The sequence below is a fragment of the Streptomyces atratus genome (assembly GCF_014648655.1).
Lineage (GTDB): Bacteria > Actinomycetota > Actinomycetes > Streptomycetales > Streptomycetaceae > Streptomyces > Streptomyces atratus.
On sequence record NZ_BMRN01000001.1, the window covers coordinates 1 to 230,686 of the forward strand.

At 69.6% G+C, this 230,686-nt stretch carries 186 protein-coding genes, 1 tRNA gene, 1 pseudogene and 1 riboswitch (1 of these 189 cut by a window edge); of the genes and pseudogenes, 91 read left to right on the forward strand and 97 right to left on the reverse strand.

The window, feature by feature from the left end; translation table 11 throughout:
* The 9 genes from IEZ15_RS00005 to IEZ15_RS00045 all read left to right on the forward strand — a co-directional run.
* A partial coding sequence (locus IEZ15_RS00005) for an ADP-ribosyltransferase (RefSeq protein WP_308427362.1) occupies nucleotides 1-1,548 on the forward strand: 1,548 nt, incomplete at its 5' end.
* Nucleotides 1,549-1,562: 14 nt separating this feature from the next.
* Nucleotides 1,563-1,961, forward strand: coding sequence for a hypothetical protein (locus tag IEZ15_RS00010; RefSeq protein WP_189273148.1), 399 nt, complete (start codon nucleotides 1,563-1,565; stop codon nucleotides 1,959-1,961).
* A 34-nt stretch (nucleotides 1,962-1,995) separates the two neighbouring features.
* Complete coding sequence (locus IEZ15_RS00015; protein ID WP_189273150.1) at nucleotides 1,996-2,790, forward strand: DUF6508 domain-containing protein; 795 nt, start codon at nucleotides 1,996-1,998, stop codon at nucleotides 2,788-2,790.
* A 282-nt stretch (nucleotides 2,791-3,072) separates the two neighbouring features.
* Nucleotides 3,073-3,384 carry a hypothetical protein gene (locus IEZ15_RS00020; protein WP_114246770.1) on the forward strand — a complete coding sequence of 104 codons (312 nt, stop codon included), beginning with the start codon at nucleotides 3,073-3,075 and terminating at the stop codon, nucleotides 3,382-3,384.
* A gap of 102 nt (nucleotides 3,385-3,486) precedes the next feature.
* Nucleotides 3,487-4,860, forward strand: coding sequence for a type VII secretion integral membrane protein EccD (eccD, locus tag IEZ15_RS00025; RefSeq protein WP_189273159.1), 1,374 nt, complete (start codon nucleotides 3,487-3,489; stop codon nucleotides 4,858-4,860).
* Between the two features lie 53 nt (nucleotides 4,861-4,913).
* The gene (locus IEZ15_RS00030; protein WP_189273161.1) at nucleotides 4,914-6,206 is read left to right on the forward strand and encodes a MinD/ParA family ATP-binding protein; all 1,293 of its coding nucleotides are present in this window, start codon (nucleotides 4,914-4,916) and stop codon (nucleotides 6,204-6,206) included.
* A gap of 61 nt (nucleotides 6,207-6,267) precedes the next feature.
* Entirely contained in the window at nucleotides 6,268-10,239 is a 3,972-nt protein-coding gene (gene eccCa / locus IEZ15_RS00035) for a type VII secretion protein EccCa (RefSeq protein WP_189273163.1), read from the forward strand.
* Between the two features lie 82 nt (nucleotides 10,240-10,321).
* Entirely contained in the window at nucleotides 10,322-11,740 is a 1,419-nt protein-coding gene (locus IEZ15_RS00040) for a DUF6177 family protein (protein ID WP_189273164.1), read from the forward strand.
* Nucleotides 11,741-12,240: 500 nt separating this feature from the next.
* The gene (locus IEZ15_RS00045; protein ID WP_408907034.1) at nucleotides 12,241-13,248 is read left to right on the forward strand and encodes a terpene synthase family protein; all 1,008 of its coding nucleotides are present in this window, start codon (nucleotides 12,241-12,243) and stop codon (nucleotides 13,246-13,248) included.
* Nucleotides 13,249-13,369: 121 nt separating this feature from the next.
* On the opposite strand, the gene IEZ15_RS00050 is transcribed toward IEZ15_RS00045, so the two are convergent.
* A complete protein-coding gene (locus IEZ15_RS00050) occupies nucleotides 13,370-14,686 on the reverse strand; it encodes a PucR family transcriptional regulator (RefSeq protein WP_189273165.1) in 1,317 nt (438 codons plus the stop codon).
* A gap of 178 nt (nucleotides 14,687-14,864) precedes the next feature.
* Between IEZ15_RS00050 and IEZ15_RS00055 the strand changes: the two genes are divergently transcribed.
* Complete coding sequence (locus tag IEZ15_RS00055) at nucleotides 14,865-16,358, forward strand: long-chain-fatty-acid--CoA ligase (RefSeq protein WP_189273166.1); 1,494 nt, start codon at nucleotides 14,865-14,867, stop codon at nucleotides 16,356-16,358.
* Between the two features lie 228 nt (nucleotides 16,359-16,586).
* Nucleotides 16,587-18,074, forward strand: coding sequence for a carboxylesterase/lipase family protein (locus IEZ15_RS00060; RefSeq protein ID WP_189273167.1), 1,488 nt, complete (start codon nucleotides 16,587-16,589; stop codon nucleotides 18,072-18,074).
* Nucleotides 18,075-18,146: 72 nt separating this feature from the next.
* Here the strand turns inward: IEZ15_RS00060 and IEZ15_RS00065 are convergent, their stop codons facing one another.
* Nucleotides 18,147-18,362: an EF-hand domain-containing protein gene (locus IEZ15_RS00065; protein ID WP_093897410.1), complete on the reverse strand. Its 216-nt coding sequence runs from the start codon at nucleotides 18,360-18,362 to the stop codon at nucleotides 18,147-18,149.
* Between the two features lie 153 nt (nucleotides 18,363-18,515).
* Here IEZ15_RS00065 and IEZ15_RS00070 point away from each other — a divergent pair, with 153 nt between their 5' ends.
* Nucleotides 18,516-19,154 (forward strand): GNAT family N-acetyltransferase, encoded by a 639-nt coding sequence (locus IEZ15_RS00070; protein ID WP_114246762.1) that lies wholly within the window; start codon nucleotides 18,516-18,518, stop codon nucleotides 19,152-19,154.
* 48 nt (nucleotides 19,155-19,202) lie between these two features.
* Here the strand turns inward: IEZ15_RS00070 and IEZ15_RS00075 are convergent, their stop codons facing one another.
* The 5 genes from IEZ15_RS00075 to IEZ15_RS00095 all read right to left on the reverse strand — a co-directional run bounded on the left by IEZ15_RS00075 (nucleotide 19,203) and on the right by IEZ15_RS00095 (nucleotide 24,416).
* Entirely contained in the window at nucleotides 19,203-20,360 is a 1,158-nt protein-coding gene (locus IEZ15_RS00075; RefSeq protein ID WP_189273168.1) for a YncE family protein, read from the reverse strand.
* The gene (locus IEZ15_RS00080) at nucleotides 20,360-21,181 is read right to left on the reverse strand and encodes a polysaccharide deacetylase family protein (RefSeq protein WP_189273169.1); all 822 of its coding nucleotides are present in this window, start codon (nucleotides 21,179-21,181) and stop codon (nucleotides 20,360-20,362) included. The genes IEZ15_RS00075 and IEZ15_RS00080 overlap by 1 nt, the downstream gene beginning before the upstream one ends.
* 359 nt (nucleotides 21,182-21,540) lie before the next feature.
* Entirely contained in the window at nucleotides 21,541-22,056 is a 516-nt protein-coding gene (locus IEZ15_RS00085) for an ATP-binding protein (protein ID WP_189273171.1), read from the reverse strand.
* Nucleotides 22,057-22,307: 251 nt separating this feature from the next.
* Nucleotides 22,308-23,075: an enoyl-CoA hydratase/isomerase family protein gene (locus IEZ15_RS00090; RefSeq protein WP_114246758.1), complete on the reverse strand. Its 768-nt coding sequence runs from the start codon at nucleotides 23,073-23,075 to the stop codon at nucleotides 22,308-22,310.
* A gap of 87 nt (nucleotides 23,076-23,162) precedes the next feature.
* Nucleotides 23,163-24,416 (reverse strand): L,D-transpeptidase, encoded by a 1,254-nt coding sequence (locus IEZ15_RS00095; RefSeq protein WP_189273173.1) that lies wholly within the window; start codon nucleotides 24,414-24,416, stop codon nucleotides 23,163-23,165.
* Nucleotides 24,417-24,900: 484 nt separating this feature from the next.
* On the opposite strand from IEZ15_RS00095, the gene glgX reads away from it, so the two are divergent.
* On the forward strand, nucleotides 24,901-27,135 hold the full coding sequence (gene glgX, locus IEZ15_RS00100; RefSeq protein ID WP_189273175.1) for a glycogen debranching protein GlgX: 2,235 nt from the start codon (nucleotides 24,901-24,903) through the stop codon (nucleotides 27,133-27,135).
* A 3-nt stretch (nucleotides 27,136-27,138) separates the two neighbouring features.
* Here glgX and IEZ15_RS00105 read toward each other — a convergent pair whose 3' ends face one another.
* The 4 genes from IEZ15_RS00105 to IEZ15_RS00120 are packed head-to-tail and all read right to left on the reverse strand — an operon-like array spanning nucleotide 27,139 to nucleotide 30,805.
* On the reverse strand, nucleotides 27,139-27,789 hold the full coding sequence (locus IEZ15_RS00105) for a response regulator (protein ID WP_189273177.1): 651 nt from the start codon (nucleotides 27,787-27,789) through the stop codon (nucleotides 27,139-27,141).
* Nucleotides 27,790-27,808: 19 nt separating this feature from the next.
* Nucleotides 27,809-29,095 carry a sensor histidine kinase gene (locus IEZ15_RS00110; protein WP_229845668.1) on the reverse strand — a complete coding sequence of 429 codons (1,287 nt, stop codon included), beginning with the start codon at nucleotides 29,093-29,095 and terminating at the stop codon, nucleotides 27,809-27,811.
* A gap of 23 nt (nucleotides 29,096-29,118) precedes the next feature.
* Nucleotides 29,119-29,895: an ABC transporter permease gene (locus IEZ15_RS00115; RefSeq protein WP_189273179.1), complete on the reverse strand. Its 777-nt coding sequence runs from the start codon at nucleotides 29,893-29,895 to the stop codon at nucleotides 29,119-29,121.
* Between the two features lies 1 nt (nucleotide 29,896).
* Nucleotides 29,897-30,805 (reverse strand): ABC transporter ATP-binding protein, encoded by a 909-nt coding sequence (locus IEZ15_RS00120; RefSeq protein WP_189273181.1) that lies wholly within the window; start codon nucleotides 30,803-30,805, stop codon nucleotides 29,897-29,899.
* Nucleotides 30,806-30,989: 184 nt separating this feature from the next.
* Between IEZ15_RS00120 and IEZ15_RS00125 the strand changes: the two genes are divergently transcribed.
* Both IEZ15_RS00125 and IEZ15_RS00130 read left to right on the forward strand, forming a co-directional pair.
* Nucleotides 30,990-32,864 carry an ABC transporter ATP-binding protein gene (locus IEZ15_RS00125; RefSeq protein WP_189273184.1) on the forward strand — a complete coding sequence of 625 codons (1,875 nt, stop codon included), beginning with the start codon at nucleotides 30,990-30,992 and terminating at the stop codon, nucleotides 32,862-32,864.
* A complete protein-coding gene (locus IEZ15_RS00130) occupies nucleotides 32,861-34,732 on the forward strand; it encodes an ABC transporter ATP-binding protein (protein ID WP_189273186.1) in 1,872 nt (623 codons plus the stop codon). The genes IEZ15_RS00125 and IEZ15_RS00130 overlap by 4 nt, the downstream gene beginning before the upstream one ends.
* A gap of 88 nt (nucleotides 34,733-34,820) precedes the next feature.
* Here IEZ15_RS00130 and IEZ15_RS00135 read toward each other — a convergent pair whose 3' ends face one another.
* The 5 genes from IEZ15_RS00135 to IEZ15_RS00155 are packed head-to-tail and all read right to left on the reverse strand — an operon-like array spanning nucleotide 34,821 to nucleotide 40,219.
* Nucleotides 34,821-36,290 carry an NAD(P)/FAD-dependent oxidoreductase gene (locus tag IEZ15_RS00135; RefSeq protein ID WP_189273188.1) on the reverse strand — a complete coding sequence of 490 codons (1,470 nt, stop codon included), beginning with the start codon at nucleotides 36,288-36,290 and terminating at the stop codon, nucleotides 34,821-34,823.
* The gene (locus IEZ15_RS00140) at nucleotides 36,290-36,580 is read right to left on the reverse strand and encodes a 2Fe-2S iron-sulfur cluster-binding protein (protein WP_189273190.1); all 291 of its coding nucleotides are present in this window, start codon (nucleotides 36,578-36,580) and stop codon (nucleotides 36,290-36,292) included. The genes IEZ15_RS00135 and IEZ15_RS00140 overlap by 1 nt, the downstream gene beginning before the upstream one ends.
* Complete coding sequence (locus IEZ15_RS00145) at nucleotides 36,577-37,779, reverse strand: NAD(P)/FAD-dependent oxidoreductase (protein WP_189273192.1); 1,203 nt, start codon at nucleotides 37,777-37,779, stop codon at nucleotides 36,577-36,579. The genes IEZ15_RS00140 and IEZ15_RS00145 overlap by 4 nt, the downstream gene beginning before the upstream one ends.
* The gene (locus tag IEZ15_RS00150; protein ID WP_189273194.1) at nucleotides 37,772-38,710 is read right to left on the reverse strand and encodes a dihydrodipicolinate synthase family protein; all 939 of its coding nucleotides are present in this window, start codon (nucleotides 38,708-38,710) and stop codon (nucleotides 37,772-37,774) included. The genes IEZ15_RS00145 and IEZ15_RS00150 overlap by 8 nt, the downstream gene beginning before the upstream one ends.
* A gap of 51 nt (nucleotides 38,711-38,761) precedes the next feature.
* Nucleotides 38,762-40,219 (reverse strand): Na+/H+ antiporter NhaC family protein, encoded by a 1,458-nt coding sequence (locus IEZ15_RS00155; protein WP_189273197.1) that lies wholly within the window; start codon nucleotides 40,217-40,219, stop codon nucleotides 38,762-38,764.
* A 198-nt stretch (nucleotides 40,220-40,417) separates the two neighbouring features.
* Between IEZ15_RS00155 and IEZ15_RS00160 the strand changes: the two genes are divergently transcribed.
* Both IEZ15_RS00160 and IEZ15_RS00165 read left to right on the forward strand, forming a co-directional pair.
* On the forward strand, nucleotides 40,418-40,951 hold the full coding sequence (locus IEZ15_RS00160) for a helix-turn-helix domain-containing protein (RefSeq protein WP_189273199.1): 534 nt from the start codon (nucleotides 40,418-40,420) through the stop codon (nucleotides 40,949-40,951).
* 265 nt (nucleotides 40,952-41,216) lie between these two features.
* The gene (locus tag IEZ15_RS00165) at nucleotides 41,217-42,239 is read left to right on the forward strand and encodes an alcohol dehydrogenase (protein ID WP_189273201.1); all 1,023 of its coding nucleotides are present in this window, start codon (nucleotides 41,217-41,219) and stop codon (nucleotides 42,237-42,239) included.
* A gap of 32 nt (nucleotides 42,240-42,271) precedes the next feature.
* On the opposite strand, the gene IEZ15_RS00170 is transcribed toward IEZ15_RS00165, so the two are convergent.
* Complete coding sequence (locus IEZ15_RS00170) at nucleotides 42,272-43,882, reverse strand: MFS transporter (protein WP_373302468.1); 1,611 nt, start codon at nucleotides 43,880-43,882, stop codon at nucleotides 42,272-42,274.
* A 137-nt stretch (nucleotides 43,883-44,019) separates the two neighbouring features.
* Between IEZ15_RS00170 and IEZ15_RS00175 the strand changes: the two genes are divergently transcribed.
* Together IEZ15_RS00175 and IEZ15_RS00180 are read left to right on the forward strand one after the other, a co-directional pair.
* Nucleotides 44,020-44,934 carry a TetR/AcrR family transcriptional regulator C-terminal domain-containing protein gene (locus IEZ15_RS00175; protein ID WP_114246747.1) on the forward strand — a complete coding sequence of 305 codons (915 nt, stop codon included), beginning with the start codon at nucleotides 44,020-44,022 and terminating at the stop codon, nucleotides 44,932-44,934.
* 162 nt (nucleotides 44,935-45,096) lie between these two features.
* On the forward strand, nucleotides 45,097-47,124 hold the full coding sequence (locus IEZ15_RS00180; RefSeq protein WP_114246746.1) for a M4 family metallopeptidase: 2,028 nt from the start codon (nucleotides 45,097-45,099) through the stop codon (nucleotides 47,122-47,124).
* Between the two features lie 257 nt (nucleotides 47,125-47,381).
* Here the strand turns inward: IEZ15_RS00180 and glgP are convergent, their stop codons facing one another.
* Nucleotides 47,382-49,985, reverse strand: coding sequence for an alpha-glucan family phosphorylase (glgP, locus tag IEZ15_RS00185; RefSeq protein WP_189273204.1), 2,604 nt, complete (start codon nucleotides 49,983-49,985; stop codon nucleotides 47,382-47,384).
* A gap of 739 nt (nucleotides 49,986-50,724) precedes the next feature.
* Here glgP and IEZ15_RS00190 point away from each other — a divergent pair.
* From IEZ15_RS00190 to glgB, 4 genes are all read left to right on the forward strand, one after another.
* Nucleotides 50,725-52,773, forward strand: a complete 2,049-nt coding sequence (locus IEZ15_RS00190; protein WP_189273206.1) for an alpha-1,4-glucan--maltose-1-phosphate maltosyltransferase — start codon at nucleotides 50,725-50,727, stop codon at nucleotides 52,771-52,773.
* Nucleotides 52,770-54,476 (forward strand): maltose alpha-D-glucosyltransferase, encoded by a 1,707-nt coding sequence (treS, locus tag IEZ15_RS00195; protein WP_114246744.1) that lies wholly within the window; start codon nucleotides 52,770-52,772, stop codon nucleotides 54,474-54,476. The genes IEZ15_RS00190 and treS overlap by 4 nt, the downstream gene beginning before the upstream one ends.
* Before the next feature lie 238 nt (nucleotides 54,477-54,714).
* Nucleotides 54,715-56,115, forward strand: coding sequence for a maltokinase N-terminal cap-like domain-containing protein (locus IEZ15_RS00200; RefSeq protein WP_189273208.1), 1,401 nt, complete (start codon nucleotides 54,715-54,717; stop codon nucleotides 56,113-56,115).
* Nucleotides 56,116-56,340: 225 nt separating this feature from the next.
* Complete coding sequence (glgB, locus tag IEZ15_RS00205; protein WP_189273211.1) at nucleotides 56,341-58,776, forward strand: 1,4-alpha-glucan branching enzyme; 2,436 nt, start codon at nucleotides 56,341-56,343, stop codon at nucleotides 58,774-58,776.
* Here glgB and IEZ15_RS00210 read toward each other — a convergent pair.
* Together IEZ15_RS00210 and IEZ15_RS00215 are read right to left on the reverse strand one after the other, a co-directional pair.
* Nucleotides 58,733-60,958, reverse strand: a complete 2,226-nt coding sequence (locus tag IEZ15_RS00210; protein ID WP_189273213.1) for a HelD family protein — start codon at nucleotides 60,956-60,958, stop codon at nucleotides 58,733-58,735. The two genes, glgB and IEZ15_RS00210, sit on opposite strands and share 44 nt — an antisense overlap.
* Nucleotides 60,959-61,032: 74 nt before the next feature.
* Complete coding sequence (locus tag IEZ15_RS00215) at nucleotides 61,033-61,611, reverse strand: imine reductase family protein (RefSeq protein WP_189273216.1); 579 nt, start codon at nucleotides 61,609-61,611, stop codon at nucleotides 61,033-61,035.
* A 158-nt stretch (nucleotides 61,612-61,769) separates the two neighbouring features.
* On the opposite strand from IEZ15_RS00215, the gene IEZ15_RS00220 reads away from it, so the two are divergent.
* On the forward strand, nucleotides 61,770-62,099 hold the full coding sequence (locus IEZ15_RS00220) for an NIPSNAP family protein (RefSeq protein WP_114249310.1): 330 nt from the start codon (nucleotides 61,770-61,772) through the stop codon (nucleotides 62,097-62,099).
* Between the two features lie 375 nt (nucleotides 62,100-62,474).
* Here IEZ15_RS00220 and IEZ15_RS00225 read toward each other — a convergent pair whose 3' ends face one another.
* From IEZ15_RS00225 to IEZ15_RS00260, 8 genes are all read right to left on the reverse strand, one after another.
* Nucleotides 62,475-63,011, reverse strand: a complete 537-nt coding sequence (locus IEZ15_RS00225; protein ID WP_189273218.1) for a GNAT family N-acetyltransferase — start codon at nucleotides 63,009-63,011, stop codon at nucleotides 62,475-62,477.
* A 179-nt stretch (nucleotides 63,012-63,190) separates the two neighbouring features.
* The gene (locus IEZ15_RS00230; RefSeq protein WP_189273220.1) at nucleotides 63,191-64,471 is read right to left on the reverse strand and encodes a hypothetical protein; all 1,281 of its coding nucleotides are present in this window, start codon (nucleotides 64,469-64,471) and stop codon (nucleotides 63,191-63,193) included.
* The gene (locus tag IEZ15_RS00235; RefSeq protein WP_114246738.1) at nucleotides 64,468-64,728 is read right to left on the reverse strand and encodes a hypothetical protein; all 261 of its coding nucleotides are present in this window, start codon (nucleotides 64,726-64,728) and stop codon (nucleotides 64,468-64,470) included. The genes IEZ15_RS00230 and IEZ15_RS00235 overlap by 4 nt, the downstream gene beginning before the upstream one ends.
* Nucleotides 64,725-67,376, reverse strand: coding sequence for an SUMF1/EgtB/PvdO family nonheme iron enzyme (locus IEZ15_RS00240; protein ID WP_189273232.1), 2,652 nt, complete (start codon nucleotides 67,374-67,376; stop codon nucleotides 64,725-64,727). The genes IEZ15_RS00235 and IEZ15_RS00240 overlap by 4 nt, the downstream gene beginning before the upstream one ends.
* Nucleotides 67,373-68,158, reverse strand: a complete 786-nt coding sequence (locus IEZ15_RS00245; protein WP_189273234.1) for a class I SAM-dependent methyltransferase — start codon at nucleotides 68,156-68,158, stop codon at nucleotides 67,373-67,375. The genes IEZ15_RS00240 and IEZ15_RS00245 overlap by 4 nt, the downstream gene beginning before the upstream one ends.
* 148 nt (nucleotides 68,159-68,306) lie before the next feature.
* The gene (locus tag IEZ15_RS00250) at nucleotides 68,307-68,546 is read right to left on the reverse strand and encodes a DUF7848 domain-containing protein (protein ID WP_114246735.1); all 240 of its coding nucleotides are present in this window, start codon (nucleotides 68,544-68,546) and stop codon (nucleotides 68,307-68,309) included.
* Nucleotides 68,543-68,773 (reverse strand): hypothetical protein, encoded by a 231-nt coding sequence (locus IEZ15_RS00255; protein WP_189273236.1) that lies wholly within the window; start codon nucleotides 68,771-68,773, stop codon nucleotides 68,543-68,545. The genes IEZ15_RS00250 and IEZ15_RS00255 overlap by 4 nt, the downstream gene beginning before the upstream one ends.
* A gap of 94 nt (nucleotides 68,774-68,867) precedes the next feature.
* Complete coding sequence (locus IEZ15_RS00260; RefSeq protein WP_114246733.1) at nucleotides 68,868-70,109, reverse strand: helix-turn-helix domain-containing protein; 1,242 nt, start codon at nucleotides 70,107-70,109, stop codon at nucleotides 68,868-68,870.
* Nucleotides 70,110-70,544: 435 nt separating this feature from the next.
* On the opposite strand from IEZ15_RS00260, the gene IEZ15_RS00265 reads away from it, so the two are divergent.
* Entirely contained in the window at nucleotides 70,545-71,597 is a 1,053-nt protein-coding gene (locus tag IEZ15_RS00265) for a MarR family transcriptional regulator (RefSeq protein ID WP_189273238.1), read from the forward strand.
* Nucleotides 71,598-71,676: 79 nt separating this feature from the next.
* Nucleotides 71,677-72,615 (forward strand): ankyrin repeat domain-containing protein, encoded by a 939-nt coding sequence (locus IEZ15_RS00270; RefSeq protein WP_189273240.1) that lies wholly within the window; start codon nucleotides 71,677-71,679, stop codon nucleotides 72,613-72,615.
* A gap of 370 nt (nucleotides 72,616-72,985) precedes the next feature.
* On the opposite strand, the gene trxA is transcribed toward IEZ15_RS00270, so the two are convergent.
* The 3 genes from trxA to IEZ15_RS00285 form a co-directional block, all read right to left on the reverse strand.
* A complete protein-coding gene (gene trxA, locus IEZ15_RS00275; protein ID WP_114246730.1) occupies nucleotides 72,986-73,330 on the reverse strand; it encodes a thioredoxin in 345 nt (114 codons plus the stop codon).
* Nucleotides 73,331-73,333: 3 nt separating this feature from the next.
* On the reverse strand, nucleotides 73,334-73,738 hold the full coding sequence (locus IEZ15_RS00280) for a MerR family transcriptional regulator (RefSeq protein ID WP_114246729.1): 405 nt from the start codon (nucleotides 73,736-73,738) through the stop codon (nucleotides 73,334-73,336).
* Between the two features lie 107 nt (nucleotides 73,739-73,845).
* Complete coding sequence (locus IEZ15_RS00285; protein WP_189273243.1) at nucleotides 73,846-75,216, reverse strand: cation:dicarboxylate symporter family transporter; 1,371 nt, start codon at nucleotides 75,214-75,216, stop codon at nucleotides 73,846-73,848.
* A gap of 132 nt (nucleotides 75,217-75,348) precedes the next feature.
* Between IEZ15_RS00285 and IEZ15_RS00290 the strand changes: the two genes are divergently transcribed.
* The 3 genes from IEZ15_RS00290 (at nucleotide 75,349) to IEZ15_RS00300 (ending at nucleotide 78,487) form a co-directional block, all read left to right on the forward strand.
* The gene (locus IEZ15_RS00290) at nucleotides 75,349-77,028 is read left to right on the forward strand and encodes a sensor histidine kinase (RefSeq protein ID WP_189273245.1); all 1,680 of its coding nucleotides are present in this window, start codon (nucleotides 75,349-75,351) and stop codon (nucleotides 77,026-77,028) included.
* Nucleotides 77,025-77,699, forward strand: coding sequence for a response regulator (locus IEZ15_RS00295; RefSeq protein ID WP_189273247.1), 675 nt, complete (start codon nucleotides 77,025-77,027; stop codon nucleotides 77,697-77,699). Before IEZ15_RS00290 ends, IEZ15_RS00295 begins: the two co-directional genes overlap by 4 nt.
* Before the next feature lie 149 nt (nucleotides 77,700-77,848).
* Nucleotides 77,849-78,487: an XRE family transcriptional regulator gene (locus IEZ15_RS00300; RefSeq protein ID WP_189273901.1), complete on the forward strand. Its 639-nt coding sequence runs from the start codon at nucleotides 77,849-77,851 to the stop codon at nucleotides 78,485-78,487.
* A 30-nt stretch (nucleotides 78,488-78,517) separates the two neighbouring features.
* Here the strand turns inward: IEZ15_RS00300 and IEZ15_RS00305 are convergent, their stop codons facing one another.
* Together IEZ15_RS00305 and IEZ15_RS00310 are read right to left on the reverse strand one after the other, a co-directional pair.
* Nucleotides 78,518-79,513 carry an XRE family transcriptional regulator gene (locus tag IEZ15_RS00305; protein ID WP_189273248.1) on the reverse strand — a complete coding sequence of 332 codons (996 nt, stop codon included), beginning with the start codon at nucleotides 79,511-79,513 and terminating at the stop codon, nucleotides 78,518-78,520.
* 238 nt (nucleotides 79,514-79,751) lie between these two features.
* Entirely contained in the window at nucleotides 79,752-80,777 is a 1,026-nt protein-coding gene (locus tag IEZ15_RS00310; RefSeq protein ID WP_189273251.1) for an ATP-dependent 6-phosphofructokinase, read from the reverse strand.
* A gap of 306 nt (nucleotides 80,778-81,083) precedes the next feature.
* Between IEZ15_RS00310 and pta the strand changes: the two genes are divergently transcribed.
* From pta to pyk, 3 genes are all read left to right on the forward strand, one after another.
* A complete protein-coding gene (pta, locus tag IEZ15_RS00315; RefSeq protein ID WP_189273253.1) occupies nucleotides 81,084-83,165 on the forward strand; it encodes a phosphate acetyltransferase in 2,082 nt (693 codons plus the stop codon).
* Nucleotides 83,162-84,412, forward strand: a complete 1,251-nt coding sequence (locus IEZ15_RS00320) for an acetate kinase (RefSeq protein WP_189273255.1) — start codon at nucleotides 83,162-83,164, stop codon at nucleotides 84,410-84,412. The genes pta and IEZ15_RS00320 overlap by 4 nt, the downstream gene beginning before the upstream one ends.
* A 74-nt stretch (nucleotides 84,413-84,486) precedes the next feature.
* Nucleotides 84,487-85,917: a pyruvate kinase gene (pyk, locus tag IEZ15_RS00325; protein ID WP_114246720.1), complete on the forward strand. Its 1,431-nt coding sequence runs from the start codon at nucleotides 84,487-84,489 to the stop codon at nucleotides 85,915-85,917.
* 70 nt (nucleotides 85,918-85,987) lie between these two features.
* Here pyk and IEZ15_RS00330 read toward each other — a convergent pair whose 3' ends face one another.
* From IEZ15_RS00330 to IEZ15_RS00350, 5 genes are all read right to left on the reverse strand, one after another.
* A complete protein-coding gene (locus IEZ15_RS00330; protein WP_189273257.1) occupies nucleotides 85,988-86,173 on the reverse strand; it encodes a hypothetical protein in 186 nt (61 codons plus the stop codon).
* Between the two features lie 322 nt (nucleotides 86,174-86,495).
* Nucleotides 86,496-87,752, reverse strand: coding sequence for a prolipoprotein diacylglyceryl transferase (locus IEZ15_RS00335; protein WP_189273259.1), 1,257 nt, complete (start codon nucleotides 87,750-87,752; stop codon nucleotides 86,496-86,498).
* Nucleotides 87,742-88,311: a DUF6114 domain-containing protein gene (locus tag IEZ15_RS00340; RefSeq protein ID WP_189273261.1), complete on the reverse strand. Its 570-nt coding sequence runs from the start codon at nucleotides 88,309-88,311 to the stop codon at nucleotides 87,742-87,744. Before IEZ15_RS00340 ends, IEZ15_RS00335 begins: the two co-directional genes overlap by 11 nt.
* 94 nt (nucleotides 88,312-88,405) lie before the next feature.
* Nucleotides 88,406-89,062, reverse strand: coding sequence for a DUF6230 family protein (locus IEZ15_RS00345; RefSeq protein ID WP_189273263.1), 657 nt, complete (start codon nucleotides 89,060-89,062; stop codon nucleotides 88,406-88,408).
* Between the two features lie 600 nt (nucleotides 89,063-89,662).
* Complete coding sequence (locus IEZ15_RS00350) at nucleotides 89,663-90,643, reverse strand: tetratricopeptide repeat protein (RefSeq protein WP_189273265.1); 981 nt, start codon at nucleotides 90,641-90,643, stop codon at nucleotides 89,663-89,665.
* A 319-nt stretch (nucleotides 90,644-90,962) separates the two neighbouring features.
* Between IEZ15_RS00350 and IEZ15_RS00355 the strand changes: the two genes are divergently transcribed.
* Nucleotides 90,963-91,592, forward strand: a complete 630-nt coding sequence (locus IEZ15_RS00355; RefSeq protein ID WP_189273267.1) for a TetR/AcrR family transcriptional regulator — start codon at nucleotides 90,963-90,965, stop codon at nucleotides 91,590-91,592.
* Between the two features lie 54 nt (nucleotides 91,593-91,646).
* On the opposite strand, the gene icmA is transcribed toward IEZ15_RS00355, so the two are convergent.
* From icmA to IEZ15_RS00375, 4 genes are all read right to left on the reverse strand, one after another.
* Complete coding sequence (icmA, locus tag IEZ15_RS00360; RefSeq protein ID WP_189273270.1) at nucleotides 91,647-93,347, reverse strand: coenzyme B12-dependent isobutyryl-CoA mutase large subunit; 1,701 nt, start codon at nucleotides 93,345-93,347, stop codon at nucleotides 91,647-91,649.
* A gap of 110 nt (nucleotides 93,348-93,457) precedes the next feature.
* Nucleotides 93,458-93,790: a DUF3817 domain-containing protein gene (locus tag IEZ15_RS00365; RefSeq protein ID WP_114246712.1), complete on the reverse strand. Its 333-nt coding sequence runs from the start codon at nucleotides 93,788-93,790 to the stop codon at nucleotides 93,458-93,460.
* 64 nt (nucleotides 93,791-93,854) lie between these two features.
* Nucleotides 93,855-94,364, reverse strand: a complete 510-nt coding sequence (locus tag IEZ15_RS00370; protein WP_114249309.1) for a MarR family winged helix-turn-helix transcriptional regulator — start codon at nucleotides 94,362-94,364, stop codon at nucleotides 93,855-93,857.
* A 10-nt stretch (nucleotides 94,365-94,374) separates the two neighbouring features.
* Nucleotides 94,375-95,856 carry an MFS transporter gene (locus tag IEZ15_RS00375; protein ID WP_189273272.1) on the reverse strand — a complete coding sequence of 494 codons (1,482 nt, stop codon included), beginning with the start codon at nucleotides 95,854-95,856 and terminating at the stop codon, nucleotides 94,375-94,377.
* Between the two features lie 74 nt (nucleotides 95,857-95,930).
* Between IEZ15_RS00375 and IEZ15_RS00380 the strand changes: the two genes are divergently transcribed.
* Nucleotides 95,931-96,929, forward strand: coding sequence for an ArsR/SmtB family transcription factor (locus IEZ15_RS00380; protein WP_189273274.1), 999 nt, complete (start codon nucleotides 95,931-95,933; stop codon nucleotides 96,927-96,929).
* A gap of 59 nt (nucleotides 96,930-96,988) precedes the next feature.
* Here IEZ15_RS00380 and IEZ15_RS00385 read toward each other — a convergent pair whose 3' ends face one another.
* Entirely contained in the window at nucleotides 96,989-97,282 is a 294-nt protein-coding gene (locus tag IEZ15_RS00385; RefSeq protein WP_030971479.1) for an MTH1187 family thiamine-binding protein, read from the reverse strand.
* The gene (locus tag IEZ15_RS00390) at nucleotides 97,279-97,629 is read right to left on the reverse strand and encodes a DUF3817 domain-containing protein (RefSeq protein ID WP_114246709.1); all 351 of its coding nucleotides are present in this window, start codon (nucleotides 97,627-97,629) and stop codon (nucleotides 97,279-97,281) included. The genes IEZ15_RS00385 and IEZ15_RS00390 overlap by 4 nt, the downstream gene beginning before the upstream one ends.
* Nucleotides 97,630-97,909: 280 nt before the next feature.
* Between IEZ15_RS00390 and IEZ15_RS00395 the strand changes: the two genes are divergently transcribed.
* The 4 genes from IEZ15_RS00395 (at nucleotide 97,910) to IEZ15_RS00410 (ending at nucleotide 100,545) form a co-directional block, all read left to right on the forward strand.
* The gene (locus IEZ15_RS00395; RefSeq protein ID WP_114246708.1) at nucleotides 97,910-98,542 is read left to right on the forward strand and encodes an AIM24 family protein; all 633 of its coding nucleotides are present in this window, start codon (nucleotides 97,910-97,912) and stop codon (nucleotides 98,540-98,542) included.
* Nucleotides 98,542-99,192 (forward strand): AIM24 family protein, encoded by a 651-nt coding sequence (locus tag IEZ15_RS00400; protein ID WP_189273276.1) that lies wholly within the window; start codon nucleotides 98,542-98,544, stop codon nucleotides 99,190-99,192. The genes IEZ15_RS00395 and IEZ15_RS00400 overlap by 1 nt, the downstream gene beginning before the upstream one ends.
* Nucleotides 99,189-99,953, forward strand: coding sequence for an AIM24 family protein (locus IEZ15_RS00405; RefSeq protein WP_189273278.1), 765 nt, complete (start codon nucleotides 99,189-99,191; stop codon nucleotides 99,951-99,953). Before IEZ15_RS00400 ends, IEZ15_RS00405 begins: the two co-directional genes overlap by 4 nt.
* Before the next feature lie 115 nt (nucleotides 99,954-100,068).
* Nucleotides 100,069-100,545, forward strand: coding sequence for a MarR family winged helix-turn-helix transcriptional regulator (locus tag IEZ15_RS00410; RefSeq protein ID WP_114246705.1), 477 nt, complete (start codon nucleotides 100,069-100,071; stop codon nucleotides 100,543-100,545).
* A 21-nt stretch (nucleotides 100,546-100,566) separates the two neighbouring features.
* On the opposite strand, the gene IEZ15_RS00415 is transcribed toward IEZ15_RS00410, so the two are convergent.
* Complete coding sequence (locus IEZ15_RS00415) at nucleotides 100,567-102,039, reverse strand: sensor histidine kinase (protein WP_189273280.1); 1,473 nt, start codon at nucleotides 102,037-102,039, stop codon at nucleotides 100,567-100,569.
* The gene (locus IEZ15_RS00420) at nucleotides 102,036-102,698 is read right to left on the reverse strand and encodes a response regulator transcription factor (RefSeq protein WP_114246703.1); all 663 of its coding nucleotides are present in this window, start codon (nucleotides 102,696-102,698) and stop codon (nucleotides 102,036-102,038) included. The genes IEZ15_RS00415 and IEZ15_RS00420 overlap by 4 nt, the downstream gene beginning before the upstream one ends.
* A 118-nt stretch (nucleotides 102,699-102,816) precedes the next feature.
* Here IEZ15_RS00420 and IEZ15_RS00425 point away from each other — a divergent pair, with 118 nt between their 5' ends.
* Complete coding sequence (locus IEZ15_RS00425) at nucleotides 102,817-103,431, forward strand: PepSY domain-containing protein (protein WP_189273282.1); 615 nt, start codon at nucleotides 102,817-102,819, stop codon at nucleotides 103,429-103,431.
* A gap of 21 nt (nucleotides 103,432-103,452) precedes the next feature.
* On the opposite strand, the gene IEZ15_RS00430 is transcribed toward IEZ15_RS00425, so the two are convergent.
* The 4 genes from IEZ15_RS00430 to IEZ15_RS00445 form a co-directional block, all read right to left on the reverse strand.
* Nucleotides 103,453-105,762 carry a serine/threonine-protein kinase gene (locus IEZ15_RS00430; protein WP_189273284.1) on the reverse strand — a complete coding sequence of 770 codons (2,310 nt, stop codon included), beginning with the start codon at nucleotides 105,760-105,762 and terminating at the stop codon, nucleotides 103,453-103,455.
* A 29-nt stretch (nucleotides 105,763-105,791) separates the two neighbouring features.
* Entirely contained in the window at nucleotides 105,792-108,275 is a 2,484-nt protein-coding gene (locus IEZ15_RS00435; protein WP_189273286.1) for a protein kinase domain-containing protein, read from the reverse strand.
* A 256-nt stretch (nucleotides 108,276-108,531) separates the two neighbouring features.
* The gene (gene meaB, locus IEZ15_RS00440) at nucleotides 108,532-109,488 is read right to left on the reverse strand and encodes a methylmalonyl Co-A mutase-associated GTPase MeaB (RefSeq protein WP_189273288.1); all 957 of its coding nucleotides are present in this window, start codon (nucleotides 109,486-109,488) and stop codon (nucleotides 108,532-108,534) included.
* A 62-nt stretch (nucleotides 109,489-109,550) separates the two neighbouring features.
* On the reverse strand, nucleotides 109,551-110,750 hold the full coding sequence (locus tag IEZ15_RS00445) for an acetyl-CoA C-acetyltransferase (protein ID WP_189273290.1): 1,200 nt from the start codon (nucleotides 110,748-110,750) through the stop codon (nucleotides 109,551-109,553).
* 135 nt (nucleotides 110,751-110,885) lie between these two features.
* Between IEZ15_RS00445 and mce the strand changes: the two genes are divergently transcribed.
* The 7 genes from mce to IEZ15_RS00480 all read left to right on the forward strand — a co-directional run bounded on the left by mce (nucleotide 110,886) and on the right by IEZ15_RS00480 (nucleotide 120,641).
* Nucleotides 110,886-111,314 (forward strand): methylmalonyl-CoA epimerase, encoded by a 429-nt coding sequence (mce, locus tag IEZ15_RS00450; RefSeq protein WP_189273292.1) that lies wholly within the window; start codon nucleotides 110,886-110,888, stop codon nucleotides 111,312-111,314.
* 163 nt (nucleotides 111,315-111,477) lie between these two features.
* On the forward strand, nucleotides 111,478-115,374 hold the full coding sequence (scy, locus tag IEZ15_RS00455; RefSeq protein WP_189273295.1) for a polarized growth protein Scy: 3,897 nt from the start codon (nucleotides 111,478-111,480) through the stop codon (nucleotides 115,372-115,374).
* Between the two features lie 184 nt (nucleotides 115,375-115,558).
* On the forward strand, nucleotides 115,559-116,497 hold the full coding sequence (locus tag IEZ15_RS00460; protein ID WP_114246695.1) for a coiled-coil domain-containing protein: 939 nt from the start codon (nucleotides 115,559-115,561) through the stop codon (nucleotides 116,495-116,497).
* A gap of 86 nt (nucleotides 116,498-116,583) precedes the next feature.
* Nucleotides 116,584-117,618: an ATP-binding cassette domain-containing protein gene (locus tag IEZ15_RS00465; RefSeq protein WP_189273297.1), complete on the forward strand. Its 1,035-nt coding sequence runs from the start codon at nucleotides 116,584-116,586 to the stop codon at nucleotides 117,616-117,618.
* A 5-nt stretch (nucleotides 117,619-117,623) separates the two neighbouring features.
* Nucleotides 117,624-118,403 (forward strand): ABC transporter permease, encoded by a 780-nt coding sequence (locus tag IEZ15_RS00470; RefSeq protein ID WP_189273299.1) that lies wholly within the window; start codon nucleotides 117,624-117,626, stop codon nucleotides 118,401-118,403.
* Nucleotides 118,404-118,608: 205 nt separating this feature from the next.
* Nucleotides 118,609-119,772 carry an ABC transporter ATP-binding protein gene (locus tag IEZ15_RS00475; protein ID WP_114246693.1) on the forward strand — a complete coding sequence of 388 codons (1,164 nt, stop codon included), beginning with the start codon at nucleotides 118,609-118,611 and terminating at the stop codon, nucleotides 119,770-119,772.
* Nucleotides 119,769-120,641 (forward strand): ABC transporter permease, encoded by an 873-nt coding sequence (locus IEZ15_RS00480; RefSeq protein ID WP_189273301.1) that lies wholly within the window; start codon nucleotides 119,769-119,771, stop codon nucleotides 120,639-120,641. Before IEZ15_RS00475 ends, IEZ15_RS00480 begins: the two co-directional genes overlap by 4 nt.
* 42 nt (nucleotides 120,642-120,683) lie before the next feature.
* Here IEZ15_RS00480 and IEZ15_RS00485 read toward each other — a convergent pair whose 3' ends face one another.
* Nucleotides 120,684-121,013, reverse strand: a complete 330-nt coding sequence (locus tag IEZ15_RS00485) for an Rv1322 family protein (protein WP_114246691.1) — start codon at nucleotides 121,011-121,013, stop codon at nucleotides 120,684-120,686.
* Nucleotides 121,014-121,223: 210 nt separating this feature from the next.
* Here IEZ15_RS00485 and IEZ15_RS00490 point away from each other — a divergent pair, with 210 nt between their 5' ends.
* Nucleotides 121,224-122,267: an LLM class flavin-dependent oxidoreductase gene (locus tag IEZ15_RS00490; RefSeq protein ID WP_114246690.1), complete on the forward strand. Its 1,044-nt coding sequence runs from the start codon at nucleotides 121,224-121,226 to the stop codon at nucleotides 122,265-122,267.
* A 77-nt stretch (nucleotides 122,268-122,344) separates the two neighbouring features.
* Here IEZ15_RS00490 and IEZ15_RS00495 read toward each other — a convergent pair whose 3' ends face one another.
* Nucleotides 122,345-122,737, reverse strand: a complete 393-nt coding sequence (locus IEZ15_RS00495; RefSeq protein WP_014154035.1) for an SCO5389 family protein — start codon at nucleotides 122,735-122,737, stop codon at nucleotides 122,345-122,347.
* 262 nt (nucleotides 122,738-122,999) lie between these two features.
* Here IEZ15_RS00495 and nucS point away from each other — a divergent pair, with 262 nt between their 5' ends.
* Nucleotides 123,000-123,671: an endonuclease NucS gene (gene nucS / locus IEZ15_RS00500; RefSeq protein ID WP_093898543.1), complete on the forward strand. Its 672-nt coding sequence runs from the start codon at nucleotides 123,000-123,002 to the stop codon at nucleotides 123,669-123,671.
* 53 nt (nucleotides 123,672-123,724) lie between these two features.
* Here the strand turns inward: nucS and IEZ15_RS00505 are convergent, their stop codons facing one another.
* From IEZ15_RS00505 to IEZ15_RS00515, 3 genes are all read right to left on the reverse strand, one after another.
* A complete protein-coding gene (locus tag IEZ15_RS00505) occupies nucleotides 123,725-126,205 on the reverse strand; it encodes an ATP-binding protein (protein ID WP_189273303.1) in 2,481 nt (826 codons plus the stop codon).
* Between the two features lie 249 nt (nucleotides 126,206-126,454).
* Nucleotides 126,455-126,778: an STAS domain-containing protein gene (locus tag IEZ15_RS00510; protein ID WP_114246688.1), complete on the reverse strand. Its 324-nt coding sequence runs from the start codon at nucleotides 126,776-126,778 to the stop codon at nucleotides 126,455-126,457.
* A 236-nt stretch (nucleotides 126,779-127,014) separates the two neighbouring features.
* Nucleotides 127,015-127,863 carry a 3-hydroxyacyl-CoA dehydrogenase family protein gene (locus IEZ15_RS00515; protein WP_114246687.1) on the reverse strand — a complete coding sequence of 283 codons (849 nt, stop codon included), beginning with the start codon at nucleotides 127,861-127,863 and terminating at the stop codon, nucleotides 127,015-127,017.
* A gap of 1,237 nt (nucleotides 127,864-129,100) precedes the next feature.
* On the opposite strand from IEZ15_RS00515, the gene IEZ15_RS00520 reads away from it, so the two are divergent.
* Complete coding sequence (locus tag IEZ15_RS00520) at nucleotides 129,101-129,673, forward strand: cob(I)yrinic acid a,c-diamide adenosyltransferase (RefSeq protein ID WP_189273305.1); 573 nt, start codon at nucleotides 129,101-129,103, stop codon at nucleotides 129,671-129,673.
* A gap of 54 nt (nucleotides 129,674-129,727) precedes the next feature.
* Here IEZ15_RS00520 and IEZ15_RS00525 read toward each other — a convergent pair whose 3' ends face one another.
* Nucleotides 129,728-130,270, reverse strand: a complete 543-nt coding sequence (locus IEZ15_RS00525; RefSeq protein WP_189273307.1) for a hypothetical protein — start codon at nucleotides 130,268-130,270, stop codon at nucleotides 129,728-129,730.
* Between the two features lie 151 nt (nucleotides 130,271-130,421).
* Between IEZ15_RS00525 and IEZ15_RS00530 the strand changes: the two genes are divergently transcribed.
* From IEZ15_RS00530 to IEZ15_RS00540, 3 genes are all read left to right on the forward strand, one after another.
* A complete protein-coding gene (locus IEZ15_RS00530) occupies nucleotides 130,422-131,618 on the forward strand; it encodes a sensor histidine kinase (RefSeq protein ID WP_189273904.1) in 1,197 nt (398 codons plus the stop codon).
* Entirely contained in the window at nucleotides 131,615-132,265 is a 651-nt protein-coding gene (locus IEZ15_RS00535) for a response regulator (protein ID WP_189273309.1), read from the forward strand. Before IEZ15_RS00530 ends, IEZ15_RS00535 begins: the two co-directional genes overlap by 4 nt.
* Before the next feature lie 169 nt (nucleotides 132,266-132,434).
* On the forward strand, nucleotides 132,435-134,312 hold the full coding sequence (locus IEZ15_RS00540; RefSeq protein WP_189273311.1) for a glycoside hydrolase family 18 chitinase: 1,878 nt from the start codon (nucleotides 132,435-132,437) through the stop codon (nucleotides 134,310-134,312).
* A 121-nt stretch (nucleotides 134,313-134,433) separates the two neighbouring features.
* Here the strand turns inward: IEZ15_RS00540 and IEZ15_RS00545 are convergent, their stop codons facing one another.
* The 25 genes from IEZ15_RS00545 to IEZ15_RS00665 all read right to left on the reverse strand — a co-directional run bounded on the left by IEZ15_RS00545 (nucleotide 134,434) and on the right by IEZ15_RS00665 (nucleotide 160,405).
* Complete coding sequence (locus IEZ15_RS00545; RefSeq protein WP_114249306.1) at nucleotides 134,434-134,880, reverse strand: DUF2550 domain-containing protein; 447 nt, start codon at nucleotides 134,878-134,880, stop codon at nucleotides 134,434-134,436.
* Between the two features lie 135 nt (nucleotides 134,881-135,015).
* A complete protein-coding gene (locus IEZ15_RS00550) occupies nucleotides 135,016-135,390 on the reverse strand; it encodes a F0F1 ATP synthase subunit epsilon (protein ID WP_114246680.1) in 375 nt (124 codons plus the stop codon).
* Nucleotides 135,391-135,500: 110 nt separating this feature from the next.
* Entirely contained in the window at nucleotides 135,501-136,943 is a 1,443-nt protein-coding gene (gene atpD, locus IEZ15_RS00555; RefSeq protein ID WP_072483715.1) for a F0F1 ATP synthase subunit beta, read from the reverse strand.
* Nucleotides 136,943-137,857 carry a F0F1 ATP synthase subunit gamma gene (locus tag IEZ15_RS00560; RefSeq protein WP_189273313.1) on the reverse strand — a complete coding sequence of 305 codons (915 nt, stop codon included), beginning with the start codon at nucleotides 137,855-137,857 and terminating at the stop codon, nucleotides 136,943-136,945. The genes atpD and IEZ15_RS00560 overlap by 1 nt, the downstream gene beginning before the upstream one ends.
* A 3-nt stretch (nucleotides 137,858-137,860) precedes the next feature.
* The gene (atpA, locus tag IEZ15_RS00565) at nucleotides 137,861-139,432 is read right to left on the reverse strand and encodes a F0F1 ATP synthase subunit alpha (RefSeq protein WP_114246678.1); all 1,572 of its coding nucleotides are present in this window, start codon (nucleotides 139,430-139,432) and stop codon (nucleotides 137,861-137,863) included.
* Nucleotides 139,433-139,570: 138 nt separating this feature from the next.
* Nucleotides 139,571-140,386, reverse strand: coding sequence for a F0F1 ATP synthase subunit delta (locus IEZ15_RS00570; protein ID WP_189273315.1), 816 nt, complete (start codon nucleotides 140,384-140,386; stop codon nucleotides 139,571-139,573).
* Nucleotides 140,383-140,925 (reverse strand): F0F1 ATP synthase subunit B, encoded by a 543-nt coding sequence (locus tag IEZ15_RS00575; protein ID WP_189273317.1) that lies wholly within the window; start codon nucleotides 140,923-140,925, stop codon nucleotides 140,383-140,385. Before IEZ15_RS00575 ends, IEZ15_RS00570 begins: the two co-directional genes overlap by 4 nt.
* 37 nt (nucleotides 140,926-140,962) lie before the next feature.
* On the reverse strand, nucleotides 140,963-141,214 hold the full coding sequence (locus tag IEZ15_RS00580) for an ATP synthase subunit C-like protein (RefSeq protein WP_037689279.1): 252 nt from the start codon (nucleotides 141,212-141,214) through the stop codon (nucleotides 140,963-140,965).
* 68 nt (nucleotides 141,215-141,282) lie between these two features.
* Nucleotides 141,283-142,104 (reverse strand): F0F1 ATP synthase subunit A, encoded by an 822-nt coding sequence (atpB, locus tag IEZ15_RS00585; RefSeq protein ID WP_189273319.1) that lies wholly within the window; start codon nucleotides 142,102-142,104, stop codon nucleotides 141,283-141,285.
* Nucleotides 142,105-142,329: 225 nt separating this feature from the next.
* Entirely contained in the window at nucleotides 142,330-142,767 is a 438-nt protein-coding gene (locus IEZ15_RS00590) for a Cg1360 family ATP-synthase-associated protein (RefSeq protein WP_189273321.1), read from the reverse strand.
* A gap of 262 nt (nucleotides 142,768-143,029) precedes the next feature.
* The gene (locus IEZ15_RS00595; RefSeq protein WP_189273324.1) at nucleotides 143,030-144,415 is read right to left on the reverse strand and encodes an MraY family glycosyltransferase; all 1,386 of its coding nucleotides are present in this window, start codon (nucleotides 144,413-144,415) and stop codon (nucleotides 143,030-143,032) included.
* Between the two features lie 92 nt (nucleotides 144,416-144,507).
* Nucleotides 144,508-145,773 carry a serine hydroxymethyltransferase gene (gene glyA / locus IEZ15_RS00600; protein ID WP_189273326.1) on the reverse strand — a complete coding sequence of 422 codons (1,266 nt, stop codon included), beginning with the start codon at nucleotides 145,771-145,773 and terminating at the stop codon, nucleotides 144,508-144,510.
* 151 nt (nucleotides 145,774-145,924) lie between these two features.
* Entirely contained in the window at nucleotides 145,925-146,566 is a 642-nt protein-coding gene (locus tag IEZ15_RS00605; protein ID WP_189273328.1) for an arsenate reductase/protein-tyrosine-phosphatase family protein, read from the reverse strand.
* On the reverse strand, nucleotides 146,563-147,210 hold the full coding sequence (locus tag IEZ15_RS00610; protein WP_114246670.1) for an L-threonylcarbamoyladenylate synthase: 648 nt from the start codon (nucleotides 147,208-147,210) through the stop codon (nucleotides 146,563-146,565). Before IEZ15_RS00610 ends, IEZ15_RS00605 begins: the two co-directional genes overlap by 4 nt.
* A 64-nt stretch (nucleotides 147,211-147,274) precedes the next feature.
* Entirely contained in the window at nucleotides 147,275-148,120 is an 846-nt protein-coding gene (prmC, locus tag IEZ15_RS00615; RefSeq protein WP_114246669.1) for a peptide chain release factor N(5)-glutamine methyltransferase, read from the reverse strand.
* Between the two features lie 42 nt (nucleotides 148,121-148,162).
* Entirely contained in the window at nucleotides 148,163-149,239 is a 1,077-nt protein-coding gene (prfA, locus tag IEZ15_RS00620; protein WP_114246668.1) for a peptide chain release factor 1, read from the reverse strand.
* Between the two features lie 155 nt (nucleotides 149,240-149,394).
* A complete protein-coding gene (rpmE, locus tag IEZ15_RS00625; protein ID WP_019764351.1) occupies nucleotides 149,395-149,619 on the reverse strand; it encodes a 50S ribosomal protein L31 in 225 nt (74 codons plus the stop codon).
* 142 nt (nucleotides 149,620-149,761) lie between these two features.
* Nucleotides 149,762-150,865, reverse strand: a complete 1,104-nt coding sequence (locus tag IEZ15_RS00630) for an LCP family protein (RefSeq protein WP_114246667.1) — start codon at nucleotides 150,863-150,865, stop codon at nucleotides 149,762-149,764.
* Between the two features lie 423 nt (nucleotides 150,866-151,288).
* Complete coding sequence (gene rho, locus IEZ15_RS00635; RefSeq protein ID WP_189273331.1) at nucleotides 151,289-153,307, reverse strand: transcription termination factor Rho; 2,019 nt, start codon at nucleotides 153,305-153,307, stop codon at nucleotides 151,289-151,291.
* A gap of 393 nt (nucleotides 153,308-153,700) precedes the next feature.
* Complete coding sequence (gene thrB, locus IEZ15_RS00640; protein WP_114246665.1) at nucleotides 153,701-154,618, reverse strand: homoserine kinase; 918 nt, start codon at nucleotides 154,616-154,618, stop codon at nucleotides 153,701-153,703.
* 355 nt (nucleotides 154,619-154,973) lie between these two features.
* Nucleotides 154,974-156,044, reverse strand: coding sequence for a threonine synthase (gene thrC, locus IEZ15_RS00645; RefSeq protein ID WP_189273333.1), 1,071 nt, complete (start codon nucleotides 156,042-156,044; stop codon nucleotides 154,974-154,976).
* A gap of 6 nt (nucleotides 156,045-156,050) precedes the next feature.
* Nucleotides 156,051-157,406 (reverse strand): homoserine dehydrogenase, encoded by a 1,356-nt coding sequence (locus IEZ15_RS00650; RefSeq protein ID WP_189273335.1) that lies wholly within the window; start codon nucleotides 157,404-157,406, stop codon nucleotides 156,051-156,053.
* Between the two features lie 95 nt (nucleotides 157,407-157,501).
* Nucleotides 157,502-158,893, reverse strand: a complete 1,392-nt coding sequence (lysA, locus tag IEZ15_RS00655) for a diaminopimelate decarboxylase (RefSeq protein WP_114246662.1) — start codon at nucleotides 158,891-158,893, stop codon at nucleotides 157,502-157,504.
* A 26-nt stretch (nucleotides 158,894-158,919) separates the two neighbouring features.
* Nucleotides 158,920-159,915, reverse strand: coding sequence for an ArgS-related anticodon-binding protein NrtL (gene nrtL, locus IEZ15_RS00660; protein ID WP_189273337.1), 996 nt, complete (start codon nucleotides 159,913-159,915; stop codon nucleotides 158,920-158,922).
* Nucleotides 159,916-159,970: 55 nt separating this feature from the next.
* Nucleotides 159,971-160,405: a response regulator gene (locus tag IEZ15_RS00665; RefSeq protein WP_229845669.1), complete on the reverse strand. Its 435-nt coding sequence runs from the start codon at nucleotides 160,403-160,405 to the stop codon at nucleotides 159,971-159,973.
* A gap of 218 nt (nucleotides 160,406-160,623) precedes the next feature.
* Between IEZ15_RS00665 and IEZ15_RS00670 the strand changes: the two genes are divergently transcribed.
* The 3 genes from IEZ15_RS00670 (at nucleotide 160,624) to IEZ15_RS00680 (ending at nucleotide 163,681) form a co-directional block, all read left to right on the forward strand.
* Nucleotides 160,624-160,695 (forward strand) — tRNA-Arg (locus tag IEZ15_RS00670).
* A 341-nt stretch (nucleotides 160,696-161,036) separates the two neighbouring features.
* The gene (locus IEZ15_RS00675; protein ID WP_229845670.1) at nucleotides 161,037-161,507 is read left to right on the forward strand and encodes a GNAT family N-acetyltransferase; all 471 of its coding nucleotides are present in this window, start codon (nucleotides 161,037-161,039) and stop codon (nucleotides 161,505-161,507) included.
* A 590-nt stretch (nucleotides 161,508-162,097) separates the two neighbouring features.
* Complete coding sequence (locus IEZ15_RS00680) at nucleotides 162,098-163,681, forward strand: SWIM zinc finger family protein (protein WP_373302479.1); 1,584 nt, start codon at nucleotides 162,098-162,100, stop codon at nucleotides 163,679-163,681.
* Between the two features lie 161 nt (nucleotides 163,682-163,842).
* Here the strand turns inward: IEZ15_RS00680 and IEZ15_RS00685 are convergent, their stop codons facing one another.
* Complete coding sequence (locus IEZ15_RS00685; RefSeq protein WP_189273342.1) at nucleotides 163,843-164,220, reverse strand: hypothetical protein; 378 nt, start codon at nucleotides 164,218-164,220, stop codon at nucleotides 163,843-163,845.
* A gap of 173 nt (nucleotides 164,221-164,393) precedes the next feature.
* On the opposite strand from IEZ15_RS00685, the gene IEZ15_RS00690 reads away from it, so the two are divergent.
* Together IEZ15_RS00690 and IEZ15_RS00695 are read left to right on the forward strand one after the other, a co-directional pair.
* The gene (locus tag IEZ15_RS00690; protein ID WP_189273343.1) at nucleotides 164,394-164,582 is read left to right on the forward strand and encodes a superinfection immunity protein; all 189 of its coding nucleotides are present in this window, start codon (nucleotides 164,394-164,396) and stop codon (nucleotides 164,580-164,582) included.
* 126 nt (nucleotides 164,583-164,708) lie between these two features.
* Nucleotides 164,709-165,122 carry a hypothetical protein gene (locus IEZ15_RS00695; protein ID WP_189273346.1) on the forward strand — a complete coding sequence of 138 codons (414 nt, stop codon included), beginning with the start codon at nucleotides 164,709-164,711 and terminating at the stop codon, nucleotides 165,120-165,122.
* A 359-nt stretch (nucleotides 165,123-165,481) separates the two neighbouring features.
* Here IEZ15_RS00695 and IEZ15_RS44375 read toward each other — a convergent pair whose 3' ends face one another.
* Nucleotides 165,482-167,023 carry a phosphorothioated DNA-binding restriction endonuclease family protein gene (locus IEZ15_RS44375; RefSeq protein WP_229845671.1) on the reverse strand — a complete coding sequence of 514 codons (1,542 nt, stop codon included), beginning with the start codon at nucleotides 167,021-167,023 and terminating at the stop codon, nucleotides 165,482-165,484.
* Nucleotides 167,024-167,260: 237 nt separating this feature from the next.
* Here IEZ15_RS44375 and pglW point away from each other — a divergent pair, with 237 nt between their 5' ends.
* Complete coding sequence (gene pglW / locus IEZ15_RS00705; protein ID WP_189273349.1) at nucleotides 167,261-171,961, forward strand: BREX system serine/threonine kinase PglW; 4,701 nt, start codon at nucleotides 167,261-167,263, stop codon at nucleotides 171,959-171,961.
* Nucleotides 171,958-175,740 (forward strand): BREX-2 system adenine-specific DNA-methyltransferase PglX, encoded by a 3,783-nt coding sequence (gene pglX, locus IEZ15_RS00710; protein ID WP_189273351.1) that lies wholly within the window; start codon nucleotides 171,958-171,960, stop codon nucleotides 175,738-175,740. The genes pglW and pglX overlap by 4 nt, the downstream gene beginning before the upstream one ends.
* A 30-nt stretch (nucleotides 175,741-175,770) precedes the next feature.
* On the opposite strand, the gene IEZ15_RS00715 is transcribed toward pglX, so the two are convergent.
* The 3 genes from IEZ15_RS00715 to IEZ15_RS00725 are packed head-to-tail and all read right to left on the reverse strand — an operon-like array spanning nucleotide 175,771 to nucleotide 177,070.
* Entirely contained in the window at nucleotides 175,771-176,145 is a 375-nt protein-coding gene (locus tag IEZ15_RS00715; protein ID WP_189273353.1) for a type II toxin-antitoxin system VapC family toxin, read from the reverse strand.
* Entirely contained in the window at nucleotides 176,145-176,399 is a 255-nt protein-coding gene (locus tag IEZ15_RS00720) for a nucleoside-diphosphate kinase (RefSeq protein ID WP_229845672.1), read from the reverse strand. Before IEZ15_RS00720 ends, IEZ15_RS00715 begins: the two co-directional genes overlap by 1 nt.
* On the reverse strand, nucleotides 176,396-177,070 hold the full coding sequence (locus IEZ15_RS00725; RefSeq protein WP_189273355.1) for an ATP-binding protein: 675 nt from the start codon (nucleotides 177,068-177,070) through the stop codon (nucleotides 176,396-176,398). The genes IEZ15_RS00720 and IEZ15_RS00725 overlap by 4 nt, the downstream gene beginning before the upstream one ends.
* Before the next feature lie 186 nt (nucleotides 177,071-177,256).
* On the opposite strand from IEZ15_RS00725, the gene IEZ15_RS00730 reads away from it, so the two are divergent.
* The 6 genes from IEZ15_RS00730 (at nucleotide 177,257) to pglZ (ending at nucleotide 186,238) form a co-directional block, all read left to right on the forward strand.
* Nucleotides 177,257-178,129 carry a helix-turn-helix domain-containing protein gene (locus tag IEZ15_RS00730; RefSeq protein WP_189273357.1) on the forward strand — a complete coding sequence of 291 codons (873 nt, stop codon included), beginning with the start codon at nucleotides 177,257-177,259 and terminating at the stop codon, nucleotides 178,127-178,129.
* Nucleotides 178,126-178,329: a DUF397 domain-containing protein gene (locus IEZ15_RS00735; RefSeq protein WP_189273359.1), complete on the forward strand. Its 204-nt coding sequence runs from the start codon at nucleotides 178,126-178,128 to the stop codon at nucleotides 178,327-178,329. Before IEZ15_RS00730 ends, IEZ15_RS00735 begins: the two co-directional genes overlap by 4 nt.
* Before the next feature lie 133 nt (nucleotides 178,330-178,462).
* Nucleotides 178,463-178,732: a type II toxin-antitoxin system Phd/YefM family antitoxin gene (locus tag IEZ15_RS00740; RefSeq protein ID WP_189273361.1), complete on the forward strand. Its 270-nt coding sequence runs from the start codon at nucleotides 178,463-178,465 to the stop codon at nucleotides 178,730-178,732.
* The gene (locus tag IEZ15_RS00745; RefSeq protein ID WP_189273363.1) at nucleotides 178,722-179,207 is read left to right on the forward strand and encodes a type II toxin-antitoxin system VapC family toxin; all 486 of its coding nucleotides are present in this window, start codon (nucleotides 178,722-178,724) and stop codon (nucleotides 179,205-179,207) included. The genes IEZ15_RS00740 and IEZ15_RS00745 overlap by 11 nt, the downstream gene beginning before the upstream one ends.
* A 115-nt stretch (nucleotides 179,208-179,322) precedes the next feature.
* On the forward strand, nucleotides 179,323-183,255 hold the full coding sequence (gene pglY / locus IEZ15_RS00750) for a BREX-2 system ATPase PglY (RefSeq protein WP_189273365.1): 3,933 nt from the start codon (nucleotides 179,323-179,325) through the stop codon (nucleotides 183,253-183,255).
* Nucleotides 183,256-183,265: 10 nt separating this feature from the next.
* A complete protein-coding gene (pglZ, locus tag IEZ15_RS00755) occupies nucleotides 183,266-186,238 on the forward strand; it encodes a BREX-2 system phosphatase PglZ (RefSeq protein ID WP_189273368.1) in 2,973 nt (990 codons plus the stop codon).
* A gap of 48 nt (nucleotides 186,239-186,286) precedes the next feature.
* On the opposite strand, the gene IEZ15_RS00760 is transcribed toward pglZ, so the two are convergent.
* Both IEZ15_RS00760 and IEZ15_RS00765 read right to left on the reverse strand, forming a co-directional pair.
* Nucleotides 186,287-187,336, reverse strand: a complete 1,050-nt coding sequence (locus IEZ15_RS00760; RefSeq protein ID WP_229845673.1) for a CBS domain-containing protein — start codon at nucleotides 187,334-187,336, stop codon at nucleotides 186,287-186,289.
* A 5-nt stretch (nucleotides 187,337-187,341) separates the two neighbouring features.
* The gene (locus IEZ15_RS00765; RefSeq protein WP_189273370.1) at nucleotides 187,342-189,150 is read right to left on the reverse strand and encodes a GmrSD restriction endonuclease domain-containing protein; all 1,809 of its coding nucleotides are present in this window, start codon (nucleotides 189,148-189,150) and stop codon (nucleotides 187,342-187,344) included.
* A 149-nt stretch (nucleotides 189,151-189,299) separates the two neighbouring features.
* Here IEZ15_RS00765 and brxD point away from each other — a divergent pair, with 149 nt between their 5' ends.
* From brxD to IEZ15_RS00780, 3 genes are all read left to right on the forward strand, one after another.
* Entirely contained in the window at nucleotides 189,300-190,634 is a 1,335-nt protein-coding gene (gene brxD / locus IEZ15_RS00770; protein ID WP_189273372.1) for a BREX system ATP-binding protein BrxD, read from the forward strand.
* Entirely contained in the window at nucleotides 190,631-192,790 is a 2,160-nt protein-coding gene (locus IEZ15_RS00775; RefSeq protein ID WP_189273374.1) for a DEAD/DEAH box helicase, read from the forward strand. Before brxD ends, IEZ15_RS00775 begins: the two co-directional genes overlap by 4 nt.
* 116 nt (nucleotides 192,791-192,906) lie before the next feature.
* Nucleotides 192,907-193,021: riboswitch (ZMP/ZTP riboswitch) on the reverse strand.
* A 292-nt stretch (nucleotides 193,022-193,313) separates the two neighbouring features.
* Complete coding sequence (locus IEZ15_RS00780; RefSeq protein WP_189273376.1) at nucleotides 193,314-195,263, forward strand: S53 family peptidase; 1,950 nt, start codon at nucleotides 193,314-193,316, stop codon at nucleotides 195,261-195,263.
* A gap of 129 nt (nucleotides 195,264-195,392) precedes the next feature.
* On the opposite strand, the gene ku is transcribed toward IEZ15_RS00780, so the two are convergent.
* The gene (gene ku / locus IEZ15_RS00785) at nucleotides 195,393-196,460 is read right to left on the reverse strand and encodes a non-homologous end joining protein Ku (RefSeq protein ID WP_189273378.1); all 1,068 of its coding nucleotides are present in this window, start codon (nucleotides 196,458-196,460) and stop codon (nucleotides 195,393-195,395) included.
* A gap of 61 nt (nucleotides 196,461-196,521) precedes the next feature.
* Between ku and ligD the strand changes: the two genes are divergently transcribed.
* From ligD to IEZ15_RS00835, 10 genes and pseudogenes are all read left to right on the forward strand, one after another.
* Complete coding sequence (ligD, locus tag IEZ15_RS00790; protein WP_114246636.1) at nucleotides 196,522-197,418, forward strand: non-homologous end-joining DNA ligase; 897 nt, start codon at nucleotides 196,522-196,524, stop codon at nucleotides 197,416-197,418.
* Nucleotides 197,419-197,656: 238 nt separating this feature from the next.
* Nucleotides 197,657-199,837: a HEAT repeat domain-containing protein gene (locus IEZ15_RS00795; RefSeq protein ID WP_189273380.1), complete on the forward strand. Its 2,181-nt coding sequence runs from the start codon at nucleotides 197,657-197,659 to the stop codon at nucleotides 199,835-199,837.
* Complete coding sequence (locus IEZ15_RS00800) at nucleotides 199,834-200,181, forward strand: zinc ribbon domain-containing protein (RefSeq protein WP_189273382.1); 348 nt, start codon at nucleotides 199,834-199,836, stop codon at nucleotides 200,179-200,181. The genes IEZ15_RS00795 and IEZ15_RS00800 overlap by 4 nt, the downstream gene beginning before the upstream one ends.
* Nucleotides 200,182-200,288: 107 nt before the next feature.
* The gene (locus IEZ15_RS00805; RefSeq protein WP_189273384.1) at nucleotides 200,289-201,065 is read left to right on the forward strand and encodes a hypothetical protein; all 777 of its coding nucleotides are present in this window, start codon (nucleotides 200,289-200,291) and stop codon (nucleotides 201,063-201,065) included.
* On the forward strand, nucleotides 201,062-202,414 hold the full coding sequence (locus IEZ15_RS00810) for an ATP-binding protein (protein WP_189273386.1): 1,353 nt from the start codon (nucleotides 201,062-201,064) through the stop codon (nucleotides 202,412-202,414). Before IEZ15_RS00805 ends, IEZ15_RS00810 begins: the two co-directional genes overlap by 4 nt.
* Nucleotides 202,415-202,536: 122 nt before the next feature.
* Nucleotides 202,537-203,916, forward strand: a complete 1,380-nt coding sequence (locus IEZ15_RS00815) for an FtsW/RodA/SpoVE family cell cycle protein (RefSeq protein WP_189273388.1) — start codon at nucleotides 202,537-202,539, stop codon at nucleotides 203,914-203,916.
* Between the two features lie 55 nt (nucleotides 203,917-203,971).
* Complete coding sequence (locus tag IEZ15_RS00820; protein ID WP_189273390.1) at nucleotides 203,972-205,429, forward strand: penicillin-binding transpeptidase domain-containing protein; 1,458 nt, start codon at nucleotides 203,972-203,974, stop codon at nucleotides 205,427-205,429.
* A gap of 22 nt (nucleotides 205,430-205,451) precedes the next feature.
* Nucleotides 205,452-206,501, forward strand: coding sequence for an amidase family protein (locus IEZ15_RS00825; RefSeq protein WP_189273916.1), 1,050 nt, complete (start codon nucleotides 205,452-205,454; stop codon nucleotides 206,499-206,501).
* A pseudogene (locus tag IEZ15_RS44380) lies at nucleotides 206,498-206,683 on the forward strand (DUF3291 domain-containing protein); the annotation flags it as partial. The gene IEZ15_RS00825 and the pseudogene IEZ15_RS44380, both read left to right, overlap by 4 nt.
* Nucleotides 206,684-206,886: 203 nt before the next feature.
* Entirely contained in the window at nucleotides 206,887-207,771 is an 885-nt protein-coding gene (locus IEZ15_RS00835) for an alpha/beta fold hydrolase (protein ID WP_189273393.1), read from the forward strand.
* A 35-nt stretch (nucleotides 207,772-207,806) separates the two neighbouring features.
* Here the strand turns inward: IEZ15_RS00835 and IEZ15_RS00840 are convergent, their stop codons facing one another.
* Complete coding sequence (locus IEZ15_RS00840; RefSeq protein ID WP_189273395.1) at nucleotides 207,807-208,925, reverse strand: ferritin-like domain-containing protein; 1,119 nt, start codon at nucleotides 208,923-208,925, stop codon at nucleotides 207,807-207,809.
* A 180-nt stretch (nucleotides 208,926-209,105) separates the two neighbouring features.
* Between IEZ15_RS00840 and IEZ15_RS00845 the strand changes: the two genes are divergently transcribed.
* From IEZ15_RS00845 to IEZ15_RS00865, 5 genes are all read left to right on the forward strand, one after another.
* Nucleotides 209,106-210,041 carry an AurF N-oxygenase family protein gene (locus IEZ15_RS00845; RefSeq protein WP_189273397.1) on the forward strand — a complete coding sequence of 312 codons (936 nt, stop codon included), beginning with the start codon at nucleotides 209,106-209,108 and terminating at the stop codon, nucleotides 210,039-210,041.
* A 47-nt stretch (nucleotides 210,042-210,088) separates the two neighbouring features.
* The gene (locus tag IEZ15_RS00850) at nucleotides 210,089-210,844 is read left to right on the forward strand and encodes a TetR/AcrR family transcriptional regulator (RefSeq protein ID WP_189273399.1); all 756 of its coding nucleotides are present in this window, start codon (nucleotides 210,089-210,091) and stop codon (nucleotides 210,842-210,844) included.
* Between the two features lie 17 nt (nucleotides 210,845-210,861).
* Nucleotides 210,862-211,128 carry a DUF8847 domain-containing protein gene (locus IEZ15_RS00855; protein WP_114246624.1) on the forward strand — a complete coding sequence of 89 codons (267 nt, stop codon included), beginning with the start codon at nucleotides 210,862-210,864 and terminating at the stop codon, nucleotides 211,126-211,128.
* Nucleotides 211,129-211,370: 242 nt separating this feature from the next.
* Nucleotides 211,371-213,920, forward strand: coding sequence for an outer membrane protein assembly factor BamB family protein (locus IEZ15_RS00860; protein ID WP_189273401.1), 2,550 nt, complete (start codon nucleotides 211,371-211,373; stop codon nucleotides 213,918-213,920).
* A gap of 160 nt (nucleotides 213,921-214,080) precedes the next feature.
* Nucleotides 214,081-215,256 (forward strand): C40 family peptidase, encoded by a 1,176-nt coding sequence (locus tag IEZ15_RS00865; protein WP_229845674.1) that lies wholly within the window; start codon nucleotides 214,081-214,083, stop codon nucleotides 215,254-215,256.
* Between the two features lie 82 nt (nucleotides 215,257-215,338).
* Here IEZ15_RS00865 and IEZ15_RS00870 read toward each other — a convergent pair whose 3' ends face one another.
* From IEZ15_RS00870 to IEZ15_RS00890, 5 genes are read right to left on the reverse strand one after another with little or no spacing between them, the layout of a single operon-like run.
* Complete coding sequence (locus IEZ15_RS00870) at nucleotides 215,339-216,586, reverse strand: styrene monooxygenase/indole monooxygenase family protein (RefSeq protein ID WP_189273405.1); 1,248 nt, start codon at nucleotides 216,584-216,586, stop codon at nucleotides 215,339-215,341.
* A gap of 30 nt (nucleotides 216,587-216,616) precedes the next feature.
* The gene (locus tag IEZ15_RS00875) at nucleotides 216,617-217,267 is read right to left on the reverse strand and encodes a GTP-binding protein (protein WP_114246620.1); all 651 of its coding nucleotides are present in this window, start codon (nucleotides 217,265-217,267) and stop codon (nucleotides 216,617-216,619) included.
* Nucleotides 217,248-217,661 carry a DUF742 domain-containing protein gene (locus IEZ15_RS00880; RefSeq protein WP_037689183.1) on the reverse strand — a complete coding sequence of 138 codons (414 nt, stop codon included), beginning with the start codon at nucleotides 217,659-217,661 and terminating at the stop codon, nucleotides 217,248-217,250. The genes IEZ15_RS00875 and IEZ15_RS00880 overlap by 20 nt, the downstream gene beginning before the upstream one ends.
* Nucleotides 217,658-218,137 (reverse strand): roadblock/LC7 domain-containing protein, encoded by a 480-nt coding sequence (locus IEZ15_RS00885; RefSeq protein ID WP_093894418.1) that lies wholly within the window; start codon nucleotides 218,135-218,137, stop codon nucleotides 217,658-217,660. The genes IEZ15_RS00880 and IEZ15_RS00885 overlap by 4 nt, the downstream gene beginning before the upstream one ends.
* A complete protein-coding gene (locus IEZ15_RS00890) occupies nucleotides 218,134-221,082 on the reverse strand; it encodes a sensor histidine kinase (protein ID WP_189273918.1) in 2,949 nt (982 codons plus the stop codon). The genes IEZ15_RS00885 and IEZ15_RS00890 overlap by 4 nt, the downstream gene beginning before the upstream one ends.
* 365 nt (nucleotides 221,083-221,447) lie before the next feature.
* Between IEZ15_RS00890 and IEZ15_RS00895 the strand changes: the two genes are divergently transcribed.
* Nucleotides 221,448-222,233: a protein phosphatase 2C domain-containing protein gene (locus IEZ15_RS00895; protein ID WP_189273407.1), complete on the forward strand. Its 786-nt coding sequence runs from the start codon at nucleotides 221,448-221,450 to the stop codon at nucleotides 222,231-222,233.
* 29 nt (nucleotides 222,234-222,262) lie between these two features.
* Here the strand turns inward: IEZ15_RS00895 and IEZ15_RS00900 are convergent, their stop codons facing one another.
* Nucleotides 222,263-222,760: a MarR family winged helix-turn-helix transcriptional regulator gene (locus IEZ15_RS00900; RefSeq protein ID WP_373302469.1), complete on the reverse strand. Its 498-nt coding sequence runs from the start codon at nucleotides 222,758-222,760 to the stop codon at nucleotides 222,263-222,265.
* Nucleotides 222,761-222,987: 227 nt separating this feature from the next.
* Between IEZ15_RS00900 and IEZ15_RS00905 the strand changes: the two genes are divergently transcribed.
* The gene (locus tag IEZ15_RS00905; protein WP_114246617.1) at nucleotides 222,988-223,845 is read left to right on the forward strand and encodes a lysozyme; all 858 of its coding nucleotides are present in this window, start codon (nucleotides 222,988-222,990) and stop codon (nucleotides 223,843-223,845) included.
* A 226-nt stretch (nucleotides 223,846-224,071) separates the two neighbouring features.
* Complete coding sequence (locus tag IEZ15_RS00910; protein WP_189273920.1) at nucleotides 224,072-224,830, forward strand: polysaccharide deacetylase family protein; 759 nt, start codon at nucleotides 224,072-224,074, stop codon at nucleotides 224,828-224,830.
* 123 nt (nucleotides 224,831-224,953) lie between these two features.
* Here the strand turns inward: IEZ15_RS00910 and lon are convergent, their stop codons facing one another.
* Entirely contained in the window at nucleotides 224,954-227,386 is a 2,433-nt protein-coding gene (lon, locus tag IEZ15_RS00915) for an endopeptidase La (RefSeq protein ID WP_189273410.1), read from the reverse strand.
* A 248-nt stretch (nucleotides 227,387-227,634) separates the two neighbouring features.
* Here lon and IEZ15_RS00920 point away from each other — a divergent pair, with 248 nt between their 5' ends.
* The 5 genes from IEZ15_RS00920 to IEZ15_RS00940 form a co-directional block, all read left to right on the forward strand.
* A complete protein-coding gene (locus IEZ15_RS00920; RefSeq protein WP_189273412.1) occupies nucleotides 227,635-227,781 on the forward strand; it encodes a hypothetical protein in 147 nt (48 codons plus the stop codon).
* Nucleotides 227,782-227,895: 114 nt separating this feature from the next.
* A complete protein-coding gene (locus IEZ15_RS00925; protein ID WP_189273414.1) occupies nucleotides 227,896-228,507 on the forward strand; it encodes an RNA polymerase sigma factor in 612 nt (203 codons plus the stop codon).
* Nucleotides 228,508-228,521: 14 nt separating this feature from the next.
* A complete protein-coding gene (locus IEZ15_RS00930) occupies nucleotides 228,522-229,460 on the forward strand; it encodes a zf-HC2 domain-containing protein (protein WP_189273415.1) in 939 nt (312 codons plus the stop codon).
* Nucleotides 229,461-229,470: 10 nt separating this feature from the next.
* The gene (locus tag IEZ15_RS00935; RefSeq protein ID WP_189273417.1) at nucleotides 229,471-230,271 is read left to right on the forward strand and encodes an ABC transporter ATP-binding protein; all 801 of its coding nucleotides are present in this window, start codon (nucleotides 229,471-229,473) and stop codon (nucleotides 230,269-230,271) included.
* Nucleotides 230,268-230,686: the 5' end (the start) of an ABC transporter permease gene (locus IEZ15_RS00940; RefSeq protein ID WP_189273419.1), read on the forward strand. 865 nt of this gene lie beyond the right edge of the window; the window shows 419 of its 1,284 coding nt (coding positions 1-419); the start codon lies at nucleotides 230,268-230,270; its stop codon lies beyond the right edge, outside the window. The genes IEZ15_RS00935 and IEZ15_RS00940 overlap by 4 nt, the downstream gene beginning before the upstream one ends.

The window sequence follows — 230,686 nt, forward strand, 5'->3', positions numbered from 1 at the left end:
CTGTCCGTCGCAGGGAAGGCCGGCAAGGTCATCGACCCGATGACCTACATCGCCAAGGGCGCAGGCGCCGGCCTCTCCAAGATCGGCGACATCACCAAGGGCCTCAAGGGGATCGGCAACATCGAGATCCCCAAACTTCCTGACGGTTCGGTGCAGTTGCCTGATGGGCGCCTCCTGGAGCCCAACGGCAACCTGGTCGCTCCGAACGGCGTGGTCGAAACGACTCCGATCCCGCACGACACGGTCCCTCATGCGTCGGGCCTGCCCTCGTCCTGGCAGATTCAGCAGCCGGTGGCGCCGGGAGTTCACGCGGGAAGCGGCTTCCCCGGCATGGCGCCGCACACGGGGAGCGGCTTCGACCACGTACCGGGCGGAGCGCCCGGCCACATACCGAACGGATCGTTCGGTCCTGCACCGGCCGCCTTCGACCCGGCAAGCCAGGTTCCCGGCGGAGCACCCAACCACGTACCGAACGGATCGTTCGGTCCCGCCCCGGCAGCCTTCGACCCGGCAAGCCACGCACCCGGCCATGTCCCGACAGGTGCGGGGCACGACATCCCAGGTCACACGGCTCCGGGGCACGATCTGCCGCCCACGGGACCCCACGGTCCCGGCCATGACGTGCCCGGCAGCAACCCGCACACGACGGACGCCCCGCACACTCCGGGCCACGACGGACCGGGCGCGCACGGGCACGACGGTTCGCACAGCGGCGGGCACGCGGACGATGTGGCCGCGCACGGCGACGACGCGGCGCACGCCGGCGACCACGGCGGGCATGTGGACCCGCACGGCGCCGCAGGTGACGCCCTCCACGGCGCCGACGACGCGACGACGGCCGGCCACCACGGTGCGGACGGGCCCGGCGTGGGCACTGCGGCGGACGACTTCACGTACACGCCCCACGTGTCGGAAGCCGATTTCGACGCACTCTCCACCGCCGAGAAGCACCGGGTCGCCGCCGCCGAACTGACCGACGGCACCGTGCCGTTCGCGGACGACTTCGACGCGATCCAGTACGGCCGGGACTACTGGAACGACTACGTGGACAACCTGGACCCGTCCGCACAGCAGGCGCTCCGGGACTACACGGGCGACTCGTTCCCCTCGTACAAGGACATGAACGGCTACCTGCGGAACGACCCCTACTACGGTCCCAGGCCCGAGGTGCTGCACGACATCAGCGAGATGGACCGGGTGATGTCGACCCGCCCCGTGCCCGAGGACGTCATGGTGGTGCGCGGCACGGGCATCGGACACCTCGACCTCGACTCGCCTCTCGAAATGCTGGGTGGCACGTACGGTGACGAGGGCTATCTGTCCACATCGCTCGGCAACCACCCGGTACCCAGCTTCGCGGGCAAGGACGCCATCCTCCACCTGCGCGTCCCGAAGGGGACGCCCGCGCTGTGGCTGGAGAAGGTCAGCCATTACGGCGTGACCGAGCGTGAGATCCTTCTCGGGCGTGGCTCGGAGTACCGGGTGACCCGAGTCTTCGTGGACGAGGCCGGACAGGCCCAGGTGTACGGCGAAGTCCTGCCGAAGTGACAGAGGAGGAGTGCATGACCAGCGAGAACCGACCGAATCCGCGCTTCGAGGAAGACATGCAGCTCAAGCGGGTAGCCGGGCCGCCCCGCTACAACCGTGTCGCGCAGGGGCCCGTGCAGTACGTACGGGTCGCCGACAGCGACGGCGTGTTGATCGGCTACGTATGGGCCAATGACGAGGGTGACGCCGCCGGCTGGGTGACGCCGCCGGGGCTGGGGGCCGCCGCGATCAACGCCGGAGCCGCATGGCTCAGGAAACTGCGGGACGCGAAGTCGCGCGGGATCGCTCCCACTGCCCTGCTCGCCGAGCTGGTCCGGGACACGAGTGACATTTTGGGCAGCGGTGTCGTACCCGGCTCGCTGGCCGAGGCCCCGTCGCTCGCCGAACTCAAGGAACTGGCAAGCGGGGGCTGAGGTCGCGCACCGACGCCCACGGCACGAGCGGATCATGACGTACGAACCCGACGCACCGCGTTACCGCAGCGAGACCGACAAGCCGGTCCACCACCTCACCGTCGCCAACGCCCGCGGCGAGGCGATGGGCTACCTATGGGCCAACGACGAGGACGACGCCGCCGGTTGGTGCCTGCGGCCCGCCGGTGACCGGGCCGGGTTCGACCAAGGGCTCAAGTGGTCCGCAAAGCTCGACGAGGCCAAGGCGCGCGGGCTCGTCCCCACAGCCGCGCTCGCCGCGCTGGTCCGCGGCTCGGACCCGAGGTGCGTCAGCCACATCGTCCCGGGCTCCCTGACCGCGGCCCCGTCCCTGGCGGCGCTCACGGAGCTGGCCCACATCGTGACCGCGGCCGACGACCGGCGGCTGCTGGCCCAGCTCGACCGTGAGAACGCCGACGCATGGCGCCAGTTGAGGGAAGGGCTCGCCGCGCTGACGGACGAGGACCGTGACGTCCAGTGGTCCAAGGGCGGGGAACAGCCGGACGGCACCCGGCAGATGAGCTATCCGCTGCACAGCAGGCGGCTCGAACGCGTGGTCCGGGCGTTGCCCGCTGTCGGCGCCGTGACACCCGCGTACCTCTGGCAGGACAATCCGCCGCCCACCGTGCCGCTCGACGGCCGGATGAGCCCGGCCGACGCCGTGCGCGCGGCCACGGCCGTGGTGCGCGGGGAGCGGTTCTCGGACGGGACGATTGCCCGGGCGGCGAAAGACGGACTCATCGACGCCGTGGCCGAGTCGCTGTGTTCGTGGTATGCGACCGAGGTCGCCGGCGCCCATGACGATCCCTGACGAATGCCGAATCGGCGTCGGCTGTTCTCGCTCGCTCCACAACTTGTGCACCCCACAACCTGGGCTGTACTGCCTCCTCGCCCATGCCTTATGTTGCAGGAGTTAATTGGGGGGATTCCCGTACGGTGCAGGTCGGCTGATGCGGAATATGCCGCTCCTTCGGAGTGAGCAGGAGTGAGCGGGAGTAACCCGACCCCGGCCACCGGCCCTCGGACCGACGGCCGGTGATGCAGCGACCATGACCGACGCAACGTACGACTGAGGCAACGGACGACGAGACGAATGGCACGGGATTACGACAGCCAGCTTCTGGAGTCGGTGGCGGTACGCCGGCGCAGGATGCGGGACGCGCTGCTGTTCGGCGCGCAGCGGGCGCGGCGCACGGCGGACGAGCGGCTCGGGAAGGTCTTCGCGGGGATCGCCATCGCGGCCGTGCTGTGCGCGGGATGTGTCGGGTGGTCGTTTATCCAGAACATGCTGGAGAAGCAGAAGGCCGAGCAGCAGAAGCAGCAGCGTCAGGAACAGCAGTACCAGCAGCCGATGAAATCGGCACAACCGGAGAAAAGCGGGGAATCAGCGAAAAATCCCCAGTAACTCGGTAACTCCGGCAAATTCAGAAAGAGTTCCCCGTAAAGGGGACGGAGAAGGCGCTAGTAGCATGGGCACGCCAAGCTGCCCGACTCCTCAAACGTCGCGATGATAGGTTCCCGTAAAGTGGTGAGCACAGCAACGACTTCCCGAGCGCAGCTCAGCCGGGTGACCCTGGTCGGTGAGCGACGCCGGGCGGATATCGTCCTGCCGTCCGATACGCCGATCGGGCAGCTGCTGCCGGACATTCTGCAGTTGCTGGACGACCGGGCCGCTGCGCGCCCGATGACACGGCAGTTGATCACGTCGGACGGCTCCGCGCTGCCGCACGACAGCACACTGTCCTCGGCCGGGATCGTGGACGGCGCCGTGCTCCGGCTCGTCCGGGCCCACTCCGCGCCCCCCGCCCCGGTCGTGCACGATGTCACCGATCTGGTGGCCGACGACCTCGATCTGCAGGCCTGGCGCTGGCGTCCCGCCGCGCGCCGGACCAGTGCGGGTGTGGCGTCCGTGGCCTTCGCGGTGATCGCCGCGCTGCTCGCCCGCCGCGAGTTCGCCCTCGAAGCCCTGACCGGCGCCCTCGTGGCCGTCACGCTCGTGCTGCTGGCTGCCGGTGCGCTCATCGCCAGGATCGGGCAGGGCAACCGGGGTCTGGCGACCGCGCTTCTGCTGGCCTCAGGCAGCCTCGGCATCGCCGGCGCGTGGACCGCCGCGGATGCGTACGACTGGTCGGGGACTTCGCGGCTCGCCGGCGTCGCGGGCGCGCTCGTCCTGATGCTGGTGCTTCTCGGCTACTTCTCGCCGCTCGGCCGCGGCGGGCTCATCGGTGCCGTGGCGACCACCGCAATCGTTGTGGTGTGGGAGGCCGTTGCCGCCGTGCAGGACGACCTGGCCCGGCTCGGCGCCGTCATGGCCGTCTTCTCCGTGGTGCTGCTCGGGCTGCTTCCCCGGCTCGCGCTGGCGGCATCGGGGCTCACCGCACTCGACGACCGCCGCTCCGGCGGCGTCTCGGTCAGCCGCCACCAGGTGGGCAACGCGCTCGCGGCCACCCACCGCGGCCTGGCCCTCGCGACGGTGGTCACCGCGGTCTCCGCGGCGGCCGGCGGCTGGCTGCTCACCCTGGCCGACAAGCCGTCCGTGTGGACCGTGGCACTCCCCTCGCTCGTGGCCCTCGTGCTGCTCTCCCGGGCACGGGCCTTCCCGTTGGTCGCCGAGGTCGTGGCGCTCTTCGCCGCCGCCGCGATCCTGCTCGTACGCCTCGTCGTGCTGTGGATGCAGCACGCCGGGGGTGCCGGGCCGCTCGCCCTGCTGTGCGTGGCGGCGGTGCTGCCGCTGCTCGTCCTGGCGGTGCAGCCGCCCGAGCATGTGCAGGTACGGCTGCGACGCATGGCCGATCTGGTCGAATCCATCGGCGTGGTGGGGCTCTTCCCGCTCGCCGTCGGTGTGTTCGGCGTGTACGGACAGCTGCTCAACAAGTTCTGAGTCGACGCGCAGGTGCTCCGGGCGGGGCAGCAGGGCGAAAAAGAAGGGCAGACATGCCGAACGAAGACAACTGGCAGGGCGATGTGCTGCGCGCCATGAGGGGTGGTGCCGCCCAGGAGAGCGCGCAGGGCCCTGGCGGGCAGGGGTACGGTGCCTCCGCGCAGGGGCAGGGCGGTCAGCCGTACACCGCCCCCGCGTCGAACCCCGGCCTCCCCGCGCAGAGCGCCCCCGCGCACGGGACGCCCCAGCAGCAGGCCGGCTACCGGGAACCGCAGCAGGCAGCCCAGTACGCCGCCTACCAGGAACAGCAGCAGCCCCAGCACCCCGGCCACCAGGAACAGCAGCCGATGGCGGCTCACCCCGTCGGGCAGCCGCAGCAGGCCCAGGCCCAGGCCACGTACACCCCCGGCACCCGCCCCCACCACACCCCCGACTCCCGGCCCGTGGTGGACAGGGGGCTGGCCGCCGTCGGGCGCAAGGCGCGGCGTGGCGAGCCGTTCGCCGCGCGGGCCGCGCGCGCCCTGCGGGTGAGCGTGTCCTCGTCGGCCGCACGCGAGGTCGCCAGGACCACCGCCACCGCCGAGATGCTCCAGCAGCCCGTGACGACCGGCCGTCAGATCGCCGTCACCTCCATCCGGGGCGGCGCCGGCAAGTCGACCGTCGCCGCGCTGCTCGGGACCACGTACGCGCACTACCGGCAGGACCCGGTTCTCTTCGTCGAGGCCGACCCGGCGCTCGGCTCGCTGCCGCTGCGTCTCGGCGCCGAGACGCTGCGCTGGACCACCGGCGACCTGGCGGGCATCATCGAGCCGCAGATGTCGCTGCTGGACATCACCGGCTATCTCGTCCAGCTCCCGGGCAACGCCTGGCTGCTGCCCGGCAGTCAGGGCCAGATCGGCGCGATGCTGGACAGCAGGGCGTACGAGCGGGTCATGGTCTCGCTGCGCCGCTACTTCGGCGTCACCGTCGTCGACTGCGAGACGCTGCCGGCCGAGGTCGCCCGGGTCGCGCTGTCCGCCGCGCAGGCCCGCGTGCTGGCGGCACCCGCCACGCTGGAGGGCATCACCAGTACGTACGCGGTGCTGCAGTGGATGCAGTCGCTGCCCCGGCATGTGATCGCCGGCACGGTCGTCGTGCTGAGCGAGCTGGTGCCGCACCCCGGACTCGATCTCGACGAGGCCGCCGAGAAGCTCAAGTCCACCGGCGCGGGTGTCCAGGTCCTGCCGTACGACCGGCACCTGGCAGCCGGCGGCGCGATCCGTACCGAACTCCTGGCGCACGCGACCAGAGAGGCCGCCACCCGTCTCGCCGCGGATGTGTTCCGGCTCTCCCAGCAGCACCACTGACCACCGATCAGCAGCACCACTGATCCCCGATGCCGAGCCCGACCCCGAGTGACGGACGACGATGAGTACCCGACTGATCCACCGCCCGGCCAGGACCACCCGGCCGCCGGCCGCCTCCGAGGCGCGCACCATCGAGGCCCCGCCGAACCTGCCCGAGGGAAAGTCGGGCAACATCGCGATGTCGCTGTTGCCCGTCGCCGGTGTGATGTCGTCAGTCGTGATGATGACGGTCGTACGCAACAGTCAGTTCGCCGGGCTCGGCGCGATCATCCTCGTCGTCACCGTCATCGGCTCCGTCGCGCTCGTCTTCTCGCAGCGTGGCAAGGCCCAGCGCACCCGCCGCACCCAACGCGAGGCCTACCTCGCCTATCTGGAGGACCTGCGCGAGGAGCTCTCCGACGAGGAGCGCAAGCGGGCCGAGCGGGCCGACATCCTCAATCCGCCCCCGCACGCCCTGTACGACATAGTGCGTGACCCGGCCCGGGTGTGGGAGCGCCGCCGTCCGGACGGCGACTTCCTGCGGGTGCGCGTCGGCACCGGTGAGATGCCGGTACGCGATCTGAAGGTCGCCCAGCAGGGCTCGTCGGTCCTCTCACCGCCCGATCTCTTCATGCTCAACGAGGCGTCGGCGCTGATGGACCGCTTCCGTACCGGCACCGAACTGCCGCTCACCGTCCCGCTCGACCGGGTCGGCAACATCAGCGTCATCGGCCCCCGCGAGGACTGTCTGCGCGTCGCACGCGCCCTGCTCGTTCAAACCGCGGCCACGCACGCCCCCGACGACGTGGCGATGGCACTCGCCGTGCCCGGCGACCGGCTGGCCGAGTGGGAGTGGGCCAAGTGGATGCCGCATCTGCTCGACCCCGAGCAGTTCGACGGTCCCGTCGCCGCGCGCCGGATCGCCCCCTCCGCGCCCCAGCTCGCCCGCCAGATCGGCCCGGAGCTGCGCCGTCGCGCCTCGTACGCGGCCGAGGTGCGGCGCGGTCTGTCCGGCAAGGACGCGCTGTCCATGACGTCCCGGCTGCTCGTCGTCACCGACGGGCACGGCGAGGACGCCGTCGACCTGCCGCGCCCCGACGACGCGGTCGGCCTGCGCGAGATGAGCGTCAGCGTGCTGCACCTGCTCGAACACCGGGTCCAGGAGCCGGGACACGTCAGCGTCCGGATCACCGTCGACGGCGACCGGGTGGTCATCGAGGACCTGCGTGAGCAGGAGCCGATCAGTGCCCACGGCACCGTGGACGAGGTCAGCATCCCGTTCGCCGAGGGTCTGGCCCGGATGCTGGCGCCGATGCGGCTGTCCGCCGAGTCGCTCGTCGACGCCCCGCTGTCCGGGCCCGTCGACTTCGCCGACCTGCTCGGCATCGACGACGTGGCGCAGCTCGATCTGTCGCACCTGTGGGCGCCGCGCGGCGAACGTGCCTTCCTGCGCGTGCCGATCGGCATCAGCGACTCCCGTCAACCGGTGCTCCTCGACCTGAAGGAGTCCTCCGAGCTGGGCATGGGCCCGCACGGGCTGTGTGTCGGTGCCACCGGTTCCGGGAAGTCGGAGCTGCTGCGCACCCTCGTTCTCGCCCTGGTGGCCACGCACCCGCCGGAGGACCTCGCCCTGGTCCTCGTCGACTACAAGGGCGGTGCGACCTTCGCTCCGTTCGCGGACCTGCCGCATGTGGCCGGTGTCATCACCAACCTGGAGAACCAGGCGGGCCTCGTCGAGCGCGTCCACGCCTCGCTCGCCGGTGAGGTCAAGCGCCGCCAGCAGGTCCTCAAGGACGCGGGCAATGTCGCCGACATCGGTGACTACGCGGCGCTGCGCGCCGACCGGCGGCCCGATCTGGACCCGCTGCCGCATCTGTTCGTCGTCATCGACGAGTTCGGCGAACTCCTCACCGCCAAACCGGACTTCATCGACCTGTTCCTGTCCATCGGCCGCATCGGCCGCTCCATCGGTGTGCATCTGCTGCTGTCCAGCCAGCGCATCGAGGGCGGCAAGCTCAAGGGCCTGGACACCTATCTCTCGTACCGGCTCGGTCTGCGTACCTTCTCCGCCGACGAGTCCCGTACGGTCCTGGACACCACGGACGCCTTCCATCTGCCGCCGCTGCCCGGGTTCGGCTATCTGAAGGTCGACACCAGCCACTACGAGCGGTTCAAGGCGAGCTATGTCTCGGGCGCGTACCAGGGCCCGGTGCAGCGTACGCAGGAGGAGGACACCGGTCCTCTCGCCCTTGAGTACGAGGCTTTCAACACCCTGGCCGAGCCGGAGAGTCCGGGCGAGGAGCCGAAGGCGCGACGGCGTGAGACCGGGCCGACCGAGATGGGCGTCATCGTCGATCAGCTGCGCAGTGCGGCCGGCCCGGTGCGCCGCATCTGGCTGCCGCCGCTGCCCGACGCCATCGCCCTGGACAAGGTCGCGGGCCCGCTGGACGTCGGCCCGCGCGGGATGCAACTGGCCAAGCGGAGGGGTCCGCTCCAGGTGCCGCTCGGTCTGCTGGACGACCCGACCAAGCAGTGGCAGGGCCAGTGGTATCTGGACCTGACGGTGGCGGGCGGCCACGCCGCGATCATCGGCGGTCCGCAGTCCGGCAAGACCACCCTCCTGCGCACGCTCGCTCTCGCGCTGTCGCTGACGCACACCCCGCAGGAGGTCGGCGTCTACGGCCTCGACCTGGTCGGCGGCGGCCTCCAGGCCGTGTCGGGCCTGCCGCACGTCGGCGGGGTGGCCGGCCGTGCGGACCGGGAGCGCGCGGGACGCACCGTCGAGGAAGTACGGGGCATGCTCGCGATCCGTGAGGAGCTGTTCCGTGAACACCACATCGACTCCGTGGAGCAGTTGCGTTCCCTGCACGCGGCGGGCCGGCTGCCCCAGCTGGCCTCGGCCGAGATCGTGCTCGTCATCGACGGCTTCGGCGCGCTGCGCGACGACTTCGACGAGCTGGACGACGCCGTCGTCGACATCCTCAAGCGCGGTGGCGGCTACGGCATACATGTCGTCGCGGGCATGCTCCGCTGGAACGACGTACGCATCGCCACCCAGTCGAACTTCGGCACCCGTGTCGAGCTGCGTCTGAACGACCCCAGCGAGTCCAGCATCGACCGCAAACTCGCCCAGACCCTGTCGCCGGACGAGCCGGGCCGCATCCTCACCGACGGCAAGCTCTTCGCACAGGTCGCGCTGCCGCGTACGGACGGGCTGGCCGACACCTCGGACCTCGGCGCCGTCCTGGAGCACACGGCCCGCACGGTCCGCGCCACCTGGAGCGGCGAGGTCGCCCAGCCGGTACGGATCCTGCCGCACGTCCTGGAGCCTCATCTGCTGCCGGGCCCGGTCGCCGAGCCCCAGCGGGTGCCGATCGGCCTGGACCAGACGGCGCTCGCGCCCGCCATGCTCGACCTGTTCCACCACGACCAGCATCTGCTGATCATGGGCGACAGCGAGTGCGGCAAGACGAACCTGCTGAAGACCATCGCCGGAGGACTCATCGAGCGCTACGGCGAGGAGGAGCTGGTCTTCGCCGTCATGGACCCGCGGCGCGGCCTGCGCGGCGCGATCCCCGAGGAGTTCCGCGGCGGCTACGCGTACAACCCCAAGATGTGCGCGGGCCTCGCCGCCGGAATCGCCACCGAGCTGGAGAAGCGGCTGCCCGACGACCGGGCGGACACCGAGGACCTGGAGCCCGGCAGCTGGGGCAGCGGTCCGCGGATCGTGATCCTCGTCGACGACTACGACGTGCTGACCACCGCGGGCCAGGCGCCGCTCGACCCGTTCCTGCCGTACATCCCGTCCGCGGTCGACATCGGGCTCCACTTCGTCCTGACGCGCCGGGTCGCGGGCGCGTCGCGCGGCATGTACGACCCGCTGGTGCTGGGGCTGCGCGAGTCGGGTGCCTCGGCGCTCCTCATGGCGGGCGACCGCAGCGAGGGCCAGCTGTTCCCCGGTGTGTACGCCGCGCAGCAGCCGGCGGGCCGCGGTGTGTTCATCCAGCGGGGCCGGCCCAACCGCCTGATCCAGACCGTGTACACCGCCGAGTGACGCACCGGGGAGCCGTCCCGTACCCGCGGGGCACGCCCCGCAGCACATCCGCACCCCGGACGAAGAAGGAACGGCCGACCACATGACCAAGGACGTCATCGCCCTCACCCAGCGCATGCCCGACCCGCTGACCGTGCTCGCGGGTCTGCTCGCGGGCGGCCCCGACAAGTTGGTGGGGACGACGGGCGAGGATGCCGTCGTGCAGCTCTGCGACGAGCAGGGCCGGCCGCTCGTCTCCGTCGAGGCACCGCTGCTGGTGCAGGTCGCGGGCGAGGCCGAGCGGCTGCTCGGGGCCACCGCGCCCCCGGTTCCGTTCTGGTGGACGGAGGCCCGCGCCACCACCGGCGTCGAGGAGGCCGAGCTGCTCGCGGGCACCTTCGCGGCCCGGCTCGCCACGCTGGCCGGGGGCTCCGCCTGGCCGCCGGAGGCCGCGCGTTCCCTCGCCGTGGTGAAGACCGAGGGCGTGAGCCTTGCGCCCACACCCGCGGCCGCGCAGCCCGCCGTCGACGCCCTCACCGACAAGGTCGCCGTCGTCATCCAGGACCGACCGGTGATCGCCATGACGGCCTGGCTCTCGGACGCGTTCCGGGCCGCCGCCAATGCCGAGCTGGGGCTCCAGATCGTCACCTCGCCGGGGGCCACGCTCTCCCCCGCCGTACGCAACAGCCTGAGCGGCTGGCCGTCCCGCTGGGTGGTGCAGGACGAGAAGGACGGCTACTACGACGGCCTGTCCGGTGCCGTACTGCGCTGGCAGAACGGCCTGTTCGCACCGGTCGAGGCGGCCCACCCGGTCCCCGGGGACCCGCGCACGCCGGTGGCCGCCTCCTACCAGGAGGTCGCGAACACCGGCGAGCGTCAGCTGGCCGTCTCGTTCCGCACGGTCCACCCCGCGGACGACCGGCTGGTGCTCGGCGGTGCCCTGGAGTCGGTGTGGCGCGAGCTGACCGGCGAGGCTCCGGCCGGCTGGGGCACCGCGGAGCCCGCCAACCTCCCCTGGTCGCTGCGCCGGCTGACCGATGTCGCCTTCGAGAGGGCGCCGGAGCCGACCTGGATCGTGGTGGTCGGCAGCCCGGACCGGCCGGGTCTGGCGACGGTCCGCATCAGCCGTACGAAGGCGGGCGTGGAGGAGGACGTCACGCTGGCGTTCGGCTACGGGCCCGACGAGGAGCCTCCGCTGGACGCCCTGCCCCGGGCCGCGGAGGTGCTCGCCACCCGCCATCACCTGCAGTCGATGCTCGTCCAACTCCGCAAGGCACGACGCGATTTGGCCGTTCCACCGCGCTTCGAGGGGCCCGGTGTCCCGCTGGCCTTCGTGCTCGGCGCGGAGGAGGTCCGCGAGATGCCCGGCGACCGCGCCCGGCGCACCCCGCTGTCCGAGCCACCGGTCCAACTCGGCCCGAGGTCCCGTCCGGCGCTGTACTACCCGCTCCCCGGCGACCCGTCGGATCTGTCGGGGTGGCAGGACTTCGAGCGACTGATACGGCATCTGAAGGGCGCCTGAGCGAGACGTGTGCCAACCCCTGGGTCAGGAAGTGCGGCCCGGGGGCCCGCAGGCGTGTCCGGGCCCTGGTGAGGAACGGCCCCGGATCGGCCTGAAATCGACGAGCTTCGCAGGCGTCTGCGCCGTCGGCTCAGCGATCAACCCAAGAGATCACCGACTGCTCGGAGATATTCACTCGCTCCATGACGATCAGGCAATTTCGGTCACACATGGCTTCCCCCCTCGTCCACAGGCGGTTGACTATGGGTCACACATGGTGATGCCGCCGTCCTTGGCCAACGGCGCCTGCCACCGCAGACCCACGAGCCCGGCCCCGATGCCCCGACCCCCGGCGGAGGAGAGTGAGCAGGGATGACCGGCTCATCTCGTACGGTGACCCTCTGGCCAGGGTCGGGCGGGAGCGGGCGGCCCGCACCCCGATGCGCACTGGCGCCGACGCGCGAATTCGATCAGATCCCCGTTCGTATCGTTCATCCGCATCGTCTCGACGAGGGGCACCAATGAGCCAGATTGCGCTGCCGGAGTTTCATATGCCGTTCCAGAGCGCGGGATGCAATCCCGGTATGGAGGAGACCGGGAAGGCCGCTTGGGAATGGGCCGAATCCAATGGTCTCGCACTCTCCCCGATGGCCCGGAAGAAGATGATCCGGACCAGGCCCGAACTCTGGATATCCCTCATATTCCCCACTGCTTCGCAGCACCATCTCGATCTCTTCTGCCAGTGGCTCTTCTGGGCCTTCCTCGTCGACGACGAGTTCGACGACGGTCCCGCCGGGCGTGATCCCCGCATGTGCGAGGCGGCGATCGACCGACTCGTGGCCGTACTCGACGACGAACAGCCGCGCGGCGCCATGGAGCACGCACTCGTGGACCTGCGGGCCCGGACGTACCACGACCGCTCGCCGCGCTGGATCCGGCAGTTCCGGCGGGACACGGTCTCCTGGCTGTGGACCTACTACGCCGAGGCGGTGGAACGGGCCGCCGGGCAGGTGCCGACCAGGAACGAATTTGTGAAGCACCGCCGGGATTCGGTGGCCATGCAGCCCTTCCTCGATCTGCATGAGATCACCGCCGGCATCGACCTTCCGGAATCGGCCCGGAGCCTTCCCGCGTATATCGCCCTGCGCAACGCCGTAACCGATCACTCGGGACTCTGCAACGACATCTGCTCCTTCGAGAAGGAGGCACTGCTCGGTTACGAGCACAATGCGGTACGACTCATTCAGCGCGACAGCGGATTCACGCTCCAGGAGGCCGTCGACGAGGCCGCAGGGCAGCTCGCCGAGATAGCGGAACGGGTGCAGCGCGCCGAGAAGGAACTGATCGACGAAATAGAGGCGGCCGGAATCCACGGCCGCACCCGGGCCGCGCTGGAGCGGTGCGTGCAGGACTACCGAGGGCTGGTCCGGGGCGACTTCGACTACCACGCCCGCGCGGAACGCTACACCCGTCCCGATCTGGTGGAGATCGACGAACGGGAGTCGCTGTCACGGTACTTCGCCACCTGACCGGACGGCAGAACATGGCGCGACCGGAGGCGGGAGGCAGGTCTCCGGAGACCCGGCGGCGGGTCTCCGGCCTCCGCGCCGCCTCCGGTCGTCGGCGGCAGGATCTCCGGAGCGTTCGCCTCTAGCCCACGTAGCCTTCCGTGGGCGCCGGTTCACCATCGGCGCCTCTCAGCGGCAACGCCCTGAGGGCCAGTGCCCACCCCAGCCGCGCCTCGCCCGACTCCGCGGAACGTCCGGTGAGTTCGGCGATCCGGCCGATCCGGTTGAGGACCGTGTTGCGGTGGCAGTAGAGGAGCTCGGCGGCACGCGCCGCCGAGCAGCCGCTGTCGAGCCAGACCCGCAGCGTGCTGAGCAGCGCGTCGCGTTCGGCCGCCGTGTCCAGGACGGCGCCCAGTTGCGTGGTGACGATGCGCTCGGCGATCTCGGGCCGGCCCACGAGGAGAACCTCGGCCAGCCGGTCGTCGAACGCCGCGGCCTCGCCGCTGCCGGCGGGCAGCGTACGCAGGGCCTGCTCGGCCAGCCGCAGGGCCCGGCCCGCCTGGGCGAGCCGGTCGAACTCCGGTGATACGCCCGCGGTGGCACCGGTGCGGTGGCGCAGCAGGTCGAGCAGTACGCCGGACTCCCCCGCGGCCAGCCGCACGATTCCCGCGTACCGGCCCGATCTCGGCCGCCAGAAGGACCAGATGCCGTGGTCGTCGAGGACGGGCGCCGGGTTGGGCGGCGCGGCCGGGTCCTGGGCGGCGACGACGATGACGTACCGGTCGTGGACCGGCACTCCGAGCGCGGCGGAGGCCGCCGCGGCGACCGCCGGGTCGTCCCCGCGCCCGTCGAGCAGGGCCTCGAAGAGGGCGACGCGGCGGGTGTCCTGGCGGCCCTGCATCTCCAGCTGGGTCAGCCGGTACGACTCGGCCATCACGAGCGAGTAGCGGTCGATGGTCTCCCACACGGCGCCCGCCATGTCGAGCTCGGTGTCCCGGTCGCCCGCGACCACGCCCACGGGATCCCGTCCCTGCCCGGTCCCACCGGCCCGTCCGGCCCGTGTCGCCCGCAGGTGCTCCGCCATCATCTGCCACATCACCCGGCCCCCGCGCCGGTAGGCCTGCAGCACGGTGTCCAGCGGTACGTTCTGCTCGGCGCGCCGTCGTCCCGTCTCGCGCGCCGCGTACTCGAAGTCTCCCCCGCTGGGGGGCAGTCCGCCGAAGTCCTCCAGTGCCCGCAGCAGATTGTCGCGGCAGATTTCCCACAGATCGTCCCGGCTGACGGGTGCGCCGGAGGCGTACGTGCCGCTGTGCGCGTGGATGTCGGCGACGACCCGTCGGGTCAGTTCGTCGATCTGCGGCACCAGAGCGACGGCCAGGGCGCGGCGCAGCTCCCCGTCGGCGCCGCCGCTGCCGTGGTCGTCGCTGCGAGGGGTCCGGGCTCCGGGACTGTCCGCCATGCCGGAAGGTTAGCCCCGCCCGCCCGATAGGCGGATGCCTTGTCGCATACATCTCCGAGGGGCCGCTGCCCAGGTGGACGATGCGCATGGTGGGCACCTGCACATTGTGTGGAGACGGGCCGACGGCTGATTCTGAGCAGCAGCAGCCGTGTAAACGCCATGTTTCCTGGAGCGTGTCATGTTTCTCAGCGTCGCCACTGTCCTCCGCGAGTCGGCCCGCAAGTATCCCGACCGCGTCGCCGTGGTCGATTCGGACACCCGGCTCACCTACCGGGAGCTGTGGGCGCGAGCACTGCGCTGCGCGGGCGCGCTGCGGGCGTCAGGGGTGCGTCCGGGAGACCGGGTGGCAGTGCTGCTGCCCAATTCGGCGGACTTCCTGTACGCGTACTACGGGGCGCTCGCCGCCGGGGCGACCGTCGTACCGGTGCATGGGCTGCTGGTGGCCGACGAGGTGGCGTACGTACTGCGGCACAGCGGTTCCGTTGCGCTGATCAGTGGTGGTCCGCTGTGGCCGGTGGCCGAGGACGGGGCGCGCGCCGCGGGGGTGCGGGCCGTGCGCGGCGTGCCGACGGATGGTGACCCGCTGCCCGCGCCGGAGCCCGCGGCGCCGGACGACACCGCGGTGATCCTCTACACGAGCGGCACGACCGGGCGGCCGAAGGGTGCGCTTCTCACTCATCTCAACATCGTGATGAACGCGTCCGTGATCGCCCACGACCTGGTGGGGCTGGACATCGACGACGTGGTCCTGGGCTGTCTGCCGCTGTTCCACAGCTACGGGCAGACCTGTGCGATGAACGCGACGCTACGGGCAGGGGCCACGCTCGTCCTCATGCCGCGCTTCAGCGGCGCGGGCGCACTCGAACTGCTGGCCGCCGAGGGCGTCAGCGTCTTCATGGGCGTACCGACGATGTATCACGCACTCGTCGAGGCGGCGGCGAAGGACGGCACGACGCACCGTCTCACTCTGCGCGCGGCCGTCTCGGGCGGCGCCGCGCTCCCCGTCGCCGTACTCGAACGCTTCGAGGAGACCTTCGCGACGCAGGTCCTGGAGGGTTACGGGCTGACCGAGACCTCCCCCGTCGCCACCTTCAACCAGCCGGAGCTCGGCCGGCGACCCGGCACGGTCGGCCACCCGGTCTGGGGCGTGGAGATCGGTGTCGCGGACGCGGCGGTCGAGGACGCCGTGCTGCTGCTGCCGGACGGCGAGGTCGGCGAGGTCGTGGTGCGCGGCCACAACATCTTCGCGGGGTATCTCGACGATCCGGAGGCGACAGCCGCCGCCCTGGTCGACGGCTGGTTCCGCACCGGAGATCTCGGGGTGCGGGACGAGGACGGCTTCCTCAGCATCGTCGACCGGAAGAAGGACCTGGTCATCCGGGGCGGCTTCAACATCTATCCGCGTGAGGTCGAAGAGGTGCTCGTGCGCCATCCGGCGATCTCCGAGGTCGCGGTGATCGGCGTGCCGGACGAGGCGCGCGGGGAGGAGGTCTGCGCGGTCGTCGTGCTGCGTGCGGATGCGGGTGCGGTGACGGAGGAGGACGTGATCGCCTGGTCCCGGGACCGGCTCGGGCGGCACAAGTATCCGCGGATCGTGCGATTCACCGAGACGCTGCCGCTCGGCCCGACCGGCAAGGTCCTCAAGCGGGCGCTGACGGCCGCCTCTTCCTGATCCATCCGGCCGACGCCGCCCCGACCGACGACGACCGGAGCCACGTCCGAGGGCCTCGTCCGGGTCGACGCGGCCCCGGACCGGGTACGTATCGAGTCACCGGTGCCAGTGGAGGTGCCGCACCCCGACGGCTCCCGAACCCACCATCCGTCCGGCTCGTCGACCGTCGCACTCTCCGCAACCGCACCGTCCGCGACCGCGGCGCCGCAGAAGGGCTGAACCCACCGCATGACTGCCGTACCCCCTCCCACATCCGAGACGTCACCGCAGGTCAGCACGGTCCACGGGGCGGTGCGCGGCACGCTGGAGCAGGGCGTCGCCGTGTTCCGCGGTATCCCGTACGCGGCCGCGCCGGTCGGCACCCGCCGCTTCCGGGCGCCGGAGCCGCCCGAGCCCTGGGAGGGCGTACGGGAAGCGGTGGCGTTCGGGCCGACCGCGCCCAAGCGGCCGTACTCCCCGCCGCTGGACCGGCTGCTGCCCGATCCCGACGTGCCGGGCGACAACTGCCTCAACCTCAACGTGTGGACACCGTCCCCGGCCCGTACCGGGCTGCCCGTCCTCGTCTGGATCCACGGCGGTTCGCTGCTGCACGGCTCGTCGGCCGTGCCGGTGTACGACGGGGCTGCGTTCGCCCGTGACGGTGTCGTTCTCGTGTCGGTCAACTACCGCCTCGGCATCGAGGGGTTCGGGGTGTTCCCGGACGCCCCCGCCAACCGGGGGCTGCTCGATCAGCTCGCGGCGCTGGCCTGGGTGCGGGACAACATCTCGGCGTTCGGCGGCGATCCGGACCTGGTCACGGTGTGCGGTGAGTCGGCGGGGGCCATCAGCATCGCCGCTCTGCTGGCCGCCCCGCGCGCCAAGGGCCTGTTCCGGCGTGCGGTGCTGCAGAGCGGTGCGCCGACCGCGCTGCGCCTGGACGCCGCCGCCCGACGCACCACGGAGCTGATCGCGAAGCGGCTGGGGGTCGCGGCGACGGCCGGGGCGCTGGCAGCGGTGGACCCGGCGCAGCTCCTGGCTGCGCAGACCGAGGTGACGTCCGGCGGCTCCCCGCTGACCGGCGGGAATTCCTTCCAGATCGTCGTGGACGGCGATCTGCTGCCCCGCGATCCGTTCGAAGCGCTGCTGGACGGCGCCGCCAACGACGTCGATCTGCTGATGGGCACGAACAGCGAGGAGTACCGGCTCTGGTTCGTGCCGAGCGGTCTGACGGAGCGGCTGTCCGGGATCAAGCTGCGGCTGGCCCTGCTGAAGTTCAAGGTGCCTGGCGCCACGGCACGTACGTACCGCGCGAACCGGCCCGGTGCCACTCCGGGTGAGCTGCTCGGGGCGCTGGCCACCGATCTGCTGCTGCGCGTCCCGCTGAACCGGGTGGCCGATGCACGCGCCGGTGCCTCGGGGAGCACCCATCTCTACGAGTTCGGCTGGCCGTCCCCCGTGCTGCGGCTCGGCGCCTGTCACGCGCTGGAGATCGCCTTCGTCTTCGACACACTGGACCGGCCCGACGCGGTGGCTCTGGCCGGTGAGGACGCCCCGCAGGAGCTGGCCGACGCGATGCACGCTGCGTGGGTGCGGTTCGCCGCCTCCGGTGATCCCGGCTGGCCCGCCTGGGACACGTCCCGCCCGGTGATGGGCTTCGGCCCCGGAGCGCCCGCCGTGGTGAGCGCCCCGCGCGACGAGGAGCTGCGCGGCTGGGCACCGTACCGGAGGAACACCTGACACCGGTCGGTCCGCCGCCGACAGCGGCGCGGGCGGCGGCCCCCGGCCCGCGGGCCGGGGGTCCTCCCGGCATCAGCCCTTGTTCTGCGCCGCCCAGAACTCGTCGAACGTGAGCAGCCCGTCGCCATTGGCGTCGTGCGAGTTGATGACGGCCTGGGCCACCGGCTCGGTGACGTAGGGGTCGCCGAGCTGAGCCATCACGCTCTTGTACTCGGCAGCCGATATCAGCCCGTCGCCGTTGAGATCGAACCGCTGGAATGCCTTGCGTGCCGACTCGATGTCCGCCACAGTTTCGCCCCTTCGTAATGCCTGACCAGTGTCTGACTGACGGGGGTCAGATTAACGGGCCCGACGGATGGCGGTCGCGGCGGCCGGTAGTCGATCATGGATGGGGTGTCCGCCGTCCGGCGGGCCGCGTTCGGGACCGGGGAGCGGGAGCCGATGGACGACACACTGGAAAAGATCCTGGCGGCTGCGGCGCGCGGACGGTTTCCCCCGCCGGACGGGTCCACGACGGTGGTGGGGCAGCCGGGCGCCCGGGATGCGGGAGTGCTGGCGTTCACCGCGCACTCGGTGGTGTTCACCGACGAGGACCCGCGGTGGGTGCGGGCGGTGCTGGCCGCCACCCCCGGTGACGCGCTCGCCGCGACGATGAATCCGTACTTCCTGAGCGCGCTGCTGGCCCGCAGCGGCCGGCACATGAACACCATCGATCTGCTGACGGTCGCGGACGCGCTGCCGGGCGAGCCGGAGATCGCGCTGCGGGAGATCGAGGACCCGGAGCATCCTCGGGTGGCGCGGGCGATGAAGTACCGCGACGAGGTGAGGGTCTGGTCCGCCGACGGCGGTGTGGTGATCCTCGGCCGGGGAGTCGCGGGGCGCTGGGAGACCGCGGTCGAGGTGGCCGAGGAGGCACGCGGACGGCGGCTGGGGGAACGGCTGGCGCGGGCGGCCCGGCATCTGGTGCCGGACGCGGTGGTGTGGGCGCAGCAGTCGCCGGGGAACGCCCGCAGTGTGCGGACGTTCCAGGCGGCGGGCTACCGGCCGGTGGGCTCGGAGGCCCTGCTGGTCGCGGGGTGAGTGTTCGGCGGATCAGTCGCGCCCCGGTTCGTGGCTGACGCCGGGCCGTCAGCGGAAGACGCCGGTGTGGCCGAGTGAGTAGCGGCCCGGCTGCGGGTAGACGGCGAGTCCGTGCGGGCCGCCGCCCACCCGGATCCGGGCGAGCTGTTTGCCGCTGGCGGTGTCGATCGCGTACACCTCGGAGTTGTAACGCCCGCTCAGCCAGAGGACCTTGCCGTCCGCCGAGACTCCGCCCATGTCGGGGCTGCCGCCGTTCGGCAGGCGCCATTTCTTGGCCAGTTTGCGCTGGGCGAAGTCGAAGACGGAGATGGAGCCCTCGCCCCGGTTGGAGATGTACATCTCCTTGGAGTCGCGGCTGACGTAGAGGCCGTGGGCACCCTTGCCGGTGAGCAGCAGCTTCGGGGTGGTGAACTTCTTCCCGTCCAGCACCCACACCCCGTTGGCCATCATGTCGGCGATGTAGAACGTGCCGCCGTCGGGTGACAGCTTCACGTCCTGCGGCATCGCGCCTTTGAACGGCAGCTTCTGCCGGCCGACGACCTTCATCCGCGCCGTGTCGACCTTGAGGAGTTCGCCGGAGAACTCGCAGGAGACGATGAAGTACCGGCCGTCCATGGAGAAGTCGGCGTGGTTGACGCCCGCGCAGCTGACCGGGACGGTCTTGGCCGTCTTCATGGTGTGGGCGTCACGGAAGACCAGTTGGCGGTCCATCGAGGCCATCACCACGGCGTACTTGCCGTCCGGTGTGAAGTAGAGGTTGTACGGGTCGGAGACGGGCACCGTGCGGGTCACCTTCCCGGTGGCCGCATCGATGGCCGTGAGGCTGTCACCGATGTCGTTGTTGACCCAGAGGGTCTTCAGGTCCCAGGACGGGACGACGTGCTGCGGCTGGCGGCCGACCTTGATGGTCCTGATGACCTTGTACGTCGCGGGATCGATCACCGACACCGTGTCGGAGTTGGTGTTGGGGACGTAGACCCGGGACGGGAAGTCCTTGACGACCGGGGAGAGCTTCCCCGGCCGGTCGGCCGCGTAGACGTCCTTGACGTCGAGCACCGGTGGCATGCCGGGCAGCGCTGGCTTCGCTCTGACGGACGGTGCGGCGGCCTCGGCGTTCCCCTTCTCGGCGGAAGTGCCGCAGCCGGTGAGTACCGCCAGCAGGACGCCCCCGAGCAGGGCTGCGGTGAGCTTGGTGGAGGGAGACATCAGGTCAGCAGCTCCGTGGTCGTCACCGCGCGCAGTCGGCGGCGGTCGATTTCGGTGAGGAGGAGAGGCAGGGCGGCGACCGTGTCCGCATAGCCGAAATGCAGGCTCACCACCGATCCGTTGCGGATCTCCCCGGCCACCTTGCGCGTGACGGCCGCGGCGCCGGGAGAGGTGAAGTCGAGGGAGTCCACGTCGTACGAGAGGACGTGCGGGTAGCCCGCCCTGGCGGCGAGCCGCTGGACGAGCGGGGTGGCGTACCGGGTGCGGGAGGGCCTGAACCAGGTGCCGATGGAGCCGGTGAGCCGGCGCAGCCGCTGGGCGCAGCCGGTGATCTCCGCGTACGCCTCGGCCTCGCCCATCGAGGAGATGTCGATGTGGCGCTGGGTGTGGTTGCCGAGGTCGTGGCCGCCGTCGAGGATGCGGCGGGCCATCTCGGGGTGTTCGTCGAGCCAGCTGCCGACGGCGAGGACGGTGATCCGGGCGTGGGCCCGTTCGGCCTCGGCGAGTACGGTCCGGGCGATGGCGGGGTCACCCTGGCCGTGGAAGGTGAGGGCGACGCGGGCGCGGTCGCGGGGGCCGTGGTCGATCTGGACCGGCTGCCCGGGGAAGCGGTGCGGGGCGGGCGCGGGGTGCGGGGCCGCGGGCCGGGTGGTCTCGGCGACGGGGTTCTTCGGGCTCACTGCGGTCGGGACGGCCCTGGCCGACGTACCGGTGGCGTCGCCGCGGTCCGCGCATCCGGCGGTGAGGGCACCGGTGATGGCGGCCCCTGCTCCCGCGCGCAGAGCGCTGCGGCGGCGCACCGGTGTGTCGGAGGCGTTCATGTGGAGAACAGTAGGGGCAAAATGCACAAAGAATGCCGATATATGAGCATCCGGGTGACGCGAATGAATCACCCGCTGAATCTCATAAATATTCATGGTTTTCCAGGCAAGTGACCCATCACACCTGCGATTCACCTGAAGAATGTCCCATTATGTATGTAAATACCCCGTTTGCACCTTTGGCGGTGAGGTCACCCGTCTGCCATAGTCGGTGACACGACCGCATCGACCCGAGCTCGGTCGTCACAAGCGGCCGTGAACACACCCCCCATCTCACGGCCCCCACACAGCAGCCCCCGAAGCGCCGCACCACGGCAGACCGGGGGCTTCTGTGCATCCGGGCACGAGCCCGCCGGAGGTCAGCGGTCGGAGATCCGCATCTCGAACCAGGTGGTCTTGCCGCGCGGCAGCAGATCCACGCCCCACCGGTCGGAGAGCTTGTCGACGAGGAAGAGCCCCCGGCCGCTGGTGTCCATCTCCTGGACGGGCATCAGACACGGCAGCCCACGCGAGGGGTCGCGCACCTCGATCCGGATCCAGCCGCGACGGCGCAGCATCCGTAACCCGAAAACCCGGGCACCGGTGTGCCGTACCGCATTGCCGACGAGCTCCGAGACGAGCAGCACGGCGTATTCGGCGGTATTCGGGGAGAGCGCCCACTGACGCAGCACCACACACGAGGTGAGTCTTCGGGCGGTGGCCGCGGACTCCGGGCGGGACGGCAGCCGGACTTCACCCTCCGCCGGGTTTCCGAACAACTCCAGCGCCTTGAACGCCTGTTCGTCGTCGACTGCCGTCATCCAGCGTGCCGCTGTCGCGCCGCTGCGCGGTCGCGGCTGTTCCACATCCTCCAGGCCCGCCATGCAGACCATCATGGCCGCAAGGCGAGCGCTCCGAGGCCGTTCCAAGGGAATCCGCACCCCGGAATGCATCATTCCGGAGAGGTCGGTAGGCATATGCCACTGGCAGAATATAGCCCGGTGCACCCCGTCTGACCTGCACAGATAGTGCCTCCGAGTGAGGTTGCCAGCCCTTTCGGCCAGCCGGGCCCCAAGGTTCTCTCAAGGCCCGGCCAATCCGCCCGCACGGATGAACCCACGTCATCCTGTGCCCAACTGGCGTTCGGTCAGAGGAACTTGGCCTTGCCCGGACCCTCTTCCACAAAGCTGCGCATACCGCGCTCCCGGTCCTCGGTGGCGAACAGACCGGCGAACCAGTTCCGCTCGATCGTGAGCCCGGTGTCGATGTCCGTCTCCAGGCCGGCGTCGACGGACTCCTTGGCGGCGCGCAGCGCGAGGGCGGGCCCCTTCGCCAGCTTGGCGGCCCAGGCCTGCGCCTGCTCGTACACCTCGGCGGCGGGCACCACGCGGTCCACCAGACCGATCGTCAGGGCCTCCTCGGCCTTCACATGGCGGCCGGTGAAGATCAGGTCCTTGGCCCGGGAGGGGCCGATCAGCCGGGCGAGGCGCTGGGTGCCGCCCGCTCCGGGGATCAGTCCGAGCAGGATCTCGGGCTGGCCCAGCCTGGCGTTGTCGGCGGCGATCCGGAAGTCGGCACAGAGCGCCAGCTCGCAGCCGCCGCCCAGCGCGTAGCCGGTGACTGCGGCGACGACGGGCTTGGGGATCCGGGCCACCGCCGTGAAGGAGTCCTGCAGCGCCTTGGACCGTACGACCATCGCCGTGTGGTCCATCGCCTGCATCTCCTTGATGTCCGCGCCCGCCGCGAACACCTTCTCGCCGCCGTAGAGGACCACGGCACGCACATCGTCGCGCCGGGTCGCCTCTTCGGCGAGTTCACGCAGCCGGTCCTGGGTGGCGACATCCAGGGCGTTCATGGGCGGACGGTCCAGCAGGATCGTGCCGACGCCGTCACTTACTTCGAGGGTTGCGGTCATGAGAAGGAGGTTAACCGGGGCTAACGCGAGCGGGCCCGGTGCTGTTGGTCACAGCACCGGGCCCGCTCGCTTTCCGTACGACGCGAGCTACTTGGTCCACTCCGACCAGGACATGTTCCAGCCGTTGAGGCCGTTGTCCGGCTGGATCGTCCTGTCCTGCGAGTTCTTCACGACCACTACGTCGCCGATGAGCGAGTTGTCGAAGAACCAGGCCGCCGAGGTCTTCTTGCTCCACGCGCCGCGCACGTCCTGCAGACCGACACAGCCGTGGCTGGTGTTGGCAGAGCCGAAGACACCGGAGCCGCCCCAGTAGTTGCCGTGGATGAAGGTCCCCGAGGTGGACAGGCGCATCGCGTGCGGCACGTCCTTGATGTCGTACTCGCCGCCGAAGCCCACCGTGTCACCGTTCATCCGGGTCACCTTGAGCTTCTCACTGATGACCATCTGACCGTTGTACGTGGTGGTCGCGGGGGCGCCCGCCGAGATCGGGATGTCCTTGATCTGCTTGCCGTCGCGGACGACCTTCATCCGGTGCGTGCTCGCGTCGACGGTGCTGACCTGGCTGCGGCCGATGGTGAAGGAGATCGTCTTGGCCTGCTTGCCGTAGACGCCCGGTCGCCCCTCGACGCCGTCGAGGTTGAGCTTCACGGTCACCTTGGTTCCCGCGGCCCAGTAATCCTCGGGACGGAAGTCGAGGCGGTCGTTGCCGAACCAGTGGCCCTCGATCGGTACGGAAGGCTCGGCCGTCACCTTGATGGCGTTCTCGACCGCTGCCGGGTCGGTGATGCCACGGGTGAAGTGGATCGAGACGGGCATGCCGACGCCGACCGTGGAACCGTCCTCCGGGGTGTACTGCCCGATGAAGGTGTTCTGCGGGACCAGCGTCGTGAAGCTGGTGTCCTTCGCCGACTCACGGCCCTTCGCGTCCTTGGCGACCGCGTGGACCTTGTACTTGGTCGCCGCGGCCAGATGCTGGTCCGGTGTCCAGCTCGTGCCGTCCGCCGCGATCTTCCCCTCGACCTCGGTGCCCTTGGGGTCGGCGACCTTCACCGTGGTCAGCTTCCCCTGCTCGGCGGAGATCTTCAGTGCCCCGCTGGTGGCGACGGAGTCCGCCCCGTCCTTCGGCGCAACTGTCACCACGGCCTGCGAGGCGGTGGTGTCGTCGGCCTTCGACCCGCCCTTGCCGTCGTTGCCCGCGCTGCCGGCGTCGTCTCCCCCGCCGCACGCCGTCACCAGCAACAGGAGCGCACCCAGTACCAGAGCCAGCAGTCCGGTGGCCCCTCGCCCGCGCCGCCCGCCGTTCGCCCCGGCCGATGTCCCCGATATCGGCTGCCCGTTCAATGTGCTCGTCTCCCCTCACACGGTCTGGCCCCGCCAAGACCCTGGGAGCCCGCAGGCCCCCGCCCCCGCGCGCTGCACATGCGCGCTCAGCGAAAGATAATCACACTGATCACGGGAAGATGACCCCGCGGATGTCACCGTTCAGTCCCAACTTGACCCGGGGCTTCATCGGGTGACACGGGGTACGGGTGCGGCGGGGCCGGCCGGCCTGTCCTTGTCCTGATCCGCCGGGCAGGCCCTGGGGGATCCGATGGGGCCTCGGCGCAGGGCCGGGCCGGCCTTCCACCGGGTCCGGTTCAGACTCCAGCCTCCGAGCCCGTTGTCCGATGCCACCTGCTTGTTACGGGGGGCCGGTCGGGGGAAACGTGAGTGCGGGCCCCCGCGTGGGCAGAACAGAGGGGAGGACCACACTCGGGGAGCCGCGGCCGGGACGCCGCGCGCTCCCTTTCGGTGCCGGTCCCCACGAGCCGCGGGAGGCGAGCAGGTGTCGAGCGCAGCCGAGCAGGAGGCAGTGCAGGAGACGGAGACGACGGCCGTGCCGGAGAGTGCGCGGGAGGCCGTGCCGAGGCGGCCGCCCGCCGTGTGGCCCGGCGCCCCGATGCCGCTCGGGGCCCGCTTCCGGGTGGGCCCCGACGGGGTGGCGGGCACCAATTTCGCGCTCTGGGCGGGCGGCGCGGAGGCCGTCGAGCTCTGCCTCTTCGACAAGGACGGGAGCGAGACACGCCTGGTGCTGACCGAGCTGACCCATGAGATCTGGCACGGCTTCGTGCCTGGCGTACGGCCGGGTCAGCGGTACGGCTACCGGGTGCACGGCCGCTGGGACCCCTGGACCGGTGCCCGCTGGAACGCGGCGAAGCTGCTCCTCGATCCGTACGCACGGGCCGTGGACGGCTCGTTCACCCTCCCGGCCGAGGTGTACGGCCATGTGAGGGACTGGCCGCACCAACAGGTCGCCGACACCGTGCGCGATGAACGGGACTCCGCTCCGTACGTACCGAAGGGTGTCGTGGTCCAGGACGACGACGACTGGGCGCAGGACCGCCGGCCCAAGACCCCGTGGGCGGACTCCGTCATCTACGAGCTGCATGTACGTGGCTTCACCAAGCTGCACCCCGAAATCCCCGAGGAGCTGAGGGGCACGTACGCCGGTCTCGCCCACCCGGCGGCCATCGGCCATCTGCAGCGGCTCGGGGTCACAGCGGTGGAACTGCTGCCGGTGCATCAGTTCGCCCACGAGGACCATCTGCTCCGGCGCGGCCTGCACAACTACTGGGGCTACAACTCCATCGGCTACTTCGCCCCGCACGCCGGCTACTCGGCGAGCGGGACTGCGGGCCAGCAGGTCGGCGAGTTCAAACGGATGGTGCGGGCCCTGCACGACGCCGGGATCGAGGTGATCCTCGATGTGGTCTACAACCACACGGCGGAGGCGAGCGAGCTGGGTCCCATGCTGTCGCTGCGCGGCATCGACAACCGGGGTTACTACCGCCTCCAGTCCGACGCCCGCAGATACGCGGACTACACCGGCTGCGGCAACACCCTGCATGTGGTCCAGCCGCACGTCCTGCGGCTGATCACGGACTCGCTGCGCTACTGGGTCACGGAAATGGGCGTCGACGGCTTCCGCTTCGATCTGGCAGCCGCGCTGGCCCGCTCGATGCACGACGTCGACATGCTCTCCCCCTTCCTCGCGGTGATCGGCCAGGACCCGGTGCTGCGCCGGGTGAAGCTGATCGCCGAGCCGTGGGACGTCGGCAACGGCGGCTACCAGGTGGGCTCCTTCCCCCCGCTGTGGACCGAGTGGAACGACCGCTACCGGGACGCCGTACGGGACTTCTGGCGCGGCGCCCTGCCCGACGTACGGGATCTCGGCTACCGGCTGACCGGATCCAGCGATCTGTACGCATGGGGCGGCCGGCGCCCGTACGCCTCGGTCAACTTCGTCACCGCGCACGACGGCTTCACCATGCGCGATCTGGTCAGCTACGAGCAGAAGCACAACGAGGCCAACGGCGAAGGCAACCGGGACGGCACCTCGGACAACCGGGCCTGGAACTGCGGCGCCGAGGGCGAGAGCGACGACCCATCGGTCAACGCGCTGCGCCGTCGTCAGCTGCGCAATCTGCTTACCACACTGCTGCTGTCGACGGGTGTGCCGATGCTGGTCGCAGGCGACGAGATGGGCCGGACGCAGGGCGGCAACAACAACGCGTACTGCCAGGACAACGAGGTCAGCTGGCTGGACTGGTCACTGCTCGGCCGGCCCGAGTGGCGGGCGCTGACCGAGCTGACGTCCCGGGTCCTCACCCTGCGCCACAGGCACCCGGTGCTGCGCCGCCGCGCCTTCTTCTCCGGGCGGGCGCAGGCGGCGGACGGACTGCGGGACCTGGCGTGGTTCACCCGGCAGGGGGCGGAGATGACGGAGGAGGACTGGTACGCACCGGCGGCGACGGTCGGGCTCTATCTCTCCGGACGCGACATCCCCGGCCGGGACGCGCGCGGCGAACAGGTCACGGACGACAGCTTTCTGGCGATCCTGCACGCGGACCACCGGCCGAGCGACTTCCGGCTTCCCGGGCCGCCGTGGGCGCAGAGTTACGAACTGGTCCTGGACACCTCGCGGGAGGACCAGGCCGCGGCACCCGGCACCGTCCACCGGGGCGGCGTGCTGCTGACCGTACCGGCCAGGTCGGTGCTGCTGCTGCGAGTCGGGGAGTGAGGGTCAGCCGAGGATGCCCCGGTCGTAGCCGACCGCGACGGCGGCGGCCCGGTCCTTGGCACCCAGCTTGGCGAAGATATGCGTGAGGTGGGTCTTCACCGTGGCCTCGCTGATGAACAACTCGGCGGCTATCTCACGGTTCGAGGTGCCCTTCGCGACGAGTTCGAGCACCTCGCGCTCACGGCCCGACAGCGACTCGTTGCCCTGCGCCGCCGGCGTGCGCACCCGTGAGATCAGGCGGGAGGCGACGGCGGGCGAAAGCACGGTGCGGCCGTCGGCGGCGGCGCGGACGGCGTTGAACAGCTCGTCGCGGGGCGCGTCCTTGAGCAGATAGCCGGTCGCGCCGGCCTCGATCGCGGGGAGCGTGTCGGAGTCGGTGTCGTACGTGGTCAGGACGAGCACCTTGGACCGGTCACCGCGCCGGGTCAGTTCGGCGATGGCGGCCACTCCACCGCCGCCCGGCATCCGCAGGTCCATCAGGACGACATCGGGGCCGAGCCGGGCCACGAGATCGACGCCCTCCACCCCGTTCGACGCCTCCCCGAGGACCCGGAAGCCGGGGGCCGAATCGAACATGCCGCGCAGACCGTCCCGTACGACGGGGTGGTCGTCGACGACGACGAGCGTGATGACGCGTGCGGAATCCTCAGCCATGACAGGCCAACCGTACTGGTCATCGACTGTCCTGAACCAGTGGCACCCGAGCGCAGACCGCAGTGCCGCGGCCCGGCTCCGTCTCCACCTCCACGGTGCCCGCGATACGCTCGGCGCGGGCCCGCATGCCGCCGAGCCCGAAACCGCCCGCGCCGCTGTACGGCGGCAGGGCGGCCGGGTCGAAGCCGCAGCCGTCGTCCCGTACGTCCAGGGTGAGTTCGTCGCCCATGAAGGACAGGGTGATGCCGACCCGTGAGGCCCCGGCATGGCGTCCGGCGTTGGCGAGGGCTTCCTCGGCGATACGGAGCAGGGTGGCGGCTATCTCGTCGTGAACCGGCTCGACGGTACCGGTGACGGTGAACTCGGCCCGGACCCCATGACGTTCCCCCCAGCCGGTGACCGTCTTCTTCAGCGCGCCGGGAAGGTCGTCGTGCTCCAGTGCGGCAGGGACCAGGTCGTGTACCGAGCGGCGCGCCTCGCCCAGGCTGTGCCGGGCGAGGGCGGCGGCACGGTCGAGGTGCTGCCGGGCCAGCGCGGGGTCGGTGTCGGCGATCGAGGTCACCACCTGGAGCTGGGCGATGATGCCGGTCAGGCCCTGCGCGAGAGTGTCGTGGATCTCGGCGGCCAGTCGGCGCCGCTCGTCGGCGACGCCCGCTTCGCGGGCCTGGACGAGAAGTTGGGCGTGCAGGCCCGCGTTCTCCGCCATGGCCTGTTCGAGGCGTGCGTTGGCGGACTCCAGTTCCGCGATGGTGTCGACCTGGGCACGGGTCTGCTCGGCCTCCCGGTCGCCGATCTGGGCGAAGACCATGGTGAGGGTGGCGTGCAGGGCGAAGAGGACGCCGAAGGCGATCCAGTTCATGAGGTCGGTCGGCGGGAGGCCGCTGCCGGACTGCGCGCCCGCCATGATGACGGCGGTGACCAGCAGCCCGGCGCGGATGGCCCGTTGCGGAAGCAGCCGGCCGACGTCGAAGTAGCCGAGAACCGCGAACATGGAGAAGAACGGGTTGCACGAGGTCAGTACGGCGGCGAGCAACGTCCGGGCGACGAAGTAGAACTGCGCCGCCCGCGACTGCGCGGGAACACTCCGACGGACCCGCCCCCACCAGAACTGGAGGACGAGCGCCACCGGAACCAGCGCCGCGACGGCGTACACGTCCGAGCGGGACATGGCAGAGGCGGACACGGCGGAGACCGCGGTGCTCAGGCCGAGCAGACCGTACGGCCCGTACCGGAAGAACCGTTCCCACCACTGCGCGGCCGTCGTCGCTCCGGTCGCGCCCGCCTCTGCCATGTCCCCCGCGTTCATGGAGGGATTCTCCCCCGGAACGGTCACTCCCAACGGAACAGCCGGGTCGCCAGCCCGGTCACCACGGCCGCCCACAGCGCCATGACGCCCAGCTGTACCCAGCCGGGCCAGCCGCCGGACGCCGCCCGGTCCAGTGCCTGGGAGGCCGCGCCGAACGGGGTGACCTCTACGATGCGCCGGAGGGTTTCGGGCATGGTCTGCACCGGGATCCAGACCCCGGCGGTGAACATCATCACGAGGTTGGCGACCGTGCCGATGGCGGAGGATGCCTTGGTGGTGCGGGAGAGCGCGCACAGCAGCGCGCCGAGGCCGAGGACGCTCGCGGTCGCCAGGAGCAGCGCCAGGACGTAGCCGAAGGGCTGTCCGGGCAGCCTCACGCCGAAGACGGCGCGGCCGACGGTCATCACCAGCGCGGCAGAGCCGAGGGCCGCGGCGCCGTGCAGGGCGATCTGCGCGGTGAGCAGGGCGGACGGCGGCACCGGAGTGGTCGACATCCGGCGCAGGATCCCGCGCTCGCGGTAGCCGGTGAGGATGGGCGGCATGGCCCCGATCCCGGCCATGATCATGGCGAGCAGCACCGACACCGGTACGTACAGATCGATGACGCGGCGGCCACCGAGCGCGTCATCGGGGTCCCGGAAGGACGGGATCAGGCCGAGGATCGTCAGCAGCGCGGACGGGAAGACGAGGATCCAGAACAGGCCGCCGGGCTCGCGGAGGAAGAGCCGTGTCTCGGCCCTGAGCACCGCTGCCCATGGGGTGGGGGTGGCCGTCGTCCTGGCCGGGGTCGCTGTGGTCATCTCAGGCCGCCTGTTCTGCTTCTGTGAGGTCGAGGAACGCGTCGTCCAGCGTTGCCTCGGTGACGCGGAGCTGGTGTGCGGTGATGCGGTGGCGGGCCAGCAGCGAGATCACCGCGTTGACCGTCTCGTCGGTGCCGTTGATGACGATCCGGCCGCCGTTCTGTTCGACGGAGACCGCCCCGGGCAGCTGGTCCAGCTCGGTTTCGTCGAGCGGCTGTGACGGCGTGAAGGAGATGACCGTGGCGCTGCCGGCCCTGCTGACCAGCCCGGACGGGGTGTCGAGGGCGACAACCTTTCCCTTGTCGATCACGGCGACACGGTCGCAGAGCCGGCTGGCCTCTTCCATGAAGTGGGTGACCAGAAGGACCGTCACGCCGCTGTCGCGTACGTCCTCGATCAGCTTCCAGGTGTCCCGGCGGGCCCGCGGGTCCAGACCCGTGGTCAGCTCGTCGAGGATCACGACCTTCGGGTTGCCGACCAGGGCGAGCGCGATGGACAGCCGCTGCTTCTGACCGCCGGACAGTTTGGCGAACCTGGTGCCGTACTTGGTGTGCAGACCGAGTCGTTCGGCCAGCGCACGCCAGTCGGCGGGGTCCGGGTAGAAGGCGCTGTACAGCTCCAGCGCCTCGGCCACGGTGATCTTGGGCTGGAGTTCGCTCTCCTGGAGTTGTGCGCCGAGCAGCCGAGTGACCCGGTCATGGTCGGCGACCGGGTCGAGGCCGGCGACGCGGACCGTACCGGCGTCGGGAACCCGCAGCCCCTCGACGCACTCGACGGTGGTGGTCTTGCCCGCACCGTTGGGTCCGAGGATCCCGAAGATCTCCCCCTCGTCGACGGCGAAGCTCACTCCGTCCACCGCGGGGCGCCCGGCGTAGGCCTTGTGCACCCCGTTCACTTCGATGATTGCCATGCCTACGAGAATCGCGTCGCGGGGACCGGCGCACCATCGTCCATCGCGCTCGAGGCGGCATCAGCCGATCGGTTGATACGGGGTACGACCAGCGGTCCGCAGGGCCGGTTACGAGGCTCCGTCACCGCCGGACGGCCGAAAACCACATGAGCGATGTCAGAGGTGAACCGTAGGCTCGCCTGTGATGCCCGAAGAACATGCAGAGCCCAAGGACCGGTCCACCGTGCGCTCCCTGCTGCGGTTGTGGCCCTATGTGAAGCCGGTACGCAAGCGCCTGTTCGGCGCAGCTCTGATCGCGATAGTCGCTTCCTGTATCGGCCTGGTGATCCCTCTCGTACTGAAGTGGATCGTCGACGGCCCCGTGGCCGGCCGCGACCCGGGCGGCGTCTGGCTCGGCGCGCTGTATCTGCTGTTGCTGGGCCTCGCCGAGGCCGCGCTCTTCGGGGTGCGACGGTGGATGGTGGCCCGGCCGCTGGCAGGGGTCGAGGCGGCGATGCGGGCCGACCTGTACCGGCATCTGCAGCGGCTGCCGGTGGCGTTCCACGACCGCTGGCCGTCGGGGCAGTTGCTCTCGCGCGGGACCACGGACCTGATGCTGGTGCGCATGTTCCTGGCTTTTCCGCTGACCTTCCTGCTGGTCAACGGAACGACGATCCTGATCGGTTTCATCATTCTGCTGATGCAGCAGTGGACGCTGGGACTGGTGCTGCTCGCCCCGGTGGTCCCGATGGTGATTCTCTGCTCGGTCTTCGAGACGAAGTACTCGCTCGTGGCGCGCAAGGCGCAGGATCAGGTCGGCGATCTGACGACGGTCGTCGAGGAGAGCGTGCTCGGCATCCGCATCATCAAGGGCTTCGGCCGGCACCGCAGCCAGGCCCTCGCGTTCCGTGCCCTCTCGCAGCGGCTTCGAAGCACGGAGCTGGGCAAGGCCCGCCTCCTCGCGGGCATCTGGGCCGCCATCACCACGATCCCCGAGCTTGCCATCGGGGCTGCGCTGGTCCTCGGCACGGTCCAGGTCGCGGACGACGGGCTCTCGGCGGGCACACTGGTCGCCTTCCTCTCCACGGCGCTCGCGCTGCGGTGGCCGATCGAGTCGATCGGCTTCCTGCTGGCGATGAGCCAGGAGTCGGCGACGGCGACCGAACGGTTCTTCGAAGTGATGGATGTGGCCGAGGAGGAGGACGACACGGCCGCCGCCGACGGCCGCGCGCCGAAGGACGCGGCCCGTCAGGGCGAAATGGTGTTCGAGGGGGTGGAGTTCCGCTACCCCGACGCCGAGGCCGGCTCCGTACCCGTACTGTCCCGGATCGATCTGCGTATCCGTCCGGGCGAGACGATGGCCCTGGTCGGGGCCACGGGTTCCGGAAAGACGACGCTCACCGCGCTCGTGCCGCGGCTGCACGAGGCGACCGCGGGGCGGATCACGCTGGACGGCAGGGACATCGCCGCCATGCCCCGGAAGGAGCTGCGCGAGCTGGTGTCCATGGCGTTCGAGGAGCCGACGCTCTTCTCGGCGAGCGTCGGGGAGAACGTGCTGATGGGCGCCGAAGGCGCCGGGGAGGAAGATCTGCGGCGGGCGCTCGCGGTCGCGCAGGCCGACTTCGTGTACGACCTGCCCGAGGGCATCGGAACCCAGGTCGGTGAGCAGGGGCTCAGTCTCTCCGGCGGACAGCGGCAACGGCTCGCGCTGGCCCGCGCCGTGGTCGGCCGGCCACGTTTCCTGGTGCTCGACGATCCGCTCTCCGCCCTGGATGTGCACACGGAGGCACTGGTGGAGGCCGCCCTGCGGCAGGTGCTCGAGGAGACGACGGCGATCGTCGTCGCGCACCGTCCGTCCACCGTGATGCTGGCGGACCGGGTGGCGCTGCTGTCGGAGGGCCGGATCACCGCTGTCGGAACCCATCAGGAACTGCTGCGCGACAGCGCGGAGTACGCCTGGTTGATGTCCGGCGCCACAAGCGCACAGGAAGGTGCCTTTGCCGAGGACGCCTTTCCCGACCCGTCCGACGAGGACCGCCTTGTGCCGGACGTCCCTGCCGAGAAGGGCCGCACCCGATGACCAGTACGACGACCGGGCCCGCCGACCGGCGCGATGCGCGGAAGAAGCCCGAGCGCCCGTCCCCCTCCGACGGCGCCGGGGATCAGTTCGACCGGGACGATCTGCCCACGCCCCGTGGTGCGACCCGCACCCTGCTGATGTCGCTGCTCCGGCCGCACCGGGGCCGGGTGGCGGTGTCCGCGCTGTTGCTGCTGATCCAGCAGGCGGCGGTGCAGGCGGGCCCGCTGCTCGTCGCCTACGCCATCGACAGCGGCGTGCCCGCCTTCCGGGACAAGGACTACGGGCCGCTGATCGCGGTGGCCGTGGGTTACGCGCTGTGCTCGGCGGCCGCGGGGGGCATGCAGTACGCGTTCATCCGGGCCTCCGCCCGGATCAACCAGGACGTGCTGCTCGATCTGCGCGGGCGGATTTTTCGCCATGCACAGGCGCTGAGCGTGGACTTCCATGAGCGCTACACCTCGGGCCGGCTGATCTCCCGCTCCACCACGGATGTGGAGTCGCTGCGGGAACTGCTCAGCGAGGGGCTGCAGGAGCTGATCGGCATCGTCCTGTCCTTCGTCTCCATCTCGCTGGTGCTCCTCTGGCTGGACTTCGGTCTCGGCGCGCTCGCGGTGCTCTCCTTCGCACCCCTGTATCTGCTGGTACGGCTCTACCAGCAGCGGGCCGGAGTGCTCTACGCGGCGCGGTCGACGGCGATCGCCGCGGTCATCGTGAAGTTCGCCGAGTCGATGAACGGCATCCGTCCCGTCCAGGCCTTCCGCCGCGAGCGCATCAACGACCGGCACTTCGAGGACCTCAACAACGCACACCGGTGGTCGAACGGCGGCGCGTTGCTGGAGATGGCACGCTATGTGGTCGGCTCCCGGCTGATCGCCAACACCGCGGTCGCCGGGATCGTGCTGTGGGGTGCGTACCGCGTGGCGTCGGGCACCCTGGCGCTCGGTGTGCTGGCCGCGGCCGTGCTCTATCTGCGCCGGCTGTACGACCCGATCGACCGGCTCGGCATGTTCCTCAACTCCTACCAGTCGGCCTCGGCTTCGCTGGAGAAGATCGCGGGCCTGCTCGCCCAGACCCCTTCCGTCCCCGAGACGTCGAATCCGCGGGAGCTGCCCGCCCTCACGGGTGAGCACCCGGGCCGCGAGGTCGTCTTCGACTCGGTGCGGTTCGCCTACCGGACGGGCGGCGAGGTGCTGCCCCGCTTCGACCTGACGGTCCCGGCCGGCCAGACCGTGGCCGTGGTCGGTTCGACGGGCGCGGGCAAGTCGACGCTCGCCAAGCTGCTGGCCCGCTTCTACGACCCGACCGACGGCCGGGTGCTGCTGGACGGGACCGATCTGCGGGATCTGGCCGTGCCCGAGCTGCGACGCGGTGTGGTGATGGTGACCCAGGAGGCGTTCCTGTTCTCCGGGACCGTCGCCGAGAACATCGCGATCGGCAGCCCTGACGCGACCCGTGAGGAGATCGAGCAGGCCGCCAAGGCGATCGGCGCACACGATTTCATCGCCGGACTGCCCGAGGGATACGACACGGACGTACGCAAGAGGGGCGGCCGGATCTCGGCCGGTCAGCGCCAGTTGGTCGCGTTCGCACGGGCCCTGCTGGCGAACCCGGCCGTGCTGATCCTCGACGAGGCGACGAGCTCCCTGGACATCCCCGGCGAGCGAGCGGTGCAGCGGGCCATGGACACGGTGCTGCACGGCCGCACCGCGGTCGTGATCGCGCACCGTCTGTCGACCGTGGAGATCGCGGACCGGGTCCTGGTGATGGAGCACGGGCGCATCGTGGAGGACGGCGCCCCGTCGGAACTCATCGGCGGCACGGGCCGCTTCGCCGGGCTTCACCGGGCGTGGCGGGAGAGCCTGGCCTGACGGGGGCGAGTGGGCCGCGCTTCAACTCCCGCACCAGCCGCTTCCACTGCCCCGGACTCAGCCGATCCGAGTAACTGCCCACCGGCCGTCACGACGCCGAGCGACCTGTATCCGAGCCGTCCGATGCGGGCTGCTCGGTAACCGCGTCGAGGTCCCGGAGGTCTCCGACGGGCACAGGTTTGATCGGCAGGTGGGCGGAGAAGCGTCCGCCGAGCCCAATCGTCTGCTCGCGTGCCGATGCGAGGATCGCGCCGACACTGTTCTCGCAGTAGCGTCCCTGGCAGGGGCCCATGCCCGTCCGGCAGGAGAGCTTGACGGCGTTGACGTTGCTGACGAACGGTGACGATTCGAGGAAGTCGTCGAGTTCGCCGCGTGTGACCAGTTCACATCGGCAGACGGTGGTTTCTCGCGTCGCCAGGTCTCCGAGCGCGCCACGGACCGGTTCGAATATGCTTTGCACAACAGCGGAGAATCGTGTCGATGCGTGGATGCCCCGTTCTGCTTCGGCAAAGGCCGCGGCCGGCACGGCGCGTCCGAGGCTCGCGGCGATCCCGAGACCCGCGAGCGTCCCCTCGGCGCGGGACTGGTCGGCGCCGGCGACGCCCGTGGGCTCGCCTGCGACGAACACCCCGGGGACGGATGTCTGCAGTCGTTCGTCGTGTGCAACCACCCAGCCACCCCGCGGCGAATCAAACACAAGTTCGCATCCAATCTGGCGGGCGAGCTCCGTCGACGCGGAGAAGCCGTACCCGAGCACGAGATGCGATGCAGCGACCTCGCGGGGTGCGCCTGTCACCTTCCACCGCCGGTCGACCCTGGCAAGCTCGATCCGGGACACGTGTTCCGTACCTCGGGCGGCCGTCACGATGGTGCGGGACGAGACGCGAACGCGCTTGCGTACCAGCCGCGCCAGGATCGCGCCCGTCTCTGTGAGCATCCGCAGATGACCGGGTACGGCGCCGAGGGCGCGGAGCATGTCCACCGGCGTCGGGATGCTCTGGGCGAACGCGACCTCGCGCACCGGAACGCCGTCGCGGATGAGCAGGTCGGCCACGAGCAGCAGCAGCGGATGCGCCCCGGCCAGCACGACGTCGCCGACGGGTGCGATCTTCTGCGCCTTGACGAGGGTCTGGACACCGCCGGCGGTCATGACGCCGGGCAGCGTCCAGCCTGGGAAGGCGACGGGAAGGTCGTAGGCGCCGGTGGCGATCAGCAGCCGACGCGCGCCGATCATGCGAGTGCCGTGTTCCGGGTGGTTGATCGCCACGCACAGACCATCCGGCTCCGCGTCGTCGTGCAGCACACCGATCGCCGACCAGCCGAACTCCGTCGTCAGCCGCGGGTCCGCCTCGAAACGCCGGATGAGCTCTGTGGCCCAGCCGTAGCCGGCGGTGGGGTGCAGGACGCTTCCGGCGAAGGTCTCGGGCGGCTGACGGAAGATCTGTCCGCCCGCTCGCTGCTGCTCGTCGATGACGACGACTGTCAGGCCGTGATCGGCGGCGGTGAGAGCCGCCGACATGCCCGCCGGACCCGCGCCTATGATCGCGAGATCAAACATCACAGCCTCCCTGGCGTCTTGATGACCATGCCCTCGCGCGCCGGGATGAGGCAGGTGCGAGTCAGCAGCCGACCGTCGACCGTGGCGGCGCACTCGAAGCATGTCCCCATGTTGCACAGCGGCGCCCGCGGAGCTCCGGAGCGGTCTCGTTCGAACGCGGCCCCTGCGGCGAGCATCGCCGCAGCCACCGTCTCGCCCGTACAGGCGCGAACCGGCTCGCCGTCCACGGAGATTGTCACGGCGTCACCGCGCTCTGGCGCGGTGTGACGCCAGGATCCGTCTGTGGTCATGAGACGCTCCCTTCCGCGAAGCGGGCCGGGTCGTAGGGTGCGAGGTCGATATCGGGCGAGCGCCCGGCGATGAGGTCGGTCAGCACCCGCGCGAAGCTCGGCCCGAGTGTGAAGGCCGACCCGCCGGTGGCGACGAACACCCCCGGCGCGCCCCTGACCGCGCCGACGAGCGGCAGTTGGTCGGGTGCCACCGTGGTCGCGCCGACCCAGCTGCGCACGGCGGGGACCCTCTCCAGCGCGGGAACGGTGTTCACGGCCGCGCGCGCGTTGCCGGCGATCGACTGCGGGATCAACTGGTGCTTGCGGTCGAATGCCGGGACGCCGTTCGCGTCCCTCATCAGTCGTGCCGGCCACCCGCCGCCGATGAGGACCGTGTTGTCGAGCGACTGTTTGAGCGACAGGCGCGCTCCTGCGTGCTGGACGAGGTGGGGGATGAACTTGGGGATCTTCGAGGTGACGGTCATCGTGAGGGCGAGGGGGACGGTGGGGAGCTCGGCGCCGAAGACCCTGCCGAGCTCGGTCGTCCAGACGCCGGCGGCGAGCACGACTGCTTCGGTCCGGACGGTGCGGGCCCGTTCGCCTCCCGCGCGGTCTGTCTCCCGGAGGGTGACTTCCCATCCGGTCGGCACGCGATGCGCGCCGACCAGACGGGAGCGTGCGCGTACGGTCGCGCCGGCCGCGATGGCTGCGCGTCCGACAGCGGGAGCAGCGATGCGGGCGTCCGCCTTTCCTTCCAGTGCGCTGAGGTTGGCTGCGACGATGTCCCGTGAGAGGTACGGTGCGACGTCGTCGAGCTCGGCGCGATCGAGCGTGCGCACGTCGAGGCCCCAGGAGCGTTCCAGCTCCGCCTTGAACTCGAGCATCCCGACCTGGCCGGAGTTCTCGGCGACCATGAGCCCGCCCGTCTGGCGCACGCCGAGCGGCTCTCCGATCTCGTCCTCCATGCGCGCCCACATCCCGGCAGCGTCGAGGTGCAGCGGCATCGCCTCCGCCGCGACGCGCGCGGCCTCCTCGCCCGCCTCGACCATCCGGTATTCGAGCTGGAAGTGCAGGCTCCCCGCGTTCTGGCCCGAGGCGTGCTGGTTCACCTGGTCCTTGTCGACCAGGAGCACGTGCGCCCCGTCGCGGGCGGCCATCCACGCCGTGAGGCAGCCGAGCAGGCCGCCGCCGACGACTACGACGTCGTACCGCTCAGTCATTGGCGAGGGGGACCGTCTCGATGCCGAGCTCGTGCAGGGTCGCCTCGACACGGGCGACCTCGTCCGGCGTGAGCTCAAGGAGCGGCGCCCGCACGAATCCCGCGGGGATGCCGCGCAGCCGCAGTGCGGTCTTGATGATCGCCTGCTGGTTGCCGAACTGCACGCCGTAGTCGGGACGGAACCACGCGTCCATGTACACGCGGTCCTTCTTGCCCAGTTGGACCGCGCGCTCTCGGTCCCCGGCATCGACGGCGTTCCAGAAGTCGGCCTGGTCGCGGCCGAGGATGCCGCCCGTTCCCATCAGGCCGTCGCCGTGGCCGAGCATCGCAAGGTCGGCGCCGAGCGCGTTGGTGGGCAGACCGAAGTACCGCACCTCGCCCTCCAGCGCATACATCCCGGCGAGGAAGCTCGCGAAGTCTCCCGTCGAGTTCTTGACAGCGACGACATTCTCGATCTGCGCGAGTTCGGCCAGCAGTTCCACGTCCATGTCCACGACGCAGCCGCGCGGCCAGTTGTACACGGTCATCGGGATGTCGGTGGCGTCGCTCACCGCCCGGTAGAACGCGACGATCTCCTTCCCGTTGGGCACGATGTAGGGGGGCGGGGTGAGGAGGATGCCGTCGAGGCCCGCCGCTTGTGCCGCGCGGGCGTGGGTGATCGCCTCTTGCGGGGTAAAAGCGTTGCAGGCGCCGAGGACCGGGAAGGCGCCGCTCCGGTGTTCGGCGCCCGCCGCGAACAGCTCCGCGCGCTCCTTCGCGGACAGGGAGAACCACTCCCCGCTGGTGCCGGCCAGGATCGTGCCCTGGATGCCCTCGTTGACGAGCCAAGCCATCTGCTGGTGCAACGCGTCGATGTCGAGCACGCCCTCGCGGGTGAACGGCGTGGTGATGGCGGGGATGTAGCCGCGCCAGTTGACGGTGTTGCGATCCATGTCTGCTCCAATCGCCGGTCATCCGGCGGTGTTCTTCCTGGGGTGTGTTTCTCAGACCGCGGCCGGCACGGGCTCGGGTCGCTTCAGTTCGACACCGTCCGCGCCCTCGAAGCGGCGGCCCCAACCGGTTGCGGCCGCCACGACCATGACGACGGTGAGGACGAGCGGGTAGAGCATCGCGACGAAGATCTCCGTCGTGGCCAAGGCAGGAACGCCCTTGATCCCGGTCGTGAGCTGCGCGCCGATGAACAGATAGGCGCTGAGGACGGGGACGATGGAGGCGATCCCCATCGCGAAGCAGTCCATGACGACCGCTCGGCGGTAGGGGTGCAGGCCGACGCGGTCGCCGATCTCACTGGCGACCGGGCCGAACGTGAGCATCGCAGCCGAGTTCACGCCGCCGAACAGCAGCGTGGTGAACGAGATCCCGATGCCGATCGCGAACTCCGCACCGCGCGGGGTGCTGGACAGGCGGCTGTTGGTGAGGGCGCTCACGAGCCAGTCGAGGATGCCCGCCTCGGTGAGTACGCCCATGATGCCGAACACGGTCACCACCAGAGCGATCACGCCGAGCATGTCGCCGATGCCGGAGACCAGGAATCCGGTCGGCGCCCCGTCGGTGACGCCGATGATGCCCTCAGGGGTCAGCAGGCCCGAGGCGAGGCCGGTGACGATCCCTGATACCAGCCCGACCGTGACCGCCTTGAAGATGTCGCGGGTGAGCAGCGCCACGGTGAGCATGAGCGCGACGGGGATGAGCATCACGAGGGCGAGCGGGTCTGCGGCCTGCTCCAGCAGCTCCTGCGAGTGGGCGTGGTCGCTCGACCGGCCCGACGACCCCAGCAGAAAGAATCCGGCGGCCGCGAAGCCTGCCGCGGTGAAGGCGAAGCGAGCGCGGTTGCGGACGACTCCGGCGATATCGGCGGTGCCGGCCTTGCGACGGAACGTCTGCGTTGAGGAGGAGATAACCGTCGTGTCGGAGATCGGGGCGACATTGTCTCCGAAGATCGCCCCGGAGATGATCGCGGCGGCGAGGAACGCCGGCTCGGCGCCGAGGAGTACGCCGGCCGGATAGAAGATCGGGAACGCCGTGAACATCGTCCCGATGGACGACGCCGTAGCCATCGAGATGATGCACACCGCGACGAACGCGAACAGTGTGAAGGTGCCTCCGTCGACGCCGAGGAGCTCGGCGAGCCACACGAACCCGCCGGAGACGTTGGTCTCCTTGATCAGGGCGGACATCAGCCCCACGCAGAACAGGATCAACACGATCGTGACCGCGGTGGACGATCCGATCCCCTTCGTCACTGCGGACCAGTACGACGCATACGACTTGGCGAGCAGCGCGCCGACGAGCAGCGCGACAACACCTCCCGCGGCGAGCGCAGTCATGTCGAACGTCTTGAACACGACGAAGAAGAGCACGCAGAACGCGAGGAACACGACGACCGGCAGGAACGCCAGTGCCCTTCCTCCGCGGAAGGCCAGATGCTTGTCGGCGCTCATGGCGGTGAACCTCTCCACAACATTGGGGACAGCACAGCAGGCGTGTACTTATTTACGTGTGTACACAAAAGTGCACGAAGCTTCGACTGTCAACCGTTGACTCCCAGGGAAAACGTGCTAACGGCCCCAGGAATCGCACGCCCCATGTACACGAGTGTGCACAATGCTGCGCACGGCTCAGCTAGGCTGAACGCCGTGATGGGAGACCAACTACGCACGCTGCGGACGGAGGCGGGGCTCAGCCTGCGCGACCTCGCGGCGCAGACCGGCCTGTCGGCGACCCTGCTCAGCCAGGTGGAGCGAGGCGCCCGCGAGCCGAGCCTCAAGACCCTCCGCGCCTTGAGCACGGTCTTCGGCCCATCGACCGCCTCGCTGTTCCATGAGCAAGCCCCGCTCACAGCTCACCACAGCCGCCCCGGCGAACGCTCCCGCCTGCTCATGCCGAAGGGCCTCGTGCAGTACGAACGCCTGACCCCGAGCAACGGCCAGCTCGAGGTTCTGCTCGGCACGCTCGAACCGGGCCAGGCATCCAGCGACGAGCAGTGGGGCCATGTCGCGGTCGAGTGCGCCTATGTCATCACCGGCACCGTCACGGTGCACGTTGCCGACCAGCGTTTCGAGGTGCAGGCGGGTGAGGCGGTGACCTTCGACGCCACACGGCCTCACCGCTACACGAACAGCGGAAGAGAGACGGCGACCTACCTGACGTCGGTGACACCACCCACGCCATAGCGGACACCGCAAGGGCCCCGGGGCCCCGACGCCCGCCGAAACGGCATCCGCGCACACCGTCCGCAGGACTGATGGCCAACGATCACGAGGAACCCACAAGGGTGCGACAGGGAGGGCGTGGGGCCTCGATTCCGGCGTGTACGTCCCGGGCCCGCCCCTCGGACGGGTCACGAAAGTCCCGCCTGCGCCACTCGGCGCGCGCGATCGGGCCGGAGCTGGTCTGCTGATTCCGGGGGCCGTCCACCCGTACTCCGGAGAGATCCAGATGAGCGTCTACCGAGCCGCGCAGGTCACCGCCGCCGGCGGTCCGTTCGAGATCGTCGAGCGCGAGGTGCCGCAGCCGGGCCCCTGTCACGTACGGGTGGCCGTGGATGCCTGCGGGGTCTGCCACAGCGACTCCCTCTTCGTGGACGACGCGGTTCCGGGCGTACGGTTCCCGCTGGTCCCCGGGCATGAGATCGCTGGGCGGATCGAGGAGCTCGGTGAGGGAACGCAGAACGCCTGGCGGGTGGGCGACCGCGTGGCGGTGGGCTGGTTCGGCGGCAGCTGTGGCCACTGCACACCCTGCAGGCAGGGCGACTTCGTCGTGTGCCGGAACCTGAAGGTCCCCGGATGGGCGTACGACGGGGGCTACGCCGAGACGGTGATCGCACCGTCGGACGCCCTGGCCCGGATCCCCGACGCACTGGCGGCGACCGATGCGGCGCCCATGGCCTGCGCGGGAGTGACCACGTACAACGGGCTGCGGCGCAGCTCCGCCCGGCCGGGTGACCTGGTCGCCGTGCTGGGCATCGGCGGGCTCGGCCACCTGGGGGTGCAGTACGCGGCCGCGATGGGCTACGAGACCGTGGCCATCGCCCGCGGAGCCGCCAAGGCCGACTTCGCCGAGGAACTCGGCGCGCACCACTACATCGACAGCACCGGGGACACCTCCGTCGCGGACGCGCTGCAGGCCCTCGGCGGCGCCAGGGTCGTCCTGGCCACCGCCGCCAACTCCGGGGCCATCACGGCGACCGTGGAAGGGCTCGCCCCCCGCGGTGAGCTGGTGGTCATCGGCGCGGACCCCGAGCCGCTGGGAATCAGCCCGACTCAGCTGCTCATGAGCGGCAAGGTCGTCCGGGGCCACCCGTCAGGCACCGCGCAGGACGTACAGGACACCATGGCGTTCAGCGCCCTGCACGGAATCCGCCCGATGATCGAGACCGTGCCGCTGGACGGGGCCACCGAGGCGTACCGGAAAATGATGTCCGGTGCCGCCCGCTTCCGGATGGTACTCACCACCCGCTGACGCACCCGGCTCCGCACGGGGGTGGCGGCACTTCACCGCGGCCGTCGCTTCTCCTCGGTACGGGCACCGCTGCCCGCTCCGTCGGCCGGTACGGAGCCCGTGCCCCGGAGCAGGGCGACGGAGAGAACGGCGGCACCGGCCATCGCGACGGCGGCACCGGCCGCGGCCATGTTCATGCTGTGGGTGAAGGCCCGGAACGCAGTGGAGAGCACCGTTTCCCGCAGCTGGTACGGAAGCTGCCGGGCCACCGCGACCGCGCCTGACAGGGTCTCCCGCGCGGCGTCGGGCACAGCGGGCACCGTACCGCTCATGCCCCCGCCGTACACGGCTGCGCCGACCGAACCGAGCAGCGCCATCCCCAGGGCGCCACCGAGTTCCTGACCCGATTCGAGGACCGCGGCAGCGGAGCCCGCGCGCTCGGGCGGTGCGGCGCCGAGGGCGAGTTCATTGGCGAGCGTCATCGCGGAGACCAGCCCGCCCGCGTAGACGGCGGACCCGGCGAGTGTCATCCACAGCGGCGATTGGGTCCCGATCCGGGTGAGCGAGAGGAAGCCCGCGGCGGAGACGAGGAACCCGCCGCCCATCACGTATCCGCGGTCGAACCGCCGGGCGAGCGCACCGCCCGCCGGGGCACAGACCACGACGCCGAGTGAGGGCACGAGGCTCCACATCGCCGCCTCGAAGGGGCTCTTGCCGAGGACGGACTGCACGTACTGGGAGAAGAACGCCGCGAATCCGACCGTTGCCGCCATGGCCAGCAGGTTGACGAGGACCGATCCTCCGAAGGCGCGGCGGCGCAGGAGTGCGAGGTCGACCATCGGGTGGACGAGGCGGGCCTGCCGACGGAGGAAGACGAAACCCAGGGCGAGTCCTGCGGTGATGCCGAGAGCCGGCAGGGGCTGGTATCCGTGCTTGGCGACCTCCTTGATGCCGTGGATCAGTGGCAGCAGCGCGGCGAGCGAGAGCACCGCGCTCAGGATGTCGAACCGGCCCTCGGCGGGGGTCCTGGACTCCGGCAGCAGCAGCGGTGCGAGGACGAGCAGCAGTGCCATCGCGGGCAGGTTGACGAGGAAGACGGCGCCCCACCAGAAGTGTTCGAGGAGGGCGCCGCTGACGACCGGGCCGACGGAGATGCCGGTGGCCATCACGGTCGTCCACAGGGCGACCGCCCTGGCCCGCTGCCGCGGGTCGTGGAAGAGGTTGCGGACGAGGGCGAGGGTGGACGGCATCAGGCAGGCGCCGCCCACGCCGAGGAGCGCCCGGGCGGCGATAAGTGCCCCTGGGGACTGGGCGTAGGCGGCGGCGACCGAGGCCGCGGCGAAGAGGACCGTGCCGGTGATCAGTACGGTCCGGCGGCCGATGCGGTCGCCGAGTGCGCCCGTGGTGATGAGCAGTCCGGCGAGGACGAAACCGTAGATGTCCAGGATCCACAGCTGCTGGGTGGAGCCGGGTTCGAGGTCCGCGCCGATGGCCGGCAGGGCGTAGAAGAGGATGGAGACATCCATCGAGACGAAGAGCAGCGGCAGCATCAGCACGCCGAGCGCGGTCCATTCACGGCGTCCGGCACGCGGGGCGGCGGGCTCCGGTGCGCCGGTGCCGGAGGCGGGTACGGGTGGTACCGGAAGGTGCGGTCCTGAAGTCATGCCGGGAGCACAGCAGTTGCTCCGCGTACACCGCAAACACTGCCGTAGTGCACCTCCCGGCCGGCCCCATGTGCCCTGCGGAATTCCCTGCGTTGACCGGGCGTACGCCGTTCCGGGTGCACTAGTACAGTGCAGGCGTGCCGACCGAACCGCCCTACCTCAGGATCGCCGGTGAAATCCGTCGCCGGATCGTCTCCGGTGAGCTCGCCCCGGGCGACCGGGTGCCCGCCACGCGTGCGATCGTCCTGGAGTGGGGTGTCGCCATGGCGACCGCCACCAAGGCACTGTCGGTGCTGCGCGGCGAAGGTCTCGTACGGGCGGTGCCGGGTGTCGGCACGGTCGTCGTCGAGCGTCGCGCTCCGGGGCTCGCCGGCCCGGGGAGCGGCCCCACCCTGAGCCGTGGGCGCATTGTGCGTGCCGCCATCGAACTGGCCGACGCCGAGGGGCTGCCCGCGGTGTCCATGCGCCGGGTCGCGACCACACTGTCCACCTCCACCATGGCGCTGTACCGCCATGTGCCGGGCAAGGCCGAGCTGGTGCGGCTGATGTCGGACGAGGTCTTCGGTGAACGCCCGCTGGGCACCGTGCCCCGCGACTGGCGGTCCGGGCTGGAAGTCGCCGCACGGTGGCTCCGGTCGGTGTACGGGCGCCATCCGTGGATGGCTCAGGCCACGGCTTCCTTCACCCGGCCGACGGCGTCCCCGCACGCGATGCGGTACACGGAGTGGGTGCTGCACGCCCTGAGGGGCACCGGGCTCTCGCCGCACACGATGCTGCACATCCATCTCACGCTGTTCGCCCATGTCCAGGGACTGGCCATGGGCGCCGACTCGGAGGCACAGGCGCGGCAGGACACCGGGCTGTCCGACGTGGAGTGGAGGGTAAGAAATGAGCCACAGTTCAATGCCATCTCGGCCAGTGGTGACTACCCGTTCCTCAACTCGCTGTTCGAACACGATGAATTCGAGCTCGACCTGGACTCACTCTTCGAATTCGGGCTTCAAAGGACGCTGGACGGCATCGCGATGATGATCGGCGAAACGTCCGCTTAACGAACACGACCTTTCCGGCAACGGACGACTTCCGGCCAACTTGTTGACGCGGTCCTGACAGGACCGTCTTCCGGCTGACACTCTTCACCCCGTTCCGCGCACTTCTCGTACTTCCCGTCGGCTCACCCTGCCGCCGGTACCCCCCTCGCAGAAGGAGTCCGCGTGAGATCCACGCCCAGCCGTCGTGCCACCGCGACCGGCGCTCTGATAGCCGCAGCAGCCCTCCTCGCCGTCGGAGTCCAGACCGGTACGGCCACTGCCACTCCCGGCAGCGCCACAGCGGCAGCGACCGCCGGCGCCAACCGCGGCGCACTGGCCAAGCAGCTCACCCCGTCCCAGCGCGCCGAGCTCATCCGCGAGGCCGACGCGAGCAAGGCAGCCACGGCCAAGGAGCTCGGTCTCGGCTCTCAGGAGAAGCTCGTCGTCCGGGATGTCATCCAGGACAACGACGGCACCACGCACACCCGTTACGAGCGCACCTTCGCCGGGCTTCCGGTGCTCGGCGGCGACCTGGTCGTCCAGGAGACCAAGGCCGGCGCGACCGAGAGCGTCACCAAGGCGTCCAAGGTCAGCAGCGGTCAGCTGAAGGCCGTGGACACGACGGCCGATGTCGCGCCCGCCGTGGCCCAGAAGCAGGCGCTCGGACTCGCCAAGGCCGACGGCTCCAAGAAGACCGCGGCCGACCGGGCACCCCGCAAGGTGGTCTGGATGGCGCAGGGCAAGCCGCAGCTCGCCTACGAGACCGTCGTCGGCGGACTCCAGGAGGACGGTACCCCGAACGAGCTGCACGTCATCACGGACGCGTCCACCGGCGCGAAGCTGTACGAGTGGCAGGGTGTCGAGAACGGCACCGGCAACACCCAGTACAACGGCCAGGTCACCCTCGGCACCGCCCCGTCGTACACGCTGACCGACACGGGCCGCGGCAACCACAAGACCTACAACCTGAACCACGGGTCGTCCGGCACCGGGACGCTGTTCACCAACTCCACGGACGTGTGGGGCAACGGCAACCCGTCGAACGCCGAGACGGCCGCCGCGGACGCCCACTACGGCGCGGCCGAGACCTGGGACTACTACAAGAACGTGCACGGCCGCACCGGTATCCGCGGTGACGGTGTCGGCGCGTACTCCCGCGTCCACTACGGCAACGCCTACGTCAACGCCTTCTGGCAGGACAGCTGCTTCTGCATGACGTACGGCGACGGCGAGGGCAACCTCAAGCCGCTGACCTCGCTCGACGTGGCCGCGCACGAGATGTCGCACGGTGTCACCGCCGCCACCGCCAAGCTGGTCTACAGCGGCGAGTCCGGTGGCCTCAACGAGGCGACCAGCGACATCTTCGCCGCGGGCGTGGAGTTCTACTCCAACACCGCCGAGGACCCGGGCGACTACCTCGTCGGCGAGAAGATCGACATCAACGGCGACGGCACCCCGCTGCGCTACATGGACAAGCCGAGCAAGGACGGCGCGTCCAAGGACGCGTGGTACTCGGGCATCGGCAACATCGACGTCCACTACTCCTCGGGCCCGGCGAACCACTTCTTCTACCTGCTCTCCGAGGGCAGCGGCGCCAAGGTCATCAACGGGGTCTCCTACGACTCCCCGACCTCCGACGGCCTGCCGGTGACCGGCATCGGCCGTGCCAAGGCCGAGCAGATCTGGTTCAAGGCGCTCGCCACCAAGTTCACCTCCACCACCAACTACGCGGCGGCCCGCACCGGTACCCTCGCCGTGGCCGGTGAGCTGTACGGCACGACCAGTGCCGAGTACAAGGCGGTCGGCGATGCCTGGGCGGCCATCAACGTCGGCACCCGTGACGGCGGCAACCCGGACCCGGGCGGCAAGGTCTTCGAGAACAAGGCCACGGTCAACATCCCGGACGGCGGCGCGGCCGTCACCAGCTCGGTCAACGTCACCGGCGTCACGGGCAACGCGCCCAGCACCCTCAAGGTCGGCGTGGACATCACCCACACCTGGCGCGGTGACCTGGTCATCGATCTCGTCGCCCCGGACGGCACGGCCTACCGGCTGAAGAACTCCTCGATCTCCGACTCCGCGGACAACGTCCAGACGACCTACACGGTCAACGCCTCGTCCGAGGTGGCCAACGGCACCTGGAAGCTGAAGGTCCAGGACGTCTACTCGGGTGACACCGGCAAGATCAACAGCTTCAAGCTGACCTTCTGAACCCGGAGCCGGGTCCGACCCGGCACAGCCGCCCGGGAGGAGCGCACGCTCCTCCCGGGCGGTTTCCTGTTCGCGGCAGACACAGGTCGGCCGGGGTTGTCCGCGTGGGTCAGGGTCTCCCGGGCGACGAACAGGTTGTCGGACCCGGCGGGGGACGGCGATGCCCATCCGGTTGCGCAGGGCGTTGAAGCCGGTGTTGGGTTCGGACAACGAACGGGCCCGGCACCGCACAGGTGCCGGGCCCACAGGACGGTGCGTCAGCGCATCAGCAGACCCGCGCCGTCACCCATCGACTCCATGGGCAGTGCCACCAGGCCGAGTTCCGCGCTGGTCGCCAGCAGCGGATGGGCGGGAAGCACCCGGACCGTGTAGCCGTACGGCCCGGTGCGATCGAGGGCCAGCGGACCGTCGTACAGCCAGCGGCCCTCCAGGTCCTGGCCCCCGGCGGGCTTCAGCGGGAAGACCTGGGCGTCCGAGATCCCGTCGGCGGCGTCCACCCGGCCCGCCACCGCCTGCACCTCCACATCGGCCGGCTCCAGCACCCCGAGGGCGATCCGCACCCGCAGCACCAGCGTCGACCCCAGCTCGGCCGAGCCGCCCGCCGCATTGGGCGCCACGGCCTCCACGTGGTCGACGGCCACGCGCGGCCAGGCGGCGCGGACCCTGGCCTTCCAGTCGGCGAGCTGCCGGGCCGTGCCGGGATCCAGCGCACGCTGGGCGATCGCGGCGGGCGCGTACAGCCGCTCCACATACTCGGACACCATGCGATCTGCCAGAACCTTGGGCCCGAGGGTGCCCAGCGTGCGGCGGACCATCTCGATCCAGCGCTCGGGGAGCCCTTCGCCGCCCCGGTCGTAGAAGCGCGGCGCGACCCGGTCCTCGATCAACTCGTAGAGGGCGCCCGCCTCCAGATCATCACGGCGGTCCTCGTCCATGGCCAGACCGTCGGCCGTCGGGATCGCCCATCCGAAGTCCGGCTCGAACCACTCGTCCCACCAGCCGTCGAGGACCGAGAGATTGAGGCAGCCGTTGAGCGCGGCCTTCATGCCGCTCGTACCACAGGCCTCCAGGGGGCGCAGCGGGTTGTTGAGCCATACGTCGCAGCCCGGGTAGAGCTTCCGCGCCATGGCCATCCCGTAATCCGGCAGGAACACGATGCGATGACGCACCCGGGGATCGTCGGAGAACCGCACCAGCTCCCGCACCAGCCGCTTTCCGCCGTCGTCGGCGGGGTGGGCCTTGCCGGCGACGACGATCTGGATCGGGCGGGTCGGGTGGAGCAGCAGTTCCCTCAGCCGGTCGCGGTCGCGCAGCATCAGCGTCAACCGCTTGTACGAGGGCACTCGCCGGGCGAAGCCGATCGTCAGCACGTCCGGGTCCAGCACGCTGTCGATCCAGCCGAGTTCGGCCGCTTCCGCGCCCCGGATGCGCCATGAGGCGTAGAGCCGCTCGCGCACCTCGGTGACCAGTTGTCCGCGCAGGGCCCGCCGCAGGTCCCAGAGTTCCCGGTCCGGAACGTCGGCGGCGGAGTCCCAGCGTCCGGGCGTGCCGCCGTATCCCTTGCGCAGCCGGAGGATCTCGGGCGCGACCCAGGTGGGTGCATGGACCCCGTTGGTCACCGAGGTGATCGGCACCTCCGCGGCGTCGAAGCCCGGCCACAGCCCGGCGAACATCTCGCGGCTGACCGACCCGTGGAGGGTGGAGACCCCGTTGGCCCGCTGGGCGAGCCGCAGCCCCATAACCGCCATGTTGAAGACCTCGGGCTCGCCGCCGGGGTGGGTCTCCACGCCCAGTTGCAGGATGCGTTCGACACCCACTCCCGGGAGTTCGCCGTCGTCCCCGAAGTGCCGGGCGACGAGTTCGCGGTCGAACCGGTCGATCCCGGCGGGCACGGGCGTGTGGGTGGTGAAGACTGTGCCGGCCCGCACGGACTCCACCGCGGAGTCGAAGTCCAGCCCGGTGCCGGAGAGTTCACGGATGCGTTCGAGTCCGAGGAAGCCGGCGTGTCCCTCGTTGGTGTGGAACACCTCGGGCGCCGGATGCCCCGTGAGGCGGCAGTACGTCCGCACGGCCCGTACGCCGCCGATGCCGAGGAGCATCTCCTGCAGCAGCCGGTGCTCGCTGCCGCCGCCGTACAGCCGGTCGGTCACCTCGCGTTCGCCCGGCGCGTTCTCCTCCACGTCGGAGTCGAGCATCAGCAGCGGTACGCGTCCCACCTGGGCCTGCCAGATGTGGGCGTGCAGCGAACGGCCACCGGGAAGGGCGAGGACCACCCGGCTCGGGGTCCCGTCGGCTTCGCGGATCAGGGTCAGCGGCAACTCGTTCGGATCGAGTACGGGATAGTGCTCCTGCTGCCAGCCGTCGCGGGACAGGCTCTGGCGGAAGTAGCCGTGCCGGTAGAGCAGGCCGACCGCGATGAGTGGGACGCCCAGGTCGCTGGAGGCCTTGAGATGGTCGCCGGCGAGGATGCCGAGCCCGCCGGAGTACTGGGGCAGTGCGGCGGTCACACCGAACTCGGGCGAGAAGTAGGCAACGGCGGCCGGCAGCTCCGCTCCCTGGGCCAGCTGCTCCTGGTACCACCTGGGACCGTCCAGGTAGTCCCGGAGGTCTGCGGACACCTCGGCCAGCCGGCGCAGGAACTGCTCGTCCAGTGCCAGCTCGGCGAGTCGCCCCGCGGACACGGCACCGAGCAGCCGCACGGGGTCGCATTCTGCCGTCCGCCGGATCTCCGGGTCGACGGCCTGAAAGAGCTCACAGGTCTCGGTGTGCCAGGACCAGCGCAGATTGCGGGCGAGGTCACTGAGTGGTTGAAGGGGATCGGGGAGGACGGGACGCACGGTGAACCGACGAATGGCCTTCACGTATTCCACCTTTACAGGGGACCTGCGAATCCGAGGGGACGCACCACGGTGTGCGCCTCTCCGTCACCCTTGACGTTGACGGTGGGCCGTGCACCGCGGCCACGGCGCGCGACCGGCTCACAGCGCGTGCCGCCGGCCGGGTCGCCCGCCGGCGATTCCGCCCCGTGGCGATCTCCGCCCCGCCCGCCCCACCTCATCCGCATCCCGGGCCCCGGACGGCCGGTCCAGGCACATCCACCACATGGGTAATGGCCGATTCCATCACCTCGTTCGGTCTTGTGGCACTTCGCGCCAAGGAGAAAGCTGCCCAGTGGCGTCCGGAGGGGCGTCGGCGAGCCCCGGGCATGCGGGGCGGCGCTCGGCGCATTCAGGTCGTCACAGATACGCCCGAGTAGTTGACACACCACCGGATCGGTCCCCCGAGAAGCATGGGAAGGCTTCTCCGGTACACAGCCCGAGCCCATCCCGGGACCACGCGAATGCCGCCCGAATGCAGCGCGAATGCGAGGCACCTGCGGGACAGGTTTTCATCCGGTTTACATCCGCGCAACACATCCGCGCCCCAGCAGTTCGAGTGCCATTCGAGTGAATGCGGACAGGAGCGGCCATGCCCACACCCCGTCAGCCGTCAACGGAGCAGCTAGAAAGGACGGACCCCATCGGTCGCGGTGCGCGTATTTCGCCCTCCGCGGCCGCATCGTGCCCCGTTCAGCCCGAGCTCCAGTCCCCAGGTGATTCCATGATCGGTCGCATTCCCGTGCTCGACGTCCGTCCCCTCGTCGACTGCGGCAGAAGGCCCGCCAAGGCCGTTGCGGGAGAGACCTTCCAGGTCACCGCGACCGTCTTCCGCGAGGGCCATGACGCCGTCGCAGCCAATGCGGTCCTGCTGGATCCGAGCGGGCGTCCCGGTCCCTGGACGCCGATGCGCGAGCTCGCCCCTGGCACCGACCGCTGGGGCGCCGATGTCACCCCGGTCTCCGAGGGCCGCTGGACGTATACGGTCGAGGCCTGGAGCGACCCGGTCACCACCTGGCGACAGCACGCCCTGATCAAGATCCCGGCGGGGATCGACACCGCGCTCGTCCTGGCGGAGGGCGCCGAGCTGTACGAACGGGCCGCCGCGGGCGTACCCAAGCGGGACGGGCGCGAGGCGGTGCTGGACGCGGCCGACGCCCTGCGCGACGGGTCCCGCCCGGCCGCCGCCCGGCTCGCCGCGGCGCTGGTCCCCGAGGCGCAGGCCGCGCTCGCCCGTCACCCGCTGCGCGAACTGGTCACCGCGTCCCGCCCGCTTCCTCTGCTGGTCGAGCGCCGGCGGGCCCTGTTCGGCTCCTGGTACGAGCTGTTCCCCCGCTCGGAGGGCGCCAGGGTCGAACCGGCCGAACCGGCCAGGGCGAAGAAGGGCAGGGCGGGGAAGCCGGGAAAGGCTGCAAAACAGCCGGCGAGGATCATCAGCGGCACCTTCCGTACGGCTGCCGAGCGGCTTCCCGCGGTCGCCGCCATGGGTTTCGACGTCGTCTATCTCCCGCCCGTCCACCCCATCGGAACCACCCACCGCAAGGGCCCCAACAACTCGCTGTCCCCCGCTCCCCACGACGTGGGCGTGCCCTGGGCGATCGGCTCGGCCGAGGGCGGTCACGACGCGGTCCATCCCGAGCTGGGCACCCTCGACGACTTCGATCATTTCGTCGAGACCGCCCGCACCCTGCGCATGGAGATCGCGCTGGATTTCGCGCTCCAGTGTTCTCCCGACCATCCTTGGGTCGAGAAACACCCCGAGTGGTTCCACCATCGCGCCGACGGCACCATCGCCTACGCCGAGAATCCGCCGAAGAAATACCAGGACATCTATCCGATCGCCTTCGACAAGGATCTGCGCGGCCTGGTCAGGGAGACGTTGCGCATTCTGCGCTTCTGGATGGATCACGGGGTACGGATCTTCCGCGTCGACAATCCGCACACCAAGCCGGTGATCTTCTGGGAGAAGGTGATCGCCGATATCAACCGGACCGACCCGGATGTGATCTTCCTGGCCGAGGCATTCACCCGGCCCGCAATGATGAAGACGCTCGCCGTCATCGGCTTCCAGCAGTCGTACACGTATTTCACCTGGCGCAACACCCGGCAGGAAATCACCGAATACGTCACGGAGCTGTCGGGCGAATCCGCCTCCTGCATGCGGCCCAACTTCTTCGTGAACACCCCGGACATCCTGCCGGGTTACCTCCAGGAGGGGGGCCGGCCGGCCTTCGAGGCGCGGGCCGTTCTCGCCGCGACGCTCTCCCCGACCTGGGGCGTGTACGCGGGGTACGAGCTGTGCGAGAACACCCCGATCCGGCCCGGCAGCGAGGAGTACATCGACTCGGAGAAGTACGAAATCCGGCCCAGGGACTGGGAGTCGGCCGAGCGCGAGGGCCGTTCGCTGGCTCCGCTCATCACCTCGCTCAACCGCATCAGGCGCCGCCATCCGGCGTTGCAGCAGCTGCGCGATGTGCACTTCCACTCCGCGGACAACGACGCGTTGATCGCGTACAGCAAGCGTTCGGGTTCGAACATCGTTCTGGTGGTCGTCAACCTCGACCCGCACCACACCCAGGAGGCCACGGTCTCGTTGGACATGCCGCAACTCGGCCTCGACTGGCACGAGAGCGTGCCGGTGCGCGACGAGCTCACCGGCGACACCTATCACTGGGGCAGGACCTTCTATGTGCGTCTGGAGCCGGGCGTCACGCCCGCGCACATCGTCGTCCTGCGACCGTCCCCGCCGACCGGAGGGTCACCCACACCATGATCGTCAATGAGCCCGTCCACGACCTGTTCGAGGACACCCCGGCCAAGGACCGCGATCCCGACTGGTTCAAGCGCGCCGTTTTCTACGAGGTCCTCGTCCGGTCCTTCCAGGACTCCAACGGCGACGGCATCGGCGACCTCAAGGGCATCACCGCCAAGCTGGACTATCTGCAGTGGCTGGGCGTCGACTGCCTCTGGCTGCCGCCGTTCTTCAAGTCGCCGCTGCGCGACGGCGGCTACGACGTGTCCGACTACACCGCCGTGCTGCCGGAGTTCGGCGATCTGGCCGACTTCGTGGAGTTCGTCGACGCCGCGCACCAGCGCGGGATGCGCGTGATCATCGACTTCGTCATGAACCACACGAGCGATCAGCACGACTGGTTCCAGCAGTCCCGCACCGACCCGGAAGGGCCGTACGGCGACTACTACGTCTGGGCCGACGACGACAAGCAGTTCCCGGATGCCCGGATCATCTTCGTCGACACGGAGACGTCCAACTGGACCTTCGACCCGGTGCGCAAGCAGTACTACTGGCACCGGTTCTTCTCCCACCAGCCCGATCTCAACTACGAGAACCCGGCGGTGCAGGAGGAGATCATCTCCGCGCTGCGCTTCTGGCTGGACCTCGGCATCGACGGATTCCGTGTGGACGCCGTGCCGTATCTCTACCAGCGGGAGGGCACCAACTGCGAGAACCTCCCGGAGACGCACGACTTCCTCAAGCGGGTACGCAAGGAGATCGACGCGAACTACCCGGACACCGTGCTGCTCGCCGAGGCCAATCAGTGGCCGGAGGATGTCGTCGACTACTTCGGCGAGTTCCAGGCCGGCGGCGACGAGTGCCACATGGCGTTCCACTTCCCTGTGATGCCACGGATCTTCATGGCCGTCCGGCGCGAGAGCCGCTACCCGGTCTCCGAAATCCTGGCGAAGACACCGGCGATCCCGAAGAACTGTCAGTGGGGAATCTTCCTGCGCAACCACGACGAGCTCACCCTCGAAATGGTCACGGACGAAGAACGCGACTACATGTACGCGGAGTACGCCAAGGATCCACGGATGCGGGCCAACATCGGTATCCGCCGGCGGCTGGCACCCCTGCTGGACAACGACCGCAACCAGATCGAGCTGTTCACGGCGCTGCTGCTGTCCCTGCCCGGCTCCCCGATCCTCTACTACGGGGACGAGATCGGGATGGGCGACAACATCTGGCTGGGCGACCGGGATGCCGTACGCACTCCGATGCAGTGGACTCCCGACCGGAACGCCGGGTTCTCCTCCAGTGATCCCGGCCGGCTCTACCTCCCCACGATCATGGATCCGGTCTACGGCTACCAAGTCACCAATGTCGAGGCGGCGATGGCCTCCCCGTCGTCGCTGCTGCACTGGACGCGGCGGATGATCGAGATCCGTAAGCAGAACCACGCCTTCGGTCTCGGCTCGTTCAACGAACTGCCGTCGTCGAACCCCGCCGTGCTCGCCTTCACCCGGGAGCACGGTGACGATCTCGTGCTGTGCGTGCACAACTTCTCGCGGTTCGCGCAGCCGACGGAGCTGGACCTGCGGTCGTTCACCGGGCGTCATCCGGTGGAGCTGATCGGTGGGGTGCGCTTCCCCGCCATCGGTCAGTGGCCCTACCTGCTGACTCTCGCGGGACACGGGTTCTACTGGTTCCGGCTGCGCAAGGACGCGCCGCCGAGCTGACCCGGCGTCACTTCGCACCACCAACCGCGGGGCGGTTTCCGCCGCCCCGCACGGGGCACCCTCACCCGCATCGGACACTTCCGACCCCTTCAGGGTCCTATCTGGCGTTTCGATCCCTTCGAGTCGAGTCCGTACGGACCATCCTGACCCGACACGTCCCGCACAGCCGGACAGCTATTGCCGCAATCCGGGACACTCTTCGCATCCTGTGGTGTGCCCGGGGAAAGGACGCGATGCCATGTCGGAGGCTGCATCCACTCGGGTCGCCCTGGCTGACAGCACAACCCTGCTCCCGTCTCTCGCCCCCCTGCTGCACGAATGGCTGCCCCGGCAGCGGTGGTTCGCGGGCAAGGGCCGGCCGATCACCGCGTTCTCGCTGGTGTCGGCGACCGAGATGCTGCCGGTGGACACCTGTTCCGTCGGCGCCCGCACCGGGACCGGGCTGCTCCATCTGCTGGTCCGGGTCCACCAGCCCTCCATGCCCGCGCAGTCGCCGGACGACTGCTACCAACTGCTGCTCGGCGTAAGGTCCGCACTGCCGCCACGGCTGGCGCCCGCACTCATCGGCCATGTGGCCAAAGGACCGCTCGCCGGCCGCACCGTCTACGAGGGGCTGCACGACCCGCGCCTGGCCGAACTCCTGCTGGAACGGTTCCGTACCCCCGGCACCCTCGGCGCCCTGCGCTTCGACCGGGGCGGCACCCCCATCGCCGCGGGGCTGGCGCCGCGCGTGCTCGACACCGAGCAGTCCAACACCTCGCTCGTCTACGGCAATGCCTACATCCTCAAGATCTTCCGCCGGATCTTCCCGGGCACCAACCCCGATCTGGAGCTGCCGCTCGCGCTCGCGCGCGAGGGCTGCGGACGGGTGCCCGCCCCCGTCGCCTGGTTCGAAGCCACCGCCCCGGGGCCACTCACCCTCGGCGTCCTCCAGCCGTTCCTGCGCGGTGCGGAGGACGGCTGGCAGCTCGCCCTGCGGGCCCTCGCCTCGGGCCACGACTTCACCGTCGAGGCCCACGCGCTCGGCAGGGCCACCGCCGAGGTGCACACCGCGCTCGCCACTGCCCTGCCGACGCCCGCCCTGCGCCGCTCCCAGACCGAGCATCTCGCCGCCGCGATGGTGCAGCGGCTGGAAGCCGCCGCGCAGGCGGTACCGGCGCTCATGCCGTACGTCCCCGGGCTGCGTACCGCCTTCGACGCGGTGGCCGCGCTCGGTCACCGGGGTCACAACTGGGTGACACAGCGGGTCCACGGCGATCTCCATCTCGGCCAGACGCTGCGCGCGGCCGACGGTTTCTGGTCACTGATCGACTTCGAGGGCGAACCGGCCAGACCACTGCCCGAGCGCCGACGTCCGCAGCCACCGGTACGCGACATCGCCGGCATGCTCCGCTCCTTCGACTACGCGGCCCGCTCGCACCGCCCGTGGAACGCCGAGTGGGCGGCACACTGCCGGACCGCCTACTGCGAGGGGTACGCCAAGGCCTCGGGCGTCGACCCGCGCAGCGAACCGGAGCTCCTGCGCGCCCACGAGACCGACAAGGCGGTGTACGAGGTGCTGTACGAGGCACGGCACCGGCCCGACTGGCTTCCGGTTCCGATGGCCGCGATCCAGCGGCTGGCCGCCGTCGCCCGCTGACGGCCCCGGTGCCGTCGCCCGTCGGCGGACCCGCCGTCGTCGCTCCCGCACCACCGCCCGTCCCCGTCCCCCGCTGCTCCGCCCCGTCCGGCCCTGTTCCGCCCCGACAACACCCTGAAAGCACAGGTCAGAGCAGATGTGCAACGAACTCCGCCGCTACGCGGCTCCGCCCCAAGGACCCATTCCTCCCCGGGCTGAAGCCCGGGGCATCCTGGGAGAAATCCTGTGACCGCCCGCAAGCCGTCCCGCAAAGCGCCCGCCCCCACCGAGGTCCCCCAAGTCCCGCTGCTGACACCGGACGGGACGCTGCCCCCCGCGGCCCCGGCCGAGGTGGACACGCCGCCCTCCTCGGAACCGGCCGTCCCGGACGCTTCGGCCAAGCGGAAGAAACCTGCGGGCAAGCGAGCCGCCGGAACCGGTGACGGCGGCCCGTCGCCGCGTCCTCGCCGGGGCGCCGGCAGTCAGGGAGTACGCCAGGCGCGCCCCCTCGACGACGACGACCGGGCCCGGCTGCTCCACGGTGAGCACCATGCCCCGCACGACCTGCTCGGCGCCCACATGGTCCGCGGCGGTGTGACCTTCCGGGTGCTGCGCCCGTACGCGCGGTCCGTGACCGTGCTCGCCAAGGGGTTGCGGGCGCAGCTGCACGACGACGGCGACGGCCTCTTCTCCGGGCTGCTGCCGATGCCCTCACTCCCCGAGTACCAGCTCCTGGTCGCCTACGAGGACAACGAGATCGAGGTGCAGGATCCGTACCGTTTCCTGCCCGCGCTCGGCGATCTCGATCTGCATCTGATCGGCGAGGGACGCCACGAGGAGCTGTGGACCGCCCTCGGCGCTCAGCCCATGCAGCACCAGGGGGTCGCGGGGACCCGGTTCACCGTCTGGGCTCCCGACGCCCGCGGTGTGCGGGTCGTCGGGGACTTCAACTACTGGGACGGCAGCGGCTTCCCGATGCGTTCGCTCGGCTCCAGCGGGGTGTGGGAGCTGTTCCTGCCCGCGATCGGGGAGGGCGTGCTCTACAAGTTCGACATCTGCCGTCCGGACGGTTCGCACACCACACGCGCCGACCCGATGGCCCGCCGTACCGAAGTACCGCCCTCCACTGCCTCGATCGTGACGGCATCGCACCATGAGTGGCAGGACCAGGAGTGGATGGCGCACCGCGGGGACCTACCGGTGCACGAGGCGCCGTTCTCCGTGTACGAGGTGCATCTTCCGTCCTGGCGGCCGGGACTCACCTACCGTCAGCTGGCCTCACAACTCCCTGCGTACGTAAGGGATCTGGGGTTCACTCATGTGGAGATGATGCCGGTCTCCGAGCATCCCTTCGGCGGTTCCTGGGGCTATCAGGTCACCGGTTTCTACGCCCCGACGTCGCGCATGGGCACACCGGACGACTTCCGTTTCCTCGTCGACGCGCTGCACCGGGCCGGTATCGGCGTCATCGTCGACTGGGTGCCCGCGCACTTCCCGCGTGACGACTGGGCGCTCGCGGAGTTCGACGGCCGCCCGCTGTACGAGCACTCGGACCCGTCACGGGCGGCACATCCGGACTGGGGCACGCTGGAGTTCGACTACGGGCGCAAGGAGGTACGCAACTTCCTTGTCGCCAACGCCACTTACTGGTGCGAGGAGTTCCACATCGATGGGCTGCGGGTCGATGCCGTCGCCTCGATGCTCTATCTCGACTACTCGCGCGAGGACGGGGAATGGTCCCCGAACGAGCGCGGCGGCCGGGAGAACCTGGACGCCGTCGCCTTCCTCCAGGAGATGAACGCAACCGTCTACCGGCGCAATCCGGGCGTCGTCACCATCGCCGAGGAGTCCACCGCCTGGAACGGCGTCACCCGCGCCACCCACCACGTCGGCCCCGACGGCTTCGGCGGGCTCGGCTTCGGACTGAAGTGGAACATGGGCTGGATGCACGACTCCTTGCAGTACGTGTCGAAGGAGCCGGTGCACCGCAAGTACCACCACAACGAGATGACCTTCTCGATGGTGTACGCGTACAGCGAGAACTACGTCCTGCCGATCTCGCACGACGAGGTGGTGCACGGAAAGCAGGCGCTGGTCAGCAAGATGCCCGGCGACTGGTGGCAGCGGCGCGCCAACCACCGGGCGTACCTCGGCTTCATGTGGGCCCATCCCGGCAAGCAACTCCTCTTCATGGGGCAGGAGTTCGCCCAGGGCGCGGAGTGGTCGGAGGGGCACGGTCCGGACTGGTGGCTGCTCGACCCTTCGTACGAGGCGGAGAGCGACCACCGGGGCGTACGGGACCTGGTGCGTGAGCTGAACGCGGTGTACGCGGCGACACCGGCGCTGTGGCAACGGGACACCGTCCCCGAGGGTTTCGCCTGGGTCGACGGCACAGCCGCCGAGGACAATGTCTTCGCCTTCCTGCGTTTCGACGCGGACGGTGCGCCGCTGCTCGCGGCGTCGAACTTCTCGCCGGTGGTCCGCCACGAGTACCGGCTGGGCGTGCCGCCGTCCGTGTCCGCCTGGGCGGAGGTGCTCAACACGGACGCGGCACGGTACGGCGGCGGTGACGTCCTCAACCCGGATCCGCTGAAGCCGGAGTCCGTCGCCGCCCACGGTCACCGCACGAGCGTCCAGCTCACTCTGCCGCCGCTGGCGACGGTGTGGCTGAAGCCGGTGTGATGATCCCGAGCCGCTGGGTGGCCCGGGTCAGCGCCACATAGAGATCGTTGGCGGTCATCAGCGCGGGCGCGACGACGAGAACCGTGTCGAACTCCAGGCCCTTGGCCTGGCGCGGGTCGAGCAGGACGACGGGCCGGCGCAGATCCAGCGGCCCGTCGTCGAGCCCTGTGAGTTCCGCGTGGAGCTCGCGCGGGGCGATGACGGCGAGCCTGCCCTCCGCCGGGGCCTCGGCCTCGGCGAGCCCGGCCACGTCGGCGAGCGGCAAGGTGCGCTCCCAGGGCCGTGCACCGGTGGAGCGGATGGAGCGCGGGGGTTCGAAGGCGGGATCGGTGGCCCGGCGCCGCTCGGCCGCGTACTCCATGATCTCGGCGGGCGTACGGTAGTTGACCCCGAGCCGGGCCAACTGCCAGCGGCCTTGGACGTACGGCGCGAGGATCTCCTGCCACGAGTCGCAGCCTGCCAGGTCGCCGGTCTGGGCCGGGTCGCCGACCAGGGTCATCGAACGGGTCGGGCTGCGGCGCATCAGCAGCCGCCAGGCCATGGCCGACAGCTCCTGCGCCTCGTCGACGATGATGTGCCCGAACGCCCAGGTCCGGTCGGCGGCGGCGCGCTCGGCGGCGCTGCGGTGGTCGGCCTCCTCCTGACGCTCGGCGAACCGTTCGGCGTCGATGATGTCGTGCGCCGCGAGGACCTCGGAGGCATCCTCGTCGATGTCCTCCTTGTCCTCGAACTCGTAGGTTCGGGAGGCGTACGAGACGTCGAGGACGCCCTGCGCGTAGGCGATCCGGCGGGCCCGCTCGGCCTCGGCGGCGGCCCGGGCGGCGGAGTCGTCCGCACCGAGGAGCTCGGCGGCCTCGTCGAGGAGGGGCACGTCGGCAGGTGTCCAGGCAGCCTTCCTCGCGCGCCGGAGGAGCTCGGCGTCATCCTCGGCCAGATGCGTGGGCTCCTCCAGATAGCCGGCGAGGAACTCCTGCGGGGTGAGCGGGGGCCACAGGGAGGTGATGGCTGCGTGCACCTCCGCGCTGGCGGCGATGCCCTTGCCGAGCTGGGCGATGTCGTCGGGGCCGAGGAAATTCGGGCCGCCGTAGGGGTCGGCGCCGATGCGGTCGGCGAGCTGCGTGGTGAGATCGTCGATGATCCGGAAGGCGAAGGTGGGCAGGGCGAGATTGTGCGGAAGCCCGGTCTCACGGGCCTTGTGCCGCGCTTCGACTGCCATGCCCCAGTCGAGGATCAGCTCCCCGTCGTCGTGCGCGATGACGATCGGGTCGCCCTTCTCGGGCACCTGCTGCCGGTCCCGTACGGCCTCGGCCAGTACGGCGGCCATGTCCGCCCGGCCCTTGACGGCGGCGGCCGCGGGACTGTCGGTGCCGGTGGCGTGCACGCCGGGGAACAGTTCGCCGACCGTCGACAGCAGCACGCCGGTCTCACCGAGCGAGGGCAGCACTTCGCCGATGTAGCCGAGGAAGGCCGGGTTGGGCCCGACGATCAGCACGGCCCGCTTGGCGAGCTGCTCCCGGTGCGCGTACAGCAGATACGCGGCCCGGTGCAGCGCGACCGCGGTCTTCCCGGTGCCCGGCCCTCCCTCGACGACGAGCACCCCTCGCTGCGGGGCGCGGATGATGTGGTCCTGCTCGGCCTGGATGGTCGAGACGATGTCGCCCAGCCGGCCCGTGCGGGCGCTGTTCAGCGCGGCGAGCAGCACCTCGTCGGCGTCGTGCGACTCGTATCCGGTACGGGTGGTGTCGGCGAGATCCATGATCTCGTCGTGCAACCCGGTGACCGTGCGCCCCCGCGTGGTGATGTGCCTCCTGCGGCGCAGCCCCATCGGTTCATACCCGGTCGCGAGATAGAACGGCCGCGCGACGGGAGCCCGCCAGTCGATCAGCAACGGGGTCCGCTCGGCGTCGTCCCGCCGGATTCCGGTGCGCCCGATGTGGTACGTGACTCCGTCGTGCCTGTCGATCCGCCCGAAACAGAGTCCCGTGTCGGTGGCATTCAGCGCGGCGAGCGTGGCGGAGTGCTCGGCGACGCCGACATCGCGCTCCACTCGCGCCTGTCGACCGGTGCTGAGCTGCGCGATCGTTGCGCGCATGGCGGCTTCGGCCGCTACCCGGAGCTGGTCGAGCCGCTCGTGGGCGAGGGAGACGAATTGCTGTTCTTTCCGTATTTCCTCGGCAGACAATTCAGCACCTGACGCGATAGAGTAAACTTATTGAATTCTTCCGATTTCTGCGCGGTTCGCGCACACGGAACTATTCAATATAGGCGGAGAAATACCCCGGCCGTCAATTCGGACCGGGGTTTTTGTTTGCGTCCAGGAGACGCTCGGCAGAGGGTCGGCGCGCCCGTCGCATCGAGCACGGCGCGCAGCCGTACGAGGATGCCCCGCCACTCGCCGGCGCCGCCGGAGTCGACCCGGAGGGCCGCGAGCTCGGAGTCGGGCACGAGGATGCGATTGTCGGCCGCCGTCCCGGCCACGATGGTCCGCAGGTACGGGGCGATGGCGGCGGCGGGGATGTTCTCCGCCCGGGCCAGGGCGAAGGCGTGGACCGGCCCCGCCATGCTGCCGTGGAAGAAGTCCGGCATCGCCATGTCGTACGCGGCGGCAAGTGCGTGATCCGGGCCGTGGAGCGGGGCGCCCGCGCCGAGCGCCTTGAGCACGGCCTCGTACCTGTCGTACGCGGACTGCGACCCGGCGTAGAAGATCAGTGCCTGAGGCCCGCCGGTCACCTCGACCGGCACCATGATGGCGCCCGCCAGATAGTCGAGCGCCTGGGCGTCGGCCCAGGCCGCGGAGGTATGGGCGCGGTCCGGGGTGTCCGAGGTGAGGTCCACGAGGACGCGTCCGTCAGCGGAGCCGTAGGGCCTCTTCGGCAGATCCGGCCCGGACCGCTCCCCGGGCGACGAGCTCTTCGCCCTTGCCCGGGAGCGGTTCCGGACGGTGGTGCATGGGCCGCCTTCGGACCCGAACCGGCATGCAGCATTATGTGGGCGTGATCACCATTCATCTGAAATACGAGATTGACGCCGACAAGCTCGAGGACTTCGAGGAATACGGCCGCCGCTGGGTCGGGCTCGTCAACCGTTTCGGCGGGACGCACCACGGCTACTTCCTGCCGAGTGAGGGCGACAGCGACATCGCCTACGCCCTCTTCTCCTTTCCCAGTCTCGCCGCGTACGAGCAGTACCGCACGGACAGCATGTCCGACCCGGAGTGCCAAGATGCCTTCGAACTGGCTCGTAACACCCGCTGCATCAAGCGGTACGAGCGCCGCTTCCTGCGACCGCTCGATGTCATGTCCCAGGCCAGCGGCCGGGCTTGAACGACTGCCCGAACGCCAGGACATGGCCATGAAATTCTTCGACCGGGTTGCGGAATCGGCCGTTCCTCAACCACCGTCAGCATGAGCCGAGAGGACGCGGCTCTACGACCTGGAAGCATGCGGACGGGCGCTGCCGCGCCGTGGCGTGGTGTGAGAAGGACCGTACGGGTTCGGTGAGTTGTGAAGCTGACCCGGGCCCGTGCGGTCTGTTCCCATCCTGCGGAATGACTGGAGCCAGTCCCTGCCGGTTGCTGAATTCTGACCGACTGCGCAAAGTGCCATGACGGGCGATGGCTATGTCCCAGGGCTTCGGCAAAGTTCGATCCCGACCCGTTTGTTCTCATCTGCTCTACTGCGGACTCGGGTTCCGGCTGTTCATGCCTGGGGCGTCCATTCGTCCGCGAGGAGGCCGAGGATGGCCTCGTCGGCGTATGCGCCGTACACCCAGGCGGAGTGCCGCAGCGTTCCCTCTCGCGTGAACCCCACCCTGGCTGCCGCTGCGATCATCGGGGCGTTGTCCGTGAGGGTCTCAATCTGCAGGCGCTGCAGTCCACGTACGGCGAATCCGTATTCACACAGCGCCTGCAGGACATCGACGCCGAGCCCGCGGCCGCGGAATGCGGGTCGCAGGGAGATCCCGATGTGAGCCGTCCTGCTGTGCGTGTCGATGCCCCACAGCAGGGCCTCGCCGACCAGCTCCTGCGACTCCAGCTCCACTACGGAGAAGCAGGCTGCCGCGTCCGACGGCTCAGCCACTGCGTAGGGCGACTGCCCCGAGCCTGGCGGGATGGGCCGCCACGGGCGGGAGTCGGCGCGTGACCGTGTAGCCACATCGTCGTACAGCTCGGACTGGAGAACTGGGACGTCGCTCGCGTGCCGGGCACGCAGTCCGATCTTTTCGCCATGTATCACAGAGCATTGCTACACGAGGGAAAGCAGCCGATCAACTGCGTTGTCCCGGCGGTTCCACGCGGGTGGCGGTCATACGAACCCAAGGAGGGCGAGCGGACGTTCCGGGTCGCGGGCGTTGTGCCGCAGGGCGGTGGCGATGTCGGGTGCGCCGGACAGTCGCAGGGCCGAAGAGCGCCCGTCTACAGCCTGCTGCCCCTGCGCAGCGAGGACAGAACCAGTCGCCCGTAAGGCGTCGCGAGCGCAGTTGCCGTTGCGGCGACGGAGAGCCCGAGAGCGACGAGCAGGTGCAAGAGCGACTCGTCGCCGATCACCTGGAGTATGCCGAGCGCGGTGCCGAGCGGCAGGCCCAGGACCGTGAGGATCCCCAAGGCGCCGCTGATCTGCTGGCTCTCCTGAGTCTGCACCAGCCGACTGTAGTCAGCGGCCTCGGCCAAGATTTCGCCGAAGCGATCTGGTAGTCGGTGCTGCTGCTGGAAGGCGAGCAGCAGTTCATTGGCCGGACCGTGGGCTGTCAGGTGCTGACGCCAGTAGGTACTGCGGAAGACCGCGATGTTCCGCTCCAGCGTTGCGACTCTTCGCGCCAGTTGCGTGGTGTCGAAAACGTCCGAAAGTTCGTCAGTCAACTCATCGATGTGGTCGCGCTGGAGTGACCCGAGCAGCAGGGCGTCGAGGTAGACGGTGCGCGAGTGCAGGGCGCCGAACGCGTAGAAGTCGCCGTCCCCCGCATCGGCACGGTGGCCGAGGAATGCGGCACCCTGCCGGAGCACCAGGGCGCTCCAGTCCGCCGAGATACGCACGGCGCCGCCGAGCTCTGCCGCGGCGGTCTCCGGGGCAAGCGGAAAGTCGGCCGGGTTCGAACGTGACGCCAGCTGCCAAAGCCAGCGGTCGGCAGTGGCCGGCAGTGGTCCTTCGTGGCCTGCGCGCAGCGCTGGAGTGTGCTCGGCCTCGGGGGTCAGAAAGGCAATGGTGTAGGGGCGAGCTATGGCGAATGTTCCTGTACCGCTGGTGACTTCGGCCACACCTGCGAGAAGTTCGCCGAAATCGAGCGGGCCTGTGAGCGTCACGGCGTCGCCGTCGGTGATCACTCGTCCCGCTATCGCGCGCACCACAGGCAACAACGGTCTGTACACCGTGAAGTGGAGGACTGCGAGAGCATGTTCAGGATTACGGGCGGTGGCCGTGCGGAGAAGCTCCATACCAATGAGGTGCAGGCCGTTATGAACGACCGACGCCGACCGGTACCAGCGTCGGGGCCGACCGGGCGCGCCGTAAAGGACTCTCGCGGAGGCCGGAGCGAAATAGGTTGCCCGCGTCGCGGTATCGGTGCGACGGCTGCCCAGCTCGAAGGGGAACGGCCCCTCGGCCCAGTCGGGAGTCCGCAGCAGACGCACCGGGACGACAACTGTCAGCTCCTGGCGCGCACCGGTGATGGTTTCGAGTGAGGGTGGCACGGCGGTCATCCGTAGTACTCGGACGGATCAGGCTGGTCGAGGCGGATGACGAACTCGGCCCGGTCGGGGCTTGCCGAGACATGGAAGCGGACACGCTCACCGGTGCGGATGGTGCGGAAGCCTTCAGTCACGATCTGCCGGTAGTCGAATCCGTAATACCGCTGGTCCTCGTCGTCTCGAACGATGTACGAACCAAGCGTGCCGTTCACTCCCCCGCCACTCGAACGCCTGTCGACAATCGTGCCGTGACGCGGCTCGCCACTCATGCCACTGTCTCCTCGGTGTCGGTGATTTCCTCCATGCAGCGGAAGCCAACCGCGTTGCTTCCCCCGCGTTTCCGGTAGAGACCCTTACTACTTGCCTGCACAGCACGCATCGGGTTGTCATAGCTGCCGCCGCAAATGACGGCCTCACCCGGATCACCGAGGCTGGTCGACGTCCATTCCCAGCAGTTGCCCACCATGTCCCCGATGCCGAACGGAGAGCGGTTTCCGGGCCGTTCGTCCGATGGCGTCACCCAGGCCCGCCGGACTGCGTCGCCTGCGAAGTCCTCGTACCACGCCTGGTAGGTGACGACAGGGCGCCCGACCCATGAGTCCGCACAGTTGATGAGTCCGTCCCGGGGCTCGTCGCCCCAGGGAAACAGGCGGCCGTTCGTACCACGCGCAGCGGCTTCCCACTCCAGGGAGGTAGGCAGCCTCTTGCCCTCGAACCCGGCGAAGGCGTACGCGCTCCACCAGTTGACGCAGACGGCCGGGTACGAGTCGTAGCGCGTGTCGGCGTAGTAGTCGGATTCGCGCAACCTGTCGGTCCACGGATGGTGCGTAACGTTGGCCGGCTGGTCGGGATGGTCCCAGCTCGAGGTGCCATCGTCGTTGAGCGCTTGGAGGAAGCGCCGGTAGCGCTGCACCGTCACAGCGTGTCGGTCGAATCGTACGGATCGCGGGACTCGGCGGAGCAGTAGTCGTTCAGCCGGGCCGACCAGATACGTTCCTGCGGGCAGTACGCAGTCGTCGGTCGCGGGAGTGCTGGGAAGGCCGGCGAGGAAGGCGCGAACCTGCTCGGTGAGAAAGGCGCCGCCCGGCACGTCCACTGCAACGTCCTGGTTTCCGGCCTCGGCCAGATATCGCGCCGCAAGCAGTTCCTGGTACGCAGTGTGCACAAAGGCAACCTGATCGGGCCCTGCCGGGCGCAGCAAGGGTGAGAGCACACAGGCGTCGAGCTCAAGGCGCCCGTCGGTGAACGCGCCTGTCCCCAGCGCCCGGTGCAGGTCGAGGAGGGAGAACACCGTCTGGTCGGTGAGAAAGGCGTGCCCGAAGCAGTCGGGCAGACGTTGCTCGATGCCGGCCTGTCCGCGATCGGCCAGGGTCCGGGTGATGTGCGTTCCGAGGATGTCGGCGAGGGAACGCCCCGGAGACAGCCCTAGCGACGCGGTGAGCCTCTTCTCCAACGGTGTTGCGTCAGGTTCGGCGAGGCGTACGAGGTGAAAGTGCGGGACCCTGGCCGGGTCGACTCCATTGGCGTACATCTGCTCGACGAGCTGTTCGGAACGTCCTGCGCCGCTGTCCAGCAGCTGGCGGACCTGCGGCGAGTCGGCAAGGAAGGACACGCGCGAGCTCATGACCACGGCGGACTCCGCCGAGAGCACGGCTGCCAGATCCACGAACAGGCGCAGGAATCCGGCGGGGCTCGCCTCATCGACGCCCTCGTCGACGGCGTCGAGCACGCAGAGTGCAGTGCCTGAGCGGATCAAATAGAGAAAGAGGTCGTAGGCGCGGGAGCGGTCCGAAGCCATGGACGGTGCCAGGAGTCGCGCGGCGTACTCCGAGAAGGGTTCGTCCTTGGGCTTGAGTCCGAGGTCGAAGTAGAAGCGGAAACGGCGGGTGTCGGGGTTGACGGCCAGAGAGCGTAGAAGCGTGCTCTTACCACTCCCGGGGCGACCGGTGACCAGTACGTTCGCGCTGCCCCGGCCCAGGCGGGTGAGCAGCTCCGCAGCGTCCGCGGATTCCGTTTTCCGGAGCTCCCCGGTGTGCGGGTCGTTGGACAGCACGGCGGCGGTGATCGCCACGCGGGGCTCTGCGGGTGCGGCTATGGAGGAGACGGCGCCGAGATGTGTTTCGAGGTTGACGAGAGTGTCGACGAAGCCGTCGTAGCGGACGATCCGGAAGTCCAGTCCAAGCATCTGGTGGAGCGCCCCGGATGCCGCACTGTCGTTGTCGTCCTCCAGGACAACAAACCTGGTGAGCTTGGGCAGTCGGGTGCGCAACAACTCACCATCGCTGGAGGCGAGGACCGTGCTCAGATCGTCGGCGTCCCGGGAGAGCATGAGCTCCACGTACTCGAGCCGCATGCCCGATTCACGGCAGAACAGCTGGTAGACAGTGTCGGGGCTGAGAACGAAGCGTTTGGCCTGCCGATAGCCGAGGGTGACGTACAGACCTGCGAGGAACTCACAGCGGCGGGCCACCTCGGGAGCCAGGTCCGGCTCTCCGCCGAGGAGCGCGGGGCTCCCCGTGTTCGTGAACCAGACCAGCACATCGACGAGGCGGCGCACGGCCAGCAGCCCGTCCTCGTCGCTGATGTCGTAGCCGTCGTGCGTGGAACGATTACGAAGACGGCGGATGTCGTCCAGAGCGTCCATCACGGTGCTGCTTCGGATGTGTGGACGGCAGCGCTTGACGAGGTCGTTCAGCGCCTTGGTCGAAGGATCACCTTCGATGTTGTGGTGGCGCCATAACTCCTTGAGCAGCTTCTCGGTCAGTTTGCCGACAAGCGCGACGGCGTTCTCGGGGTAGCCATCGTCGAGAGAACGCAGAGGGCGCTCGAGGTCGAGCCCGAGACGGTCCGCGATCCTTGCGTGATCGTCCAGTTCACCCCGGAGACGACGCAGCCGCTCATCGACCACGGTACTCACTCGCCCTCACCTCGTTGATTCGGCAGCTTCCCGAGGACAAAGGCGAACCGGTCGGGAAACACAAGGACGGGCTCGGGGTGGGCGGCACGCATCTCCTCGATCCCCTTCTCGATCTCTTGGTCGCTGAAGGTGGAGAGCAAGGACATGTAGCGAGCACGCACCATGCCGAAGTACCTGTCCCGGTCGATGCGCAACTCGTGCTCGACGTGGGTGAGACCTGCCTCCATCCCAGCCGCTGTCAGGTGCTCCACGATGCCCAATGGGTCGGGTTGCAGCTCCTCGAAGCGCCTGAGAGCAGCGTCGAACAACGGGTACTGGATCGTGGCCGGGAGCATGACCACGAGAAGGCGTCCACCGGGCGCCAGCCGCCCCGTCAGGCCGCGCAACGTCCGGGCCGGATCCGGGAGGTGGTGCACCGATTCCTTCAGCCACATCGCATCGAGCCGGCCAGAGGGCAGGTCGACATTCCCCTCGGCAATGTCTTCGGCCGAGGCGAGAACCGGTGCCAGACCGGGTGGGGGCGGCATCCCGATCTGACGAAGCATCGCCTCTGAGGGATCGGCGCAGAGAACGGGGCGGCTCGGTCGGACGGACTTCGCCACTTCGCGCGCGAACAGCCCTGTACCGCAACCGATGTCGGCGATACGGTCGTTGCCATTGAGCCTCAGTGTTTCGGCGATGCGGGCCGACATCCAAGGGATGTAGTCCGGCCCGTACACCCAGTGCTCGTCGTACTCGGCGGCCAGCTCTTCATAATGCCCTTGTACATCACGCCGCTCCACGATCCCCCTCGCGCGTCACAGGTCTTGATGTGCTGGACAACGACAGGCTATCGCGCCGTACTGGACCGGCAATACCGTGTAATGCGCCGCTGTTCCATCGCCGGTTCGGCGACGTCCGGCAGCGCAGCAAGCAGGACAGTGATCCTCGTCAGGAGTTCATCCACGTTCGCCAGGACCTGGTGATCAACTCACGGTACGTGTGGTGGGAGGGGTTGCGCCCCGAGTGCGAGAGAGCCCACCCCTGCGGGGCATCCCAGCCCTCCGCCGCGGGGGAGGACTCTCCGCAGACGACGCACAGCATGGCGTACGTCTGAGGCTCGGCATCCGGCTCCTGGTTCGGCGCGAGGGTCCACTGGACGTGCCTCACGATGGCCCGGGGCCCACTCATGCTCCGCGCCTGGATTCGGCGTTGAGGGCAGCGAGGCGAACGGTCAGCTCCTGACGCGGGGAGAGCACCTCGATGCCGTCCGGTTCGACTTCCCACGACAGTCCGCCGCTGATCGGGCGCAGCTGGATGAGCCCGCCGATAGTGCCCATCACGACACCGAAGCGATCGGTCTTCGTGTCCTTGACTACCGCCCCGATCCGGGGGCCGGTCTGCTGGTTGTTCGCCATGACGAAAACGATACGTAGACCCTGAGTAACCAGCCAGATACGAAGTGATGCACTTTGACTCACGACTCGTCAGAAGTGCATCGGTGCAGTGCAGTTATCCAAAAACGCCTAGATGAGCGCCTACCGTGCGCATGTCGGCGGTGAGGGTCCGACGCTTCTTCGTGATCTCTTCGAAGGTGATCGCGGCAGCCGTCTGGTGGCGGAACCATTCGGGTGCGACGTGATCCAGACGGGAGAGTTCCTCCATGGCGGCCGAGGTGTCACCCGTGCGGACGCGGGCCCGAGCCAGATCGAGGTAGTACCGGTTGCCATCGTTCGTGCTCGGCTTCCCCAGCCGCTTCCACGCCTGCGGCTGGAGCTCCTCCTCCTCGCCGGACTTCCGGACGACAGTCCGGGCATCGCCCGTGACCATGGCGTCCTCCAGCTCTTTCATGGCAGCGGTGACGGGCCCGAACTGAGACCAGTGGCGCAGAAGGTTGCGGTGCGACACACCCACGGCCTTCGCAGCCGTACCGGCCGCCCTTCGGAGTGCCTTGGCCTCCTCCGGACGGTTGTTCCGCGCCGCCGCGGCAGCGGCCTCCATCGCGAGACCACCCCAGGTCGCGTACGCATCCACCGTGGCCCCCTTGATCTTCGGCTCAACGATGTCCATCGTCGCGACGGCAATGTCCTCAGCCTCGTCGAACCGTTCGGTTCGAATGAGCACGAAGCACATGCCGCCCACTCCTGACGCCGCAGTCAGCTCGCTACCGGCCAGCCGGGCATCGCTGATGGCTTCTTTAATGGCCCCGTGGGCAAGGTCGTACTGCCTGATCTGCGTCAAGTACCGCCCAGCCAGTTGCAGGGCTTCGGAGCGAGCGCGTAGGGCGTCCAGGCGCTCGCTTCCGTGGTCGTAGTAGGCCACTGCGTCGTTCGCTGCGTGGATGAGAGCCGGAAGGTCGGCGGCAATGCTCTGATAGCTGTCCTCGTAGTAGAGGAGCGCGCTGTCGTGGGTCATGCGGCGCAGGCGACGGATGTCGGGCGCATCGCCGGTCGGCGCGTCAGGCGCGGCCAGGCCGACGGCCGGGGTCAGGGCGATTCGGAGTTCGCGGAGATTCAAGGTGTTGGGGTTGTCGTGAGGCACGGGCTTCGGAGCTCCCGCCGCCATCAGGTTGGAGGTCTTCACTCCAAGCGCGCGGGCGAGAGCGTGAAGTGTCTCCATTCGCACACCGTCGTCGCCCTGCTCAATCTTCCTGACGGGGCCGACTGACAGTCCCGCTCGGTGCGCGAGCTGCTCTTGGCTGAGTCCGGCAGCGCGACGGTATTTCCTGAGGCTGTCAGCGAGTTCGTCCGACATACGGCACCACCCTTCCCGCTTCAGCGTACGCCGATTGAGAGACAGGAAAGGGCCCTCGCCAAAGGCAGTGTCGCCCTCCGTCTCGGAACCCGAGTTCCGGGCTTCGAGGGTCGGGGTTCGAGCTGCGGGACCGACTGGTTCACTCTTTCGCGGGTATGAGGAGGGGGCCGGTCCCGACGCTTGAGCTTCGGGATCCGGGCGTCGGAATCCGGGCTCCGGGATTCGAGCGTCTTTGGTTAACCGGTAGGTGAAAGAAGGAGGTTGGGCAAACCTCCCCGCCCTCCCCGACCCGTCACGGCCAGCAAGTACGACTAATCCTGACCAGCTTGCGGCGCGTGATCGCGGCTGCTTACGGTGCCCCCAACGAAACGACCCCGACACGGTGTTAGAGCACCGGGCCGGGGTCTCACCCCAAGATCGTTAGGACCCGATCTCGTGGCTACCGAGAACCTTAGCCCTGCCCTGCGTACGCCCGCATCCTCGCGCCCGTACCCGAAGGCCAACCGCGGCTACGGCAAGCGATCCGCACCGGACCAACGCCCCGCGTGCGCCGATGACTTCATGTTGCTGCCCGAGCGTGAGCGCTACATCGCCGGGTACGTCGACCATCTGCCCGACGGTGCGGCCATGGACATCAAGTCGCTGGCCAAGAGCATCCCCCTGTACGGACAGATGGCCGTCGGTAGCGCTCTCAGGGCACTGGGAGTGGCCGGTCACCTGCGGCACGCCCAATGTCGGGTCGAAGATCGCGGCCAGGTCCGCTGGGTCACCCGTACGTTCTGGTCCCGCACCGCCCGCGACAACGAATGGTGGGGTGCATTCATGGACGCCGAGAACAACCGGGCCGCCCAAGAAGCAACCGCTCCTCGGACGCCGCTCCGGGTCCCCACGCAAGCGCCCGCTCCCCAAGTCGGGTCAGAGCCGCAGGCCCCGGCCCCCGTGACACCGGCCGAGCCCGCAGCACAGCCCACCACGCCCGGCCCCGTGCCCGTCGTACCGCAGCAGCGAACCCCCGAACCGGCCCCGGCACAACCCTCACCCGCGTTCCTCGCCCTGGCCCAACTAGGCCGAATCGAACCGCGCCTGCCCCTCTCCGCCGCCGACTGCACCGCCCTGGAGTCGCTGGCCGCCCAGTGGTTCACCCGGGGCGTGGACACCGACTACCTCACCCACGCCCTCACCTCCGGCCTCCCCGCCCAGGTCGGTTCCCCCATCGGCTTCGTACGCCGCCGCCTCACCGACAAGATCCCACCCCACCTGCCCACTACCCCGACACCCACCATGCCCCGCACCCCCACCCGGCGCCTGATGGCCGAATGCACCGAATGCGGCACACCCGGCCACCCCGAAGCACTCCCCGACGGCCTCTGCCGCCGCTGCCGCACACCCGACCCGGGCACCACAAGCAAGCAGGCCATGGGAGCCGACACCGAAGAGGACGTCCACGGCCTCGTCGCCGAACTCCGGGGCATGCTCAAACGCCCCTGACACGCGCCTGAGCTCGGGCATCGGCCGTCGGCCTACGATGTCCAGCACCGCGGAGAACTCTTGATCAAGGATCACGACAATGACACTTCTACGCGCGAGCAGCAGCGGCGACACCGAATCAGTGCGGAAGCTCGTTCAGACCCAGTCCGACGTGGACGTGCGTGCCCGGGGAACGGGGAGAACGCCCCTTCTTGAGGCGGTCATAAGCGGTCACCTCGATACGGTCGCTGTCCTCTTGGCAGCGTCTGCCGATATCGAGGCACGTGACACTGCCGTCGGATTCACGCCGTTGGGCTGGGCCGCAGCACAAGGGAACACGCACCTTGTGCGGGTGCTCCTTGCGCACGGTGTCGATGTTGACAGCGCCAATGGCGACTTCGATCGCACTCCGCTCATGCTCGCGTCCCAACAGGGCCACGCGGACGCCGTGCGAATCCTGCTTGAGCACAACGCGCGTGTCGCCGTCACGGACAACTCCGGCCAGAATGCGCTCTCCCTATACCGTGAATCGAACGGCAACGACGGGGCACCGCACGTTCATCGGCAACTCATCGAAGCCGGCGCTGTTCTCCCGCCACCCGTTCCTGAGCCTCCCGCTCTCCCCTGGCCTTCTGTCGCCCACGCCCAAGTGGCCTACGACGACCCTGTCGCAGTCGTACGTGGCTTCATCCTCCGGATGGCGAAGTGGGAACAGGACGCGCTCGCCGATCGAGCCCGGGACCTCAACGCACTGTGTGCGGAGCGAGACGTACTCGCATCGGCCTATCTGAGCGTCCGCCCGCGCACCTACCGCCCGCACAGCATCGGGACACCGACAGAAGTGGATGAACGCGAAACACTCCACTCCGTTCACTATCCCAAGCCCAACCGATGCGAACTCCTCGTTCGTGATCCACTCGGCCACCCGTTTCGTTCCGAACGGCTCTACACCGCAGTCAAGAAGCACGGCGAATGGCGCCTCGACACGCTGAAGACCCGCACGCTGGGCACCGCCAACTGGAGCCGAGCGCTGCTCTGATCCCGGGTTGAGGTCCGCAGTTCCCGACAGGGCCCGAGTGGAATGCGACGAATGCGGCACACCCGGCCGCCCCGAAGCACTCCCCGACGGCCTCTGCCGCCCCTGCCCTACACCCGCCCCGGACCCCGCAAGCAAGCAGGCCACCGGAACCGACACCGAGCGAGACGTCCGCAGCCTCGTTGCCCAACTCCGGGGCAGCTCATCGCCGCGGCGTACATGCGGGAGAATCCGAGCGCGACCCGTCAGCGACACAGGCGGACGTTGAACCGGACGGCCCAGCGCGTCAGGTAATCGCGCCCGGCGAGGTCGGATGCTTTTCGAGCGCAGGCCGTTGCGCGTTGCTTGTCCCGGTTCGGACGTACGCCCCGCCTCACACCGTCTCGAACACGTCCTCCAGCTCCTGGAGCAGCCTGCGCTTGGGACGGGCGCCCACCATCGACTTCACCGGTTCGCCGGAGCGGAACACCATCAGGGTCGGCATCGACAGCACCGCGTACCGGCTCGCGATCCCCGGGTTGCGGTCGACGTCGATCTGGACGATCTTGATGCGCCCGGCCTCCTCGGCGGCGACGGCGCTGAGCACGGGGGCGAGCTGGCGGCACGGGCCGCACCAGTCGGCGGTGAACTCGACCAGTACGGGGAGATCGGCCGCCAGCACCTCCCCGTCGAAGGTGGTGTCGGTGACCTCGGCCACGCCCTCTGCCACATGAATCATCTGTCATCCTCCCAGTTCACAACGTGGTTCCGGACCGCCGGGAAGCTCTGCCGCGGCCTCCAGTTCGGCCTTCGCGAGCTGTGCGCCCACCTGGGCGCGTACCGCCTGGAGCTGCTCGATGAGCGAGTCGAGCTCGCCGAGCTTGCGCCGGTAGACGGCGAGCGAGGCGGGGCAGGCGTCACCGGCCGGGTGGCCGGCGCGCAGGCACTCGACGAACGGCCGGGTCTCCTCCAGTTCGAAGCCGAAGTCCTGGAGGGTCCTGATCTGCTGGACGAGACGCAGATCGTCCTCGTCGTACGCGCGATAGCCGTTGCCGGCCCGTCGCGCGGGCAGCAGTCCGCGTGACTCGTAGTACCGCAGAGTCCGTGTGGTCGTTCCGGCCCGTTCGGCCAGCTCCCCGATGCGCATGTCCTTGACGGTAGACCTTTACGCGGACGTCAAGGCAAGGAGAACGCGGCAGGGCCGTCGCGGATGCTTCCGCGACGGCCCTGCCTCTGTTACCGGGTCCCGGGCGCCTACGCCTTCGCCGTGGCGAGCTCCTGGCCACCGTCCCGCGGCTCGGGAACGGTGTTCGTGCCGTCGCCGTGGTCGGCGTCCTGGTTGAGCATCTGCTCGTTCCACGGGAGCGCACCGGACAGGACCTGGTCCACCCGCTCCTTGTCGATCTCCTTGGTCCAGGTGCCGACCAGGACGGTGGCCACCGCGTTGCCCGCGAAGTTCGTCATGGCGCGGGCCTCGCTCATGAAGCGGTCGATGCCGACGATCAGTCCGACGCCGTCGACCAGTCCGGGGCGGTGCGACTGGAGGCCGCCCGCGAGGGTGGCGAGGCCCGCGCCGGTGACTCCGGCCGCGCCCTTCGAGGCAACGATCATGAAGAGCAGGAGCGAGATCTGCTCACTCGCGTTCAGCGGGTCGCCCATCGCGTTGGCGATGAAGAGCGAGGACATCGTGAGGTAGATCGCGGTGCCGTCGAGGTTGAAGGAGTAGCCGGTCGGCACGGTGATACCGACGACGGGCCGGCTGACCCCCAGGTGCTCCATCTTCGCGATGAGTCGCGGCAGGGCGGACTCCGACGAGGAGGTGGAGAGGATCAGCAGGAACTCGCGGCCCAGATACTTCAGCAGAGAGATCAGGTTGACCCCCGCGACCAGCCGCAGGATCGTGCCGAGCACCACGAAGACGAAGATCGCGCAGGTGACGTAGAAGCCGACCATGATGATCGCGAGGGACTTCAGGGCGTCTATGCCGGTCTCGCCGACCACCGCCGCCATCGCGCCGAACGCGCCGACCGGAGCCGCCCACATGATCATGGCGAGGATGCGGAAGACGAGGCGCTGGATGTGGCCGATGCCACGCAGGACCGGTTCGCCCGCCGAGCCCATGGCCTGGAGTGCGAATCCCGCGAGCAGGGCGACGAGCAGGGTCTGCAGCACCTCGCCCTCGGTGAAGGCGGAGACCATGGTCGTCGGGATGATGCCGAGCAGGAAGTCCACCGTGGACTCGCTGGCGCCCGCCGCCTGCTTCTCACCGGCGGCGCGAACCGCTTCGGTGAGGTGGAGGCCCTGGCCGGGCTCCAGGATGTTGCCGACAAGCAGACCGATGGCGAGTGCCACGGTCGACATCACCAGGAAGTAGCCGAGGGCGAGACCGCCGACCGCGCCGACCTTGGCGGCCTTGCGGACCGAGCCGACGCCCAGCACGATCGTGCAGAAGATGATGGGCGAGATCATCATCTTGATGAGGTTGACGAAGCCGGTACCGATCGGCTTGAGCTCGACGGCGAAGTCCGGGGCCACGAAGCCCACGAGGATGCCGAGACCCACAGCCGCGATCACGGCGAGATACAGATAATGCGTACGGTCCCGCTTGGCAGCTGCCACTTCCACGGGGCTTCTCCTCGGCTCGTCCTGGTCGCTCCCCCGTCCCTGGGGGGCTTGGTGACTATCCCGCCCCCCTGTGACGGTGGTCACCGTTACGTGCATTTCGTTCATATGTTTTCGGCCAGGCACACTGTGGTCATGCGTCTCCCCCGCCCTCGCAGCCTGGCCGGCCAGCTCTTCGCCATGCAGGTCGTGCTGGTGGCGGCCGTGGTGGCGGGGTGCGCGTTCATCGCCTACGTCTCCGGCAGCGCACAGGCGAAGGAGACCGCGACCCGGCAGGTCAGGACGGCGGCGCTGGCGATCGCCGACTCGCCGTCCGTACGGGCGGCGATCCGTACCCCGGACCCGTCCGCCGTGCTCCAGCCGTACGCGGAGAAGGTCCGCAAGGACACCGGGATCGCCTTCGTCACGATCATGAGCCCGGACCGGATCCGCTGGACGCACCCCGACGCGGGCCAGATCGGGGAGCCCTTCCTCGGCCACACCGCGCAGGCGCTGCGCGGCGAGACGTTCTCGGAGACGTACACGGGCACGCTCGGACCCTCAATCCGGGTCGTCACCCCGATCCGGGACGGCGGCAGGATCACCGGTCTGGTCAGCGCGGGCATCACGGTCGAGCGGGTCTCCTCCCAGGTGCGGGCGCAGCTCGGGGCGCTGGGGCTGGCGGCGGGCGGGGTGCTGGCCCTCGGCGGCGTCGGCACATATGTGATCAACGCCCGGCTCCGGCGGCACACGCACGGCATGAACGCCGCCGAGCTGAGCCGGATGCACGACTACCACCAGGCCACGCTGCACGCGGTGCGCGAGGGACTGCTGATGCTCGACGGGCGGCGCAGGATCGCGCTGATCAACGACGCGGGCCGGGAGCTCCTCGGGCTGGAACCGGGTGCGGTCGGGAGCAGGGTCGACGACCTCGATCTGCCGGCGCCGCTGACCGGTGCGCTGCTCGCCTCCGAGGAACGGGTCGATGAGCTGCATCTGACGGCGGACCGGGTGATCGTGGTCAACACCCGCCCCGTGGTGGGCGGCGAGCAGCGCGGCACGGTCGTGACGCTGCGCGATCACACGGAACTCCAGGCGCTGTCCGGCGAGTTGGACTCCGAGCGGGGATTCACCCAGGCATTGCGCTCACAGGCGCACGAGGCGGCGAACCGGCTGCACACGGTCGTCTCGCTGATCGAACTGGGCCGGGCCGAGGAGGCGGTGGGTTTCGCGACCGCCGAACTGGAGCTGGCCCAGGCCCTCACCGACCGGGTGGTGGGCGCCGTCGCCGAACCGGTGCTGGCGGCACTGCTGCTCGGCAAGGCGGCGCAGGCGAACGAGCGAGGGGTGGAGCTCGTGCTCGCGGACGACAGCCTGATCGACGACGGCGCCCTGCCCGCGACCCTGCCGCCACGGGACCTGGTGACGATCCTCGGCAATCTGATCGACAACGCGGTGGACGCGGCGTCGGAGGCGGTGACCGGTACGCCCGGTCCGGAGGCCGGGCCCGGCCGGCGAGATGCGGTGCCGGGCCGGTCCGCCCGCGCCCGGGTCACCGTCACCGCGCTCGCCGGGGAGGGCGAGCTGCTGCTGCGGGTCGCCGACACCGGGGCCGGGATCGACCCGGACGACGCCGCCGAGGTGTTCGACCGGGGCTGGTCGACGCACGGCGCGGGCCGGGGGATCGGGCTGGCCCTCGTACAGCAGGCGGTGCATCGCAACGCCGGCACAGTGGCGCTGGACCGCGGCCCGGACGGCGGTGCGGAGTTCACGGTGCGGCTGCCGCTGGCCATCGGCAACCGCACGACGCACACCACGAAGGAGGCCACCGCATGATCCAGGTGCTGGTCGTCGAGGACGATCCCGTCGCCGCGGACGCCCATCAGCTGTACGTGGGCCGCGTCCCCGGATTCACGGTGGCCGCGGTCGCGCACTCGCGTGCGGAGGCGGTGCGGGCGCTGGACCGTACGCCGGTCGATCTGCTGCTCCTGGATCTGTATCTGCCCGACGGGCACGGTCTGCAGCTGCTGCGCTCGCTGCGCGCGGCCGGTCACTCGGCGGATGTCATCGCGGTGACGTCGGCACGTGATCTGACGGTGGTCCGGGAAGGGGTGTCGCTCGGTGTCGTCCAGTACGTGCTGAAGCCGTTCACCTTCGCCACCCTGCGCGACCGGCTCGTCCGCTACGCAGAGTTCCGCGCGGCAGCCGGTGAGGCGAGCGGTCAGGACGAGGTGGACCGGGCGCTCGGCGTACTGCGCGCGCCACAGCCGACCCGGCTGCCGAAGGGGCTGAGCGGCCCGACGCTGGAGGCCGTCACCCGCGTCCTGCGAGCCGCCCCGGACGGAGTGACGTCGGGCGCGACCGGGGTGGAGCTGGGCATCTCGCGGATCACCGCGCGCCGCTATCTGGAACATCTGGTGACCGTGGGGCGCGCGGTCCGCAGCCCGCAGTACGGTCAGATCGGGCGCCCGGAGCTGCACTACCGGTGGGTGGCCCAGGGCCGCTGACCCCGTACGGCACTCGGACGTTCCTACGAGCCGTGTTATCGGTGGAACACACCGTAGTCAGAGGGCGTGTCGACTCCTACGGTGGGGCCGTGCACCCCTCCCCGCCCTTCAACGCCCCCGCCGCGCGTCGACTCCGCGAGGCCCTGGGGATGCTTCCAGGCCATGTCGCCTACGGTCTCGGAGCCCAGTACGGGCTCCGTATCAGCGCCGAGACGGTGGCCGCCTGGGAGCGCGGGCTCGCTGTCCCGAGCGAGTACGAACTCACGGCGCTGGCCGGGGTGTTGTGGTGCTCGCCGGGCGAACTGCTGACCGCCGCGCGCACCCTGCGGGAGCACCGGGTGGCCCGGGAGCTGGCCGTCGACGAGCTGGCGCGTCTGCTGGGGCTGACCGCCTCCGCGTATCTGCGGATGGAGGAGGCGGGGCGCTGGCGCGGCAACGAACGCCAGTCCGCGGTGCTCAGCGAGGTACTGGGGCTGACGGCCGCCGGGGTCGTGACGGTGTCGGGCCGGGACGAGGAGCTGGCGGAGCTGTTGCGCAGTGCGGTGACGACGCGCTGGCAGGCCCATGTCCGGCCGGTGGCGAAGCTGGTGCCGCTGGAGCGCGGGTTCCTGCAGGACGTACTGGAACAGCTGCACGCCGACTACCAGGCACTGATGGTGTCGACGCTGAGCTGGAGCAGCACGGGTACGGAGCGGGCCGGGTCGACGGGCGATGCGGGGCGGGGGTTCCTGGCGAGGATCACGGAACGGTTCTGGCAGACGGCGGGGGTGCAGGGGACGAGCGTCTGAGCCACCGGGGCTCCGGTGGCCGTGCCGTTCTCAGCCGCCGGCCACGTCCGAGGCCACCGGGTCGAAGGAGAACAGGCTTCCCCGGTCCACCCCGTCGCAGCCCATCTGCACCATCTCGGTGTCGGGCTTGCTGCTGCCCGCCTCGGCGCCGACGCACAGGTGGGTGTGGGCGGGGCGGATCCGGTAGCCCTTGACGGGATGGCCCTGCGGCTCGATCCAGAACGCCTCCGCGTCGCCGCGCTTGCCGCACTCCTGGTCCTGCATCAAGGCTCCGGCCTCCCGCATCCCGTCCCAGATACCCGTGCAGCCGGGGCCGAAGTCCGGGTGGTCGGTCACAATCCGCCAGACGTCGTCGCCCAGCGGTCTGAGGGAGAAGGCCGGGATCGTCTCCTCGTCGCACGGCACCTGATAGATCCGGCCGCTGTCGCTTCCCCGCTTCTCGGAGAGGCAGAGCCCGGAGTGGACGGACCGGATCTGCACCGTCCGCCCCGCCACGGGTCCGGCGACAGGGGTGGGTCCCGGCTGCTCGTCGCGTACGAGGAGGGCGACGGTCACCGCGGCGGCGGCAAGCACCAGGAGGGAGACGGCGGCCACCAGAAAGGTCCGGGACCGACGACGGGCAGGGGGCGGGCCGGCGGGCGGCTCGGGCGACTCCCCGGCCGGCGCCCCCGGGACCTCCCCGGCCTCCTCCTCCGTGCCGCCCTCGTCCTCGACCGCCCGAGCTGTCGCGGCCCGCTGCCCGTGCACGGCGAGTTCCTTGCGTACGCCGAGCCAGTCCTCGATCTCCGTGGGCCCGCAGCCGCAGGCCCGCACGAAAGCGGCGAGGAGCTCTTCGCGCGGGACCGACGTACGCCCGAGCATGTTGGCGATCGTGGAGCGCGGCAGGACGTCCCCGACCGCGTCGGCCCGCAGCGTCAGCTCGCGGAACGTCAGACCGGACGCGTCCTTGAGCACCCGTAACAGGGCGATGAACTCGGCCGCACTCCGCGCCTCCCGAGGATCCGGAGCCCTGCCCTCGACCACCATGTGCTGTGTCCCTCCCTGGGATCCGCGCCCGGACAGAGTTGGGACATGTCCGGGACAGGGCTAAGCCTTGTTGATCCGGGCCGCCGACTCAAGAGTGGATTCCGGCACCACGGCCCGTCCGGCCCTGACCTTCCGGAACGGCCCCGACGGCCAGGGGGAACGGCAAGCGGCCCTGACCGTCCACGGGGGGACAGTCAGGGCCGCCGGCCACTGCTTGTGACGCTGCCGCGCGCCCGGGTCAGAAGACCGACTCGGCCTCGTCCATCCGGTCCGCCGGCACCGTCTTGAGCTGGGTGATGGCGTCGGCGAGCGGAACCATCTTGATGTCGTTGCCACGCAGAGCCGTCATCCGGCCGAATTCGCCCCGGTGCGCGGCCTCCACCGCGTGCCAGCCGAAGCGGGTGGCGAGCACCCGGTCGTACGCGGTCGGCGTGCCGCCGCGCTGCACGTGGCCGAGAATGACCGGCCGGGCCTCCTTGCCGAGCCGGGTCTCCAGCTCGATGGCCAGCCGGTTGCCGATGCCCTGGAAACGCTCGTGGCCGTACTGGTCGATCTCGCCCTTGGCGTACGGCATGGAGCCCTCGGCCGGGTGCGCGCCCTCGGCGACGCAGATGACCGCGAATTTCTTGCCCCGCGCGAAGCGTTCTTCGACCATCTTGACCAGGTCCTCGACCTGGAAGCGACGCTCGGGAAGGCAGATGCCGTGCGCGCCGCCCGCCATTCCGGACTCCAGCGCGATCCAGCCGGCGTGGCGGCCCATCACCTCGACGACCATCACCCGCTGATGCGATTCGGCGGTGGTCTTGAGGCGGTCTATGGCCTCGGTGGCGACGCCCACCGCGGTGTCGAAGCCGAAGGTGCGGTCGGTGGCGGAGATGTCGTTGTCGATGGTCTTCGGGACGCCGACGACGGGCATTCCGGCGTCCGACAGCATCCGCGCGGCGGTGAGAGTGCCTTCGCCGCCGATCGGGATGAGGGCGTCCATGCCGTAACGGCGGCTCAGCTCGGCGCAGTTCTCGGCGGCCTCGCGCAGCCGGTCGCGCTCCAGCCGGGCCGAGCCGAGAATGGTGCCGCCATGGGCGAGGATGCCGCTGACCGCATTGAGATCGAGGGGGCGGAAGTGGCCGTCGAGGAGTCCCTTGAACCCGTCCTCGAAGCCGATGACTTCATCACCGTGCCCCACCACGGCACGGTGGACGACCGACCGGATCACTGCGTTCAGGCCTGGGCAATCGCCGCCTGCGGTGAGAACTCCGATGCGCATCGTGCTGTATCTCCTGCTCGCTAGTGCCGTGCATTTCGGGGGCGACTACAGAAACCCCCGTACCGTGAGCCACAACGATTGTCCCACGTCAGGTCTGGACCTCGCGCTCTCGGCCGCTCCGGGGATTCCCGCCCGGGTGTTCCGCCGGATGCAGCGGTGAATCGGGCGGCGGTCCGCCCGGGCGGGCGGGGGTCCTACGGCCCTTCGCGGAGGGTCTTTCGCCCGGCGGGCGGCGCCTTGACCCCCGCAGGTATCGTCAACATGGCAATACCATCCCAAACCGAAAAAATGGACGGGAGAGCACGCGTGACGCGCAGCGTGTACGTGACCGGGATCGACCGGGGAGACGGCCGCCAGGTCGTCGATCTGGGAGTCATGGAGCTCCTGACGCGTCAGGTGGACCGGGTCGGGGTGTTCCGGCCGCTCGTCCATGACGGACCCGACCGGCTGTTCGAGCTGCTGCGGGCCCGCTACCGGCTTCCCCAGGATCCCGCGTCGGTCTACGGGCTGGACTATCACGAGGCGTCCGCGCTCCAGGCGGAGCAGGGTACGGACGAACTCGTCTCCCGGCTGGTGGAACGCTTCCATCAGGTGGCCCAGAAGTACGAGGTGGTGCTGGTCCTCGGCACCGACTTCGCCGCCACCCAGCTCCCCGACGAGCTGGCGCTCAATGCCCGGCTCGCCAATGAGTTCGGCGCCTCGGTCATCGCGGTGGTCGGCGGGAAGGGCCAGCCGGCGGAGTCCGTACGGGCCGAGACCCACAATGCCTACCGGGCGTACGCCGGCCTGGGCTGCGATGTCCTCGCGATGATCGTGAACCGGGTGGCGGCCGAGGACCGCGATGTCATCGCGGAACGGCTGGCGGCCCGGCTGCCCGTCCCCTGTTCCGTTCTGCCGGACGATGCGGCGCTCTCCGCGCCGACCGTCGCCCAGATCACCTCGGCCCTCGGCGGCACGGTGCTGCTCGGCGACGACTCCGGGCTGGCCAGGGACGCGCTGGACTTCGTCTTCGGCGGTGCGATGCTGCCGAACATGCTGAAGGCGCTGACGCCGGGTTGTCTGGTGGTCACGCCCGGGGACCGGGCGGATCTGGTGGTCGGCTCGCTGGCCGCGCACAGCGCCGGGACCCCGCCCATCGCGGGTGTGCTGCTGACCCTGAACGAACGCCCCGGCGAGGAGATACTCAGGCTGGCCGCGAGACTCGCACCGGGTACCCCGGTCGTCTCCGTGGCCGGCGGCTCCTTCCCCACCGCCGGGGAACTCTTCGCGCTGGAGGGCAAGTTGAACGCGGCGACGCCCCGCAAGGCGGAGACCGCACTGGGCCTCTTCGAGCGCCATGTGGACACCGGCGCCCTGCTGGAGGGGATCTCGGTGGCCCGCAGCGGCCGCGTCACCCCGATGATGTTCGAGCACGAGCTGCTGGAGCAGGCCCGCGCCGACCGGCGGCGAGTCGTCCTGCCGGAAGGCACCGAGGAACGGGTGCTGCGCGCCGCGGACGTCCTGCTGCGCCGCGATGTCTGCGACCTCACGCTCCTCGGCGACGTCGACGTCATCCGTAAGAAGGCCGCCGACCTCGGCATCGATCTCGCCGGTACGCAGCTCATCGACCCACAGAGCTCACAGCTGCGCCAGGCGTTCGCCGAGCGGTACGCACAGGTGCGCGCGCACCGCGGGGTCACGGTGGAGCTGGCGTACGACGTCGTGGCGGACGTCAACTACTTCGGCACGCTGATGGTCCAGGAGGGGCTCGCGGACGGCATGGTCTCCGGGGCCGTGCACTCCACCGCGGCGACGATCCGCCCCGCGTTCGAGATCATCAAGACAAAGCCGGACGCCTCGATCGTCTCCTCCGTCTTCTTCATGTGCCTCGCCGACAAGGTCCTGGTGTACGGCGACTGCGCGGTCAACCCGGACCCGGACGCGGAGCAGCTCGCGGACATCGCGGTGCAGTCGGCCGCGACCGCCGCCCGCTTCGGCGTGGAGCCGCGGATCGCGATGCTGTCGTACTCGACGGGCACCTCGGGTTCGGGCGCCGATGTCGACAAGGTGCGCGAGGCGACGGACCGGGTGCGCGAGAGCCGGCCGGATCTCAGGATCGAGGGTCCGATCCAGTACGACGCCGCGGTGGAGCCGAGCGTCGCCGCGACGAAGCTGCCCGGCTCCGATGTGGCGGGTCAGGCGACGGTGCTGATCTTCCCGGACCTGAACACCGGCAACAACACCTACAAGGCCGTGCAGCGCTCGGCGGGCGCCGTGGCTGTCGGACCGGTGCTCCAGGGGCTGCGGAAGCCCGTCAACGATCTGTCCCGGGGCGCTCTCGTCCAGGACATCGTCAATACCGTGGCCATCACGGCGATCCAGGCACAGGGCGAGGAGCGAACCGCATGACCACCCCGATCGCAGAAGGCTCTTCCACCGTGGCCGCCAATCGCGTACTCGTTCTCAACTCCGGCTCCTCGTCGGTGAAGTACCAGCTCCTGGACATGAGCGACCGTTCCCGGCTGGCGGTCGGACTGGTCGAGCGGATCGGCGAGGAGACCTCCCGGCTGGTGCACACCCCGCTGGCCGGCAGTGACGCCGAGTCGCGTGAGCGCATCGGCCCGATCGCCGACCACGAGGCCGCGCTGAAGGCGGCGGCCGAGGAACTGGCGGCCGACGGCCTCGGCCTGGACTCCCCCGCGCTGGCGGCGATCGGCCACCGGGTGGTGCACGGCGGGCTGCGGTTCACCGAGCCCGTGGTGATCGACGACGAGGTGCTGAAGGAGATCGAGCGCCTGGTCCCGGTGGCCCCGCTGCACAATCCGGCGAACATCGTCGGCATCCGTACCGCCCAGGCCCTGCGTCCGGACCTTCCGCAGGTGGCCGTCTTCGACACGGCGTTCCACACGACGATGCCGGAGTACGCGGCGCGGTACGCGATCGACGTGGAGACCGCCGACGCGCACCGCATCCGGCGCTACGGCTTCCACGGCACCTCGCACGCGTACGTCTCCCGCAAGGCCGCCGAGCTGCTGGGACGCACCCCCGAGGAGGTCAATGTCATCGTGCTGCACCTGGGCAACGGCGCCTCGGCGTCGGCGGTGGCGGGCGGCCGGTGCGTGGAGACCTCGATGGGGCTGACCCCGCTGGAGGGGCTGGTGATGGGCACGCGTTCCGGCGACATCGATCCGGCCGTCACCTTCCACCTGAAGCGGGTGGCGGGGATGTCGACGGACGAGATCGACGTACTGCTCAACAAGAAGAGCGGTCTGGTCGGGCTCTGCGGCGACAACGACATGCGGGAGATCCGGCGCCGGATCGACGAGGGCGACGAGCGTGCGGCGCTCGCGTTCGACATCTATGTGCACCGGCTGAAGAAGTACATCGGCGCCTATTCGGCGGTCCTCGGGCGGGTGGATGCCGTGGTGTTCACGGCGGGGGTCGGGGAGAACTCGGCGCCCGTGCGGGAGGCTGCGATCGCCGGTCTCGAGGAGTTCGGCCTGGCGGTGGACGCGGATCTGAACGCCGCACGGTCCGGCGCACCGCGGCTGATCTCGCCGGACCACGCACGGGTCGCGGTCGCCGTGGTACCGACGGACGAGGAACTGGAGATCGCCGTCCAGACCTTCGCACTCATCGGACAGGCCCACAACTGAGCACCCCCGCGCCCCTTTGTACCTTCCACCAGACGGAATATTCCGCATCGAAACAAACGGATAGGATCCGCCTCATGCGCCGTTCCAAAATCGTCTGCACACTCGGTCCCGCCGTCGACTCCCATGAGCAGCTCGTCGCTCTGATCGAGGCCGGCATGAGCGTGGCCCGCTTCAACTTCAGTCACGGCAGCCACGAGGAGCACCAGGGTCGTTACGACCGGGTCCGCAAGGCCGCCGCCGAGACCGGCCGCGCGGTCGGCGTGCTCGCCGACCTCCAGGGCCCGAAGATCCGCCTGGCGAAGTTCGCCGAGGGCCCCGTCGAGCTGGTCCGCGGGGACGAGTTCACCATCACCTCGGAGGACGTCCCCGGTGACAAGTCGATCTGCGGCACGACCTACAAGGGCCTGCCCGGCGACGTCGCCAAGGGCGACCCGATCCTGATCAACGACGGCAACGTCGAGCTGAAGGTCGTTGCGGTCGAGGGCCCCCGGGTCAAGACCATCGTCATCGAGGGCGGTGTCATCTCCGACCACAAGGGCATCAACCTGCCCGGCGCGGCGGTCAACGTCCCGGCCCTGTCCGAGAAGGACGTCGAGGACCTGCGGTTCGCCCTGCGGATGGGCTGCGACCTGGTGGCGCTTTCCTTCGTACGGGACGCCAATGACGTCAAGGACGTCCACAAGGTGATGGACGAGGAGGGCCGCCGGGTCCCCGTCATCGCCAAGGTCGAAAAGCCGCAGGCCGTCGAGCACATGGAGGGCGTCGTCATGGCGTTCGACGGTGTGATGGTCGCCCGTGGCGACCTGGCCGTCGAGTACCCCCTGGAGAAGGTTCCGATGGTGCAGAAGCGCCTGGTGGAGCTCTGCCGGCGGAACGCCAAGCCGGTGATCGTGGCGACCCAGATGATGGAGTCGATGATCACCAACTCGCGGCCGACCCGCGCCGAGGCGTCCGATGTCGCCAACGCGATCCTGGACGGCGCGGACGCGGTCATGCTGTCGGCCGAGTCCAGCGTGGGCGCGTACCCGATCGAGACGGTCAAGACGATGTCGAAGATCGTCGTCGCCGCCGAGGAGGAGCTGCTCTCCAAGGGCCTGCAGCCGCTGGTGCCGGGCAAGAAGCCCCGCACCCAGGGCGGTTCGGTGGCCCGTGCCGCCTGCGAGATCGCGGACTTCCTGAACGGCAAGGCACTGGTCGCCTTCACCAAGTCCGGTGACACGGCCCGCCGCCTCTCCCGCTACCGCGCGGCGCAGCCCATCCTGGCCTTCACCACGGACGAGTCCACCCGCAACCAGCTCGCCCTGAGCTGGGGCGTCGAGGCCCACGTCGTACCGCACGTGGACAACACGGACGCGATGGTCGACCTGGTCGACGCGGAGCTGCTGAAGCTGGACCGCTACAACGCGGGCGACACGATGGTCATCACGGCCGGCTCGCCTCCCGGTATCCCGGGCACGACGAACATGGTGCGGGTGCACCATGTGGGGGGCGGGGCGCGCGACTGACGCGTTCGTGGCCTTCACCCGGACATGACAGTGCTCCGTCCTCTCGCGGAGGACGGAGCACTGTCATGTGTCAGGGCAGTCGTTCGGCCAACTCCCGCCACACCTCGTACTCACCGCGGCGCGGATGGTCCACGAACAGCGACTGGACCAGCCTGGCCGGGGCGAGCAGCCGCCGGGTCGTGCGCAGCTCAAGGATCTGCTCACGCTCCAGATCTCTCCAGCCCGGGACGAGCTCGGCGGCAGCCTCCGAGGTCATGGGCATCGCCTTCGGCCGCCCGAATCCCCGAAGCGGACCAACGCCGCACGTGCGCGCCCGGGTCCAGCCGGTCGGGGTCATCGAACGGACCACTCACCCGAAGCTCACCCCACCGACGCGACCGCCTCTCCACCGATCGGCTCGGCCCTCCGCCGGCTGTCCGGAACGAATCGTCGGGCACGAAGAAGTGGCCACTGTGGCCACCTTCCACGAGCGCGAAGAACGCACCACGGAGAAGTGAGGACATGACTGTGGCCCGCACCCCTGAACAACGGGGTGCGGGCCACAGTCGTTGTGCGGCTCCCGAACAGGTCGGTGTCGGCTAGTTGTTGCCGCCGGTGAAGTAGTTGTGCAGTCCGGGCACCGTGAGCGAGCCGCCGAACTGGCCGGCCTGGGTCACCTTGACCTTGGTGAAGAAGGCGAAGGGTACGTTCAGCGGCGGCGGTGTCTGCGGGCTGAACGTGACCGGGATGAGGCCGAAGAGATTGCCCTTCAGCTCCTCCGTGTACATCGTCACCGTGCCGTCGCGGATGGTGGACGTGGAGCCCTTGCGCGCCTGGACATGGCCCGTGGTGCCGGCGGGGCCGACCGTCAGCTGGTGGAGGTCCTTGATGTCGATGGAGCTCGCGGTGAACTTCAGCACCTTCTTGATGGTGCCGTCCTGCGTCTTCACCTCGACGATGCCCTTGTAGTCGAGCCCATTGAGGGTGAGCAGCGAACTGTCCAGGATCCACGGGTCGGTGGGGAGCAGCGGGACGCCCGTTTCGAGGTCGGCCGCGGCCAGTGCCTCGGGGTCGGCGGTCGGACACGGGAAGCGCTCCTTGGCGCCGTCCGGGATGTCCTCGTCCTTCTTGACGTCGAGCCCCTTGGCGCTGTCGTCGAGCTCCTCGACCGACTTGCCGGCCTTGTCGGCGGCGTCGCGGATGGCGGCGGCGGTCTTGTCGGCCGTCTCCTTCACGGCGTCCGCGGCCTTCTCCGCAGGCTTCTCCGCGGGCTCGGTCGTGGCGCTCTGCGACGGCTTGGGGGACGCGGTGGTGGCGCTCGGGGACGGGCTCGCCGTCTCCTTGTCCGGTCCGTCGAAGAGGTCCTTCAGCGCGTCGCCGACGCCCAGCGGGTCGAGCGGATTCGTCGACTTCGTGGGGGTGGGCGAGGCGCTCGGCGCAGCGGCGGCGGGTGCGTCGGCGGCCTTCGTCTCCGGCTTCGCCGCGTCGCTCGCCGACGGAGTCGCCGAGGGCTTCGGCGTCGACGTGTCGCCCTTGTCACCGGAATCGGTGGCGGACGGGGACGGGGACTTGGTCTCCGATGCGGACGGGGACGGCGACTCGCTCGGCTCGTCGGAGCGGGTCACGCAGGGACCGGGCGCGAAGGGAATGTCCGAGCTGTCGTCGGCCAGCGCGAGCTTGGGCGTGAGCCCCATGCCCACGAAGACGGCCGTCGGCATCGCGGCGAGTGCGAAGGCCTTGCCCGCGGGTATGTGCAGCTTCGTCAGCAACGACTTCCTGGGGGCCGCGTGGCGCGGTCCGCTCCTCGTCCGGAGGTCCTCCCCGGTCGAGTTCAGCTGCGTCTCGTCACCCCGCACGATGCCTCCCGCCGTCGGCCTCGACTGTCGTGTCGTGCTGCTCCGGCTGCTGCTGGGGCACCGTTGCCGTGCTGTGGAACTCGGGTTCGAGCTCCTGCGTACCAGGACCCGCGTCCTTGTACATCTGGCCCTGAGTACTGGCATCCACGGCGTCGGGCTTCGGCTCGCCCGGAGCCCAGGAGATGGAGAGGGCTCCACCGAGCAGGGAGAACAGGAATCCGATCAGGAATCCGCCGATGTTGGCGACCGGTATGGAGATCAGTGCCAGCAGGATCGCGGCGACTCCGGCGAACACTCTCACGATGTGGTGGAACCACATGGTGAGGCCCAGCGTGATCAGCAGGACCCCGATGATCAGCGATCCCGCACCGGCGGTCGTGGACATCGCCAGCGTGATGTTGCCGAGGTGCATATTGGCGTACGGGAAGTACGCGATGGGTAGACCACCCACCATGGTGAACAGGCCCGCCCAGAACGGCCGGTTACCCCGCCAGGTGCGGAATCCCCGCCGGAAGACGCGGAGGTAGTGCTCGTTCTGCCCTGTGGACTCGGGGCTCATGGAAAACAGCTCCCTGGAACCGGTACTGCGGTGAGAAGAGAACGGGGTGGGTGGCCGGAGACGCCGAAGGGCGCTCCGGCCACCCGGGCGAGTGCTAGTAGCACTCCTTGCCGGGGCCGCTGTACAGCCGCAGGCTCAGGTTGCTGAGCTTGAAGGTGCCGGCGGTGGTCGCCCACGCCTCCTGCTTCACGTCCTTCAGCACGGCCGTATCGGCGCGCTGCGCGAAGCCATTCGGGTTCGCCTGGGTTTTCGGCTGGATGCCGATCGACTCGGGGTTGTTCGGGTCCTTGAGGGAACCCGCAGCAACACCGATGTCGATCTTCTCGAAGTACGCATCGGCGTCGAGCTCGGCGATATCCAGGTACAGGTTGGTCGCCTTGACCGGCTTCTTCGGGTTCGTACCCGCCTTCAGCTGCAGCGTGACATTGCCGAGACCGAACGGAAGGTTCGGAGTGACCACCGACTGGCACATGTTGGTGATCGTGGCATCACTGAAGCCGGACACGGCCACGGCGTGCGCCGCGTCATTGCCCTTGAGGTCCTTGCCGGTGGCGATGCTGCCGTACTGGACGAAGTTATGGCCGACGAGCCTGTCTGCGTGAACCTTGAAGCTCTGGCCGGACACGCTGAACGACGCCGCGAGGGCGCCCTGCGCGAGACCGACACCCACTGCGGCGGTCGCGACGACGCTCGGCACCATGACCAGAGCGAAACGCTTCCATCTGGTGCCGCCACGAACCTGGGAACTCATAAATTTTCCTCCTTCTCGGACGTACATCTCCGGTACGGGCGAGGGCCCGTGCTGGGATGGGAGAAGTGCTACGTCCTCGGAAAGGAGAGCGCCCGCGTACGGAGGCAGGAACCGCGTCCGAATCACCGGCGATCACCCCCGAGCGACAACCACTGGCCACGCATTCGCGCAACCTGTTCGGACAGGCCCTGCCGGACGGCAGGAACCCCCCTGTCCGGAGTCGGCGCCACTGCCGCCGACCCACTCGGTGGGGACCCAACAGGGCCGCCGCGCCGACTGGCAGTCGGGCTGGCGTTATTGGACCGAGCCCGGCCGATCGTGGTGCATTCCCGCCCGTGGCACAAGGGGGTTCGTTACTCGCTAGTAACGGCCCGATAACCGATGTGTGGCCGGGTGGTACCACCCGGCCACACAGGGTGGCGCCGAACGGAAGGACGAAAGGGAAAATCGGGGTCTTTATACGGACAGATCCCGGGGAGTGATTTACTGCGAGTAACAGGCCATACCTTTATCAAGATTTGGTAAAGCGGGGCCGCCTCTTATCGCCCGATCGCGAAAACGGCCGTGGCACCCCGGGGGCGCCACGGCCGCGTTGTCACATCAGAACAAGACCCGCGCCAGCGCCGTACGCGCGGCGCCGACCCGCGGATCGTCGGGGCCGATCACCTCGAACAGCTCCAACAGCCGCACCCGCGCCGTGTCCCGGTCGTCGCCGAAAGTACGGCGCACCGTCTCGACGAGCCGCCCGAAGGCGTCCTCCACATGCCCGCCGACCAGATCCAGATCGGCGGCCGCGAGCTGCGCCGTGACGTCGGCCGGGTTCTCCGCCGCGTCCTTGCGGACCTGCTGCGGGTCCATGTCCTTGACCCGGGCGAGCAGTTCGGCCTGGGCGAGACCGAGCTTGGCCTCCGTGTTGGCCGGGTCCTCGGACAGGACGTTCTTGTACGCCCGGACGGCACCGGCGAAGTCGCTGGCATCCAGGGCCTGTACGGCCGCTTCCAGCAGGGCGTCGTACGGACCGGCGGGTTCCTCGACAGGAGCCTCGCCGGCCCCCTCGGCGGACGCCGCGTCCTGGTCGACCACGATCCCGGTGAGCCCGAACCGCTCCTCACCGACCTGGATCAACTGGTCGAGCGTCTGCCGGATCTGGGCTTCGGGGGCCGCGCCCTGGAAGAGCGGGAGGGCCTGCCCGGCGACGACGGCGAAGACCGCCGGGATGCCCTGGATGCCGAACTGCTGCATCAGCATCTGATTGGCGTCGACATCGACCTTGGCCAGCACGAAGCGGCCGTTGTACTCATGGGCCAGGCGCTCCAGGAGCGGCCCCAGCTGCTTGCACGGCTCGCACCACTCGGCCCAGAAGTCGATGACGACCGGGACCTCGGCGGAGCGCTGGAGGACATCGCTCTCGAAGCCCGCCTCATCGACATCGATCACCAGGGCGGACGGCGGCACGGCACCGCCACCACCCTGCCGGGCGGCCTCGGCACGGGCCTGCTCCGCCTTCACCTTGGCCTCGCCGGCCGCCTTCACCGCGGCGAGGTCGACGACGCCGCTCATGGACATGTTCCTAGGCTGCATACGTACATCCTCCCCCCTTGGCACGCCGATACGGAAAGCGAGACGGAAACCGCACCCGTCCGCGATCCCCGCCGGTGTGCGGGGGGCACGGACAGACACGGTCCGAGGGCCCCTGAAAGACCCGTTTCGGCGCCGGGTCCCCACCCGGTGCCTGTGGCTGTCGTTCGGTCGTGGCGCGTCACGACGGCATGACCATCGTCTTTACGCTACGACCCGTAGCGTAACTTCCCGGTATCCCTCACGCACACGTACGTTCGGTGATCTGTCTCACGGCGAACGGGACCGGTCGGTTCTACTTACTGACCGGTATGGTCGCGGCATGCTGAGCCACAGCCGCCCCAAACCCCTTCGAACGGGACGTCCACGCAGCGCCGCGGCCGATGAAGCGATCCTGGAGGCGACCAGAGCCTCTCTGGTCGACCTCGGCTGGTCGAAGCTGACGATGAGCGACGTGGCGACGCGGGCCGGGGTCGCCAAGACGACCCTGTACCGGCGGTGGGCGGGCAAGAACGAGCTGGTCGTGGACGCCGTCGCGGTCCTCTTCGACGAGCTGGAGCTGCCCGATCTGGGCAGCCTGTCGGCCGATGTGCAGGCGGTGGTGCTGCAGTTCGCCGCGCTGCTGAAGCGGCCGGAGACCCAGACGGCACTGATGGCGGTGGTCGCGGAGTCGACCCGCGACGAGGCGCTGCGAGCCCGGATCCGCGACTCGATCGTGGACCGGCAGAAGCGGCTGGTACTTCAGGGGCGCCAACGGGCCCAGGAGCGCGGGGAGTTGCCCGTCGAGCAGGACGAGGCCGTGGCGGCGACGACCGACGATCTGATCTTCGACGTGATCGCCGGCGCGGTCGTGCACCGGGCCCTGGTGAGCGCCGAACCCGTCGACGAGGACTGGGCCCGGCGCTTCACCGTGCTGCTGCTCGCGGGGCTGGGGTCGGCGGCCTCCGCGTAACGGGGGGGCTGTTGCCGCCGAGCGCAGCTGCCGAGCACGACCACCGACCGCCCGTCAGAAGCCGGGCGGCTCCGTGTAGGTGCCCCATTCGTCGCGCAGAACTCCGCAGATCTCGCCGAGCGTCGCCTCGGCCCGTACCGCGTCGAGCATCGGCCCGATCATGTTGGAGCCGTCGCGGGCGGCGGCCAGCATCGCCTCCAGCGCCGACTTGACCCGTGCGTCGTCGCGGGCGTCCTTGCGGCTGCCGAGCACCCGGACCTGCTCGCGCTCGACCTCGTGGCTGACTCGCAGGATCTCCAGGTCGCCGGTGACCGAGCCGTGGTGGACGTTGACGCCGACGACGCGCTTGTCGCCCTTCTCCAGCGACTGCTGGTACTGGAAGGCGGACTCGGCGATCTCGCCGGTGAACCAGCCGTCCTCGATACCGCGCAGGATGCCGGAGGTGATGGGCCCGATGGGGTGCTGCCCGTCCGGGTGGGCCCGGGCGCCGCGTTCCTTGATCTGGTCGAAGATCTTCTCGGCGTCGGCCTCGATCCGGTCGGTGAGCTGCTCGACGTACCAGGAACCGCCCAGCGGGTCGGCCACATTGGCCACGCCGGTCTCCTCCATCAGCACCTGCTGGGTGCGCAGCGCGATCTCGGCGGCCTGCGCGGAGGGGAGCGCGAGGGTCTCGTCGAGGGCGTTGGTGTGCAGCGAGTTGGTGCCGCCGAGGACCGCGGAGAGCGCCTCGACCGCCGTCCGTACGACGTTGTTGTACGGCTGCTGGGCGGTGAGCGAGACACCGGCGGTCTGGGTGTGGAAGCGGAGCCACTGCGCCTTGTCGGTCTTCGCCCCGTACGTCTCCTTCATCCAGCGGGCCCAGATGCGGCGGGCCGCGCGGAACTTGGCGATCTCCTCGAAGAAGTCGAGGTGCGCGTCGAAGAAGAAGGAGAGGCCGGGCGCGAAGGTGTCGACGTCCAGCCCGCGGGAGAGGCCGAGCTCCACGTAGCCGAAGCCGTCGGCGAGGGTGTACGCGAGCTCCTGCGCGGCCGTCGCCCCGGCCTCGCGGATGTGGTAGCCGGAGACGGAGAGCGGCTTGTAGGCGGGGATGTCGCGGGCGCAGTGCTCCATCAGGTCGCCGATGAGGCGCAGATGGGGCTCGGGCTGGAAGAGCCACTCCTTCTGCGCGATGTACTCCTTGAAGATGTCGGTCTGGAGCGTGCCGTTGAGCACGCCCGGGTCGACCCCCTGGCGCTCGGCGGCGACCAGGTACATGCAGAAGACCGGGACGGCGGGGCCGCTGATCGTCATGGACGTCGTGACGTCGCCGAGCGGGATGTCCTTGAAGAGGATCTCCATGTCGGCGGCGGAGTCGATGGCCACGCCGCAGTGCCCGACCTCGCCGAGCGAGCGGGGATCGTCGGAGTCGCGGCCCATCAGGGTCGGCATGTCGAAGGCGACGCTGAGCCCGCCGCCGCCCGCGGCGAGGATCATCTTGTAGCGCTCGTTGGTCTGCTCGGCGTTGCCGAAGCCGGCGAACTGGCGGATGGTCCAGGTCCGGCCGCGGTAGCCGGTCGGGTAGAGCCCCCGGGTGAAGGGGTACTCGCCGGGCCAGCCGATCCGCTCGAATCCCTCGTACGTGTCCCCGGGGCGGGGGCCGTACGCGGGTTCCACGGGATCCCCGGAGAGTGTGGTGAAGTCCGCGTCACGCTTGCGGGCCTTGTCGTAACGGGCCTGCCAGCGGCGGCGGCCTTCCTCGATCGCGTCAGCGTCCATACCATCGAATTTACTAGGACGTCCTAGTAAATGTCGATGGCAAACCGCCCGGTGCTTCGCACGGGGCGGTTCGGAAGGAAGGCGCGGGGCAGGACGTCCGCCCGGCGGCCTCAGGCCTTGACGGTCACCGGAGAGCCATCGGCGACCAGCGGCTCGACCTCGCGGACGACCTTGCGCTCGACGAAGAACGCGGCCGTCGGGATCGTGCCGGAGATCAGCACCCAGAGCAGCTTGCCCACCGGCCACTTCGCCTTGGAGCCCAGGTCGAAGGCGAAGATCAGGTAGATGATGTAGAGCACGCCATGGATCTGGGAGACGACGAGCGTCAGATCCTTGCCCATCTCGAAGCCGTACTTGAAGACCATGCAGGTGCAGAGCACCAGCAACATGACTGCGGTGACGTAGGCCATCACCCGGTACCGGGTCAGCACACTGCGTTTCATGGCATCGAGCGTAACCGGACGCCGGGGGCGATCTTGCAGCGGGCCGGGCCCTCGAAATGTCGTCCTATGCCTCTTCGAAATCCTTGGCCGCGATCCGCAACGGCCGCAGCATGGCGAAGATCTCCGCGCACTCCTCGGCGTCGTACACCCCCAGCCCGAACTCCATGTCGACCAGGTCCTTGGTCGCGGCCTCGACGACCTCCCGGCCCTTGTCGGTGATGGAGGCGAGGGTTCCGCGGCCGTCGTTCGGGTTCGGGCGCTTGGCGACCAGGCCGGAGCGCACCAGCCGGTCCACCGTGTTCGTGACGGAGGTGGGGTGGACCATGAGCCGCTCACCGATCTTGGACATCGGCAGCTCACCGGCCTTGGAGAAGGTGAGCAGCACCAGCGCCTCGTACCGCGCGAAGGTCAGGCCGTACGGCTTGACGACCGCGTCGACCTCGGCGAGCAGGATCTGCTGCGCGCGCATGATCGAGGTGATCGCCCCCATCGAGGGCACCGGGCCCCAGCGCTGCTGCCAGAGTTCGTCGGCGCGGGCGATGGGATCGAAGGGAAGACTGAGCGGCTTCGGCACGGCACCGACCTTACCCACTGGTCATATGCTGGTCAGCCCTGTCTCGAACTTCGGTCCGAGGACCGCGCGCGGTCTCTGTCGCCCTGACCTCGCGGACCAGCAGGAGCGTGCACACCGTACCGATGGCCCCGGACCCCGCGACCACCAGATGCACGGGGACGAATTCGGCGGCCAGCCCGGCCAGCGCCATGCCGATGCCCTGGACCGTCATCAGCCCGGCGGTGAGCAGGGTCATGGCCCGGCCCCGCAGCTCCTCCGGTACGGCATCGACGAACCACTGGTCGAGGCCGATGATGTACGCCGCCCCCACCCCGGCCAGCGCAAGCGCCACCAGGGCCGGGACCATGCCGGGGCGGATCCCGTACAGCAGGAACGGCAGCAGCCCGGCGGCGGCGACCGGCAGCACGATCCGGGAGCGGATGTGCGGGGCCAGCACAGCGCCCACGTACAACTCGGCGGCGATGTGCCCGACCGGCATCGCGCACATCAGCAGCCCGAGGGCGGCCGGGCCGAGACCCATCTCGTCCGCGTACGGGGCGGCGAGCGCCTCCGGTACGACGACGAACAGGGCGGGTACCCAGAACAGCAGCATCAGCGCGCGGATTCTGCGGTCGGCGAGGACGATGCGGGCCCCGGCCAGTGATTCCTTGAGCAGCGCGCCACCTCGGTCACCGCCGGTCCTGGCGGGCCGGTTGCGGGTGCCGAAGCGGAGCAGGGCCGCCGAGCAGAGGAACGTCCCGACGGTGATGGTGATCGCTCCGCGCGCGGACAGCGCGGCAAGCAGCACACCGCCGACACCGAAGCCGGTCAGCAGCGCGCTCTGCGAGACGATCCGCAGCAGCGAGCGGCCCAGTACGTAGAGGTCGCCCTCGCCGAGGATGTCGGTGAGCGCGGCCATCCGCGTCCCGGTGAAGACGGGCGACACGGAGGCGACGAGACAGCGCAGCGCGAGGAGGCCGCCGACCGGGGTGCCGGGCAGCACCATGACGGCGACGCAGCCCGCACAGATCAGATCGCAGGTGACGAGGACCCGGCGGGCCGGGTAGCGGTCGGCGACCCCGGAGAAGAGCGTGCCGCCGACGAGGTACGGCAGGAGGCCGAGCGCGAAGGTGAGGGCGCTGAGCAGGGGTGAGCCGGTGAGGTCGTAGACGAGGACGGTGAGGGCGAGCTCGCTGACGACTACGCCGAGGAGGGAGAGCAGATGCGCGGCAAAGACGGCCCGGAACTCCCGGACGGCGAAGACGGCGCGGTAGCCGCGGGACGTGCCCGGGGCGGGGCCGTCCGGAGTTGCGTCGGCAGCGGGAGCCGCGGCCCGGAGCGCGGGCGACGGGTTCGGGTCGATGGCGTCGGCGCGCTCCGTGGGCGGAGCCGAGGCCGGCGCCGGTCCGGCCGGACCGGCGTGCGCGGCGCGGGGCGCGGCTGACGGGTCGTGGGGCGAAGGAGCCGCCTCGTCGCGGGGGCCGCCCGCCGGGGTGGGGCTGAAGCTCGGCATGGCCGCAGCTTGGAGGACCGGACCCGCCGCTCCGTAGACTTTCGGCTCACGCCGAATCTTCGCGGGGGCCGCCGATGCCGTTCCATCTGCATTTCGATGAGAGCGATCTGCTCCGCTGCCGGTTCGCCCTCTCCCCGCTCTGGGAGACGCAGGCCGCGGTGCGCACCCTTCTGCGCCCCGGGCAGCACGGCTACCACCAGCCCTGGCTGAGGCGCATCCGGAGCGCCGCCGCGGGCCTCGATCTCGCACCGCTCCGGTTGCTGATGCCGGAGAGCGGGCACAACCCGGACTTTCTCAGCCCGCCGCCGGTCGGGCCCTATACCTCGTTCGAGGAGGAGATCGCCGGTGTGCGCGCCATCGATCCGCTGCTCATCCGTGAGGACCTGGCGCTGGCCCTCACCGACCAGCCGGGGGCGCTGGACTCCCCCGCCGGGCGGGCGATGCTCGCCGATCCCGCGCGGACACTGCGGGAGCTGGCCGCACTGATGGAGCAGGCCTGGCAGGTGCTGGTCGAGCCGGACTGGCCGAGGCTGCGCGCGCTGCTGGAGGCGGATATCGCGTACCACTCGCGCCGGCTCGCCGAGGTCGGCTTCGCCCGGCTGCTGGGCGAGCTGAGCCCCCAGCTGAGCTGGACGGACTCGACGCTCTCGCTGGTCGGGATGAGGGGGCGGCACTCCCGGGTGCTCGGCGGGCAGGGCCTCGTCCTGATGCCGAGCGTCTTCGCCTGGCCGGATGTGGTGAGCGGGTACGAGCCGCCCTGGCAGCCCGCGGTGATCTATCCGGCGCGCGGAATCGGCAGCCTGTGGACGCAGCCCGCGGACCGTACGCCACAGGCGCTCGCGCGGCTGCTCGGGCGAACGCGGGCCGATGTCCTGTGCGCGCTCGACGAACCGGCCGGGACGAGCGCCCTCGCGCACCGGCTGGGCCTCGCGCCCTCCTCCGTGTCGGAGCATCTGTCGGTGCTGCGCGCGGCGGGGCTGCTCACTTCGCGCCGGTACGGACATCAGGTGCTGTACGAGCGGACGCCGCTCGGGATCGCCCTGGCCGTGCCGGAGCACCGCGCGCCGGAGTGAGACGAGCCCCCGGCCGGGTGGGGCCGGGGGCTCGTCGGGTCACGGGAACGGACGGGGCGTCAGTCCGCGAGGTACCGCTCGACCGTCTCGACCTTGGAGGTCAGGCCATCGGTGACACCGGGGCGGATGTCGGCCTTCAGTACGAGGGAGACGCGTCCGGCGCGGGCCTCGACGGCGGCGACGGCCCGCTTGACGACGTCCATGACCTCGTCCCACTCACCCTCGATGGAGGTGAACATGGCGTCCGTGCGGTTGGGCAGCCCGGACTCGCGGACGACCCGGACGGCGTCGGCGACGTACTCGCCGACGTCCTCACCGACGCCCAGCGGGCTGACCGAGAACGCGACGATCATGCGCTGACCACGCCTTCCCGGCGGGCGCGGGCGGCGATGACGTCGTCGGCCTCGTAGCGCTTGAGCACCTTGTCGCCGTACAGCCCGCCGAACGGCAGCAGCGCGAGCAGGAAGAAGAACGCGACGCGCTTCAGCGGCCACTTGGTCTTGGACCAGACGTCGAGCAGCAGGACGGCGTAGATCACGAAGAGCACACCGTGGATGATGCCGAGCGGCATCATCAGGAAGTCGATGTCGGAGACCCGGCTGAGAATCGAGCCAAAGATGATCAGCGCAGGGAAGGAGAGCGCCTCGGGAATCGAGATGAGGCGCAGCCGGTGCAGGGCGGTAGCGGTCTTGATGTCCACGAGGGCACCTTCGGTGGGAGGATCGTGACAGCTTGTGAATACAGGCACAAGCGGAACCCATTGTGGCATCGGCACGGGCGGCGCTCAGTACCGGGGCCGTATGTGTCCGGTCACGTGCCGCCGCCGGGCCCCGGCCCGTTCCGTCGTCGCCCCGTGCGGGATACGTCCCGATTCCGTCCGGGTCCCGTACCGGATGCGTATCAGGGGCGGTTCAGGGTGCCGCTTCCTCCCCAGGGCCCTGTCCCGGCCGGGGCCGGGCCGATACCGTCGGTCCGTGGCAATGTTCCGACTCCAAGGCAGCAGAACGCTCGCCGTCGACCTGGCCGGCGACGCCGTCAAGGCGAAGAACGGCTCGATGGTCGCGTACGACGGCCGGATGACGTTCAAGAAGATGACCGGCGGCGGCGACGGCCTGCGCGGCATGGTGACCCGCCGGCTGACCGGCGAGCAGATGACCGTGATGGAGGTGACCGGGCAGGGCACCTGTTACTTCGCCGACCGCGCGAGCGAGATCAGCCTCGTCTCGCTGCACGGCGACAAGCTCCATGTCGAGGCGAGCAACCTGCTCTGCACCGACGCCGGGCTGCGCACCGGAACCACCTTCACCGGCCTGCGCGGCGGGGCGACGGGCAACGGCCTGTTCACCACCACCGTCGAGGGCACCGGGCAGGTGGCGATCATGTCGGACGGTTCGGCAGTGGCGCTGCGGGTCTCGGCCCAGTACCCGCTGTTCGTCGACCCCGGCGCCTACATCGCGCATCAGGGCAATCTGCAACAGCACTTCCAGTCCGGGGTGAACTTCCGGACGCTGATGGGCGAGGGCTCGGGCGAGTCCTTCCAGATCCGGTTCGAGGGCGAGGGACTCGTCTACGTGCAGCCGAGCGAGCGGAACACCATCGGGGGCGATGTCTGATGCCGTTCCGTGAGATCAACTCGAAGATGGTCGAGGCGACGGTCCTCCCCGGCCAGAAGATGTACAGCCAGCGCGGCGCGATGCTCGCGTACCGCGGCGAGGTGTCGTTCACGCCGAACATCCAGGGCGGCCAGGGGGGCGTGATGTCGATGATCGGCCGCCGGGTGGCGGGCGAGGCGACCCCGCTGATGACGGTGGAGGGCAGCGGAACGGTGATGTTCGGCCACGGCGGTCATCACATCCAGGTGATCAACCTGTCCGGCGACACCCTGTACGTGGAGGCCGACCGGCTGCTCGCCTTCGACGGGACGCTGGAGCAGGGCACGATGTTCATGGGTTCGCAGGGCGGAGTGATGGGCATGGTGCGCGGCCAGGTGACCGGGCAGGGTCTGTTCACCACCACCCTCAAGGGTCATGGCGCGGTCGCGGTGATGGCCCACGGCGGGGTGATCGAGCTGCCGATCACGCCGGGCCGCGAGGTGCATGTGGACCCGCAGGCGTATGTCGCCCACCACGGCGACGTACGCAACAAGCTCTCCACCGCGCTCGGCTGGCGCGACATGGTGGGTCGCGGCTCCGGCGAGGCGTTCCAGCTGGAGCTGAGCGGCAGTGGCGCGGTGTACGTCCAGGCCTCGGAGGAGAAGCTGTGAGCGCGCCCGTGGTCTTCGACCCGATGACGCTGCCGTCGGACGACAACGTCAACTCGTACACCTTCTGCGTGGAACTCAAGGGGAGCCAGTGGTTCCTGCAGAAGGGCAAGATGATCGCCTATTACGGGCGGATCGAGTTCAACGGCATCGGCCACGGCCGCTTCGAGCGGCTGATCCGTACGAGCTTCCACTCGCCGCTGCACGCGAGCGACTGGGTGGTGGCCGAAGGCAGCGGCAAGATGCTCCTCGCCGACCGTGCCTTCGACGTGAACTCGTACGACCTGGAGGACGGGAATCTGACGATCCGGTCCGGCAACCTCCTCGCGTACCAGCCGACCCTGGCACTCAAGCAGTCCATCGTGCCGGGCTTTCTCACGCTGATCGGTACGGGGAAGTTCGTGGCCGCGTCCAACGGTCCGGTGGTCTTCATGGAGCCGCCGCTGCGGGTCGATCCGCAGGCGCTGGTGGGCTGGGCGGACTGCCCCTCGCCGTGCCACCACTACGACCACGGCTATATGACGGGCGTGATGGGCGGGCTCAGGTCGCTGACCGGGATCGGCGGGACGTCGGGCGAGGAGCACCAGTTCGAGTTCGTCGGGGCGGGTACGGTGCTGCTCCAGTCGACCGAGATCCTGATGCCCGAGCAGCCGACGGGGGCGACGCCGGCGCAGGCCGGGGTGCCGAGTGGCGCGGGTCAACCTGGCTCCGCACCCCGTCTGCCCGGTCAGCTCGGGGACCTCCAACGCCGCTTCGGTTTGTGAACGGTAGTCTGCGGAGTGTGACGTCGAACGCCTGCACCCCGCACCCGGGGCCGTCTCAGGGCGTCACACTCCCCCACCTTCGTCCAGCTTTCAACTTCTTAGGTAGAATCCATACATGGAGACCGAGACGGCCACTCGCTGGCTGAACGACGCGGAGCAGTGCGCCTGGCGCACCCACCTGGACGTCAGCAGGCTGCTGATGCACCAGCTGGAGAAGGACCTCCAGCCGTTCGGCCTGACCAACAACGACTACGAGATCCTGGTCAACCTCTCGGAGTCGGACGACCAGCGCATGCGAATGAGCGACCTCGCCACCGCGACGTTGCAGTCCAAGAGCAGGCTCTCGCACCAGATCACCCGCATGGAGAGCGCGGGACTGGTCCGCAGGGAGAACTGCGAGTCGGACCGGCGCGGACTGTACGCGGTCCTCACCGATGAGGGTGCGGAGACGATGCGGAAGGTGGCGCCCCACCACGTGGCGTCGGTGCGCAAGCACTTCATGGACCTGTTGACGCCGGAGGCACTGGCGGACCTGCACGCGGCACTGGCACCGGTCGCGGATCATCTGCGGGGGCGCCGCGGCAAGGTGTGACCTGCGCGGCGGGGGCGGTGTTCAACCGGCGCTCGGCAGCCACAGCTCGAACCGTGCGCCGCCCTCCGGCGCACCGTCCACCGTCAGCCGGCCGCCGTGCCGGGCCGCGACGTCACGGGCGATGGCCAGGCCGAGACCGGCGCCGCCCTCGTCCCGTGTACGGGCGTCGTCGAGGCGTACGAAACGTTCGAAGATCCGCTCGCGCTGGTCCGGCGGCACCCCCGTACCGTCATCGGTGACGGCGACGACCACGCCGCCCCGCTCCGCACGCAGCGAGACCGCCACCGCGCGCTCCGCATGACGCTCGGCGTTGTCCAGCAGATTGCCGATCACCCGCGCCAACTGCCCACGCGAGCCGGCCACTTCGAACACACCGGAGTCCGGCACGGACACCGCCACCGGAATCCGGTCGCCGGTGCGCTGCGAGACCTCCTCATGGACCAGCGCGCCCAGGTCCAGCGTCGTACGCCCCGGCCGCTCCCCCGCGTCCAGCCGGGCCAGCAGCAGCAGATCGGCTGCCAGCGCCTGCAACCGTACGGTGTCGGCGACAGCGCCCGGCACGTCCAGCAGCTCCGGATGCGCGGCACCCACCTCCAGCTGGGTGCGCAGGGAGGCGATCGGGCTGCGCAGTTCGTGCGAGGCGTCCGCCACGAAGCGCCGCTGCCGGTCCACCGATGCCTCGAGGGCCGTCAGGGTCTCGTTGGTGGTACGGGCCAGCCGGGCGATCTCGTCGCGCGAACCGGGCTCCGGCACCCGTCGGCTCAGATCCTCGGACGCGGTGATCGCGGCCATCTCGCGCCGGATTCCCTCGACCGGACGCAGCGCCCGCCGGGTCACCAGCCAGGTGACCCCGGCGACGACGAGCAGCAGCACCGGCAGCCCGATCAGCATCGCCCCGCGCACAGTGCCCACGGCCTCCTGCTCGGCGGCCAGCGGGGCGCCCGCGTGGACGGTCAGGGTCACCCCGGCCGATGTGGTCGCCCGGACCGACGCGAAGCGGTAGTCGGCCGTGTCCCCGTCGACAGTGGCGGTGCCGTTGCTGAAGTCCGGGTCACCGGAGTCGACTTCACCGCGGCCCGGGATGCCGTGACCGCCGTTGTCGTCGTCGCGCCCGTTGTCATCGCGTCCGTCGTCGTCGCTTCCGTCGTCGCCGGAACCGGTGGAGCTTTCCGCGGCCGGTGACGGGGCCGGCCCGACCTGGTCCGTACCGGTGCCGGAGATCGCCTCCAGGTCCTTGGAGACGGCCACCACGCGCCCGTCCTCGTCGGTCACCTGGACCGGATGGTCCTCCTCCTCGCGCATCTCCAGCCGGTCGTACGGCACATCGAGGGCCAGCTGCCCGGCCACCTCACGGGCCGCCACCTCGGCCTGCAGCCCCGCCTGGTCGGTGAGGTTGGCGCGCAGGACGAGAAGTACGGCGAGCCCGGCGCCGACCAGTGCGACCGCGACCACGACCGTGGCACCGAGTGCGGCCCTGGCCCGTACCGATCTCACAACGCCTCCAGCCGGTATCCGGCGCCGCGCACCGTACGGATGGCGGCCGCGCCGAGCTTGCGCCGCAGCGCACTGACGTACACCTCGACGATGTTCGGGTCGCCGTCGTAGGCGAAGTCCCAGACGTGTTCCAGGATGTCCGCCTTGCTCACCACCTGCCCGGACCGCAACACAAGTTGTTCGAGCACCGCGAACTCCTTGGTGGTGAGGGTGATTTCGGCCGAGCCGAGGTGCACCCGGCGAGCGGCGGTGTCCATGCGCAGGGAGCCGACGGTGACCACCGGCGAGCCGGAACCGCCGCCCCGGCGCCGCAGCAGCGCCCGGATCCTGGCCACCAGCACGACGTACGAGAAGGGCTTGGTCAGGTAGTCGTCGGCCCCGGTGTCGAGGCCCTCCGCCTCGTCGTACTCCCCGTCCTTCGCCGTCAGCATCAGGATCGGCATCTCATGGCCCGCGGCGCGCAGGGCGGCACAGACCCGGTAGCCGTTCATCCCGGGCAGCATGATGTCGAGGACGACGAGGTCGTACGCCCCCTCGGCCGCCCGGTGCAGCCCTTCGAGACCGTCGTGCACGACATCCACGGCGAAGCCCTCGGCGGCGAGTCCCCCGGCCAGGGACATCGCCAGCCGCTTCTCGTCCTCCACGATCAACAGGCGCATACACACAGGGTCGCAAACGGAACCTGAAGACGGCTTCAGGTGGCTTCAGGCTGCGTTCAGCATCACCCGGGCAATGTGGACCTTGTCGAAACCGGCCACCCGAACAGGGAGGAACCTTATGAAGCGCAAGATCGCCATCGCCGCCGTCACCGCGGCCGTGCTCGTCGGCGGCACAGCCGCCACGGCCGTCGCCTTCTCGGACGACGACAGCCACGACCGCGGCACCAGGAGCAGCGCGGCGGGCGGCAGCCCCGCCCGCGTCGACGTCGGGGACGCGACCGCGGCCGCCGTCGGGGCCGTTCCGGGCACGGTCACCGAGGCCGAGCTGGACGACGAGGACGGCGGGCCGGTCTGGGAGCTCGATGTGTACGGCTCCGACAAGGTCTGGCACGACGTGACCGTGGACGCGGGCAACGGCAAGGTGCTCGGCAAGCACGTCTCCGACGACAACGACGGCGATCGCGACCGGCATGCACCCAGGTCGGCCCCCGTCTCGCTGGACGCGGCGGTCGACGCCGCGCTCAAGGCGACGCCCGGGACCGTGACGTCGATCGAACTGGACGACAGCGACGGCCGGAGCGGCGGGGCGCTGCACTGGGAGGTCGACGTCCGGGGCAAGGACGGCAAGCAGCACGAGCTGAACGTCGACGCGAAGACGGCCAAGGTCACAGTGGATCGGTCGGACGACGGCGACGACGACGACCGCCACGGGGACGACGGAGCTGACGACTGACGGCGCCTGCTCGGCGGACCGTCAGGGCGCGTAGACGGAGATGACCGTCCCGTCACCGAAGCTCAGGAACACCGCGTCGCCCCGACCGACGAACGAGATCGACGCCGGGTCGAGCGGGTCTCCTGGCTCGCCGGGCCACTCGGTGGGCAGGCGCGAGCCCGTGTCGTCCGCCTCCCCTGTGGAAGCCATGGCGAAGGCGTTGATCCCGTACCCGCCCACGACAACGGCATTGTCACCGGCCACGGCCAACCGGCCCGCGACATCCAGCCCCACGCCACCGTCGTACGTCGCCCAGTACTGCTTCCCGTCGGCCAGGCCGAACGCGTACACCCGCGTCCGGCTGCTCACCACGACCTTGCCGTCACGTGACACGGCGGGCCGGTAGGCAATGTCCACGCCGGCGGCGATCGACCGTCGGTTCTGCGGGGCCGTCACATCGACGACCGTCAGGCCGTTCGAGCCCGAGCAGAGGAGTTCCTTGCCCTTCAGGACGGGTGTACGGCAGGTGATACCACCGGCCCCGATGTCTCCCAGCCGGGTGCCGTCGCCGCTCTTCAGAATGGTGACGCCGTCGCCGACCGCGACGAGCCGGCCCTCGGCGAGGAGCAGTTCGGCTTCGGGGGCCGAGTCGTCCCACGGCTTGTCCCACTTGCGGGAGTGCTTGCCGGTGAGTTGGTGGGCAAGGATCCGGCCCGTGTCCGTGCCGGTGGCCCTGGTGGCGTAGTACAGAACTCCGCCCGACTGGACGGAGTCGGCCACCCGGGTGCCGCCGGGCAGCGGCTCCCGCCACTTCTCCGCACCGTCGCCCAGACCGAGTGCCACCAGGGCACCGTCCTCGAAGGCGTACACGGTGGTACCGAGGACCGCGGCCACCGATGCGGGGCCGGCGGCCGCCTTTCCCTGCGGTGTCTGCCACTTGCGCCTGCCGTTCGCGGCGTCCAGCACGGTGATGCGCTGCGGGCCGCCGCAGACCAAGGACGCACCCGCGAGTACGCACTCCACCGGACCGTCCGCGATCTCGGCCTTCCAGGCCTTCCAGCCCTCCGGTTTCTTGGAGACGTCCGCGGCGGCGGCACCGAAATCCCCGGTGCGGCCGGCGTCGGCGTCGGGCACGACTGCGGGTCCTGCCTCGGTCCGCACGGAGTCCGCGGCCGAGGCGGTCGGTCGCGCGCCACCGCCCGCGTTGTCATCGCCCCCGCCGTCGCCGTTGAAAAGCCCCGGCAGCAGCATCGCCCCCAGGACCACGCACACCGCCGTGGCCGCTGCCGCCAGCCCGATCCACAGTCCCTTGTTGCCCCTGCTGTCGTCGGGCACGTACACGGGCACGACGGGCGTCGGGGCGAGGGCGGCCGGACCGCCACGATCCGGGGTGTGGAACGGGACCGGCGGTGCGGCGGCCGACGGTACCTCCGCCTCCGCGACGGCGCGCGCCCCGGTCGCATGTGCGGCGAGCAGCCCGCGTATCGGTTCCGTCCAGGGAAACGGCCCGTCGGCCGCACCGCCCGCCCGTTCTCCCGGCAGCAGCAGCTCCACCAGCTGTTGAGGAGTCGGCCGGGCCTCGGCGTCGCTGCTCAGGCACTTCTCGATCACGGCGCGCAACTGCGTCGGTACGCCGGAGAGTTCAGCCTCGCCCTGGGCGATCCGGAAGATCACGGCCGCCATGTCCGAGTCGTCGAACGGCCCCCGCCCGGTCGCCGCGAAGGCGAGCACCGCGCCGAGACAGAACACATCGGACGCCGGTACGAGGGAGCGCGAGCCGTTGACGTGCTCGGGCGAGATGTAGCCGGGGCTGCCCACGACCACACCGGTCCGGGTCAGCTGGGTGGCGTCGAAGGCCTGGGCGATCCCGAAGTCGATCACCTTCGGACCGTCGGCGCCGAGCAGCACGTTGCCGGGCTTGAGGTCGCGGTGGAGTACGCGTACGGCGTGCATGTCGGCGAGCGCGCGGGCGAGGTCGGCGCCCATCTCCCGTACGACCTGCTCGGGCATCGGCCCGCCGCGGGTCACCGCCTCGGCGAGCGAGGGGCCGGGGACATACTCGGTCGCCAGCCAGGGCAGCCGGCCGCTCGCGTCGCCGTCGACGAGGGCCGCGGTGTACGGACTGCGTACGGCGCCCGCCGCGTCGATCTCCCTGCGGAACCGGATCCGGAAGCCGTCGTCGAGGTCGAGATCCGGGCGCACGGTCTTCAGCGCGACCAGCCCGGCGAGCGGGTCCGGCCCACCGGCGGGCCGGGCCAGATACACCTCGCCCATGCCGCCCGCGCCCAGCAGTCCGAGGAGCTGGTACGGGCCGATCAGCCGGGCCCGGCCGGGTGGAAGCGGCTCGATCACTGCGCGGTCACCTCAAGCGGTTCGTCGGTTCATTCGGGCAGCGGTAGGGAGACCGTGGTGCCGTCGTCGTACACGACATGCACGACGCCGCCGACCGGCAGCACCTGCGGGTCAAGCAGTTCCTGCTCCAGATCGACGCCGTTGGTGACGGAGTCGTACGTCGGTGTCCTGGTCGGGCCCGGAGCGCCCGGAATCCGGGTCCTGGTGAGTGAGCCCAGGGTGCCGTCGGGGCGGATCGGGACCGTGTACAGCGTCGTGCTGTCCGCCCACACCACCGTGTCCGCGACGATCAGGGGGTCGGAGACCGGGTTACTCGTGCCCTGCGCCACCTTCCCGCCGAGCGGGAAACGGCCGAGTGCCCGGCCGCCGTCGCGACCTACGACGACGATCTCGTCGGGCACGCTCTCGACATACTCGTCGCCCCGACGAATCGTGATCACCCGGTCGTCGAGCGCGGTCAGCGTCGCCCCGGCGACGAGCGAGGAATCCACCGGCACCCGCCCCTGCGCCCGGAGGGTCCCCGCCGCGAACCGCAGAACGACCATGTCATCGCCGAAGCCGGAAGGATCGTCATTGGTGACGTAAGTCGTGCAGAAGGCGAAAGAGCCCCGCACCCGGAGCGATCCACAGCCCGAGTTCGTCCCGTCACCGGCTCCCTGCACGGCCTCGCCACCTGCCGCGCCCAGCAGCGTGCCGTCCTTCGGCCGGAATACCTTGGGTGCGTCCTCGCCAACGGCGTACACCACCTTGCCGTCGGTGGCGACCGGCCAGAAGTTGCCCTTCTGGGCGTTGGAGATGTCCTGCGGGGCCAGCGACTGCTGCCACTTGCGGGCGCCGGTCTTCAGGTCGTACGCGGCAAGCGCTGCGTCCTCGGGCGTCGATGTGGTCGCGGCGAAGACCAGGCCGTCGACGACGACCGGCGCGCTGTCCAGGTTGTGCGCGCCGCCCGACCGGGTTTCCCAACGGACTGTGCCGGTCTTCGCGTCCAGCGACTGCAGGCGCCCGCCCGCGGCAAGCAACACGGTGTCGTCGTACACAGTGGGCCGGGTGGCATCGGCCGGCATGAAGAACTGGCCGCGAGGCCCCCAGCCCGCCCTGTTCGAAGTCTGTCCGGTGTCGAGCGTCCACATCTGGTGCCCGTCAGCCGCCGACACCGCCTCGTACGTACCGTCGACCAGTCGGCAGACCACCACGTCACGGCCCGCGGAACAGCCGATCGGGGACTTGGAGAACTTGCCCTGCCAGGACTTCTTCCACCCCGTCGGCCGGACATCGCGGCCGTACGGAACCGTGCCCGAGCCGTCCGGGCCGCCGTTCTCGTCCACACCGGCCACGATCCTGGGGGCAGCGGGTGAACCGCCCCCGGGGGATGCCTCGTTGGGGGTGGTGCGGTTGTTGCGCCACGCCAGGATGCCCCCGGTGGCCGCACCCAGCACGATCAGCGCAGCAAGGGCCGCGCCCAGGGCGCGGCGGGAGCGGCGCGGCGGCTGCGCGAGGCCGGGGCCCTGGGTGGGTGCGATGTGCAGGCCAGGGGTGAAGTCGGTTCCCTGGGTGGGCAGTTGGTGGGGTGCGGCATGGCTTCCGGCGGCCGCTTCGGTCGGTGTGTACCCGGGCAGAAGCGGGCCGCCCAGCGCCATGACCCGGGCCAGTTCGCGCTCGTACTCGGCGATGTGCTGCTCCACCGGCTCCGGCCACCGTGCGGCCGCGCCGGGGGTGAGCCGCTGTGCGAGTTCCGCAGCGGTGGGGCGGGAGGCAGGGTCGGCGACCAGGCAGTCCGCCAGGACGGCACGGAGCGCCTCGGGCACATCGCCGACATCGGCCTCGACGTACTTGACCCGGTAGAGCACGGCGGCGACCGGGCCGTCCCCGAAGGGATCGCGTCCGGTGGCCGCGTAACAGAGCACGGAGGCGAGGCAGAACACATCGGAGGCAGGGACGACGCGTCCGCTGCCCGCCACATGCTCCGGGGACATGAAGGCGGGGCTGCCGACCATGCGGCTGGTGGTGGTGAGCGGGGTCGCGCCGGCATCCCGGGCGATGCCGAAGTCGATGAGCCGCGGACCGTCCGACGCGAGCATCACGTTGCCGGGCTTCACATCGCGGTGGACGATTCCTGCCGCGTGGACGGCCGCCAGGGCGCGGGCCAGTCCGGCGCCGAGCATCCGCACCTCGGCCTCGTCCATCGCGCCCGCCCTGCGGACGGCGGCGGACAGAGTCGGGCCGGCCACGTATCCGGTGGCGAGCCAGGGCACTTCGGCGTCGGCGTCCCCGTCGAGCAGCGGGGCGAGATGGGGGCCGACGACGGACCGGGCGACGGTGATCTCCCGGCGGAAGCGGCTGCGGAAGCCGGGGTCCTGGGCCACGTCGCGGCGGACCGTCTTGACTGCGACCGGTTCGCCGCCTCCGTCCCGGCTACCGAGGAAGACCTCTCCCATGCCGCCCGCGCCGAGCCTGGCCCGTATCCCGTAGGGACCGATCCGTCTGGGCGAGTCCTCCCGCAGCGGACCCAGCATGCGCCACTCCCCCCGTCGGTACGCATGAAACGCCGGACACCCAGTTCACGTATCCGGCCGTAATCCTGCCACGGACACGTCACCGGCCGCAGCGCCGGTCAGCACGGAAAGCGCGCCCCCGGACCACAACTGACGCATCTTCAGCCGTCAGGGGCGAGGATGCGTGGCGCGACGGTTCCGCACTGGCGACGCACAGACGTCTCCGGACGGTCCCGGGAGCGGCCCGCACGCCACTCCCGGACCCGTCCGGACGGGATCAGACCCCGGTGAGTCCTGCCACGAGCTCGTCCGCCGCCGCGTAGGGGTCGAGGCTCCCCGCCACGATGCGTTCGGCGAGCGCGCCGATGTGGCGGTCGCCGTGCAGATCGCCGATGCGCTCACGCAGCCGCGTGACGGCGATCGTCTCGACCTCGTGGGCCGCGCGGGCCATGCGCCGCTCGGCGAGCACTCCGTGCTCCTCCATCCACGCCCGGTGCTTCTCCAGCGCCTCGACGACCTCGTCGATGCCCTCGCCCCGGGCGGCGACCGTCTTCACGATCGGCGGCCGCCAGTCGCCGGGACCGCGGGACTCGCCGAGGCCCAGCATGTGGTTGAGCTCGCGCGCGGTGGCATCCGCGCCGTCCCGGTCGGCCTTGTTGACGACGTATACATCGCCGATCTCCAGGATTCCGGCCTTCGCCGCCTGGATGCCGTCGCCCATGCCGGGCGCCAGCAGGACGACGGAGGTGTCGGCCTGGGAGGCGATCTCCACCTCCGACTGGCCGACGCCGACCGTCTCCACCAGGATCACTTCGCAGCCCGCAGCATCCAGCACCCGGATCGCCTGCGGTGCCGACCAGGCGAGACCGCCCAGATGTCCGCGGGTGGCCATGGAGCGGATGTAGACGCCCGGGTCGGAGGCGTGCTCCGACATCCGGACCCGGTCACCGAGGAGCGCCCCGCCGGAGAACGGGGAGGACGGGTCGACGGCCAGGACGCCGACCCGCTTGCCTGCCCGCCGGTACGCCGAGACCAGTGCCGACGTCGATGTCGATTTGCCGACACCGGGTGAGCCGGTCAGACCGACGACGTACGCGTTGCCCGTCAGCGGCGCCAGGGCCGCCATCACCTCGCGCAGCTGCGGCGACGCACCCTCCACCAGGGAGATGAGCCGGGCCACGGCCCGCGGCCGGCCCGCACGGGCCTGCTCGACCAGGGTGGGGACGTCCACCATCACCGCTCCGTTCACTCGCTGAGTGCTCTACGTGTACTACGTACTGCTTGCCCGGGCCGTTCCTACTTGGGGACGCGGATGATCAGCGCGTCGCCCTGGCCACCGCCGCCGCACAGCGCCGCCGCACCGGTGCCGCCGCCGCGCCGCTTCAGCTCCAGCGCCAGGTGCAGCACCACACGGGCGCCGGACATGCCGATCGGGTGACCCAGCGCGATGGCGCCGCCGTTGACGTTCACCTTTTCCGGGGTGACGCCGAGGTCCTTCATCGACTGGACGGCGACCGCGGCGAACGCCTCGTTGATCTCGATCAGGTCGAGGTCCGCGACCTCCAGGCCGTCCTTCTTCAGGGCGTGCTTGATGGCGTTGGACGGCTGCGACTGGAGCGAGTTGTCCGGGCCCGCCACATTGCCGTGGGCGCCGATCTCGGCGATCCAGTCCAGGCCCAGCTCCTCGGCCTTGGTCTTGCTCATGACGACGACCGCTGCGGCGCCGTCGGAGATCTGCGAGGAGGTGCCCGCGGTGATCGTGCCGTCCTTGGTGAAGGCCGGGCGCAGCTTGCCGAGGGACTCCGCGGTCGTCTCCGCGCGGATGCCCTCGTCCTTGGAGAAGAGGACCGGGTCGCCCTTGCGCTGCGGGATCTCGACCGGGGTGATCTCGGCCTCGAAGATGCCGTTCTTCTGGGCGGCGGCGGCGCGCTGGTGGGAGAGGGCGCCGATCTCGTCCTGGTCGGCGCGGTTCAGGCCAAGGCGGGTGTTGTGCTTCTCGGTGGATTCACCCATCGGGATGTTCTCGTAGGCGTCGGTCAGACCGTCGTACGCCATCGAGTCGAGCATCTCGATCGCGCCGTACTTGTAGCCCTCGCGGGACTTCGGGAGCAGGTGCGGGGCGTTCGTCATGGACTCCTGGCCACCGGCGACGACGACGTCGAACTCACCGGCGCGGATCAGCTGGTCGGCGAGCGCGATCGCGTCGAGCCCGGACAGACACACCTTGTTGACCGTGAGCGCGGGGACGTTCATCGGGATGCCCGCCTTGACCGCGGCCTGGCGGGCCGGCATCTGGCCCGCACCGGCCTGCAGGACCTGGCCCATGATCACGTACTCGACCTGGTCGCCGCCGATGCCGGCCCGGTCCAGCGCGGCCTTGATGGCGATGCCGCCGAGATCGGCCCCGGAGAAGCTCTTCAGCGAGCCGAGAAGCCGGCCCATGGGCGTACGCGCGCCCGCGACGATCACTGAGGTGGTACCGGTCGTTCCTGACATGAGGCGCAGCCCCTTGGGATTAGGAGTGAACGAGGGTTTACATGAATGTACTGAGCGGTACCGCGCCCGTCATCCGGCAGCGGGTGTGATCGCGCGCACGTTGCGTAACCATCGGTGTCGCGCTGCACTGGTTGCATGCTGACGCGAATCGACCACATCGGGATCGCCTGTTTCGACCTGGACAAGACCGTCGAGTTCTACCGCTCGACCTACGGTTTCGAGGTGTTCCACTCCGAGATCAACGAGGAGCAGGGCGTCCGTGAGGCCATGCTCAAGATCAACGATACGTCCGACGGCGGTGCTTCCTACCTCCAGTTGCTGGAGCCGACCCGGGAGGACTCGGCCGTGGGCAAGTGGCTGGCAAAGAACGGGGAGGGTGTCCACCACATCGCCTTCGGCACCGCGGACGTCGACGCCGACGCGGCGGACATCCGGGGGAAGGGGGTCAGGGTGCTGTACGACGAGCCCAGGACCGGTTCGATGGGGTCCCGGATCACCTTCCTGCACCCCAAGGACTGCCACGGTGTCCTCACCGAACTGGTCACGTCCGCAGCGGAGCACTGACCTCCGGATACCTGGCCCGGTAGAGTGGGCCGTTCCGGGCCGGGGCCGGGTCGGGGCCGCGCCGCGTCCCCAGCCGTGATCTGTCACCATTCCCCGGGGGACCGTTCGCCGGCGAACGGTACTCGTTGGAGAGTTGCGACCAGGGGACGGATGGGACCGCGCAGTGCGGGGCTACGAACGCCAGGAGAGCCACCGAGCTGAAGACGACCATCTCTCGCGGTTCGAAGCCGAGATGGACCGGCTGAAGACCGACCGGGAGAAGGCCGTTCAGCACGCCGAGGACCTCGGTTACCAGGTCGAGGTATTGCGCGCCAAGCTGCACGAGGCTCGGCGCAATCTCGCGACCCGTCCCGCATACGACAGCGCGGACATCGGCTACCAGGCCGAGCAGCTGCTCCGTAATGCCCAGATCCAGGCCGAGCAGCTGCGGACCGACGCGGAGCGGGAGCTCCGTGACGCCCGTGCGCAGACGCAGCGGATCCTGCAGGAGCATGCCGAGCACCAGGCGCGGCTCCAGGCCGAGCTGCACAACGAGGCCGTGCAGCGGCGCCAGCAGCTCGACCAGGAGCTGGCCGAGCGCCGTCAGACCGTCGAGTCCCATGTCAACGAGAACGTCGCCTGGGCCGAGCAGCTCAGGGCCAGGACCGAGTCCCAGGCGCGTCGGCTGCTGGAGGAATCAAGGGCCGAGGCCGAGCAGTCCCTGGCGGCCGCGCGCGCCGAGGCGGGCCGGCTGGCGAACGAGACCCGGCAGCGGCTCGGCTCCGAGGCGGAGTCTGCCCGTGCCGACGCCGAGGCGATCCTGCTGCGCGCCCGCAAGGACGCCGAGCGGCTGCTGAACGCCGCCTCCAGCCAGGCGCAGGAGGCCACCAGCCACGCCGAGCAGCTGCGTACGTCGACGACGGCCGAGACCGAGCAGACCCGGCAGCAGACCACCGAGCTGAACCGGGCCGCCGAGCAGCGCATGCAGGAGGCCGAGACCCAGCTGCGCGAGGCCCGTCTGGCGGCCGAGAAGGTCACCAGCGAGGCGAAGGAGGCCGCCGTCAAGCGGCTGGCCGCCGCCGAGTCGCAGAACGAGCAGCGCACCCGTACGGCCAGGTCGGAGATCGCCCGGCTGGTCGGCGAGGCCACCAAGGACGCCGAGTCGCTCAAGGCGGAGGCCGAGCAGGCGCTCGCCGATGCCCGCGCCGAGGCGGACCGGCTGAAGTCCGAGGCGGCCGAGAAGGCCCGCACGGCGGCCGCCGAGGACGCCGCTGCCCAGCTCGCCAAGGCCGCCAGGGCCGCCGAGGAGGTGCTGACCAAGGCATCCGAGGACGCGAAGTCCACCACCAGGGCGGCGAGCGAGGAGGCCGACCGGATCCGCCGCGAGGCGGAGACCGAGGCGGACCGGCTGCGCGGCGAGGCCGCCGAGCAGGCCGATCAGCTCAAGGGCGCGGCCAAGGACGACACCAAGGAGTACCGGGCCAAGACGGTCGAGCTGCAGGAGGAGGCGCGCAGGCTGCGCGGCGAGGCCGAGCAGCTGCGCTCCGAGGCGGTCGCCGAGGGCGAGCGGATCCGTGGCGAGGCCCGCCGCGAGGCCGTCCAGCAGATCGAGGAAGGCGCGAAGACCGCCGAGGAGCTGCTGTCCAAGGCGAAGGCGGACGCGGAGGAGCTGCGCACCACCGCGGGCACGGAGAGCGAGCGGGTCCGTACCGAAGCAACCGAGCGCGCCACCGCGCTGCGCAAGCAGGCCGAGGAGGCCCTGGAGCGCGCCCGCGCCGAGGCCGAGCAACTGCGTACCGAGTCCGAGGAGCAGGCCCGGTCCGTCACCACCGTGGCCGAGCAGGCGGCGGCGGAACTGCGCGAGGAGACCGAGCGTGCGGTCGCGGCCCGGCAGGCGAAGGCGGCCGACGAGCTGACCCGGCTGCACACCGAGGCCGAGACCAGGGTCACCACCGCCGAGCAGGCGCTTAACGACGCGCGCTCCGAGGCGGAGCGCATCCGGCGAGAGACGAACGAGGAGTCCGAGCGGCTGCGCGCGGAGGCCGCCGAGCGGTTGCGGGCGCTGCAGGAGCAGGCGGAGACCGAGGCGGAGCGGCTGCGCGACGAGGCCGCGGCGGATGCGTCGCGCTCGCGTGCGGAGGGCGAGTCCGCAGCCGTACGGCTGCGCAGCGAGGCGGCCGCCGAGGCGGAGCGGCTCAAGTCCGAGGCGCAGGAGAGCGCCGACCGGGTGCGTTCCGAGGCCGCAGCCGCCGCGGAGCGGGTGGGCACGGAGGCCGCCGAGGCGCTGGCCGCCGCGCAGGAGGAGGCGAACCGGCGCCGGCGGGAGGCCGAGGAGACCCTCGACGCGGCGCGCACCGAGGCGAACCAGGAGCGCGAGCGGGCCCGCGAGCAGAGCGAGGAGCTTCTCGCGTCCGCCCGCAAGCGGGTCGAGCAGGCGCAGGCCGAGGCGCAGCGTCTGGTCGAGGAGGCGGACAGCCGGGCGACCGAGCTGGTCTCCGCGGCAGAGCAGACAGCCCAGCAGGTACGGGATTCGGTCAACGGGCTGCAGGAGCAGGCCGAGGCGGAGATCGCCGGACTGCGCTCCGCCGCCGAGCATGTCGCGGAGCGGACGAAGTCCGAGGCGCAGGAGGAGGCGGACCGGGTCCGCTCCGATGCGCACGCGGAACGGGAGCGGGCCGGCGAGGACGCGGCCCGCATCCGCCGGGAGGCGCAGGAGGAGTCCGAGGCCGCGAAGGCGATGGCCGAGCGGACCGTCTCCGATGCGATCGCCGAGTCGGAACGGCTGCGCGCGGACACCGCGGAGTACAGCCAGCGGATGCGTACCGAGGCCTCCGACGCGCTGGCCTCGGCCGAGCAGGACGCGGCTCGCAGCCGGGCCGAGGCCCGCGAGGACGCCAACCGGATGCGTTCGGATGCCGCGACCCAGGCCGACCGGCTGGTGGGCGAGGCGACCAGCGAGGCCGAGCGGATCCGTACGGAGTCGACGCAACAGGCCACCCAGCTCGCCGAGGAGGCGACACAGCAGGCGACCCGGCTGGTCGACGAGGCGACGCAGCAGGCGACCCGGCTGGTCGACGAGGCGACGCAGCAGGCGACCCGGGTGGCGGACGAGGCCACGGACGGGGCCGAGCGGCTGCGTGCGGAGGCGGCGGCCACCGTCGCCTCGGCACAGGAGCACGCGGCCCGCACCCGCGAGGAGTCGGAGCAGGTACGCGCCGACGCGGAGGCGGCGGCCGAGCAGATGCGTGCCGAGGCCCGTCAGGAGGCCGACCGGCTGCTCGACGAGGCGCGGGAGGCCGCGGCGAAGCGCCGTGCCGATGCCGCCGAGCAGGCGGACCAGCTCGTCAACAAGGCTCAGGAGGAGGCGCTGCGCGCCGCCACCGAGGCCGAGGAGCAGGCCGACACGATGGTCGGCGTGGCCCGCAAGGAGGCCGTGCGGATCACCTCGGAGGCGACCGTCGAGGGCAACTCCCTGGTGGAGCGCGCCCGTACGGACGCGGACGAGCTGCTGGTCGGAGCGCGCCGGGACGCCACGGCCATCCGGGAGCGTGCCGAGGAGCTCAGGACCCGGATCGAGAGCGAGATCGAGGAGCTGCACGACCGGGCCCGGCGGGAGACCTCCGAGCAGATGAAGACGGCGGGCGAGCGCGTCGACAACCTGATGAAGGCGGCGACCGAGCAGCGCGACGATGCGGCGGCCAAGGCCAAGGAGCTGCTGGCGGACGCCAATTCGGAGGCGAGCAAGGTCCGGATCGCGGCTGTGAAGCGGGCCGAGGCGCTGCTGAAGGAGGCCGAGCAGAAGAAGGCCACGCTGGTCCGTGAGGCCGAGAAGCTGCGGGCCGACGCCGAGGTCGAGGCGAAGCGTACGGTGGACGAGGGCAAGCGCGAACTCGATCTGCTGGTGCGTCGGCGCGAGGACATCAACACCGAAATCTCCCGTGTCCAGGACGTGCTGGAGGCATTGGAGTCGTTCGAGACGCCGACGGTCGGCGGCAAGGGCTCGGGTGGCGGCTCCGCCGTTGGCGTCAAAGCCGGTGCCTCAGCAGGCACTCGATCGAGTGGCAAGTCGTCCGCGGGGTAGTCGCCCTGTCATCTCCCGTGCTTCGTCAAGGACGTTCAACCCTCCGAGTGGCAAGAGTTGCGGCGGTCCGCCACTCAAAAGGGGTGTCATTCTCCAGATCAAACGGGCATCCGCTCGATGACACGCCGCTCGGGCCCCTAGGATTCCCTCTAACACCTCACCGGTCTCATTCGACAGGAACCTCATGAGCGACCCTTCCTCCCCCTTCGGCTTCGAGCTCGTGCGACGTGGATACGACCGCGGTCAGGTGGATGACCGCATTACCAAGCTCGTCGCCGACCGTGATAGTGCTCTGACCCGCATCACGTCTCTGGAAAAGCGCATCGAGGAACTCCACCTCGAAACGCAGAACGCCCAGGCCCAGGTGAACGACGCGGAGCCGTCGTACGCCGGTCTCGGCGCGCGCGTGGAGAAGATTCTCCGCCTGGCCGAGGAGGAGGCGAAGGACCTGCGCGAGGAGGCCCGTCGCGCCGCCGAGCAGCACCGTGAGCTCGCCGAGTCGGCCGCCCAGCAGGTGCGCAACGACGCCGAGTCGTTCGCCGCCGAGCGCAAGGCGAAGGCCGAGGACGAGGGCGTTCGTATCGTCGAGAAGGCCAAGGGTGAGGCCACCTCGCTGCGCACCGAGGCCCAGAAGGACGCGGCGCAGAAGCGCGAGGAGGCGGACGCCCTCTTCGAGGAGACCCGCGCCAAGGCCGCCCAGGCCGCCGCGGACTTCGAGACCAACCTCGCCAAGCGCCGCGACCAGTCGGAGCGCGACCTCGCGTCCCGTCAGGCCAAGGCCGAGAAGCGCCTCGCCGAGATCGAGCACCGCGCCGAGCAGCTCCGCCTGGAGGCCGAGAAGCTCCGTACGGACGCCGAGCGCCGGGCCCGTCAGACGGTGGAGACCGCGCAGCGCCAGTCCGAGGACATCGTGGCCGACGCGAACGCGAAGGCCGACCGGATCCGCAGCGAGTCGGAGCGCGAGCTGGCGGCGCTCACCAACCGCCGCGACTCGATCAACGCTCAGCTGACCAACGTCCGCGAGATGCTGGCGACGCTGACCGGTGCCGCGGTGGCCGCCGCCGGCTCCCCCGCCGACGACGAGCCGGTCACCCGCGGCGTCCCGGCTCAGCAGACCCGCTGACCCCGCAGTACCGCAGTCGTACCTCTTGCGCGCCCGGTTCCGCCCTTGTGGTGGCGCCGGGCGCGCGGCCGTTCTAGCGTGAACGCATGATCGAGCTTGATGGTCTCACCAAGCGCTTCGGCAGCAAGGTTGCCGTCGACCGGCTTTCGTGCCGCGTCAGTCCTGGAATGGTGACGGGCTTTCTGGGCCCCAACGGTGCGGGCAAGTCCACGACGATGCGGATGATGCTCGATCTCGACAACCCGACCAGCGGTTCGGTGCGCATCGACGGCAAGCACTACCGCGACCTGGAAGAACCCCTCAAGTACATCGGGGCGCTGCTCGACGCGAAGTCGATGCACGGCGGGCGCAGCGCGTACAACAATCTGCTCTGTCTCGCGCAGAGCAATCGCATCCCGGAGAGCCGGGTCGCCCAGGTGCTGGACACCGTCGGTCTGAGCGCGGTGGCGAGGAAGAAGTCGAAGGGCTTCTCCCTCGGTATGGGCCAGCGGCTCGGCATCGCGGCGGCGCTGCTCGGCGACCCGCAGGTGCTGCTCTTCGACGAGCCCGTCAACGGCCTCGACCCCGAGGGAATTCACTGGATCCGCAATCTGATGAAGGCGCTCGCCGCGGAAGGCCGGACGATCTTCGTCTCCTCGCATCTGATGAGCGAAATGGCCCTCACCGCGGACCATTTGATCGTGATCGGCCAGGGCCGGCTGCTCGCCGACACCTCGATGGCCGACTTCATCCACCAGAACTCCCGCAGTTATGTGCGTCTGCGCTCTCCGCAGCAGGAGCGGCTGCGCGATGTACTGCACGAGGAAGGCCTGATCGTGGTCGAGACGGGCAGCGGCACGCTGGAGATCGACGGCGCCACCACCGAGGCGCTGGGAGAGCTCGCCGCCCGGCATCAGATCGTGCTGCACGAACTGAGCTCCCAGCGGGCCTCCCTGGAGGAGGCCTTCATGCAGATGACGGCGGACTCCGTGGAGTACCACGCACACTCGGAGCTCGGTGCGGCACCGCCGCCCGTGGGCCCGCACTGGGGCGACGAGTGGAACCGGCGGACCGCCGCCGGCACGGCCGGGAACGGCATGCCGGGCGTACCCGGCACTTCCGGCACCGTCAAGGGGGCGTGACGACGATGGCATCGGTACCCGCGGTCCTGACCTCCGAGTGGACCAAGATCCGTACGGTTTCGTCGACCGTCTGGACCCTGATCTCCGCGTTCGTCGTCACCGTCGCGATGAGCGCGGCGCTCTGTGCCCTGATGAACGCCCAGTTCGACGACCTCCCCGCGGTCGAGAGGGCCACCTTCGACCCGACCCTCATCAGCTTTTCCGGCATGGTCCTCGGCCAGCTGGCCATGGTCGTCTTCGGTGTGCTGGTGGTCGGTACGGAGTACAGCTCGGGCATGATCCGCACCTCGCTGGCGGCCGTGCCCCAGCGCGGTTCGTTCCTCTTCAGCAAGGTCGCGGTGGCCGGTGTGCTGGCGCTGGTGGTCGGCATCGCCACCAGCTTCGTCTCGTTCTTCCTCGGGCAGTCCCTCCTCGGCGACCATCACACGGACATCGGTGCGGACAATGTCCTGCGCGCCGTCGTCGGCGGCGGCATCTACATGGGCCTGATCGGGATCTTCTCCATGGGTGTGGCGACGATGCTGCGCAGCTCCATGCTGTCGCTCGGCATCCTGATGCCGTTCTTCTTCCTGGTCTCCCAGATCCTGTCGGCGGTCCCGGGCGCGAAGAAGGTCGCCCGCTACTTCCCCGACCAGGCCGGATCCAAGATCATGCAGGTTGTTCCGGATGCCATGAACAGCAACCCTGCTCCGTACGGGCCATGGGGCGGGCTCGGCATTCTGATCGCATGGGTGGCTGCCGCGCTGGCAGGCGGCTATCTCGTACTGAAGAAACGGGACGCATGACCGGTGCGCGGGATCCGTGGCCGATGGGCGGGCGCAAGACCCGATCGGCCCGGAAGCGCTCCGTCCGCTCTGCCGGGAAGGCGATGCGCTCTCGTAACGACTTGGCCGGAACCGTCAAGGGCTGGATATCCTCCTAACTCTTACGGGGGGCGTGCGGCCGGACGGCCTGGGCCCCGACGACAGACGAAGTCGATGGGGCTGGAGCATGATCGAGGCAGTCGGCCTGACCAAGCGCTACGGCGCGAAGACGGCCGTGTACAACCTTTCCTTCCAGGTGCGGCCGGGGGCCGTCACCGGATTCCTCGGTCCCAATGGGTCGGGCAAGTCCACCACCATGCGCATGATGCTGGGCCTGGACCGACCGACTTCCGGCCATGTCACGATCGGCGGCCACCCCTTCCGCAGCCTGCCGAACGCTCCGCGACAGGTGGGTGCGCTGCTGGACGCGAAGGCAGTGCACGGCGGGCGCAGCGCCCGTAACCACCTCCTCTCGCTCGCCCAGCTCGCCGGCATCCCGGCCGCCCGGGTCGACGAGGTGCTCGGTGTCGTCGGTCTTCACGACGTCGCGCGGAAGCGGTCCAAGGGCTTCTCGCTCGGTATGGGCCAGCGGCTCGGCATCGCGGCGGCGCTGCTCGGCGACCCGCAGGTGCTGCTCTTCGACGAGCCCGTCAACGGCCTCGACCCCGAGGGCATCCTCTGGGTCCGCAATCTGATGAAGATGCTGGCGTCGGAGGGCCGTACGGTCTTCGTGTCCAGCCATCTGATGAGCGAAATGGCCCTCACCGCCGACCATCTGATCGTGATCGGCCGCGGGCAGTTGCTCTCCGACATGAGCGTCAAGGACTTCATCTCCGCCAATTCGGCCGACTTCGCCCGGGTGCGGATCGCGGACGGTGCGCAGGAGCAGCGGGAGAAGCTGACCGCCTCGCTCACCGAGGCGGGCGGCCAGGTCATGTCGGAGCCGGACGGGGCCCTGCGGATCACCGGTCTGCGGCTGCCGCGGATCAGCGATCTGGCACACGAGTCGGACGTCCGGCTGTGGGAGCTCTCGCCGCACCAGGCCTCGCTCGAGGAGGCGTACATGCGGATGACGCAGGGCGCCGTGGACTACCGCTCGACGGTGGACCAGAAAGCCGGGCTGCAGCAGCCGGTGCACGGCGGGTACGGACAGCAGCCCGGTTACGGGGCGCCGCAGCCGCCGGTCCCGGAGATGCCGCAGCAGGGCTGGTACGCCCCGCCGCCGCCCGGACAGAACCCGTACGCGGGAGCTCCGGCGTCGCCCGTCGCCGCTGCCCCTGCGGCCCAGGCGGCGCCCGCCGCAGCCCCCGCAGACCTGACCAAGCGCGAGACCAGCGAGGACGCCCGATGACCACACCGCCGACCCCGCAGGCGCCGTACCAGCAGCAGGCCCCGGTCCCGCAGCAGAACTGGCAGGACGCACCGGCCGGGCTCTATGCCTCACCGATCCCGGTGCGCCGCGCCACCCTCGGCGACGCGCTCGCCTCCGAGTGGACCAAGATCCGTTCGGTGCGCTCCACCATGTGGACGCTCGGCGTCATGATCGTGTTGCTCCTCGGCCTCGGGCTGCTCGCCGCGATCGCGGTCAGTACCGCCGACGCCAACGTCGGCGAGACCCCGGTGCTCAGCTTCGGCTTCTTCGGGGTGCTGCTCGGTTCGATCTGTGTGATCACGCTCGGCGTGATGACCATCGCCTCCGAGTACGGCACCGGCATGATCCGTACGACGCTGACGGCCTGCCCCGACCGTGCGCGGGTGCTGACCGCGAAGGCGATCGTCTTCTTCCTGCTCACCTTCGTCATCACGACCGTGATGACCGCGCTGGTCGGGGCGTTGCAGACGGCCATCCTCGACGGCGAGGCACCCACCGGTGACGCCTGGTTGCGCGCCACTGTCGGCGTCGGCCTCTACATCGCGATGCTGGGCCTGCTCTCGCTCGCGATCGGCGCTCTCATCCGGCACTCCGCGGGAGCGATCACGATCATGATCGGGGTGGTGCTGCTGCCGCTCGTGCTGGCCATGTTCATGTTCGCGGAGTCGCTCAGCGACCTGAGGCAGGCGTTCTTCGAGTACTCCATCCCCAGCCAGCTCGGCGCGTTCTACGACACCTCGGTCACCGGGTCGGGTCCGTCCGGCTGGGATCCGCTGTGGATCATGCTCGGCGTCACGGCCGTGGCCATGGCCGGTGCCTATGCGTCGCTGGAGAAGCGCGACGTCTGACCGGTCACCGGCCGTCGGCCACCGTTCGCCGGCCGCCGGAGCTCAGTAGCGAGGCGCGTTCCTGGACCGCTGCACCTGCGTGGTGCGGCGGTCCCTCGCGTTCCAGCAGGCCTTGTGCCAGTGCCTGCGGTCGTCGATCCCGCTGTACTCGGACCAGGCCACCAGGTGCGGGACGCCGGACGGGATCTCCTGGTCGCAGCCGGGGCAGCGATACCGCTTGCCGGCCGCGCTCGCGCCGCTCACCGGGCGGACCGACCACTCCTCGCCATGCCACTGTTCGGTGCGTCCGCCGCCGCCGTAGCGGGCCCCCGGCTCCGCTGCGCTGTCGTAGGGACTCTCGCCGCCTCGGGGGCGGTTGCGGCGCGGGGACACGTGACACCTCACGGGGCAGGCTGGGCAGTTCCCGTCAAGCGTAGGGCCATTCGGCCGAGCGAGGTGTCCCACCCCGCACAGGACGGCGTCCCGGGCGGGGTGAGTTACCGGAAAATCGCAACAACCTGCCCCCGGACCGTGCCTTTGGCACGTGTCAGACGTTGTTGCCGGTAGGGGAGAGCCGCGTCGGCCGCAAGGAGGTAATTGGCGATGCGTGTGGGAACGTTCGTACTGGCAGCCCAGTTTCCGGGGCAGGGGCCGGGAGAAGCGCTGCATCGCGCGATCCGGTCCACCGAGGTCGCGGAGGAATCCGGGCTCGACTCGGTCTGGCTGGCAGAACATCATTTCGTGCCGTACGGGGTCTGCCCGTCCGCGGTCACCCTGGCCGCGCTGCTGCTCGGCCGTACCCGGAGAATCCGGGTGGGTACGGCTGTGAGCGTGCTGCCGACCCAGCACCCGGTCGCGCTGGGCGAACAGGCCGCGCTGCTCCATCTCACCAGCGGCGGCAGGTTCACGCTCGGCGTCGGCCGGGGCGGCCCCTGGGTGGATCTGGAGGTGTTCGGAGGGGGCTTGGAGGCGTACGAGAAGGGCTTCCCGGAGTCCCTGGAGCTGCTGCTCGACTGGCTGGGCAAACCCCGCGTGGCGGGGAGCGGGGAACGGTACGGCTTCCGCGAGGTGGCGGTGGTCCCCCGGGCCGACGAGCTGCTCGACGTGGACGGCGGCGGGAGCCCCGGCGGTCCCGAGGTGATCGTCGCGTGCACCTCGCCGAAGACGGTGAGGCTCGCCGCACAGAACGGTCTGCCGATGCTGCTCGGTATGCACTGCGGGGACGAGGAGAAGGCCGAGATGGTCGCCCTGTGGCGCTCCGCCGCCCTCGCCGCGGGCCGCTCGCCCGAGAGCGTCCGGGAGGCCGGACATGTGTCCGCAGGGGTGGCCCAGATCTCCGACCGTGCCGAGGACGCCGTGGAGACGCTCGTGAAGGCGATGCCGGGCTGGCTGCGACAGGGCCTGGACGCCCATGTGACGGTCGATGGCCGGCACCGGGTGATGCGCGACCCGGTCGCCTATACGGAGCTGCTGTGCGGCCTTCATCCGGTGGGCCCGCCCCGGCTCGCGGCCGACCGGCTCGCCGCCACCGCCGAGCGGACGGGCATCACCCGCTTCGCGCTCCTGGTGGAGGGTTCGGGAGATCTGGCGGCCACGGAGGAGAACGTAGCGCGGCTGGGCACTGCAGTACTGCCGCTGCTCACATAAGCAGTCGTAAGAGGTACGGGGGCTGCCGCCCCGGAGCCAGTTGCACCTTCGGCGCCCCGGAACGGCAGCAGAAGCGTTTAGCAGTCCCGTAGTTCGGGCGACTGATTGAGCAACTGGCCCCTCACCGAGGTGAAGCGGGCCAGACGCTCGTCGACCGAGGCGTCCAGCGGGAACACCGCGACGCGGTGGCAGTTCTGGAATGCCAGACGCACCCCGAAGTGCCTCTGCAGAGCGCCACGTATCGCATCACTCGCGAGCGCGCGCAGCAGCTGACCACGTGCCTGCTCGTCCGGCGGGGGCGTCTGGTTGTCGGCGAACTGTCCGCCGTCGACCTTCAGCTGAGCCACCAGAGAGCTGATCATCTCCCATGCGTAGGGCAGGGAGGTCCGGACGCAGTCGACGAAGTCGGCTTCGTCGACCTCGCCTCGCTCGGCCTGTTCCAACAGCGCCGGTGAGACGTCGAGCGACATGGGTTCTCCTCTCGCGACCCCGACGCCGGGCCGGGGCCTTACGGGCAGGGAAGGAGGACGGCGACGCAGCGTGCACAGACGGCGACCTCCTGCTTCCACGGTAAGGGTGCAGTCCTGGCCGCACCAGGAGATTGGGAACACAACCGGCCAATAACGAAGGGGATCAAAGAGGGGCAAGCCCCTGGGGCCCCGGTCCGGGGCCCGGAGGGGCGGCGGAGGGAGAATCGCGTGGAGCACCCGTCGTCGAGTAGCGTTGCCGACCATGCGTCTCGTCATCGCCCGCTGCTCCGTGGACTACGCCGGCCGGCTCACGGCCCACCTGCCCTCCGCTCCCCGTCTGATCCTGGTGAAGGCGGACGGGAGCGTGTCGATCCACGCCGACGACAGGGCGTACAAACCCCTCAACTGGATGTCACCGCCCTGCACCCTCAAGGAGGGCGCCGACGACACCGCGGGCGTCTGGACCGTGGTCAACAAAGCGGGCGAGAAACTGATCATCACGATGGAGGAAATCCTCCATGACTCGTCCCATGAGCTGGGTGTCGACCCGGGCCTCATCAAGGACGGCGTCGAAGCACATCTGCAGGAACTCCTCGCTGACCGGATCGAGACACTCGGCGAGGGCTACACCTTGATCCGCCGTGAGTACTTCACCGCCATCGGACCGGTCGACATCCTGTGCCGGGACGCCGACGGCCAGACCGTGGCCGTGGAGCTGAAGCGGCGCGGCGACATCGACGGCGTGGAGCAGCTGACCCGCTATCTGGAGCTGCTCAACCGCGATCCCCACCTCGCCCCCGTGAAGGGCATCTTCGCGGCGCAGGAGATCAAGCCGCAGGCGCGCGTGCTGGCGACGGACCGCGGGATCGGCTGTGTGGTGCTCGACTACGACGCGCTGCGCGGCATCGAGGACGACAAGCTGCGTCTGTTCTGACATTCCGCGGACGCCGGACGTGCATGGTCCGTCCGGCGTCCGCGGAGTTCTGCTCAGGCCGCGGTCGGACTGCTGTCCGCACTGGCCGGTGCAGAGAACGAAGAAGAAGGCCCGCTCGCCGAGTCGGAGGTGTTCGGCGACATCGGCGGGGTCTCGGTTGCCGGGTCCGTCGGGTCCGGGGAGTCGGTCTCCGTCGGAGTCGGGCTCGGGCTGCCCGGCTTCGTCGGCGGGGACGACTTCGTCGGGCTGGACGACTTGGTCGGCTTGCCCGACGACGGCTTGTCGCTGGACGGGGTGTCCGCCGACGGGGTGTTGCCCGGCCCCGTCGGGTCCGTGGACGGCGTACCGCTCACGCCGGGCGTGGCCTGGCTGCCCGACGGGCCCGGCGTCACCGCGCTGCCGCCGGATGCCGTGTCTCCGGGGGCCGAGCCGTCCGTCGGCCCGTCGGCCGGGATTCCGTCCCCGCTGTCGTCCTGGCCCGCCGACTCCTCGGTCGTGACACCCGGATTGCCCTGGGCATCGCCGTCACCGAACGGCGTCCCCAGCACCACCACCGCGCCCAGCACACCGGCCAGGAGGACGCCCACGCCCGCCGCGAGCGGATTGCGCCGGGCCCCGCCCAGCGCTCCGAAACGGCCGCCCCGCGCGCCCGAGGCGGTTGCGGGGGCGCTCTGCCGGGATATCACCGCGGTGACGTCCTCGTACGGCCGTGACAGCGTCTGCGTCACGGCTGCCGTCGGACCGACAGGCGGCGGCACCGGCTCCTCGTACCGCGGGGCCGGCACGTCGTCGCCCACCGGGACAGGTCCGCCGGGCCGCGGGCCGCCGGAGCGGTCCTCGACCAGGGCGAGCGCGCGTCGTCCGGCCACCGCGCCCGACTTGTCGGCGAGCGCCCCGCGCATGCTGATCGAGGTCTCCAGCTCCGCCCTGGCCCGGTCCGGATTGCCGGTGCAGAGTGCGAGGACGCCCAACTCATGGTGGAAGTACGCCTCTTCGGCGACCTCTCCGGCAATCCTGGCCGCCTCCTGGCCGATCCGCAGGGCCCTCTCCCAGGCGCCCCAGTGCAGTCCCGCCGCGAAGGCCGGGGAGGCGCTGCGGGCCAGCAGCACGGCCACGCTGGTCTGCCCCGCCCCGTCGCCGGGGACGAGCTGTGCCATCGCCGCGACGACCGCGTCGGCCTCGGCGGTCGCCCGGGCGGGGCCGACCGAGGGGTGCCCGGCCCACCAGGCGTAGTGCTGGGCCGCCGTCAGGGCCCGGTCGGTGCTGTCCTCGCCGTATCCGGCGGCCTCCAGCTGGGCGAGGACTCCGGCGGCCAGCCGGTAGCGGGGACCGGCCGGGGAGAGCAGTCCGCAGCCGGCCAGTTCACCGAGCGCGGCGTCGGCGTGGGTGTCCCCCACGAGCGCCGGCAGATGCGCCTGGTGCGGCACCTCGCCGCCGAGCGCGACCGCGAAGCGCAGGGTGTCGCGGGCGGGCCCGCTCAGCCGTGACGCGAGCAGTGCGGCGGGCGCCGCGCCCTCGCCGAGGCTGGGCAGCGGTATGTGGACGCCGTCGACGTCCTCGTCGTGCCCGAAGGGTACGTCGAGGGACCGGCTGTAGAGGCCGCTGTACGCGTCGGGGTCGGTGCGCAGCATGTCGCGCTGGCGCAGCAGGGCGCCCGCCTGGACGAAGCGCAGCGGCAGCCCCTCGGATTCGAACCAGAGGTCTCCCGCCCAGTTCGCCTCCTCCTCGGTGAGCGGACGCTCGACGACCTGCTCCAGCAGGTCGATCGAGGAGCTGCGGCCGAGGCCCCCGAGGAAGACCTCTTCGAGGTGCGAGTCCGGGGTGGGTGCGGCCACATCCGGAGTCGTCGCGAACAGGAAGGCGCACTCCGGAGTGGCGTCGAGCAGCTCCTCCAGGGCGGCCCCGCCGAATTCCAGGTCGTCGAGTACGACGACGGCGCCGATGCTCCGGACCTTTTCGAGGAGACCGGCGCGGTCGGGCCGGTGCAGCCGCGCGTCATGGACGGCCTCGAAGAGCCCGTGGAGCAGGTCGGTGACGGTCCGCTTGTAGCCGCAGAGCCGTACGACTCCGTCCGGTGCGAGGTCCGCGCAGTCGGCGGCGACGGCGTTCAGCAGTGCCGTACGGCCGGATCCGGCCGGTCCGGTGAGCCGCACCGAGCGGCCGCGGGCCAGCAGGCGCGCCAGCCGCTCGCGCTCTTCCGCACGCTCCAGGAGGGGCAGTTGGGGAGCGGGCGGCCCCGGCGGCACGGGCGGTGCGGTGGCGCGTTCGCGGTCGGCGCGCTCGGCCGCGGTGCGCCGGACCGGCGGGTCCGGCTGCTCCCCCGGCGGGCACAGCTCGACCTCGCTGCCGTCGACCGGGTTGACGGTGAGGAGGTAGTCACCCGATATGAGCCGGACGACGCGCGCCTGCTGTGGCGTTTGCTGACCGAAATCCGGAGTCAGTGGATCACGTGACGGCCGTCGCCGGCCGGTTCCCTCGTCGAAGCTGTCGTTGTCCCGGCCGTACTCTTCCGGTCCCCGGTGTGTCGGGTCCATCGCCAAAGCCCCCAGACGCGTCGCGCACGATTGCCCCTCCCGGCCTCGCACGCCCCGCTGTCGCTTCCGGTCCGGTGTCCGCCTGGTGGGTTCGTCAATCGGCGGACGGCCGAACCCTAGACCGTCGCACAGTGTCCGCGCACAGTCGGGGGGCCACGCCGTCCGAAGCGCACTCTCTCGTGCGGATTGCGCACCTTCGGCCGCGCCGCACGATCAGGGCCCGTCCACCGGGCCGGGGCCGGGCAGGCCCTACACGCGCGGCAGGGAGTCTGCGGCGATTCCGCCCTCGATGGCCAGAATGCGGTGCAGCCGGGTCGCCACCAGCAGGCGCTGCATCTGCGGCGGCACGCCACGGAGTACCAGCCGTCGTCCCGCACGACCGGCCCGGCGGTGTGCGCCCATGATGACGCCGAGCCCGGTGGCGTCCCAGGAATCCAGCTCGGTCAGGTCGAGCACCAGGTCGCCGACTCCGTTGTCGAGGGCCGAGTGCAGGACCGTACGGGCGTCCGCCGCGCTTCGGACGTCGAGGCGGCCCCCGACGACCAGCTCGGCGTGGTCGCCCCTGATGTGCATATGTGCTCCCCGGAATTGCTCCGTAGCAAGGTTCGTCTGTCTGTTCTGTCTCTGTCACAACTGACTGCGACAGCGACAGGGAAGTTGCCGTCTGTAAGCGAACCGATACCGAATTCACCCCGTGGAGTGACCAAGGCCCGGCGAGGACCACGCGGATCCACCGATTCCGGGAGACGCCCCCCGGGCCTCCGGGCCTGACCGACGGCAAATCAGGCAAACCGGAGGACCGAAAACGATCAGTACGTGTAGAAGCCCTGCCCGCTCTTGCGGCCGATGTCACCTGCATCCACCATCCGGCGCATCAGCTCCGGCGCGGCGAACTTCTCGTCCTGGGACTCGGTGTAGATGTTGCTCGTGGCGTGCAGGAGGATGTCGACCCCGGTCAGGTCAGCCGTGGCCAGGGGGCCCATGGCGTGGCCGAAGCCCAGCTTGCAGGCGATGTCGATGTCCTCGGCCGTGGCGACGCCCGACTCGTAGAGCTTGGTGGCCTCCACGACGAGCGCCGAGATCAGCCGGGTGGTGACGAAGCCGGCCACGTCACGGTTGACGACGATGCAGGTCTTGCCGACGGACTCGGCGAACTCCCGTGCGGTGGCGAGGGTTTCGTCGCTGGTCTTGTAGCCGCGTACGAGTTCGCAGAGCTGCATCATCGGAACCGGCGAGAAGAAGTGCACACCGACGACGCGCTCGGGACGCTCCGTCACGGCCGCGATCTTGGTGATCGGGATCGCGGAGGTGTTGGAGGCGAGGACGGCGTCATCCCGGACGATCTTGTCGAGCGCCCGGAAGATCTCGTGCTTGACCTCGAGCTTCTCGAAGACGGCCTCGACGACGACATCCGCGTCGGCGACCGCGTCGAGGTCGGTGGTGGTGGTGATGCGGGCCAGCGCGGCATCGGCGTCGGCCGCCCCCAGCTTCCCCTTGGAGACGAACTTGTCGTACGAGGCCTTGATGCCGTCACGGCCACGGGTCAGGGCCTCGTCGGTGACATCACGCAGCACGACGTCCCAGCCCGCCTGGGCGGAGACCTGCGCAATACCGGATCCCATGAGTCCGGCTCCGATGACGGCGAGCTTCCTGGCCACGTCTGCACCCCTTGGTTTCTGTTCGCCTCTGCAGCTGGTCCCTGCACGGCCGGTCCTAACGGTTGTTCATATGCTCTCCGGCGGAGATTAGTACCCGTGAGGGGCCTTGGGGTGGCGAAGAGATGCGCGTCACGCCATACGTCACGCACATCACATTTCCAGCAGGCGCGTCACCCGGTGGAAGAGTCTTCGGGGCGAGTGCCGTAGCCGTAGCCGTCCGCTCGCTTCAGCATCCGAAGATGGCGGTGGTGGACACCCTGGACGAGCCCCGAGGCCGTACGGATATTGAAGCGCCCCGTGGCCCGCACAGCCACGCGCCCCATGTGATGGCCCCGGTACTTGCCTGACGGAAGAGATGCGGCAACCAGATCCCCGGTGGCATATCCATGGTGCTGCTTCTGCCGGGGGGCGGCGAAGCCGCGGAAAGCCGAACTTGTCCGGAGTGGTGCGCGCGTAGACGCCGCGTCCGGTCGCGATCACGACCAAAACAGCATTCGGGTGGCTGACCAGGCTTGTGGATTCAGCGAGTTCGCCCACGCACAAAGCGTCGAGCGTATGTGTCTTGGGCAGACCGGCATGAGTGGCCGCCCGTGGCGGTCAAGCACGGGCACCCGGTCACCGGCTGTAACTCTTCGGACGGTGCCGCCCTCACGGACGGCGTGTACTCCCTCAGCAGCGGACGCGGCTTACGCATTCGCGGCCTCGGGGTGACGCTCCCGGCGCCTGGTGCGGCTGCCAGGAGTCTCCCCTCGCTCATGTCCGATGCCAGCGCCGTCGGACGACCGCCGACGGGGTCCGCGCCCCGTTTCGTCCCTGCTCCCAGGGTTGTCTGCAGGCGCAGATTCCAGAGCCTGCCGCTGAGGAAGCACGACAGGGTGGGTGGGCTCGCTCACATCGAACGTAGTCATCGAGGCACCTCTTTGAACTGATGACTTGAGCTGGTCAACCCGAGCCCGACACCGGCCAGGGCGGCTGAGCTCCGACCGGCAAGGCCGAGGAGCGGTTGACGTCTCACATGACGGACATGCGCCGAGTCGCTACGGACCCCGCACACCAATTCGTCATATCAAACGAGTGATCACGTCCAGGGTTACGCCCGGCACGACAAATAATCACCTACCGCGGGACGACCGTGCTGTGCTGTACCGGGTACTGGCCCCGCTCACCTTCGCGCTGTCGGCCGTGACGGTGGGCACACGCGTCTTCCGTAGCGCCGACGCCTAACTAGGCTGGTCACATGGTCAATCTGACACGTATCTACACCCGTACCGGCGATCAGGGCACCACCGCCCTCGGCGACACGAGCCGGACCGCCAAGACCGATCTGCGGATCTCCGCGTACGCCGACACCAATGAGGCCAATGCCGTCATCGGTACGGCGATCGCGCTCGGACAGCTCTCCGAGGATGTCGTGAAGGTCCTCGTCCGCGTGCAGAACGACCTGTTCGACGTGGGCGCGGATCTGTCGACGCCGGTCGTCGAGGACCCGAAATATCCACCACTGCGGGTCGAGCAGAGTTACGTCGACAAGCTGGAGGCGGACTGCGACCACTTCCTGGAGCAGCTGGAGAAGCTGCGCAGCTTCATCCTTCCGGGCGGTACGCCGGGGGCGGCGCTGCTGCACCAGGCGTGCACGGTGGTCCGGCGTGCGGAGCGGTCCACGTGGGCGGCCCTGGAGGTGCACGGTGAGGTGATGAACGCGCTGACGGCGACGTATCTCAACCGCCTCTCCGACCTGCTGTTCATTCTCGCGAGGACGGCGAACAAGGAGGTCGGCGACGTGCTGTGGGTACCTGGCGGCGAGCGGTAGCGGTTGTTGTCATCAAGCGCCGGACGGGCTTGGAGATCAAGCCCGTCCGGCCTCTCAGCGCCCCGCCCTCTCCCGCTTCGGGAACACCGTGTAGCCCCCCGCGATGACCACGTTGATCCCGATCACGAACAGCATCTTCTGCTGCCACGACTGCAGAGACGTCACATCCCCGGCCCCGCCCACGTACCAGATCGCCGCCTGCAGCAGCGCCAGTGCCGTCACGGCCGCGACCGTCCACCGCGCCGCGACCCGCCACTCGTGTGCCGCGCGCTCCATGCCGTACTTGGGCGGCTTCACCGGCGGCGGCCCGCCCGCGAAGCGGTGGGCGACCCGGGCGTCCACCCAGCGGATCGTGGAGTGGCCGAGCCCCACCGTGAAGCCGATGTAGACCGCGGCGAGCCCGTGCTTCCAGTCGGGCTCGGCCCCGTTCTTCAGGTCGATGGCCGTCACCACCAGCAGCACGACCTCCAGCAGCGGCTCGCACAGCAGCACAGCCGCACCCAGCCGCGGCTTCCTCGCCGGGTACCGCAGTGCGAGCCCCGCAGCCAGCAGCACCCAGAAGCCGACTTCGCAGAGCACGATCAGCGTGACGATCACAGCACTTCTCCTTCCGGTCCCTCCCAGTCTTCGGGCTGCGGCGCCTGGAATCGTCGTCGGCAGTGACGAACCGTGACTGCATACTTCGATGTACTCGCGCCTCGCTCCCGGTGCGGAGGTCCGCAGCGAAACCGCCGTGTTGGATAGGAGGGTGCTCTCCTTCGCCCGCCCGCACCGCCACGACGTGCTCATCGCTGCCATCGGTCTCTGCGGCGGTCTGTTCCTGTGGATGCTCGGGCTGCACATGCAGGGCAACCGGACCTTCGTCACCCCCTGGATCTCCCTGCTGCCGCTCGCCGTCGTCTCGGCGCTCGAACTGGTACGCAGGACCGCCCCGCAGACGGCGCTGGTCATCGGCACGCTCGCCCTGGTCGCGGACCAGTTCACGGTCGGCAATCTGGCCACGGTCATGATGTTCACCGATCTGATGTACGCGGCCGTGCTGTACGGGACACCGGCCGCCGCCCGCCGCATCCCGGTGACCACCTTCCTGATCACGGTCGCGGTCACCATCGGGTTCCTGGCGTGGTTCCGCAATCCCCAGGCGCTTTTCAACGGGGTGGTCACCGGAATGGTCTCGTTCCTGCCCGCCATCACGGGGGTCAGCGTCCGCAACCACCGCGACGCCGCCGAGACCGCCCGCCTGCGCGCCGATCAGACCGCGTTGCTGGCCGAGATGGACCGTACCCAGGCGGTGACCGCCGAGCGCGCCCGGATGGCCCGCGAGCTGCACGACATGGTGGCGAACCATCTCTCCGCGATCGCCATCCACTCCACCGCCGCCCTCTCCATCGACGACCCCGGCACCTCGCGCGACGCGCTGGGGGTGATCCGGGAGAACAGCGTCGACGGTCTCGCCGAGATGCGCCGGCTGATCGGGCTGCTGCGCACCGGTGGCGCCGACCCGGAGCCGAGCGCCTCACCGACGCTCGCCTCGCTGGACGCACTCGTCGAGCAGACCCGTACGAACGCCGCGTCGAGCGGACTGAGCTGCACCTTCAAGGACACCCGCGGCGAGCGGGGCCCGCTGCCCGCGCCGGTCGAGCTGGCCACCTACCGGATCGTCCAGGAGTCCCTGACGAACGCGCTCAAGCATGCCGCACCCGGCCCGGTCATGGTACGGCTCGGGCTGGCCGGGCAACTGCTCACGGTGGAGGTCAGCAGTGCGCTCGACGACCGTCCCGGGCCGCGCGCGCCCGGGTCGGGGGCCGGCCTGGTAGGGATGCGGGAGCGGGTGGCACTGCTGGGCGGAGAGATCGAGGCGGGTCCGGTGAGCGCCGGCGGCGGGACGAAGATCTGGCGGGTACGGGCCGAACTGCCCGTGGAAGAAGGGACCGTGAGGGCATGACGATCCGGGTTGTGGTCGCCGAGGACCAGTCGGCCGTCCGTGCGGGGCTGGTGCTCATTCTGCGCAGCGCGCCGGACATCGAGGTCGTCGGCGAGGCCGGGGACGGCGAGGAGGCGGTGCGCCTGGCCCGCGAACTGCGGCCGGATCTGGTGCTGATGGACGTGTCGATGCCGCGTCTCGACGGGGTGTCGGCGACCGGGCAGGTGGTGGCCGAAAAGCTTGCGGATGTGCTGGTGTTGACGACGTTCGATCTGGACGAGTACGTCTTCGGCGCGCTGCGGGCGGGAGCGGCGGGCTTTCTGCTGAAGAACACCGATGCGCACGATCTGCTCGAAGCAGTACGTACGGTGGCGCGCGGCGAGGGGCTGATCGCCCCGGCCGTGACGCGCCGTCTGATCGCGGAGTTCGCCGGGACCACCCCCGTACGGCCTGCGAACGCACCCGACCCCGCGGTGCTCCATGCACTCACCCGGCGGGAGCGGGAGGTGCTCGGCTGCCTCGGCGCGGGGCTGTCGAATGCCGAGATCGCGGTACGGCTCTCGATGGCCGAGGCGACCGTCAAGACGCACGTCAGCAGGTTGCTGGGCAAGCTGGAGCTGCGCAGCCGGGTCCAGGCGGCAGTACTTGCGCAGGAGTTGGGCATCTGAGGTTTAACTCCGAACTTTGGTCTGGACCTCTTGACGATTGGTCCAGACCTTCCTAATCTCACCGAGCACACTGCGGTGAGTGCGCCATGACAAGGCGTGCTCAGGGCGGCGCAGGGTTTGCAGTCCACGGACCACCCCCGTTTGTCCGGACCTCACCCGAGGAGCACCGTTGACCACTGAAACCCCCCTACGCCGGCCCCGATTCAGACTCGGGACCGGAAGAGCCACCAGATCCAGAGCGGTCGCGGGCCTCACCGCACTGCTTCTCCCGCTCGCCGCGATGGTCGGCCTGGCCTCCCCCGCCGAAGCCGCCACCTCGGCAACCGCCACGTACCTCAAGAAGTCCGACTGGGGCAGCGGCTTCGAGGGCCAGTGGACGGTGAAGAACACCGGCACCACCGCGCTCTCCTCCTGGACCATCGAGTGGGACTTCCCCTCGGGCACCGCGGTGAGCTCCGCCTGGGACGCCACCGTCACCAGCTCCGGAACCCACTGGACCGCCAAGAACGTCGGCTGGAACGGCTCGGTCGCGCCGGGCGCCAGCGTCTCCTTCGGCTTCAACGGCACCGGCTCCGGCGCCCCCACCGGCTGCAAGCTGAACGGCGCCTCCTGCGACGGCGGCAGCGTCCCCGGCGACAACGCCCCCTCGGCGCCGGGCACCCCCACCGCGAGCTCCATCACCGACACCTCGGCCAAGCTGAGCTGGACCGCCGCGACCGACGACAACGGCATCAAGAACTACGACGTCCTGCGCGACGGCGCCGTCGTCGCCACGGTCACCGGTACGACGTACACCAACACCGGTCTCACCGCGGGCACCGACTACTCGTACACCGTGCAGGCCCGTGACACCGCCGACCAGACCGGTCCGGTCAGCGGCGCGGTCAAGGTCCACACCACCGGTGGCGGCGGCAACCCCGACCCCGGCACCGGCGGCAAGGTCAACCTCGGTTACTTCACCGACTGGGGCGTCTACGGCCGGAATTACCACGTCAAGAACCTGGACACCTCGGGTTCGGCCGCGAAGATCACGCACATCAACTACGCGTTCGGCAATGTGACCGGCGGCAAGTGCGCAATCGGTGACGCCTACGCCGACTACGACATGGCGTACACCGCCGACAAGTCCGTCGACGGCGTCGCCGACACCTGGGACCAGCCGCTGCGCGGCAGCTTCAACCAGCTGCGCAAGCTCAAGGCGAAGTACCCGAACATCAAGGTCCTGTGGTCCTTCGGCGGCTGGACCTGGTCCGGCGGCTTCGGTGAGGCCGCGAAGAACCCGGCCGCGTTCGCCCAGTCCTGCTACAACCTGGTCGAGGACCCCCGCTGGGCCGATGTCTTCGACGGCATCGACATCGACTGGGAGTACCCCAACGCCTGCGGTCTGACCTGCGACACCAGCGGCCCGGCCGCTCTGAAGGGCATCACCTCGGCGCTGCGCACGAAGTTCGGCAGCAACAACCTGGTGACGGCCGCCATCACCGCCGACGCCTCCGCCGGTGGCAAGATCGACGCCACCGACTACGCAGGTGCCGCCCAGTCCCTGGACTGGTACAACGTGATGACGTACGACTTCTTCGGCGCCTGGGACGCGAAGGGCCCGACCGCCCCGCACTCCCCGCTCACCTCCTACAGCGGCATCCCGCAGGCCGGCTTCAACTCCGCCGACGCCATCGCCAAGCTGAAGGCCCAGGGCGTACCGGCCTCGAAGCTGTTGCTCGGCATCGGCTTCTACGGCCGCGGCTGGACCGGTGTCACCCAGGACGCGCCCGGCGGCACCGCCACCGGAGCAGCCCCCGGTACGTACGAGGCGGGCATCGAGGACTACAAGGTCCTGAAGACCAGTTGCCCGGCCACCGGCACGATCGCCGGTACGGCGTACGCACACTGCGGCACCAACTGGTGGAGCTACGACACCCCGGCCACCATCGCGTCCAAGATGACCTGGGCGAAGGGCCAGGGCCTGAAAGGCGCGTTCTTCTGGGAGTTCAGCGGTGACACCACCAACGGTGAACTCGTCAGCGCGATCAACAACGGTCTGAAGTAACCCCCACTCAGTACCGCGCACAACCCCGGAAAGCAGCCGGGGAGACAGGTCCGCCCCCTGTCTCCCCGGTTTTTCGTCGGCTTCGGTACGGGCCCGAGGCCACGTCGTACGGCCCTCGGGCTCAGGCCACGTTCACCCTCTGGCCGGGCGGAGCCGCCTCCAGCCAGGCGAGGAACCCGGTCAGCGCGTCCTCGCTCATGGCCAGCTCCAGGCGGGTCCCACGATGGAGACAGCCGAGCACCACGGCGTCGGACAGGAGCGCCAGTTCCTCCTCGCCCTCGGGCAGCCGACGGGCGACCACCTCGATCGCGGAACGCTCCAGGACCCGGCGCGGGCGGGGAGCGTACGAGAAGACCCGGAACCAGTCGATCCGGTCACCGCTGTACCGGGCGACCCCGTACACCCAGCCCTTGCCCGAGAGATCGGGTTCCTCCGGCACATTCCATCGCAGGCTGCAGTCGAAGGTCCCACCGGAGCGCTGAATCAGCCGCCGGCGCAGACCGAAGACGAAGAGACCAACCGCAATCAGTGCGACGACCAGCCCGCCCACCCACAGCGCGAGGAACATCTCCACCGACCTCCTCGCGTCGTCGAGTAACGGATACCGCCAGAACCGCACCTGCATCGCCTCAGCCGCGGCACGGTCTGGAGTGGTCTCCAGCTCGGGCCGCGGCTGAGGGTAAAGCTACGTTGTCGCGGTGTGCTAGCGCACCGCCACCGCACGCAGTCGCACTTCGGCGCGCCGCTCGGAAGCGGCGTCCGTGTCCGACTTCGCACGCTCCAGCGCACGCTCGGCGCGCTGGACATCGATCTCGTCCGCCAGCTCGGCGATCTCCGCGAGCAGCGAGAGCTTGTCGTCCGCGAACGAGATGAAACCGCCGTGCACAGCGGCGACCACGGTCCCGCCATCGCTCGTACGGATCGTCACCGGGCCCGATTCCAGCACACCCAGAAGCGGCTGGTGACCGGGCATGACGCCGATGTCGCCGGACGTGGTGCGCGCGACGACCAGGTTGGCCTCGCCGGACCAGACACTGCGGTCCGCGGCGACCAGCTCGACGTGCAGCTCAGCAGCCAAGGGTGGCTCCTCGGGTCACCACCCGGCCGTTCATGCCGGGTGTTGGGTCAATTCTACGGGGCGTGGTGAGGGGGACGGGACGCACCCGCCCCCCTCGGTGAGCCATGGGCTCAGGAGACGCCGAGCTCCTTGGCGTTGGCCTTGAGGTCCTCGATGCCACCGCACATGAAGAACGCCTGCTCCGGGAAGTGGTCGTACTCACCGTCGGCGATCGCGTTGAACGCGGCGATCGACTCGTCGAGCGGAACGTCCGAACCGTCCACGCCGGTGAACTGCTTGGCGACGTGGGTGTTCTGGGACAGGAAGCGCTCGATGCGACGGGCGCGGAAGACCGTGAGCTTGTCCTCCTCGCCGAGCTCGTCCATACCGAGAATGGCGATGATGTCCTGGAGGTCCTTGTACTTCTGCAGGATTCCCTTGACCCGCATGGCGGTGTCGTAGTGGTCCTGCGCGATGTAACGCGGGTCCAGGATCCGGGACGTGGAGTCCAGCGGGTCCACGGCCGGGTAGATGCCCTTCTCGGAGATCGGACGGGAGAGAACCGTCGTCGCGTCGAGGTGGGCGAAGGTGGTGGCCGGGGCCGGGTCGGTCAGGTCGTCCGCGGGGACGTAGATCGCCTGCATCGAGGTGATCGAGTGACCGCGGGTCGACGTGATGCGCTCCTGCAGCAGACCCATCTCGTCGGCCAGGTTCGGCTGGTAACCCACCGCGGACGGCATACGGCCGAGCAGCGTGGACACCTCGGAGCCGGCCTGGGTGTACCGGAAGATGTTGTCGATGAAGAAGAGCACGTCCTGCTTCTGCACATCGCGGAAGTACTCCGCCATGGTCAGACCGGCCAGCGCCACACGAAGACGCGTGCCCGGCGGCTCGTCCATCTGACCGAAGACAAGCGCCGTCTTGTCGATGACGCCCGAGTCGGCCATTTCCTCGATGAGGTCGTTGCCCTCACGGGTACGCTCACCGACACCCGCGAACACCGACACACCGTCGTGGTTGTTGGCGACGCGGTAGATCATTTCCTGGATCAGAACGGTCTTGCCGACACCGGCACCACCGAACAGACCGATCTTTCCACCCTTGACGTACGGGGTGAGAAGGTCGATGACCTTGACGCCGGTCTCGAACATCTCGGTCTTGGACTCGAGCTGGTCGAAGTTGGGCGCCTTGCGGTGGATCGGCCAGCGCTCGGTGACCTCGGCCTCGGCCTCGGGCTTGTTCAGGATCTCGCCAAGGGTGTTGAACACCTTGCCCTTGGTGATGTCGCCGACCGGGACCGTGATGCCGGTGCCCGTGTCGGTCACCGGGGCCTGGCGGACCAGACCGTCGGTGGGCTGCATCGAGATCGCGCGGATCACGCCGTCGCCGAGGTGCTGTGCGACCTCGAGCGTCAGCTTCTTGAGCTTGCCGTCCTCGGCCGGGTCGGCCACCTCGACGGTCAGCGCGTTGTAGATCTCCGGCATCGCGTCGACGGGGAACTCCACGTCGACGACCGGGCCGATGACCCGGGCGACGCGGCCCGTGGCAACGGCCGTCTCAACTGTGGTCGTCATTACTTGTCACTCCCCGCGGTCGCGTCGGCCAGCGCACTGGCACCACCGACGATCTCGCTGATTTCCTGGGTGATTTCGGCCTGGCGGGCCGCGTTGGCAAGCCGGGAGAGGCTCTTGATGAGCTCACCGGCGTTGTCGGTGGCCGACTTCATCGCGCGGCGGCGGGCAGCGTGCTCGGAAGCAGCGGCCTGCAGCAGCGCGTTGTAGATCCGGCTCTCGACGTACCGCGGAAGCAGGGCGTCGAGGACGTCCTCCGCCGACGGCTCGAAGTCGAAGAGCGGCAGGATCTCGCCCTTGCCGTCCTCCTCCTTCGCGGCGCCGAGGCTGAGCGGCAGCATCCGGTTGTCCACCGGGTTCTGCGTCATCATCGACACGAACTCCGTGAAGACGATGTGCAGCTCGTCCACGCCGCCCTCGACGGTCTCCTTGGTGACCGCTTCGATCAGCGGGGCCGCAGCCCGCTTCGCATCCGCGTACGTCGGGCTGTCGGTGAAGCCCGTCCACGAATCCTCGATCTTGCGCTCGCGGAATCCGTAGTAGGAGACACCCTTGCGGCCGATCACATACGTGACGACCTCCTTGCCCTCACCGCGCAACCGGTCGGTCAGTCGCTCCGCGGCCTTGATGGCGTTGGAGGAGTAACCGCCGGCCAGACCGCGGTCGCTCGTGATGAGCAGGACCGCGGCCCGCCCCGGAGTGTCGGCCTCGGTGGTCAGCGGGTGCTTGGTGGTGGAGCCGGTCGCCACCGCGGTCACCGCACGGGTGAGCTCGGTCGCGTACGGCGTCGACGCCGCCACCTGGCGCTGCGCCTTGACGATGCGCGAAGCGGCGATCATCTCCATCGCCTTGGTGATCTTCTTCGTGGCGGTGACGGAGCGAATGCGGCGCTTGTAAACGCGAAGCTGAGCGCCCATCGATCAGCCCTCGCCCAGAAGCTTGCCGTCCGAGGTCTCGAACTGCTGCTTGAAGGCGGCGACCGCGTCGGCAATCGCCTGCAGCGTGTCGTCGGACATCTTGGCGCCCTCGGCGATGCTGGTCAGGAGGTCCTTGCGCTCACGGCGCAGGTACTCCAGCAGCTCGCTCTCGAAGCGACGGATGTCCTCGACCGGGACGTCGTCCATCTTGCCGTTGGTGCCGGCCCAGATCGAGATGACCTGCTCCTCGACCGGGTACGGCTGGTACTGCGGCTGCTTCAGCAGCTCGACCATGCGCTTACCGCGCTCCAGCGACGCCTTCGAAGCCGCGTCCAGGTCGGAACCGAAGGCGGCGAACGCCTCCAGCTCGCGGTACTGGGCGAGGTCGACACGGAGTCGGCCGGAGACCTGGCGCATGGCCTTGTGCTGGGCGGAGCCACCGACACGGGAGACCGAGATACCGACGTTCAGGGCCGGACGCTGGCCGGCGTTGAACAGGTCGGACTCCAGGAAGCACTGGCCGTCGGTGATGGAGATGACGTTGGTCGGAATGAACGCCGACACGTCGTTCGCCTTGGTCTCGACGATCGGGAGGCCCGTCATCGAACCGGCGCCCATCTCGTCGGAGAGCTTCGCGCAGCGCTCCAGCAGACGCGAGTGCAGGTAGAAGACGTCGCCCGGGTAGGCCTCGCGGCCCGGCGGACGGCGCAGCAGAAGCGACACGGCGCGGTAGGCGTCGGCCTGCTTCGAGAGGTCGTCGAAGATGATCAGGACGTGCTTGCCCTGGTACATCCAGTGCTGACCGATGGCCGAACCGGTGTACGGCGCCAGGTACTTGAAGCCGGCCGGGTCGGACGCCGGGGCGGCGACGATGGTCGTGTACTCGAGCGCGCCGGCCTCTTCCAGGGCACCACGCACGGAGGCGATGGTGGAACCCTTCTGACCGATGGCGACGTAGATGCAGCGCACCTGCTTGTTCACGTCGCCCGAGCGCCAGTTGTCGCGCTGGTTGATGATCGTGTCGACGGCCAGAGCGGTCTTACCCGTCTGACGGTCACCAATGATCAGCTGACGCTGGCCGCGGCCGATCGGCACCATGGCGTCGACGGCCTTGTAGCCGGTCTGCATCGGCTCGTGCACCGACTTACGGACCATGACGCCAGGGGCCTGCAGCTCGAGGGCGCGGCGGCTGTCGGTCGCGATCTCGCCGAGACCGTCGATCGGGTTGCCGAGCGGGTCGACGACGCGGCCGAGGTAACCCTCGCCGACGCCGACGGAGAGCACCTCACCGGTGCGCTGCACCGGCTGGCCCTCTTCGATTCCGCTGAACTCGCCGAGAACGATCGCACCGATCTCGCGCTCCTCGAGGTTGAGGGCGAGACCGAGGGTTCCGTCCTCGAACTTCAGCAGCTCGTTCGCCATGGCCGAGGGAAGACCCTCGACCTTTGCGATGCCGTCGCCGGCAACGCTGACCGTACCGACCTCCTCGCGCGAGGCCGCGTCCGGCTTGTACGACTGGACAAAGTTCTCCAGCGCGTCCCGGATCTCCTCCGGCCGGATCGTGAGCTCCGCCATCTGGGTTCCCTGCTCTCCTTGTTGGGCCCGAAGTTTCTTAAGGGGGTCTGGGGGCCGACCCCCAGGAATCTTCTGCAATTTCTGCACGGCCCAACCGGGCCGCTGGTCTTGCTCTGTTCTGTTGCTGCGCTGCGCTCGTCAGCCGGCCATGCGACGGGTCGCCTCGTCGAGGCGCTCCGCGATGGTGCCGTTGATGACCTCGTCACCGACCCGCACCGAGATCCCGCCGAGGACCGTGGGGTCCACATCGAGATTCAGGTGCATCGGCCGTCCGTAGATCTTCGCCAGTGCGGCACCGAGACGCTGCTTCTGCTGATCGCTCAGCGGCACTGCCGAGGTGACCACGGCGACCATGCGGTCCCGGCGCTCCGCGGCAAGCTTGGAGAGGGACTCGAGTCCCGCTTCCAGGCTACGTCCACGCGGCTGGGTGACAAGCCGCACGACGACGCGCTCGGTGGTGGGCCGTGCCTTGCCGCCGAGCAGGCTGCGCAGCAGCTCGCTCTTGGCGGCGACGGACGCGGACCGGTTGGTGAGCGCGGCGCGCAGCTCCTTGTCGGAGGCGACGATCCGGCCGAACCGGAACAGCTCGTCCTCGACGTCGTCGAGGTCTCCGCTGCGCTGGGCGGCGGTGAGGTCTGCGGTGTTCGCCAGTTCCTCGACCGAGTCGACCAGGTCACGCGACTGCGACCAGCGGGAGCGGACCATGCCGGAGATCAGGTCGACGGTCTCGCCGCCCACCTGACCGCGCAGCAGTCGTCCGGCCAGCTCGGCCTTGGCCTCGCCGGCCTGCGACGGGTCGGTCAGGACCCGCCGCAGCGATACCTCGCGCTGGAGCAGCGCCGTTACGGCGGCCAGCTCCTCGGCGAGCTTCGCCGCGTCGACCGACGTGTTGTCGGTCAGCGCGTCGAGACGCTCACGTGCGGCAGCCAGTGCCTCGCGGCTCGCGCCGTTCATCGGACAGCCTCGGCCTTCGCCTCGAGCTCGTCGAGGAAACGGTCGACGGTGCCGCTCTGCCGGGCGTGGTCCTCGAGGGACTCGCCGACGAGCTTGCCGGCCAGGTCGGTGGCGAGCTTGCCCACGTCCTGACGCAGCGCGGAAGCCGCGGCCTTGCGGTCGGCCTCGATCTGGGCGTGACCGGCAGCGATGATCTCCTCGCGCTGCCGCTGGCCTTCCGCCCGCATCTCCTGCAGGATCACGGCACCCTGCTCCTGCGCCTCCTGGCGCAGACGAGCGGCTTCGTGGCGGGCCTCCGCGAGCTGAGCCTTGTACTGCTCAAGCACGCTCTGGGCCTCGGTCTGGGCCGCATCGGCCTTCTCGATACCGCCTTCGATGGCCTCGCGGCGCTCTTCCAGAACCTTGTTGATGTTCGGGAGGAGCTTCTTGGCGAGGAAGCCGAAGACGATGACAAAGGCGATGAAGCCAATGACGAGCTCAGGGATCGGCGGGAGAAGCGGGTTTTCCGTCTCCGCCGCGAGCTGAACCAGAGGGTTCACGTCAGTGCCTTCCGTCGAATGGGCTGTTCGCGACCGGTCAGGAGGTCGGGTAGACGAACGGCATGACCAGACCGATCAGGGCGAGCGCCTCACAGAAGGCGAAGCCGAGAATCTGGTTGGCGCGGATGAGACCGGCAGCCTCGGGCTGACGGGCGAGCGCCTGGGTGCCGTTACCGAAGATGATGCCGACGCCGACGCCGGGGCCGATCGCGGCGAGGCCGTAACCGATGGAGCCGAGGTTGCCCTTGATTTCGACGCTGGTGGCGGCGAGGGTCTGGAGAGCAGACATGCCGGTTCTTCCTTCTCTTTCTTGGTCCGGTGGGGGTTGGCCACCGGGTGCTTCAGGAGGTGGGGTGCTCAGTGGCCCTTGGCGAGAGCGCCCTGGATGTAGCTGCAGGTCAGCAGGACGAACACATAGGCCTGGACAGCTTGGATGAAGAGCTCGAAGGCGGTCATCACGATGACCATCACGAACGAGACACCCGCGTAGGCGATGCCGATGCCGTTGAGCAGGTACCAGCTGGCGATCGTGAAGAGCAGCAGCAGAGTGTGGCCCGCGAACATGTTGGCGAAGAGCCGGACGGCGTGCGTGAACGGCCTGACGAGCAGGTTCGAGAAGAGCTCGATGGTCATCGAGAGCGGCAGGACCGCGCCGAGACTCTTGTCGTAGCCCGTGAAGTTCTTGAAGGCTCCGACGAAACCGTGCCTCTTGAAGGTCAGGCTGACCCACAGGACGTACACGATGGCGGCGAGCGCGGCCGGGTACGCGATGATCGCCGTCACGGGGAACTGGGCGACCGGAATGATGGACCAGAGGTTCATCATCCAGACGAAGAAGAACAGGGAGACCACAAGCGGGACGTACTTCTCGCCCTCGCGCTTGCCGATCGTCTCGTAGACGACACCTCTGCGTACGAAGTCGTAGCCGGCCTCGGCCACCATCTGCAGCTTGCCCGGAACCAGCTTCGGCTTGGCGAAAGCCGCCCAGAAGAAGCCGACGATGATGATCGAGCCGAGCAGCGCCAGCAGCATCGTCTTGTTGAAGTACAAGTTGCTGTCCCCGTTGCCCCAGAGGGGCTCGAACAGGAACGAGTGCAGGCCGGGAGCCGGGAAACCACAACCGGAGAAGATGTGGCAATCGGTCTCGAAGGCGAGCACCTGTGTCGGGTCAGCACTCACCGCGGGCTCCTTCAGCGTGGCGCATAGGTACGGCAACCTCGTTGTGTCGGCGCGGCGCGCAGCCGCGGTTCGGCACTGGACTGGTGTATCGGATGTGTGGGCGGCGGTCAGGCATTGAGCCTCGCGATCGAGCAGGCGTCAGCTCACATGCCCGCGCCCGCAGTGCCGCAGTTGGAACCGGACGATAGCAGGGTCGTGAACCCGCACTTATCCCGCCCCTACCCTTCACGACTTCGACCCCGTGTTCTTGGGCTTTTCACCCTTGTCGGCCTCGGGTTCGACGTAAAGGATCTTGGCCTTCATGTGTGCGCGCGTCTGTGCGGCGATCCACACGAGCGTGGTCGCGACCAACGTGATCGCAAAGGCCTTCGGGTTGAACACCGTGGTGTTCTTGAAGGCCGCGACGAAGATGAACAGCAACAGGAGCTGTGCCGTGTAGAGCATCAGCCCCATCGCCTGGAACAGCTGCGGGAAGGACTTGGCGGTCCGTTGCAGGACCAGGAGTCCGATCCCCATGAAGAGAATCACCACGATCGTCGCGACGACCGCACCCAGGGCTCCCTTGCCGCCGGCCACGCCACCACTGATCGCGGCGGCAACAGCACCGGCGACGGCGGTGGGTACGGCGGTTTGGAGGAGACTCCGGGCGTCGTTGGACGGCATGGCGGCAGCTCCGCTTGCAGGGGGTGGGCAGTGTGTCGTCATGGACGAGCGTAGGCCCGGTCCGAGTCGATGCCTCGGGCCGATGGACCGTGGTACTCAGGTCCTTCAACTCCGTCACCGGGCTTCGTGAACGGTATCACAAACTATTTGATGAGGTCTTTACCAAGAAAGTGTGCTTGCTGTCACACATGAGGGTGAACGTGCGCGTGTGAGCAAGACAACTCAATACGTTGTCCGGTAATGCCCCTTGATGACCGAATCGTCAGTGCGAGGAATCAGCCTTATCTCTGTCCGAAAAACGCGAACGGGGGCCGATGGCAGTCGCCCCGTTGACGCCGGAGACTCCCACGACGACCGGGGCCCGCTCCGGGAGCTCGCGCCCCTCCTGCACCATCTGTGTTTCCAGCGGCCTCTGTTGGGCCTCGTGCGCAGATGAGGGTTCCGCCTCGGGCACCTCGCCCTCGCTGCGGCGACGGCGGTAGCGGGGCGGTACGAAGCGTTCCGCCCAGTACGGCGCCCGCGGGGTGAAGCGGGGCATCAGCAGCAGGACGAGGCCCAGGGCGCTCAGGCCCACGATCACGATCACGATCCATAGGGACGCCGAGTGCACGGAGTAGCCGACCGCGCCGAAGGCGATCAGGGCCGACCAGAAGTACATGATCAGCACGGACCTGCTGTGCGAGTGGCCGATCTCCAACAATCGGTGGTGCAGATGGCCGCGGTCCGCCGCGAACGGCGACTGGCCGTTCCACGTACGCCGCACGATCGCCAGCACCAGGTCGGCGGCCGGGATCGCGATGATCGTCAGCGGCAGCAGCAGCGGGATGAAGACCGGCAGCATCGCCTGGGTGGCCTCGCGCTCGCTGCCCGCGAAGAGCGTCATCGTGTCCGGGTCGACCCGGCCCGTCACGGAGATCGCCCCGGCCGCGAGCACCAGGCCGATCAGCATCGAACCCGAGTCGCCCATGAAGATCCGCGCGGGATGCATGTTGTGCGGCAGGAAGCCCAGGCACATGCCCATCAGGATCGCCGTGAAGAGCGTCGCCGGGGCCGCCGCCTCGATCATGTGCCCGTACCAGAGCCGGTACGTGTACAGGAAGAACGCGGCGGAGGCGATGCACACCATGCCCGCCGCGAGACCGTCCAGACCGTCGACGAAGTTGACCGCGTTGATGGTGATGACGACCAGGGCGACCGTGAGCAGCGTGCCCTGCCACTGGGTGAGCGCGACGGTGCCGACGCCGGGGATCGGCAGCCACAGGATCGTGAGGCCCTGGATGACCATGACCGCGGCGGCGATCATCTGCCCGCCGAGCTTGATCAGGGCGTCGATCTCGAACTTGTCGTCCAGGACACCGATCAGCCAGATCAGCGCGGCGCCGGAGAGCAGCGCGCGCGGCTCGTTGGAGAGCTGGAAGACCCAGTCGAGGTTCTGGAGATGGGCCGCGACGATCAGTCCGGCGCACAGCCCGCCGAACATGGCGATGCCACCGAGCCTCGGTGTCGGTTCTCGGTGGACGTCGCGCGCACGGATCGCGGGCATCGCCCCGACCGCGATGGCGAACTTGCGCACCGGGCCGGTCAGCAGATAGGTAACCGCAGCCGTGACACAGAGCGTCAGCAGGTAATCACGCACGGGCTGCCCCATAGATTTCGCCGGCCATCTCAGCCCACACCTTAACTACGTCGGGCTCATGGTTGAGGACACGGAGGCCGGGCCGATGGTTGCACGGGCCACGTCTACCCCGGATAGGGCGGATATTTCCGGGCCAGTTCCTGAACCTCCGCGCGGATGTCGCCCTCCTCACGTACCGCCGCTCCGAAGAGCACGGCCAGCCGTGCCATGTCGGCGTCGTCCATGCCCTGGGTGGTGACGGCCGCGGTACCGAGTCTGATGCCCCGGGCGTCCCCGTACGGGAGCGCGCAGGTGTCCAGCACCAGGCCCGCCCCCGCCAGCCGGGTGCGGGCAGTGGGCCCGTCGACACCCAGCGGAGCCGGGTCCGCGACGATCAGGTGGGTGTCCGTGCCGCCCGTGGTGACCTCGAAGCCCTCGGCCTCCAGACCTGCGGCCAGCACCCGGGCATGGGCCACCACCCGATGGGCGTACGCCGTGAACGCCGGAGTGGCCGCCTCCCCGAACGCGACGGCCTTCGCGGCGACCGTGTGCATCTGCGCGCCGCCCTGGGTGAACGGGAACACCGCCCGGTCGATCCGCTCAGCCAGCTCCGCACCGCACAGGATCATCCCGCCGCGCGGACCGCGCAGCACCTTGTGCGTGGTCGCGCAGACCACGTCGGCATACGGGACGGGGCTCGGCGCCGCTCCCCCGGCGATCAGCCCCATCGGATGCGCGGCGTCGGCGATGAGATACGCGCCCACCTCGTCGGCGATCTCCCGGAACAGTTCGTAGTCGGGATGGCGGGGGTACGAGATCGAGCCGCTGACGATCGCCTTGGGGCGGTGCGCACGGGCCAGGGTGCGCACCTGCTCGTAGTCGATCAGGCCGCTCTCGGAGTCCACCCCGTAACCGACGAACTCGAACCAGCGGCCGGAGAAGTTGGCGGGCGAGCCGTGGGTGAGATGCCCGCCGTACGGGAGTCCCATCGCGAGCACCGTGTCGCCGGGGCGCAGCAGGGCCGCGTACGCGGCGAGGACGGCGGAGGAGCCGGAGTGCGCCTGGACATTGGCGTGTTCGGCGCCGAAGAGCGAGGTCGCCCGCCGGCAGGCGATGCGTTCGGCGGCGTCGGCCTGCTCACAGCCGCCGTGGTAGCGGGCGCCGGGATAGCCCTCGGCGTACTTGTTGGCGAGCGGTGAGCCGAGGGCGGCGAGGACCGCGGGCGAGGTGAAGTTCTCGGCGGCGATCAGCTGCAGGGTGCTCGACTGCCGGTGCAGCTCCTCCAGCAGCACGGCGGCGATCTCCGGGTCCTCCCGGAGCAGGGCGCCGTAATCCTGCGGCAGGGCGGCCTGGGCGGCGGAGGTGGGTGCGGCAGGAGTGGTGACCGGCATCTGACGGCTCCGGGCCTGGGGAGGGGTGCGCTGACGTCAGCTCCAATGTAGGCCCGTGACGGGCCCCCTGCCTGCTGTGCGGCGACGCCGTACACCCGTTGGGCCCCCTGGTGCCGGGCCCGTGTGTACGGCCGTCAGAGTGGCGCAGGCGTCAGTGCGGGGCGGGTACGCCGGTCAGTGCGGTGACGACCGGGTCGAGGGCCTGGTTGATCTCGTCGCCGATGGACCGGAAGAACGTGATCGGGGCGCCGTACGGGTCGTACACCTCGTCGGCATCGGCGGTGGGGGCCAGCAGCCAGCCGCGCAGCGCGGCCGCGGCACGCACCAGTGCGCGGGCGCGCTCGACCACACCCTCGTCGCGCGGGTCGGGCAGCGTGGCAGGGTCTATGGCCCGGACCAGCCGGGTGAATTCCTTGAGAGTGAAGGTCCGCAGGCCGGCCGAGTGACCCATCGAGATCACTTGTGCCCGGTGGTCGCGGGTGGCGGTGAGCACCAGGTCGGCACGGATCACGTGCTCGTCGAGCAGTTCCCGGCCGACGAAGCCGGTGGTGTCGGCGCCGAAGTCGGCGAGGACGATCTCGGCATTGGCTTCCATGGGGGCGCCTTCGTGGCCCCAGGTGCCCGCACTCTCCACGATCAGTCCGCCTTGACGCGGATCGCCGAGGCGGTCCACCAGGGCGTGCCGGGTCAGCCGCTCGGTGATCGGTGAGCGGCAGACATTGCCGGTGCTGACGTGGAGGATGCGGAAAGTGTCGGCCTGCCCCGCTATGCCACGCCCCTCAGGGGCGGTCAATTGGCCACCTCGAGGTCGGGTACCACCTTGCGGAGTTCCTCGACGGAGAGCGCACCGGCGCGCAGCAGTACGGGGACCTTGCCGGTCACATCGACGATCGACGAGGGCACGATGCCGGGCGTCGGGCCGCCGTCGAGGTAGACGGAGACGGAGTCGCCGAGCATCTCCTGGGCGGCGTCGCAGTCCTCGGGGGCCGGGTGTCCGGTGAGGTTGGCGCTGGAGACGGCCATCGGGCCGACCTCGGTGAGCAGCTCGATGGCGACCGGGTGCAGCGGCATCCGGATCGCGACGGTGCCGCGGGTGTCCCCGAGGTCCCACTGCAGCGACGGCTGGTGCTTGGCGACGAGCGTGAGGGCGCCGGGCCAGAAGGCGTCGACGAGCTCCCAGGCCTGCTCGGAGAAGTCGGTGACCAGTCCGTGCAGGGTGTTCGGGGAGCCGATCAGGACGGGCGTCGGCATGTTACGACCGCGGCCCTTGGCGTCCAGCAGGTCGGCGACGCCCTCGGAACTGAAGGCGTCCGCACCGATCCCGTACACGGTGTCGGTGGGCAGCACGACCAGTTCGCCGCGGCGGACGGCCGACGCGGCCTCACGCAGACCCGTCGTACGGTCGGTCGCGTCGTTGCAGTCGTATCGCCGTGCCATCAGCCGGCCTCCTCAAGCATGTACGGGTATGGCGGGTACGGGTCGTGCGGGTGGTGGCCGCCGGTCACGGCATGGCCTTGCGGGCCGTGGCGAACCGCGGCCGGTTGTTCAGGTCGGGGTGGTCGGCCGCATCGGCCCAGCCGCGTTCCTCCGTGAAGATCCACGGCACCTGGCCGCCCTGGGTGTCGGCGTGCTCGATGACGACGAGGCCGCCGGGGCGCAGCAGGCGGTGTGCGGTGCGTTCGATGCCGCGGATGGTGTCGAGGCCGTCCTCGCCGGAGAAGAGGGCCATCTCCGGGTCGTGGTCACGGGCCTCGGGTGCCACGTACTCCCATTCGGTGAGCGGGATGTACGGAGGGTTGGAGATGACCAGGTCGACCTGACCGTCGAGCTCGGGAAGGGCCGTGAGCGCGTCTTGGTGGTGGACGGTGACCCGTGACCCCTCGGCGTTCTTCCTGGTCCACTTCACGGCGTCGTCGGAGAGCTCGACGGCGTGCACGCGCGAGCGGGGGACCTCCTGCGCCATGGCCAGGGCGATGGCGCCTGATCCGCTGCAGAGGTCGACGATGAGCGGCTCGACGACATCCATCGCGCGGACGGCGTCTATCGCCCAGCCGACGACCGATTCGGTCTCCGGGCGGGGGACGAAGACGCCGGGGCCGACCTGGAGCTCCAGGTAGCGGAAGAAGGCGCGACCGGTGATGTGCTGGAGCGGTTCGCGGGCCTCGCGGCGGGCGATGGCCTCCCAGTACCGCGCGTCGAAATCCGCGTCCGGCACATGGTGAAGCTCGCCCCGCTTGACGCCGTGCACGAACGCGGCGAGCTCCTCCGCGTCGAATCGCGGTGAGGGTACACCGGCGTCGGCCAGCCGCTGGGTGGCCTGGGCCACCTCGGCGAGCAGCAGGTTCATCGCGGTTCTCCGTACGGGGTTACGGGCGGGGCGGGCTTGGGCTTATGCGGCGGCGAGCTTGGCGGCGGAGTCGGCGTCGACACAGGCCTGGATCACGGAATCCAGGTCGCCGTCGAGCACCTGGTCCAAGTTGTACGCCTTGAAGCCGACGCGGTGGTCCGAGATCCGGTTTTCCGGGAAGTTGTATGTACGGATCTTCTCGGAACGGTCGACCGTACGCACCTGGCTGCGTCGTACGTCCGAAGCTTCCTGCTCGGCGGCCTCCTGGGCGGCCGCGAGCAGTCGCGAACGCAGGATACGCATGGCCTGCTCCTTGTTCTGGAGCTGGCTCTTCTCGTTCTGGCAGGAGGCGACGACGCCGGTCGGCAGGTGTGTGATGCGCACTGCCGAGTCCGTGGTGTTGACGGACTGGCCGCCGGGGCCCGAGGAGCGGTAGACGTCGATACGGAGATCGTTGGCGTGGATCTCGACGTCGACCTCCTCGGCCTCGGGTGTGACGAGCACACCGGCGGCCGAGGTGTGGATACGGCCCTGGGACTCGGTGGACGGCACCCGCTGCACGCGATGCACCCCGCCCTCGTACTTCAGCCGGGCCCACACGCCCTGGCCGGGCTCTGTGGCGCCGTTGCCGCCCTTGGTCTTCACAGCGACCTGGACGTCCTTGTAGCCGCCGAGCTCGGACTCGGTGGAGTCGATGATCTCGGTCTTCCAGCCGACGCGCTCGGCATAGCGCAGATACATCCGCAGCAGATCTCCGGCGAACAGTGCGGACTCGTCGCCGCCCGCGCCCGCCTTGATCTCCAGGAGCACGTCCTTGTCGTCGCTGGGGTCGCGCGGGACCAGGAGGAGGCGGAGCTTCTCGGTGAGCTCTTCGCGCTGCTTCTCCAGGTCCTTGACCTCGGCGGCGAAGTCGGGGTCGTCGGCGGCGAGCTCGCGCGCCGTCTCGATGTCCTCCCCGGCCTGCTTCCAGGAGCGGTACGTGCCGACGATCGGGGTCAGCTCGGCGTAGCGCTTGTTGAGCCTGCGCGCGTTGGCCTGGTCGGCGTGGACCGCCGGGTCCGCGAGCTTCTTCTCGAGATCGGCCTGTTCACCGATCAGTTCCTCGACGGCCTCGAACATTTTCGGGCTCCTGGTTTCTTCACTCAAACGTGCCTGCTGGACGGCGTGATGCTGTCCGGGCCCGGGTACGGGGACGGCCCGTACCCCGGGCCGGAAAAAAACGCCGGTCTCGGCGCCCCCGGGAAGAGGGCGCCGAGAACCGGCGCAGTGGCTCGCTACTTGCTGGCGGAGCCGGCAGCCTTGCCGAAGCGGGCCTCGAAGCGGGCCACGCGGCCACCGGTGTCGAGGATCTTCTGCTTGCCCGTGTAGAACGGGTGGCACTCGGAGCAGACGTCGGCGCGGATGGTGCCGCCGTCGATGGTGCTCCGGGTCGTGAACGACGCGCCACAGGTGCAGCTGACCTGCGTCTCGACGTACTCGGGGTGGATGTCGCGCTTCAAGGGTTTCTCCTAGGTTCGGGAGGGCGCCGGGTCGTACGCGCGGATTGCGCGTCCGTGAACCGGGGCCGACGTACCAGTCTGCCAGGACCGGCCGTATCTCCCAAAACCGGGGGCGGGCCGCAACTATTCCCGGCCCGCCCTGTCACTGGACGATGCTGCCCGCGACGCCCTTGTCGCCCGCCGACTTCTCCGTGGCGGAGGCGGGGATGGCCTTGTCGTGCTTGAGCGCCGCCCACACCTGCTGGGCGGATTCCTCCAGCGGTACGACGCGGTTCGGGTCGGCCGGGTCGTACTGCACGGGCAGGGTGACCATGTGGACGTTCTTCGAGGCGAGCCCCTTGAGGCCGTTCGCGAAGCCGGTGAGCTGCTCGACCGAACCCAGGTCGGAGTCGGTGGTGATGGCCTTGGTCGCCGTGTTCGCGAGGTCGAAGAGAGTCTTCGGATTCGAGAACACCCCGACGCTCTTGACCTGCTCCATCAGCGCCTTGATGAACGCCTGCTGGAGCTGGATGCGGCCGAGGTCGCTGCCGTCGCCGACGCTCTTGCGCGTGCGGACGAGGCCCAGCGACTGCTCGCCGTCGAGCGTGTGGGTGCCGGGTTCCAGATTCAGATGGCTCTTGGGGTCGTTGATCGCCTTGGTGGTGGTGATCTCCACGCCGCCCAGCTCGTCGATGAGCTTCTTGAAGCCGGTGAAGTCGACTTCGAGGTAGTGGTCCATACGGATGCCGGACATGGACTCGACGGTCTTGACCGCACAGGACGGTCCGCCGACCTCGTACGCCGTGTTGAACATCGCGCGCTGCTCGCCCGCGACGGGCTGCCCCGTGGTGTCGCTGGTGCAGTCGGGGCGGGTGATGAGGGTGTCGCGCGGGATGGAGACGACGGAGGCGCTCTTGTGGCCCTTGTTGATGTGCACGACCATCGCGGTGTCGGAACGGGCCGTGCCCTCGTCGGCGCCGTATTTCGAGTTCGCGCCGGAGCGGGAGTCCGAGCCGAGTACGAGGATGTCCTCGGAGCCGTTGTCGATGTTGTCGGGGCGGTTCTTTCCGAGCGCCGCGTTGATGTCGACGGCCTTGAGATTGCCGTTGAGCTTGAAGTAGGCGTATCCGAGCCCGCCGCCGCCGACGACCACGGCACCGGCCAGGGTCCAGGCGGCGATCACCGTCGCCCTGCGGCGACGGGAAGGCCTCTTCCGGCGTTTGCCGGTGGGGCGTATTCGGCCGCCGCTCCCGCTCTGCTCGGTCATCCGTCTCCTTCTGTCGTCAGCTTCTCCCGGCCAGGGCCTGTCCGGCCCGGATCCGCCGGGCAGGCCCGGTCCCCGCAGCGGTGTTCGGGCACTGGTTTTATCAGCATTTGGCGACTTGTTGCCGCTTCGTACGACGTCGCGGCACGAAGAAGGGTTGCACAGCGACCTGTCACGCCCACGTGAGGACAAAAGGGACGCGCGACCTTGATGAACAGCTGGTGATCCCGCGCTCACCTGCGGTTTCTTGCCAGGTACAGGCATCGTGGTGACTCCTGCCGTCGTGGCGATTGTGTGGCGAAGGTCTCGGATCGGTCGAAAGGTTCGAATCGACTTCGTCACATTCGCGGGCCCTACGACGCAGGGCCGCCCCCGCCACTGGAGTGGCGAGGGCGGCCCTTCGATTCAGCCGATCCGGGTACGACGTCAGTCGTTGCCGTTGCCCGGAGCCGGCGTCGTCTTCTGGATCTGGAGCAGGAACTCCGCGTTGGACTGGGTCTTCTTCATCCGGTCCAGGAGGAGCTCGATCGCCTGCTGCTGGTCGAGCGCGTGCAGCACCCGGCGCAGCTTCCAGACAATGGCCAACTCGTCACTGCCGAGCAGGATTTCTTCCTTACGGGTGCTGGACGCGTCGACGTCCACCGCCGGGAAGATGCGCTTGTCCGAGAGCTTCCGGTCGAGCTTGAGCTCCATGTTGCCGGTGCCCTTGAACTCCTCGAAGATCACCTCGTCCATGCGCGAGCCGGTCTCGACGAGCGCGGTGGCCAGGATGGTCAGCGAACCGCCGTCCTCGATGTTGCGCGCGGCACCGAAGAAGCGCTTCGGCGGGTACAGCGCGGTCGAGTCGACACCACCGGACAGAATGCGGCCGGATGCCGGGGCCGCGAGGTTGTACGCACGGCCGAGACGGGTGATCGAGTCCAGCAGGACGACCACGTCGTGCCCCAGCTCGACGAGACGCTTGGCGCGCTCGATGGCCAGCTCGGCGACGGTGGTGTGGTCCTCGGCGGGACGGTCGAAGGTCGAGGAGATGACCTCGCCCTTCACCGACCGCTGCATGTCGGTGACCTCTTCCGGACGCTCGTCGACCAGGACGACCATCAGGTGGCACTCGGGGCTGTTGACCGTGATCGCGTTGGCGATCGCCTGCAGGATCATGGTCTTGCCGGTCTTCGGCGGGGCCACGATCAGGCCTCGCTGGCCCTTGCCGATCGGTGCGACCAGGTCGATGATCCGCGTCGTCAGGACGTTGGAGTCGGTCTCCAGGCGGAGCCTGTCCTGCGGGTAGAGCGGGGTCAGCTTCTGGAACTCCGGGCGTCCGCGGCCGGTTTCGGGCGCCATGCCGTTGACCGAGTCGAGGCGGACCAGCGCGTTGAACTTCTCGCGACGCTCACCGTCCTTGGGCTGGCGCACCGCACCGGTGACGTGGTCACCCTTGCGCAGGCCGTTCTTGCGGACCTGGGCGAGCGAGACGTACACGTCGTTCGGGCCCGGCAGGTAGCCGGAGGTCCGGATGAACGCGTAGTTGTCGAGGATGTCCAGGATGCCCGCGACGGGGATCAGGACGTCGTCGTCGGAGACGGGAACCTCGCTGGCGAAGTCCTCGCGACCACGGCGGCCACGGCGGTCGCGGTAGCGGCCGCGCCGACCGCGACGACCGCCTGCCTCGTCGTCGTAACCGTCGTCCTGCGGGCCGCCGCCCTGCTGCTGGCCCTGGCGCTGCTGGCGCTGGCCGCCCTGCTGGCCCTGGCCGCCGCCCTGCTCGTCGCCCTTGCCGCGGCGGTCGCGCTGACGGTCGCGGCGCTCCCCGCGCTCGCCCCGCTCCTGACGGTCGCCCCGCTGGCCGCGGTCCTGGCGGTCGCCCCGGCGACCCTCGGCCGTGTCGACGGCGACTTCGGCCTTGGCGTCGGTGCGGTCGTCGCTCTTCGGCTCGGCCTGCGTCTGAGCCTTGGCCTCGGCGGCCGGCTTGCTCTCCGCCTTGGTCTCCGGGCTGCCCGCCTGGGCGGTGGCACGGCGCCGACGGCGCTCACCCGTGGGCTGGTCGTCGCTGGCCGGCTGGCCGGGGATGTCGATCTGCTGCTGCGCGGCGGCCTTCTCGGCGGGCGCGGCGGCCACGGAGTCGTCCCCGGTGCGCGCCTTGGAGGTGGCACGGCGCTTCGGCTTGGTCTCGGCATCCGCGGCGGGCGCGGCGGCCTTGGGCGCGGCGGAGCTACCGGCCTGCGCCTCCTTGATGACCTCGATCAGCTGGCCCTTGCGCATCCGCGCAGTGCCCTTGATGCCGAGGCCGGACGCGACCTGCTGCAGCTCGGCCAGGACCATGCCGTCAAGGCCGGTGCCGGAGCGGCGGCGCCGTGCGGTGGTGCCAGTGGCAGCACCTTCGGCGGGCGCAGCGCTGTCGACGTTCTTGTCGGCAGTCACGCCCATCAGATCGGTGGTGTCGCTCACGAAGGGTCCTTCCCTGGAGCGGACGTCGGCCTTCTGGCTCGGCGACCGGTTGTGCTGTCCGACTGCGGTCTGTGATCTTGCGGATCGCGGACCGTGCCGGGGCGGTGGTCCGCCGGGTACGGCGGAGAGATGAAGGTGTGCAAGGGTCCGGCGCGAGCATCCCCCTGCTCGGCCCACTCCTGGACAAGCGAGGGGTGTCGTGCCGGTTCCGGAGCGTGCACGAAACTGCTCAGGCAGGCTGCTCAGGCAGTTGGGGAGGCTCCCGGAAGAATTGGTGGTCCCGGAAAGGGACACGAAGCAACGCGCCACATAGACGTCGGTTGCAGACTTGAGGTTAACACTACCGGCTCCAACAAACATTCCCCCTCTCACTCACCGGCAATCACTTCTCGGCTACGGGGCGAGCGGCAGCACACTCGCACCCGGGGCGTCGAGAGTGAGCCGATTGGCCGCCCATCCCTCGCCCGCCAGCTGTGCGACCTTGTCGGCCGCACCGTCCTCGGCCAGTGCGAGCACCGTCGGCCCGGCACCGGAGATGACTGCGGGGACGCCGTCGGCGCGCAGTCGGTTCACGAGTTCCACGCTCTGCGGCATCGCCGGGGCGCGGTACTCCTGGTGCAGCCGGTCCTCGGTGGCGGTGAGCAGCAGTTCGGGGTGTCTGGTCAGGGCCTCGACGAGGAGCGCGGAACGGCCTGCGTTGAAGGCGGCGTCCACGTGCGGGACCGTGCGCGGCAGCAGTCCGCGGGCAGTCTCGGTCAGGACCGGCTTGCTCGGGACGAAAACCACCGGAACGATGGAATCTGCGGGATCCATCCTGATGGCGCGGGCGGAGCCGCCGTCCATCCAGGCAAGTGTGAACCCGCCGAGCAGGCAGGCCGCGACATTGTCGGGGTGGCCCTCGATCTCGGTGGCGAGCTCCAGCAGCGCGGCGTCGTCGAGCCGGGCGTCACCGCCGGTCGTCACGGCGCGGGCGGCGACGATGCCGGCACAGATGGCGGCGGAGGAGGAGCCGAGGCCGCGCCCGTGCGGGATGCGGTTGGCACAGACGATCTCCAGGCCGCGGGGCTGTCCTCCGAGCAGGTCGAAGGCCGTACGCAAGGAGCGCACGAGGAGGTGGCTCTCGTCGCGGGGCAGCGTGTCCGCGCCCTCACCCGCGATGTCGATGTGCAGTCCGGAGTCGGCCACGCGGACGACGACGTCGTCGTACAGCCCCAGCGACAGGCCGAAGGCGTCGAAACCCGGGCCCAGGTTGGCGCTGGTCGCAGGGACGCGCACCCGGACGGCGGCGGCTCGGAAGGCGGGACCGGCCATCGCTTAGACGACTCTCCTTGTGAGACAGCGGGGGTGGTGAAGCGTTTTCTCGATGCTGGCGGGAGGTCGTGGCGGCGGGGAGTGGGATTCCGGGGAACCCGACGGCCACAACGGCCCTTGCACCGCGGCAGATGCGGCGGGGCGGGTTGCGTACAGCTTATCGAAGGATGGTTCTGTGGCGACATAGGGCGCACAGGAGGCGCACGATGCGTGTCGCCCGCCTCCTATGCGCTCTCCGCCCCGAGAAGGGGCGGTTGAGCTGGGTTCCTACCGATAGGCGAAGGGGGCTCCTGCCGACGGTGCGCCGGGCTCTCACCGACAGCCGAGCCCGGCTCCTGCCGACCGGCCCCAGGGCTTACGCGAGGCCCAGCTTCTCGGCAGCGGTGGCCGCGTCGACCGGGACCGTGACCGGCTGCGGAGCGCCCGCGACAGCCCAGTCGGGGTCCTTGAGCCCGTTGCCGGTGACCGTGCAGACGATCTTCTGACCCGGGTCGACCTTGCCCTCTTCGGCGGCCTTCAGCAGGCCGGCGACGGACGCGGCCGACGCGGGCTCGACGAAGACGCCCTCCTGGGAGGCCAACAGCCGGTAGGCAGCCAGAATCTGGCGGTCCGTCACCTCGTCGATGAAACCGCCCGATTCGTCCCGGGCGTCCAGCGCGTACTGCCAGGAGGCCGGGTTACCGATCCGGATCGCGGTGGCGATGGTCGACGGGTCCTTGACGATCTCGCCGCGGACGATGGGCGCGGAGCCGGAGGCCTGGAAGCCCCACATGCGCGGGGTGTGCGTGGACATGCTGTCGCCCGCGTACTCCTTGTAACCCTTCCAGTACGCGGTGATGTTGCCCGCGTTGCCGACCGGGAGGACATGGATGTCCGGGGCGTCGCCGAGCGCGTCGACGATCTCGAACGCAGCGGTCTTCTGGCCCTCGATACGGACCGGGTTGACCGAATTGACCAGCGCCACCGGGTAGTTGTCCGAGAGCGAGCGGGCCAGCGTCAGGCAGTCGTCGAAATTGCCGTCGACCTGGAGGATCTTGGCGCCGTGCACAAGCGCCTGCCCCATCTTGCCGAGCGCGATCTTGCCCTGCGGTACGAGGACGGCGCAGACCATGCCGGCCCGCACCGCGTACGCGGCGGCGGAGGCGGAGGTGTTGCCGGTGGAGGCACAGATGACGGCCTGTGCGCCCTCCTCCTTGGCCCGGGTGATCGCCATCGTCATACCGCGGTCCTTGAACGACCCGGTGGGGTTGGCGCCCTCGACCTTGAGGTGCACCTCGCAGCCCGTGCGCTCGGAGAGGACCTGAGCGGGGACGAGCGGCGTACCGCCCTCACGAAGCGTGACGACCGGCGTCGTGCTCGTGACCGGAAGGCGGTCCCGGTACTCCTCGATGATGCCGCGCCACTGGTGGGTGCCCTTGCTGGTCATGGGTCCTTACTCCCCTTCAACACGCATGATGCTGGCGACACCGCGCACGGTGTCGAGCTTGCGCAGCGCTTCGACGGTCGCCGAGAGGGCGGCGTCGGGCGCGCGGTGGGTGACGACGACGAGGGAGGCCTCGCCGCTTCCGCCCGCCCGTCGCCCGCCGCCACCCTGCTCGATGGCGGCTTCGTCGCCACTGCCTGAATTTCGGCTTTGCTGGCGGACAGTATCGATCGATACGCCCTGTTCGGCGAAGACCGTCGCGACCTGGGCGAGTACGCCAGGTTTGTCGGCCACGTCGAGGCTGATGTGGTACCGCGTGACGACCTCGCCCATGGGGCTGACCGGCAGACGCGTGTACGCGGACTCACCGGGACCGGTGGCCTCGCCGAGCTTGTTGCGGCAGACCGCGACCAGGTCACCGAGGACCGCGGAGGCGGTCGGCGAGCCACCGGCGCCGGGGCCGTAGAACATCAGCTGCCCGGCGGCCTCCGCCTCGACGAAGACCGCGTTGTACGCCTCGCGGACGGAGGCCAGCGGGTGGCTGAGCGGGATCATCGCGGGGTGCACGCGAGCGGTGACGGACTGTCCGTCGGCGGCACGCTCGCAGATGGCGAGGAGCTTGACGGTGCAGCCCATGCGGCGGGCCGAGGCGATGTCGGCGGCGGTGACCTCGGTGATGCCCTCACGGTGCACCTCGCCGATCCTCACCCGGGTGTGGAAGGCGATTCCGGCCAGGATCGCGGCCTTGGCGGCGGCGTCGAAGCCCTCGACGTCGGCGGTCGGGTCGGCCTCGGCGTACCCGAGAGCGGTGGCCTCGTCGAGTGCCTCGGAATAACCGGCGCCGCTGGTGTCCATCCGGTCGAGGATGAAGTTGGTGGTGCCGTTCACGATGCCGAGGACCCGGTTGACCTTGTCACCGGCGAGGGATTCGCGCAGCGGCCGTACGAGCGGGATGGCGCCGGCCACGGCGGCCTCGTAGTAGAGGTCCCGGCCGTACTGCTCGGCGGCGGCGTGCAGAGCGGCGCCGTCCTCGGCAAGCAGCGCCTTGTTGGCGGAGACGACGCTCGCGCCGTGCTCGAAGGCGGTGGTGATGAGGGTACGGGCGGGCTCGATGCCACCGATGACCTCGATGACCACGTCGATGTCGCCCCGTTTGACCAGGGCTGTCGCATCGGTGGTGATCAGTGCGGGGTCGATCCCCTCCCGCACCTTGGAGGGCCGGCGCACGGCGACACCGGCGAGCTCGACCGGCGCGCCGATGCGCGCGGCGAGGTCGGCGGCGTGCGTCGTCATGATGCGCGCCACCTCTGAGCCGACCACTCCACAGCCCAGCAGCGCCACCTTCAGCGGACGCGTACGCATCATCCGACCTCGTTTCGTTTACATCTGATGTGTGGACCAGTCTCACTCACCGGACGGGAGTTTCTGTCACTCGTCCGGATCCTGAGACATCTATTTCATCAGCCGACATCGAGACGCAGGAGATCTTCCTCCGTCTCGCGCCGGACGATCACTCGCGCCTCCCCGTCGCGCACGGCGACGACGGGCGGGCGCAGGGCATGGTTGTAGTTGCTCGCCATGGAGCGGCAGTACGCACCGGTGGCGGGCACGGCGATCAGATCGCCCGGGGCCAGGTCGGACGGCAGGAACGCGTCCTTGACCACGATGTCGCCGCTCTCGCAGTGCTTGCCGACGACACGCACGAGCATCGGCTCGGCATCGGAGGTGCGCGAGACGAGCGCGACACTGTACTCGGCGTCGTACAGCGCGGTGCGGATGTTGTCCGACATACCGCCGTCGACGCTGACGTACGTACGCAGCCCCTCCAGGGGCTTGATGGTGCCGACCTCGTACAGCGTGAACGCGGTGGGGCCGACGATGGCGCGCCCCGGCTCGACGGAGATCCGCGGGGTGGCGAGCCCGGCCGCCTCACACTCACGGGTGACGATGTCGCCGAGCGCCTTGGCGATCTCGTGCGGCTCGCGCGGGTCGTCCTCGGAGGTGTAGGCGATACCCAGCCCGCCGCCCAGGTCGATCTCGGGCAGCTCGATGCCGTGCTCGTCGCGCACCTCGGCGAGCAGCTGCACCACGCGCCGGGCGGAGACCTCGAAGCCGGCCATGTCGAAGATCTGCGAGCCGATGTGCGAGTGGATGCCGATGAGTTCGAGCCCGTCGAGGGTGAGCGCCCGGCGCACCGCCTCGGCGGCCTGTCCCCCGGCCAGCGCGATCCCGAACTTCTGGTCCTCGTGTGCGGTGGCGATGAACTCGTGGGTGTGCGCCTCGACGCCGACGGTCACCCGGATCTGTACGCGCTGCCGCTTGCCGAGCCCCTGCGCGATGTGCGCGACCCGCGCGATCTCCTGGAAGGAGTCGAGCACGATCCGCCCGACGCCGGCGGTGACCGCCCTCTCGATCTCCGCGACGGTCTTGTTGTTGCCGTGGAAGGCGATGCGCTCGGCGGGCATCCCGGCATCCAGTGCGCAGGTCAGCTCTCCCCCGGAGCAGACGTCGAGGTTGAGCCCCTCTTCCTTGAGCCAGCGCACGATCGCCCGCGACAGGAACGCCTTCCCGGCGTAGAACACATCGGCGTCGCGCCCGAAGGCGTCGGCCCAGGCCCGGCAGCGGGCCCGGAAGTCGCTCTCGTCGAGGAAATAGGCGGGGGTGCCGAACTCCTCGGCCAGTCGCGTCACTTCGATCCCGCCGACGGTGACCGCACCGTCCTCGTTGCGGGCTACGGTACGGGCCCAGACCTTCTCGTCAAGGACGTTGAGATCGGCGGGCGGGGCCGTGTAGTGCCCCTCCGTCATGACATCGGCGTGACGGGGCCCGGCGGGGTGTGCGGATCGGCTCATCGTGTTGCTCTGTTCTCTCGGGTCTCTCAGAGGACTTCGGGTGCGCTGATGCCGAGCAGGGACAGGCCGCCCGCCAGCACCGTCCCGGCGGCCTCGGCAAGGGCGAGCCGGGAGCGGTGGGCGACCGAGGGTTTCTCGTCACCGACGGGGAGCGGGGCGGCGCCGTCGTGGAAATCGAAGAAGGCATGTGCGACCGCTTCCAGCTGCCGGGCGAGCCGGTCGGGCTCCCGGTGGCGGGCGGCGGCGGCGAGCACACCGGGATGGTCGGCGAGGAGTGCACCGAGCACGGGCGCGTCCACACGCTCCTCGTAGGCGCCGCAGAACCCGAGCTGCTGAGCGTTCCGGCTCAGGGCCCTGGTCCGGGCGTACGCGTACCGCACCCGGAACAACGGATTGCTTTCCTGCTGCACGAGGAGCTCATCGCTCCCTGTGCACCGGGCCCGGTCGTGCGGGGCCGCCCGCAGCAGTGCCCAGCGCGCGGCGTCACTCCCGAGCCGTGCGAAGAGATCGCGGTCCGCGGCGGGCACGGGCACCACATGCAGTGCCTCCCCGTCGGCCGTCCGCGCCCCGACTTCCGCCCCCTGGGACCGGAGCAGCCGCTCGACGGTCCCGGTGACGACACGGGCGCGCAGTTCCTCGACGGGTACGAAAGAGGCCGTGATGCCGACGAGGGCGTCCCCGTGCCCGTACTCGGTACCGCCCGCCCCAATGGCGCCGACAAGGGCGGCCAGGCCGTCGTCACCGTCCAGGGTGAAGTTCAGGAACCCGGGCCCGGTGACCTCGACACCACCGATCCCCGGAGTCCCCTGCACCCGCTCCCGAAGAATCTCGGCCACTTCCCTGGCCGGCAGCGCGGCGGGTCCGGCCAGCTGGAGGGCGACGGCAGTGGCGTAGTCCCCACGACCGCCCGGCCGTGTCCGCTCCACCCGCACGCGCGCGGGCACGGGCGCGCGCAAGACGTCCTCGTCGACCGCGCGGCGCACGGCGTGCAGCACGGTCCTGGAGAGATCGGCGGGGGTCACAGGACAAGCGTATGGGAGGAAGGGGGGCGCCCCGCGACCCGGTTTCGCCATGCGGTCACCCCGCGGCGCTCTCCGCTCTCCCGGCGCCATGTCTGCCGTCGGCCGACGGCGGGTCCCCCCTGTCCGTCAACTGCCGTACGAGCCGCACCAGCTCGCTCGGCTCGAAGGGCTTCGCCAGGAACGCATCGACGCCTGCGGCGACCCCGCTGTCCACCTCGTACGGCGTACACGCACTGATGACCGCCACGGGCAGATGTCTGGTCCGCGGATCGGAGCGCAATCTGGTGGCGGTCTGCAAACCGTCCAGCCGGGGCATCGCGACATCGAGCGTGATCACATCGGGACAGACTCGATGCACCAGATCCAGACACTCGACACCGTCGGCCGCGGTCACGACCTCGAAGCCCTCAAGCTCAAGATTGACCCTGATCAAATGCCGGATGACCTTGTTGTCGTCGACAACAAGCACGCGGCCACAAGCCCCTGACACACTCCGAGAGTAGGCGGGGCGTAGGGGCTGCGTCCGGGTTTTGCCTATTTCCGACCCCGGACGAGTGGCACAGGGGGTGGCCGGATGCACCCGGGACCACCCCTACGGCCCCTCTGGGCGGCCCGTACCGTCGCCTCCGACAGCACGGAAATACCTGTTCACGGACACCCTGTGGAAGCTGGTAGTGTTTCTCCCGTCGCCGCGTAACGCAGCGATACGCCCCCGTAGCTCAGGGGATAGAGCATCGGCCTCCGGAGCCGTGTGCGCAGGTTCGAATCCTGCCGGGGGCACTTCGATTGAAGTGCCTGAAGACCCCGTCATCAGCGGAAACGCTGAGGCCGGGGTCTTCGCGTATGCGCAGGCATGTGCAGCGCCGAGCGGCCCTGGGGCGGGGTCTGTGGACTGTTCGTGGACAGGATCTCGGAGTGTCTGCCCAGGTCGAAGCAGCTGCCTCGGGCGCGGGCACAGCCCGGCGTGCCAGTCCCGTTCCAGATCCGCTGCGTCGAATACGCTGCGAAGACGTTCAACCTGACGTCCTTGATATTGCGTACACACAACGGACTACCGCGCGGCGGCGGCTCTTCACATCGACCCGGATGGCGCAGCTGCCGAATGCAGGAAGGGGTGTGGCATGAGGTCCCCAGGCGTGCAGCTGCGGGAGATCACCGACGACAACCGGGATGCCGTTCGCGCCCTCCGCGTCCGACGTCGCCAGAAGCAGTTCGTCGCCTCCGTGTCCAAGTCGCTCAAGGAGGCGACGAAGAAACCGGAGACCAATCCCTGGTACCGCGCCCTGTACCGCGACGACGAGCCAGTCGGCTTCGTGATGCTGTCGTGGAAACCGCCGGCTGGTCCATACAAGGGGCGGCACTTCATCTGGCGCCTCCTCGTCGACAAGCGGTACCAGGGGCGAGGGATCGGCCGAGAGGCGCTCACGCAGATCGCCGCCCTGGTTCGCACGGACGGCGCCACCGAGCTGCTGACCAGCTACGAGCCCGGCGACGGCGAACCGTGGCCCTTCTATCGGAAGTTCGGGTTCGAGCCCACCGGGGAGATCGACGACGGCGAAATCGTTCTGCGGCTCACCTTTCCCACTCGGTGAGCTCATGCGGAAAGCGATCGCCCCTGAGGGCTGTCCGGAGCCGTGTGCACAGGTTCGAATCCTGCCGGGGCACTTCGCATGAAGTGCCCGAAGACCCGCCACCAGCGAAAACGCTGAGGACGGGGTCTTCGCGCATGTGCAGGCGGATGCGGCCCGGAGCAGCCGTATGCCGGGGTCCGCGGACAAGCAGTGGACGGGACCTTGGAGCATCGCCGCGGGTGAGCCAAGGGATGGGCCAACAGCCCTGAACCACCGGCCCACGGACCAGTCGTTCCGGGAGCTTCTGTGCCCTGACACCGAACCGGGGGATCCGCCGTGCCCCGGGAGCTCCGCCGCCACTTCCCCATTGCCCATGACCTCGAAGCGCAGCAGCACCACGGACACGGCCCACAACTCCCTTGCGGCGCCCTGCCATGTCCATATCTCGGCAATACCACCCAGATTCCTGAATGCCGCAGAGCCATGCTCCCGCCCTCCGGTTGAATGACCGTGTGGCACGGAACACGGGATTCGACAAGAACGACCTGCGCGCGCTGGCCGGTCCGCGCTCCTTCGAGCGAGGCCAGGGATACGTGGATGCGGTGACCGCCATGGAAGTGGGCGACGGCTGGATCACTGCCACGGTTCATGGGACGGACGCGTACGCGGTGGAGTTGTCCCTCGGCGGACCCGGCAGGCTGGGTGGGGAGTGCGACTGCCCGTACGGCATGGAAGGCAACTTCTGCAAGCACCTGGTCGCACTCGGCCTGACCGCTCTTGCCGAGGCGGCTGCGCTGCCGCGGCAGCGCAGCCGAGCCCGGAGTCGTGCGCAGAAACTGGACGTGTGGCTGGCCGGACTGTCCAGGGACGAACTCCTCGCCCTTGTCCGGGAACAGATCGCCGAGGACCGGCAGGTACGCCGCCGCCTGGAACTGCGGGCGGCGAGCGCCCGCGGAGACCTGGCCGAGGTCCGTACCCGGATCCGTGAGCTCCTCGACATCACTCCCTTCGCGCGGTACGGATACGTGGAGTACGCCGATGCCCGCGCGTACGGCGAACAAGCCGCGCAGGCGGTGTCCGCGATCACCGCCCTGACTTCCACCGGGCGGGCCGAGGACGCGATCCATCTGTCGCGGGAGGCGATGCGGCAGCTGAGCGAGGTGCAGGACGGCATCGACGACTCCGACGGGCAGCTGAGCGAGGTCGGGGCCGCTCTCGCCGAAGCCCATCTCGACGCATGCCGTACGGCTCGTCCGGACCCGGACGAGACCGGGCGGTGGCTGGTCCGGCACGTGCTCAGTGACCTGGACGACCTGACCGGCATCGACCCGCTCGACTACGCGGATGTCCTCGGAGAGCAAGGCATGGTCACCGTACGGCAGCTGGCTGTCGAGGCATGGCGCGGCAACCGCACCGGGTGGGCGGAGAAGTACCTGCTGGAGCGGCTGGCCAAGGCGGGCAACGACGTGGACACAGTGGTCGCCGTTCACGCGGCGGACCTCGCACACGACGGCAGCACCCACCTGGTCGTCGCCCGCGAGCTGGACACCGCGGGCCGTCCCGACGAGTCCCTCCGGTGGGCGGAGCGCGGCATCGAGGAAGCGTCCGGCCCCGGCACTCCCGATATCGCCCTGGTGGACTACCTCTGCGACCGTTACACCCGCGCGGATCGACTCTCCGACGCCGTCGCCCTGCGCCGCGACACCCTCGCCGCCCGCCGTTCCCTGGCCACGTACCAGCAATTGCGCACGGCGGCGCAGGCAGCCGGCTGCTGGCAGGCGGAACGTGAGCGAGCTCTGGCACTCCTGCGCGCCGACGCACAGCAGCGGCAGCCGTCCTGGTACGGCGGGCCGGCCCTGATCGACGCCCTGCTCGACGACGAGGACATCGCTGCCGCCTGGCAGGCCGCGGCCGAGACCGGCGCCCACGACCGGCAGTGGCTCGCCCTCGCCGACCAGGCACGCGCCTCTCGTCCCTCCGACGCGCTCCGCGTCTACCTGCGCCTGGCCGAACCTCTCACGAAGCAGACCGGCAACACGGTCTACGAGCAACTGACGAGCATGCTGTTGAACATCCGCGACTGCCACCGCCGCCTGGGCACCGAGGACGAGTTCCAGTCGTACGTCGCTGCCCTGCGAGCCACCCAGAGGCGCAAGCGGAATCTCATGCGCCTCCTCGACCGGCACGGCATGTGATCGCGCAGAGCGAGGGCCCGGGAGGCCGCACGAATGCCTGTGGGCACGGAGGACGGCGTACCGCAGTCCGATGCGGTGGTACGCCGATACCCTCACGGGACTTGTGAGTGGAGTACCGGACCGACGGACGAGTGGCCGGCGGCCGGCCCGCGCCGTGCGGCCTACGGATCCATGTCCTCCGGGCCGCCGGAACCGATCTGCTCCGCTCGCAGTGCCAGGTCCTGCAGGACGTCGGCGGAGGTCACGTCCGTCTGCCCGGAGTCGTGCACCTGGGCCAGCATCGCAAAGGCCAGGGTGAAGGCGCCGACCAGTTGCTCCACCGCGCCGCCGACCTCCCGGCCGACCAGCACCGCGACCTCTTCGATCGAGGCGTCCTCGGGGATCGTGATCCGGGGCATCGTCTCGTTCAGGAGCGCGGTCACCACGCTCGAATCGGTTTCCACATCGTCGCGGTCCACGTTCTCTTCGAGGAGCCGGCGGATCTCGCCCGCCTCCGTGAGGATTCCCACCACACGCTTCACCACTTCGCTCTGCTCCATCCAGTGAGCATAGGCGCGGAGCCGTGCGGCCGGTGATCAGTCGGCCTTTCACGCGTTCGCGCCACCATCGGTCCGGGTGCGGACCGGGGAACCGTACGCAGCCGCTGGAGGCCTCGGCCGTATACGGTGACCGGCCACCAGTCTTCGGACAAAGGGCCCTCATGGACGCGGCGTTGACCGCGTTAGTCGCTGTGATCGGCGCAGCGTTCTACCTGCTGCCGTCGCTGATCGCCTTCAACCGGAGCAGCGGGGACCGGTGGTTGGTCCTGGTCGTCAATGTTGTCTTCGGCGCCACTCTCGTGGGCCGGGTTCTGGCCCTCTGTCCGGCTCTGCGCAAGCCCAGGGTGTCCGCCGCGGCGTGATGTCCGTGCTCGCGAGCCGGATGGCGGGCCCAGGCGGCTCAGTCGGCCGGTGCGGTCGGGGGTGTCCGGGGCGGACATCTCGGGGCCCGCTCCGGCCCGGATTCGTACGCGACCTATCGTGACGCCATGCATACGACATCCACAGTTCGACGCATCGGTAAGGCGCTGGTCGTGACCGTGATTTCCGCCGCCCTGTCCCATCTCTTACTGTCCGACGGCCTGTCGCTGTCCCAGTGGCAGCAGGCGGCGACGAATGTGGGCGGTGATCTCGGGGGGTCCGGGGACACCGCGTTCTCGGCGGCGGTCGTCAACACGATGCTGGCCATGCCCGCCGTGCTGTGGGTGGGCATGCGTCTGCTGCGGGAGCGTCGCGTGTATCTGATCGTGGCTGTCGGCACCGTCGGCTGGTTCTTCACCGTCGGCCATTTCATCGATCAGCTCAGCGACCGGCCGAGCACGGTGATGCCGCTCGGGCCCCTGGCGCTGTTCATCGCCGTCACCGCCCTGTCCTCTGTCGTCCTCCGGCCGCGGAGCGAGTGAATTCGGGCGCCGTCACTCGTCCTGCGCTGCCTGGGCGAGTTCCCGGCGCTTGCGCGTGCGTATCCTCCTGTAGCGCCGGACCGATCCGCCCGGGGCCGACTCGTCGCGACCAGGCCGACGGTCGTACGCGAGGTATCCCAGCCGTTCGGACAGGAAACGCACCTGGGGCGGTGCCTTCCTCCACGCTCAGCTCGGCCCGTTGGGGACAGCGCGACAGGATCCGCTGCTCGACGGTCCTGTTGAGAACGTGCCCATCCCGCACGGCGACTGGGGTAGCACGGTCCGACGCCGACCGGCCTTCGGTCCCCCATGGTCAAAGCAGGTCTTGGTGTCTCTTGTCGAGCGAACCACCGACGCGTTCAGAGACGTCCGCACAGCCCTCGGTGATAGCGGACGTGATCCTCATTGATGACGTGGTCGGCGTGACGCTTGAGCTGGTACTCAACAGCGCCATCCGAATTGCGTCGCACCGCCCATGTCTCGTCGATGTATATGGCAAGTCGGTCGAACTCGACGTGGTGGTTGGGGCAGAGGCTAAGGAGATTGGAGAGTTCATCGGGCCCGCCGTGCGGGTCGCCGATCCCCCTGATGTGCGCCGCCTCGCTGTAGTAGCTGAACTGAGTTGCCACCCGTTTACCGCACACCTGGCACTCGTGCGTGTACATCGTCTTGAGCGTCTCGACGATCTCCCGGTTGCGCTCAGGCCGCGATGAGGTCACATCCCGGCGTGCCACCGGGCCACCTCGTTCACCGTCGGGGTTGTGCCCGCTGGCGCTCGCGTAGCCGGCGAGGCCCACACGCCCGAGCAACGCATCTCGGTCGACGTCCTCGAAGTACTTGGAACACAACAAGCCGACAGCCTCGGCCCGGGCCAGTGATTTCCTCAGGATCCTTGCCGCATCCCGCGTGAGGCCGGCACGAGCACCCGCCGCTCCCAGGGCCGCCGATGTCGGTTTGAACTCCTCGCTGCCCACTCCCTCGACGTCCCACAACCCGCTGCTGCGCAGATGCCAGAAAGGGTACTCGGGAGTGATCCGTGAGTCCGGCAGACCGAAATCCTTCAAAAGGGGGCCCATCTCGTTCTTGAAGGTCTCCCAGTCCACAACTCGGTCTCTCCCCTCGGCCAGACGGCCGACGGCCCACAACAGCGTGAGGGGCTTGTGGCGAGACGGGCGCTGTTTCTGAGAGTGCGTGTTCAAGGTTGCGAGAGCCCGGAACAGGTCATCACGTCGCAGCTTCTTGGGCGCCGGGGTCAGCTCCTCTGCGACGGGCGCAGCAGCCTCCCCCTGCCCCGGGCTCTCCAAGTTCTCAAGCACGTCCAGGAAGCGGAGTCGGTCCTCAGCGCGGACGAGAGTCAGACTGCGCAGCGAGGGGCCGAGCCCCAGCCCTCTGAGGACGGGCTCCGCCGGCACGTTGAACTCGGCCACATCCCCCAACGCCATGATGTGTTCCCACGTCCTCTGGGAATCATCCGCGCCCCAGATCGCCTGGGCCAAGGGACGGTTGCGAAACAAGCCAAGAATCCTGGCCCTGGCAACGAACTGCTTATCGGCGTAGAACAGCAGCTCATCGCCGATCCTGCAGTCGCGCAGTGCGGTTACCTTGGCGGACTTGGCGCGCATGTCGGGCGTCGCCCCCCAGAGCCGCGCCAAGCCATCCGGGAAGATGCGCCTGAGTTCTTCGGCATCAGCGCCGAGAGCACTCTCGTACGTCGATTCCGAAAGGTCGACGCCGACGCGAACGGAGTGGTTGAAGTGCTGGGGCCCCCGCACTCGCGCGGTGCCCCGCGGCTGCAGCACCCATTGGATCTCACGCGCCTCGCCCGTGGACCTGCCACCGTCCGGATTGCCTGCCTGCTCATCCCCTGCGCCCGGCAGCGGGCCACAGTCCCCTGTTTTCATGATTGTCAGATTAGCCACTTGGACTGACAGCCGACCTTCACCCGGTGTGGACCCGTCGATCTTCCGTGTGCAGCCAGAGCCGACCGACACGGCTCTCAGCGCTGACAGATCTCTATTTCCTTCCGCTCCGATGGTGCCTCGTCCGTCACACCCAGCCGTTACGATCGAGGAGTCAGCCGATTGAGCGAAACGGCCGACATGCGAAAAATCAGGATGAAAGCAAGGCGGGGACGGCGTATGCGGGAAGGCCGCTGGGAAACGGTCACGGATTCCGAGTTCCCGCATGAGCGTCGTGGCCTTGAAGCCATCCGCACGGAGCTTCCTGACAACGATCCGTGGCGCGCCTGGTCGAACTTCACGTTCACGGCGAACACCGGTCACGTCCGGGAAGTGGACCTGCTGGTGATCGCTCCCGGCGGCGTCTTCCTGATCGAGCTGAAGGACTGGCACGGCTCTCTGGACTCCCGCAACGGAACCTGGTTGCAGACCCAGCCCAGGGGGCGGCAGATCGCGCACGGCAACCCGCTGCACCTGGCGAACAAGAAGGCCAAGGAGCTGGCCTCGCTGCTGGAGCCGGAGCTGAACGGTGAGCGGGTGTGGGTCTCGGAGGCGGTCTGCTTCACCGACTCCTCACTGAAGGTCCGGCTCCCCGCTCATGACCAGCACGGTGTCCATACCGTCCCGCGACTCATCAAGATGCTGAAGGAGCCCCCGCACTTCGAGCAGCGGCGGATCGATGCCCCGCGCTCGCGGAGGATCGCTGCGGCTCTGGGCCGGGTCGGCATCGCGCGCAGTGACGCGGAGTACAAGGTCGGCCCGTACCTGTTGCACCGGAAGTCGTTCGACTCCGGCCCCACGTGGGCGGACTACCTGGCCCGGCACAGCGATCTGCCGGAGGCTGCCCGGATCCGCGTCTATCTGCGTGAGCGCGGCTCGGACGCCGGACTGCGGGCCTCGGTGGAGCATGCGGCTCGACGCGAGGCCGCGGTGTTGCGGCGCTTCCGGCACCCGGGTGTGGTGCAGCTCAAGCAGTACGACCCGTCCGGGCATTCGGCCGGCCCTGCGTTGATCTTCGACTACGACCCGAGGACGCTGCGGCTGGATGAGTATCTGGCGCAGTACGGAGAGAAGCTGGACATCCTCAGCCGGATGGCGCTGGTGCGTCAGCTGGCCGAGACGGTGCGTTCGGCGCACAGCAGGCGTATCTATCACCGCAGCCTGGCCGCGCGTGCGATCCATCTGATGCCGCGTGCCCGGGGCGGCGCGGCCGGGGCGGACAGCGAGGACGCCGGCTGGCTCAGCCCGTATCTGCAGATCTCCGACTGGCAGGTCGCCGTCCAACGCGGTTCCGAGCACGGTGGCCAGAGCGCCGGGGACCGGCTGGCACCGACGACGTTCTCGCGGGCCGGCGCACACATCGCCGAGGGTGCGGACCCGTATCTCGCTCCCGAGCTGACCGCGCTCAAGGCCGATCCGGTCGCTCTGGATGTGTACGGCCTCGGCGTACTCACCTACCTGCTGGCCACCGGTAAGGCACCCGCGGCCAGCCAGGCCGAACTACTGGCCCGCTTCGAGGCGGGCGAGGGGCTGCGGCCGAGCGCGGTGGTCGACGGTCTTTCGGAGTACATCGACGAGCTGGTGCAGGCGGCCACCGCGTACAGCGTCTCCGACCGGCTGTCCTCGGTGGACGACTTCCTGGAAATGCTGGAGGTCGTCGAGGAGGAACTGACCGAGCCCGCTCCCGCCGAGCCCGCACCGGCGCCTGTCCCCGAGAAGAACCCGTTGGACGCGGTCGCGGGCGACGTGCTGGCGGGCCGCTGGGAGGTGAAGCGCCGGCTGGGTACGGGCTCGACGAGCCGCGCGTTCCTGGTACGGGATCTTTCGGCCGGGCCGGAGGTCCGCCTCTCGAAGTCACTCGCGGTGCTGAAGGTGGCGCTCTCCGGCAGCAGGAATAACGTGCTGGTACGTGAGGCCGAGGTGATGAGTCGGCTGCGCCCCGATTCGCGCATCATCCGGCTGATCGAGCCGGAGCCGCAGCGCATAGCGGAGCGCACGGTCCTCGTCATGGAGTACGTGGGCGACGAGCGCGCAGCCGAGGTCGAGCCCGCAGCACCCGGCACGACGAAGAATCGGCGGCGCGAGGAAACCGTCGCCCGACAGCTGCGCGAGTTCGGCCGCCTGTCGGTGGACCAGCTGGAGGCGTACGGGGATTACCTGTTCGGCGCGGTGGACTTCCTTGAGGGGGAGGGCGTCTGGCACCGCGACATCAAGCCGGACAACATCGCGATCCGGATCCGCCCGAACCGCACCCGCGAGCTGGTGCTGATCGACTTCTCCCTCGCCGGGTATCCGGTACAGGAGACCGGCGCGGGTACGGACGGCTACCTGGACCCCTTCATCGGCACGCTCACGGACCGCTCGGTGTACGACGCGCATGCCGAACGGTACGCCGTGGCGGCCACGCTCCACGAGATGGCTTCGCGCGAGCTGCCGGTGTGGGGCGACGGCCGGGTGTCCGCGCGCCAGACCGACCCGGAGCTGGAGCCGTACCCGAAGATCGCGGTGGATGCTTTCGATCCGGCGGTGAAGGACGGTCTGCTGGCCTTCTTCCGCAAGGCCCTGCACCGGGACGCGTCCCAGCGCTTCCGCGATCTCAAGCCGATGCGCGATGCCTGGAAGAAGATCTTCCTGGCGATGGACGAGGCCAAGCCCTCGTCACGGCGCTCACGTCACGCGGTTGCCGCCGAAGTGGAAGCGGCGGCCCCGGCGCCGGGTGCCGCGATCGCGGACGCCGAGGCGGAGACCGCCGAGCAGCAGCGCGACCGGCAGGCCGCCCAGGCGGACCGTTCGACTCCGGTGTCGGCTTCGGGTCTGAGCCCGGCGGCCGAGTCGTTCGTCTACGGGCTGCGCGTCAATACGGTCGGCGAGCTGCTCGACTACAGCCAGCGCCAGCTCGTGAACGCTCCCGGCCTCGGTGCGAAGACACGCAAGGAAGTCCTGGGCCGGATCAAGGAATGGCGCCAGCGGCTCGCCGAGCGCCCGGCCGCTCCCCTCACTCCCGAGGGCCGCAAGGAGGCGAAGGCCGAACTCTCGGCCGCCGAAGCAGCGGTCGCGGGTGCCATGTCCGAGGCCGGCGGCGGAGGTTCGCTGCCGGAACGTGCCCTGCGCAGCGTCAGCCTGGACACCCTGGCGACCGTCTTCGTACCGGAGCTGAAGAAGGACGGGTCGAACCGCAACGAGTGCGAGATGGTCCGGCTGCTGCTGCGCCTGCCCAATGAGCACGGCGAGCTGCCCACCGAGGTCGGTGTCTGGCCGAAGCAGAAGGATGTCGCGGACGCGCTCGGCCTGTCGGCGGGCCGTATCCCGCAGATGCTGAAGACCCAGCGCACCCGCTGGAAGAAACATCCGACGGTACGGGCGCTGCGCGCCGAGATCCTGGAACTGCTGTATTCCATGGGCCGGCTCGCGTCGGCCGCGGAGATCGCGGACGCCCTCGCTGTGCGCCGCGGCACCCAGCTCCAGGAGCGCGAGCAGCGCCGGGCACTGGCCCTGGCCGCGGTCCGCGCGGTGGTGGAGGTCGAGCAACTCGTCCCGCAGGAGGGCGAGTTCCGGCACGCTCCGAACCGGGACGCGGCCGACGAGGGCATGGGTGCGGGGCTGCTGGCTCTGGAGGTCGGCGAGGAAGACGCACCTCAGACTCCGTCGGCACCGGGTCTGCTGGACTACGCACAGCGGCTGGGACGGGTCGCGGACCGGCTGGCGAAACTGGACACACTGCCGACCGCGGCGACGGTTCTCGCCGAGCTGAGCGCGATCTCCGCGCCGAGCGGGGTCGTGGAGTGGGACGAGCGCCGCCTGGCGGAGGTCGCGGCAGCGGCAGCGCGGAACGCGGCGGCGACACCCCGGCTGGAGATATATCCACGGAATCTTCCGCTGGTACGGGCGCTGCGGCTGACCCAGGCCGGGCTGGTCCGCATGATTCCCGGCGTGGCGGAGGCCGACCAGCCGGGGCTGACCGGCGCCGATGTGCACGAGCGGGTACGGGCACGTTTCCCGGAGCTGTTGAACGAGCGCGGCGGACACGCGCTGCCGACCGGCGGCCGGCTGACAAAGGCGTTGCAGGAGGCCGGATTCGACCTGGTGCTGTCCACCCGCGAGCACCCCCGCACGCTGCGATACCTGCCGCGGAAGACAAACCTTGCGTCGAGCTTCCTCTCCTCGGACGGAAAGCGGCAGGCGACCGGCACGATCGCCGCACGCCGCTATTCCGACGATCCGCAGCTCGCGGGCGCGGTCGCGGCGGAGGAACGTCTGCTGTCCTCGGCCCGGCGGGACGGATTCCGGGTCCTGACGGTACGGACGGGTCTGGCACACCATGCGGTACGGGAGTTGGCGGGCGACCGGTTCGACGCCGGGGTGGTCTCGGTGACCGAGCTGTTCCTGGGCGCCCTCCACGAATTGGTCGACGCCCGTCCGAAGCCGACCTGGGAGACGATCCTGCGGGCGGATGTGGCCCCGCCGGGTTCGAAGGGCGCGATGAAGTTCGCCGAGTACGCGCGCACGGCATGGGGCGCGGTGGAACCCCGGGTGGGCGAGCTGCTGTCGGCCCCGGGGCCCAAGGCGCCGGTGCTGCTCACGGACGCGGGGGTGCTTGCCCGTTACGACGCGATGGGCATCCTGGAACGGCTGGCCGAGCGGGCGAGGAACGGCGGGCGAGGCCTGTGGCTGCTGTGCCCGCAGAGCGACCCGGCACGCCCGCCGCGGTTGGGCGCGACGGCTGTGCCGTATCAGGCGGGGCTGGGTGAATGGGTGGCCCTGCCGGACTCGTGGGCGTCGAACGCCCACCGGGCCGACGAGCTGAAATTGCAGGGCAGGCGAATCGCTCTGCCGACGACTACGGCTACGCCGACTGCGACAAGGGGAGAAGACCAGAAGTGATCGACCGCACGGCGTTGAAGACGGACCTGATCAAGCAGGTCAAGGCGGTCGAGGTGGACCTCGGCAAGCAGGTCGCGGAGGGCGAGAAGGTCCTCAAGCCGCTGCGCACGGAGTACGCGAAGACGTGCAAGGCAGTTGCCTCGCCGGACGAGGCCCCGAAGTGGGGAGCCTGGCTGGAGGGTCGGCTGGCGGAGCTTTCGGCGGACCAGGCGGATGCCGTGGAGGCGGCGGAGGCGGTCGCGGGCCGGCTGCGGGCGGAGTACGACGAGGCACGGGGCCTGGGCCGTACAGCGGCGACGTGGAACGCGTGGCTGGACGAGCGCGTCACGCAGGTCGCGGTGGCGTGGGTGCTGGGCACGGTGTTCGTCCGCTTCTGCGAGGACAACCGCCTGATCCCGGACCCGTACCTGACGGGCCCGGAGCAGGAGCGCCGCGACCTCGCGGAGGCACGGTACGCCCAGTACGTGGAGGAGACCGAGGACCCCACGTACCGGGGCTGGCTGCTGCGCGCCTTCGACGAGCTGGGCGCCGGCCAGGCGGGCAAGCTGTTGTTCCGCCAGGACCGCAATCCGCTGTACCAGATCCCGCTGTCGCACGACGGGGCGCGGGCACTGGTGGAGTTCTGGCGGGAGCGTCGGGAAGCCCAGGAGTGCGAGGGGAGCGAGGACGGAGCGCTGCTCCTGGTCCACGACTTCACAGACCCGCTGAACGAGGACGGTACGGAGGGGTGGGACACCCGCTTCCTGGGTGACCTGTACCAGGACCTGTCGGAGGCGGCGCGGAAGACGTACGCGCTGCTCCAGACCCCGGAGTTCGTGGAGGAGTTCATCCTCGACCGGACGATGGACCCGGTGGTCCGGGAAATGGGCGGCCGGTTCAACGAGCTGAAAATGATCGACCCGACGTGCGGCTCAGGCCACTTCGTGCTGGGCGCGTTCCGGCGGCTGGTGCGGCTGTCGGCGGAACGCCAGCCGGGACGCGATCGGCATGAGCGCGTACGGGACGCGCTGAACTCGGTGCACGGCGTGGACATCAACCCGTTCGCGGTGGCCATCGCGCGGTTCCGGTTGCTGCTTGCGGCCATGGCTGCGGCGAATGTGCGGACGCTGGCTGATGCGGGGCGGTATGACTGGCCGATCCACTTGGCGGTGGGCGACTCGCTGATTCAGGACCGACAGCAGGAGCTGGAGCTGATCAGCCTGGAGTCGGGGAAGCGGCTGGTTGATTTCGCTTACGCGACGGAGGACCTGGATGACTATCCGGGAATTCTGGACCGGGGGCGGTATGACGTGGTGGTGGGGAACCCGCCTTACATCACTGTCAAGGATAAGAAGCTGAATGCACTGTATCGAGATCTGTACGCATCCTGCGGGGGAACATACGCCTTGTCCGTTCCATTCGCTGAGAGGTTTTTTCAGCTGGCAAGGATAGGAGGGATCGACGGCCGCGGGTACGGCATGGTTGGCCAGATCACCGCAAGCTCTTTCATGAAGCGAGAGTTCGGCATTAAGCTGGTTGAAGAATACTTCGCACATAAGGCCGAGTTGACAGAAGTAATCGATACATCAGGAGCCTATATTCCAGGGCATGGGACGCCAACGGTCATCCTTGTGGGACGGCGTAGGTCAGGCAGCGGGCGCGTGTCAACAATTCGTACGGTACGAAGCGTTCAAGGTGAGCCCTGGACTCCAGAAAATGCAAAAGATGGTCTCGTATGGAGGGCCATTGTTGACCAGATCGACGAACCTGATTCGGCTAGTCGGTGGGTATCCACAGGAGACCTGGACAGGCAGCGCTACTTCGGTCATCACCCTTGGATTCTTTCTGACGGCGGGCTGGAGGTAGTTGAGAAGCTCGCAGACTCCAACTCGCTCCGCTTGCGAAGCGCAATCAATCCCCCCATCGGACGAGCTGTTCGGGTTGGAGCGGATGCAGCATATCTTCGCCCTCTGCGAATGGTTAACAGAACGCCAGCTGCTAGCAAAGGCCTGCGCCCTTTCATGACCGGCGAGGTCGTGCGGGATTGGCAAGCAGAGCCGGAAGAAGCAATCTGGTTTCCCTATGCCCCAGCCCTTGCAGTGGATGATCTAGCATACGAGCTGTGGCCAATGCGTCGACTGCTGGAAGCCCGCGGCACCTTCCAGGGAGACATGTCGGCAGCCGGTCTGCATTGGTGGGACTACATGCAGTACACGGCATCGGCGTACAAGACGCCACTCTCACTCACTTTCGCTTTCGTGGCTACGCACAATCACTTCGCCCTAGACCGTGGCGGGAAGGTCTTCAACCGCTCTGCACCTGTAATCAAACTGCGCGAAGGAGCAAGCGAGGAGGAACACCTTCAATTGGTGGCACTACTCAACAGTTCGACTGCGTGTTTCTGGCTTAAGCAGGCAAGCCACAACATGGGCAGCACTGTAGACGCAAAGGGTGCCCGGCAAAGCACCCTCCCTTTTGAAGATTTCTTCCAGTTCAACGGCACCCCCATGGGGGATTTCCCTCTTCCAGCTGCCTATCCCACCACTCTGGCACCGAAACTTGATGCTCTGGCTCAGGAGTTCGCCGCTACAAGCCCATCAACCGCAACCACCGTTGAAGCACAGGCCCCCACAGCCAACGTCCTCCGGGAAGCCAGCATCAAATGGCTCTCCATCCGCGCCAAGATGATCGCCCTCCAAGAGGAGCTGGACTGGCAGATCTATTCCCTCTACAAGCTGCACTCCGAAGACCTACGCGCCCCCGAATCCGAGGTCCCTGAAATTGCCCTCGGCGAGCGAGCGTTCGAGATTGTGCTTGCTCGACGAGTAGAGAAGGGCGAGGCATCCGGCGAGTGGTTTAAGCGGCACGGTTCCACGCCCATCACCGAGATGCCCGACCACTGGTCCGACGCCTACAAGGCCGTCGTCCAGAAGCGCATCGATGTCATCGAGTCGTCCCGAGCCATCGGCATGGTGGAGCGGCCTGAATACAAGCGACGCTGGGCCACCGAGGGTTGGGACGTGTTCCAGGAGCGGGCCCTCAAGTCGTGGTTGCTCGACCGCATAGAAAACCGCGATCTCTGGTTCCAGGATGGGCAGCCGACCCTCCTCACTCGCACCCAGCTCACCAGCGCCCTCGCTCTCGACGAGGACTTCGTGTCCGTCGCCGAGCTGTACGCGCCCCGCAAGGAGTTGGCGACCGTCGTCGCCGAACTCCTCGCGGACGAGCATGTGCCGTTCCTCCCCGCCCTCCGCTACAAGCCTTCCGGCTTGAAGAAGCGCGCCGACTGGGAGCACGTCTGGGAGCTTCAGCGCGAGGAGGACGCAGCCCCGGACGAGCCGGCCAAGCGGAAGATCCGGGACGCCATCCCCGTACCGCCGAAGTACACCTCGGCCGACTTCCTCAAGCCGTCCTACTGGCGGGCTCGCGGCAAGCTGGACGTTCCGAAGGAGCGGTTCATCTCCTACGCGACGGGCGCATTCTCGGGCGTCCCCGACCTGTTCGGCTGGGCAGGCTGGGATCACCGGGAGCAGGCGCAGGCGCTGACCACGTACTTCACCAACGATGACGGGCTGTCCTCCGAGGAAATGGTTCCGCTCCTCGCGGGCCTGCTCGAACTTCAGCCCTGGCTCAGCCAGTGGCACAACGAGTTCGACCCGCTGTACAGCGGTACGCCCGCTGCCTTCTTCGCCGGTTACCGTTCCGCCCAGCAGGGCGAGCACGGACTGACGGACGAAGACCTGCGCGCCTGGCGCCCCGCCCCGGCCGCCCGTCGCGGTCGGCGCCCGGCAGGCGGCTGAGGGATCGCGTCCGCGTATACGGCGTACAGGTCAGACCGACATGACCTGTACGTCGTACTTCGGGATCCAGCGGTTCCGGGTGACCAGCACCATCCCTTCGGCCTGCGCCTGCGCGATCAATATCCGGTCGAAGGGATCGGTGTGCACCATCGGCAGTCGGCCTGCCCGTACCCCGTGTGCGGCCGTGATGGGCAGGCCCCTGAATTGGAGATCACGTACCTGCTCGGCCAGGTCTCCAGGCCCTTCGAACCTGCCGAGGAACTGCTTGACGGTGATCTCCCACGGTGAGACCGCGCTGACGTACACAGCAGGTTCGGTGTCCAGTAGTTCCTTGAACGATGGGGACAGTCGCGGCGAGTCGTCGAGCCACCACATGACCACGCGCGTATCGAGCAGAAGTCGCATCAACGCATCCCAAGCGCGTCAGCCACCGAGGCGGGCGCATCGTCGAAGTTGGCGGGGATGTGGACACGCCCTCGGAGCGAGCCTCGGCCGGGCCGCTGCACCTTCGGCCGTGCGGGCAGCATCCTCGCCACCGGCTCGCCCGCCCTGCTGATCACGACCACATCGCCGCCGACCATCTGCATCAGGGTTCCCGGAAATCGCGGCCTGGCGTGGTGGGCGTAGTGCTGACGGAACCTCTTCCATAGCACCTTCACGATGAGATCACCGGACTGACCACGGGTTGAACCCGACTCTCGGCAAACTCTGTTGTCCGCACGGTCAGCGGCTCCGCAGCATCCAGACGCAAGGCCGGACCACCGTTGTCCAGGACGATGATGACTGCCAGCCCTCCCGATGCGTACCGCTCGCTCCGGACCGCACGGACCGTGCGCCAGGCGCCCCAGGCGCGTACGCACTGACCGGGCCGGACGGTTACCGCCGCGATCTCTACCTCTGCGGGCGCGGGATCGATACCGGGTGCCAGCAACTCCGCCCATACGGTCTTCCCGATCCCGGCCCGGCGTTCGTCCACGCCCCAGCGATGGGCCAGGGCCTCGACGAGCAGGAGTCCGCGCCCGCCTTTGTCCAGCTCACCCGGCCGCTGCACCTCCGGCCGGCCAGCCCCGGCGTCGCTCACCTCCAGGCGCAACAGTTCGCCCCTCCCCCGGCACTCGATGCGTACGCCCACCAGCCGGTCCCCGGGCACGGGTGCCTGTAGCGCATTGGTCACCAGCTCCGAGAACACCAACTCGCCGTCTTCTGCGGCTGCTCGACCAGCGCGCCACTCCCCGAGCTTGGCTCGCAGCGCTGCTCGCGCCCTGGGCACGCTACTGCGGCAGCGAGTCAGCCGGAAGCTGACTTCGCGGAAGTCGGAATGCTCTGCCATGACGCTCCTTGAAGGTCGGCGTGTTGAAGCAAGTGGCTGACCAGAACGTGCTGTTGGTCGGCTCGCCACTCACAGCGTGCCCGTACACTTCGTACTCGCGCAACGTTGAATGGATTCCCATCGCTCAATTCACTCGTTCGTGCATCCGGGGCGCGATAGCCCTCTGCGACTGGTAAGGAGTGACGTATGCCATCCGTGAAACCATCCACCGTCCTGGGCCGCCAACTCGGCGACGAACTACGCCGCTTCCGCGAGAAAGCAGGTCTCTCCACCGCCGAGGCAGCCGAGGTTCTCGACTGCACCAAGGGCAAGATCAGTCGCATCGAGAACGGTCATGTCCCTGTCCGCACACCGGATCTGGTCGCCCTGATACATGCGTATGACGTGTCGGACCCGGAGGCTCGCGACCGCCTTGCGTCGCTTGCCCGCACAGCCAACCGTCGCCGCCGTGAAGGCTGGTGGCACCAGTACGGTTCGGTACTCGCTGACACGTATCGCGACTACAACGAGATGGAGACGATCTGCGACAGCATCAAGACGTTCCAGGTGCAGCTAATCCCCGGACTCCTCCAGACGCCGGAGTACGGAAGGGCCGTAACCGTCGCATCCCGCGCTTGGCAAACCGCAGAGGAGATCGACCGGTTCGTACAGGTGCGACTGGCCCGGCAGGAACGTCTGGCTGGCGATGATCCTTTGGAACTCTGGGCCGTGCTTGCGGAGGGAGTGCTCCACCAGCAGGTCGGAGGACAGACCGTTATGCACGACCAATTGGAGCACGTGGCCAACCTCGCTGAGCAACCCAACATCACTGTTCAGGTACTGCCGTTCTCCCGTGGAGCGCACCCAGGTATGTTCGGTCCGTACCTGCTGCTGAGCTTTCCGCGGGTGTCAGCGCTCGATCTCGTACTGACGGAGACTCCAACCGGCAACATCTGGATGGAACGGGAGTCCGAGGTCGCTCAATACCGCGATCTCTTCGACGACGCTCGTACCTCTGCGTTGCCGCCAACGGAATCACTCAGCCTGATCCGACGCATCGCCAAGGAGCACAGACCATGACCCAGGACCGCCTCACCCTGCCCGACCTTGCGGGAACTGCCTGGCGCGTCAGCAGCTTCAGCGGAGGGCAGGGGGAGTGCGTCGAGGTAGGCCACAACATCCCCCACCTCGTCCCCGTCCGCGACAGCAAGCGCCCCACCGGCCCTGTGATCGCCTTCAGTCCCGACGCCTGGCACACGTTCATCAGCGATCTGGGCTGAATCAACCGCACTGAGGGGCAGGCGCCCCTGGTCCCCCCTGGACAGGGCCGCCCCACGACGCACCCGCGGCCCCGCCCCGGTCCCCCGTGCCACCCAGTAGCACACCGCGCCACAACCCGCGTACCGTGGCCCCATGAGCGCTCAGCCAGAGATCACCCAGCGCGATCTCCGTAACCGGTCCAAAGAGATCATGGACGCCGTCCAGGGCGGGCAGTCGTTCACCGTGACCCGGGACGGGCACCAGATCGGTGAGCTGATTCCGTTGCGGCGACGCCGGAGGTTCGTCCCGCGCGAGGAGTTCGCCGGCATGTCCCGTACCGCTCCGGATATCTCGCTGGACGCCTTCCGTGCCGATCAGGACCGTACGGCCGAGCAGGGAACGGACGACCCCTATGCCCGCTGAGCCCGGCATGACGCCGTCGCCCGTCGCGTTCCGGCAGGGGCTGCTCGACACCAACATCATGATCCTTCGCAGGTGGATCGACCCTGCCGAGCTGCCCGCCGAGATGGCGATCAGCTCCATCACCCTGGCCGAGCTCTCCGCCGGGCCGCACGAGGTCCGGCGGAACGAGGAGCAGTCCGACTACGACGAGCACGCCGAGCGGGCCAGGAGGCTCGATGTGCTCCAGCGGGCGGAGAACGAATTCGATCCCATCCCGTTCGGTGTGGAAGCCGCCCGTATCTACGGCAGGGTCTGCGCCGCCGTGATCGGCATGGGCCGCAAGCCGAGGCGTCGCATCGCGGATCTGATGATCGCGGCTGTCGCCGTCGCCGAGGAGCTTCCCCTGTTCACCACCAACCCGGACGACTTCAAGGGGCTGGACGGTCTCCTCACCGTGGTACCGGTCACGCGACCCAAGATTCTCCACGATCGGTGACGCGACAGCGATAGCGCCCAGCCGGGCGGGAGGCTCGCGAAAGCCGCCTCTGACCAGTCCCTCGTACCATGCATGTCCGAGGGAAAGACGGAATGGAACGGAAGCAGTAGACCTCATGGCCCCCAACGCGTCCCAAGCCCCTCTCCTCCGCGACGTCATCGACATCAAGACGTCGATCTCCACCTCCGACTTTGTTCTGAAGCTCGCCGAGGCGGTCAGCGAGGAGGGCACGGCCCTCGCACTGCGGGACTACGTCGTGACCGAGCGGCTGCTGGAGAACTTCGACGAGGCGCTCGGCCTGATCAAGGCGGCGCTCGACGGGCACACCTCGAAGGCCGCGTATCTGCACGGTTCGTTCGGTTCCGGTAAGTCGCACTTCATGGCTGTGCTGCACGCCCTCCTGCGTGGGGACCCGTCGGCGCGGGCCCGCGCCGACTTCGATTCCGTGCTCGGCAAGCACGAGTGGCTGGATGGTGAGCGCAAGAAGTTCCTGCTGGTGCCGTACCACATGCTCGGGGCGAAGTCCCTGGAGCAGCGGGTGCTCGGCGGGTACGTCAGTCATGTCAAGGCGCTGCACTCGGACGCGCCGACGCCGCAGGTGTACCGGACCGACTCCCTCTTCGAGGACATCCGCTCGCACCGGCAGCGGATGGGCGACGAGAAGTTCATCGAAGGACTCGCGGGTGCGGACACGGGCACCGCTTCCCCGGATTACGAGGACGGTGACGACGACTGGGGCGAGCCGTTCGCCTGGACGTCGGAGCTGCTTTCCAAGGCGCTCGCCGCCGAGGAGCTGGACGGCGGCGAGGTCAATCTGGACCTGGTCAATCCGAGTACGCCGGCCGAGCTGCGGGCCAAGCTGGTGCATGACGCGAGTGCCACCTGGTTCCCCGGGTTTGCCCGCAACGCAGCCGAGGACGAACACGGTTTCATCTCGCTGGACGCCGGTCTCGCGGTGATCGCCGAACATGCGAAGTCGCTCGGCTACCACGGGCTGATCCTCTTCATGGACGAGCTGATCCTGTGGCTCGCCAACCGTGTCCACGACCAGAAGTTCGTCTCCCGTGAAGCGGACAAGATCACGAACTTCGTGGAGGGCGCCGACTCACGGCGGGCCGTCCCGATCGTGTCGTTCATCGCGCGCCAGCGCGACCTGCGCGAGCTGGTCGGTGAGGAGATCTCCGGCGCCGCCGAGGCCGCCATCCAGGACAGCCTCCGGCTCGCCTCCGGCCGCTTCGACACGATCACCCTGGAGGACCGCAACCTTCCCCAGATCGCCCACGCCCGGCTCCTCAAGCCGAAGGACGCCGAAGCCGCCGCCAAGCTGGATGCCGCCTTCGCCAAGGTCAAGCGGGTCGGGCCACAGGTGTGGGACGTACTGCTGGGGTCGGACGAGGGGACGACCGGGGCGGACGAGGAGTCGTTCCGGCTGACGTATCCGTTCACGCCCGCGTTCATGGACACTCTGGTCCACATCTCCTCCGCGCTCCAGCGTTCCCGTACCGGTCTGAAGCTCATGGGCCAGCTGCTGGCCGACCATCGGGACGACGCGACGCTGGAGAATCTGATCCCGCTCGGCGATCTGTACCCGGTGATCGCGGACGGTGGCGACAAGCCGTTCGTGGACAGTCTGAAGGTGGAGTTCCAGGCCGCGGACAAGCTGTACCGCGCCAAGCTGCGGCCGCACCTCCTGGCCACGTACGAGATCACCGAGGAGGACATCGAGCGCTACCGGCACCGGCGCGAATCGGTCACCGATCCGCAGCTCGCCAACCGGTGCAAGGGCTTCATCGGTGACGACCGGCTCATGTGCACCCTGCTGCTGTCCGCCCTTGCGCCGAGTGTGCCCGCCCTGCGGGACCTCACGATCCGGCGGCTCGGCGCGCTCAACCACGGTTCGGTGCTGTCGCCGATTCCCGGCGCCGAGGTCGGCGTCATCAAGGCGAAGGTCGACGAGTGGGCGTCGCGCTTCGCCGAGATCAAGGCGACCGGCACCGGTACCAACGCCGGTGTACGGCTCGAACTGGCCGGGGTGGACGTCGACTCCGTGATCGCCAACGCCGAAGTCAACAACAGCCGGCCCAACCGCCGTGCCCTCGCCAAACGGCTGCTCGCCGAGGAGCTGGGGCTGTCGCTCCAGGAGCGGCTGGTCGCGGACGAGCTGCCGCTCGTCTGGCGCGGGTCGAACCGGACGGTGGAAGTCGTCTTCGGCAATGTCGCCGACCCCGACGAGCTGCCCGACCACGAGTTCTCCCCCAGCCAGGACGGGCTGTGGCGCCTGGTCATCGACCTGCCCTACGACGAGGGCGAGTACGGGCCGATCGAGGACGCCAACCGCATGCGTGAACTGCGCGCGCTGCCCGGTGTCCACCCCCGTACCGTCGCCTGGATTCCGACGCATCTGTCGGCCGCCCGGTTCAAGGACTTCCAGCGGCTGGTCGTCATCGACTACACGCTGGCCGACCAGCGGCGCTTCGACACGATGTACGCGCGGCATCTCAACGCCGACAACCGGGCCCGTGCCAAGGTGCTGCTCGAAGGGCAGCGCGAGGCGCTCAAGAAGACGGTGAAGGCCGCGTTCAAGCAGGCGTACGGCTGCGCGGAGAAGAAGCCGACCGATGTCGACGTGTCGTTCGAGGACCACTTCGAGCCGCTGCCGAACGTTGCCGAGCTGCGGGTGTCCGTCGGGATGACCGTGCACGCGGCGGTCCGGCACATCGCGGACAAGCTGCTGACGCACCAGTTCCCCGCCCATCCCGACCTGGACCCGCAGAACACCGGTACCGCCGTCCGGCCGGCCGATGCCCGTACCGTCTTCGGACACATCAGGGCAGCCGCGGAAGCCGGTGACCGGCAGGCAGAGATCCCGGCCAAGGACCGTGCGGTGATGCAGCGTGTCGCGGCTCCGCTCGGACTCGGCCGGCAGAAGGAGGCGTACTTCCGGCTGTCGGGCCGCTGGGTGGACCACTTCGGGCTCCAGGCACGCAACGAGGGCGGGCCGGGTGACCTCAGCGTCGTCCAGCTCACCGAGTGGCTGGACCGGCCCGAGCCGATGGGGCTCGACCCCTTCCTCGCCAACCTGGTCATCGCGTCCTACGCGGAGATGGACGACCGGGTGTGGGTGCAGGGCGGGGCGCTGCTGGACCCGGCGCCCGAGCCGTCGGCCGTCAAGCCTCAGTACGCGCTGCGCTCGCAGCCGCTGCCGGACGAGGAGGTCTGGGAAGAGGCGGGGAAGCGGTTCTGGGACATCTTCGGCGAACGGCCGCCGACGCTGCGCCGCGGCAGGATGGTCGGCCAGTTCGCGCGGCAGATCAGCCGCCAGGCCCATGCCTACCAGCCGCGCGCAGCCGATCTCGTGCAGGAACTGGAGAGGCGCTCCGTCGTACTCGGTCTCGACGGGGCGGACGAAACGGGCAGGCTCGCGATCGCCCGGCGCTCGCGCGATCTGCTCGATGAACTGGTCGGACTGGACAGCGGCGCGGCAAGCGGTTCGGCCGGTGCCAAGCAGATCATCACCGCCTTCGCGTCGTTCGACCTCGGCGAGGTGTCGGCCGGGCGGTACGGCGCTTCGATCAAGCAGGCCGAAATTGTCACCACCGCGCTGGTCGGAGCGGCATGGGACATGTTCAAGCTCGCCCCGAAGTACGGTGCCCAGGGCCGGGCGGTGCTGGAGGAGCTGCGTGGAGCCGCGCAGGCCGATCAGCGCACCACCAAGCTGGAGGACGCGCTCCAGAACGCGCGGGTCTCGATCGTGGCCGTGATCGACCGGAGCGACACGGAGAGCGTTCCGCCGGTGGCGCCCACACCTGCCACCGCGCCCACGTACAACAACCCGGCCGGCACGCCCAACGACGTCGATCTGAACACCGAGACCAGCCGGCCCCCCGTGCCGACCACTCATCCGGCCACGGGCCGCGCCCCGAGGCGTTCGGGCGGTGGCCGGACGACAGCTGCGCGGGCGATCGCCGAACTCCAGGCCGAACTGGCCGGACTGTCGGCGGCGGAGCCCGACGCGACGATCGAAATCAGCTGGCGAGTCGTGGAATGAGGCGCGTGAAGTGAGTACGGCGACGAGCGCGAACGCGTCCACGGAGACTGCCACGAGCGCGGTGCGGCTCAACAGGGCCACCGTGAAGCAGTATCTGGCGTCGCAGTCCGGCCTTCGGGCCGGCAAGCGCCGGGTGGTGCTGCTGAGAGCCGCACCGGTGTGGGACGGACCTGCCGAACTGAGCTGGGGCGAGCCCTGGCAGGCGGTCGTCAAGGCCGCGCCGTCGCCCCTGGCCGTGCACGAACTGGTCCTGGCCCACCAGGACCGGTCGGCCACAGGTCCCGAGGTGCTGGTGGTGCTGACCGATCAGGAAGAGGCGGAACTCGGCCCCGATCTTCTGGCCAAGGCGCACAAGCAGCGCGTGAACGCCGTCAACACCTGGGACGTCGTCCGCGAGGCGTTCGGGGCGGTCGACACCGACAGCAGGCTCTTCAAGGAGAACTGGGCCGCCGAGTCGCTGCTCGATGCCACACCGCCCGGCGGGTGGCCGCAGCTGGCCGGCGGCATACTGACCCGGCGTAAATCGCTCACCGCCCTCGCCCTGCGAAGGCTGGGTATCGGACGGTACGATCCCGACCGCGATCAGCACGTGTCCTTCCCGGAGTTCGCCACCGGACCGGGCGCGGGCACCGACCCCGGTTCCGGGGGCCTCGTCGCGGGCACTGCCGCGAACGGTGACGGACTCGACGTACACACACTGCTGCGGTGGTCCCTGACACCCGGCGGTCCGGAGCGTCTGCTGTCGCTGCGGACAGCCGAGCGGAACGGGCTGACGCGTTTCCTCGGTGAGGAGGACCAGACCGGACGTGCCGGACAAGCGCTGCTCGCGCTCGTCGGCGCGGAGCACGGGCCCGACGCCGTGGCGTTCGGTCTCGTCTGCGCCGCTCTGTGGGGACACGCCGATGCGACGGCGGACGCGGAGGACTACCGGGCCAGGGGGCGGGCCGAGCGTTGGTTCGGGGAAGAGCCGCCCGCGCGGGGTGAGGCGCTGGATGCCCTCGCGGCCGCCTTCGGCCGGAGCTGCGAGAGCTTCGTCTCCGGGCTCCTGCTGACCGGACGGACCGGTCAGGACGAGGTGGCGGCGGCCGCGCGCCGGCAGAGCGGCGCCGCTCTCGACCGGGCTGCTTCCCTCGTTCGGCAGTTCGGTGCGGAACGGGCGGCCCGGACAAGTCCCGTACTGCTGGAGGGCCTTGAGGCACGGTTCAGCGAGGTGGGCAGAGCGCTGTCGTCGGGGGACGCCGGGGTGACAGCGCAGGCAGTGGGCGCACTCGACGAACACCGGCAGGCCGTGGACCCCGATGCCCGGACGCGTATCGAGCGGGCGAAGATGGCCCAGCGACTGACTCAGTGGCTCGCAAGTGGGCCGGTGGCGGAGTGCGAAACCGTCGCGTCCGGCGTCGGGCGTCATGTCGCGGAGACCGGCTGGGTGGATCTGGCGCTGGAGCACATCGAGGCGGGGGGCGACCCCGATGCCACCCTGAGGTCTGCCTACGACACGCTGTGCACCTCAGTGCGGGCCGAGCGGCGCGAGATCGACCGGCACTTCGCCAAGGCACTCGCCACCTGGACGGCGAACGGCACCGATCCCGGTTCGATGCTCACGGTCGAGACCTTCCTGCCCACCGTTGTCGCGCCCGTCGTGAAGGCCAAAGGGCGGCGCGTTCTGCTGCTCGTCCTGGACGGGATGAGTGCGGCGATCGCCGCTGAGCTGGGCGAGGAGCTGCGTGAGCACTGGGTCGAGTACGACCCGGTACCGAAGGCCAAGGACTCCCCGCAGCGCCGCGGTATGGCTGCGGCGCTGCCCACCGTCACATCGGTCTCACGGACCTCACTCTTCGCCGCCCGGCTGATGACGGGCACACAGGCGGATGAGAAGCGGCTCTTCCCGAACCACCGATTCTGGGGCGGCGAGAGTGTGGCGGTGTTCCACAAGGATGATCTGAGGGGCGAGAGCAGCGGTGACCCGGTCGGTCCGGAGCTGCACGACGCACTGGTCGGGGACCGTACCCATGTCGCGGTGGTGCTCAACACGATCGACGACCGTCTCGCCAAGGAGCAGAAGCTCGGGGACGGCGCCTGGCGGCTCGGCGAGATAGGGCGGTTGCGGCAACTGCTCCGGCTCGCCGCCGGGCAGGGGCGTGCGGTGATCCTGGTCAGCGATCACGGCCACGTCATCGACAGGCACGGTGTGAAGATCGATGCGTCGGGTGTGCGGTCGGCCAGGCACCGGAGCGTCGAGGGCGCCCTTCAGGAATCGGAGATCGTGCTCTCGGGACCGCGTGTCGTCGCACCGGAGTCCGGTGACGAGATCGTGGCCCTGTGGGACGCCGACTCGCGATACACCGCTCAGAGGGCCGGCTACCACGGCGGAGCGGCTCCGGCCGAGTTCACCATTCCGGTGCTGGCCTTTCTGCCCTTCGGTGCCGAGCCGCCGCACGGCTGGCGGGAGCTGGGCAGTCAGCAGCCACCGTGGTGGTCGCTCACGCCCCGACCGGCAGAGCCGTCGCACTCCGCTGCGGCCGACATCGCCGCGCCGAAGAAGCCGTCCAAGCGTGCGAAGGCCGACGCCGTATTCGCCCGGAGTCATGAATCGCTCTTCGATGTGGTGCTGGCACCCGTCGCCGAGGAGCCCCGGGCGGACAGTGCGATGGTCTCCGTCGAACTGAGGTTGCCGGACGACGCCCTGGTCACGGCTCTGTTCGCGTCCGAACTTTTCGAGACGCAAGTGAAGGTGCTGGGCCGCAAACCGAATCTGGCACAGGTGGAGAAGGCCGTCCGCGCGCTGCTGGATGCGGGAGGCACTCTTCCGGTGACCGCGCTCGCCCAGCGTGCGGGTGTACGCGCCAGTGGGGCGGACGGCTTCGGAGCCGTACTGCGGCAACTGCTGAACTACGACAGCGCACAGGTACTGGAGAACCTGCCTGATGGCCGGACGCTTCGGCTCGACAAGGAACTGCTGCGAGAACAGTTCGGGTTGGGGTAGGAACCTCGGGCCGGGCTGTCGTACGGCAGCCCGGCCCGGTGGACGGCCTCAGGTGATCTGACGGAGCAGTCCGACGAATTCACGGAGCTCATCGGAGAGTTTCACAGTCAGCGGCTCCGCGTCGAAGTGCGCGATGCTGTTGCGGATTTCACGCACACGGTCGAGCTGACGCACGAACTGTCCCCGGTCGACTCCCGGCCAGCCGAGTGCCTTCCAGTTCTCGTCCGAGAGAGAGCGGAGCGTCGGGTTCTGCTGATCGCCGTCCAGCAGCTTCACGTAGCCGTTGAACATCAGGTCGCTGATCAGTCCCGTCTTCTTTGCTGCCGAGGGCCCCTGCACGGCGCGGATGGCGTCCGCGTCGAGCTTCGCCCCGAGACACTTCCGGAGCCGGGACTCGATCTCCCCCACGACGAAAAAGGGCCAAGCCGTCGTGCCGAACCGGTCAGTGATGTCGGCCGCCGTCACGATTCCGCAGAACGTGCCGTTGTTGGCCCGGACCAGCAGATAGTCGTCGTCGCTGACTCGGGGCAACAGCGTGAAGAAGTCGTGGCGCACATCGACGACCGGAGCGTCCTCGACCATGGCCTCCGCCAGGACGGCGGCGGACGTGGTCTCGTACACCTTCGCCACCGAGCTCCAGGTGACGACACCGTGCAATGTCGACCCGCCTTCAATCACAGGAATCTGGGAGTACTTCTTCGTCCGCATGAGGTACGTGACCTCCGTCAGCGCCGTATCCGGTGTCACGGAGAACAGGCCACCCACCGCGGAGGGGATGTCCCCGATACGCAGGGGCCTCGCCGGCAGCCCGCCAGAAGGTAGCTCCTCGGCGTCGTCGGCCGTCTCGTCATCGGCGTCCTCGGCCGACTCCTGAGGGGCCGCTTGCTGCCACGGCACCATGTGGATGTCGGCGCGGTTGTTGCAGTTGGCGAAGTACGGCAGCGTGGCGAGGCCGACGTCCTTGAGCGCCTGCTCGACACGCGGCACGGTCAGATCGTTGCGCAGGCGCGTACCGAACATGGCCATGAGTTCCAGGACGGGAATCTGCTTGCCCTTGAGGGCGAGGAGCTGTTCCTCGGTGGGATTCTGCAGCACCATCGCACTCACACCCATTCCGTCGCGTCACGGAAGACGGTGCGCTTACCCATGGCAGCCCTGACCAGATCGCGGAGCTGCTTCGCCCGGTTCTCGTAGAAACGGACGAAGTCCCCCTCCTTCAGGGCATCCACGTCGACGAGGTGGGTGGCCACGACATCCTCGAACCATTCGGGGCGCATACCCGATTCGAGCGAGAGCGTCTTGAGATAAGCACCGGGCGGACCGGACATGCTCTTGCTGGCCCGGAGCGACAGCGGGGTTTTGTTGACGATCGACGTGGCATACCGGGCCCAGGTGGGCTCGTTCCTGGCGATCCACGCCTTGGGGAAGATCAGCCGTACGTCGACCGCGTGCTCCACCAATTGCGCCGGAGCGAGAGGGCTGTCGGTGAAATACCAGTCCACCGCCCCTTGCTTGATGAGCAGAGCGTAGATCCCCTTGTAGGCGGCGCTGTTGCGAGTCGTCAGGGTGTCCAGTCGGTCATCGAGAAAGGCCGCCTCGCTGACCGTGTCGGGGGCCGCCTGGTCCTCACCGCGAATCCAGTCGATCAGCTGCTCGACATCCCTGGTGAAACGCGTTTCCAGCGAACCGCCGTACATCTCGCCGAGCACGCCGCACCAGTACCACTGACTGATGCGCTCGTCGGCGCCCGGGGTGTCCGTCTCCGTGCCGATGAGTGCGCGCACGGCTGCCAGCGGCACCAACTGCGTCTGGTAGGGCAGATCGCCGGTCCGGACGATTGACTGGCGCTCCAGGAAGCCACCGACCCAGGTGAAGGCGGCCGCCACCCGGGGCGCCAGCCTCCTGAAGTCCGCGAGTGGCAGATTGAGGAGGTCCCGGCGCTTGCAGGAGACCGATGTACCCGCTCCGGCCTGCTTGGCCTCCCAGGTGCGGACCAGGGAAACCGCCTGCAGGAAATCGCTGCTGCTCAGGCCGTTCTCCGCCCCGGCCTCAGGTCGGCCGAAAACCGGATAGGCGGACGTCAGTTCTTTCTTGATCTGCTTCCACTCGTCCGGTAGCCGGTAATAGTCCCCGTGCGCTGCGACATGCTCCTGGTTGCCCGCGTAGGTGGCTGTCAGCAGCTCGAAGACGTTCAGCGGCACGCCACCGCTGTTCACTCGCTCGAATACGGCGCACACAGCGTCCGTTGTCGTCGTCGACGCGAGCTTGATCATCGGGACGTCGAACGACAGCATGTTGTGCAGAACCTGGTCCTGGAACTGGCTCCACAGTGGCCAGTTACTGGCGTCTTGCACGAACTCCTGCTGCCAGGCGCTCACTCGATGCGTGTCAAAGACAAAGTGGAGCGGAAAATATCCGGCGGCACACTCAAGTTCGATTGTGCTCAGATCCAGGATGATCTTGCGGGCGAAATCCCGCTTCAGCTTGCGGTCTTCGGGCACGGAGACAATCGCGTCGTCACGGTCGGCCGGCGATCCGACGGCTTTGGCGATGTCGACGTAGTACCAGCACTTCAGGTCGCCTCCCCGGGAATCGACCGTTTCGACCGGGCGGTCCTGATGCAGTGCCTGGAAGAGCGAGGTCATCCGCTGCTGTCCGTCCAGCAGCAGAAGATCGGGCGTCCGCGCCTCGCCGGACTCCGCCCCCTTCAACGCCCGGGCCTTGAACTGGGACTTGCCACCGGTATGCAGCGACATGACCACACCGAGCGGATACTTCAGCGTCACCGTCGCGATGAGCGCCCTGATCCGCTCGTCGTCCCACTTCCACTGCCGCTGGAAGTCCGGCAATTGGAGGGCGCCGGATGCAACGTCCTTGAGTACGTCCTTCAGATTCGGATTGTCGAGCGCCACGCCGCTTCTTCCCCCACCCTGAACAGAACTGTGCACTGAGAATCTGACCGACGGGTCGCCCAAGTGTCAATCAGCGCAAGCGCTGCACAGTCCTCAACAGCAGAATCCGGCCGCGACCCGAAGCTCTCTGTTGGTGGGAGACTGGCCGGGTGAGTATCGACAGACCCGTACGAACCAGTCCCGTGAGCGCCGCCCGGCGCCGGGATGTGATCGACGCCCTTCGGCGCGGCGCCGTTCCCGAGAGCGGCCTCGATCTGCTCGCCACCGGACTGGACCGATTCGAGCCGGCGCTCGACGCCGAGCTCGACGCCGTGGCCTCGGGTGCCTCCGTGTTCAAGGCGGTACGGGGCGAGTACGGGTCCGGCAAGACCTTCTTCACCAGATGGCTCGGCGAGCGCGCCAAGCGGCGCAACTTCGCCGTAGCCGAGATTCAGGTCTCGGAGACCGAGACACCACTGCACAAACTGGAGACGGTCTACCGCCGCCTCACCGAGCGGCTGACCACCTCCGGCTTCCCACCGAGTGCACTGCGCCCTGTCGTGGACGCATGGTTCTACGCACTTGAGGAAGACTCACTCTCCGCAGGCGCCGCGGAGGAGGACCTGGCGGACGCCGTGGACCAGCTGATGGCGGCCCGCCTCACCGACGTATCCCGGCACGCCCCATCCTTCGCGACGGCCCTTCGCGGCTACCGGACCGCTCTCACCTCGGGCGACGAAGTGACCGCCGCGGCAGTGATGGCATGGCTGGGCGGCCAGCCACATGTGGCTGCGTCGGCCCGCAGAGCTGCCGGAGTCCGCGGCGACCTCGACCATTTCGGTGCCTTCGGGTTCCTTCAGGGGCTGCTGACGGTGCTGCGCGACTCCGGGCACAAGGGGTTGTTCGTCGTTCTCGACGAGGTGGAGACTCTTCAGCGGGTCCGTTCCGACGCACGTGACAAGGCACTGAACGCGCTGCGCCAGCTCATCGACGAGGTGCACTCCGGGCGCTTCCCCGGCCTGTATCTGCTGATAACCGGCACTCCGGCGTTCTACGAAGGCCAGCAGGGGGTCCAGCGACTCGCGCCCCTGGCGCAGCGGCTCGCCACCGATTTCACCACCGACCCACGTTTCGACAATCCCCGCGCCGTGCAAGTCCGGCTGCCCGGTTTCACCCAGGACTCATTGGTGGGTCTGGGGATCACCATCCGCGACCTGTACGCGGACGGTGTCCGTGATTCCGAGCGTGTCAGGACTGTTGTGGACGACGCGTACATTGCCGACCTGGCCGTGGCCGTCGGCGGGGCGCTCGGTGGCAGGGTGGGTGTCGCACCCCGGCTGTTCCTGAAGAAGCTCGTCGGCGACGTTCTGGACCGCGTTGACCAATTCGACGACTTCGATCCGCGTCAACACTATGCCTTGACGGTCAAGGTGGCGGAGATGAGCGAGGTCGAACGCAACGCGGCGGCCGCCGGCCCGGACGAGATCGAACTGGATCTTCCATGACCGCGGCCCCGGATCCACTGGATCTGCTGCACCCGGGAATCGTCCACCACATCGTGAACACCTTGGGGTGGCCGGGCCTGCGCCCGCTTCAGGAGGAGGCGATCACACCGCTCGTCGACGGTTCGGACGCATTGCTGCTGGCCCCCACCGCCGGGGGGAAGACCGAGGCGGCGAGCTTCCCGTTGCTCTCACGCATGGCCCGGGAGAGCTGGACCGGCACCTCGGTCCTCTACGTCTGTCCTCTCAAGGCGCTGTTGAACAATCTGCTGCCCCGGCTGGAGACGTACACGTCGTGGCTCGGGCGCACAGCGGCGCTCTGGCACGGCGACGTACCGCAGACACGCCGCAAACGCATCCTGCGGGAACGCCCGGACGTTCTGCTGACCACTCCGGAGTCTCTGGAGGCCATGCTGGTCAGCACGAATGTCGACCACAAGGCGTTCTTCTCGGGGATACGCAGCATCGTTGTGGACGAGGTGCACGCCTTCGCCGGGGACGACCGGGGATGGCACCTGCTCACCGTGCTGGAACGGCTGGAGCGCGTGGCCGGACATCCGGTCCAACGGGTGGGGCTCTCGGCGACCGTGGGGAACCCGGAGCAACTGCTCACCTGGTTGCGGGGGGCCCGGGGCGGCTCGAAGGAGGGCAACCCGCGAGTGATCGCTCCGCATCTGCGTACCGAGGCGTCGTCGGCACCGCAATCGCCTCCGCCGGGGAACGTCCAGCTCGACTACGTCGGTTCGCTGTCCAACGCAGCCACCGTGATCGCGGCCCTGCACAGAGGCGAGAAGCGTCTGGTGTTCTGTGAGTCGCGCAAGCAGGTCGAAGAGCTCGGTGAGGCACTGCGCGCGAAGGGTGTGACCACGTTCCTGTCCCATGCGTCGCTGTCCGCGGACGAGCGTCGACGCGCAGAGGAAGCCTTCGCGGACGCACGCGACTGCGTGATCGTCTCCACGAGCACCCTGGAACTCGGCATCGATGTGGGTGATCTCGACCGGGTCATCCAGATCGACGCCCCCGGGACCGTGGCTTCCTTCCTCCAGCGTCTCGGGCGCACCGGACGGCGCCCGGGATCGACGCGCAACTGCCTGTTCCTGACGCTCGACGAGGCCGGTCTGTTGTCGGCTGCCGCCCTTCTGCTGCTCTGGTCGCGCGGCTGGGTCGAGCCGGTCATCGCGCCGCCGGAACCCCGGCACATCGTCGCTCAGCAGGTGCTCGCACTCTGCCTTCAGGAGCACCGCGTCGGAGACCGGCTGTGGCAGGACTGGTGGGGCGGGCTCGGGCCGTTCGGCCCGTCCGCCGAACCGCTCGTACGTCACCTGATCGCGGAGGGCTACCTCAACCGTGACGGCGGAATGCTGTTCATCGGCCCCGAGGCCGAACGACGCTTCGGCTACCGGCACTTCATGGATCTGACGGCCGTGTTCACCGCGGCGCCCGAGTTCACTGTCCTGTCCGGCCGCAACGAAATCGGCACGACGGACCCTGCGCTGCTCACTGAAGAAATCGCCGGACCGCGGCGGCTGCTGCTCGCCGGGCGCAGTTGGCAGGTGACCTACATCGACTGGTCGCGGCGCCGCTGCTTCGTCGAGCCGGTGGACGGGGGCGGGAAGGCCCGATGGGGCGGGGTGGGTCTCTCCCGCACCGGGTCCCACGCGCTGACCCGAGCGGCGCGAGAGGTGCTGCTTGGTCAGACGCCTCCGGTCGACTTCACCCGACGCGCGGACAGCGCCCTCGACCAGGTACGCGAGAAAGGGGCTGAGCTGGTGCACCCGGATGCCTCGGTTCTCCTGCGAGGCGGGCGCGACACAAATGTGCGCTGGTGGACGTGGGCCGGGTACAAGGCCAACGCGACTCTGGCAGCCTCGCTCGGTTCCGTCGCCGATCCTTTGCAGCGTCCCACGGACACGTACATCCGGCTCCGTGAAGACATCACGCTTCAAGAATGGAAGCAGGCCAAGTCTGATGCAGCGGGGCGTCTGTGCCTTCCCTCGGTGGACCCCCGCGCTCTGCATGGTCTGAAGTTCAGCGCGGCTCTGCCGGCGCGACTGGCCGAGGCGACGCTTGCCGCCCGCCTTGCCGACCTCGGTGGCGCGGCGGAAGCGCTTCGTGAACCCATCAGGTTCACTTTCGAAGGCCCGCAACAGCGCGGGTGACATGCGGTGCAAGCCAGGCATGGGCACAGCCGGTCGGACAGGCCGGTGCGTCGGCCAGCCTGGGTACCGGCCCAAAGAAATTCACGGAAGCTCAGAGGAACGGTGCCGGGCGCGGACCCGGATGCCCAGGCGGACGGCTCTCCGGTGATGACGCCCCCGGGTGTGCCGCTCCCTCGTGGTCGATTCCACAGAGCACCCCTGTCGGGGTGCACGCCAGTCGCGGCATCGGTCACTTCATCCGGCGCCGACGCCGGTTCGGCGCGGCCCGTGTCGACCCGTCCAGTGGCGGACGGGTCGACAGCGCCCGGACCGCACCGGGGACCGGAGGATGTGACGAGACATCCCCTCGGCCGACATATTTACGTCGATTCATCATGAACTACACCATGACCTAAGCCACTTGGTCGATTCTTGGTGAATGCATACCCCCTGCATGAGGTGTTCCTCGCCAGAGTGGCGCATTACATGTGCACATCATCCGGCACATGCTCCACACGCGAAGAACCACATCGCAGGGGGTTACATGAGAAACAGCCGCGCGAGAAGTCGCGCCGCGCTGAGCATGGCGGCGACACTGCCGCTGCTCGCCGGTGCGCTCGCCCTCGGGATACCGAACGCCAGCGCGGACTCCGCGCCGAGCGGGCGGGACGCGCTGCAGGGCACCAAGCCTGTCTGGGCGACCGCCAAGGCCGATCAGGGGGCCACGTCCGACAGCGACAAGGTCAGCATCCGGGTCCATCTGGCCGGACGGGACGCGAAGGGGCTGGCCGCCTACGCCGCCGCCGTGTCCGACCCGCAGTCCGCTTCGTACGGGAAGTACCTGAGCGCCGAACAGGCGCAGGCCCGGTTCGGGGCCACTCAGCAGCAGATCGACCAGGTCGGCCAATGGCTGAAGGCGAACGGACTGACCGTCACCGGCGCCAACCGGCACTATGTCTCGGCCACCGGTGATGTGGCCGCCGCCGAGAAGACGTTCGGCACCCAGCTGCGCAACTACCGCAAGGGCAGCCGGACCTACCGCGCCCCGGCCTCCACCGCCTCCATGCCCGCCGGGCTGAGCGATGCCGTTCTCGCCGTCTCCGGCCTGGACAACGCGCCGCACAAGTCGAGCCACGACGAGACGCTGCCGCCGCCGGACGCGGTGTTCCGCAACTCCGGCCCCTTCTCCTCGTACTACGGCTCGAAGACCGCGTCGACGCTGCCGAGCGCCTACGGGTCCAAGGTGCCGTACGCGGTCAAGGGCTACACCGGAAAGCAGCTGCGCGCCGCGTACGGTGCGGGCGACTGGACCGGCAAGGGCGTCACCGTCGCGATCACCGACGCGTACGCCTCGCCGACCATCGCGAAGGACGCCGCCGAGTATGCCAAGCGCAACGGCGACGCCCCGTACCGTCGCGGGCAGCTCAGCCAGGTGCTGCCGGCCGACTACACGAAGACCGAGGAGTGCGGGGCCTCCGGCTGGTACGGCGAGGAGACCCTCGACGTCGAGGCCGTGCACGCGGTCGCGCCCGCCGCCGACATCGTGTACGTGGCCGGCGCCTCCTGCTACGACGCCGATCTGCTGGACTCGCTGAACAAGGTCGTCGACCACCGGCTCGCGGACATCGTCTCCAACTCATGGGGCGACATCGAGGCCAATGAGACCCCGGACGTCGCGGCCGCGTACGACCAGGTCTTCAAGATGGGCGCGATCGAGGGCATCGGCTTCTACTTCTCGTCCGGCGACGACGGCGACAACGTCGCGTCCACGGGGACGAAGCAGATCGACGTGCCGTCCAACTCCGCCTGGGTGACCTCGGTCGGCGGCACCGCTCTGGCCGTCGGCAAGAACGACACGTACCAGTGGGAGACCGGCTGGGGCACACTGAAGGCCAACCTCGCCGACGACGGCAAGACCTGGACCGGCTTCCCGGGCACGTACACCTCGGGCGCGGGCGGCGGCACCAGCTCGTCCGTGAAGCAGCCTTTCTACCAGCGCGGAGTCGTCCCGGACTCGCTCGCGCAGGCGAACGGGAAGAAGCGGATGCGCACGGCCCCGGACATCGCGGCCGTCGCCGACCCGAACACCGGCTTCCTGGTCGGTCAGACCCAGACGCTGCCCGACGGATCGCTCGGCTACGACGAGTACCGCATCGGTGGTACGTCACTGGCCGCGCCGGTCATCGCCGGTGTCCAGGCGCTCGCGCAGCAGGCCCGGCACGGTCTGCCGATCGGTTTCGCCAACCCGGCGATCTACGCCCGGTACGGATCGAAGGCGTACCACGACGTCACGGACCACCCGCTGGGCCCGAACCGCGACCTCGCGGTGGCCCGGGTCGACTTCGCCAACGGTTTCGACGCGGCGGACGGCGTACTGACGTCGGTGCGCAGCCTGGGCAAGGACGCCTCACTCAAGGCGGTCAAGGGGTACGACGACGTGACGGGTGTCGGGACCCCGGCGGCCGGCTACGTGAACTCGTACCGCCGGCACTGACGTAGCGGTCGGTATACGTCGACGGCCGTCCCGGGGCCCCGCTCCGGTGCGGCCGTCGGTCGTGCGTGGGCCCGGGCTCGTGCCGCGCACCCGTACCCCGGGCCGAGGCGCGCTTGTCCCATGCGTGTCTCAGGCCGAGGCGCGCTTGCGAGGGGCCGCCTTCTTCGTTGTCGACTTCGGGTCCGACTTCGCGGTGGTCTTCTTCGCCGTCGCCTTGGCGGACGACTTCGCCGTCGACCGTGCGGCGGTCTTCTTGGCGGGTGCCCTGCTCGGCGTCGACTTCTTCGCAGCCGTCTTCTTGGTTGACGCCGTGGCCTTCTTCTTCGCTCCGGTTCCGCCCGACTTCTTGCGGCCGGTGAGCGAGGTGACCTTGGCGGCGGGCGCCTTCGCCGATTCCCCGGCGGTCTCCGGCTCCTCGCCGCGGGCCTCCTTCGCGGCCCGGACGCTGTTCTCCAGCGCTGCGATCAGGTCGACGACCGTGCCGCCGCCCGAGGCGTCCGCCTCCGCCGGCTCCAGGGTCCGGCCGTCCGCCTTCGCCGCGATGAGTTCCTCGACCGCCTTGCGGTAGTCGTCGTGGAGCGAGTCCATGTCGACCTCGCCGAGGGTGGCCATCAGCGCGTCGGCCAGATCGAGTTCGGCATCGCGGACCGTGACCTCGGTCTCCGGGGCGACGCCCTCGGGGCTGCGGATCTCGTCCGGCCAGAGCAGGCCGTGCATGGCGATCACATCGTCGACCACCCGCAGCATGCCGAGCCGTTCGCGGCCTCGCAGCGCGTATTTCGCCACGGCGACCTTCTGGCTCCGCTTCAGCGCCTCACGCAGCAGGGTGTACGGCTTGGCCGCCGGGACCCCGTTGGCGGAGAGGTAGTACGCCGCGTCCATCTGGAGCGGGTCGATCGAAGCGGCCGGCACGAAGGCGACGATCTCGATCGTCTTGGCGGTGGGCAGCGGGAGGGAGCTGAGGTCCTCGTCGGTGATCGGGATCATCGATCCGTCGGCATCCTCGTACGCCTTGCCGATGTCGGCGGTGGTGACCTCCTGCTCGTCGATCTCGCAGACCTTCCGGTATCGGATCCGGCCGCCGTCGGCGAGGTGGATCTGGCGGAAGGAGACCGAATGGTTCTCGGTGGCGTTGATCAGCTTGATCGGGATGCTGACCAACCCGAAGGAGATGGCGCCGTTCCAGATGGACCGCACTGTTCACCCCTTGTGTCCGTATAGATACCTATAGATCAGGGAAACATGTGATTCTTATCGTATGACGCCGATCACGGAGGTGGAGGGGCGGCGGCTGGCGCTCAGCAATCTCGACAAGGTGCTGTATCCGGCCACCGGAACCACCAAGGGCGAGGTGCTCCACTACTACGCGGCCACCGCGGCGGGGGCCCTGCTCGCGCATCTGCGCAACCGGCCCGTGTCCTTCCTGCGCTATCCCGACGGGCCGGACGGGCAGCGCTTCTTCACCAAGAATCCGCCGCCGGGTACGCCGTCCTGGGTACGGACCACCGCCGTTCCGCACCATGAGGACAAACAGGCCAGACAGGTGGTCGTGCAGGATCTGGCCTCACTGATGTGGGCGGCCAATCTGGTGGTGGAATTCCACACGCCGCAGTGGCAGGCCGACGCGCCCGGGATCGCCGACCGGATGGTGTTCGACCTGGACCCCGGTGCGCCCGCGACCGTGGTGGAGTGCTGCGCGGTGGCACTGTGGCTGCGTGAGCGGCTGGCGGCGGACGGGTTGCTCGCGTACGGGAAGACCTCGGGGTCGAAGGGGCTGCATCTGCTCGTACCGCTGGAGCCCACCCCCGCCGATCGGGTGTCGGCGTACGCGAAAGGGCTGGCCGTCGAGGCGGAGCAGGAGCTTGCGGAGCTGGTCGTGCGCCGGATGACGCGGGCGTTGCGGCCGGGAAAGGTGTTCGTCGACTTCAGCCAGAACGCGGCGGCGAAGACGACCGCCACGCCCTATACGCTGCGCGCCCGGCCCGAACCGACCGTCTCGGCGCCCGTCACCTGGGCGGAGATCGACGAGTGCCGGGCGCCGGGGAAGCTGGTCTTTCTGGCCGGTGACATGGGGGCGCGACTGAAGCGGTACGGGGATCTGCTGGGTCCGCTCATCGATCCGGACCGGGCAGGGCGGTTGCCGAGTGCACGGTAGGGGCGGGGGTCGGGGCCGGGTCGGGATGGCCGCCGTCCTGTCCTCGATCATCGCCGGACGGACTGCTGTCATCGGTCGATCGACGTGTCCGGAATTCGCCCCCGGAGCGCATAGCGCATGGCGGAGGATCTTGTCATGTCCGTCAGGAAAAGACCGCATGTGGAGGGCGGAGCGTCCGAGCCGTGGTGCAGACTCCTCGCAGACACTGCTTCGTGGAATTGCGTGGGGAGGCGATGGCGTGTTCGCAGGGATCGACGAGGTCGACTGGGGCTCGATGGAGCATGCCTACGGGCCTGCCGATGATGTGCCGGAGATGCTGCGGGGTCTCGCGTCCGCCGATCCGGCGGAGCGCGAGGCGGCGCTGGACGGCATGTACGGGGCCGTTCACCACCAGGGTGATGTGTACGCATGCACGCTGGCCTGCATTCCGTTTCTCTTCGAGCTGGTCGTGGATCCGGGCATTCAGGACCGGGGCAGCATCGTCGAGCTGCTCACCAGCATCGGCGGCATCGATCTGGACGGGGACGACGAGGACGAGATCGACGAGGACGAGATCGAGGGCGCGGCGAACTACGCGATGGCGGCGACCGCCGTCACCGCGGGCGCCGGGGTGTTCTTCGAGCTGATGGCCGACGAGGACCCGGGCGCGCGGCTCTCCGCGCCCCTGGCGCTCGCCACGCTCCACAGCCACCCCGTACAGGTCCTCGCGCTGCTGCGGGAGCGGTTGCCGGTGGAGCCGGCCGAGGAGGTTCGGCTCGCCCTGGTCGAGGCCGCGGGGCGGATCGCTCTGCGGCACCGTGCGCTGGCCGGGCAGGCGGCCGACTGGCTGACCCGGCTGGCCGGTGCGGGTTTCCCGCCGGGGTTGCGGCTCGCCGCGCTGGCCCAACTGGCGCGGTGCGCGCCGGATGCGCTGCCGGGCGATGTCGTACGAGTGGTGACGGGTCTGCTGCGGCAGCTGCGCTCGGTGCCCGTACGTCGGGCGGGGGCGGCTTCCGCGGTCGATGCGCAGGCCGGTCCGGCCGAGGCGGTCGCGGCCGTCGACGCGCACTCGGAGGCGGCCGGAACCGGGGAGCCGCCCGTCGAGGAGCGGGCCGCGCCCCTGACCCTGGTGGGGCAGTTGCGGGCACTGCCCGACGAGGAGACTTCGGGGCGCACCGCCCCCTGGACGGCGGACCTGCTGCGGACGCTGCATGTCGGACTCGACGACCGGGTCGCCGAGCGGACGGCGCTGCTGACGGATCAGCTGCGCAGCCCCGACCACCAGCAGCGGATCGATGCGCTCCGGATGAGCAGCGGGCTGGTCCGGGCCTGGCGCGGCTCGTACGAGGAGCTGGTCCGGCTGGTGGGTGAGCAGCTCGCCACCCCCGAGCCGCGGCTGGCCGAGACCGCCGCGCACGTGCTGGAGGAGCTCTTCGGGCTCGCCGCGCCCGCCGCCGATGCGCTGGCGGCTCGGGTGGCGGCGGACCCCGGCGCCTGGGTTCAGGACTGGCCGAGCGGTCCTCCGGGGCTCGGCAGCGCGGTGAAGGCGCTGGCCAGGCTGGGTGATACCCGTGCCGTGCCCGCGCTGGCCGCCGCGCTGGAGCGGCCCGAGGTGCCGCACGATGTGGGATTCGCCATCGGCTGTCTGGGGACGGCAGCGGCCCCGCTGACCGCTCTGCTGCGCCGCAGGCTCGGCGAGGTCCGTCTCCACGAGGGGGCGTACGACCAAGCGAGCCCGCTGCTCACGGGGCTGACCGCGCTACGGGCTGACGAGGCGATGCCGGAGGTGCTGCGGGTGTTGCGCGGCGCGCCGGAGTACCGGGGCGAGTGGCTGCGTACGGCGGCGCTGCGGGCGCTCGGTTCGTTCGGGCCCGCGGCGCACAGTGCCGTACCGGAGCTGCGTGTTCTGCTGCGCCGCCCCGGGAACACCTCGGCAACGGAGGTCGCGGAGGCCCTGTGGGCGGTCGACGGGGACGCCGACGCCGTGCTGCCGGTGCTGATCGAGGGCCTCCAGGCCGAGCGGGCCCACGAGCGGCGCTCCGCTGTGAACGCGCTGGGCAGGCTCGGGACGCAGGCGGCGGTGACGGCACCCCGGCTGCGCGCACTGCTCGGGCACGAGGAGCTCTGGCTGCGGGTGGATGCGGCGATCGCGCTGGGGGACGTGTCCGGGCGGGCCGAGGAGTCCGTGCCGGTGCTCCTGGCGGCCTGGGAAAAGAACCGTCATGTCCGGGTCCGGGTGGCGGAATGTCTGGCGCGGACGGGTGCCGCTGGTGCAGGGTCGGACGTGGCACGTGTGCTGCGCGCCGAACTCGCCTCCGTACGCCGTCACAACGCGATGGACGGTGGATACGGCAGCCACGACACATACGAGGACGAAAAGCTGCTGGCGCTCTGCCGGCAGGCGCTTCTGGGTGATACGGGGAAGGGACTCACAACGTGATCATTTTCGGTACGCGGGGTTATCTGTACCAACTGGCCATCCTGACGATGGTCTGTGGCTGGTGCGGCAATCCGGCCGCGCACACGCTGCGCAAGCGGGTCACGAAGTTCACGCTGTTCTTCGTGCCGCTGTTCCCGTTCTCGACGAAGTTCGCGACGCAGTGCACGTTCTGCGGCGGGGAGCAGCAGATCCCGAAGGAGCAGGCCGAACAGCTGCTGGCGCAGCATGCCGCCTCGCAGGACGGCAATCCGTTCGGGCAGGCGCAGGGACAGGGGCAGGGGCAGGGACAGGGACAGCCGGGATACGCGCCCGGTGGGCAGGGACAGAACCCCTACCAGCGCTGAATCAGCATCCCGACCAGCACCCAACCGGTACCAAATAGACAAAATACAAAAATTACTTCCTTCCGAATAAGGTCTATGAGGCACAGACCGCGGGAAGGGAGGGTGCCATGCGTCCGCATCGCCGGGTGCAGCGCCGCACGGCGGCGGCCTTCGGGGCCGTCGTCGGCGCAGTGCTGCTGGCCGGCTGCGGCACCGGCGGCGGGCTGCGGAGCGCCGGAGCGACCGCGACCGCCATCGGGCCCGCCCGGCTCTGGCCCGAGCTGCCGCCGGCCTCCGCCGCCCCGTACGACTACGGCGAGGGCGAGACCGCGCGCATCCCGGGGATCGAGGTGCCGGACGGCGATGTGCACCGTCTGGATCCGGTGGCGGTGGTGCAGGCGGGCCTGAAGGCCCGGCCCAACCGGTCCAGCGGCACGGCCGACCTCCCCGCCGACACGGTCCGCCACATCGTCGCGTGCCGTACCGAGCCCGCTTCCTGTCCCGTGCTGCAGCCCTACTTCCGTGATCTGACGGGCGACGGCAAGGACGAGATGGTGCTCGGCGTCCGGTTGCCCGGCCGCCAGCTCTCCGTACGGGTCTATATGCCGGAGGCGGGCGGGCTGACCCGGATCCTGTCCACCGCGGACGCCGTGATCAGCGTCGAGCTGGCCGGGCGGGATCTGATCATGCGGGTGCCGTCGGCCATCACCGGGTACGAGTACCGCACCGCCTGGTCCTGGGACGGCAGGCAGCGCGCGATGCTGCCCACCCGGGACGAGATCCTGCGGATGCCCGCGTCCCGGGCCCCGCAGCCGCACCCCACGACCACCGGTCCGACAACCGGATCCACCACCGCCGGACCCACCGCCACACCGTCCGTCGGCGTTTCCGCGGAGCGCCGATGAGGCGGCACGGAACGAAGCGGCGCGGGCTGCGCGCGCCTGCCTGGACCGCGACGCTCACCTGGAAGTCGGCCGTCTTCATCACCGTGATGTGCTGCGCCCTCGCCGCGCTGCTGAGCGTGCTGGTCCACAGCGAGGTGACCCGTCAGACCGTCGGCCAGGCCCGCGAGAAGGCGCTGTCCCGGCTGGAGGACGTCACCGTCGCGTACGAGACGGGCGAGGCGCTCCCGCCGGGTTCCGGCATCGATCCGCCGGGGCTGCCCGCCTCCCTGCGCGCACTGGCCGCGGGCGGCGACCGCGGCACGCTCGTCGCCCATCACAACGGGCGTCCGGTCATGTGGGCGGCGGCTCCGGCCGGCGGCCGTGCGCTGGCCACGGAGGTGGACTACAGCCAGAGCGCCCGCACGATCAGCGATCTCGACGGAGCGATCGTCGGCTCCTCCCTGCTGGCCACCGGCGCCACCCTGCTCGTCGGCGCGTTCGCCGTCACCCGGGTCACCCGGCGGCTGCACCAGACGGCCCGGGTGGCCCGCCGGATCAGTGCGGGCGACCTCGACGCCCGCGTCGGCGATCCGCGCACGGCGGACCCTTCGCGCCCGCAGGACGAGGTGGCGATCGTCGCCGGTGCGCTGGACACGATGGCGTCCACGCTCCAGCGCAAGCTGCTGACCGAGCAGCGGTTCACGGCCGATGTGGCGCACGAGCTCCGCACCCCGCTGACCGGCCTCTCGGCCGCCGCCGAACTGCTGCCGCCGGGGCGGCCGTCCGAACTGGTACGGGACCGGGTCCGGACGATGAGGGGGCTGACGGAGGATCTGCTGGAGATCTCCCGGCTGGACGCCCGCACGGAGCAGGTCGACCTCGATGTCCACGAGCTGGCGCCGCTCGTCGAACGCGTGGTGCGCGCATCCGGCACGGAGACCGAGATCCTTTCCGAAAGAACCGCCGCAGGGCGACCGCGGGAGCACGTACAGGTCGAGACCGACAAGCGGCGCCTGGAACGGGTGCTGGGCAATCTGATCACCAATGCGCACAAGCACGGCCGCCCTCCGGTGGTACTGACGGTCGACGGACCGGTGGTGACCGTACGCGATCACGGGCCGGGATTTCCGGACTATCTGCTGGCCGACGGCCCGCAGCGGTTCCGTACCGAGGGCGGCGGCAAGGGACACGGTCTCGGGCTGACCATCGCCGTCGGGCAGGCGGAGGTGATCGGCGCCGCCCTCACCTTCTCCAACGCCCAGGACGGCGGGGCGGTGGCCCGGCTGACGCTCCCCGAGTACGTACGGCTGGACGCCGAGGTGCCGGAAAGCCGGTGCGCGCCGGAATGCGGACCGCATCACAAGGAGTGAGGGGGCGTCAGCCGGACACCCGCCCGACGCCTGCCGCCGGGCATACTCTCATGAACACGTCTATGGACATACCCGCTATGACATAAGGGAAATAGACACCACCTCTTGCTACGTTGCGTGGCATGACCGCAACGACGGCGGACGCACCCCCGCCCGAACTACGTCTGCCCAAGCGGCGCGGAGTCGAGCTGCTGCTCCTCGTCGGGGCCGTCCTCATCTCCGTCTACGGCTACGCCGCCGTCGGCCTGGCCAGGAACGACGCGGTCCCGCCCGATGTGGCCGGTTACGGCGCGGGCCTGGGGCTGCTCGCCCTCCTCGCCCATCTCGCGGTCCGTTTCCGTGCCCCGTACGCCGATCCGCTGCTGCTGCCCATCGCCGTACTGCTCAACGGGCTCGGCCTGGTGCTGATCTACCGGCTCGACCTGGAGACCCCGAAGGACCAGGCGGCCCCCACCCAGCTGATCTGGTCCACGCTCGGCGTGGCGCTCTTCATCGGGGTGGTCGTCTTCCTGCGCGACCACCGGGTGCTCCAGCGGTACGCCTATCTCTCGGTAGCCACCGCCCTGGTCCTGATGATCGTGCCGATCTTCTTCCCTGCGGTGAACGGTGCCAAGATCTGGATCCGGGTCGGCGGATTCTCCTTCCAGCCCGGCGAGTTCGCCAAGATCCTGCTCGCCGTGTTCTTCGCCGCGTATCTCGCCGCGAACCGCAACGCCCTCGCCCACACCGGCCGCAGGATCTGGAAGCTCCAGCTCCCCACCGGCCGGGTGCTCGGCCCGATCGTGGCGATCTGGCTGCTCAGCGTCGGTGTGCTGGTCCTGGAACGCGATCTGGGCACCTCGCTGCTCTTCTTCGGCCTCTTTGTGATCATGCTGTACGTGGCGACCGGCCGGACCGGCTGGATCGCGGTGGGTCTGCTGCTCGCCGCCGTCGGCGCGTTCGTCGTCGGCTCCTTCGAACCCCATGTGCACAGCCGGGTCCAGGACTGGCTCGACCCGTTCGCGTCCATCGACGCCGGCCGGGGCCCCGGCCAGCTGGCACAGTCGCTGTTCGCGTTCGCCGCGGGCGGGATGCTCGGCACCGGGCTCGGGCTCGGCCACTCCATCCTCATCGGCTTCGCCGCCAAGTCCGACTTCATCCTGGCGACCGCGGGCGAGGAACTCGGCCTGACCGGACTGACCGCGGTCTTCCTGCTGTACGCACTGCTCGTCGCTCGCGGCTACCGGGCCGGCCTCGCTCTGCGCGACCCGTTCGGGCGGCTGCTGTCGATCGGTCTCGCCTCGATCCTGGCACTCCAGGTGTTCGTGATCGCGGGCGGGGTGATGGGACTGATCCCGCTGACGGGCATGGCGATGCCGTTCCTCGCCCAGGGCGGTTCGTCCGTCGTCACCAACTGGATCATCGTGGCGCTGCTGATCCGGGTCAGCGACCAGGCCCGCAGACCCCGTCCCGACCATGTGGAGACCGGAGTCATCGCACCGATGGCGGAGGAGGAACCGTGACCCCGTCCCCGCGAGCCGTGATCCCGTACCCACCGCGAGCCCCGGAGGCCAGGCCGTGATCCGCTATATCCGCCGGGCCGCCGCGCTCTGTCTGCTGCTGCTCGTGGCGCTGCTGCTGAACGCCGCCCGCATCCAGGTCCTCGATGCCGACAGCCTGGACCACAATCCCGCCAACCGCCGCCTCACGATCGCCCGTTACAGCCAGCCGCGCGGCAACATCCTGGTCGGCGGCAAGTCCGTCACCGGCACCAAGGACACCGGCGAGCAGCTCAAGTACGAGCGCACGTACACGAACGGCCCGCTGTACGCACCGGTGACCGGCTACGCCTCGCAGACGTACGGCACGACCCTGATCGAGAACGCCGAGGACGGCATCCTCTCCGGCACCGACTCGATGCTCGCCCCGTTCCCTCTGTGGAACGAGATCACCCGCAGTCAGCAGCCCGGCGGCAATGTCGTCACGACCATCAAGGACTCGATGCAGCGCGCCGCCTACGACGGGCTCGGCGGGCGGCGGGGCGCGGTCGCCGCCGTCGAGCCGTCGACCGGCAGGATCCTGGCGCTGGTCTCGACCCCTTCGTACGATCCCGGGCTGCTGTCCGGCACCGGTTCGTCGGTCACCGACGCCTGGCAGCAGCTGAACGCGGCGAAGAGCCAGCCGATGCTCAACCGGGCGATCCGGCAGACCTATCCGCCGGGCTCCACCTTCAAGATCGTGACGGCGGCGGCCGCCCTCGACGCGGACGTCGTCACCGACCCCGACAACGAGACCGACACCCCGTCCCCCTATGTTCTGCCGGGTACGTCGACCACGCTCCCCAATGAGGCGGAAGGCTGCGAGAACACCTCGCTCGCCGAGGCGATCCGGGTCTCCTGCAACACCGTGATGGCGGAGCTGGGGGTGCGGGTCGGGCTGAAGGGCATGGTCGACGCGGTACGGAAGTTCGGCTTCAACGACACCGGGCTGAAGATCCCGTCGGGGGTGGCGAAGAGCAACTTCGACACCGAGATGTCCGACGACCAGCTGGCGCTCTCGTCGATCGGGCAGTTCGACACGACGGCGACACCGCTCCAGATGGCGATGGTGGCTTCGGCCGTGGCGAACGGCGGCGACCTCAAGTACCCGTATCTGGTGGACCGTACGACCACGAGAAGCGGCTCGACCGTCCACCGGAACGGCTCGCACACCTACCACCAGGCAATGAGCCCTCGGACGGCCGTGCAGTTGCGGCGGATGATGGTCGATGTCGTGGAGCAGGGCACGGGGTCCAACGCCGCGATCGACGGGGTGAAGGTCGGCGGCAAGACCGGCACCGCACAGCACGGCATCGACAACTCGGGCAGGCCCTACGCCTGGTTCATCTCCTGGGCGCAGGCGCCGGACTCGGCACAGCCGGCCGTCGCGGTCGCCGTGGTCGTCGAGGACGCGGCCGCGAACCGGGCCGACATCAGCGGCGGCGGCAGCGCGGCCCCGATCGCCCGTTCCGTCATGCAGGCGGCTCTGGGAAAATGACCGCGTGACGGATGCGGGCGGGGTGGGCCGGGCGCTGGAGCGGATCGGGCGGGAGGATCCGCGCCTGTGCGCGTTCATCGAGGTGTGGCCCGAGAGGGCGCTCGCCGACGAGGATCGGGCACGGCGGCTTCCGCTGTCCGGTATGCCGTTCGCGGTCAAGGGGCCGGCCGGTATCCGCTCGTACGCGGCCCGGCGACTGGTCGCGGCCGGTGGCGTCCCGGTCGGCGCGACCTCGGTGCCCGGCCCCGGCACACCCTGGCAGACCTGGGGGCTGGGCGCACACGGCCGTACGGTCAACCCGTGGCACCCCGAGCGCACACCCGGCGGCTCCTCGGCGGGCTCGGCGGTGGCGGTCGCGGCGGATCTGGTGGAGCTGGCGACCGGCAGCGACGGGGCGGGGTCGGTACGGATTCCGGCGGCGTGGTGCGGGGTGTTCGGCCTGAAGACGACGAACGGCCTGCTGCCCTCCCCCGACCGGTCCGGGCTCGCTTCCGCCGGGGTGCTGACGCGTTCGGCGGCCCGGGCCCGGACCTATCTGAGCTGTGTCCTGGACAGCTGCGGACCGGCGACGGCGGACCTTCCGATCCCCGCTGTCTTCAGCCCCGATCTGGGGTACGCGGAGGTCGACCCGGAAGTCGGGTCGGTCGTCCGGCGAGCAGTGGGGCGCCTCGTGGCGGGCGGGGTGGTGCGGCTCGTGGACCGTACGTGCGAGCTGCTCGACCCGCGAGAGGCGTGGCAGGCGGTCCGGAGCGGGGAGCCGTCCCCGGCCGCCACGGAGATCCGCCGCGAGAACGACCTCCGGCTCGACGCCCTGTTCTCCCGCACCCCTCTGCTGCTCACCCCGACCACCCCCAACCGCCCGCACGGCCACGACGGTCCGGGCGATCTCTACTCGACCGCGCTGACCTGGGCGTTCAATCTCAGCGGGCATCCCGCCGCGAGTGTGCCCGCCGGGTTCACGGCGGACGGCTGCCCGGTCGGGCTGCAGTTGGCCGCAGAGCGCGGGGCGGACGTCCCACTGCTCGGGATGGCCCTTGCGGTGGAGAACGTGCTGATTACCGTGCGGTCATGACCCACATCGCCCGACAGATCGGCCATGAGCCGGCCCAGGTGAACAAGGCCCGCCTCGGATTCTCCCCGGACTCCCCCGAGCTGAAGGACTTCGTCGAGGCCCTCGACCCGGTGAACGCGGTCGCCGACCAGGCCGCCGGCTTCCTCTGGCGGCTGCAGAGCGAATCCGGCGACGCCACCGACGCAGAGGGAACCACCGCTCGCCGAACGCATCGCCCAGGGCCAGTCCTTCAAGGCTTCGGCGGGCGGCTGCGGAGCCTGTGGTGGGGGGCGGAGTCGTCATACGACCGGCGTGCGGCGTACATCCATTATGGCCCTGGAAAGTGCCCCGTTCCATCGTGCTGTCGAACGATCTCGAGCCGCTTTTCGCGCCCTACCGTGACTGCATGACCGTTCTTCACGTACGCGACCACGGCGGCCCCGACGACGGTGACCGGCCGGTCCTTCTTCTGCTCCACGCGGCCTCGCGTTCCCTCGCCGACTGGGACGCCGTCGCCCCGCACCTCACCGCCGGCCACCGGGTGCTCGCCGTGGACCTGCCCGGGCACGGCCGCAGCGCCGCCACGTCGTGGTCGTTCGGCGCGGTGCTGAGCGACCTGGACGAGACCCTCGGCGCCCTGGGGGTCTCGGGCGCCGTGGTCCCCGTCGGGCATTCGCTGGGCGGGATGGTCGCCGCGCTGTACGCCGCCGAGCGGCCGGACCTGGTGTCGGGGGCGGTGAACCTGGACGGCTTCTGGTGGGGCACGCCCGCGCAGTACCCGGGGCTGGACGCGGGCGAGGTGACGCGGCGGCTGGCCGAGATCGGGGACTTGGCCCGGGCGTCGGCGGGGCAGCAGATGCCTGCGCAGTACGTGGAGCAGCAGGCCACGTACAGCATGGGGCTGGGCATCCCCTACGAGCGGGCCGAGGCGTCGTTCCGTGCGAGTGTGCGGGAACTCGACGACGGCCGTTGGCAGTTGCTCCCGGAGCGGGAGTGCGCGCTGGAGATGCTGGATGCTCTGGACGGCCTCGATCTGTTCGCGCTGTTCCGCCGTGTCCCCTGCCCGTTGCTGCTGGTCCGGGCCCTGCACCGGGTGCCGCCGACGCCCGGCCTGGAGTGGCTGGACGAGCTGTTGGAGGCGTACGGGCAGGGCCTGGCCCGGGATCTGGCGGAGCTGGCGGCAAAGCGGGCGGGCGTCACGGCCCAGGGCATCGGGGCGACGCACGCGATGCTGCTGGAGGTTCCGGAACAGGTGGCCGAGCTGGTGCGGGGATTCGTCGCCCGGCTGTGAGTCCCCCGGGTCCCTGCCGGACGGCCGCTCTGCCCTCAGTCCTCGGACGGGCCGGTCCCGCCCTGCGCTATCGCCTCTTCGACCTCCGCGACCCTGGCCTGTTCCTCCGCCGCGAAACGGTCCCGGTCCAGTTGTTCGGCCAGTTCCTCGTCCTGGGCCATCAGCAGGTCCAGACTGGAGTCGCCGAGCTCGAAGACGCCCATGTCGACGTAGGCCTTCTGGAGCCGTTCGCCCCACAGGCCGATGTCCTTGACGCACGGCACTATCCGGCTGAACAGCAGCTTGCGGAAGAGCTGCAGAAACGGTGACTGCTCGGAGAGTTCCTCGGCCTCCTGCTTGCCGATGCCGAAGTTCTCCAGCACCTCGACGCCCCTGAGCCGGTCGCGCATCAGATAGCAGCCCTCGATGACGAACTCCTCGCGTTCGCGCAGTTCGGCGTCGCTCAGCTGCTTGTAGTAGTCGCGAAGCGCCATCCGCCCGAAGGCGACGTGCCGGGCCTCGTCCTGCATGACGTACGCGAGGATCTGCTTGGGCAGCGGCTTGTTCGTCGTGTCGCGGATCATGCCGAACGCGGCCAGGGCGAGGCCCTCTATGAGGACCTGCATGCCGAGGTAGGGCATGTCCCAGCGGGAGTCGCGCAGGGTGTCGCCGAGCAGGCCCTGGAGGTTGTCGTTGATCGGGTAGAGCATCCCGACCTTCTCGTGCAGGAACCGGCTGTATATCTCCGCGTGCCGGGCCTCGTCCATGGTCTGGGTCGCGGAGTAGAACTTCGCATCCAGGTCGGGGACCGACTCCACGATCCTGGCGGCGCAGACCATGGCGCCCTGCTCACCGTGGAGGAACTGGCTGAACTGCCAGGCGGTGTAGTGCTTGCGCAGCTCGCCCCGGTCCTTTTCGGTCATCTTCGCCCAGTGCGGCGTGTCGTACAGGGTGAGGACGTCGTCCGGGGTGCCGAGCGGGTCGGCGGGGTCGACCTCCAGGGACCAGTCGATGCGCTTGTTGCCGTCCCACTGCTTGTCCTTGCCCTTCTGGTAGAGGGCGAGCAGGCGTTCGCGGCCGTCGTCGTAGTCCCAGCTGAAGCGGGCGGCGCCGGAGGCGGGCACCTGCCACAGCGGTGTGTCGGGGGCGGTGGTGTAGAGGTCGTGTGTCGACACGGACGGCTCCTTCTCGCCTTGCATGCTCCGATAAGTTCCGTGGTGGTTGCGTCAGTTGGCAGGTTCACACGTTGGTAGACGCCGGGTCAACAAGTCGCGCGCAAGGGATTGACGGCCTTGCTGACGGAGAGTCTCATAAGAAATGACCGCCGGTAACCCATGTGTGAGGTGCCTCCAGCCATGACGACAGTGACCGAACGCGACGTGCAGTTGCTTCGCGATGCACTCGGCCCGCTCCGGGACCGCGAGCAGATCGCCGAGCGGCTGCTCGAATCCTCGGCCAAGCACTCCTTCGATCCGGACAAGGAACTCGACTGGGACTCGGCGATCGAGGACGGCAAGTGGTTCTGGCCGCCCGAGCTCGTCTCGCTCTACGACACCCCGCTGTGGCGGAGGATGTCCGAGGAGCAGCGGTCGGACCTGGCCAGGCACGAGGCGGCGTCGCTGGCCTCACTGGGCATCTGGTTCGAGATCATCCTCATGCAGCTGCTGGTCCGGCACATCTACGACAAGCCGGTGACCAGCAACCACGTCCGCTACGCGCTCACCGAGATAGCCGACGAGTGCCGGCACTCGATGATGTTCGGCCGCATGATCAAGTGGAGCGGGTCGCCCGACTACCCCGTACCGCGCGTCTATCACAACCTCGCACGCGTACTGAAGACCGTTTCCACCACGCCCGGTTCGTTCGCCGCGACCCTGCTGGGCGAGGAGATCCTCGACTGGATGCAGCGGCTGACGTTCCCCGACGAGCGCGTCCAGACGCTGGTGCGCGGTGTGACCCGCATCCATGTCGTCGAGGAGGCACGGCACGTCCGGTACGCCCGCGAGGAGCTGCGCCGCCAGATGGTGACCGCCCCGCGCTGGGAGCGCGAGTTCACCCGGGTGAGCTGCGGCGAGGCGGCCCGTGTCTTCTCCGTCTGCTTCATCAACCCGCTGGTGTACGAGAACGTCGGCCTGGACCGCCGCGAGGCCGTCGCCCAGGTGAAGGCGAGCGGCCACCGGGCGGAGATCATGCAGAGCGGCGCGAAACGGCTGACGGACTTCCTGGACGACATCGGGGTGCTGGGCGGGGTGGGACGCAGGCTGTGGAAGAGCTCCGGCCTGCTCGCCTGAGCCGACGCCCCGTTGCCCGTCCGGGCGGAGCGCTTAGGCTTCATGGCATGACCACTGCCGCGCCGCCGACCCGTGCGTACCGAAGGCTCAGCGTCGAGGAGCGCCGCACCCAGCTCCTCGGTGCGGCGCTCACCCTGTTCGCACACCGGGCCCCCGACGAGGTCTCGCTCGACGAGGTGGCGACGGTCGCCGGGGTCTCCCGCCCACTCGTGTACCGATACTTCCCGGGCGGACGGCAGCAGTTGTACGAGGCGGCGCTGAGGTCGGCCGCCGAGAAACTGATCCTGTGCTTCAGCGAGCCGCCGGTGGGGCCGCCCACCGAGCGGGTGCTGCGGGTGCTCGACCGTTATCTCGCCTTCGTGGACGAGCACGACGCCGGTTTCAGCGCACTGCTGCGCGGCGGGAGCGTCGTCGAGACCTCCCGTACGACCGCGATCGTCGACGAGGTGCGGCGGGCGGCGGCCGAGCAGATCCTGCTGCACCTGGGCCGGGGCGGCGCGGATGCGGGGGCCGAGCCCGGATCCCGGCTGCGGATGATGGTGCGCACCTGGATCGCGGCCGTCGAAGCGGCGTCCCTGATATGGCTGGACGAGGGGAAGCAGCCCGCCGCGGCCGATCTGCGCGACTGGCTGGTCGACCAGCTGATCGCACTGCTGGCCGCGACGGCGGCCACGGACCCGGGGACCGCGTCGGCGGTGGCGGAGCTGCTGCCTCTGGAGAACGCCGCAGGTCCGGCCGGGCGGCTGGCGGAACGGCTGATCCCGGTGGTCGGCGGGGCGGCCCATCTGCTGCCCGAGGGCTGATCGGTCAGACTGGGGCGGTGAGAAGCGAGAACACCCCCTTCACCGGCGGCCCCCTGGACGGGCGGGTCCTGCCCGTGCTCGTCGGCCCGACCGGCCATCCGCCCAAGTGGTACGAGGTCCCGGTGCCGGCCGCCGACGGCGGGCCCGCCACCGTGTACGCGTACCGCCGGGTGCCCGCCGGTCACTCCAAGCGGCTGGGGATTCCGCGGGGCTGGGTGTACGAGTACGCCCCCGAGGGACGTGCGCGGCACAGCCCCAAGTGGCCCTGGTCGAAGCCGGACTGAGGGCGCGGCACCCGGCGGGGCGCAGGCATCGGTCCAAGACCGACCGGCACATGGGGGGTGGGAGAAGGAGCGGGGCTGGGTGCGTGCAGCTGCAAGGCGGAGGAGGGAGGCAACGCGGAGCGTTGTCGACTGACGACAACGCCGCAGATGTGCGTGCCCAGCCCCGCGACGCCGCCCCCCATGTGCTGGTCGGTCTAAGATCGACGCTCTGGTGCCGGGCACTGTCAGCAAGGGGGTGCGCCATGGAGGCGCTGCGTCAGGACGATCCACGCCGCATCGGTCCGTACACCGTGCTGGCCCGGTGCCGCGAGACCGCGAGCGCCGTGCAGTACCTCGCGCACGACACGGCCGCGGACAGACCCGTGGTGGTCACCGCCGCCCGCCCCGAACTCGCCGCGCTGCCCGCCTTCCGGCGCCGCTTCCAGGCGGAGGCCCGCACCGCGGACCGGCTGGCCGGCGGCTGGGTCCAGCCGCAGCTCGACACCCCGGCCGATGACGCGGACGACGACCTTCCGTGGACGGCCGGCCCCTACGTACCGGCGCTGACCCTCTCCGAGGCGATCGAGCTCGTGGGTCCGCTTCCCGAGCGTGCCGTGCGGATACTGGGCGCGGGCATCGCCGAGACCCTCTCCCGTGTGCACGCCACCGGAGCCGTGCTCCAGGGCCTGGCTCCCGGGACGGTGCTGCTGGCCGAGGACGGCCCTCGACTCACCGCGTTCGGCCCGCTGGGCGCTGCGGTCGCTGCCGAGGCCCGGCCCGGCGGGCAGTTGTCCGTACGGCTCGGCTATCTCACCCCGGAACAAGTTGAGGGAGAGGAGCCCGGACCGGCCTCGGATCTCTTCGTGCTGGGCCTGCTGCTGGCGTACGCGGGGACCGGCACGACCCCGCTCGCCGAGGGCCCGGCCGCCGAGGGCGCCGAACGGATCGCCCGCACGGACCCCGAACTCGGCGCGGTCCCGGAGGAGTTGCGTGGCCTGATCGCCCGCTGCCTCGCGAAGGACCCGGCCGACCGGCCGAGTGCGGGAACGGTGGCGGCGGAGCTGGCCCTGGAGGGGGCGGCGGGCCTGGCCAAGGGCGACTGGCTGCCGGAGCGGTTGACAGCTGCGGTGACGGAACAGGAGGTGAGGGTCCAGGAGTTGGTCTCGGCCGGTCGTTCGGTGGATGCGCCGGCCGACGGGCCCGCCGACGGACCTGCGGACGCCGCACCATCGGGCGCACCGGCCGACGTGCCCGGCCGTGAACTCGCCCCCGCCCGGGACACCCGTACCACTCAACTGGGGGACATCGGGCGTCACGTCCCGAGGACCGACCGGCCCACGACCCAGCTGTCCGTACCGCTCGAACTCACCGCGCCCCCTGCCGCACCCGCCGCCGGGCTTCCTGCCGTGCTCCCGCCCGTCGCTGCGCCGCCGCCCCGCCCGCTGCCGGTCCCCGCGGCCCCCGCCCCCGCCCCGGCCGCCCCCGCCTCGCCCGCCGTCGGTCGGCGCAGCCTCTTCATCGGGCTCGCTGCCGGGGCCGCCGGGCTGGTGGTCGGCGGGGGTGGGGTGCTCGCCCTCGGGTCCGGTGACGGGGGGACGACGGACGATCCCAAGCCCGCGCCGAGCCGCAGCGGTCCCACCGTCGCGGGGCTGCCGCCTCAGCCGCGTTGGGTGTACACGCACCCGGCGGCCGAACCTCCGCCGCTCACCGCCGCCCTCTGGAACGGCCGGCTGCTGGTGCTGACCAGCGAGAACGGGGCGACCGGCGTCGATCTGCGTACCGGGCGCCGGGTCTGGGAGAACACGGACGCCGCCAAGGGACAGGCCGCACTGCCGGCCGGGCAGGATCTCTGTTTCGTCGCCGGTCCGTCCGAGTTCCTGTGGCTGTCGCCGAAGGACGGCAAGGTCGCGCACCGGGCGGGATACGCGGACGGGTTCACCGGGGCGCCGAACCTCGCGGTGTCGGGGGTCGTCGGCACTTTCGGACCGGTGGTCTGGTTCACCGGCTCCAACAAGGTCACGGTCAAGGCCCCGGCTCCGAAGAAGGGCAAGAAGCGGGGCAAGGACACTCAGGTCGTCAAGTCGTACCTCTTCGCCTACGACGTCCTGCAGCGCAAGGAGTTGTGGCGGACCACCGTGCCCACCGGGCGCGGACCGGCCGCCCCTGTCTACCGGCTGATCGCTGTCGGGCAGGACGACTTCGTCGTACGTCAGAGCACGGGCACGCTGACACCCGGCGATGTGAAGGCCGCCAAGGGGAAAGCCGTCTTCCGGGGCTTCGACCAGAAGACCGGAAAGCTGCTGTGGAGCAGGTCGTTCGGCACGATCGCGCCGGACGGGGCGGCCATGGGCGACGACCGGGGCCTGCTGTACGCGGCGGTGGGTGACGATCTCCAGGCCTTCGAGATCCCCGCAGGCAAGCCGAAGTGGACGCTGAACGGCACCACCGGGACCCCGTACGGGACCCCCGTCGCCACCGGAACGCTTCTGCACACCACCAACCGCAACCAGGAAGTGGGCGCCATCGAGCGGGAGACGGGGCGGCTGCGCTGGCGGCGCTCGACGGAGGCGGCACCCGGCACCGCCGCCCCCGCGGTGACGCTCAGCACGACCGGCAGGACGCTGTTGGCCGCGGACGGGGCCCAGGTCACCGCGTTCGCGGCACAGGACGGGCGACGCCTGTGGAAGTTCCAGGACATCGGGTCGCAGGACCCGAAGGGGCCCACAGTCACCGCTCCGTACCGGGTGCTGGCGGCCGGAAAAACCGCCGTCGTCCAGCGCGACCGGATCTTCTACGCCTTCCCGGTCGCCTGAGCGAAGGTCCAGGGGGGCCGCACCCGCCCACCGCCTTACGGGCGAACACGTCTGCCGCCACACCGCACGGTTCTTGCATCTGGTGACACCGAGTGACCGTATTTGATGCGCTCGCTCATGGGGAAGTCCCATGACTCGCCCCGTCACCGGAGGTGATGTCGTGTCAGGCGGAGTCCTGCGTGCGGTCTGCACTGCGACCCTGACCACGCTAGTCGTAACCTCACCGGCAGCCGCCGCACCCGGGGACCCGGGCCCCGCCGCGGGCCCCGCCGCGAGGTCGCCCGCCGCCCCTGCGGCCACGAACAAGAGTGTCGCCCAGCTGCTGACCGAGCTGCAGAAGCTGTACCGGCAGGCCGAGGAGGCCACCGAGACGTACAACGGGACCGCGGCGGAGCTGAAGAAGCGCAAGGCGCAGGCCAAGAAGCTCCATACCTCCCTCGTCGCCGCCCGGACCGCGCTGTCCGACAGTCACGACGAGGCGGGGCAGCTGGCCCGTGAGCAGTACCAGGGGCAGTCCGACATCTCCTCGTACATGCAGCTCCTGCTGGCCCGTGATCCCGAGCACTTCCTGGACCAGGAGCATGTGGTCCGGCGTGCGGCGGCCGGGCGGGCGGCCACTGTGAAGCGGCTCACCGGTGCCGAGAAGCGCGCCGACGACCTGGCGGCCGAGTCCCGCAAGGTGCTGAACCGGCAGCAGGCTCTGGCCACGAAGCAGAAGAAGCAGCGGGACGCGGTGCAGTCGCGGCTCAAGGCCGTCGAGTCGAAACTGGCCGCGCTCTCCGATGCGCAGCTCGCCGAGCTGTCCCGGCTGGAACAGCAGGGCACGGCGAAGGCTCAGGGCGCCCTGGCCGCCTCGGGCGCCCTGTCCTCGACCAGGTCGCCGTCCCGGGCGGGCGACGAGGCGGTGAAGTACGCGATCGGGCAGGTGGGCAAGCCGTATGTGTGGGGCGCGGAGGGGCCGGACTCGTTCGACTGTTCGGGGCTCACCTCGCAGGCCTGGGCGAAGGCGGGCCGGGTCATTCCGCGGACCTCGCAGGAGCAGTGGCGGCAGCTGCCGAAGGTGCCGCTCGACGCGCTGCGCCCGGGCGACCTGGTGATCTACTTCCCGAAGGCCACCCATGTGGCGTTGTACATCGGCGACGGCCAGGTGGTGCAGGCGCCCCGGCCGGGTTCGCAGGTGAAGGTCTCGCCGGTGGCGTCGAATCCGCTGCTGGGTGCCGTACGGCCGGATCCGCAGAGCGCGCCGCTGTCCGCGTACAAGCCGCTGCGGCTCCCGCAGGGTGCGTCCTCGGGCTCGGACACGGGGTACAGCTCGTCGTCGGCGCCCGAGCAGTAGCCGGCCGGGGCCGTGACGCCGCACATGACAGCCGGGCCGAGTCCCGTCGGATTTCCGACGGGACTCGGCCCGGCTGCTGCGGTCAGGCGGCCGATGCGGCCCCGGACACCTCGGCGAGGTACGCGTTCGTCTTCTCCGGGTCGAAGAAGAAGTTCTCGAAGTCCGCCGGGTTGTTGAAACCGTTGGCGAAGCGGTTGGCGACCGGCTGGAGCTGGCCGGCTGCGCCGATCAGGTTCAGCACGTGCTCCGGCGGAACGCCGAGCATCGCGTTGGTCCACTTCACGACGTGCTGCGTGTTCTCCCAGTGCCGGTCGAACGTGGCCTGCATCCACTCGGCGTCGAACTCGCGGTCGCCGTGCTCGAGAATCGAGTTCAGGTAGGAGTTCGCGCACTTGGAGGCCGTGTTGGAGCCCTGGCCGGTGACCGGGTCGTTGGCGACGACCACATCCCCCACGCCGAGTACCAGACCGCCGCCGGGCAGCCGGCCGATCGGCTTGCGGACGGTCGGGGCGTAGCGTCCCGCCAGGGTGCCGTTGGCGTCGGTCAGTTCGACCTTGGTGGCGCGGGCGTACTCCCACGGCAGGAACCGCTCCATGAGTTCCAGCGTCTTCGCGAGGTGCTCGGAGGGGTCCTTGATGCCCTGGAAGACGTCCAGCGGGCCGCCCGGGATGCCCTCCCAGAACAGGATGTCGGCGCGGCCGGACGTGGTCAGGGTCGGCATCACGAAGAGCTCGCCGACACCGGGGACCAGGTTGCAGCGAACCGCGTCGAACTCGGGGTGCTCGGGGCGCGGGCCCATGCCGTGGACGTACGCGACGGCCAGGGCGCGCTGCGGGGCGTCGAACGGCGAACGGGACGCGTCCCGGCCGAACATGGAGACCAGCTCGCCCTTGCCCGCGGAGACCATCACCAGGTCGTAGGTGCGGGAGAAGTAGTCCAGGTCGGAGACGGCGGCGCCGTGGATGACGAGCTGTCCGCCGCGCTGGGCGAAGGTCTCCATCCAGCCGGCCATCTTCACGCGCTGGTCGATGGACTGGGCGAAGCCGTCCAGCTTTCCGACCCAGTCGATGGCGCGGGAGGAGTCGGGCGCGGCGACAGAGACGCCGAGGCCCTCGATGCGCGGGGCCTGGGACTCCCAGAAGTTGAGCTGGTAGTCACGCTCGTACTGGAGCGCCGTGTCGAACATGCACTGCGTCGACATGACCCGGCCGGAGCGGACCTCGTCGGCAGTGCGGTTGGACATCAGGGTGACTTCGTACCCTCGGGACTGCAGTCCGAGGGCGAGCTGGAGACCGGACTGACCGGCTCCGACTATGAGTATCTTCCGCATCGCGGTTCTCCGTTACGTGTTGCCTGCGAGCTATGCCGGGGTGGCGTCGAGGGCGTGGCCGACGAGGGCCAGCAGCGACTCGACGACGGTGATCCTGTTGCGCGCGTCCATGATCACAACAGGCACGTGCGGCGGCACCGTCAGGGCCTCCCTGACGTCCTCCGCCTCGAACCCCGGCGTTCCTTCGAAGTGGTTGACGGCGACGATGTACGGCAGGCCGCAGCTCTCGAAGTAGTCGAGTGCGGGGAAGCAGTCGGCGAGCCGCCGGGTGTCGGCGAGCACGACCGCACCGATCGCGCCGCGCACCAGGTCGTCCCACATGAACCAGAAGCGCTGCTGGCCCGGTGTGCCGAACACGTACAGCACGAGGTCGTCGTCGAGCGTGAGCCGGCCGAAGTCCATCGCGACGGTCGTGGTGACCTTGTCGGGTGTCGCGGAGAGATCGTCGGTCTCCTCGCTGGCCTGGGTCATCATCGCTTCGGTCTTCAGCGGGGTGATCTCGGAGACCGACCCCACGAAGGTCGTCTTGCCCACGCCGAACCCGCCCGCGACCACGATCTTCGTGGCGATGGGGGCCCTGGTGTGGTCCAACTGCCAGGCCTGCAGCGATTCTTCGGCCTGGTCCTTGGCCCCCGGCCGGCGTGGGGCGAAGAGCGGCGACTCAGAGACGGCGGAGTCCATTGAGCACCCTTTCGAGCAGTGCGCGGTCGGGCTGGCCGGTGCCGTGACCGGTCCCGTACACGCGGATCTTTCCCTGGTCGGCCAAGTCGCTGAGCAGCACCCGGACCACGCCGAGCGGCATCTTCAACAAGGCGGAGATCTCAGCGACCGTGCGCATCCGGCGGCAGATTTCGACGATGGCCTGGAGCTCCGGCATGACACGGGTGGCCAGGTTGCCGTTGGTCAGCTCGCGGCGCTCCTCGGGCGCTTCGAGCGCGGCGACGAACGTCTCGACGAGCAGGACGTGGCCGAAGCGGGTGCGACCGCCGGTGAGCGAGTACGGACGGACCCGTGCGGGCCTTCGGTCGGACCCGCGGACGGGGAGCCTGCGGGCGGGTTCAGCAGCGGGCGTCACTGGGCGCTCTCCATCGATTTGCGCAGTTCACTGCGGAGTTCGGGGGTGAGTACGTGTCCGGCTCGGCCGACGAAGAGCGCCATGTGGTAGGCGATGACGCTCATGTCGCAATCCGGGGTGGCGTGCACACCGAGCAGCGAGCCGTCGCTGATCGACATGACGAAGACGCTGCCCTCGTCCATGGCGACCATGGTCTGCTTGACTCCGCCGCCGTTCATCAGTTTGGCGGCGCCGACGGTGAGGCTGCCGATGCCGGAGACGATGGTGGCCAGGTCGGCGCTGGAGCCCTTGGGGCCGTCCTGCCGACCGGTGTTCTGAGTGGTCAGATGGCCGGGGTCGGAGGAGAGCAGCATCAGTCCGTCGGACGAGACGACGGTGACCGAGTGGACCCCTGGCACCTCCTCCACCAGATTGCTCAGCAACCAGTGAAGGTTCCGGGCCTCGGTACTCAGCCCGAATGTGCTGGGCGCAGTCAACTGCGTGCCTCCTCGACTGTGTCCCCCGTCTCATCGGTTCGGCCGTCGCTACGGCCGGCCGGCTCGCTGTGCTCGGTATGTGCGGTGCGCCCGGCGCGTGCGGGGGTTCCGGGGAACGGCTGGGTCGCGGTGATCTCGGCGATCTCCGCCTCGACGTCCCGGCGGCCGTCCTTCGCGCCCTGGTGGAAGCCGCCGAGCCGACGGCGCAGCGCTTCCTTGTCCAGGCTGCCCTTGCGCTCGGCGCTGGGTGCCGTGGTGGGCTTGACGACCTTGGGGGTGCGCTTGGGCAGCCCCTTGTCCGTGATGCGCTCCTGCTGCGGCTGTGAGTGCTGCTCCGGCTGCCGGGGGCCGGGCAGGGCGTCGGCGACGGGCGCGGGCGCGGGGGCCGGGGCAGGTGCGGGGGCCGGGGCAGGTGCGGGAACGGGGGCGGTGTACGGCTCCGGGGCGGTGTACGGCTCCGGGGACTCGTCGGCTGTGCGCTCGTGGCGGTCGGGGCCGATGACGTACGGGTCGGGCGCCGTGAACTCCGGGGCGTCCGCGAACTCCGGAACCACCGGGAGCCGCACCTGCATCGTGGTCTCGGCCTCTGCTGCGACCGGAGCGGGTGCGGGGGCGTGGCCCGCCGCGTGCCCGGGCACGGGCCCGGGCTCCGGAGCGGCCCCGGACTCGCGGATCGTCTGCTCGGCCGCGGCGATCAGCGGGTCGCCGGCCAGGGCGAGCGTACGCCCCGGCAGTGAGTTGGAGTTGGCCTCGGCGACCGACCCCGGCAGGTTCAGCACGGGAGCGTCCCCGGGAACCTGCACCGGCGGCGGTGTGGCGGCCGGTGGCGCCTTCGGCAGCAGGGCCTGGGGCAGGACGACGACCGCCGTGACCCCACCGGTGCCCTTGTGGTCGCGCAGCTGGACCCGTACACCGTGGCGCGCGGCCAGCAGTGAGGTGACCTGGAGGCCGAGCCCGGCCCCGTCCGCACTCTGCTCCCCCGCCTCGAACAACGTGGGGTCGCCGAGCCGGGTGTTGAGCTCGCCCATCCGTACGGCGGACATCCCAATGCCCTCGTCCTGGACGGAGAGCATCACCTCGCCGGTCTCCAGCAGCCAGCCGGAGAGCTGGACATGGGAGTCCGGCGGTGAGAAGGAGGTCGCGTTCTCCAGGAGTTCGGCGACGAGGTGGCTGAGGTCGTCCGCGGCGAAACCGGCGATCTGGGCGTGCGGCGGCAGGGACTGGATGGTGACCCGCTCGTACCGCTCGATCTCGGAGACGGCCGCACGCAACACGTCGACCAGCGGGATCGGGCCCGCGTGCCCGTGCCCGTGCTCGGCGCCGGCGAGGACCAGCATGTTCTCGCTGTGGCGGCGCATGACCGTGGCCATGTGGTCGAGCTTGAAGAGGGTGGCCAGCCGCTCCGGGTCGTGCTCCCGCTCCTCCAGGCTCTCGATGACACCGAGCTGACGCTCGACGAGGCCGAGGGTGCGCAGCGAGAGGTTGACGAAGGTGTGGTGGACCGTGTTCTTCAGCCGCTCCAGCTGGGCGGTGAGGTCGGAGGCCGTGACCTGGAGTTCGGCGCGCTGGAGGGTGAGGGCCTCGCGTCCGGCGATCAGTTCGGCACGCTCGGTCTGCAGGCTCTCGAAGCGGCCGTTGAACTCGTGGAGCAGTCCGTGCAGCTGGCCGTGCAGGGTGTTGATGGACCGTACGACCTGGGCGAACTCGTCGTTGCGGCCGGTGTAGCGGATCGGTTCGGCAGTGGCGGGTTCCGCGGCAAGGCGGGCGGCACCGATCCGCAGGACGGCGAGCGGCTGGGTGAGGGTGCGGGCCACGGCGGTGGAGACGCCGACGGCGACCAGCAGACAGCCGCCGAGCAGTGCGATCCGCAGTTCGAGTGCGGTGACGTCGTCGTCGCGCAGCTGCTCCAGGCGCTGGACCTGTGCGGTGCCGAGGGCGGACTCGGCGCCCCGCATCCGGTCGATTCGGGCGGAGAGTGCCGCCTCGACCTTCTTGCTGTTCGCCTTCTGGTCGGTGTCCGACAGCTCGGGGCGGTCGGTGAGGGTGTTGAGGTACTTCTCGGCGCTGTTGACCTCGGGCCCGGTGACGGTGGACGACAGCTTGTCGCGGGCGGTGGAGCCTGCGGCCTGGTCGAAGTCGGCGAGCGAGGAGAGCTCGCGGACCCGGGCCTGCTGGGCGGCGGCGCTCAGCTCGTCACGGGTGCGGTCGTCCTTGCTGCCGCCCTCGTCCTGGGCCTGGACGGGCAGCCCGGTGATCGGGTCGATCTGCGGGGTCGTGACCTTGCGGGGTACGGAGAGCGCTGCGATCAGCAGTCCGCGGGTGGCGGAGGCCTGCTCGGTGGCCCGGCCGAGGGCGAGCGGGGCGCGGGTGGACTCGGCGGCGCGCGGCGGGGTCTTCTCGGCGAGCTCGTCGGCGAGGTCGTGGAGCTTGGCGATGACCTCGGAGTACGCCTGATGGGCCTCCAGCGCGGTGCCCTTGCCGCTGAGCGCGTCGCGGCGCAGGGAGGGAATGGTGGAGAGGTCGCGGCGCAGTGCGGCCGGGGCCGCACCCCTGATCTCGTCCACCTGCTGGTCGACGCGGGCGCTCCGGCTGCCAGGTTCGCCCTTGCCTTCCGCCGCGGGCCCGGGCTTCCCGTCACGGCCGGCCGCGATGTAGGCGGTGACCTCGTCACGCTCGTCCGCGAGGGCATGCGCGAGCGCGATGGCCTGCTGGTTCAGCTCGGCAAGGGTGACCAGCCGCTGCGAGTCGTTCAGGTCGGAGGAAGCACTGAGGGCCGCGGGTGCGCCCGCGGCGATGACAGTGATACCGACGACCGCGACACCGGCAACCAGCCGGCTGCGTACTCGCACGGTGCGCCGGGTGCTCTCGCTCTCGGCGGGTGCCGGAGGCGTCACCCCGGAACCACTGTTCTTGCTGCCCTTGCTCCGAGGCCGCTTCTTCTGCACCGGTGCTCGCATTCTTGACTCGTCCGCCCTTGAAGCAGAGGTGACGCACGGTCACATATGAACGAGCGCCCCGTCCCCTGGTACGGCTTCTGACCATTCCAGCGCTTTTGAGAGGGGGGCGCGCATCAGCCACTCCGCCACCTGAACGAGTCAACATCACTCCGGAGTTGACGAACAAGTCTCCCCCGGGGGCGCGTCCGGCACACCTGGGCCGTCGGTTGGAACTTCCGCCCAGGCTTTGGCAGGATGCCCGCCCGCACACCGCACGGAGCCTTTCCTTCCACTCCGGACACCCGCCTGACCTGCCGGTACAGGCCAACCATGGGCAGTGCAGGGCTCGTGAAGGCGTCGTGCAGACTGGCTGTATGCGAATCGAACTCGCCACCGTCGCCGGCAGCGCTGAACGACCGAACGAGGACTGGGCCGCCACCGCGCTGCCCGCTTCCGGCCAGGGCGGGACACTGATCCTGCTCGACGGAGTGACTCCGCCGCAGGGTGACGACGGTTGTGTGCACTCGGTCCCCTGGTTCACCGCACGGCTGGGCGGCTCACTGGTCGAACTGTCCGGTTCGCGACGGGATCTGACTCTCCAGGAGATCCTGGCCGAGTCCATTCGGCACACCGCCGATACACATCGCTCCTCATGTGACCTTTCTCACGCGAGGACGCCGCAGGCCACGGTCGTCATGGCACGCTGGGACGAACGCGAGATCGAGTACCTGGTGCTGTCCGATTCCGCACTGCTGTTCGAGGCGCCCGACGGAACCGTGCACCCCCTCCTCGACGACCGGCTGGACCGCCTGCCGCCGGGCTCTCTGGCCGACGAAGCAGTCACCGACGCGCAGGTACGCAACAAGGAGGGCGGCTTCTTCACCGCCGCCGCCGACCCTTCCGTGGCAGCCCGCGCGGTCATCGGGCGCACCCCGCTCGGCCAGGTACGGGCGCTGGCCGCGCTGACCGACGGGGCGGCCCGCTGGACCGAGATGTTCCGTGCCGGCGACTGGGCGGACTGCCTCGGGGTGCTCCACAAGGAAGGCCCGCAGGGACTGATCGACCGCGTCAGGGCGCTGGAGGACGCGGACTCGGAGCGCACGTATCTGCGCCGCAGCAAGACCCACGACGACGCGACGGCGGTCTACGCGGTGCTGTGACGGCACACCGGGGAGGGCGGGCCGGGGTGTCAGCCCTCGGCCCGGGCGTTCAAGTGGTGCAGCAGCCGGGCCAGTTCGGCCACCTCGGCCCGGTCCCAGTCGGCGAGCTTGCGCACATAGCGGTCGCGTCGGGCGTCGCGGACGCTGCGGTAGCGGGCCAAGCCCTCGGCGGTGAGGTGGACGAGGGAGGCCCGGCCGTCGGCCGGATCGGGCTCGCGCGCCACCAGCCCGAGGGCCTCCAGGGCACGCAGTTGACGGCTCATGGTCGCCTTGCCGACCCCGAAGTAGGCCGCGAGATCGGTGGCCCGCTGCTGCCCGGCCGACTCCAACCGTACGAGAAGTCCGTACGCGGCGGCCTCCAGTTCGGGGTGGACCTCGCGCGCCATTTCCCCGGAGTTGGCCCGCGCCCGGCGCAGAAAGACGGCCAACTCCCGCTCCAGGGCAAGGAATGCGTGGTCCACACCACTTTCTCCGCTCGCGCCGGGTTCACTACCGCTTTCGCTCCCGTGCACGTCAACACCCCTCATGAGCTTTCCTGCCGCTGAAAGTTTCTTTCGCCGCTGGTCATCGCCGCAGCTTGGTCAGTATTTCGCAGGCGTAGACCAACGGCAGCACCCAGGCCCCCTTCCGCAGCGCGGGTCTACGTGCGTAGCTTCATGCGTGGCATGTTCACACCATGACATGCCCGCAGGGGTTCGCCCGGCGTCCCCCTGGGATCAGCACGTCCCCCCACCAAGGCCTCGGAGGCACTCACATGCCGGTGCTCAGATCCAGATCCGGAACATCCCGCCGCTCGCGCTTCGCCGCGGCCGGCACCCTGCTCGCAGCCCTCTCCCTCCTCCTCACCCTGCCCGGCGCGGCGAGTGCCGCGGGCACCCACGACACCGCCGCCGCGGCCAAGAAGCCCGCGCGCGGCACGGCCACGATGGGCATGGGCGTCGTCGCCCACGACGGCCAGGGCGGACTGCCGCGCGACACCCGCGCCGTCCAGACCGAAGGCGTGGACGTCAGCAGCCACCAGGGCAACGTCGACTGGGCGACTCTCTGGAACAGCGGCGTGAAGTGGGCCTACACCAAGGCCACGGAGGGCACGTACTACACGAACCCGTACTTCGCCCAGCAGTACAACGGCTCGTACAACATCGGCATGATCCGGGGCGCGTACCACTTCGCCACCCCGGACACCACGAGCGGCGCCGTCCAGGCCAACTACTTCGTGGACCACGGGGGCGGCTGGTCGAAGGACGGCAAGACCCTGCCCGGCGTGCTCGACATCGAGTGGAACCCGTACGGCGCGCAGTGCTACGGCAAGACCCAGGCAGGCATGGTGTCCTGGATCCGTGACTTCGTGAACACCTACAAGGCGCGCACCGGACGCGACGCGGTCATCTACACCGCGACCAGCTGGTGGCAGACCTGCACCGGGAACAATGCGAGCTTCGGCGCCACCAACCCGCTGTGGGTGGCCCGCTACAACACCACGGTCGGCGAACTCCCGGCCGGCTGGAGCTACTACACGATCTGGCAGTACACCTCGTCCGGCCCCTACGTCGGCGACCACAACCACTTCAACGGCGCCCTCGACCGCGTACAGGCCCTCGCCAACGGCTGAGCCGGCCTGCCGCGCCCGCCCGGTCCGACGCTTCGCACAGCAGAGCCCCGGCGACCCACCCAGTCGCCGGGGCTCTTCCCTGTTCACACACCCTGATCAGGCATTTCACCCTCCGAGCCGACAATGAAGGCTCTCTATACACCTGGCGTATACGCCGTGTGTATAGTCCTTCCCTGCCGCACGCCGTGCGCCTTGTTCAGCTACGGAGGAGTGACCCGCCTTGTCCATGAAGACGAAGTCGATCGGTACGGGGTTGGCCGCCGCTCTTGTGACGGCGCTCACCCTGACGCTGAGCGGCTGCTCCATGCAGACCACCGCGCCGGCCTCCGCGCGCGGCGACGCGGGCTCCGACGCCAAGGGCTCCTTCGGCCCGGTGGACTGCCGCAAGGCGAAGTGCATAGCCCTGACCTTCGACGCGGGACCGGGCGAGGACACCCCGCATCTGCTGGACATCCTCAAGGAGAAGAAGGTGCACGCGACCTTCTTCCTGCTGGGCAAGAACCACGTCAAGAAGCACCCAGACACCCTGCGCAGGCTCGCCGCCGAGGGGCACGAGGTGGCCAACCACACCTGGACCCACGAGATCCTGACGGACAAGAAGCCCGCCGAGATACGTGACGAGCTGGAGAAGACGCAGGACGCGATAGCGGAGATCACCGGCAAGAAGCCGCGCCTGATGCGCCCGCCGCAGGGCCGTACCGACGACACCGTCTCGGACATCAGCAAGGACCTGGGGCTCTCCCAGATCCTGTGGAGCGCGACCGCCAAGGACTACTCCACGACCGATTCGGCGCTGATCAAGAAGCGCATCCTGGACCAGGCGAGCCGGGACGGCATCATCCTGCTGCACGACATCTACAAGGGGACGGTGCCCGCCGTGCCGGGCATCATCGACGCGCTGAAGAAGCAGGGCTACACCTTCGTCACCGTCCCGCAGCTGATGGCACCCGCGGAGCCGGTCCCGGGGACCATCTACCGCCCCTGAGCCGTACGTCCCGAAAAGCGAGGCCCCCAGACGCACGCGGAACGGCCCGCCCACCCGTTGCCGGGAAGGCGGGCCGTCCGTACCGGTCGCGCACGTGGTGCCACGCCCGTCACGCCGTGGCGCCTACGCCGCGGCCGGGATCCTCTCCTCGGGCCTGGCCGCGGAGGCCGGGGCGAGGGCGATCTCCAGCACCTGGCGGACGTCCGTCACCGGGTGGACCTCCAGGGTGTCCAGGACCTCGGCCGGGACATCGTCCAGATCGGCCTCGTTCCGCTTCGGGATCACCACGGTGGTGATCCCGGCCCGGTGCGCGGCCAGCAGCTTCTGCTTCAGGCCGCCGATCGGCAGCACCCGTCCGGTGAGCGAGACCTCACCGGTCATCGCCACATCCGTACGGACCAGCCGTCCGGAGAGCAGCGAGGCCAGTGCAGTCGTCATGGTGATGCCGGCGCTCGGGCCGTCCTTCGGGACCGCGCCCGCCGGGAAGTGGATGTGCACGCCGCGGTCCTTCAGATCCGCGACCGGCAGCTCCAGCTCCGCGCCGTGCGACCGCAGGAAGCTCAGCGCGATCTGCGCGGACTCCTTCATGACGTCGCCGAGCTGACCGGTGAGGGTCAGTCCGGACGCCCCGGTCTCCGGGTCGGCCAGCGACGCCTCCACGAACAGCACGTCACCACCGGCACCGGTCACCGCGAGTCCGGTGGCCACACCCGGCACCGCGGTGCGGCGCTCGGCCGGGTCCTGGGCGGACTCGGGGACGTGGTGCGGCCGGCCGATCAGACCGCGCAGATCCGCTTCGGTGACCGTGAACGGGAGTTCCCGGTCGCCCAGTTCGTGCTGGGCCGCGACCTTGCGGAGCAGCCGGGCGACGGCCCGCTCCAGATTTCGTACGCCCGCTTCACGGGTGTACTCGCCGGCCAGCTTGCGCAGCGCGGACTCGTCGAGCGTCACCTCGTCCTTCTCCAGGCCGGCCCGCTCCAGCTGGCGCGGGAGCAGGTGGCCGCGGGCGATGACGACCTTCTCGTCCTCGGTGTAGCCATCGAGCCTGACCAGCTCCATACGGTCGAGCAGGGCCTCCGGGATGGCTTCGAGCACATTGGCCGTCGCCAGGAAGACGACATCGCTGAGGTCGAGTTCGACCTCCAGGTAGTGGTCGCGGAAGGTGTGGTTCTGCGCCGGGTCGAGAACTTCGAGGAGGGCGGCGGCCGGGTCGCCCCGGAAGTCGGAGCCGACCTTGTCGATCTCGTCGAGCAGGACGACCGGGTTCATCGAACCGGCCTCCTTGATGGCCCGGACGATACGTCCCGGCAGGGCACCGACGTAGGTACGCCGGTGGCCGCGGATCTCCGCCTCGTCCCGCACACCGCCGAGCGCGACGCGGACGAACTTGCGGCCCATGGCGTGCGCGACGGATTCACCGAGCGAGGTCTTGCCCACGCCCGGCGGACCCACCAGCGCCAGCACGGCACCGCCGCGCCGCCCGCCGACGACGCCGAGACCACGCTCGGAACGCCGCTTGCGTACCGCCAGGTACTCGGTGATCCGCTCCTTCACGTCCTGCAGGCCCGCGTGCTCGGCATCGAGGATCTCCTGGGCGCCGCGGATGTCGTAGGCGTCCTCGGTCCGCTCGGTCCACGGCAGTTCGAGGACGGTGTCGAGCCAGGTCCTGATCCAGGAGCCCTCGGGGCTCTGGTCGGACGAGCGCTCCAGCTTGTCGACCTCCTTGAGGGCGGCCTCACGGACGTGCTCGGGAAGATCGGCGGCCTCGACGCGGGCCCGGTAGTCGTCGGACTCGTCTGCGCCGGAACCAGGACCACCGTTGAGCTCGGAGAGCTCCTTCCGTACGGCTTCGAGCTGGCGCCGCAGCAGGAACTCGCGCTGCTGCTTGTCGACGCCCTCCTGGACGTCCTTGGCGATGGACTCGGCGACGTCCTGCTCGGCAAGGTGTTCACCGAGCCACTGGATGGCGAGCTTCAGCCGGGCTACCGCGTCCACGGTCTCCAGGAGCTGCACCTTCTGGGCAGTGGTGAGGAAGGGTGAGTAACCGGAATTGTCGGCGAGCGCGGAGATGTCCTCGATCTGCTGGACCCGGTCCACGACCTGCCAGGCGCCGCGCTTCTTCAGCCAGCTGGTGGCGAGCGCCTTGTACTCCTTGACCAGCTCGGCGGCGGCTCCGGGGAGCGGATCGGGGACGACCGCGTCGATCTGTGTCCCTTCCACCCAGAGCGCGGCACCCGGTCCGCTGGTCCCGGCCCCGATCCGTACCCGGCCACGGCCGCGGATGAGCGCGCCCGGATCCCCGTCCGAAAGCCGTCCGACCTGTTCGATGGTGCCGATGACACCGGTGCCGGTGTACGTCCCGTCGATCCGCGGCACAAGAAGCACCTCGGGCTTGCCGCCGCCCTCGCGGGCTGCGGCCTGTGCGGCTTCCACGGCGGCGCGCACATCGGTGTCGGACAGGTCCAGAGGCACCACCATCCCGGGCAGCACCACCTCGTCGTCGAGCGGCAGCACGGGCAGGGCGAGCGGAGTGACCGCATGGGACTCGGTAGCCATGATCTCCCCTTCGGCAGTCAAGTTGAGTTATGCAGACTCAATGCTCCTGAGCCGCCCATTGTTCCCCGGCGCATGTTCGCTGTGAGCGATCGACTGAATGCGCTCGCTCCGCAGCGCCCGGCCCGATCCGCCCTTTACGTAGCGGAGAACTCCGCAAGCGTCCGCTTTAATCCGACGGCGTTCCCGGCTTCGATCCGCCGGGGTTCCCGGCCCGAAAAGGCATTTGCCACCGCTCGTACGGTCTTCTCGTGACGGACATCGACGGCTTGCTCGCGCCCCATGACGAGCAGATGCGCGGAGCAGGCGAGAAGGCCCCCACACCCCCGACCATCGCTCCTGTGACCGCACCGGCCCGGCGCAGCAGCAGGGCGCCGGCGGACGGCCCCAGTTGGTGAGGGGCGCCGAGGTCGAACAGATCGCGCAGCAGCATCGCACCGACCCCGCCCAATGGCGTGAACCACATGAGCCACGTGTGAACCGACTCGGGTCCGGTGCTCGATAGAGGGAGTGTGAGCCTGTTGCGCCCCTCGGGGGAGGACCGAAATGACGACGACGCGCTGCTGCGTGCCGTCGCGCAGGGGGATACGGCGGCCCTGGCGACGCTCTACGACCGGCACGCCGGCTGGCTGCTCGCCCGGCTGAGCAGACGGTGCGCGGATACCGAGACCGTGCGGGAAGTCCTTCAGGACACCTTCGTGACGGCCTGGCGCTCCGCCGGATCGCACCGCGGGGGGCAGATCGGCGGCTGGCTCTGGGTGATCGCCTCGCGCCGACTGGTGGACGCGCAGCGGGTCCACGCCCGCGCCGGTCTCGCCGCACAGGCCGAGGCCGAGCGGGCCGGGAGCAAGGAGTGGGCAGCCGCCGCGCCGTCCGCCGAGGATCGGGTGCTGGCCGGCCTGGAGTACGGGGATGTGGGCGCCGCACTCGACCGGATCTCGCCGGAGCTGCGCGAGGTCCTGCGCGCGACGGTCATCGACGGGCTGACGACCCGTGAGACGGCCCGGCTCCTGGACATACCGGAAGGAACGGTCAAGACACGGGCGATGCGGGCCAGACGCGAGCTGCGCGCCGCGCTGGAACTGCTGGCACCGCAAGCCGGTCCGCTGGGAGGCACGGCATGAGGGGAGGCGACGGCATGACCCACTGGCATGTGGGTGGAGAGCTGGCCGAGCGGTACGCAGCCGGTTCGGTGGCGGAGACGGACGCCTGGTCCCTGGAGAAGCACGTGGAGACGTGCGGGGGGTGCGCGGCACGGGTCTCGGCGGCGGTACGGGCACGGCAGGAGGCGGTGGTGCTGCTGGACGGGGTGCGGGCGGGGGTGCTGGCCGCGGTGGCGGCGGGAGAGGCACCGGAGAGCGGGCCCGTCCGGAGCAACCAGGTCCGCTTCCTCGCGTCCGCAACCGGGGCCGTCCTGAACGGTCGCGTCCGCCTTCCCGGGTCCGCCACCCGCGCCGGGCGTCTGCTGTGGGCCGCCGGACCCGCGCTGCGCGGTGCGTGGCTGCTGGCGCTGGTGCTGGTGGCCGTGGGGGCCCTCGCTCTCGCGTACGGGGCCGGGCTCGGCGCGGCCACGCGGCCGCTGCTCCTCGTCATCGCGCCGGTGCTGCCGCTCGCCGGAGTCGTCGTCTCCTACGGACGGCACACGGACCCGCTGCACGAGATCACCGCCGCCACCCCGTCCGGCGGGCTGCGGCTGCTGCTGACCAGAACCGCCGCGGTGCTCGGCGTGAGCATCCCGGCACTCACCCTCGCCGGGGCCGCGCTTCCCGCGTCCGCCGCGGGGCCGGGCCCGGCGGCATGGCTGCTGCCGGGGCTGGCGATGACGCTGGCGGCGCTCGCCCTCGGTTCGTACGTCGGCTGCCGTACCGGCGCCTCGTCCGTCGCCGTGGCCTGGGCTGCCGCCGTGCTCCTCCCCGCCTTCGCCACCTCCCCCCTGGAGATCGGCAAGCCGGCGGCCGAGGCCGCGAAGTACTTCGCAGGGCCCGCCGCACAGGGCGGCTGGGCGGCCGGGGCGCTGGTGTGCGCCGCGCTGCTCGCCGCACGCCGTAGATCCTTCGACCATCTGGAGACGTTGTGAGCGTGAACGCATGAGCAGCACCACAGCCATGAGCACGGTCACGGTCAGGAAACTGACCGTGCGGCACCGCAGAACGGCCGTGCTCGACGCCGTCGACCTCGACTTCGCACCCGGTGTGCACGGGCTGCTCGGGCCTAACGGGGCGGGCAAGACCTCGCTGATCCGGGTGCTCGCGACGGTCGCCGCACCGTCCGGCGGCCAGGTGGAGCTGTTCGGCAGCGAGGTCGGCGCGAAGTCCGGCCACCGCAGCCGGGCGGCGGTCCGGCGCAGGCTCGGCTATCTGCCGCAGGAGTTCGGGTACTACCCGGGCTTCACCGTCCGCGAGTTCGTCGCCTATGTGGCCTGGCTCAAGGAGATGGACGCGGCGGCGGTGCCCGCGGCCGTGGAGCTTGCGGTGGCCCGGGTGGGTCTGGCGGACCGGATCGACGCCCGGGTGAAGACCCTGTCGGGCGGGATGGTGCGGCGCGTCGGCATCGCCCAGGCGATCGTCAACGATCCGGACCTGCTGCTGCTCGACGAGCCGACCGCCGGTCTCGACCCGGAGCAGCGGGTCGAGTTCCGGGCGCTGATACGCGAGCTGGGCAGCACGTCCACCGTGATCGTCTCGACCCATCTGGTCGAGGATGTCGCCGCGGCCTGCACCGATGTGACGCTGATCGAGGCGGGCCGGATCGCGTACCGGGGTACGACACAGGAGCTGACGGCCCTCGGCGGCGAGGACACCGGAGCGGACGGGCCGGACGGCAACCCGATCGAGCGCGGCTACACCGCTGCGCTGCGGGCGCACCGGGCGGCGGTGGCACGCCGATGACGAACCCGGCATACACCGCGCTGCGGGCCGAGCTCCGGCGCGGGCTCGCCCCCTGGACCGGGCCGGCCGTGGCCCTCACGCTCCTCGTTACGCTGTGGGGCAAGGCGCCCCAGTGGCAGGGCAGCTGGGGCGAGACCCAGAGCCAGCTGCACTCGGCGGCGGGGCTGCTCGCCTGTCCGCTCGTCGCCGCGGCCGCCTGCTGGCAGGGCGGCCGGGAGCATCGCCGCCGTACCGCGGAACTGCTGCTCTCGGTGCCGCGCAGCCGGCTCGCGCAGGCGACGACGGCCGCGACGCCGATCGCGCTGTGGGCGGCGGCCGGTTATCTGCTCGCGCTGGGCGTGGCGTTCGCGGCGACCGCCCCGTACACCGGGGCCGGCAGCCCGTCGGTCTCCATCGTCGCCACGGACCTCGGTTT

Bases quoted from the DNA above. Each gene is read 5' to 3' on its own strand.
- IEZ15_RS00810 (WP_189273386.1), top strand. From the start codon at position 201,062: ATGAGGCGGCACGGAACGAAGCGGCGCGGGCTGCGCGCGCCTGCCTGG.
- IEZ15_RS00410 (WP_114246705.1), top strand. From the start codon at position 100,069: ATGGAGACCGAGACGGCCACTCGCTGGCTGAACGACGCGGAGCAGTGC.
- IEZ15_RS00520 (WP_189273305.1), top strand. From the start codon at position 129,101: ATGGTCAATCTGACACGTATCTACACCCGTACCGGCGATCAGGGCACC.
- IEZ15_RS00165 (WP_189273201.1), top strand. From the start codon at position 41,217: ATGAGCGTCTACCGAGCCGCGCAGGTCACCGCCGCCGGCGGTCCGTTC.
- IEZ15_RS00490 (WP_114246690.1), top strand. From the start codon at position 121,224: ATGCGTGTGGGAACGTTCGTACTGGCAGCCCAGTTTCCGGGGCAGGGG.
- IEZ15_RS00125 (WP_189273184.1), top strand. From the start codon at position 30,990: ATGCCCGAAGAACATGCAGAGCCCAAGGACCGGTCCACCGTGCGCTCC.
- IEZ15_RS00075 (WP_189273168.1), bottom strand. From the start codon at position 20,360: ATGTCTCCCTCCACCAAGCTCACCGCAGCCCTGCTCGGGGGCGTCCTG.
- mce (WP_189273292.1), top strand. From the start codon at position 110,886: ATGCTGACGCGAATCGACCACATCGGGATCGCCTGTTTCGACCTGGAC.
- IEZ15_RS00155 (WP_189273197.1), bottom strand. From the start codon at position 40,219: ATGAGCGCCGACAAGCATCTGGCCTTCCGCGGAGGAAGGGCACTGGCG.
- IEZ15_RS00130 (WP_189273186.1), top strand. From the start codon at position 32,861: ATGACCAGTACGACGACCGGGCCCGCCGACCGGCGCGATGCGCGGAAG.
- IEZ15_RS00875 (WP_114246620.1), bottom strand. From the start codon at position 217,267: ATGGACTCCGCCGTCTCTGAGTCGCCGCTCTTCGCCCCACGCCGGCCG.
- eccCa (WP_189273163.1), top strand. From the start codon at position 6,268: ATGAGTACCCGACTGATCCACCGCCCGGCCAGGACCACCCGGCCGCCG.
- trxA (WP_114246730.1), bottom strand. From the start codon at position 73,330: ATGATTCATGTGGCAGAGGGCGTGGCCGAGGTCACCGACACCACCTTC.
- IEZ15_RS00835 (WP_189273393.1), top strand. From the start codon at position 206,887: ATGACCGTTCTTCACGTACGCGACCACGGCGGCCCCGACGACGGTGAC.
- IEZ15_RS00510 (WP_114246688.1), bottom strand. From the start codon at position 126,778: ATGCACATCAGGGGCGACCACGCCGAGCTGGTCGTCGGGGGCCGCCTC.
- IEZ15_RS00255 (WP_189273236.1), bottom strand. From the start codon at position 68,773: ATGGCGAACAACCAGCAGACCGGCCCCCGGATCGGGGCGGTAGTCAAG.
- atpD (WP_072483715.1), bottom strand. From the start codon at position 136,943: ATGACGACCACAGTTGAGACGGCCGTTGCCACGGGCCGCGTCGCCCGG.
- IEZ15_RS00115 (WP_189273179.1), bottom strand. From the start codon at position 29,895: ATGACCACAGCGACCCCGGCCAGGACGACGGCCACCCCCACCCCATGG.
- IEZ15_RS00135 (WP_189273188.1), bottom strand. From the start codon at position 36,290: ATGTTTGATCTCGCGATCATAGGCGCGGGTCCGGCGGGCATGTCGGCG.
- IEZ15_RS00725 (WP_189273355.1), bottom strand. From the start codon at position 177,070: ATGGCAGAGCATTCCGACTTCCGCGAAGTCAGCTTCCGGCTGACTCGC.
- pglY (WP_189273365.1), top strand. From the start codon at position 179,323: ATGGCCCCCAACGCGTCCCAAGCCCCTCTCCTCCGCGACGTCATCGAC.
- IEZ15_RS00280 (WP_114246729.1), bottom strand. From the start codon at position 73,738: ATGCGCATCGGGGAGCTGGCCGAACGGGCCGGAACGACCACACGGACT.
- IEZ15_RS00170 (WP_373302468.1), bottom strand. From the start codon at position 43,882: ATGACTTCAGGACCGCACCTTCCGGTACCACCCGTACCCGCCTCCGGC.
- IEZ15_RS00350 (WP_189273265.1), bottom strand. From the start codon at position 90,643: ATGCAGCCTAGGAACATGTCCATGAGCGGCGTCGTCGACCTCGCCGCG.
- IEZ15_RS00685 (WP_189273342.1), bottom strand. From the start codon at position 164,220: ATGGAGCAGAGCGAAGTGGTGAAGCGTGTGGTGGGAATCCTCACGGAG.
- IEZ15_RS00595 (WP_189273324.1), bottom strand. From the start codon at position 144,415: ATGGGGCAGCCCGTGCGTGATTACCTGCTGACGCTCTGTGTCACGGCT.
- lon (WP_189273410.1), bottom strand. From the start codon at position 227,386: ATGGCTACCGAGTCCCATGCGGTCACTCCGCTCGCCCTGCCCGTGCTG.
- IEZ15_RS00895 (WP_189273407.1), top strand. From the start codon at position 221,448: ATGCGAATCGAACTCGCCACCGTCGCCGGCAGCGCTGAACGACCGAAC.
- IEZ15_RS00805 (WP_189273384.1), top strand. From the start codon at position 200,289: ATGCGTCCGCATCGCCGGGTGCAGCGCCGCACGGCGGCGGCCTTCGGG.
- IEZ15_RS00560 (WP_189273313.1), bottom strand. From the start codon at position 137,857: ATGGGCGCTCAGCTTCGCGTTTACAAGCGCCGCATTCGCTCCGTCACC.
- IEZ15_RS00060 (WP_189273167.1), top strand. From the start codon at position 16,587: ATGACTGCCGTACCCCCTCCCACATCCGAGACGTCACCGCAGGTCAGC.
- IEZ15_RS00480 (WP_189273301.1), top strand. From the start codon at position 119,769: ATGACCACACCGCCGACCCCGCAGGCGCCGTACCAGCAGCAGGCCCCG.
- IEZ15_RS00730 (WP_189273357.1), top strand. From the start codon at position 177,257: ATGCCATCCGTGAAACCATCCACCGTCCTGGGCCGCCAACTCGGCGAC.
- IEZ15_RS00040 (WP_189273164.1), top strand. From the start codon at position 10,322: ATGACCAAGGACGTCATCGCCCTCACCCAGCGCATGCCCGACCCGCTG.
- IEZ15_RS00675 (WP_229845670.1), top strand. From the start codon at position 161,037: ATGAGGTCCCCAGGCGTGCAGCTGCGGGAGATCACCGACGACAACCGG.
- IEZ15_RS00930 (WP_189273415.1), top strand. From the start codon at position 228,522: ATGACCCACTGGCATGTGGGTGGAGAGCTGGCCGAGCGGTACGCAGCC.
- IEZ15_RS00495 (WP_014154035.1), bottom strand. From the start codon at position 122,737: ATGTCGCTCGACGTCTCACCGGCGCTGTTGGAACAGGCCGAGCGAGGC.
- IEZ15_RS00270 (WP_189273240.1), top strand. From the start codon at position 71,677: ATGACACTTCTACGCGCGAGCAGCAGCGGCGACACCGAATCAGTGCGG.
- IEZ15_RS00235 (WP_114246738.1), bottom strand. From the start codon at position 64,728: ATGAGTGGCGAGCCGCGTCACGGCACGATTGTCGACAGGCGTTCGAGT.
- IEZ15_RS00375 (WP_189273272.1), bottom strand. From the start codon at position 95,856: ATGCCGAGCTTCAGCCCCACCCCGGCGGGCGGCCCCCGCGACGAGGCG.
- IEZ15_RS00420 (WP_114246703.1), bottom strand. From the start codon at position 102,698: ATGCGCCTGTTGATCGTGGAGGACGAGAAGCGGCTGGCGATGTCCCTG.
- thrB (WP_114246665.1), bottom strand. From the start codon at position 154,618: ATGGCCGGTCCCGCCTTCCGAGCCGCCGCCGTCCGGGTGCGCGTCCCT.
- IEZ15_RS00160 (WP_189273199.1), top strand. From the start codon at position 40,418: ATGGGAGACCAACTACGCACGCTGCGGACGGAGGCGGGGCTCAGCCTG.
- IEZ15_RS00230 (WP_189273220.1), bottom strand. From the start codon at position 64,471: ATGACCGCCGTGCCACCCTCACTCGAAACCATCACCGGTGCGCGCCAG.
- IEZ15_RS00775 (WP_189273374.1), top strand. From the start codon at position 190,631: ATGACCGCGGCCCCGGATCCACTGGATCTGCTGCACCCGGGAATCGTC.
- IEZ15_RS00330 (WP_189273257.1), bottom strand. From the start codon at position 86,173: ATGACCTCGGAGGCTGCCGCCGAGCTCGTCCCGGGCTGGAGAGATCTG.
- IEZ15_RS00860 (WP_189273401.1), top strand. From the start codon at position 211,371: ATGGAGGCGCTGCGTCAGGACGATCCACGCCGCATCGGTCCGTACACC.
- IEZ15_RS00680 (WP_373302479.1), top strand. From the start codon at position 162,098: ATGGAAGTGGGCGACGGCTGGATCACTGCCACGGTTCATGGGACGGAC.
- IEZ15_RS00020 (WP_114246770.1), top strand. From the start codon at position 3,073: ATGGCACGGGATTACGACAGCCAGCTTCTGGAGTCGGTGGCGGTACGC.
- IEZ15_RS44375 (WP_229845671.1), bottom strand. From the start codon at position 167,023: ATGAAAACAGGGGACTGTGGCCCGCTGCCGGGCGCAGGGGATGAGCAG.
- IEZ15_RS00570 (WP_189273315.1), bottom strand. From the start codon at position 140,386: ATGAACGGCGCGAGCCGCGAGGCACTGGCTGCCGCACGTGAGCGTCTC.
- glyA (WP_189273326.1), bottom strand. From the start codon at position 145,773: ATGCCGGTCACCACTCCTGCCGCACCCACCTCCGCCGCCCAGGCCGCC.
- IEZ15_RS00815 (WP_189273388.1), top strand. From the start codon at position 202,537: ATGACCGCAACGACGGCGGACGCACCCCCGCCCGAACTACGTCTGCCC.
- IEZ15_RS00010 (WP_189273148.1), top strand. From the start codon at position 1,563: ATGACCAGCGAGAACCGACCGAATCCGCGCTTCGAGGAAGACATGCAG.
- IEZ15_RS00545 (WP_114249306.1), bottom strand. From the start codon at position 134,880: ATGTTCCTCGCGCTGTGGGTGGGCGGGCTGGTCGTCGCACTGATTGCG.
- IEZ15_RS00295 (WP_189273247.1), top strand. From the start codon at position 77,025: ATGATCCAGGTGCTGGTCGTCGAGGACGATCCCGTCGCCGCGGACGCC.
- IEZ15_RS00470 (WP_189273299.1), top strand. From the start codon at position 117,624: ATGGCATCGGTACCCGCGGTCCTGACCTCCGAGTGGACCAAGATCCGT.
- meaB (WP_189273288.1), bottom strand. From the start codon at position 109,488: ATGGTGGACGTCCCCACCCTGGTCGAGCAGGCCCGTGCGGGCCGGCCG.
- IEZ15_RS00045 (WP_408907034.1), top strand. From the start codon at position 12,241: ATGAGCCAGATTGCGCTGCCGGAGTTTCATATGCCGTTCCAGAGCGCG.
- IEZ15_RS00380 (WP_189273274.1), top strand. From the start codon at position 95,931: ATGCCGTTCCATCTGCATTTCGATGAGAGCGATCTGCTCCGCTGCCGG.
- IEZ15_RS00145 (WP_189273192.1), bottom strand. From the start codon at position 37,779: ATGACTGAGCGGTACGACGTCGTAGTCGTCGGCGGCGGCCTGCTCGGC.
- treS (WP_114246744.1), top strand. From the start codon at position 52,770: ATGATCGTCAATGAGCCCGTCCACGACCTGTTCGAGGACACCCCGGCC.
- IEZ15_RS00400 (WP_189273276.1), top strand. From the start codon at position 98,542: ATGCCGTTCCGTGAGATCAACTCGAAGATGGTCGAGGCGACGGTCCTC.
- IEZ15_RS00900 (WP_373302469.1), bottom strand. From the start codon at position 222,760: ATGAGGGGTGTTGACGTGCACGGGAGCGAAAGCGGTAGTGAACCCGGC.
- IEZ15_RS00465 (WP_189273297.1), top strand. From the start codon at position 116,584: ATGATCGAGCTTGATGGTCTCACCAAGCGCTTCGGCAGCAAGGTTGCC.
- IEZ15_RS00395 (WP_114246708.1), top strand. From the start codon at position 97,910: ATGTTCCGACTCCAAGGCAGCAGAACGCTCGCCGTCGACCTGGCCGGC.
- IEZ15_RS00260 (WP_114246733.1), bottom strand. From the start codon at position 70,109: ATGTCGGACGAACTCGCTGACAGCCTCAGGAAATACCGTCGCGCTGCC.
- IEZ15_RS00070 (WP_114246762.1), top strand. From the start codon at position 18,516: ATGGACGACACACTGGAAAAGATCCTGGCGGCTGCGGCGCGCGGACGG.
- atpA (WP_114246678.1), bottom strand. From the start codon at position 139,432: ATGGCGGAGCTCACGATCCGGCCGGAGGAGATCCGGGACGCGCTGGAG.
- IEZ15_RS00110 (WP_229845668.1), bottom strand. From the start codon at position 29,095: ATGAACGCGGGGGACATGGCAGAGGCGGGCGCGACCGGAGCGACGACG.
- icmA (WP_189273270.1), bottom strand. From the start codon at position 93,347: ATGGACGCTGACGCGATCGAGGAAGGCCGCCGCCGCTGGCAGGCCCGT.
- IEZ15_RS00365 (WP_114246712.1), bottom strand. From the start codon at position 93,790: ATGAAACGCAGTGTGCTGACCCGGTACCGGGTGATGGCCTACGTCACC.
- pglW (WP_189273349.1), top strand. From the start codon at position 167,261: ATGCGGGAAGGCCGCTGGGAAACGGTCACGGATTCCGAGTTCCCGCAT.
- eccD (WP_189273159.1), top strand. From the start codon at position 3,487: ATGATAGGTTCCCGTAAAGTGGTGAGCACAGCAACGACTTCCCGAGCG.
- IEZ15_RS00580 (WP_037689279.1), bottom strand. From the start codon at position 141,214: ATGTCTGCTCTCCAGACCCTCGCCGCCACCAGCGTCGAAATCAAGGGC.
- IEZ15_RS00120 (WP_189273181.1), bottom strand. From the start codon at position 30,805: ATGGCAATCATCGAAGTGAACGGGGTGCACAAGGCCTACGCCGGGCGC.
- IEZ15_RS00250 (WP_114246735.1), bottom strand. From the start codon at position 68,546: ATGAGTGGGCCCCGGGCCATCGTGAGGCACGTCCAGTGGACCCTCGCG.
- prmC (WP_114246669.1), bottom strand. From the start codon at position 148,120: ATGAACCTGCTGCTCGCCGAGGTGGCCCAGGCCACCCAGCGGCTGGCC.
- IEZ15_RS00740 (WP_189273361.1), top strand. From the start codon at position 178,463: ATGAGCGCTCAGCCAGAGATCACCCAGCGCGATCTCCGTAACCGGTCC.
- pyk (WP_114246720.1), top strand. From the start codon at position 84,487: ATGCGCCGTTCCAAAATCGTCTGCACACTCGGTCCCGCCGTCGACTCC.
- IEZ15_RS00030 (WP_189273161.1), top strand. From the start codon at position 4,914: ATGCCGAACGAAGACAACTGGCAGGGCGATGTGCTGCGCGCCATGAGG.
- IEZ15_RS00475 (WP_114246693.1), top strand. From the start codon at position 118,609: ATGATCGAGGCAGTCGGCCTGACCAAGCGCTACGGCGCGAAGACGGCC.
- IEZ15_RS00310 (WP_189273251.1), bottom strand. From the start codon at position 80,777: ATGCGCATCGGAGTTCTCACCGCAGGCGGCGATTGCCCAGGCCTGAAC.
- IEZ15_RS00760 (WP_229845673.1), bottom strand. From the start codon at position 187,336: ATGGTGCTGCAGAATCCCACCGAGGAACAGCTCCTCGCCCTCAAGGGC.
- IEZ15_RS00910 (WP_189273920.1), top strand. From the start codon at position 224,072: ATGAAGACGAAGTCGATCGGTACGGGGTTGGCCGCCGCTCTTGTGACG.
- IEZ15_RS00610 (WP_114246670.1), bottom strand. From the start codon at position 147,210: ATGGCACGGCGATACGACTGCAACGACGCGACCGACCGTACGACGGGT.
- prfA (WP_114246668.1), bottom strand. From the start codon at position 149,239: ATGTTCGAGGCCGTCGAGGAACTGATCGGTGAACAGGCCGATCTCGAG.
- IEZ15_RS00345 (WP_189273263.1), bottom strand. From the start codon at position 89,062: ATGAGTTCCCAGGTTCGTGGCGGCACCAGATGGAAGCGTTTCGCTCTG.
- IEZ15_RS00505 (WP_189273303.1), bottom strand. From the start codon at position 126,205: ATGGACCCGACACACCGGGGACCGGAAGAGTACGGCCGGGACAACGAC.
- IEZ15_RS00735 (WP_189273359.1), top strand. From the start codon at position 178,126: ATGACCCAGGACCGCCTCACCCTGCCCGACCTTGCGGGAACTGCCTGG.
- lysA (WP_114246662.1), bottom strand. From the start codon at position 158,893: ATGAGCCGATCCGCACACCCCGCCGGGCCCCGTCACGCCGATGTCATG.
- IEZ15_RS00355 (WP_189273267.1), top strand. From the start codon at position 90,963: ATGCTGAGCCACAGCCGCCCCAAACCCCTTCGAACGGGACGTCCACGC.
- IEZ15_RS00300 (WP_189273901.1), top strand. From the start codon at position 77,849: ATGCTTCCAGGCCATGTCGCCTACGGTCTCGGAGCCCAGTACGGGCTC.
- IEZ15_RS00590 (WP_189273321.1), bottom strand. From the start codon at position 142,767: ATGCCGTCCAACGACGCCCGGAGTCTCCTCCAAACCGCCGTACCCACC.
- IEZ15_RS00290 (WP_189273245.1), top strand. From the start codon at position 75,349: ATGCGTCTCCCCCGCCCTCGCAGCCTGGCCGGCCAGCTCTTCGCCATG.
- IEZ15_RS00055 (WP_189273166.1), top strand. From the start codon at position 14,865: ATGTTTCTCAGCGTCGCCACTGTCCTCCGCGAGTCGGCCCGCAAGTAT.
- IEZ15_RS00870 (WP_189273405.1), bottom strand. From the start codon at position 216,586: ATGCGGAAGATACTCATAGTCGGAGCCGGTCAGTCCGGTCTCCAGCTC.
- IEZ15_RS00190 (WP_189273206.1), top strand. From the start codon at position 50,725: ATGATCGGTCGCATTCCCGTGCTCGACGTCCGTCCCCTCGTCGACTGC.
- IEZ15_RS00845 (WP_189273397.1), top strand. From the start codon at position 209,106: ATGACGACAGTGACCGAACGCGACGTGCAGTTGCTTCGCGATGCACTC.
- IEZ15_RS00905 (WP_114246617.1), top strand. From the start codon at position 222,988: ATGCCGGTGCTCAGATCCAGATCCGGAACATCCCGCCGCTCGCGCTTC.
- IEZ15_RS00085 (WP_189273171.1), bottom strand. From the start codon at position 22,056: ATGATGGTCTGCATGGCGGGCCTGGAGGATGTGGAACAGCCGCGACCG.
- IEZ15_RS00460 (WP_114246695.1), top strand. From the start codon at position 115,559: ATGAGCGACCCTTCCTCCCCCTTCGGCTTCGAGCTCGTGCGACGTGGA.
- IEZ15_RS00745 (WP_189273363.1), top strand. From the start codon at position 178,722: ATGCCCGCTGAGCCCGGCATGACGCCGTCGCCCGTCGCGTTCCGGCAG.
- IEZ15_RS00200 (WP_189273208.1), top strand. From the start codon at position 54,715: ATGTCGGAGGCTGCATCCACTCGGGTCGCCCTGGCTGACAGCACAACC.
- IEZ15_RS00320 (WP_189273255.1), top strand. From the start codon at position 83,162: ATGACCACCCCGATCGCAGAAGGCTCTTCCACCGTGGCCGCCAATCGC.
- IEZ15_RS00780 (WP_189273376.1), top strand. From the start codon at position 193,314: ATGAGAAACAGCCGCGCGAGAAGTCGCGCCGCGCTGAGCATGGCGGCG.
- IEZ15_RS00425 (WP_189273282.1), top strand. From the start codon at position 102,817: ATGAAGCGCAAGATCGCCATCGCCGCCGTCACCGCGGCCGTGCTCGTC.
- IEZ15_RS00535 (WP_189273309.1), top strand. From the start codon at position 131,615: ATGACGATCCGGGTTGTGGTCGCCGAGGACCAGTCGGCCGTCCGTGCG.
- IEZ15_RS00140 (WP_189273190.1), bottom strand. From the start codon at position 36,580: ATGACCACAGACGGATCCTGGCGTCACACCGCGCCAGAGCGCGGTGAC.
- IEZ15_RS00650 (WP_189273335.1), bottom strand. From the start codon at position 157,406: ATGATGCGTACGCGTCCGCTGAAGGTGGCGCTGCTGGGCTGTGGAGTG.
- IEZ15_RS00105 (WP_189273177.1), bottom strand. From the start codon at position 27,789: ATGGCTGAGGATTCCGCACGCGTCATCACGCTCGTCGTCGTCGACGAC.
- IEZ15_RS00435 (WP_189273286.1), bottom strand. From the start codon at position 108,275: ATGCTGGGTCCGCTGCGGGAGGACTCGCCCAGACGGATCGGTCCCTAC.
- IEZ15_RS00850 (WP_189273399.1), top strand. From the start codon at position 210,089: ATGACCACTGCCGCGCCGCCGACCCGTGCGTACCGAAGGCTCAGCGTC.
- IEZ15_RS00340 (WP_189273261.1), bottom strand. From the start codon at position 88,311: ATGAGCCCCGAGTCCACAGGGCAGAACGAGCACTACCTCCGCGTCTTC.
- IEZ15_RS00150 (WP_189273194.1), bottom strand. From the start codon at position 38,710: ATGGATCGCAACACCGTCAACTGGCGCGGCTACATCCCCGCCATCACC.
- nucS (WP_093898543.1), top strand. From the start codon at position 123,000: ATGCGTCTCGTCATCGCCCGCTGCTCCGTGGACTACGCCGGCCGGCTC.
- IEZ15_RS00050 (WP_189273165.1), bottom strand. From the start codon at position 14,686: ATGGCGGACAGTCCCGGAGCCCGGACCCCTCGCAGCGACGACCACGGC.
- IEZ15_RS00935 (WP_189273417.1), top strand. From the start codon at position 229,471: ATGAGCAGCACCACAGCCATGAGCACGGTCACGGTCAGGAAACTGACC.
- thrC (WP_189273333.1), bottom strand. From the start codon at position 156,044: ATGACCAGCAAGGGCACCCACCAGTGGCGCGGCATCATCGAGGAGTAC.
- ligD (WP_114246636.1), top strand. From the start codon at position 196,522: ATGACGCCGATCACGGAGGTGGAGGGGCGGCGGCTGGCGCTCAGCAAT.
- IEZ15_RS00445 (WP_189273290.1), bottom strand. From the start codon at position 110,750: ATGTCAGGAACGACCGGTACCACCTCAGTGATCGTCGCGGGCGCGCGT.
- IEZ15_RS00715 (WP_189273353.1), bottom strand. From the start codon at position 176,145: ATGCGACTTCTGCTCGATACGCGCGTGGTCATGTGGTGGCTCGACGAC.
- IEZ15_RS00015 (WP_189273150.1), top strand. From the start codon at position 1,996: ATGACGTACGAACCCGACGCACCGCGTTACCGCAGCGAGACCGACAAG.
- IEZ15_RS00080 (WP_189273169.1), bottom strand. From the start codon at position 21,181: ATGAACGCCTCCGACACACCGGTGCGCCGCCGCAGCGCTCTGCGCGCG.
- IEZ15_RS00630 (WP_114246667.1), bottom strand. From the start codon at position 150,865: ATGACCGAGCAGAGCGGGAGCGGCGGCCGAATACGCCCCACCGGCAAA.
- IEZ15_RS00090 (WP_114246758.1), bottom strand. From the start codon at position 23,075: ATGACCGCAACCCTCGAAGTAAGTGACGGCGTCGGCACGATCCTGCTG.
- IEZ15_RS00695 (WP_189273346.1), top strand. From the start codon at position 164,709: ATGCATACGACATCCACAGTTCGACGCATCGGTAAGGCGCTGGTCGTG.
- IEZ15_RS00385 (WP_030971479.1), bottom strand. From the start codon at position 97,282: ATGATCGTCGCGTTCTCGGTCAGCCCGCTGGGCGTCGGTGAGGACGTC.
- IEZ15_RS00305 (WP_189273248.1), bottom strand. From the start codon at position 79,513: ATGGTGGTCGAGGGCAGGGCTCCGGATCCTCGGGAGGCGCGGAGTGCG.